This window comes from Bremerella cremea, from assembly GCF_039541315.1.
Classification (GTDB): domain Bacteria; phylum Planctomycetota; class Planctomycetia; order Pirellulales; family Pirellulaceae; genus Bremerella; species Bremerella cremea.
Window position 1 is genome coordinate 865,071 of the sequence record NZ_BAABFZ010000005.1, and the last position, 230,686, is coordinate 1,095,756.

General features: G+C 56.8%; 186 protein-coding genes and 3 tRNA genes (2 of these 189 only partly in view). 112 read left to right on the forward strand and 77 right to left on the reverse strand.

Annotation, left to right across the window (positions count from 1 at the left end; all coding sequences use genetic code 11):
- From trpS to ABD890_RS20370, 3 genes are all read left to right on the forward strand, one after another.
- Positions 1 to 859, forward strand: partial view of a tryptophan--tRNA ligase gene (gene trpS, locus ABD890_RS20360; protein WP_345094021.1) — the 3' portion only. It extends 125 nt beyond the left edge of the window; only the last 859 of its 984 coding nucleotides appear in the window; its start codon lies off the left edge, out of view; it ends in the stop codon at positions 857 to 859.
- Between the two features lie 16 nt (positions 860 to 875).
- Positions 876 to 1,286, forward strand: a complete 411-nt coding sequence (acpS, locus tag ABD890_RS20365; protein WP_345094023.1) for a holo-ACP synthase — start codon at positions 876 to 878, stop codon at positions 1,284 to 1,286.
- 186 nt (positions 1,287 to 1,472) lie between these two features.
- Positions 1,473 to 1,979: a DinB family protein gene (locus ABD890_RS20370; RefSeq protein WP_345094025.1), complete on the forward strand. Its 507-nt coding sequence runs from the start codon at positions 1,473 to 1,475 to the stop codon at positions 1,977 to 1,979.
- 99 nt (positions 1,980 to 2,078) lie between these two features.
- Here ABD890_RS20370 and ABD890_RS20375 read toward each other — a convergent pair whose 3' ends face one another.
- The 3 genes from ABD890_RS20375 to ABD890_RS20385 all read right to left on the reverse strand — a co-directional run bounded on the left by ABD890_RS20375 (position 2,079) and on the right by ABD890_RS20385 (position 6,899).
- On the reverse strand, positions 2,079 to 4,280 hold the full coding sequence (locus ABD890_RS20375; RefSeq protein ID WP_345094027.1) for an ABC transporter permease: 2,202 nt from the start codon (positions 4,278 to 4,280) through the stop codon (positions 2,079 to 2,081).
- On the reverse strand, positions 4,277 to 5,413 hold the full coding sequence (locus ABD890_RS20380; RefSeq protein ID WP_345094030.1) for an HlyD family secretion protein: 1,137 nt from the start codon (positions 5,411 to 5,413) through the stop codon (positions 4,277 to 4,279). Before ABD890_RS20380 ends, ABD890_RS20375 begins: the two co-directional genes overlap by 4 nt.
- A 103-nt stretch (positions 5,414 to 5,516) precedes the next feature.
- Positions 5,517 to 6,899 (reverse strand): right-handed parallel beta-helix repeat-containing protein, encoded by a 1,383-nt coding sequence (locus tag ABD890_RS20385; protein ID WP_345094031.1) that lies wholly within the window; start codon positions 6,897 to 6,899, stop codon positions 5,517 to 5,519.
- 240 nt (positions 6,900 to 7,139) lie between these two features.
- Here ABD890_RS20385 and ABD890_RS20390 point away from each other — a divergent pair, with 240 nt between their 5' ends.
- Positions 7,140 to 8,738, forward strand: a complete 1,599-nt coding sequence (locus tag ABD890_RS20390) for a hypothetical protein (RefSeq protein ID WP_345094033.1) — start codon at positions 7,140 to 7,142, stop codon at positions 8,736 to 8,738.
- A complete protein-coding gene (locus tag ABD890_RS20395; RefSeq protein WP_345094035.1) occupies positions 8,735 to 12,070 on the forward strand; it encodes a PVC-type heme-binding CxxCH protein in 3,336 nt (1,111 codons plus the stop codon). The genes ABD890_RS20390 and ABD890_RS20395 overlap by 4 nt, the downstream gene beginning before the upstream one ends.
- Positions 12,071 to 12,143: 73 nt before the next feature.
- Here ABD890_RS20395 and ABD890_RS20400 read toward each other — a convergent pair.
- Positions 12,144 to 12,227 (reverse strand) — tRNA-Ser (locus tag ABD890_RS20400).
- Between the two features lie 230 nt (positions 12,228 to 12,457).
- On the opposite strand from ABD890_RS20400, the gene ABD890_RS20405 reads away from it, so the two are divergent.
- Positions 12,458 to 13,795 (forward strand): hypothetical protein, encoded by a 1,338-nt coding sequence (locus ABD890_RS20405; protein ID WP_345094037.1) that lies wholly within the window; start codon positions 12,458 to 12,460, stop codon positions 13,793 to 13,795.
- Positions 13,796 to 14,380: 585 nt separating this feature from the next.
- Complete coding sequence (locus tag ABD890_RS20410; RefSeq protein ID WP_345094039.1) at positions 14,381 to 15,052, forward strand: hypothetical protein; 672 nt, start codon at positions 14,381 to 14,383, stop codon at positions 15,050 to 15,052.
- A gap of 155 nt (positions 15,053 to 15,207) precedes the next feature.
- Here ABD890_RS20410 and ABD890_RS20415 read toward each other — a convergent pair whose 3' ends face one another.
- Positions 15,208 to 16,053, reverse strand: coding sequence for a porin family protein (locus ABD890_RS20415; protein WP_345094041.1), 846 nt, complete (start codon positions 16,051 to 16,053; stop codon positions 15,208 to 15,210).
- A gap of 175 nt (positions 16,054 to 16,228) precedes the next feature.
- Between ABD890_RS20415 and ABD890_RS20420 the strand changes: the two genes are divergently transcribed.
- The 11 genes from ABD890_RS20420 (at position 16,229) to ychF (ending at position 35,324) form a co-directional block, all read left to right on the forward strand.
- Positions 16,229 to 16,885 (forward strand): hypothetical protein, encoded by a 657-nt coding sequence (locus tag ABD890_RS20420; RefSeq protein WP_345094043.1) that lies wholly within the window; start codon positions 16,229 to 16,231, stop codon positions 16,883 to 16,885.
- Between the two features lie 208 nt (positions 16,886 to 17,093).
- On the forward strand, positions 17,094 to 18,815 hold the full coding sequence (locus ABD890_RS20425) for a GspE/PulE family protein (RefSeq protein WP_345094045.1): 1,722 nt from the start codon (positions 17,094 to 17,096) through the stop codon (positions 18,813 to 18,815).
- Positions 18,816 to 19,165: 350 nt separating this feature from the next.
- Positions 19,166 to 20,266 carry a type IV pilus twitching motility protein PilT gene (locus ABD890_RS20430; protein ID WP_345094047.1) on the forward strand — a complete coding sequence of 367 codons (1,101 nt, stop codon included), beginning with the start codon at positions 19,166 to 19,168 and terminating at the stop codon, positions 20,264 to 20,266.
- A 62-nt stretch (positions 20,267 to 20,328) separates the two neighbouring features.
- Positions 20,329 to 22,053, forward strand: a complete 1,725-nt coding sequence (locus tag ABD890_RS20435) for a GspE/PulE family protein (protein WP_345094049.1) — start codon at positions 20,329 to 20,331, stop codon at positions 22,051 to 22,053.
- A gap of 72 nt (positions 22,054 to 22,125) precedes the next feature.
- Positions 22,126 to 23,520 carry a type II secretion system F family protein gene (locus ABD890_RS20440; protein WP_345094051.1) on the forward strand — a complete coding sequence of 465 codons (1,395 nt, stop codon included), beginning with the start codon at positions 22,126 to 22,128 and terminating at the stop codon, positions 23,518 to 23,520.
- 164 nt (positions 23,521 to 23,684) lie between these two features.
- Positions 23,685 to 24,617, forward strand: coding sequence for a type II secretion system protein (locus tag ABD890_RS20445; protein WP_345094053.1), 933 nt, complete (start codon positions 23,685 to 23,687; stop codon positions 24,615 to 24,617).
- A gap of 13 nt (positions 24,618 to 24,630) precedes the next feature.
- Positions 24,631 to 25,623 carry a prepilin-type N-terminal cleavage/methylation domain-containing protein gene (locus ABD890_RS20450; RefSeq protein WP_345094055.1) on the forward strand — a complete coding sequence of 331 codons (993 nt, stop codon included), beginning with the start codon at positions 24,631 to 24,633 and terminating at the stop codon, positions 25,621 to 25,623.
- Positions 25,623 to 26,807, forward strand: a complete 1,185-nt coding sequence (locus tag ABD890_RS20455; protein ID WP_345094057.1) for a prepilin-type N-terminal cleavage/methylation domain-containing protein — start codon at positions 25,623 to 25,625, stop codon at positions 26,805 to 26,807. The genes ABD890_RS20450 and ABD890_RS20455 overlap by 1 nt, the downstream gene beginning before the upstream one ends.
- Positions 26,808 to 26,811: 4 nt before the next feature.
- A complete protein-coding gene (locus tag ABD890_RS20460; RefSeq protein ID WP_345094059.1) occupies positions 26,812 to 28,140 on the forward strand; it encodes a type IV pilus modification PilV family protein in 1,329 nt (442 codons plus the stop codon).
- Between the two features lie 134 nt (positions 28,141 to 28,274).
- Positions 28,275 to 34,046: a hypothetical protein gene (locus ABD890_RS20465; RefSeq protein WP_345094061.1), complete on the forward strand. Its 5,772-nt coding sequence runs from the start codon at positions 28,275 to 28,277 to the stop codon at positions 34,044 to 34,046.
- A gap of 186 nt (positions 34,047 to 34,232) precedes the next feature.
- On the forward strand, positions 34,233 to 35,324 hold the full coding sequence (gene ychF / locus ABD890_RS20470) for a redox-regulated ATPase YchF (protein WP_345094063.1): 1,092 nt from the start codon (positions 34,233 to 34,235) through the stop codon (positions 35,322 to 35,324).
- On the opposite strand, the gene ABD890_RS20475 is transcribed toward ychF, so the two are convergent.
- The 3 genes from ABD890_RS20475 to ABD890_RS20485 form a co-directional block, all read right to left on the reverse strand.
- On the reverse strand, positions 35,314 to 37,785 hold the full coding sequence (locus ABD890_RS20475; RefSeq protein WP_345094065.1) for a transglutaminase TgpA family protein: 2,472 nt from the start codon (positions 37,783 to 37,785) through the stop codon (positions 35,314 to 35,316). The two genes, ychF and ABD890_RS20475, sit on opposite strands and share 11 nt — an antisense overlap.
- Entirely contained in the window at positions 37,782 to 39,008 is a 1,227-nt protein-coding gene (locus tag ABD890_RS20480) for a DUF58 domain-containing protein (protein ID WP_345094067.1), read from the reverse strand. Before ABD890_RS20480 ends, ABD890_RS20475 begins: the two co-directional genes overlap by 4 nt.
- A gap of 88 nt (positions 39,009 to 39,096) precedes the next feature.
- Positions 39,097 to 40,038: an AAA family ATPase gene (locus ABD890_RS20485; RefSeq protein ID WP_345094068.1), complete on the reverse strand. Its 942-nt coding sequence runs from the start codon at positions 40,036 to 40,038 to the stop codon at positions 39,097 to 39,099.
- Between the two features lie 512 nt (positions 40,039 to 40,550).
- Between ABD890_RS20485 and ABD890_RS20490 the strand changes: the two genes are divergently transcribed.
- Positions 40,551 to 41,651 (forward strand): GNAT family N-acetyltransferase, encoded by a 1,101-nt coding sequence (locus tag ABD890_RS20490; protein WP_345094070.1) that lies wholly within the window; start codon positions 40,551 to 40,553, stop codon positions 41,649 to 41,651.
- Positions 41,652 to 41,654: 3 nt separating this feature from the next.
- Here the strand turns inward: ABD890_RS20490 and ABD890_RS20495 are convergent, their stop codons facing one another.
- Entirely contained in the window at positions 41,655 to 44,669 is a 3,015-nt protein-coding gene (locus ABD890_RS20495) for a tetratricopeptide repeat protein (RefSeq protein ID WP_345094072.1), read from the reverse strand.
- 370 nt (positions 44,670 to 45,039) lie between these two features.
- On the opposite strand from ABD890_RS20495, the gene ABD890_RS20500 reads away from it, so the two are divergent.
- The gene (locus tag ABD890_RS20500; protein WP_345094074.1) at positions 45,040 to 45,273 is read left to right on the forward strand and encodes a hypothetical protein; all 234 of its coding nucleotides are present in this window, start codon (positions 45,040 to 45,042) and stop codon (positions 45,271 to 45,273) included.
- A gap of 74 nt (positions 45,274 to 45,347) precedes the next feature.
- On the opposite strand, the gene ABD890_RS20505 is transcribed toward ABD890_RS20500, so the two are convergent.
- Positions 45,348 to 46,355: a hypothetical protein gene (locus tag ABD890_RS20505; protein ID WP_345094076.1), complete on the reverse strand. Its 1,008-nt coding sequence runs from the start codon at positions 46,353 to 46,355 to the stop codon at positions 45,348 to 45,350.
- Between the two features lie 215 nt (positions 46,356 to 46,570).
- Between ABD890_RS20505 and ABD890_RS20510 the strand changes: the two genes are divergently transcribed.
- The 3 genes from ABD890_RS20510 (at position 46,571) to ABD890_RS20520 (ending at position 49,089) form a co-directional block, all read left to right on the forward strand.
- Positions 46,571 to 46,810 (forward strand): hypothetical protein, encoded by a 240-nt coding sequence (locus ABD890_RS20510; protein ID WP_345094078.1) that lies wholly within the window; start codon positions 46,571 to 46,573, stop codon positions 46,808 to 46,810.
- Positions 46,811 to 47,171: 361 nt separating this feature from the next.
- Positions 47,172 to 48,137, forward strand: coding sequence for a transglutaminase-like domain-containing protein (locus ABD890_RS20515; protein ID WP_345094080.1), 966 nt, complete (start codon positions 47,172 to 47,174; stop codon positions 48,135 to 48,137).
- On the forward strand, positions 48,130 to 49,089 hold the full coding sequence (locus ABD890_RS20520) for a transglutaminase-like domain-containing protein (protein ID WP_345094082.1): 960 nt from the start codon (positions 48,130 to 48,132) through the stop codon (positions 49,087 to 49,089). The genes ABD890_RS20515 and ABD890_RS20520 overlap by 8 nt, the downstream gene beginning before the upstream one ends.
- A gap of 9 nt (positions 49,090 to 49,098) precedes the next feature.
- On the opposite strand, the gene ABD890_RS20525 is transcribed toward ABD890_RS20520, so the two are convergent.
- The 5 genes from ABD890_RS20525 to ABD890_RS20545 form a co-directional block, all read right to left on the reverse strand.
- A complete protein-coding gene (locus ABD890_RS20525) occupies positions 49,099 to 49,602 on the reverse strand; it encodes a peroxiredoxin family protein (RefSeq protein WP_345094084.1) in 504 nt (167 codons plus the stop codon).
- A 156-nt stretch (positions 49,603 to 49,758) separates the two neighbouring features.
- Positions 49,759 to 51,594, reverse strand: coding sequence for a TlpA family protein disulfide reductase (locus tag ABD890_RS20530; RefSeq protein WP_345094086.1), 1,836 nt, complete (start codon positions 51,592 to 51,594; stop codon positions 49,759 to 49,761).
- A 153-nt stretch (positions 51,595 to 51,747) separates the two neighbouring features.
- Complete coding sequence (locus ABD890_RS20535; protein WP_345094088.1) at positions 51,748 to 52,545, reverse strand: SDR family oxidoreductase; 798 nt, start codon at positions 52,543 to 52,545, stop codon at positions 51,748 to 51,750.
- Entirely contained in the window at positions 52,542 to 53,408 is an 867-nt protein-coding gene (locus ABD890_RS20540) for an LOG family protein (protein WP_345094090.1), read from the reverse strand. The genes ABD890_RS20535 and ABD890_RS20540 overlap by 4 nt, the downstream gene beginning before the upstream one ends.
- Positions 53,405 to 54,799 (reverse strand): MBL fold metallo-hydrolase RNA specificity domain-containing protein, encoded by a 1,395-nt coding sequence (locus ABD890_RS20545; protein WP_345094092.1) that lies wholly within the window; start codon positions 54,797 to 54,799, stop codon positions 53,405 to 53,407. The genes ABD890_RS20540 and ABD890_RS20545 overlap by 4 nt, the downstream gene beginning before the upstream one ends.
- Before the next feature lie 104 nt (positions 54,800 to 54,903).
- On the opposite strand from ABD890_RS20545, the gene ABD890_RS20550 reads away from it, so the two are divergent.
- Positions 54,904 to 55,803 (forward strand): hypothetical protein, encoded by a 900-nt coding sequence (locus tag ABD890_RS20550; RefSeq protein WP_345094094.1) that lies wholly within the window; start codon positions 54,904 to 54,906, stop codon positions 55,801 to 55,803.
- On the opposite strand, the gene ABD890_RS20555 is transcribed toward ABD890_RS20550, so the two are convergent.
- Complete coding sequence (locus ABD890_RS20555) at positions 55,800 to 58,454, reverse strand: AMP-binding protein (RefSeq protein ID WP_345094096.1); 2,655 nt, start codon at positions 58,452 to 58,454, stop codon at positions 55,800 to 55,802. The genes ABD890_RS20550 and ABD890_RS20555 overlap by 4 nt on opposite strands.
- Positions 58,455 to 58,700: 246 nt before the next feature.
- Between ABD890_RS20555 and ABD890_RS20560 the strand changes: the two genes are divergently transcribed.
- The 3 genes from ABD890_RS20560 (at position 58,701) to ABD890_RS20570 (ending at position 62,488) form a co-directional block, all read left to right on the forward strand.
- On the forward strand, positions 58,701 to 59,663 hold the full coding sequence (locus tag ABD890_RS20560) for a proline racemase family protein (RefSeq protein ID WP_345094098.1): 963 nt from the start codon (positions 58,701 to 58,703) through the stop codon (positions 59,661 to 59,663).
- A 68-nt stretch (positions 59,664 to 59,731) separates the two neighbouring features.
- On the forward strand, positions 59,732 to 60,970 hold the full coding sequence (locus ABD890_RS20565) for an NAD(P)/FAD-dependent oxidoreductase (RefSeq protein ID WP_345094100.1): 1,239 nt from the start codon (positions 59,732 to 59,734) through the stop codon (positions 60,968 to 60,970).
- Positions 60,971 to 61,057: 87 nt separating this feature from the next.
- Entirely contained in the window at positions 61,058 to 62,488 is a 1,431-nt protein-coding gene (locus ABD890_RS20570; protein ID WP_345094102.1) for a sulfatase, read from the forward strand.
- On the opposite strand, the gene mutS is transcribed toward ABD890_RS20570, so the two are convergent.
- Complete coding sequence (gene mutS / locus ABD890_RS20575; RefSeq protein WP_345095052.1) at positions 62,485 to 65,079, reverse strand: DNA mismatch repair protein MutS; 2,595 nt, start codon at positions 65,077 to 65,079, stop codon at positions 62,485 to 62,487. The two genes, ABD890_RS20570 and mutS, sit on opposite strands and share 4 nt — an antisense overlap.
- A gap of 346 nt (positions 65,080 to 65,425) precedes the next feature.
- Between mutS and ABD890_RS20580 the strand changes: the two genes are divergently transcribed.
- Complete coding sequence (locus tag ABD890_RS20580; RefSeq protein ID WP_345094104.1) at positions 65,426 to 66,043, forward strand: hypothetical protein; 618 nt, start codon at positions 65,426 to 65,428, stop codon at positions 66,041 to 66,043.
- A 56-nt stretch (positions 66,044 to 66,099) separates the two neighbouring features.
- Here the strand turns inward: ABD890_RS20580 and ABD890_RS20585 are convergent, their stop codons facing one another.
- Both ABD890_RS20585 and ABD890_RS20590 read right to left on the reverse strand, forming a co-directional pair.
- The gene (locus ABD890_RS20585; RefSeq protein WP_345094106.1) at positions 66,100 to 66,357 is read right to left on the reverse strand and encodes a hypothetical protein; all 258 of its coding nucleotides are present in this window, start codon (positions 66,355 to 66,357) and stop codon (positions 66,100 to 66,102) included.
- 75 nt (positions 66,358 to 66,432) lie between these two features.
- Positions 66,433 to 66,506: transfer RNA gene (locus tag ABD890_RS20590), tRNA-Val, on the reverse strand.
- A 244-nt stretch (positions 66,507 to 66,750) separates the two neighbouring features.
- Here ABD890_RS20590 and ABD890_RS20595 point away from each other — a divergent pair.
- Positions 66,751 to 67,668, forward strand: coding sequence for a hypothetical protein (locus ABD890_RS20595; protein ID WP_345094108.1), 918 nt, complete (start codon positions 66,751 to 66,753; stop codon positions 67,666 to 67,668).
- Positions 67,669 to 67,735: 67 nt separating this feature from the next.
- A complete protein-coding gene (locus ABD890_RS20600) occupies positions 67,736 to 68,674 on the forward strand; it encodes an aldose 1-epimerase (RefSeq protein ID WP_345094110.1) in 939 nt (312 codons plus the stop codon).
- 89 nt (positions 68,675 to 68,763) lie between these two features.
- On the opposite strand, the gene ABD890_RS20605 is transcribed toward ABD890_RS20600, so the two are convergent.
- The 7 genes from ABD890_RS20605 to ftsH all read right to left on the reverse strand — a co-directional run bounded on the left by ABD890_RS20605 (position 68,764) and on the right by ftsH (position 79,246).
- Positions 68,764 to 69,183 carry a hypothetical protein gene (locus ABD890_RS20605; RefSeq protein ID WP_345094112.1) on the reverse strand — a complete coding sequence of 140 codons (420 nt, stop codon included), beginning with the start codon at positions 69,181 to 69,183 and terminating at the stop codon, positions 68,764 to 68,766.
- A 296-nt stretch (positions 69,184 to 69,479) separates the two neighbouring features.
- Entirely contained in the window at positions 69,480 to 70,340 is an 861-nt protein-coding gene (locus ABD890_RS20610; protein WP_345094114.1) for an ABC transporter permease, read from the reverse strand.
- On the reverse strand, positions 70,337 to 71,332 hold the full coding sequence (locus ABD890_RS20615; RefSeq protein ID WP_345094116.1) for an ABC transporter permease: 996 nt from the start codon (positions 71,330 to 71,332) through the stop codon (positions 70,337 to 70,339). The genes ABD890_RS20610 and ABD890_RS20615 overlap by 4 nt, the downstream gene beginning before the upstream one ends.
- Before the next feature lie 11 nt (positions 71,333 to 71,343).
- The gene (locus ABD890_RS20620) at positions 71,344 to 72,930 is read right to left on the reverse strand and encodes an ABC transporter substrate-binding protein (protein ID WP_345094118.1); all 1,587 of its coding nucleotides are present in this window, start codon (positions 72,928 to 72,930) and stop codon (positions 71,344 to 71,346) included.
- A gap of 98 nt (positions 72,931 to 73,028) precedes the next feature.
- Positions 73,029 to 75,752, reverse strand: coding sequence for a serine/threonine protein kinase (locus ABD890_RS20625; protein ID WP_345094120.1), 2,724 nt, complete (start codon positions 75,750 to 75,752; stop codon positions 73,029 to 73,031).
- A gap of 245 nt (positions 75,753 to 75,997) precedes the next feature.
- A complete protein-coding gene (gene rsgA, locus ABD890_RS20630; RefSeq protein ID WP_345094122.1) occupies positions 75,998 to 77,140 on the reverse strand; it encodes a ribosome small subunit-dependent GTPase A in 1,143 nt (380 codons plus the stop codon).
- A 42-nt stretch (positions 77,141 to 77,182) separates the two neighbouring features.
- Complete coding sequence (gene ftsH, locus ABD890_RS20635; protein WP_345094124.1) at positions 77,183 to 79,246, reverse strand: ATP-dependent zinc metalloprotease FtsH; 2,064 nt, start codon at positions 79,244 to 79,246, stop codon at positions 77,183 to 77,185.
- Between the two features lie 179 nt (positions 79,247 to 79,425).
- On the opposite strand from ftsH, the gene ABD890_RS20640 reads away from it, so the two are divergent.
- Positions 79,426 to 79,890 carry an NUDIX hydrolase gene (locus ABD890_RS20640; protein ID WP_345094126.1) on the forward strand — a complete coding sequence of 155 codons (465 nt, stop codon included), beginning with the start codon at positions 79,426 to 79,428 and terminating at the stop codon, positions 79,888 to 79,890.
- Here the strand turns inward: ABD890_RS20640 and ABD890_RS20645 are convergent.
- Positions 79,841 to 80,998 carry a hypothetical protein gene (locus ABD890_RS20645; protein WP_345094128.1) on the reverse strand — a complete coding sequence of 386 codons (1,158 nt, stop codon included), beginning with the start codon at positions 80,996 to 80,998 and terminating at the stop codon, positions 79,841 to 79,843. The two genes, ABD890_RS20640 and ABD890_RS20645, sit on opposite strands and share 50 nt — an antisense overlap.
- A 263-nt stretch (positions 80,999 to 81,261) precedes the next feature.
- Between ABD890_RS20645 and ABD890_RS20650 the strand changes: the two genes are divergently transcribed.
- Together ABD890_RS20650 and ABD890_RS20655 are read left to right on the forward strand one after the other, a co-directional pair.
- Positions 81,262 to 81,543 (forward strand): acylphosphatase, encoded by a 282-nt coding sequence (locus ABD890_RS20650; RefSeq protein WP_345094130.1) that lies wholly within the window; start codon positions 81,262 to 81,264, stop codon positions 81,541 to 81,543.
- Between the two features lie 57 nt (positions 81,544 to 81,600).
- Positions 81,601 to 83,175 (forward strand): ABC transporter permease, encoded by a 1,575-nt coding sequence (locus tag ABD890_RS20655; RefSeq protein ID WP_345094131.1) that lies wholly within the window; start codon positions 81,601 to 81,603, stop codon positions 83,173 to 83,175.
- A gap of 85 nt (positions 83,176 to 83,260) precedes the next feature.
- Here ABD890_RS20655 and ABD890_RS20660 read toward each other — a convergent pair whose 3' ends face one another.
- From ABD890_RS20660 to ABD890_RS20675, 4 genes are all read right to left on the reverse strand, one after another.
- A complete protein-coding gene (locus ABD890_RS20660; RefSeq protein ID WP_345094133.1) occupies positions 83,261 to 84,340 on the reverse strand; it encodes a Gfo/Idh/MocA family oxidoreductase in 1,080 nt (359 codons plus the stop codon).
- A 62-nt stretch (positions 84,341 to 84,402) separates the two neighbouring features.
- Positions 84,403 to 85,308 (reverse strand): UDP-3-O-acyl-N-acetylglucosamine deacetylase, encoded by a 906-nt coding sequence (gene lpxC, locus ABD890_RS20665; protein WP_345094134.1) that lies wholly within the window; start codon positions 85,306 to 85,308, stop codon positions 84,403 to 84,405.
- A gap of 115 nt (positions 85,309 to 85,423) precedes the next feature.
- A complete protein-coding gene (locus ABD890_RS20670) occupies positions 85,424 to 86,122 on the reverse strand; it encodes an OmpH/Skp family outer membrane protein (protein WP_345094136.1) in 699 nt (232 codons plus the stop codon).
- A 279-nt stretch (positions 86,123 to 86,401) separates the two neighbouring features.
- Positions 86,402 to 88,423 (reverse strand): M28 family peptidase, encoded by a 2,022-nt coding sequence (locus tag ABD890_RS20675; RefSeq protein ID WP_345094138.1) that lies wholly within the window; start codon positions 88,421 to 88,423, stop codon positions 86,402 to 86,404.
- 193 nt (positions 88,424 to 88,616) lie between these two features.
- Here ABD890_RS20675 and ABD890_RS20680 point away from each other — a divergent pair, with 193 nt between their 5' ends.
- Positions 88,617 to 90,287, forward strand: a complete 1,671-nt coding sequence (locus ABD890_RS20680) for an ATP-binding protein (RefSeq protein WP_345094140.1) — start codon at positions 88,617 to 88,619, stop codon at positions 90,285 to 90,287.
- Here the strand turns inward: ABD890_RS20680 and ABD890_RS20685 are convergent.
- Positions 90,284 to 90,949 (reverse strand): MBL fold metallo-hydrolase, encoded by a 666-nt coding sequence (locus tag ABD890_RS20685; RefSeq protein WP_345094141.1) that lies wholly within the window; start codon positions 90,947 to 90,949, stop codon positions 90,284 to 90,286. The two genes, ABD890_RS20680 and ABD890_RS20685, sit on opposite strands and share 4 nt — an antisense overlap.
- Positions 90,950 to 91,244: 295 nt before the next feature.
- On the opposite strand from ABD890_RS20685, the gene ABD890_RS20690 reads away from it, so the two are divergent.
- The gene (locus ABD890_RS20690; protein WP_345094143.1) at positions 91,245 to 92,138 is read left to right on the forward strand and encodes a DUF1571 domain-containing protein; all 894 of its coding nucleotides are present in this window, start codon (positions 91,245 to 91,247) and stop codon (positions 92,136 to 92,138) included.
- 83 nt (positions 92,139 to 92,221) lie between these two features.
- Here ABD890_RS20690 and ABD890_RS20695 read toward each other — a convergent pair whose 3' ends face one another.
- Both ABD890_RS20695 and ABD890_RS20700 read right to left on the reverse strand, forming a co-directional pair.
- Positions 92,222 to 93,328 (reverse strand): hypothetical protein, encoded by a 1,107-nt coding sequence (locus tag ABD890_RS20695; RefSeq protein WP_345094145.1) that lies wholly within the window; start codon positions 93,326 to 93,328, stop codon positions 92,222 to 92,224.
- On the reverse strand, positions 93,328 to 94,749 hold the full coding sequence (locus ABD890_RS20700) for a c-type cytochrome (RefSeq protein ID WP_345094146.1): 1,422 nt from the start codon (positions 94,747 to 94,749) through the stop codon (positions 93,328 to 93,330). The genes ABD890_RS20695 and ABD890_RS20700 overlap by 1 nt, the downstream gene beginning before the upstream one ends.
- Before the next feature lie 682 nt (positions 94,750 to 95,431).
- On the opposite strand from ABD890_RS20700, the gene ABD890_RS20705 reads away from it, so the two are divergent.
- Positions 95,432 to 96,361 carry a DUF1559 family PulG-like putative transporter gene (locus tag ABD890_RS20705; RefSeq protein ID WP_345094148.1) on the forward strand — a complete coding sequence of 310 codons (930 nt, stop codon included), beginning with the start codon at positions 95,432 to 95,434 and terminating at the stop codon, positions 96,359 to 96,361.
- Between the two features lie 84 nt (positions 96,362 to 96,445).
- On the forward strand, positions 96,446 to 96,847 hold the full coding sequence (locus ABD890_RS20710) for a hypothetical protein (RefSeq protein WP_345094150.1): 402 nt from the start codon (positions 96,446 to 96,448) through the stop codon (positions 96,845 to 96,847).
- An 87-nt stretch (positions 96,848 to 96,934) separates the two neighbouring features.
- Here ABD890_RS20710 and ABD890_RS20715 read toward each other — a convergent pair whose 3' ends face one another.
- The 3 genes from ABD890_RS20715 to ABD890_RS20725 form a co-directional block, all read right to left on the reverse strand.
- Complete coding sequence (locus ABD890_RS20715) at positions 96,935 to 98,980, reverse strand: EF-hand domain-containing protein (protein WP_345094151.1); 2,046 nt, start codon at positions 98,978 to 98,980, stop codon at positions 96,935 to 96,937.
- 129 nt (positions 98,981 to 99,109) lie between these two features.
- Complete coding sequence (locus tag ABD890_RS20720) at positions 99,110 to 100,507, reverse strand: hypothetical protein (protein WP_345094153.1); 1,398 nt, start codon at positions 100,505 to 100,507, stop codon at positions 99,110 to 99,112.
- Between the two features lie 108 nt (positions 100,508 to 100,615).
- The gene (locus ABD890_RS20725; protein ID WP_345094155.1) at positions 100,616 to 101,287 is read right to left on the reverse strand and encodes a hypothetical protein; all 672 of its coding nucleotides are present in this window, start codon (positions 101,285 to 101,287) and stop codon (positions 100,616 to 100,618) included.
- Between the two features lie 151 nt (positions 101,288 to 101,438).
- Here ABD890_RS20725 and ABD890_RS20730 point away from each other — a divergent pair, with 151 nt between their 5' ends.
- The 7 genes from ABD890_RS20730 to ABD890_RS20760 all read left to right on the forward strand — a co-directional run bounded on the left by ABD890_RS20730 (position 101,439) and on the right by ABD890_RS20760 (position 109,119).
- Positions 101,439 to 102,899, forward strand: a complete 1,461-nt coding sequence (locus tag ABD890_RS20730; RefSeq protein ID WP_345094156.1) for a leucyl aminopeptidase — start codon at positions 101,439 to 101,441, stop codon at positions 102,897 to 102,899.
- A 183-nt stretch (positions 102,900 to 103,082) separates the two neighbouring features.
- Positions 103,083 to 104,399, forward strand: a complete 1,317-nt coding sequence (locus ABD890_RS20735; RefSeq protein ID WP_345094158.1) for a nickel-dependent putative hexonate epimerase — start codon at positions 103,083 to 103,085, stop codon at positions 104,397 to 104,399.
- A 135-nt stretch (positions 104,400 to 104,534) separates the two neighbouring features.
- A complete protein-coding gene (locus tag ABD890_RS20740; RefSeq protein WP_345094159.1) occupies positions 104,535 to 105,158 on the forward strand; it encodes a hypothetical protein in 624 nt (207 codons plus the stop codon).
- Between the two features lie 32 nt (positions 105,159 to 105,190).
- Positions 105,191 to 105,754, forward strand: a complete 564-nt coding sequence (locus ABD890_RS20745; protein WP_345094161.1) for a hypothetical protein — start codon at positions 105,191 to 105,193, stop codon at positions 105,752 to 105,754.
- A gap of 119 nt (positions 105,755 to 105,873) precedes the next feature.
- A complete protein-coding gene (locus ABD890_RS20750; RefSeq protein WP_345094163.1) occupies positions 105,874 to 106,443 on the forward strand; it encodes a hypothetical protein in 570 nt (189 codons plus the stop codon).
- 194 nt (positions 106,444 to 106,637) lie between these two features.
- Positions 106,638 to 107,273, forward strand: coding sequence for a hypothetical protein (locus ABD890_RS20755; RefSeq protein WP_345094164.1), 636 nt, complete (start codon positions 106,638 to 106,640; stop codon positions 107,271 to 107,273).
- A 121-nt stretch (positions 107,274 to 107,394) separates the two neighbouring features.
- Positions 107,395 to 109,119 (forward strand): flotillin family protein, encoded by a 1,725-nt coding sequence (locus ABD890_RS20760; RefSeq protein ID WP_345094166.1) that lies wholly within the window; start codon positions 107,395 to 107,397, stop codon positions 109,117 to 109,119.
- A gap of 72 nt (positions 109,120 to 109,191) precedes the next feature.
- Here the strand turns inward: ABD890_RS20760 and ABD890_RS20765 are convergent, their stop codons facing one another.
- Positions 109,192 to 110,250, reverse strand: coding sequence for a type II secretion system F family protein (locus tag ABD890_RS20765; protein ID WP_345094168.1), 1,059 nt, complete (start codon positions 110,248 to 110,250; stop codon positions 109,192 to 109,194).
- 310 nt (positions 110,251 to 110,560) lie between these two features.
- On the opposite strand from ABD890_RS20765, the gene ABD890_RS20770 reads away from it, so the two are divergent.
- From ABD890_RS20770 to purQ, 4 genes are all read left to right on the forward strand, one after another.
- Positions 110,561 to 111,706 (forward strand): hypothetical protein, encoded by a 1,146-nt coding sequence (locus tag ABD890_RS20770; protein ID WP_345094170.1) that lies wholly within the window; start codon positions 110,561 to 110,563, stop codon positions 111,704 to 111,706.
- Between the two features lie 197 nt (positions 111,707 to 111,903).
- Positions 111,904 to 112,761 (forward strand): prephenate dehydrogenase, encoded by an 858-nt coding sequence (locus tag ABD890_RS20775; protein WP_345094172.1) that lies wholly within the window; start codon positions 111,904 to 111,906, stop codon positions 112,759 to 112,761.
- Entirely contained in the window at positions 112,742 to 115,666 is a 2,925-nt protein-coding gene (purL, locus tag ABD890_RS20780) for a phosphoribosylformylglycinamidine synthase subunit PurL (protein WP_345094174.1), read from the forward strand. The genes ABD890_RS20775 and purL overlap by 20 nt, the downstream gene beginning before the upstream one ends.
- Positions 115,667 to 115,689: 23 nt before the next feature.
- A complete protein-coding gene (purQ, locus tag ABD890_RS20785; RefSeq protein ID WP_345094175.1) occupies positions 115,690 to 116,469 on the forward strand; it encodes a phosphoribosylformylglycinamidine synthase I in 780 nt (259 codons plus the stop codon).
- A 45-nt stretch (positions 116,470 to 116,514) separates the two neighbouring features.
- On the opposite strand, the gene ABD890_RS20790 is transcribed toward purQ, so the two are convergent.
- The 4 genes from ABD890_RS20790 to ABD890_RS20805 form a co-directional block, all read right to left on the reverse strand.
- Positions 116,515 to 117,513, reverse strand: coding sequence for an ABC transporter permease (locus tag ABD890_RS20790; RefSeq protein WP_345094177.1), 999 nt, complete (start codon positions 117,511 to 117,513; stop codon positions 116,515 to 116,517).
- Between the two features lie 14 nt (positions 117,514 to 117,527).
- A complete protein-coding gene (locus ABD890_RS20795) occupies positions 117,528 to 119,039 on the reverse strand; it encodes a sugar ABC transporter ATP-binding protein (protein WP_345094179.1) in 1,512 nt (503 codons plus the stop codon).
- 11 nt (positions 119,040 to 119,050) lie between these two features.
- Positions 119,051 to 120,229 (reverse strand): substrate-binding domain-containing protein, encoded by a 1,179-nt coding sequence (locus tag ABD890_RS20800; protein WP_345094181.1) that lies wholly within the window; start codon positions 120,227 to 120,229, stop codon positions 119,051 to 119,053.
- Positions 120,230 to 120,530: 301 nt separating this feature from the next.
- Positions 120,531 to 122,183, reverse strand: coding sequence for an arylsulfatase (locus tag ABD890_RS20805; RefSeq protein ID WP_345094183.1), 1,653 nt, complete (start codon positions 122,181 to 122,183; stop codon positions 120,531 to 120,533).
- Positions 122,184 to 122,550: 367 nt separating this feature from the next.
- Here ABD890_RS20805 and ABD890_RS20810 point away from each other — a divergent pair, with 367 nt between their 5' ends.
- On the forward strand, positions 122,551 to 123,879 hold the full coding sequence (locus tag ABD890_RS20810; protein WP_345094184.1) for a GDSL-type esterase/lipase family protein: 1,329 nt from the start codon (positions 122,551 to 122,553) through the stop codon (positions 123,877 to 123,879).
- Positions 123,880 to 124,017: 138 nt separating this feature from the next.
- Here ABD890_RS20810 and ABD890_RS20815 read toward each other — a convergent pair whose 3' ends face one another.
- Positions 124,018 to 124,449, reverse strand: a complete 432-nt coding sequence (locus ABD890_RS20815; RefSeq protein WP_345094185.1) for an OsmC family protein — start codon at positions 124,447 to 124,449, stop codon at positions 124,018 to 124,020.
- A gap of 548 nt (positions 124,450 to 124,997) precedes the next feature.
- Here ABD890_RS20815 and ABD890_RS20820 point away from each other — a divergent pair.
- Positions 124,998 to 125,909 (forward strand): serine/threonine-protein kinase, encoded by a 912-nt coding sequence (locus ABD890_RS20820; protein WP_345094187.1) that lies wholly within the window; start codon positions 124,998 to 125,000, stop codon positions 125,907 to 125,909.
- Here the strand turns inward: ABD890_RS20820 and ABD890_RS20825 are convergent.
- The 5 genes from ABD890_RS20825 to dnaK form a co-directional block, all read right to left on the reverse strand.
- The gene (locus ABD890_RS20825) at positions 125,850 to 126,731 is read right to left on the reverse strand and encodes a GNAT family N-acetyltransferase (protein ID WP_345095054.1); all 882 of its coding nucleotides are present in this window, start codon (positions 126,729 to 126,731) and stop codon (positions 125,850 to 125,852) included. The two genes, ABD890_RS20820 and ABD890_RS20825, sit on opposite strands and share 60 nt — an antisense overlap.
- Before the next feature lie 26 nt (positions 126,732 to 126,757).
- Complete coding sequence (locus ABD890_RS20830; RefSeq protein WP_345094189.1) at positions 126,758 to 127,036, reverse strand: hypothetical protein; 279 nt, start codon at positions 127,034 to 127,036, stop codon at positions 126,758 to 126,760.
- A 159-nt stretch (positions 127,037 to 127,195) separates the two neighbouring features.
- Complete coding sequence (clpB, locus tag ABD890_RS20835; RefSeq protein ID WP_345094191.1) at positions 127,196 to 129,874, reverse strand: ATP-dependent chaperone ClpB; 2,679 nt, start codon at positions 129,872 to 129,874, stop codon at positions 127,196 to 127,198.
- Positions 129,875 to 130,066: 192 nt separating this feature from the next.
- Positions 130,067 to 130,525: a transposase gene (locus ABD890_RS20840; protein ID WP_345094193.1), complete on the reverse strand. Its 459-nt coding sequence runs from the start codon at positions 130,523 to 130,525 to the stop codon at positions 130,067 to 130,069.
- A 288-nt stretch (positions 130,526 to 130,813) separates the two neighbouring features.
- On the reverse strand, positions 130,814 to 132,757 hold the full coding sequence (dnaK, locus tag ABD890_RS20845; RefSeq protein ID WP_345094195.1) for a molecular chaperone DnaK: 1,944 nt from the start codon (positions 132,755 to 132,757) through the stop codon (positions 130,814 to 130,816).
- 465 nt (positions 132,758 to 133,222) lie between these two features.
- On the opposite strand from dnaK, the gene pheA reads away from it, so the two are divergent.
- The 7 genes from pheA (at position 133,223) to ABD890_RS20880 (ending at position 138,317) form a co-directional block, all read left to right on the forward strand.
- Positions 133,223 to 134,311 carry a prephenate dehydratase gene (gene pheA / locus ABD890_RS20850; RefSeq protein WP_345094198.1) on the forward strand — a complete coding sequence of 363 codons (1,089 nt, stop codon included), beginning with the start codon at positions 133,223 to 133,225 and terminating at the stop codon, positions 134,309 to 134,311.
- 192 nt (positions 134,312 to 134,503) lie between these two features.
- On the forward strand, positions 134,504 to 135,262 hold the full coding sequence (tpiA, locus tag ABD890_RS20855; RefSeq protein ID WP_345094200.1) for a triose-phosphate isomerase: 759 nt from the start codon (positions 134,504 to 134,506) through the stop codon (positions 135,260 to 135,262).
- 85 nt (positions 135,263 to 135,347) lie between these two features.
- Complete coding sequence (secG, locus tag ABD890_RS20860; protein ID WP_345094202.1) at positions 135,348 to 135,860, forward strand: preprotein translocase subunit SecG; 513 nt, start codon at positions 135,348 to 135,350, stop codon at positions 135,858 to 135,860.
- A 120-nt stretch (positions 135,861 to 135,980) separates the two neighbouring features.
- Entirely contained in the window at positions 135,981 to 136,865 is an 885-nt protein-coding gene (locus ABD890_RS20865) for a YicC/YloC family endoribonuclease (RefSeq protein WP_345094204.1), read from the forward strand.
- On the forward strand, positions 136,862 to 137,527 hold the full coding sequence (gene gmk / locus ABD890_RS20870; protein ID WP_373356275.1) for a guanylate kinase: 666 nt from the start codon (positions 136,862 to 136,864) through the stop codon (positions 137,525 to 137,527). The genes ABD890_RS20865 and gmk overlap by 4 nt, the downstream gene beginning before the upstream one ends.
- Positions 137,512 to 137,778, forward strand: coding sequence for a DNA-directed RNA polymerase subunit omega (locus ABD890_RS20875; protein WP_345094206.1), 267 nt, complete (start codon positions 137,512 to 137,514; stop codon positions 137,776 to 137,778). Before gmk ends, ABD890_RS20875 begins: the two co-directional genes overlap by 16 nt.
- On the forward strand, positions 137,775 to 138,317 hold the full coding sequence (locus ABD890_RS20880) for a flavoprotein (protein ID WP_345094208.1): 543 nt from the start codon (positions 137,775 to 137,777) through the stop codon (positions 138,315 to 138,317). The genes ABD890_RS20875 and ABD890_RS20880 overlap by 4 nt, the downstream gene beginning before the upstream one ends.
- A gap of 117 nt (positions 138,318 to 138,434) precedes the next feature.
- Here ABD890_RS20880 and ABD890_RS20885 read toward each other — a convergent pair whose 3' ends face one another.
- A complete protein-coding gene (locus ABD890_RS20885) occupies positions 138,435 to 138,617 on the reverse strand; it encodes a DUF6800 family protein (RefSeq protein WP_345094210.1) in 183 nt (60 codons plus the stop codon).
- Positions 138,618 to 138,917: 300 nt separating this feature from the next.
- Between ABD890_RS20885 and ABD890_RS20890 the strand changes: the two genes are divergently transcribed.
- Positions 138,918 to 139,646: a platelet-activating factor acetylhydrolase IB subunit gene (locus tag ABD890_RS20890; protein ID WP_345094212.1), complete on the forward strand. Its 729-nt coding sequence runs from the start codon at positions 138,918 to 138,920 to the stop codon at positions 139,644 to 139,646.
- A 154-nt stretch (positions 139,647 to 139,800) separates the two neighbouring features.
- Positions 139,801 to 141,813 (forward strand): alpha/beta hydrolase family protein, encoded by a 2,013-nt coding sequence (locus ABD890_RS20895; protein WP_345094214.1) that lies wholly within the window; start codon positions 139,801 to 139,803, stop codon positions 141,811 to 141,813.
- 35 nt (positions 141,814 to 141,848) lie between these two features.
- Here ABD890_RS20895 and ABD890_RS20900 read toward each other — a convergent pair whose 3' ends face one another.
- A complete protein-coding gene (locus ABD890_RS20900; protein ID WP_345094215.1) occupies positions 141,849 to 143,408 on the reverse strand; it encodes a GNAT family N-acetyltransferase in 1,560 nt (519 codons plus the stop codon).
- A gap of 143 nt (positions 143,409 to 143,551) precedes the next feature.
- Here ABD890_RS20900 and ABD890_RS20905 point away from each other — a divergent pair, with 143 nt between their 5' ends.
- The 9 genes from ABD890_RS20905 (at position 143,552) to ABD890_RS20945 (ending at position 152,484) form a co-directional block, all read left to right on the forward strand.
- Positions 143,552 to 144,619: a M42 family metallopeptidase gene (locus ABD890_RS20905; RefSeq protein ID WP_345094217.1), complete on the forward strand. Its 1,068-nt coding sequence runs from the start codon at positions 143,552 to 143,554 to the stop codon at positions 144,617 to 144,619.
- Between the two features lie 342 nt (positions 144,620 to 144,961).
- A complete protein-coding gene (groL, locus tag ABD890_RS20910) occupies positions 144,962 to 146,665 on the forward strand; it encodes a chaperonin GroEL (RefSeq protein ID WP_425548493.1) in 1,704 nt (567 codons plus the stop codon).
- A gap of 89 nt (positions 146,666 to 146,754) precedes the next feature.
- Positions 146,755 to 147,060 carry a co-chaperone GroES gene (locus ABD890_RS20915; protein WP_345094218.1) on the forward strand — a complete coding sequence of 102 codons (306 nt, stop codon included), beginning with the start codon at positions 146,755 to 146,757 and terminating at the stop codon, positions 147,058 to 147,060.
- Between the two features lie 69 nt (positions 147,061 to 147,129).
- Positions 147,130 to 148,746 carry a chaperonin GroEL gene (gene groL / locus ABD890_RS20920; protein WP_425548494.1) on the forward strand — a complete coding sequence of 539 codons (1,617 nt, stop codon included), beginning with the start codon at positions 147,130 to 147,132 and terminating at the stop codon, positions 148,744 to 148,746.
- Between the two features lie 132 nt (positions 148,747 to 148,878).
- The gene (gene dnaJ, locus ABD890_RS20925) at positions 148,879 to 150,042 is read left to right on the forward strand and encodes a molecular chaperone DnaJ (RefSeq protein ID WP_345094221.1); all 1,164 of its coding nucleotides are present in this window, start codon (positions 148,879 to 148,881) and stop codon (positions 150,040 to 150,042) included.
- Between the two features lie 18 nt (positions 150,043 to 150,060).
- Positions 150,061 to 150,630: a nucleotide exchange factor GrpE gene (grpE, locus tag ABD890_RS20930; RefSeq protein WP_345094223.1), complete on the forward strand. Its 570-nt coding sequence runs from the start codon at positions 150,061 to 150,063 to the stop codon at positions 150,628 to 150,630.
- Between the two features lie 130 nt (positions 150,631 to 150,760).
- On the forward strand, positions 150,761 to 151,042 hold the full coding sequence (locus tag ABD890_RS20935; RefSeq protein WP_345094225.1) for an FmdB family zinc ribbon protein: 282 nt from the start codon (positions 150,761 to 150,763) through the stop codon (positions 151,040 to 151,042).
- A 33-nt stretch (positions 151,043 to 151,075) separates the two neighbouring features.
- On the forward strand, positions 151,076 to 151,288 hold the full coding sequence (gene yacG / locus ABD890_RS20940; RefSeq protein WP_345094227.1) for a DNA gyrase inhibitor YacG: 213 nt from the start codon (positions 151,076 to 151,078) through the stop codon (positions 151,286 to 151,288).
- Between the two features lie 74 nt (positions 151,289 to 151,362).
- Positions 151,363 to 152,484 carry a hypothetical protein gene (locus ABD890_RS20945; protein WP_345094229.1) on the forward strand — a complete coding sequence of 374 codons (1,122 nt, stop codon included), beginning with the start codon at positions 151,363 to 151,365 and terminating at the stop codon, positions 152,482 to 152,484.
- Between the two features lie 15 nt (positions 152,485 to 152,499).
- Here ABD890_RS20945 and ABD890_RS20950 read toward each other — a convergent pair whose 3' ends face one another.
- The 3 genes from ABD890_RS20950 to ABD890_RS20960 all read right to left on the reverse strand — a co-directional run bounded on the left by ABD890_RS20950 (position 152,500) and on the right by ABD890_RS20960 (position 154,603).
- Complete coding sequence (locus tag ABD890_RS20950; RefSeq protein WP_345094231.1) at positions 152,500 to 152,826, reverse strand: hypothetical protein; 327 nt, start codon at positions 152,824 to 152,826, stop codon at positions 152,500 to 152,502.
- Positions 152,827 to 152,873: 47 nt separating this feature from the next.
- The gene (locus ABD890_RS20955; RefSeq protein ID WP_345094233.1) at positions 152,874 to 153,221 is read right to left on the reverse strand and encodes a P-II family nitrogen regulator; all 348 of its coding nucleotides are present in this window, start codon (positions 153,219 to 153,221) and stop codon (positions 152,874 to 152,876) included.
- A 77-nt stretch (positions 153,222 to 153,298) separates the two neighbouring features.
- Positions 153,299 to 154,603, reverse strand: coding sequence for a glucuronyl esterase domain-containing protein (locus ABD890_RS20960; RefSeq protein WP_345094235.1), 1,305 nt, complete (start codon positions 154,601 to 154,603; stop codon positions 153,299 to 153,301).
- Between the two features lie 443 nt (positions 154,604 to 155,046).
- Between ABD890_RS20960 and ABD890_RS20965 the strand changes: the two genes are divergently transcribed.
- Both ABD890_RS20965 and ABD890_RS20970 read left to right on the forward strand, forming a co-directional pair.
- Positions 155,047 to 155,121: transfer RNA gene (locus tag ABD890_RS20965), tRNA-OTHER, on the forward strand.
- A gap of 26 nt (positions 155,122 to 155,147) precedes the next feature.
- Positions 155,148 to 155,741 (forward strand): HNH endonuclease, encoded by a 594-nt coding sequence (locus ABD890_RS20970; protein WP_345094237.1) that lies wholly within the window; start codon positions 155,148 to 155,150, stop codon positions 155,739 to 155,741.
- Positions 155,742 to 155,799: 58 nt separating this feature from the next.
- Here ABD890_RS20970 and ABD890_RS20975 read toward each other — a convergent pair whose 3' ends face one another.
- A complete protein-coding gene (locus ABD890_RS20975; RefSeq protein ID WP_345094239.1) occupies positions 155,800 to 156,261 on the reverse strand; it encodes an MOSC domain-containing protein in 462 nt (153 codons plus the stop codon).
- Positions 156,262 to 156,419: 158 nt separating this feature from the next.
- On the opposite strand from ABD890_RS20975, the gene ABD890_RS20980 reads away from it, so the two are divergent.
- The 15 genes from ABD890_RS20980 to ABD890_RS21050 all read left to right on the forward strand — a co-directional run bounded on the left by ABD890_RS20980 (position 156,420) and on the right by ABD890_RS21050 (position 170,088).
- Positions 156,420 to 156,749: a hypothetical protein gene (locus tag ABD890_RS20980; protein WP_345094241.1), complete on the forward strand. Its 330-nt coding sequence runs from the start codon at positions 156,420 to 156,422 to the stop codon at positions 156,747 to 156,749.
- A 141-nt stretch (positions 156,750 to 156,890) separates the two neighbouring features.
- Positions 156,891 to 160,250 carry an isoleucine--tRNA ligase gene (gene ileS, locus ABD890_RS20985; protein ID WP_345094243.1) on the forward strand — a complete coding sequence of 1,120 codons (3,360 nt, stop codon included), beginning with the start codon at positions 156,891 to 156,893 and terminating at the stop codon, positions 160,248 to 160,250.
- Entirely contained in the window at positions 160,247 to 160,912 is a 666-nt protein-coding gene (purN, locus tag ABD890_RS20990; RefSeq protein ID WP_345094245.1) for a phosphoribosylglycinamide formyltransferase, read from the forward strand. The genes ileS and purN overlap by 4 nt, the downstream gene beginning before the upstream one ends.
- 382 nt (positions 160,913 to 161,294) lie before the next feature.
- Positions 161,295 to 162,098: a DeoR/GlpR family DNA-binding transcription regulator gene (locus ABD890_RS20995; protein ID WP_345094246.1), complete on the forward strand. Its 804-nt coding sequence runs from the start codon at positions 161,295 to 161,297 to the stop codon at positions 162,096 to 162,098.
- A gap of 23 nt (positions 162,099 to 162,121) precedes the next feature.
- Positions 162,122 to 162,838: a phosphate propanoyltransferase gene (gene pduL / locus ABD890_RS21000; RefSeq protein ID WP_345094248.1), complete on the forward strand. Its 717-nt coding sequence runs from the start codon at positions 162,122 to 162,124 to the stop codon at positions 162,836 to 162,838.
- Positions 162,839 to 163,003: 165 nt separating this feature from the next.
- Positions 163,004 to 163,309, forward strand: coding sequence for a BMC domain-containing protein (locus ABD890_RS21005; RefSeq protein ID WP_345094250.1), 306 nt, complete (start codon positions 163,004 to 163,006; stop codon positions 163,307 to 163,309).
- A 42-nt stretch (positions 163,310 to 163,351) separates the two neighbouring features.
- Positions 163,352 to 163,621, forward strand: a complete 270-nt coding sequence (locus tag ABD890_RS21010) for a BMC domain-containing protein (RefSeq protein WP_345094252.1) — start codon at positions 163,352 to 163,354, stop codon at positions 163,619 to 163,621.
- 62 nt (positions 163,622 to 163,683) lie between these two features.
- Positions 163,684 to 164,874: an acetate/propionate family kinase gene (locus ABD890_RS21015; protein ID WP_345094254.1), complete on the forward strand. Its 1,191-nt coding sequence runs from the start codon at positions 163,684 to 163,686 to the stop codon at positions 164,872 to 164,874.
- A gap of 1 nt (position 164,875) precedes the next feature.
- On the forward strand, positions 164,876 to 165,352 hold the full coding sequence (locus ABD890_RS21020; protein ID WP_345094256.1) for a EutN/CcmL family microcompartment protein: 477 nt from the start codon (positions 164,876 to 164,878) through the stop codon (positions 165,350 to 165,352).
- A gap of 45 nt (positions 165,353 to 165,397) precedes the next feature.
- Positions 165,398 to 166,837 carry an aldehyde dehydrogenase family protein gene (locus ABD890_RS21025; protein WP_345094258.1) on the forward strand — a complete coding sequence of 480 codons (1,440 nt, stop codon included), beginning with the start codon at positions 165,398 to 165,400 and terminating at the stop codon, positions 166,835 to 166,837.
- A gap of 6 nt (positions 166,838 to 166,843) precedes the next feature.
- Positions 166,844 to 167,104 (forward strand): EutN/CcmL family microcompartment protein, encoded by a 261-nt coding sequence (locus ABD890_RS21030; protein WP_345094260.1) that lies wholly within the window; start codon positions 166,844 to 166,846, stop codon positions 167,102 to 167,104.
- A 2-nt stretch (positions 167,105 to 167,106) separates the two neighbouring features.
- Complete coding sequence (locus ABD890_RS21035; RefSeq protein WP_345094262.1) at positions 167,107 to 167,757, forward strand: hypothetical protein; 651 nt, start codon at positions 167,107 to 167,109, stop codon at positions 167,755 to 167,757.
- An 11-nt stretch (positions 167,758 to 167,768) separates the two neighbouring features.
- On the forward strand, positions 167,769 to 168,065 hold the full coding sequence (locus tag ABD890_RS21040) for a EutN/CcmL family microcompartment protein (RefSeq protein ID WP_345094264.1): 297 nt from the start codon (positions 167,769 to 167,771) through the stop codon (positions 168,063 to 168,065).
- A gap of 99 nt (positions 168,066 to 168,164) precedes the next feature.
- Entirely contained in the window at positions 168,165 to 169,031 is an 867-nt protein-coding gene (locus tag ABD890_RS21045) for a class II aldolase/adducin family protein (protein ID WP_345094266.1), read from the forward strand.
- Between the two features lie 115 nt (positions 169,032 to 169,146).
- The gene (locus ABD890_RS21050) at positions 169,147 to 170,088 is read left to right on the forward strand and encodes a lactate/malate dehydrogenase family protein (RefSeq protein WP_345094268.1); all 942 of its coding nucleotides are present in this window, start codon (positions 169,147 to 169,149) and stop codon (positions 170,086 to 170,088) included.
- A 71-nt stretch (positions 170,089 to 170,159) separates the two neighbouring features.
- On the opposite strand, the gene ABD890_RS21055 is transcribed toward ABD890_RS21050, so the two are convergent.
- From ABD890_RS21055 to ABD890_RS21105, 11 genes are all read right to left on the reverse strand, one after another.
- The gene (locus ABD890_RS21055; protein ID WP_345094270.1) at positions 170,160 to 171,626 is read right to left on the reverse strand and encodes a tetratricopeptide repeat-containing glycosyltransferase; all 1,467 of its coding nucleotides are present in this window, start codon (positions 171,624 to 171,626) and stop codon (positions 170,160 to 170,162) included.
- A gap of 297 nt (positions 171,627 to 171,923) precedes the next feature.
- Positions 171,924 to 173,117, reverse strand: coding sequence for a bifunctional glutamate N-acetyltransferase/amino-acid acetyltransferase ArgJ (gene argJ / locus ABD890_RS21060; RefSeq protein WP_345094271.1), 1,194 nt, complete (start codon positions 173,115 to 173,117; stop codon positions 171,924 to 171,926).
- A 24-nt stretch (positions 173,118 to 173,141) separates the two neighbouring features.
- Complete coding sequence (gene argC, locus ABD890_RS21065) at positions 173,142 to 174,164, reverse strand: N-acetyl-gamma-glutamyl-phosphate reductase (protein ID WP_345095062.1); 1,023 nt, start codon at positions 174,162 to 174,164, stop codon at positions 173,142 to 173,144.
- A gap of 157 nt (positions 174,165 to 174,321) precedes the next feature.
- Positions 174,322 to 174,972 carry an NUDIX hydrolase gene (locus ABD890_RS21070; protein WP_345094273.1) on the reverse strand — a complete coding sequence of 217 codons (651 nt, stop codon included), beginning with the start codon at positions 174,970 to 174,972 and terminating at the stop codon, positions 174,322 to 174,324.
- On the reverse strand, positions 174,956 to 176,566 hold the full coding sequence (locus ABD890_RS21075; protein ID WP_345094275.1) for a DUF6798 domain-containing protein: 1,611 nt from the start codon (positions 176,564 to 176,566) through the stop codon (positions 174,956 to 174,958). The genes ABD890_RS21070 and ABD890_RS21075 overlap by 17 nt, the downstream gene beginning before the upstream one ends.
- A gap of 30 nt (positions 176,567 to 176,596) precedes the next feature.
- Complete coding sequence (locus ABD890_RS21080) at positions 176,597 to 177,487, reverse strand: SMP-30/gluconolactonase/LRE family protein (protein WP_345094276.1); 891 nt, start codon at positions 177,485 to 177,487, stop codon at positions 176,597 to 176,599.
- Positions 177,488 to 177,542: 55 nt separating this feature from the next.
- On the reverse strand, positions 177,543 to 178,424 hold the full coding sequence (locus ABD890_RS21085) for an alpha/beta hydrolase (RefSeq protein ID WP_345094278.1): 882 nt from the start codon (positions 178,422 to 178,424) through the stop codon (positions 177,543 to 177,545).
- Between the two features lie 99 nt (positions 178,425 to 178,523).
- The gene (locus ABD890_RS21090) at positions 178,524 to 180,482 is read right to left on the reverse strand and encodes a M20/M25/M40 family metallo-hydrolase (RefSeq protein ID WP_345094279.1); all 1,959 of its coding nucleotides are present in this window, start codon (positions 180,480 to 180,482) and stop codon (positions 178,524 to 178,526) included.
- 40 nt (positions 180,483 to 180,522) lie between these two features.
- Positions 180,523 to 181,983: a TadE/TadG family type IV pilus assembly protein gene (locus ABD890_RS21095; protein WP_345094281.1), complete on the reverse strand. Its 1,461-nt coding sequence runs from the start codon at positions 181,981 to 181,983 to the stop codon at positions 180,523 to 180,525.
- A gap of 5 nt (positions 181,984 to 181,988) precedes the next feature.
- A complete protein-coding gene (locus ABD890_RS21100; RefSeq protein ID WP_345094283.1) occupies positions 181,989 to 183,440 on the reverse strand; it encodes a sulfatase-like hydrolase/transferase in 1,452 nt (483 codons plus the stop codon).
- Positions 183,441 to 183,470: 30 nt separating this feature from the next.
- Complete coding sequence (locus tag ABD890_RS21105) at positions 183,471 to 183,998, reverse strand: TadE/TadG family type IV pilus assembly protein (RefSeq protein WP_345094284.1); 528 nt, start codon at positions 183,996 to 183,998, stop codon at positions 183,471 to 183,473.
- Between the two features lie 346 nt (positions 183,999 to 184,344).
- Between ABD890_RS21105 and ABD890_RS21110 the strand changes: the two genes are divergently transcribed.
- The 12 genes from ABD890_RS21110 (at position 184,345) to ABD890_RS21165 (ending at position 194,489) form a co-directional block, all read left to right on the forward strand.
- Positions 184,345 to 184,530 (forward strand): hypothetical protein, encoded by a 186-nt coding sequence (locus tag ABD890_RS21110; protein ID WP_345094286.1) that lies wholly within the window; start codon positions 184,345 to 184,347, stop codon positions 184,528 to 184,530.
- Positions 184,531 to 184,554: 24 nt separating this feature from the next.
- Positions 184,555 to 185,088, forward strand: a complete 534-nt coding sequence (locus tag ABD890_RS21115) for a hypothetical protein (RefSeq protein WP_345094288.1) — start codon at positions 184,555 to 184,557, stop codon at positions 185,086 to 185,088.
- 180 nt (positions 185,089 to 185,268) lie between these two features.
- A complete protein-coding gene (locus ABD890_RS21120) occupies positions 185,269 to 186,738 on the forward strand; it encodes a hypothetical protein (protein ID WP_345094289.1) in 1,470 nt (489 codons plus the stop codon).
- On the forward strand, positions 186,738 to 187,949 hold the full coding sequence (locus ABD890_RS21125) for a hypothetical protein (RefSeq protein ID WP_345094291.1): 1,212 nt from the start codon (positions 186,738 to 186,740) through the stop codon (positions 187,947 to 187,949). The genes ABD890_RS21120 and ABD890_RS21125 overlap by 1 nt, the downstream gene beginning before the upstream one ends.
- A 37-nt stretch (positions 187,950 to 187,986) precedes the next feature.
- Positions 187,987 to 188,442, forward strand: a complete 456-nt coding sequence (locus tag ABD890_RS21130) for a Flp family type IVb pilin (RefSeq protein ID WP_345094293.1) — start codon at positions 187,987 to 187,989, stop codon at positions 188,440 to 188,442.
- Entirely contained in the window at positions 188,439 to 188,840 is a 402-nt protein-coding gene (locus ABD890_RS21135; protein ID WP_345094294.1) for a hypothetical protein, read from the forward strand. The genes ABD890_RS21130 and ABD890_RS21135 overlap by 4 nt, the downstream gene beginning before the upstream one ends.
- Positions 188,841 to 188,973: 133 nt before the next feature.
- Positions 188,974 to 189,336 carry a Flp family type IVb pilin gene (locus ABD890_RS21140; protein ID WP_345094296.1) on the forward strand — a complete coding sequence of 121 codons (363 nt, stop codon included), beginning with the start codon at positions 188,974 to 188,976 and terminating at the stop codon, positions 189,334 to 189,336.
- A gap of 247 nt (positions 189,337 to 189,583) precedes the next feature.
- On the forward strand, positions 189,584 to 190,156 hold the full coding sequence (locus ABD890_RS21145; RefSeq protein WP_345094298.1) for an A24 family peptidase: 573 nt from the start codon (positions 189,584 to 189,586) through the stop codon (positions 190,154 to 190,156).
- Positions 190,157 to 190,205: 49 nt separating this feature from the next.
- The gene (cpaB, locus tag ABD890_RS21150; RefSeq protein WP_345094300.1) at positions 190,206 to 191,129 is read left to right on the forward strand and encodes a Flp pilus assembly protein CpaB; all 924 of its coding nucleotides are present in this window, start codon (positions 190,206 to 190,208) and stop codon (positions 191,127 to 191,129) included.
- Positions 191,130 to 191,207: 78 nt separating this feature from the next.
- Entirely contained in the window at positions 191,208 to 192,521 is a 1,314-nt protein-coding gene (locus ABD890_RS21155; RefSeq protein WP_345094302.1) for a TadA family conjugal transfer-associated ATPase, read from the forward strand.
- 27 nt (positions 192,522 to 192,548) lie between these two features.
- Positions 192,549 to 193,490, forward strand: coding sequence for a type II secretion system F family protein (locus ABD890_RS21160; RefSeq protein WP_345094304.1), 942 nt, complete (start codon positions 192,549 to 192,551; stop codon positions 193,488 to 193,490).
- A 15-nt stretch (positions 193,491 to 193,505) separates the two neighbouring features.
- A complete protein-coding gene (locus ABD890_RS21165) occupies positions 193,506 to 194,489 on the forward strand; it encodes a type II secretion system F family protein (RefSeq protein ID WP_345094305.1) in 984 nt (327 codons plus the stop codon).
- Between the two features lie 2 nt (positions 194,490 to 194,491).
- Here the strand turns inward: ABD890_RS21165 and ABD890_RS21170 are convergent, their stop codons facing one another.
- The 3 genes from ABD890_RS21170 to ABD890_RS21180 form a co-directional block, all read right to left on the reverse strand.
- A complete protein-coding gene (locus tag ABD890_RS21170) occupies positions 194,492 to 195,592 on the reverse strand; it encodes a tetratricopeptide repeat protein (RefSeq protein WP_345094307.1) in 1,101 nt (366 codons plus the stop codon).
- Positions 195,593 to 195,743: 151 nt separating this feature from the next.
- Positions 195,744 to 196,352: a hypothetical protein gene (locus ABD890_RS21175; protein WP_345094309.1), complete on the reverse strand. Its 609-nt coding sequence runs from the start codon at positions 196,350 to 196,352 to the stop codon at positions 195,744 to 195,746.
- A 69-nt stretch (positions 196,353 to 196,421) separates the two neighbouring features.
- Entirely contained in the window at positions 196,422 to 198,074 is a 1,653-nt protein-coding gene (locus ABD890_RS21180; protein ID WP_345094311.1) for a type II and III secretion system protein family protein, read from the reverse strand.
- 416 nt (positions 198,075 to 198,490) lie between these two features.
- On the opposite strand from ABD890_RS21180, the gene ABD890_RS21185 reads away from it, so the two are divergent.
- Both ABD890_RS21185 and ABD890_RS21190 read left to right on the forward strand, forming a co-directional pair.
- A complete protein-coding gene (locus ABD890_RS21185) occupies positions 198,491 to 199,264 on the forward strand; it encodes a hypothetical protein (protein ID WP_345094313.1) in 774 nt (257 codons plus the stop codon).
- Positions 199,265 to 199,439: 175 nt separating this feature from the next.
- Positions 199,440 to 200,915, forward strand: coding sequence for a sulfatase (locus ABD890_RS21190; protein WP_345094315.1), 1,476 nt, complete (start codon positions 199,440 to 199,442; stop codon positions 200,913 to 200,915).
- 19 nt (positions 200,916 to 200,934) lie between these two features.
- Here ABD890_RS21190 and ABD890_RS21195 read toward each other — a convergent pair whose 3' ends face one another.
- From ABD890_RS21195 to ABD890_RS21205, 3 genes are all read right to left on the reverse strand, one after another.
- A complete protein-coding gene (locus tag ABD890_RS21195) occupies positions 200,935 to 202,347 on the reverse strand; it encodes an RtcB family protein (protein ID WP_345094317.1) in 1,413 nt (470 codons plus the stop codon).
- Positions 202,348 to 202,410: 63 nt separating this feature from the next.
- Positions 202,411 to 203,631 (reverse strand): L-2-hydroxyglutarate oxidase, encoded by a 1,221-nt coding sequence (gene lhgO, locus ABD890_RS21200; protein ID WP_345094319.1) that lies wholly within the window; start codon positions 203,629 to 203,631, stop codon positions 202,411 to 202,413.
- A gap of 5 nt (positions 203,632 to 203,636) precedes the next feature.
- A complete protein-coding gene (locus tag ABD890_RS21205) occupies positions 203,637 to 203,981 on the reverse strand; it encodes an MTH1187 family thiamine-binding protein (protein ID WP_345094321.1) in 345 nt (114 codons plus the stop codon).
- 196 nt (positions 203,982 to 204,177) lie between these two features.
- On the opposite strand from ABD890_RS21205, the gene ABD890_RS21210 reads away from it, so the two are divergent.
- The 3 genes from ABD890_RS21210 (at position 204,178) to tsaD (ending at position 207,826) form a co-directional block, all read left to right on the forward strand.
- Positions 204,178 to 205,308, forward strand: coding sequence for a DUF1207 domain-containing protein (locus ABD890_RS21210; protein WP_345094323.1), 1,131 nt, complete (start codon positions 204,178 to 204,180; stop codon positions 205,306 to 205,308).
- A 135-nt stretch (positions 205,309 to 205,443) separates the two neighbouring features.
- On the forward strand, positions 205,444 to 206,787 hold the full coding sequence (locus tag ABD890_RS21215; protein WP_345094325.1) for a S41 family peptidase: 1,344 nt from the start codon (positions 205,444 to 205,446) through the stop codon (positions 206,785 to 206,787).
- Between the two features lie 16 nt (positions 206,788 to 206,803).
- A complete protein-coding gene (gene tsaD / locus ABD890_RS21220) occupies positions 206,804 to 207,826 on the forward strand; it encodes a tRNA (adenosine(37)-N6)-threonylcarbamoyltransferase complex transferase subunit TsaD (protein WP_345094327.1) in 1,023 nt (340 codons plus the stop codon).
- Positions 207,827 to 207,882: 56 nt separating this feature from the next.
- Here tsaD and ABD890_RS21225 read toward each other — a convergent pair whose 3' ends face one another.
- Both ABD890_RS21225 and ABD890_RS21230 read right to left on the reverse strand, forming a co-directional pair.
- Positions 207,883 to 211,803: a hypothetical protein gene (locus tag ABD890_RS21225; protein WP_345094329.1), complete on the reverse strand. Its 3,921-nt coding sequence runs from the start codon at positions 211,801 to 211,803 to the stop codon at positions 207,883 to 207,885.
- A 368-nt stretch (positions 211,804 to 212,171) separates the two neighbouring features.
- Positions 212,172 to 213,131, reverse strand: coding sequence for a hypothetical protein (locus tag ABD890_RS21230; protein WP_345094331.1), 960 nt, complete (start codon positions 213,129 to 213,131; stop codon positions 212,172 to 212,174).
- Positions 213,132 to 213,463: 332 nt separating this feature from the next.
- Between ABD890_RS21230 and ABD890_RS21235 the strand changes: the two genes are divergently transcribed.
- The 3 genes from ABD890_RS21235 to ABD890_RS21245 all read left to right on the forward strand — a co-directional run bounded on the left by ABD890_RS21235 (position 213,464) and on the right by ABD890_RS21245 (position 217,136).
- A complete protein-coding gene (locus ABD890_RS21235) occupies positions 213,464 to 215,398 on the forward strand; it encodes an SLC13 family permease (protein ID WP_345094332.1) in 1,935 nt (644 codons plus the stop codon).
- Positions 215,399 to 215,770: 372 nt separating this feature from the next.
- Positions 215,771 to 216,682: a DUF1559 family PulG-like putative transporter gene (locus ABD890_RS21240; RefSeq protein ID WP_345094334.1), complete on the forward strand. Its 912-nt coding sequence runs from the start codon at positions 215,771 to 215,773 to the stop codon at positions 216,680 to 216,682.
- 28 nt (positions 216,683 to 216,710) lie between these two features.
- Positions 216,711 to 217,136 (forward strand): carboxypeptidase regulatory-like domain-containing protein, encoded by a 426-nt coding sequence (locus ABD890_RS21245; protein WP_345094336.1) that lies wholly within the window; start codon positions 216,711 to 216,713, stop codon positions 217,134 to 217,136.
- On the opposite strand, the gene ABD890_RS21250 is transcribed toward ABD890_RS21245, so the two are convergent.
- Positions 217,133 to 217,564, reverse strand: coding sequence for a VOC family protein (locus tag ABD890_RS21250; protein WP_345094337.1), 432 nt, complete (start codon positions 217,562 to 217,564; stop codon positions 217,133 to 217,135). The genes ABD890_RS21245 and ABD890_RS21250 overlap by 4 nt on opposite strands.
- Positions 217,565 to 217,760: 196 nt before the next feature.
- On the opposite strand from ABD890_RS21250, the gene ABD890_RS21255 reads away from it, so the two are divergent.
- The 5 genes from ABD890_RS21255 (at position 217,761) to ABD890_RS21275 (ending at position 224,649) form a co-directional block, all read left to right on the forward strand.
- Positions 217,761 to 220,772 (forward strand): VWA domain-containing protein, encoded by a 3,012-nt coding sequence (locus ABD890_RS21255; RefSeq protein ID WP_345094339.1) that lies wholly within the window; start codon positions 217,761 to 217,763, stop codon positions 220,770 to 220,772.
- Positions 220,773 to 220,999: 227 nt separating this feature from the next.
- A complete protein-coding gene (locus ABD890_RS21260) occupies positions 221,000 to 222,121 on the forward strand; it encodes a prenyltransferase/squalene oxidase repeat-containing protein (RefSeq protein WP_373356474.1) in 1,122 nt (373 codons plus the stop codon).
- Between the two features lie 63 nt (positions 222,122 to 222,184).
- Positions 222,185 to 223,021, forward strand: coding sequence for a hypothetical protein (locus ABD890_RS21265; protein WP_345094341.1), 837 nt, complete (start codon positions 222,185 to 222,187; stop codon positions 223,019 to 223,021).
- A gap of 201 nt (positions 223,022 to 223,222) precedes the next feature.
- The gene (locus ABD890_RS21270) at positions 223,223 to 224,155 is read left to right on the forward strand and encodes a DUF1559 family PulG-like putative transporter (RefSeq protein ID WP_345094343.1); all 933 of its coding nucleotides are present in this window, start codon (positions 223,223 to 223,225) and stop codon (positions 224,153 to 224,155) included.
- 74 nt (positions 224,156 to 224,229) lie between these two features.
- The gene (locus tag ABD890_RS21275; protein ID WP_345094345.1) at positions 224,230 to 224,649 is read left to right on the forward strand and encodes a hypothetical protein; all 420 of its coding nucleotides are present in this window, start codon (positions 224,230 to 224,232) and stop codon (positions 224,647 to 224,649) included.
- 1 nt (position 224,650) lies between these two features.
- On the opposite strand, the gene ABD890_RS21280 is transcribed toward ABD890_RS21275, so the two are convergent.
- Positions 224,651 to 225,994, reverse strand: a complete 1,344-nt coding sequence (locus ABD890_RS21280) for an HD domain-containing protein (protein ID WP_345094347.1) — start codon at positions 225,992 to 225,994, stop codon at positions 224,651 to 224,653.
- Positions 225,995 to 226,193: 199 nt separating this feature from the next.
- Between ABD890_RS21280 and aspS the strand changes: the two genes are divergently transcribed.
- The gene (gene aspS, locus ABD890_RS21285) at positions 226,194 to 227,978 is read left to right on the forward strand and encodes an aspartate--tRNA ligase (RefSeq protein WP_345094349.1); all 1,785 of its coding nucleotides are present in this window, start codon (positions 226,194 to 226,196) and stop codon (positions 227,976 to 227,978) included.
- Between the two features lie 12 nt (positions 227,979 to 227,990).
- Here the strand turns inward: aspS and ABD890_RS21290 are convergent, their stop codons facing one another.
- Complete coding sequence (locus tag ABD890_RS21290; protein ID WP_345094351.1) at positions 227,991 to 228,461, reverse strand: hypothetical protein; 471 nt, start codon at positions 228,459 to 228,461, stop codon at positions 227,991 to 227,993.
- A 27-nt stretch (positions 228,462 to 228,488) separates the two neighbouring features.
- Complete coding sequence (locus ABD890_RS21295; protein WP_345094352.1) at positions 228,489 to 229,535, reverse strand: DUF1559 family PulG-like putative transporter; 1,047 nt, start codon at positions 229,533 to 229,535, stop codon at positions 228,489 to 228,491.
- Positions 229,536 to 229,943: 408 nt separating this feature from the next.
- On the opposite strand from ABD890_RS21295, the gene ABD890_RS21300 reads away from it, so the two are divergent.
- On the forward strand, positions 229,944 to 230,686 hold the 5' portion of the coding sequence (locus ABD890_RS21300) for a dienelactone hydrolase family protein (RefSeq protein ID WP_345094354.1). It continues 46 nt past the right edge of the window; 743 of the gene's 789 nt are visible here — the first part of the coding sequence; the start codon lies at positions 229,944 to 229,946; the stop codon falls past the right edge of the window.

The following is a 230,686-nucleotide window of genomic DNA, read 5'->3' on the forward strand; positions in this document are numbered from 1 at the left end:
CGCTCTGACGACCGTTCGCGATCGTGAGAAGCTGGAACAAGCCACCATCGACATGGCCCTCGACATCCTGGCCCTGGGGCTCGATCCCGATCAGGCCACGCTGTTCGTCCAGTCCGATGTGCCTGAGATCAGCGAGTTGTGCTGGATTTTGATGACTGGTACCGGCATGGGACTGCTGGAACGCTGCGTCAGCTACAAAGACAAAAAAGATCGCGGGCTGAAGGCCGACGCCGGCTTGTTCACTTACCCAGTGCTTCAAGCGGCTGACATCCTGGGCTACGACTCCGACATCGTGCCGGTTGGACAAGACCAGGTCCAGCACATCGAAGTGACACGCGACATCGCACAAAGCTTCAACCATCAGTTCGGCGAAGTCTTCGTGCTGCCGAAACCGAAGGTGCTCGATGCCTCGGCCAAAGTCCCCGGCACCGACGGCGAGAAGATGTCAAAGTCGTACGGCAACATCATCGAACTGTTCGAGCCACCCAAGCAGGCTCGCAAGAAGATCATGCGAATCGTGACCGACTCGCGTCCGATGGAAGATCCCAAAGAGCCGGAAGGGGATCACCTCTACCAGTTGTTCTCGTTGTTCGCCGAGCCAGAAGCCCTCGAAGAAATGGCGGCCCTCTATCGCAAGGGTGGTTTTGGCTATGGCCACGTGAAGAAGGCCTTGGCCGACGCTGCCGAAGCGTACTACGCCGAAGCTCACGAACGCCGCGCAGAGTTGGTTGCCAACCCGCAACGCCTGAAAGAAATCCTGGGCGATGGCGCCCAGGTCGCACGCAAGAAGGCACGCGAAGTTCTTACCCGAGCTCAAGAAGCATCGGGGATCTCGGGCTGGCACGCACGGTTGAAGTAAGCAGGCAAGCGAAGCAATGGAAATCATCGGAATCGGAACCGACATCATCGAGTGCCTGCGCATCGCCCAGATGATCGAACGCCACGGCGAGATGTTCATCAATCGTGTTTATACCCAACACGAAATCGAATACTGCAGCGAACGCAAAGCGGCGACCCAGCACTATGCTGGTCGCTGGGCAGCGAAAGAAGCAGTGCTGAAGGCGATCGGCACCGGCTGGATCAAAGGGATCACCTGGCGTGATGTCGAAGTTGCCAACCTGTTTGGTGGCAAGCCGATCATCAACCTCTCAGGCGGAGCCCTCGATTCAGCGCGACGCCGCGGAATCCAAGAGATCCAGATCAGCATCAGCCACTGCCGCACCCATGCGGTGGCCTACGCGATGGGTCTCGGCGATCCTTCGAAGGCCGAGCCGATCGACGTCTAAGCCACTCTGGCAACACATCCCCACGAACCAATTTCGGCGAAAACTCGCTTGGCGTGGGCCGATGCGCAGTTCTCGTGAATTTTATTCCCTCCCAGTTGCATGACACTGAACACCTGTATACATTGCAGGCGTTCTGGCCAGGAACTCGACTTACTGAATCATGCTTTGGATTAGGGACGATTAACGATGAGCCTTTGTCAGACGGTCTTCTGCGATTTTGAAACCGAATTGGCCAACACGCGCAAGACCTTAGAGCGGGTCCCCAACGATAAGTGGGACTGGAAGATCAACGAAAAGTCGAACACCATTGGCTGGGTCGCTGGCCACCTGGCTGAAATCCCAGGTTGGGCCGTTTCGACCTGGACGAAAGACGAACTCGACTTCAATCCTCCCGGCGGACCAGGCTATTCGCCAACAGCCGTTTCCAACTGCGATGAAGTGCTGGCCTTGTTCGACAAGAACGCTGCCGCCGCCAAAGAAGCCATCGCCGACATTCAGGAAGCAGACTTGGGCAAACCTTGGTCTTTGCTCAGCGGCGGTGAAGTATTGTTCACCATGCCGAAGATCGCCGTCATGCGAACTTTCGTCATCAATCACATCGTCCACCACCGAGCGATCCTGACCGTCTATTACCGCGTCAACGGCGTTCCGGTTCCAGCCTTGTACGGGCCATCGGGCGACGAGACCTACTAGGCGCCGCGATCGCTTTCCACGGCACACCTTCTTGCCAGTGGTCAGGCGTCCAATTGTCCTCCGTGACGCCTGACCGCTTGGCATGGTGCAATCGCTTTTCTAAAGCCGTTTCTGGAATCGCATTACGCTGCCACTGATCACCGCCAGACCACACAGCGTCAGACCAATCACCGACGGCACAAGATCTTGAAAATCGGCGGCTCGCAAGACAATCCCGCGTAAGATCTCGATGAAGTAGGTCACCGGAATCGCGAACGTGATCAAATAGATCGGCAGCGGCATCTCGCTGCGGGGGAACATGAAGCCTGAGAGCAGCACCGAGGGCAACATGATAATGAACGCGAACTGAACCGCTTCCAACTGCGTGGTGGCAACGGTCGAAACAAACAGCCCCAGCCCCAGCGAGCAGACCATGAACAGCATCGACAACGCCAGCAGCAGTCCGATGCTCCCATTCACCGGCACGCCAAACGCATAGATCATCACCGACAGCACGATCAGCAGTTCCACGAAACCGATCATCGCATACGGAATCAGCTTCCCCAGGAGCAGCCCCATTCTTCCGACCGGCGTGACGAAAAGCTGCTCGAGCGTTCCCAGCTCTCGTTCGCGCACAATGGCGAACGAAGTCAGAAACAACGTCACCAATTGCAGAATGATACCGACCAGCCCCGGCACAAAGAAGTGAGCACTATCGAGGTCTGGGTTATAGAGCAAACGCGTTCGCACCTCGATTGGCAACGCGATCGCTCCGTTTTCGTCCCGAGAAGGAGCGACCTGCAGCGTGTCGGCAAAGTTTTTCGCCCTTCCCATCGATAAGTTCAGCCCCAATAGCTGAGCCGTACTTTGCGCCGTGGTGGCGACCTGGGAATCGCTGCCATCGATCAGCACTTGAACTTCGACCTGCTCGCCTCGCAGCAGCCGATCAGAAAAGTTCGGCGGGATTCGCAGTCCGGCCCGAGCCCTCCCTGAGGTTAACGCCCGGTGGAACGATTCCTCGTCGTACACTTCCTTAAGCAGGCGAAACTTACGCGTGTTGAGGAACGACGAAATCATCTCGCGCGAGCTTTGCCTTCCATCCAGATCGAACACCACCAGCGGAATGTTTTCGATCTCGGTATCGATGGCATATCCGAAGATGATCGTCTGCATCACCGGCACGACCAGCATGAAGAACAGCGTGATCGGCTGGCGACGAATATGGAAGAACTCTTTCACCAGGACCGCCCACAGCCCCAGCATCGGATTGCCAGACTTCCGTTGCTCAGGCGACTTCTTGGTGGCGGATACTGGCTCGTCTTCCGATTTTGTCTCGGCTGTATCTACTGTTAGTTCGGCTTGAACTTCGTTCGCTCCCTCTTTCTCCGCATTCGCAGTGAGCGTCACGAAAACATCCTCCAGCGAAGGCGTGATCGGGCGAAGCTCGATCTGTTGATCGGTCACGCCAAGATGCTGCCGCAGCATATCAGACGAAAGAGAATCATCGATCAACACATGAAGGGTTTCGCCAAACAACGTCGCATCGCGAACCCCGTCCTGTTGCCGCAACTGCGAAAGATGCTCCGCAGCATGCGGCACACGCAGTTCAAATCGCTGCGTTCCTTCCGGAGTGATCTGCGGCAACTCTTTCAGCTCGTCCGGTTTCCCCAGGACCAGCAGCCGCGAAAGATAGAGGTATCCGACATCGGTGCAGCGTTCCGCTTCGTCCATGTAGTGGGTCGTGACGACCAGGGTGACACCGCGGCCTGAGAGCTCGAAGAGCAGGTCCCACAAGTGACGCCGGGCGACCGGATCGATGCCGGCGGTTGGTTCGTCGAGGAACAGCAAGTCTGGCTCGTGGATTAACGAACATGCGAGCGCCAGCCGCTGTTTCCATCCGCCCGAGAGCGTTCCGGCTAATTGATCGATGTAGTCATGGATCCCGGTCAGGTCGAGCACAGCCTGCTTCCGCTCTTCCAGCCGCTGCGAATCGAGCCCGTAGATTCGGCCGTAAAACTCTAGGTTCTCGCGTACCGTCAGGTCGGCATACAGACTGAAGTGCTGCGACATATAGCCGACGCGCGGCTTGATGCTTTCCGACTCGATGTACGCGTCGCGTCCCAGAACAATCGCGCCGCCATCGCTGGGAGGCAGAATCCCCAGCAGCATGCGAATGATCGTCGACTTACCGCTTCCGTTGGGACCTAGCAGTCCGAAGATCGCCCCTCGCTTGACTTGAAAGCTGACATCGCGAACTGCTACGAAGTCGCCGAAGCGACGCCACAAATGCTGAACGTCGATGACCACGTTGTGATCGCTCATGGGGCGTCCTTCAAGGGATCGAGCGAAACATCGACCGTCATGCCGGGACGTAGTCGCCCCACTTTCTCGTCCAATTCGACTTTCACCCGGAACACCAGCTTCGAGCGATCCTCCAGCGTTTGCACGTTGCTGGGAGTAAACTCGGCCTGGCGCGAGACGTAGACCACTTCGCCGATATGCTCTTCCCCAGGAATGCCATCGACCGTGACCGCCAGCTTATCGCCGACCTGGATCGCTCGCTGGTTCTGCGGCACGTAGCAGCGAACCCACAGGTTCTCTTGATCTAGGATCGACATCACCGGAGCACTGGCCCCTGCCAGGTCGCCAGGCTGAAGATCGAGGGCTTCAACGAACCCATTGACCGGGCTGGTGATGTTCAGCTCTTTTTTCTGTTCGCGGATCACCTCGACCGAAGCCTTCGCCGCGTCACGGGCCGCTTTAGCCTGAGCGATGTCTTCCGTCCGATAGCCATTTTTCGCCAGCTCCCAGGCCGCCTTCGCTTCGGCCATCTGCCCTTCGGCCTGACGAATTTCCTCCTCGCGTGTCCCTGCTTCCAGCAGCGATAACTCTTGGCCTCGCACTTCGACTTGTGACTGAGCGGACTCCAATTCTTTGGTCGCCGCGTCGAATTCCTCTCGCGAGATCGTGTTGTTTTCGTAAAGCCGATTGCGGCGTGCGAAGTTCTCTTTGGCCAGCAACAACTCGGCTGCGGCCACCTCTTTTCGCCCGCGTGCCGCTTCGATCTCTTGCGGTCGCGGCCCGGTCTTCAGCTTGTCGTAGTTGGCCTGGGCCTGATGATACTTCGCCTCGGCCTGGGCGATTTCTTCGACGCGGAAACCTGTCTTCAGCCGCTGATACTCTGCCTCACGCTGGCCCAGCGTCTCGATCGCCTCTTGCTCGCGCTGCAGCAAATCGAACGGCTCCAGTTCGACCAGCAGTTGCCCGGCCGCAACGGAATCGCCTTCTTCCACCAGGACTTGCTTGACTCGGCCGCCAACGCGCGAGCCGATCCGTATTTCGTCCGCTTCGAGAAAGCCTGAGACCACATTGGGCGGTGGGACGAACTTGCTGTAGGCGACCAATCCTCCGAGAACGAGGATTACCAATCCGACGATGAGTGCTCGATATACCATCGTTGCCCGACTTTCGCGTGGGATGCATCTCGAGGAGAATGTCGACGACCTGCCTTCATTCTATCGCTCGCCGGGCATCGATCCCACCTAGGCCAAGGAACCTTTATCGTTCAATCCGGTTCTTTCGTCCGCCGGTCACGATTATCGGTTGCCAGTCTTTGGCAGCTTCGTCGGCACTTAAGACCATGTTGTCGTGAATCTCGCATTCTTCCAGATCGGTCAGCTTCAACCCGGCGTTCTCGCAGTCGAGAACCGTGCAACCGGTCACGTGAAAACGACGACACTTTTCCAGCATCAATCCGGCATCGGCTCGCAGCGTTTCTCGGATATGCAAACCGGTGATCGTGCCACCATCGCAGTTTTTGAACAGCACGGCGTTATCGCACGTTTCGCGATCGCGATACGGTGGATTGCGTGCCAGCACATTCGCCCCCACAACCACGTTCATGCTGTCTTCCACACGGAGGTTATATTTGTAGCCGCTGCCGATCGTATTGCCGACAATTGAAACATCCCGGGCCTGGCGGATGTCGATGTTCGTTTCGACGTCGCTCAAGATGTTGTTCGCAATCGAAACCAGCCCCCAGCAAGGCTCGCCATGCGGAGTCGCGCCGATGAAGCGGACATTCGCGGAGTTCTCTCCTTCGGAGTGCTGTAGCGTACAACCGGTGATCGAAACCTCAGCGGTTCCCCAGGCCGATCCGGCACTGTCGATCAACACGTTTTGCACGTTCGCTTCGAGGTCCGATCCGCTGATATGCAGATTACGAACGCCGCCCCCTTTCGAGATCACGCCTCCTCCCTGGTTGTAGCTGATATGGGATGCGGAAATGTTGATCTGATGCAAATCGACATCGTCGAGAAAGACCCCAGCGCCGCGATTCTGGTACAAGTGGCAGTTCGCGATGATCACGTTGCGGTTGCGTTCGACCAGGTGAATCGCGTGGCGTGTGTTGCGAATCGCGACCTGAGAAATCGTGAGCTGCATCGTCTTGAGTGCTTCGATCCCATCGGCCTCTTCATGGGCGCCGACGATTTCGATCCCTTGAATGATTGGCATTCGTTGATTGAGCCAAACATTGAACTTCACGGTCTTCGGCGAAGCGGTTCCTTCGTGGGTTCCGATCAAGCGAATTGCCGGTCCTGCCCCGGCCATCACAATTCGTGCGGTGCCGTCGCCGACAATCGATGTCACACCGACTTTGTCGAGCTCGATCACTAGCGGCTTGGATATTTTGTATTCTCCCTTCGGAAGCACCATCCCCGGTCGACCTGCGTCGAGCCACTGTTGCAGCCCGACCGTGTCGTCGTGCCTTCCATCGCCCACGACGTCGAAGTCGAAGACATCTTGTTGCGCGGCTCCCTTCACCGAGTTCTGCGAGTCTGCCTTTCCAACCGAGACAATCACGATTGCGACACTTAGCAGCAACAGCAAAACGGCGAAGCTACTTCCTGTAGAACGGAATGTACGAACGATGTTGAGCATCGTGAACTCTCCAGCGACAGCGATTTCAGGGGTAGATTTGTCCTGCGTTCGCAACAGCGTCAGGACGCGTGCAATGCCAAAGTAACGCAAAACATGTCACGAGACATCATTTTTCTAGAATTTTGTCCTCCAAATAGATTTCCCGGGCGAAAGAAGATTTGCGTCCCGCCGGGCGAAGTGGCATATTGACGTCGCATCCCACCTACCTCCATCTCGGTATCCTCGACCGGAGATCTTGCCATGGCCTGGCTTCGTTGTGCCGTTTGCACGCTCTTGCTTTCGTTTATCTCGGCGTCCGATCTGTACGCAGAACTTCAAGTCGGCGCCGCCGTCGTCGACATAACGCCCGAAACCTTTCCGGTGCTGATCAACGGCAGCTTCTATCCTCGGCAAGGCGAACCGAAAGACATCCATGCCCGCGCGATCGTCGTCGACGATGGCACGACGCGGCTTGCGATGGTGGTCGCCGATAGTTGCATGCTGCCCAAGGACTTGACCGACAGCGCCAAGCAGTTGGCTGCCGCGCGTAGCCAGATCCGCCCAGACCACATGATGATTTCGGCAACGCATACTCATTCGGCACCCGCCTCGATGGGTTGCCTGGGGACTGATGCCGATCCGACGTATGTCCCGTACCTGCGTATCAAATTGGCCGAGGCCATTTTGGAAGCGGAGAAGAATCTCGCTCCTGCCAAGATCGGCTGGGGATCGGTCGATGCTAACCAGTTCACCGCCCTGCGACGTTGGATCTTGCGCCCCGGTATGGAACGCGAAGATCCGTTCGGAGAAAAGACCGTTCGGGCCAGCATGCACACGGCTCGCGACAACATGGCAAACGTCACCGGCGAGTCAGGCCCGGAAGATCCCGAGCTTTCGATGATCGCGTTCCAGAGCCTTGACGGGAGACCGATCGCGCTGCTGGCAAACTTTTCGATGCATTACTATAGCGGTGGCGGCGCGGCCGACTACTTCGGTGCTTACTGCAGCAAGCTGGAAGAAGCCCTCGACAAATCGAGCGAGGGACAGCCACCTTTCGTCGCGATCATGTCGCATGGCTGTAGCGGTGATATCTGGCGGCTCGATTATCGCACCGGAACGAACCAGACTTTCGACGGCTTTGTTGACGGCATGGTCGCCAAGACGCAGCAGGCGTTAAAAGACGTCGAGTATCAAGCCGAGGCTCCTTTAGCGATGGCGGAAACTCGCATGAAGCTGAATTACCGCGTTCCGAGCGTTGATCGCCTGAAGTGGGCCGAAGAGATCGTTGCCCAGATGGGAGATCGAGCTCCGAAGACACCTGCCGAAGTGTATGCCCGCGAGCAGATCTTTTTGCACGAAAAGAAGTCAACGGAGATCGTACTGCAAGCGATTCGCCTGGGAGAGATCGCGATCGCGACCACCCCCAACGAGACCTACGCCCTGACCGGCTTGAAGCTGAAGGCTCGCAGCCCTTCCACCAAGACGATGGTAATCGAACTGGCAAATGGCGGCGACGGCTACATCCCTCCGCCGGAGCAGCATGTGCTGGGTGGCTACAATACCTGGGCGGCCCGATCGGCAGGGCTGGAGACAACCGCCGAACCGAAGATTGCTGATGCTGACCTTACGCTTCTCGAAACAGTTACCGGCAAACCACGTCGCGAATCGTTGCCTCCAGCGAGCAAAATGGCCGAGACGATCACCAGCTTGAAGCCGGTGAGCTACTTCCCGCTGCACGACATGGAAGGTCCCACGGCGGCGAACATGATCGCGAATGCCTCGCCTGCTGAGATCGAAGATGGCGTCGTTTCTATCTGGAAGGAGCCGATGGCCCTGCCCTGGCGACGGAAGGCAACTTGAACCGTGCCGCTCACTTCGCAGGCGGGCGAATCGTTGCCGACGCCAGCGAGCTTAAGCCGAACTATACCGTCAGCCAATGGATCTGGAACGGCCTCGATCCCGGGGCCCGGCCGATCGCAGGCTGGTTTCTTTCGCACGGCGTTCACCTGGGCCTCTCCGGTCAGGGAGAGCACGCCGGGCGTCTGCTGCTGAAATCGGGTGACGACGTTGTCGCCTACGGCAAGACATCGATCGCACGCTGGGACTGGGTACACGTGGCACTCGTTCGCACCGACACTACGGTTCAAGTTTACCTCGACGGAAAGCTGGAAGTCGAAAGGCAGATTTCGGACGCCCCCGTCCCCAGTCAGCTTTTCATCGGTGGTCACGCCAACAACGAAAACAATTGGGAAGGTCGTCTGGACGAGGTAGCGATCTTTGACCGAGCATTGACGGCAGAACAAATTGCCAAGCTGGCCGACGATGGCCAGGCGGCAACTTCGACCACACAGACCACGCTCAGCGAAGAAGATCAAAACAAGGGGGGCCGCCACTGGGTCGACCAGGCAACGCCTGCCCCGCGTTCACCGGAAGAGGAAAATGCCTCGTTCCAAATCGAACCAGGCTACACGATCGAACTGGTCGCCGCCGAACCGCTGGTGATGGATCCGGTCGCGATCGCCTTCGACGCCCAAGGAACGATGTTTGTCGCCGAGTACAGCGACTACCCGATTGGCCCGCCTGAGGAAGGCGCTCCACCTCTTTCGCGAATCGTAAAACTGATCGATCAAGACGGTGATGGCAAGATGGACCAGCGGATTGTCTTCGCCGACCAGTTAAACTTCTGCCACAGTCTGATGCCGTTTCGCGGTGGAATCCTGGCATGTGCCCAGACCGAGTTGATCTTGCTAACCGACACCGATGCCGACGGGATCGCGGACCAGCGCGAGTTGCTTTTCTCGGGCTTCGTTCCGGCCCACGCCCAGATGCAGGTCGGTTGCCCACGTTGGGGCTTGGACAATCGAATCTATTTGAACTACGGCGTCGGCAAAGTCACGCAGCATGTCGACAACACAACGAAGACCATCCCGCCCAACGAGTTCTGGATCGATCCGTTGACGCTCGACTTCGGCCCCGCCAGCGGCACCGGTCAGTATGGCAACACGATCACGGCCTGGGGGGATCGACTGTTTGCGACGAATCGAAATCCGATCATCGCGACAACGATGTCGCTGGAAGAAGCCGCGCAGAATCGCTTCGCGCCGATTCGATCGATTCAATACGATGTCGCTCCGTCTGGCGGCGACTCGAAGGTCTTTCCGCTGGTCGCCATGAAAAGCAACTGGCTTTCGCACGCCGGTACGCACACCTCGGCTTGCGGCACGACGGCTTACGTGGGTGATGGACTGGGACCAGCGATGGTCGATAGCGTATTCGCCTGCGAACCGATCGGGCATCTCGTGACCCGGGCGATCGTTACCCGTGACGGATCGCGTCTGACTTCCCAGCGTGCTCAAGAGAACGCCGACTTCCTGGCAGCGACCGATACCTGGTTTCGTCCGGCAAGTCTTTCCAACGGCCCCGATGGGATGCTCTATCTGGCTGACATGTACCGTTTGTGGGTCGAGCATCCGAAGTTCCTTCCGCCTGAAATCGCGGCCCAGCTTGACTGGCGGGCCGGAGAAGATCGCGGGCGAATCTGGCGGATTGTGCCCGTGAAAACTACGGGAAGCAACTTCTACACGCCCCCTTCGACGACCAGCGATCTCGTGAAGATGCTTGGCAGCGAGAATGGCTGGCGTCGGCGAACGGCCCAGCAAATCTTAGTGGAACAGCAGCGACACGATGCCCAGCCAGATATCGAAAAGCTCTTCCAAACCAGCGACTCCCCTTTCGCCCGACTTCATGCGATCTGGACGTTGGAAGGCCTTGGCCGCTTGTCGCGGGAAATGATTCATGCGGGACTGAACGATGCTCACCCCGAAGTTCGTGCCAATGCCGTTCGCCTGGCAAAGCGTCACTGGGCAGACACCCCTGAACTTTGCCAGGCGGCGATGAAGTTGGTTGACGACACTGATCAGCAGGTTCGATTTCAACTCGCATTGGCACTCGGACAGACCGACGATCCGGGCAAAGCGAACGTGCTGGCGTCACTGCTTCCAAGCGACGGAGCGAATTCGACCTTTGCAGACGCCATCGTTGCCGCATCCGAAAAGTGCTCCGGCGAAGTTTTGTCAATTTGTTCGGCCGATCTCCCACAGCAGAGCATCCTCGCAGAGCGGCTGGCCCATGTGGTCGGTTCGCGACGTGATGAAGCAGAGATGCTATCCACACTTCAGGTCGCACTTTCGCAGAAGGCCCCGACCGGACAACTTGCCGTACTGAAAGGACTGACGACGGGCCTGGGAAATGCCAAGCAATTTCACGCGTTGCTGGTGAAGTTGCCGAAGGCCGAGCAGCAGCTTGCGACGCAACTTCTTGATCTCGCCCATGATCCAAGACAGTCACCCACGCTGCGCCGCGATGCCCTACAAGTGATTCGCCTTGCCAAGATGGCCAGCGACGACTTCTTTGCCGAGTTGTGTACTCCCCGTGAGCCTGCTTTGGTTCAACAGGAAGCAGTCGCTACGCTTGTTTCTCCACTCACGCCAGCACGGTCGCAGCTTCTGGCCGAGCTTTGGCCTGAGCTCGAACCAGGCACGCGCGACGCGGCGATCTCGCTGCTGATCAAATCGACGCCTGGGGTCGAGTTCCTGCTTACCGCACTTCGCTTGGGAACGATTTCGCGAACCTCTTTGAGCCTCGATCAGCAGTCGCAACTTCGCCAGCATCGCGATGCCGCGATACGCAAACAGGCGGAACAACTTCTCGGCCAGGCCGCCAACAGCGATCGCGCCGCGGTGCTCAAGCAATATCAGTCGGTCACAAAGACCATCGGCAGCGCGACCACCGGGAAGGCGATCTTTTTGAAGAACTGCGCCAAGTGCCACACGCCGACAGAGCCTGGTCAGCCAAGCGTCGGGCCAGACCTGGCCGATTCTCAGAACCGTCCGCGCGAAGCAATCTTGTTCGATATTCTCAATCCCAGCGGCAAAGTCGAGCCCAAGTATGCCGCCAGCCAAATTCTGACCGACAGCGGACAAAGCTACAGCGGGATTGTCATCCACCAAACGCCCCAGGCAATCGTGCTGCAATTGGCCGATGGCAAGACGCAGGAAATTACCCGAGCCGAGATCGAATTGTTCCAGACCAGCGACCGCTCGCTGATGCCCGATGGGCTGGAGAAAGAGATCTCGCTGGATCAAATGGCCGACCTGCTCGAGTTCCTTCAATCGCCACTTCCCAAGCGGTAGCGACACGAAAAACGCCTTACACGATGAAGCGTAAGGCGTTAGCGTATTTCGGGCGATCAAAGATCTTCTCAAGCGGAGGCGACAGGACTCGAACCTGCAACCGGCGTAACCGGCGACGGATTTCAAATCCGCTCCCTAACCAATTCGGCTCGCCTCCGGGCATGGGCAATCGGTGGATTACTCATCAACGTAAACGCTAACGAGCCCATGGAGTTATGTCAACGGGCCGAGTTCCGATCGCAGCGATTGCAGTGACTTGACGGCGGGCAGCGACTCGTGCGAGAGCGATATTTTTGGCGAGTCCTCCAATATTGGAACGCGACCAGACAATAACGCTATGATGAAACCGACGAATCGTTGCCCGAAAGACACTTGGATCGTACCTCCATGAATAATCTCCGGCAAAGCATCATCACGCTGCTCCTCTTCGCATCCCTCTTACTGCTATCAGACTGGCTACCTGCGGGCAGTCCGACGATTGCCTTCGCTCAAGATATTCCTGCGTCGGCGGAAGATTTTTCCGACGCGGAGCTAGAAGGGGAGCCGAAGCTCTACACATCGCCGCAAAGCATCTTGTCCGACTTTTTCGGGCGGCGTCGCGCTGGCATGGTGGTGAACGGCCTGGAAGATATCGTCGGGGTGACGGCGACCGGGTTGTCGCCGCTTTTGGTGCTCTCGATCGCGTCGCCAGTCGTCTACTTCATGACCGATCCGGCTCAGCGGGATTCGCTGATCTTTCTTTATCAGCCGTGGTTCTTCATCCCCGTGATTTTGATCACGCTGCTGATGATGTTCAAAGACACGGTGCTAACGTTTGCCAGCTATCTGAAGCTGCCGCTCGACATCCTTGGGGTGCTGTTTCACCTGCTGGGTTTTCTGGTCGGTTTCCGTTTGATCTACCACTTGCTCGATGTGAACCTCGGCGGGCAATCAGGCCCGATGGGGACTATTCTCGCATTCGGGCTTGTCGCCCTGATGTTCGCGTTCTACACGAGCGTCTGGGTGATGAGCAACGTCTTTGAAGTGTTGATCCTGATCAATCCATTTCCGCTGGTCGACACGGTGTTGCGAATCGGTCGGATCGGCGTGTTGCTGTGCATGTACCTGGCCTGTTGGATTCATCCGGCGCTGGGCGGGCTGATCGCCGTGCCGATCTTGATCCTGTCGTTGATCACGTTTGAAAGATCGTTCCGAACCACCATTCTCGGGTTCCGTTTGATTGGCGATGTCTTTTTGTTTCGCAGTGACAAGATCGACGAGAACCGAAAGAAGTTCACGACGTTCATCTCGTTGGGTGGTCCGCTCCCTTGGCTGACACTCGGATCTATTTCCCACGGAGACAATGGCTGGCAATTCAGTTACCGCTTCCTGTTGATTGGACCAAGTCGAACCATCGTATTGCCACCCGGCCCTTACGCGATTGCCCAGGGCTCGCTCTTTCCTGGTCTTCTGCGCGTGACCGAGAACGGTACCCAACTGATCCTGCGATTCCCGGCGTCCTATCGCGGACAGGAAGCAGCGTTAGCTCAGAGGTTTGGCTGCGAAGATATTCACGACTTCCGCTGGGGCACGCTCACACGCTCGATGGGCGGGTCGATTTGGCGAGGCATTTTCGGCAAGGGCAAACAGCCTACGGAAGCCACTCCGACAGCAGAGACACCGGCAGAACCCGCTAAAGAGACCTCGCTGGCAGAAGCCGTTTCGCCTGTCGAGAGTCAAGGATAATTCTGACAGTATTACGAATATAAGAATCTGCAATGAATTGGAAATGGAATCCGCAGATTCGGTCCATAGCATGCTAAGTTATAACATCGAACCATACATTCTTGTTTTTGCGCCTCAGACAATGACGAAGCTACTGGCGTGAGGACATCACTCTAAAAAACAGATCGGCAACTTCGGTTGTCGCATCAAGGCCGTCAAGAATCTGCCCCTCTTGACGGCTTTTTTCTGCGCGCATTGTGGACTTTAACGACGTTGCAAGTCGGTACGGTTCCCCGAATTCTCCCGCATCGACTTCTCCGCCCCTCTGCTCTATAGCCGATGCTTTGGTTACCGAAATGCCGCGATGAAAATCGTGGGCAGGAAGCCGTTGTGTATCTGGGGGCGGATCACAACGGTTTTTTTATGCGCCAACGGCAATGCCACCAACGATAGCAAAACGGCTTTTTGTGGCAAAGTTTGCCGATTACGGCAATTCTCTCGATTGTGCCGACTTTCTGGCCGATATCCATTCTTGCGTCACGACACCATTCCCCCCTGCCCTGCATGCCAGGGTGGTTCGTTTGATGTGAACCTGGAAACCTCGACATGATGGCACGTCACTTAATTCTTAGCTTGTTCACCGTTGCTCTGTTGGCATCTGTCGGTTGCCGTACCGTTCCGAGTTGCAACTCTTGCAACCTGGGCGGAGTCAGTTCGGCTGCCGGTTGCGGATGCAGCGATTGCGGTTCGACCTGTGGATCGTCCTGCAGTGGTGGTACGACTTGCGGCAAGAGCTGCGGTCCAAACTACGATGTCTGTTTGCCAGGCATCCCCTTCGCCGAAATGCGTCAACATTTGCGTAATAACCTGACGTGCACGGCCGGTTGCTCGGACGAAGTGTACTGGGGCGAATGGATCTCGGACCCACCGAAATGCGATCCATGCGACTGCTTTGGTAACTACGTCGGCCCTGTCGGTGGCCCATGCCGCCCTGGCCTGCTCGGTATTCGCCGCGGCGACGACTTCTGCACCAGCATGTGCGACAAGGGAACGCCTTGTAACAGCTGTGCCTGCCAGGCAAAGGCTCGCACCGTCGGTTACGAACACACGGTCCCAGGCGAATCGACGATCCTGTACGACTCGGAAGTCCCGCTGGAGTACCAGCAGCCAACGCCGGCATCCCCTTCCGACGCTACGATGATGCGAATGCAATCGAAGAGCTACCCAACCTCGGCTACTAGCCGTCAGCCACACACCCTTGGCCGCGGAAGCATGTAATCCAAAACAATAGCCAGGGGGGCTTTTAAAGAGACGCGATCACGACGGTGATTGCGTCTCTTTTTTTATGCGCAAGCTGAGAGAGCCAGCCACCGTAAAGCGATTACCGAAACGGCTTCGCGTTCGCACTTCGAGCGATCAACTAGTGAAAGACTCTAGCGATAGTAGCTCGGTCCGGTGCCGCCAAAGCGATACTCGAAGCCACCACTCACCGAGAAATTGTTCGATGAAACCGCGTCGGTTCCACCAAGTGCGAGGTTATCGAGAAGCTCGAAGCGAAGGGCGACGCGTTTGTGCAAGAAGTACTTGAGACCTAAGCCAAACGGCATCGAGACCTGCGACTGATCGCGGGCACGGCCCAGGACATCTTCATATTGAAACACGGCGGCCCCTAGACCAATGGTGGCGTAAGGTCGCCATTTGGTATCGCCCCACGGATAGAACTGCACGTTGTAATCGAGCAGCACCAACTGACTCTTTCCTGAGAAGGTGGTGTCGGTCGGATAGATTAAACGTCCCTGGGCGAAACCAAGTCGGACTTCCGTGCCCCAGTAGTGATCGAAGTCGTAGCCCAGACGAAAACCGTCGAAGAAGGCACCCGACTGTTCGACATCGCCGGGAATCAAGTTCTGAAGCATGATTGTGCCGGCGAAAGCATCGAAGTGGAACGGACGATTACGCCAGCTCATTCCTTGCAGTGGCTGCCCCCAGCCAATATGCCGCGCGGGATCATCCGGATGACCATGCACAAAATCGAAACGGTGCTGGTACTCTTTTCGATTGGTACCACCAAACCACGACTCAGACGAGCCAGGGGTTTCATAGATTCGCTTCGGTTCGACGTCGACCACCTCGGCATCGAGGATCGATTCCGAGACCCCTTCCATGATCGGTGCATTCGCCGTCGGCAGCTCTTCTTGTGCCTGGCAAATCGCCACGCACCATCCACTGGCAACAATAGCCAGGAGCATCGAGAACCGAATTGAATAACGACGGATCATCCACCTACCTCGTGGGGGCATCTGTGATAGCTGCCAAATTAGGGCAGCGGATTATCGAAATGCACCCCGGTTACGTCAATGGATCTTCTGAAGTCAAAGTTGGTGGGATTGAAACGATTTGCTAATTTATCGCTGCTGAGCGCAATCCTCTTTGCTAACCCCTTCGGAGCAGACCATGCCAACTCGTCATTTTGGGATTCTGGGCCTTCTTCTTTGCCTTCCCGCCAATCCGCTAGCAGCCGAACCGATCCCAGTCCAAGTTGGGGGGGATGGTTCTGTCGAGGAAGTCGAGCAAATTCGGAAACAGCTCGGACCAGAGTTCTCGATTGAGTCGAAAGAGTTCGAGATCGAGTTCGAGAACCGTGATCATGGGCATCGCAGCTCCTCTGCCTTCAGCCCTGGGCATCCTTCGCCCGACAAGACCACCCAGATGAACGAACGCTTGCGAGCGATGAGCCAGGCCACCCGCGACCAGGCACGGCAACTCGAGCAGATGGCTGCTGAAGCAGAAATGAAGATGCAGTACGAGTTGGCAGATCGATTGCGAGACGTGGCTCGTCGCCAGTGGGAGTCAGCTCGGTTTATGCGAGCACCACTTGAATACCCGGCTCATCCGGAACCAGGGTTTGTCCCGCCATCGTTCCCGATGCCAGCGATCCATCACGCAGAAGCAGGTCATCCAATGCCGCATCCGGCGGAACATCCCCCCCATCAGGACACACCACCTGAAATCGATTCTCATTGGAACGCTGGCCCGCCGCGACCTCATGGGTCCCAAGAACGCCCCGCAGCCATGCGCGCACCTGCTTCAACGAGGAATCCAGACCGCTAATCAGCCTCCGACGCGACCTTTCCCCCCATATCGGCAGGAACTTGACGACCTCCCTGGTCGTCAAGCATGATGAGACTGCGTGAATAGACCTAAAATTCACGCACAAAAGGCTTAACGGCGATCCGCGGCGCGTGGTACGCTAGTAATGCACTTATCTTTTTCTCTAGATCACCTTCTCCCTTCTATATTCCGCTCGGAGGATAGCGCTTTGGCTGGAACCCTGGGAAATTTTGCGGACATTCTAATTCGACGCGGACTTGTTGGTCCCGACCAGTTGCGCGAGGCCGAAACCATGGCCGATGCCCAAGGAATCTCGGTTCCTGAGGCATTGATCCGCTCCGGCTATGTTGCCTCGAACGACGTGATGCGGGCCGTTGCCGAAGAGCATGGCCTCGACTTCATCGACCTGGACGAGGTACGAATCCCGATGTCGGCCGTCGAAATGGTGCCGGAATCGGTCGCTCGTGAAAACGTCGTGATGCCGATGGCGGAAGACGATGGAGCCCTCAAGGTCATCATTTCCGATCCACTCGATCTCGGAACCATCGACAAGCTCCGATTCATTTTGAATCGAAAGATCGAGATTGCCCTCGCTCCGCGCGAAAACATCACCGAAGCGATCAACCGCTATTACGGGCAACAAGAAGGGGAATCTGCGGACTCGATGCTGCAGGAATTCACCGATACGGCGATCGACTTCACCGACACCATGGAACAAGACACCATGACGATGGCGGGGGACGAGACGATCGACGAAACCAGCGCCCCGGTGGTGCGATTGGTTCAGTTGATGATCAGCGAAGCCGTTCAGCTTCGTGCCTCCGACATTCACGTCGAGCCATTTGAAGACCGCGTTCGAATTCGCTATCGCATCGATGGTCGTTTAATTGAACGTGACAGCCCCCCCAGACGTATGCTGGGTGCGATCCTTTCTCGCCTGAAGATCCTGGGGGCCATCGACATTGCCGAGCGACGTCGCTGCCAGGACGGTCGTATCAAGGCAGACGTCGGCACTAAGACGATCGACCTTCGCGTGAGCGTGATCCCGACCAATCATGGTCAGTCGATCGTGATGCGTATTCTGGATAAAGACAGCATCAAGGTGGGTATTCGCCAGCTGGGTCTGTCAGATGGCAACTTCATCAAGTTCAACAACCTGATTAAGCGCCCCAACGGCATTATCCTTGTGACCGGTCCAACCGGTTCGGGGAAGACCACCACGCTGTACGCCGCTCTCAACGAACTGAACCGCCCCGACACCAAGATCATCACGGCGGAAGACCCGGTTGAATACTACCTGCCGGGGATCAATCAGACCCAAACGCGGCACAGCATCGGGCTCGATTTTGCCAAGATTATCAAGGCAATGCTTCGCCAGGCCCCGAACATCATTCTCGTGGGTGAAATGCGCGATAGTGAAACAGCATCCATGGGGATCCAGGCCTCACTCACTGGACACTTGGTTTTCAGTACACTACATACGAACGATGCGCCCGGTGCTATTACACGTTTGATCGACATGGGTGTTCCCTCTTATCTCGTTTCCAGTACAATTATCGGGGTGCTAGCCCAGCGTCTGGTTCGAGTGATTTGCGAGAAGTGCAAGGCTCCGTTCAAGCCAAGCAAAGAGACTTTACAGGCCGCTGGGATCACCCCAGAGATGGCCGAGAACGCGACCTTCATGAAGGGACGTGGATGTGGCAACTGCCAGCGTAGTGGCTATAAGGGCCGCATGGGTATCTTTGAGTTAATGCAGATGAATTCACGACTTAGAGAGCTGGCGTTCCAAGGAGCATCGACCCAGGACATCCGCAAAGCGGCGGTCGCTGGCGGCATGGAAACCTTGTTCGACGACGGCGTCCGCAAGGCCATGATGGGCAAGACCAGCCTGGAAGAAGTCTTCCGCGTGGCGAAGATCGTCGAGAAGTAATTTCTCGGCCGTTATCACCTCATTGGCGGAAGATATTAGAGAACAAGCGTTTACGAGCTATCCCGCCGTAAACGCTGAAATTAAGCCGACTTATTTGAGTCTTCGGCGGCAGATAGCAACAATTCTGCCATACGGGACAGCTTTTCCATCGCTTTTCAACATTTATTCATCAGCAGTTCAAGTTCCAGTCGGCAAACTGGAGTCTTTGGCACGAACCAGGTCGGTCGAAGTCAAAGCCTTGTCCTCCAGACGACTGCGACGATTAGAGGCTGGATGCTCTTCGAGGGTCGGGCGTAAGCGCAAGGATGCCCCCTGAACGAGGACCGTCCAATTCGTCACAAAGGGAACATATGGCCACCATTCTGATCGACAAGTTGCTGCAAGCTGCCATCAAGCAAGGCGCGAGCGATATCCATATAACCGTGGGACAGCCCCCGGTGTTCCGCTTGCATGGCCGAATGCGTCAACTTGATACCAAGTCGCTCGAACCGGAAGACACCGTTTCGCTGATGAAGAGTATCACGCCAGAACGTTGCCAGCGGGAATTGCAGGAAACGGGTGGTTCCGACTTTGGTTTCGCGTTCTCGGACCTGGCTCGCTTCCGTGTGTCGGTGTTCCGCCAACGCGGTAATATCTCGATGGTGCTTCGTCAGATTCCTAACGACATGCTCACCCCCGATCAGCTGGGGCTGCCGGCGAAGGTGCTCGAGTTGTGTCACCGTCCGCGTGGCTTGTTCCTGGTGACCGGGCCAACCGGTTCGGGGAAAAGTACGACACTCGCCAGTGTGATTAATCACCTGAACGAGACCATCGACCACCATATCATCACGATCGAAGACCCGATCGAATTTTATCACTACCACAAGAAGTCGACGGTCAACCAACGTGAAATTGGCGTCGATGTCCCCAGCTTCTCGGAAGCCATTCGTCGCGCACTTCGTCAGGACCCCGACGTGATCCTGGTGGGTGAAATGCGAGACTTGGAAACAATTGAGGCAGCTATTTCCGCGGCGGAAACGGGGCACGTGGTGTTTGGCACCTTGCATACCAACAGTGCGGCGAGCACTGTCGACCGTATCATCGACGTGTTCCCGAGTGGTCAGCAGGACCAGATTCGTACTCAGCTTGGTTCCGCCTTGCTCGGCGTGTTGGCCCAAACGCTCTGCCCGAAAATTGGGGGTGGTCGTGTGGCTGCTTACGAGCTGCTGAACGTGACCTCAGGTATTTCCAACCTGATTCGCGAAAACAAAACATTCCGTATTCCATCGATGATTCAGACCGGCTCGAAGCACGGGATGATCTTGATGGACGACTCCCTGTTCAATCACTGGCGAGCCGAACGCATCACCATGGAAGATGCACTTGCCAAAGCCCAGAACCCGAACGACCTGGCAAAGCGTATTGCCGACGCCCGACGCGGCCAGATCGAAGAGCGTCCTGACGTCGCCTAGTCGACTTCCGGACGACAACACCTTTTCCCTGATTCCTTCCTGACGGACAACGAGACGACTTCATGGCAGTTCGCCGACTTGGACAGATTCTGGTCGACCTTGGCTTCATCAGCGACGAGCAGTTGGACCTGTTGCTGGAAGAACAAGAAGCTCAGGCGGAACACCAGCCGCTCGGCAAGATCGCCGAGGATATGAACCTGATCACCGACGATCAGCTGGCTCAGGCTTTGGCCGAACAGCTGCACATGCAGGTGATCAGTCTGGACGACGTTTCGATTGCTCCGGACCTGCTGCGTCGCATCACCGAACCGATGGCGCAGTTGTATAAGGTGATTCCAGTCTCCTACGAAGAAGACATGAATCGCCTGACCATCGCGACCTGCGAACCACAAAACTTGTCGACCCAGGACGAACTTCGTCAGTTTTTGGGTTACGACATCAAGATGGTCGTCGCGACCGAGCGGGACATTCAAAAGACGCTCGATCGATACTACTCGGAAGACTCCGAGAGCTTCGAAGGTCTCGTCCGTGACCTGGAAGGTGACAACGACCTCGCCAAGGCAGCCGCTGCCCTGGAAGGGGACGGCCCGATCGATATTACCGACGCCGAGGCCCTCGCCGATAGTGCCCCTGTTCGCAAGCTGCTGAACATGGTGCTGCTGATGGCGATTAAGGACCACGCGAGCGATATTCACTTCGAGCCATTCGAAGAAGAGTTCCGCATCCGTATCAAGGCGGACGGCGTGCTCTTTGAAATGGTTCCTCCGCCACGCCACCTGGCGTTCGCGATTACGACTCGTATCAAGGTGATGGCGAACCTCGACATCGCCGAGCGTCGTTTGCCGCAGGACGGTCGTATTGAATTGACAGTGGGTGGTCACCCGGTCGACTTGCGCGTGAGCGTGTTGCCGACGATGTTCGGTGAAAGCGTCGTGATGCGACTTCTCGACCGCAGCGTGGTCTCGCTGAACATCGAGAAGGTCGGCATGGGGGAAGACACTCTCAAAGAGTTCCGCCAGGTGATGCACAAGCCGAACGGTATCGTCCTGGTGACCGGGCCGACCGGTTCCGGCAAGACGACGACCCTTTACTCGGCCCTCAGCGAACTGAACGTGATCACTGAAAAGCTGATCACCACCGAAGACCCGGTCGAATACGACATCGACGGCATCATCCAGATTCCGATCGATCCCGACCTGGGCAATACGTTTGCAAACTGTCTGCGGGCCATCCTCCGACAAGACCCCGACGTGATCCTGGTGGGTGAAATTCGAGACCTGGAAACGGGCGAGATCGCGATTCAAGCGTCGCTCACCGGTCACTTGGTGTTCAGCACGCTGCACACCAACGACGCGCCTTCCACCATCACGCGTTTGAAGGACATGGGCATCCCGACGTTTATGATCACCGCGACGGTCGAAGCCATTTTGGCTCAGCGTCTGGTGCGTCGCGTTTGCAGCCAATGTCGCCAGGAACACGAACCATCCAAAGACGCGATCTTCCTTCTGAGCATGAAGGAAGAAGAGCTCGCCGGCCGTAAGTTCTTTAAAGGAACCGGCTGCGAGACCTGCAACGGTACCGGCTACAAAGGCCGTATCGGCATTTTTGAATTGATGATCATGAACGACAACCTGCGTGAAATGATCATGCGAAACACCTCGACCGACGAACTGCGGGACGAAGCCAAGAAGTATGGCATGACTCCTCTTCGCGATGCCGGCCTGGCGTTGGCGTTCGACGGCCTGACAACCCTGGACGAAGTTCTTCGCGAAACGGTTGTCGACTAAACCTTATCCTTTGCTGGCCAGCAAACACCGATCACCTATTTCGACCCACTTACGTAAGAGCCCGACGTAGCCATGCCAACCTATCAATTTGAAGCGATGGACGCTCAAGGTCAGGAGATCCGCGACGTCATCGAGGCCCCAACCGAAGACGATGCCCAGGCTACTATCCGGCAGATGGGCTACTTCGTAACGCGTATCAACGAGAAGAAGTCTCGTGAAAAGACGGGTGCGAAGGGGAAAGGGAAACAACGCGGGTTGGCCATCGGTGGCGTCAGCCATCGACAGTTGACCACCTTCACGCGTCAGTTGGCCATTCTGCAAAATGCCGGTCTGCCGATTCTTCGAAGCCTGAAGATTTTGGAACAACAAGCCAAGCCGGGCCGTTTGAAGAACAGCCTGATGGATGTTTGCGAAGACATCGAATCGGGTGCCGGCCTTTCCGAAGCGATGGGCAAATGTCCGAAGTGCTTCAATCGACTGTACGTGAACATGATCCGTGCTGGTGAAGCGGGCGGTGCGTTGGAAGTCATTCTTCTGCGTTTGGCCGACTTCATGGAACGTGACGCCGACCTGCGACGCAAGGTCCAGGGTGCCATGATCTATCCGTGCGTGGTGATCACGGTGGCGGTCGGTATTTTGACGTTCATCATGATCAAGATCGTGCCGACGTTCCGCCAGATCTTCGAGGACTTCGAGCTCGACTTGCCCGCCATGACCGAGCTGCTGATTACCATCAGTAACGCTGTGGTCAACTACTGGTACTGCATCCCACTGATTCCGGTGGCGGTGTTCCTCTTCGTCAAGCTCTTAAGAAAATTCAAACATGGCCGCATGGGCTGGGACTTGTTCTTCTTGAACATTCCAATCTTCGGCGGCCTGGTCGAAAAGAACGTGTTGGCACGAACCACGCGTACTTTGGGCACGCTTATCTCGTCTGGGGTTCCCATTTTGGAATGCCTCAACATCGCTCGCGATACCAGCGGCAACGCCATGTTCGAGCGGATGTACAACAACGTGTCGGAATCGGTGAAAGAAGGTGAATCGATCTTCAAGCCGATGGAAGAGAATTGCAGGGCTCCCTTCCACCCCGTCGCCTTGTTCTTGTGGGTTGTCTTTCCGGTGGCTCCCTTTGTTTCATTCTTCTTTATCCCGGCGATGCAGCAGTTTGCCTGGCAAGCGGTCGGCGTGGCTGGTGCCATCGGGGCAGGCTGGTACTTCCTGACGCTCAAGCGGCGAACGGTCGAACTGTTCGTGACGAACATGATCGACGTGGGGGAAGAAACGGGTGAACTCGACACCATGTTGTACAAGGTGGCCGACACCTACGACGAAGACGTCAAGGTGCTTACCGAGTCGCTCACCAAGATTATGGAACCGCTGTTGATCGTGTTCCTCGGCCTTTCGGTCGGGTTCATCGTGATCGCGTTGTTCCTGCCGCTGGTCGACCTGATTCAGAATCTGAGTTAGACGCTCGCCAGCGACAACAGACGGCGTCCCGAGTTTCAGGGGTTTCGGGACGCTTTGCCTGGGAAACCAACATCTTGAAATCAATCCACCAGACCGGCGCATCCGAGTCTGCCCAACATCCAACACAAGGACGAAGCACCGCTTCGTAACAGGAAAGGTCTACCATGACATCCCGACATCGCGCATGCCATCGTGGCTTTACCCTCGTCGAATTACTGGTGGTGATCACCATTATTGGAATTCTGGCGGGCCTGGCTTTGGTCGGTTTGCCAGGCGTGATCCGAGGCGTGCAGTCCGCAGCCATGCATGCCGAGCTCGTCCATATCGGCACCGCCATCGACGAGTTTCAGAAAGAACGTGGCTCGTATCCTCCCGACGGCAACACCGTGGTCACCGCAGGGGCCGGGGCTCGAGCCGCTGCGTTCAACAGCTTTCTGAACAAGCGATTTCCACAACGTAATGGTGGAGCAGACAATCCAAACTCCGCCGCCCAAGCTCGTACTCGCCTGATGGCACTGGGTACCAGCCAAGGCATCGTGAATCCTAGCCCAACGGCGGGGACTCCTTACCAATTGGAAGATATCGATCCTTCGGAAGCTTGGGTCTTGATGATGATGGGCTTCAGTCCGGACGTCGAACTGCCACTCACTGGCGATGGCGACCGTCAGCGTCGCTTCGAATTCGATACCACGCGACTGGTCGACGACGACGGCGATGGCTGGTGGTCTTACAAAGCCAAGTACAGCAACTCCCCAGTCGTTTACTTCAATGCCAACTCCTACGTTGACGGCGGCACCGGCAACGTTGCTTCCTACATGGATCCTTCCGGTGTCGTGCAAGGTCAGGCTCGCCCTTACGGTCGTGTGAACTCGGCAGGTGCCTTTGAATGGGTCGCCCCGAACAAGTTCCAGTTGATCATGGCTGGCATCGACGACGACTTCGGCAGCTACGGTGGCGTCACGGAGATGAAGATCTACTCGTCCGGCATCGCCGATTCCACGGCGGCTCCGACCTCGGTCGATTACACCCCGGCCGACTTCGACAACATTACCGACTTCAGCCAGGGTGCCACCCTCGACGCCGACACCGAACTGTAACAGGGAGCGAATCATGCCACGTAGGGCACGACAATTTGCGAATCGCCGGACTCGGCCCGCCTTCACCCTGGTGGAGTTGCTGGTCGTGTTGGCGGTGCTCTCGATGATGGCCAGCCTGGTATTGGTTGGCCTGGCGTCGGCTGCGGAACAAGCGAAAGCTGCCCGCACGCGAAGTCAGATCCAGCGAATCCACGAACTGCTGATGACTCGGTGGGACGACTACAAGTACCGCCGCGTTGAAGCGAACAAGACCGGCAACATCCGAACGCGGCAAGCGGCACGGCTCAACAAGATTCGTGAACTGATGCGAATCGAGATGCCAGATCGCAAGTCCGATATTTCCGATGCACCGGTTTCGCTCGAAAGCGTGCCTGGTTTGCAGTTCAGATACCAACGGTCGGTGGTTGCGCGTACAAATTCAGCAAACTACGCTGCTGCCTCAGTTGATACGGTTTGGACACCTGCGAACGAAAACGCCGAATGCTTGTACCTGATTCTGGAATCGATCCAGGATGGCGACACCAACGGCCTCGACTTCTTCAAAGAGTCGGAAATCGGTGATACCGATGGCGACGGCATGTTCGAGATCCTGGATGGCTGGGGCAACCCGATCATCTTCCTGCGGTGGCCCTTTGGTTACCCGATCATTGAACCAACCGGTGTTCGTCGCGACGCCCTTAGCAGCTTGAACGATCTTTCCGCTCCAGACCCGTTCGATCCGCTCGGAGTTCTGGGTGGCAAAACGACCGTGTCAACAACGCCTCTGGTTTACAACCATCCGATCATTTTCCCATTGATTTTCTCGGCCGGGCCCGACGGGCTGTACAACATTCGTACCTCACCCTCGGCCAGCTATCAGGCATCCACGACGACTCCGCCCAACAATCCTTACTTCGAGGACACATCGTTCTCGCCTGCGACTCGGACTGGCATGATTCTGGATGCCTCTGGGGACGAGCTCGATAACATCACCAATCACCAGCTCGTGGTGGGAGGGAATGAGTAATGCGTAGGGTTAAGTTCCAACACCGCGATCGCCGTCACGGCATGACCATCATTGAATTGTTGGTGGTGCTGGGGATCTTTGCGATCTTGCTCGGAATCGCGGCGACCGCCGTGAAGAATGGCACCAAGGGAAAGAAGCAGCGTGAAGCGGCTCGCCAGGTGAATTCGTTCATCGCCGCCGCCCAGGCCCGAGCCGTGCAACTCAACCGTCCTGTCGGCATCGAGATCCGCCGCAACGCCAACGACACCAATGACGATGGCGTGATCACCCCTGGTACCGACAGCGGTGTGAGCAACGCCGGCCTGATCATGTACCAGATCGAAACGCCGCCACCTTACGCCGGGGACAACCTCGACTCGACGGTCAACGTCAGCGTTGCCGCTGGTACGGTGACCCTGACCGATACGGCGTTGAACTTCGGTGCCGCCTCGGTGCTGATGGATGTGGGTGACTCGGTCGAAGTTCGCTTGAACTATCGCGGTCCACGTTACAACGCCACCGTGACGTCCCTCAGCCCGCTGACGCTGACGTTCGGCGTGCCTGCTTACGACAACACCGTGTTTGCAGGTGCCGTTCCGATTCAAATCTACTTCCGCCCGGTTCGCAGCAGCGTAACCCCGCTGCAATTGCCAACCGACATGTGCATCGACTTCTCTTGCAGCGGCATGGGAAGCACCGGTAACGAGTTCGCTAACTGGTCGGTTTATAACGCGCTGAACAGCGCTGCCAATCCGATCGACGGCGACGAAGCGGTCAAGTTCACCTTCAGCCCACGCGGAACGATCCATCGCGTCTATCCCGATGGCGATACCGAGATGTACCCCAACGGCAACATTCACTTGCTGGTTGGCAAGTACGAGTACGCCGTCAACGCCACCGAAGTCATGGGCACCAACGGGCTGAACGATGTAACGTCGTTCCCCACCGGTACCCCGGTGTCTTACGACGCGTACCTCACGTCGACCGACACCCCGACCAACCTGGCCGATGGTACGGCCATGTGGGTTTCGATCAACTACCGAACAGGCCAGGTCACGACGACACGTAATAAGTACATCACTGATCCATCCTCCTACGGATTCACGACCAGCGCGGGCAGCGCGGCGAGAAACGCGGAGATCCTTTCGATCACCCGGGAATTCGCCTCGAGCGTGTTGACCATCCAAGGAGAAGGAAACGAGTAAGCCAATGGACCGAATCGTGCGCAAGCATCCGACTCATCGACCAGGCCAAGCTGGGGTGACACTCATCGAAGTGATGATGTCGACCATGGTTGTCAGCCTCGGGATTCTAGGCCTGGCGGCATTGATTCCGCTCGGGACCCACCTGACCGAACGAGGCACGCGAAACGACCGTATCGCCAGCCTCGGTCCACGTGCCTTCCACCAGGCCAAGGCGATGGGCTATTTCAATCCCCAGAACTGGACCGACGCCACACCTATCGGCATCGTGTTCGGACCGGCTGGTTCGTCGATGCCTTATCGTCAGCCTTACATGCTCGACCCGATGTTCTTCGGAACCAACGGCACCGATGCGACGCGCGGCATGTTCCCATATGCCGACCGTTTCGCTCACGACAACTCAACTGGTTTACAGACTGCCTCTTACACCACGACGAAAAGAATGCGGATGCCTCGGCTGAGTGTCGAGCGTGGTGGCAGCACGGCGGCTTTGTCGTTCGCCCAAGCGAAGATCGGGTTTCAAACCGACGACGACGTCGCGGTGACTCGCCCTAGCGATGGCGACTTGCCACCTTATCAAACCTTCTTCCAGCGTGGTGCCACGCCTGCCAGTGTTAAGCGTCAGGCGGCCGGCGAGTATAGCTGGATGATCATGCTGACGCCGGAACCATTCGCTCTGGGCAATGTTAGTGCGATGACCAGTTCTTTGAACACCAGCACCGCTCAGGCCCTTCGTCCCCCCTTGAACACCGGGAGCACGGCCTTGGTCGGTATGGGTGTCTCGAACACGACTGAACAAAACGAAGTCCGTGCAACGCTGGCCAACTCGGTCACCGACGAATACACGGCCCACGTCATCATCATGAAGGAACGCCAGGGACGAATCCCGACAGCTGCGATCGCGATGCCGGCGACGACGGAAGTGGTCCGAACCAACGAACGGATCTTGCAGGTTGTCTCAGGCAGCTTTATTCCAACCGGCGGTTATTCGACCGGCGAAGTCAACTTGCAGGTCACCACGTCGTTGACGCAAGACGAAGTCGAAGACAGCTACCTCAAGTTCAGCAACGGCGACTGGATTTGCCTGGCAGGACGCATGTCGATCGGCGGGAATACCAGCTTCCCCCGCGGCGACCTGTACCAGTGGTATCGCGTCGTGATGGCCGACGACTTGCAACCCGAATCATCGTTACCAGGCTTTTCGCGGAACCTGACCATCAGTGGTCCCGACTGGCCAGGCGACTCGCCACCAACCCACGCAATCGCCGTGGAAGGCGTGGTGGGTGTTTACTCGAAGCGTGTGACTTTGGAATCACAGAATCCCTGGACTCCGTAACGCTTCCCTTTTCCTGACGAACTTTTCCAAGTTAGATCAACGAGCCCGGCCTGGCATGCCGGACATTGCATAAAGTGCTGCGGGAGACTTTGCGGGGGCAGGTCTTCTTACCAGCGAGCAAGGATTGAAGAACTATGAAACGCATCGAGAGCATCATGAATACCAGGCAGCCACGGCGAGGTGCCCTGCTGCTGGTGGTTCTCAGCATCTTGGTTCTCTTCGCTTTGGTCGGATTGACCTTTGTGGTAGCGGCCGCCACGTACAACAAAGGATCGATCGCGAACCTGCGAAAAGACCTGGCGTTGGGGGACTCTGCCTCCGAAGCGGACAACGTGCTGATGCAGCTCTTGCGCGGCCCTCGCGATGGTTCTTCCAGCCTTCTTTGGAAGCAAGACCTGCTGGCCGACATGTGGGGCAATCAGTCGGTGGGCATCTCGGGCGACACCGCCACGGTCACTATTACCCGGCCGCAATCGGGTGGCGGCACGTCGTTCGACATCAATCAGCTGTGGGAAATCAGGGTCGATCAGACCGCCATTCCTACCGACCTCTTCACGGTCGAACAGTACTACACCGGTTCGATCGTCACCTTCACCAGTGGTGAGCTTCGCGGCCAGTCGCATCGAATCCTGAGCTACCGCTTGGAATTCGACGAGTCGGGCATGACTCCCGTCTTTGATGGCGTGACGTTCATCATCGACAACGATCCGATCGTTACCCGAACTTCGCTGGTCGACATCAACGGCGATGGTGAAATCGCTCCTGGCAACGGCGACGAATTTGTCGTCAACGATCCACCATTCAACGGCACCGGCCGAGGTTTCAATCCGAACCAGACTGGTACCGCCCCCAACTACAATAAACGCACGCTGAACCTGCGTGACAGTGCAGGCGATCCGGTCGCCCTGTCGCCGAACATTCGCCTCGCCTATCCATCAGGCCGGGTTGGTGGTATCGCCGTCGATGCAGGCGGAAGTGACGAAGCTTACGATGCGGCCGACTACCAGAACATGTACCTCTCGTTCACCCTGGGCGGATCGACCGGCGTCACGAACAACATCCTTCCATCGTTCCATCGCCAAGACCTGCTCGAGTATTGGGTTAATTATCTCAACGACACCGACACCGAATTCAACGGCTTGGCCAGCGACGCCGAACGACATCAGATTTTCCGCGATCCGGACAACAAATCGTCGTTCATGTACGCTACAGCACCGACGCCGGCACTGATCGCACGCGTGAAGGCGATTCGTCGGAAAACGATCTTCCGGCCGTTGACCGACGACGACCACCATCCGAACTTCACCGGCAGCAATCCGAACTTCGACATCTTCGGTACCAACGCGACTGCTCAGTGGGACGTCGACAACGACCTGGACGGCACCGCCGACAGCATCTGGGTTGATGTAGGTTTGCCGCTGAAGACCGACCCGCAAGGTCGCCGCTACAAGCCATTGGCCGCCATCCTGGTGAAAGACATGGATGGCCTGCTGAACGTGAACGCCAACGGCTTCTACTCGCAGTTGGCATCGTTCGAGACCACCGGCGGTTTCCCACCAACGGGTACCGACAGCGCGGCTCGTACCTTGCTGCAAGCTTCCAACAGCGGTACGCCACGGCATAGCCAGTATTCGCCATCGTGGGATGCCTCGAACACGCCACTCGATATGCAGTTGGTGCTGGGAACGGGCTACGGTCCCGCCGACATCAATCTGCAGCCGTTCTTCTCGGCCATCGAATCGTACAACCTGATGAATGCCCGTTACGCTGGCCTCCCCGGCGAACCAACCGTCGACGATGCGATCAGCCGAATGGACAACATTGGCCTGGTCAATTCGTTTACGACTTCAGTTCGGAATCGGTTTGGCAATCCAGCAGACCGCTTGGGCATGGGGCGTATGTACATGGACTACTCTGGTCGTCCACGCTTCCAGCCTCAGGTCGATGGTGCCGCACTTGCGTCGCAGGCAATCCCCAGCGGTATCGGCCAGGTCCAAGACGATCCTTATGAATTCAACTTGCTGCAACCCTCGAATTTCGACGCTCCATTCTCGTACCAGGAACTGGAACGGGTCTTGCGTTACGAAGAGTACGACTCGCTTCTGGCAACCGGTAGCGAAGACCGCTTGATGCAACTGGCCAGTATGACGCTGACTGCCGCTCCCGCCAATCGCCGCTTGATCACCACGGCCAGCTTCCAGGTTCCAGCCGCCAAACGTGTCGACGTTCCTTACGATCGCCGCGCGGTGGGTAGCGGTGCCAGCCAAAATATGATGTTCAACGGCCGCGCCGCGACCGAGCGCCGCCCTGCCCCGACCCTGGTGTCGCTGCTGCAGGAACGCCTGCGAGAAGAAAACGGCTGGGACCCAACCGATCCGGCTGAGCAAATTCTGCTGAAAGAAAAGATTCACGAACTACTTCCACCTGAAGTTCTGCGGGGCGAACAGTTCAACCTGAACCGTCTGCTGGAAGGTCCTGCGAATGGTATCGACGATGACTCGACATTCCAGACGGACGACATCTTTGAGTTGCAAACCAGTGCTCAGTTGATGTTCCAGCAAGGTATCACGACGTCGGGCAGTGTGAACCCAGCGACGAGTGTTGGTTTCACGAACTGGGTTAAAGGTACTGCCGGTGTCGGAGCGAACGCCCCGAATATCAACGGTGGCACGGTCAACCCGAACTATGCGATTTCGTACAGTGCCTCGCGTCAGTTGATGGCTCGTTACTTGTACGTGATGATGCTGCTGATGGTCGAAAAAGACTACATGCTGCCATCGGTCGACAACTCGCTGACCGATCCGCAGAAAGAAGAGTTGATGAAGCGGCGGATTGCCCAGTGGGCAGTCAACGTCGTCGACTATATCGATCGCGACGCCGTGTTGACACCTTTCGAGTTCGACCTGAACCCATTCACGTACGACTCGATGAATGGCGTCGTCTGGAAGGTCAATGGCGACCTGGCCGACGACGAGGGCACCCATCGCCGCGTGGTCTGGGGTGCGGAAGCTCCTGAGCTGGTGATTTCGGAGACGCTGGCCTTCCATGATCGTCGCATCAAAGACACGCTGCTGGACGACGACAAGCAGAAACAGCGCGGTCCATCGGCGATGAGCGACGACCTGACGCTCGACCAGTACCGGATTCCACAGGGCTCGCTCTTCATGGAGTTCTACAATCCGCGAAACCAGTCGTCGAACGTTGGTAACGCTGGTTTGCCGAATGAACTGTACACCAGTGGTGGTTTGCACCTGAACAAAATGACCCCATCGGGCAACTACCCGGTTTGGCGGGTCGTGATTGCCAACCGCAAAGAAACCAGCGGTGCTCCGACTTCGCTGATCGAAGAAATGGCAACGCGGCCAGACACGGTCAACTTCCAGCCCATTCCGCCATCGCCCGGTGGCATGCCAGGCGACCTGAACACTGAATCGATCCTCGGTTCGCTGAAGATGCTGGGGCAAGCGACCGACGCGACGAACTACACCGACGAGCAATACGAAATCGATCGTATCGTCTACTTCGCGAACTACGTGGGCACGACTCCAGACCGTGAGTTCCGCTGGCGTGGGAACAATTCGACGAACTTGTTGCTCGCTCCCGATGGTTACTTCGTGGTTTGCCCGCGTCAGGACACTTTCATCGGCTCGAAGCCTGACACGGCCAACGATCCTGCCTTCAACATCGATGGAACGTACTCGTTCCATATGACGGGGGCAAACAATGGTGCCCTGCAGTTCCTGCAGAATGGTGCTTTGGCGACCACGCCAACCGCCTACCCAATCGCCGCAACGGGTCAGAAGACCAACCTGGCGATTTCGGTCACCATGGACCTGCCAACTGCCTATGGCACCGACGATCCAGACGGGCTGCCACTGGGGATCGGGTTGAATGTCTCGGAACCGCTGCGTGACGATTACTATCCGAAACCAGCCTATCCGAACCCGGCCACGATGACCGGCGATCTACAGTACTACACGGACGGTACGCAGATGACCGCTCCAGACATTCCGTTTGAATCGGATGCCGGTGCGGCCGACGCGACCTACGAAGACTACCCGCTGAACGACGCCGATGCGGCCCTGACTGCCGTCAAGCCGTTGTATCGCACCCAAACCGCTCCAGAAAAGCAGGTCACCGACGTGTTGGCTTATGCCGACGGTTACAAGACCGCCATCCTGCAGCGTTTGGCCAATCCTTGGAGCGATTACGATGCCACGTTGAATCCTTACATCAGTGTCGACTCGATGCCGATCGACCTGACCGTTTTCAATGGCGAAGACAATCCTGCGAGCAATACCACCGTGACGGCCAACCAGTTTGATCCGTCGGAAGGTGCCGACCCGAATGCCGCGACAGTTCGCTTCGGCAGCCGTGAACGTGGCAAGCGTGCGTTGACGCAAGATGAAACGGCCGTCGCGACCACCATGAACGGTCAGACTTCTGATGGGAACATGCTGGGCGTGATGGGAACCATCAGTGGTACCACGATCGCCAGCCCCGACGAAATTGCCAAGACGCTGCAGCAAACGCCTCCGATCTGGTCGACTCCGCGGGATACGACGACGTTCCCTGACGACCACTTCGCGCGGCCGCTGGTCCACACGCTGGGCTATATTAACAGCACGTATGGTGCCCCAATTAACCAGGGGATGACGGTCGGTTCTGGTACGGTGAACAACGCCTACGTCGGTTCGCCTCGTCCGGCCGAAACCCGCGCCGACAACCGGGCCGTGCCAAGCGGTACGACGGTCGATGTGATCAACAATCCGTTCTCGTGGCTCCACTGGGCAAACAGCCCGATGGTGAGTGCGTACGATCTGATGATGGTGCCTACCAGTTCGCCACAGCGATTGCTGTACGAATACTCGCTGGTTCGCAAAGACAATACGAATACTGTCGTCAATCCTTACTACGCCGCCACCGCCGCAGGTAATGGCGATAGCCTGGACGCGACGAAGGCTCCTTATGGGAACCTGTTAAACTTCTTCCATAGCAACGGCACCATCGGCATGACCGGTGCCGCCCCGGCGAACGATGCGATGACGACTCAGTTCGCTCGTATCTTCGACTTCGTCACGGTGCCATCCCGCTTCAGTGGAACGAAGAAGTGGTTCAACTACAGCCAGTTCAATCCGACCGGTGGTCTGCGAACCGATGGCGTGACGTCGAAGGTCAACGATGCTCGACTCGGCTATCTGTTCCCGTTCAACAACCGTTCCGAGTTCCGCGAACCAGGTAAGATCAACCTGAACACGATTCCAGCCCAGAGCGTTTACGAATCGATTTTCGATCCGACCTTCTGGAACAACGGCAACTTCAACTTTGCCAGTTGGACGGCGTTCCAAACAAATCGCCAGGGACATTTCTCCGGAACCGCCGGCGAGTATCCATCGCGATTCTCGAACCCTTACCGTACGCCAGGGACTTCGGAACTGATGGCGGAACTGGGATCGGCTGGCACGCCAGATACCCGGTTGCAGTTGCCACCAGTTGAAGGCTCGATCTTGCGATCGGTTGATCCGACTTCGGCTACGAAGGATCCGCTGTTCGACCTGACCTTGACGAATTCGTCGATCGACAACACGGCGGTCCGCCACTACCGGGCCAACGACAACCCAATGCTTCGTTACCAGGCCTACCAGCGTCTGGCCAACGTGGCGGGGACGCAGTCGAACGTGTTTGCGGTCTGGATCACGATTGGCTACTTCGAGGTCGAGCCTCACGATGTCGACGCCAACCATCCCGATGGTTGGGCATTGGCGGCGGAAAAGGGTAGCGACACCGGCGAAATCGAACGTCACCGTGCGTTCTACATCATTGATCGCTCGGTCCCGGTCGGGTACCTGCCCGGCGAAGACATGAACGTGGAAGACACGATCATGCTGAAACGGTTTATCGAGTAAGAACCGGCAAGTTCAGGCCGATTTGTTCCCACGGGACGTTTCGGCCTTTCATGCGACCACCCGCAGGCGACCAATCACGACGACTGGTCGCCTTTTTCATTTCGGGTAAAATCAGCCGTTTACCCAAGGCGCTTGCGTGTTGAATGTGCCTGGTATCGCGTCTTTTGCCAAATCAAGCGAGAGTTCATGGAAGCCGGAATCGTCGGCCTGCCGAATGTCGGTAAATCGACCCTATTCAACGCTTTAACTGCCGCCGGCATTGCCAGCGAAAACTACCCTTTCTGCACGATCGAGCCCAATGTGGGCATCGTTTCGGTGCCGGACCCCCGTCTGGATGTCATCCAGAGCCACATCAAAACCCAGAAGGTGATTCCGGCCATTTTGCGGCTGGTCGACATTGCTGGAATTGTCCGGGGCGCATCGGAAGGGGAAGGTCTGGGCAACAAGTTCCTGTCCCACATCCGCGAAGTCGATGCCATCATTCACGTGGTTCGCTGCTTCCAGGAACCGAACGTGGTGCATGTCGATGGTAGCGTCGATCCGATTCGCGATATCGACACCATCGATACCGAACTGATGCTGGCAGACCTTCAAACGGTCGAATCGGCCCGCGACAAGGCGGCTCGTACGGCTCGCTCAGGCGACAAAGAAGCCAAGGCCAAGGTCGAGATCCTGAACCAGTGCCACGCCCTGCTTGCCGACGGCAAGCCGCTTCGTTCGGCCGAATGGCACGATCCCGAAATGGCCAACATCGTCAAGAACTATGGCCTGCTGACCGCCAAAAGCGTGCTGTACCTGGCCAATGTCGACGAAGACAACCTGGCTGGCGAAGGTGAAATCGTCGAACGCGTCCGCGCTCGGGCTGCCGAAGAAGGTGGCGAAGTCGTGCCGGTGTGTGCCAAGATCGAGTCGGAATTGAGCGAGCTCGACGACGAAGATCGCCGCGAGATGCTGGAAAGCGTTGGCCTGGAAGAACCAGCGTTGGCCGTGGTCGCTCGGGCAACCTACAAGTTGCTCGGCCTGCAAAGCTACTTCACCGCTGGCGAGAAAGAAGTTCGTGCTTGGACGATCCCAATCGGAGCGACCGCCCCGCAAGCGGCTGGTGTGATTCACTCCGACTTTGAACGGGGATTCATCCGGGCTGAAGTCTACGCGCTTGCCGATCTGGAAGCCTTAAAGAGCGAAAAGGCAATCCGCGAAGCGGGCAAGCTCCGCGTCGAAGGCAAAGGCTACGTCATGCACGACGGCGACATTTGCCACTTCTTGTTTAACGTTTAGGCTTGGACCTGCGAAGAGCGATCGTCTGCACCTCGATGGCGTGCAGATGGTCACCGATGGCTTCCTGCTGAGCCGGAGCCAACGTCTTACCGCCGAATCGAATCTGGTAATACCAATCGATCAACTGCGTCAGTGCCGGCATCATGTCGGCGCCGACGTCACGGCTCTTACAGTCGGCAATCACCTGGTCGATGTATTCGCGAGGGGTCTCGGAATCGCGACGCTGCCAGCCTGCGTTGGACAGCATCTTCTCGGCCTTGAAGTAGAAACCAGCCCGGTGTGATTTGCTGGGGAACCAGCGATAGAACAATCGCTTGATGATCGGCCACAAACGCCGCATCAAGTTACGCATCACTTCAAACAGCACGACCACCATCAGCAAGGCGAGCATCGTGAAGATCGACGCGAAGCCGTTGAACCACTCGTCGCTGAGGTGAATCCCCATGGCGGCCAGCTTCACGCGGAAGAACTTCACCCATTCCTCGCGGCTGACCCAGCCTTCGAGCGGCTTGACCAGATTGTCGGTCAGCGGCTTATAGATGTCTTTTTCCTGGCGTTCGCTGTTCATGCCCACCACGTAGTCACGCCAGGCCAGTTCTACGTAGTCGAACCAGTCGAGAAACTTGTCGATGATGGTTCCGCTATCCTTACGATTGGGCGAAGGACGGGAGGCAGGAGTCGGATCGAGTCGCATCCAGGCACCCTGAGGATAGTCAGCGCGATCGACACCGAGCGGCAATTGATCGGGCGGCATAAAGCACTCGACCCAAGCGTGAGCGTGCTTTTGCTTCACGGCGTAATAACCGCCAATCGAATTGAATTCGCCCCCCTTGTAACCAACCACGACCCGAGCAGGGATTCCTTGGCTGCGTAGCATAATCGCCAGGGCACTCGCGAAGAACTCGCAGTGGCCGGTACGGTGATTCACCACGAAGTCTTCAATCGGGTCGAGCCGCGTATTCTTCATGTGCAGCGGCACACTCAGGGAGTACGTGTAATTGCCATCCATCACGAAATGGCGTTCCAGACGCTGAGCAATCGCCAGCCGGGTGGGCTCTTCGTTGCCGTTGCCAGGAATGTCAGCGACTAGCTCATTGGCAACCTTCGTCAGCCCATGAAACAACGTGTCGGCAAACTCTTTATCGAGGGGGACCTGGGTCAGATCGTGATCGAGGTAATGGCGAAAGTCCCGATCGTTGAGCGGGTGACGGTTTTGCATCAAGTCGCCGTCGGCGCCAAACGGATTCCATGGAACCAGAAGTTCGTACTGATCTGGCTGACGAACCTGGGCCTGGGCATCGGTCGCCATCGAGACGATTCCAAGTGTCTGGTTATCGACCAGGTCGCTGGCAGTCGCCCGTGATTTGTAGGCGGGATAAATACTGAACAGCAGCACACCCTCGTTGGTGCGATCGAAATGAATCGACTGGTTCGTGGCGATCTGCTGCCGGACCAGATTCGTTTTGCTGGGCGGCGATTTGATTTCGCTGACGCGATAAGACTTCAGATTGCCAACAATCCAGGTCTTGCTGTTGGGAAAGTAGGTGCTGAGCGAAGTGCCGCGGAAGTAAGGCTCGTACTCGGTGTCGATCACCGTCTCAGTCGACAAGTCAGACAAACGGACGCGCATCACAAAGCGATCGCTTTGGAGAATGTTCCCCATGTCGTTCAACGAGATCTGGTCTTTGAAGCCAGTCTGAGCGCCGAACTCGCCATTCAAACCCTGGCCAAACTGACTTTGATCGAATCGCGGGAAGCAATAGAACAGCACAACGGTCGAAATCAGCGTGAAGACACCCAGCTTCAAAACCTGGACGAACATCTTGCTGCTGGAAAACACGGCTGCGAGATTGCCTGGCAATTGCCCGGAAAGCGAAATCGTCGGCACCGAGACCTCGGTCGAATCGTTCGTTTCAGGTTGTTTTTTTGCGAGAAACGAGAACAACGGCCGATTCTCGACGGCATCGTGAGCAGCCCGTAGTTCGGGATCGACGCGCAACGTTTCGCGATAGACAAAGAACAAACACAAGGTCGTCAGCGCGGTGAACATGTACGGGATGAGCATCAGCCCGAACGTCACCCCAAAATCGAGCGCCGCTGCCACCACCACTTGCAACAGACTTAACACGGCCAGATGCCAATAAACGCGGGTCGTCTTCGGCTGGAACAGCAGCACGACCTGCAAGTAGATCAGCAGCTTGGCGATCGCGATGAGTTTCGAGTCGTCGTTGTCCCAGAAGTCGAAGAACGAGAACACCACCGCGATCAAGGCGGCGAAGTTTGCCAGGTTTCGATTAAGTGTAATCCACCCTTTTATGTCAGTCAGATAGACCGACATAAAAGCCCCCAACGTGGCGAGAAGAGGCAACGCGGAGTTGCTACCTTGCCCGAATGCCAGAAAGAGCGAACCGAGCGCCGCCAGCAAGGCTACGCTGATTTGGAGAAGTCGTTCGACTTTCACGGTGTGTCCTCCAGAATCTTCGCCTTACTTTGCTCGGGAAGGTGGAAGTACATGGCGTCTTCACCACGACCAGCCGACACCGTTTTGATGCGGCCAAGCTCGCTACGAAGCTTGGCATCGTTCCAGACCGGCGCGAATTGGTCGGTATCGGAAAGATCGGACTTCCGCGTCGTCAACAAAATGATTCTAGCGCCTGGCCGAGACGTTCTCAAGCATTCCGCGATTGTTTCGCCAATCGGATGCTCGCTGGTCGGTACCAGAATTGCCAGATCGTGCATGGCTTGAGCGACGAATGCCTGAGACACGTTACCAACGGTCGTTTCGCAGCCTTCGCCACAGGTCACCAGTTGGAGTTGGCATCCCCCCACCACCGCTAGTTCGCGAATCGCCGTCGCGGCCATACTGATGATACGTTCGGCACGCTGCTTGTCTTCAGCGGAAGGTTCGTCCGGAATCCAGACATCGATCACCAGGACGAAGTCTTGCTGGTTTTGTTTCTCAAACTGGCGAACGACCAGTTCGCCTTGCTTGGCACTGCTTCGCCAGTGGATCCACTGCTTGGGGTCACCCGATCGCCATTCACGTAGACCGTAGAAGTCCCCTTCCAGCAGACCATGCTGCCGACGGGAAGACGCAAAGCCTGACTTTTCTTGCTGCACCAGACGACGCCAAGCAGGCAGCATCGCGCCGAGCCGCGGCATCACCACGATGGTCGAAACAACCGTGTCGGTTCGCGTGCTCCGCATCAGCCCGAGCGGGAAAGCGGTCGTAGCCGAGAGAGGACCAAGCTGGTACTTCCCTCGTTTACGAATCACCGCCTTGTACGAAATCATCGCTTCGTCTTTGTTGCCGATCTTGGCAAAGAAGACTTCCACATCTTGCGGAGGTTCCGGTTCGTAGCCTTCGACCTGAAACAGTTGGTCTTCGATCACCACCGCGTAGGTGGTGTAACGACTCGAGTTCTTCGCGGTCAGCTCAACAAAGAAGGTTTCGTCGCAGGAAAGTAGCGACGGTACTCGGCGGCTGAAATTCAAATTCCGCAGACTGCTGGTCACGACCCACAGATTAAACAGCAACGGCCCCAGCAGCATGCACGCCAGGATCATCAGCAGTTGGATACCACTACGAACGATCGCCCCGGCGAGGATAAAGATAAAGACCAGGAAGTAGTAAACTCCCTCTTGAGGAACGGAGACCCCTCGAAAACGAAACCACGAGAACATTTTCGATTCGGCCTCCGACTTATTCTTGCTTGGGCTCCACCGATGCGGAGCGGATCCCCGGTAATGGGAAACGACAGGAACGCGTCCCTTACACAGGAACCGAGATATCGTCGACGATGCGTTTGACCATCGACTCGACTGCTTCCCGCTGACCGGCGTGGAGAAAACCCTTCGGAATCACACGGTGAGCCAACACCGACACTGCCAGGTGTTTCACATCGTCTGGCGTTACATAGTCGCGACCGTCGAGCAGTGCGTGACTCTGCGAGGCGCGGAACAAGCTAAGCCCAGCTCGGGTACTTGCCCCGACCTGCAAGTCATCGCTGGTTCGGGTACCGTCGATGATGTCCAGCAGGTACTCGCTAACCGATTCGCTGACTTCAATCTTGCGAACCGAATCCTGCAGTTGCACGATCTGTTCGCAGGTGACGACCGGCGACAGCTCTTCGACTGGTTCGCCGGTGCGATGCGATTCGAGAATCGTGCGTTCAGCCGCCCGGTCGGGATAGCCCATCGAAATCCGCATGAGGAAACGGTCGAGCTGGCTTTCCGGCAGCGGATAGGTACCCTCGAACTCGAACGGATTCTGCGTGGCGATCACCATGAATGGTCGCGGCAGGTTGTGCGTTTCGCCGTCGACCGAGACCTGGCGATCGCTCATCGCTTCCAGCAAAGCACTCTGGGTTCGCGGCGACGAACGGTTGATTTCGTCCGCGATCACCACGTTCGAGAAAATCGGTCCAGGGTGATAGACGAACTCGTTGGTCTTCGAGTTGAAGATATTCGAGCCGACGATATCGCTGGGCAACAAGTCCGGCGTGAACTGAAGACGGCAGAAATGCCCTGAAAGACTACGTGCCAAGGCCTTACCTACCAGCGTCTTACCAACGCCTGGGACGTCTTCCAGCAAGATGTGTTCGCCCGCGAGTAAGGCGACAAGGCACCTCCGGACAACTTCGGGTTTCCCCACCACAACCTGATTGATATTCGATTCCAACTCGGATACGAGACTTAAGAGCTCGGCTGGCATTCAATATCCCTTAGCGCGTGCTGTTCTTCACTGATTCTTCGTCGTTGTCGACTTGCGGTGGGTCGTCCTTGCAGGTGAGCATCGTACCGACTCGAGAACGGTGTTCTCGAACTGCTTTGCCCAAATGCTGGGGTCGACCCATTATAGCGGATCGCCGTGGAAAAGTAGCGATCCAAGATCCGTTTCGTTGTTGTCGCTTGCGGAAAGATTCTCATCTGGATCCGCATAACCGGTTACAACTCTAAACCATAACAAGGGTTAGATGCACGTCTATTGTCAGACGCCAGTTAGTGGTTTCTTCCGTAGACGTGTGGCATCCGGTCAACACTGTTGTTTTTTGTCATCATCTGCACCGGTTTATACTGACACATCTACACCGCCAGTAAACCCCCTCTACTGAATGACTTACAACTCCCAGTTGGCAACCGAGAATGAATCCCGGCGGGGTGGCATTCTTGTTGCAGATCTAAGGCCCGGGCAACCGTGCACGCCGAACCTGGGAATGGCCAAACATGGCGAAAGTGATCGAAGTCAATCGAATCGAGGACCTGGGGGCCTATGCCTACCATTGGGATCGCCTTTTCCAGCAAACGCCTGACGCCACGTTCTTTCAAACTCTTCCATGGCTGCAAACTTACTGGCAATTCTTCGGATTCGGAAAGAAATTGCGGGTATTGCTGATCCAGGTTCATGGCCGGATCGAAGGTATTCTGCCGCTGGTGGAACAGCCAGAGACCACCAAAGCAGGTCGCGTGACGGTGTTGACCTATCCGCTTGATGGCTGGGGACCGTTCTTCGGCCCGATCGGCAGCGAACCGACTGCGACTCTTTATCTTGCGATGCAGTACCTGTCAGTGATTCCCAGGACTTGGGACATGCTGGATTTGCGGTGGATCGATCCTCGAGCCGATCGTGGTCGGGCCAGCAACGCGATGCGGTGCCATGGTCTGGCGTCGATGACATTGCCGTGGAATCCCACCTACGTGATCCAGCTACCAGAGACCTTCGAGCAATACCTCGCCACACGAAGTGCCAAGTTCCGGGCGACCATTCGCCGGACACTCCGTCGCATGGACGAAGAGAACGTCGTGGCGGCAAGGTACCGACCAGAACAAAAGCGAGGCGAACCAATCGTTCCAGACGAGAAGCTTTACGACGACTGCGTTGCCCTGGCGCGTGCCTCGTGGCAAGGAGGTTCAACGACTGGCACGACCATTTCCCACGACTCAACCGCCGCATACTTCCGCGATTGCTTCCTTCAGGCATCCAAGCTCGGCATGATCGACCTGACGACGCTGCGACACGAGAATCGCCTGATCGCCTTCAGCTACAACTTCCATCACCAAGGAAATGTGTTGGGCCTGCGAATGGGTTACCAGGGAGATTGCAAGCGTTTGAGTCCCGGCACCATGATGATGGCGCACCAGATTCGCGACTCGATCGAGCGTGGCGATAAGCTGCTGGATCTGGGACCAGAACACGCGGAGATCAAGGCGCGCTGGATCAATCAGACATTACCGTCGCAGCGAGTGTGCCATTATTCTTCGGCCTCGCTGCTGGCCACGATTCTGCGACTAGGCCACTGGTGGAAATATCGCACCGTCGCCGGCTAGTCGCTATTCATTCTTCTGGGGGTCGATGCCGGTATCGATCAGCATCATGTCGGCCCAGAAGTAAGGATGGTCGAGCGTCTGCAGTGCTCCGCCGTCGTTTCCTTTCAAGCGCGGCTCCAACTTGGAATCGAGCGGCATCGTTCGGACTTCGGCAATCGTTTCCTGCATGGCGGTACTCGCCGGCATCTCGCCGATGCGTTTGCCAACCCCTTCGACCACGGCAATACTCGCCGAGCCAGCCGAATGCCAGCGACTCAGCAGAACAGTTTCCGAACCGGTCGCCATCAGGCCGAGTGACGTGAGGAAGATATCCTCGCCACTCGAACTTCCCTTCAAGGCGTCTTCGGCTCCGGTATGGAAGCCTGGGAGGTAGATCACTTCTGGTCCACCCATCGGCGATCGCAGCCAGGCCGCCAGTTCGCTGCCAGCTTTACCGCGATCGGCCTGAGCAGGAGACCAGGCCCAGATATCGCCGCGGTTGGCATCTTCGCTATCGTCGATGACGACCAACTGATTCCAAACCTTGCTCAGCAAATACGAAGGAGCCGCCGTCGGTCGATCGATTCGATCAGGCGCGACAAAGACATCTTTCAGTTTGTCGAAATGCTGCTGGGTAACCTCGTCATCTTCGCCATTGAACAGTCGGCCTACAATGATCGCGGTGTTCTGCGGGCGAGGTCGTGCCCCCTTCTCAGGCACCGCCAGACTTGCCGTCGGGGCGTACCGCACGGGAATTAAGTTCACCAGCGGCACCGTATGCCCTGCCCCGAGTCCGTCGTCGGTGTGCATCGCCTCGAACGGCACATACCAGACAACGTCGTCCGGGATGACGACCAGTTCCGAGTAGTTGTTCCAGAAGCCAGGCTTCAAGCTAGGGATAAACTTCTTCAGCAGTTCGGCTGAAGTGGTTTGCCACTCGGTCTCGTTGAGATCTTTCATCTGGACTGGAGCGTCACGCTTGACCAGGCCAATCTGCTTCAGCAAGTCGCCGATCTGACCTTTGACTTCCCGCGGGTTATCGAGCGTCCAATGGACGTAGTCCTTCTTGGTGAACAGAAACGCATGCACGGCCCGCGAAGTGCTAAAGAACGACAGCACCAGTTGAGTGTCGTCCAACTTTTCACGGATTTCAGGGGTCGACTTGAGGGGCGGAAACAGGAACTGGCTCGGCGTCCGCCGCAATGCGATGGCCCCCAGAAGCAATTCGTAGTTGTCGGAAACGACCTTCAGTTTTTCGGCCAGGTCGCGCTGTTTGGCGTACGACTCTTTGTCGTCGGGCTGCAAACTAATCTGGGACAATTCTCCTTGCAGGCGTTTTGCTTCGTCCTGCATCACCTTTAGATCGGGATACTTACCCACTAGCTCTTGCCGCTGAAGTTTCGCCTTCGTGTCGAGGGCTGAGTCCGGCGACTCCAGCACCCAGCGTAGCGCCAACATTCGACCACCCAGCGGAAGCGTCGCGAAGAACCGCATTCGACGGATACGATCGGCAAGTTCCAGGGCCAACTCAGGCTGCTTACGAATCACGGCTGTGTTGAACCAATGTTCCATCGCGGCCGCGTTCGGTGTGAGCAATACCGTCAACGTCTCGAACGGCGCCGAGATCCAATCGGCGTCAGTCGGCTCGCGAAGCAGTTCGTCGTAAAGCAACTGCGTGGCACGTTCGTTCAGGGTGCCTGAAACAAAGAGCTGATTGGTCATCTCGGTCTGATAAAGCCGAGTCGAAACGGCACGGTTTCCTTTCACCGCCGTGATGAAATCACTCGTTCCCTTATTCGCGTTACCCGCCTGAAAGTTGATGAGGGCCGACAGATAGTTGTACCGAATCCCCACGCGTCCCTTCGCCATCGAACGCCGCGTCATGGCGCGACGGGCTTGTTCCAACGCGGACGAAGCGGCGGGCACATTTCCCATGTAGCTGTTGGCTTCGGCCAGGGCCAGGTTCAACTTCGCCCGCAGTGCGTCGACCTTTCGAAGTTCGTTCCAGTTCTGCATGGCCAGCAGCCCTTGAGGCATCTGGCCAGGCTCGGTGATCATGCTGATTTCCGAGAGACCATCCAGGGCGTCTTCAATCTGACCGTACTGGTTGAAAGCGGCAGCGCTATAAGTCGCTTCCAGGAAGTAGGTCTTCGCGGCAGGGTAGTTCTGCTGCTTTAATGCCAGGCGTCCCAGTTCGATCAAAGCCAACGGCGTTAGCACGTGATCGTACTGACCAGCGGTGGTCAAGCTTCGCTGCAGCGTCTGCACGGCTTCGTCGGTCTTGCCGGCCGCCGCCAGGGCCAGACCATACTGGGCATCAACCCAGGCACCCGTCCAGTGATTTGGCGGAGCAGGTCGACGCTGAAGGGCACCCAGCACCTGACCGGTCAGGCCATCGTGCGGTGCCAATGGTCCCATGATTTCCGCTCGGCGGAAGATCGCCAGCCCAATGCAACGAGCGATCTCGCCCGCTCGGACTGGGGTCACCTGCAGCGTCGAAAGAACGCCACCATTGCGGACGACCTGCTGATTCTGGGCGTCGGTGTTACCTCGATACATGGGCAGCGTATCGGGATAGTTGCCGATGATCGTATTCCGGCCGGAACTTCCCCAGGTTACATTTGCACGGCGATCGTTCGTTTCGGGGCTGACCGGACGAATGGAGTCAGGACTGATGCGCAACAACCAATTGGTATGCTGCACGAACAGTAGCAACGCGGTGTTGTAGTTCTCGAGGGCCAGCGCATTGTTGCCCATCTGGTAATGGCATTCGCCCAGCATCGTGGCGTAGCAGATTGAATCGACCCAGCGTCCATCGCTCGAAATGATGGCGGAGCTCTTGCCGGCGGAATTGAACGCTTCGCCGGCACTCTCGTAGTCTCCCTGGAAGAAGGCACCAAAACCAACGAAATAAGCGTCTGACGGCACCGTGGTGCTACGACGCTGATTGTTCTGGGCCCATGATTGCGCAGGCAGTGCAATCAGAGCGATTAGGACGAGAAATAAGATCGAGGGGGTTCGGCTGCTAGCCCAAGGCATCGGCAGGCTCCTTCGAGGAATTAGCTTCTGCGGAGGTGTTACCGCCATTCTACCCCCCACATGCAAGCGATACATGGAAAAAGCCAAAGTCATTGCCAGCATTCGGAATATGCCACGCAATTTCGTACCGTAGGGTGGTGAGCTCAGGCGAGCGCGACCAAGTGTCAAGTTAGAGCGATTAGGAGGATTTCGTCGCTCCTACCGGTTTTTCCTGTTTTTGGAGCAAAGTTTCGCCCCGGATGCGTCGATATCGAAAGTAACGAATTTACGCATTTCATGCGTTATGCATTCACGCGACCCTTACAACCCACGACAAGCGAGCCATTGGTTCAGGATGAACCCCTCGCCGACCTGGTGGAGACTTCCAAGGATGGAAACGAAACGCACCTGGATTCAGACCACGTTGTACTCCGGCCTCGGATGTATCGCCCTCTTGGCGGGAACTGGTTGCCAAGTGGACGTGGGCGGACAAACGCTGCCAAGCCCTTATTACATCTACGACGACGTCCAGTACTACTCGGAAGGTCCGGAATTCAAGCTTCAGCGTGAATCCGACGCGATGGAAGCCTACCGAGCCGAAGAAGCTGCCCGCGAAGGCAACTAAGGCGACGTCGATCACGAAATATACGATCACCGTGCTGCGAAGGAATTCTCAGCACGGTGTTTTCGTGCGCCGATTTAAACTTCTTTCCATTGCAAATAGTCGCGTGCCCGTTCCATCAAGCAGAAGGCACATACGATGTTGTCCCAGCTATGCTCTTTGCCGAGGATATTCGCGGCATTGACTTGCTCGACTTTCTGTCGCTGCTGAGAAGCGAGGCTCAGACCGATGTAGCCAGCTGCTTCATCTCCCTTACGCTGCGTCGCCAGGCGATAGTGCTTCAAGATCTTGTCGGCACTATTGAATGCGTTGTACATCCGATCGATCACTTCCATCGCTTGCCCATTCCGACCGGTCGGATAAACGGACGAATACGTCACGCCGGCCGACAATAGCACCACGCGATAGCCATGCTCGTTGGGGTCGTGCTCTGGCAGCACGCGTCCACCCAGCGTTCCGCCACCCAGCAGATGGCAGGCCCCCGTCACCACGCGAGCCCCGAGGCTAAACGCCGACAACGAAACCTGTTCGGTCGGCGGAAGGGTCATCAAGTACGATGCGAGATAAAACGCATCCGCGTCGGCTCGAACGGCATGTTCGCGAACCGTTCGCAGGGGATGCGGTTCTTCCTGGGTCGGCCACGACCAGATGACGTGGCGAACCTTCTGCTCCATCGACAAACCACGCGTCAGCTCGTGGTACATCTCCCAGCCACGGCGTTCGGCCCAATAGGTATTCATCCAATTGCCATGGACGTAGACGCTGGTCAATCCACCTGGCGATGGCATTTCGACGAAGTCATTCCACTCCATCGAAACCCAACCGTCACCGACAACATATTGCGACACTTGCAGGTTCTCGACCGACAACTGCCAGCCGCAGCCGCCAGGCGCACAGCGGGACGAGACCATGAAGACCTCGTCGCCGGGACGAGGTTCTTTGCAGTGGTAGCCGCAAGGATAGCCGTCGATCGATTCGCGGAATCCACCAGAATTGGCCCACAACGATGTGCCCGGTATCAGGAACATCGACAAGGCAAGCAGGCAAAACCGAACCCGGCAGGAAGTTAAACGATAGGCGTTCATCAAAGTTTTAGGCTTGGGGGGAGCTTTAGGGTCACGCAATCCATCGCAGTAACTTTATCACGTATTTGGCGCGCGGCGATGAAAATTTTCATCATCCATGTTGCCGGAAATTCTCATGTTTCAGTTGCACATCGTTAATTGTGGGGTAGTGTTTCGCAGCCAAACTTGTGTTTGTTTCATTTCCCCAGTCGCAACGTTCCCATGAGGAGAACCCCATGAAGCGCTTTACGCTACTTCTGTCGTGCGTGGCTTTGCTTGCCGCGACCGCCGGTTGCCGCTGCGGGGGTGACATTTTCAACTGGCGATCGAGCAACGATGGTTGCTGCGGACCTGTTGAATCGATCAGCCCTGCCGTGACCAGCTATGACCCGCCCATTTCGTACGAAGGCAGCTACGACGGCTCGTCCGTGATCGTCTCGCCTCCCGAAAATGTTTTGCCGGCACCTGCCCGCTAAACCGGACACCCAGTCCGCATCACGGGCTGGGGCGCACGTCCAATGGCCACCTTTCTGTCGAGATTTACTCGATGGAAAGGTGGCTTTTTTTACGCACCTTTCTTACTTCGGACCATCACCCCTCCCAATCCGGGTGTTTCGTATCGAGTCCGTGTAATCGGTACGACTGCCATGACGGTTGCAGTTACCCGAACCGATCTTGGGATTGCTCGACTCCGCAGATTCCCTGGCCCGAATTCGCCCCGTTCCCTGGAAGCGACTAAGATAGAGTATCAGGCGGCAGGTGAAGGAGTACTGGCCCGGACCGGCACACGGAAGACCTCACGACTCCATCGTTCTTCCCCAATTGCCCGAAGATTTCATGCTGCGATACACCTTCCCCCTTCTGCTCGTCGCCCTCAGCTTTCCGACCACGTTGTGGGCTCAATTCGACAACGTCCAACCTGACGAAGCGAAATCAGCCACCGTTCTTGGCACTTCCAAAACCGCCAAATATCAGGTCGGCGTCAAAATCCAAGCGGTCGGCGGCCCCGTCGGCGGACTGGTTGCCTCGATTCCGGTTCCCGCAGACTGGCCAGAACAATCGGTCCGTCTGGCGGACGAAGAAATCTCGCCTGAGATCGGCCGGGTCGGTTACCGCCTGGTCGAAGGCACCGTGAAAGAGATGATGATCTCGATTCCGCGCCTCAACGCCGGTCAAACCGCCGTCGCGCTGATTACCGTGGAAGTCGAACGTCGCTCCGCCTCCCCTCCTGCCGATACATCCGGCCTGAAGATCCCGAAACGGGTTCCATTGGCGATGCGACGTTACCTTGGCTCCAGCCCATTCATCGAATCGCGTCACGGCGAGATTCGTTCGCAGGCCAAAGAGATCACCAAGGACATCGAATCGGACTGGGAGAAAGTCGAAGCGATCTACGACTGGGTGCGTGACAACATCGAGTACACCACGACTCAAAACACGAATGCCGTGACCGCACTTCGCGACAAGAAAGGTGACTTCGAGGACGTCACCGGCGTCTTTATCGCCCTGTGCCGAGCCTCGGATATTCCGGCTCGTACCGTCTGGGTGCCAAGCACCAGCTATGCCGAGTTCTACCTGGAAGACGAAAACGGAGACGGCCACTGGTATCCATGCCGCGTCGCCGGAGACCGTGCTTTCGGCGAAATGCCTGACCATCCGATCATCCTGCAAAAGGGTGACAACTTCCGCGTGCCTGATAAAAAGGAGCCTCAGCGTTTCGTCAACGAAAAGCTGACTGGCAAAGCAGTGCGTGGCGGTGGCAAGCCAAAGGTCGAGTTCGTTCGCGAGGTGCTCGGTGGTTAAACAGTTCTTCGCGGCAACGTTGCTTCTGCTGGCCTGTGGTTCTTGGGCATCGGCTCAGTTTGGTGCGGTCGAAACGCCAGCCGCGTCCTCCGGGGGTGTCGGCAACTTTGAAACCGGATTCACGCTGCAAGTCCAAGGGCCTGCCTTGGGCGTGACGGCCACCTTTCCAGTACCGGCCAACTGGCAAGATCAAAAGGTAGAACTGGTTCGCCAGGAACTCCCTCCGGGGGCTTCGCTCAAGTTCCTCGACTTGGATGGAACCAGCCAGGCCCGCGTCGATATCCCTCGCATGGCCGCCGGTGACACCGCGAAGGTGATGCTCTATTTCCAGGTCGATCGCCAACCGATCGTTGCCCCGAATCGGCCTGAGTCATTAACCGCGCCGGATCAAAAGCAACTTGATCGAACCCAGCGGAAGTATCTTCTGCCCGGTCCTTTCGTCGAAAGTCGTGACAACAAGATCACGACCGTGGCTCATTCGCTGGCGAAGCCAGATGCTTCGACATGGGATCAGGCCGAAGCCTATTACGACTTCGTCCATCAAAACGTCACCTATGAAAACGGTCCAATGAAAGGCGCTGTCGCCGCTTTAGAAGAAGGCCGTGGTGACTGCGAAGAAATGACGACGCTCTTTGTCGCCTTGTGCCGTGCCGGCAACATCCCGGCCCGTACGGTTTGGGTGCCGGGACATTGCTATCCAGAGTTCCTCACGAAAACCGACGACGGCACCGACCGCTGGGTGGCGGTCGAGATGACGGGCGACTTTCCTTTTGGACAATCGCCCGAGAAGCGTCCCATCTTGCAAAAGGGGGACAACTTCCGCATCGCTGGCAGTCGCAAGCCGCAGCACTATGTGAAGCAGGAACTGGCCATTCGCGACTACAAAGGATCGGCCCCGCCGTCAGTGACCTGGCTGCCAGCTCCGGGCAAGGAACCTCCTCGAGCCGAATAAGTCAGCGTCTTACTTCTTCAGATGCTGCATGATTTCGTCACCCATCGCGCGATCAGGCTTGGTCCCTTCCAGCACGGCAATGATCTTTCCCTGCTCGTCGATGATGTACGAGTCGAAACCTTCCGGGCTATACGCTCCGGTTCGCTCCGCTTTCAGGTCCAAGGCGAATGGCATCGTTGCATCCGTCTTGTCGCGGATCTTCTTCAAACCGTCGCTGCCGGTTGCTTCTTCTCGCCAGATGACAAGCACTTCCGCGCCGGCGTCTTGAATGGCATCGTAGTGCTTCTGCAGATCGACAACTTGCTTCATGCAGAAGGGGCACCAGTTGGCGCGATTGAAACTGAGCACCAACTTCTTCCCTTTGAAGTCGCTGAGGTTGATCGTGTCGGCCCCCTCCCCTTTCAGCGAGAACTCAGGAGCTTTGTCTCCGACCTTCAGCTCTTCAGCAACAGACGTGGAAGCCATCAGGGCAACGGCGGTCAAACAGAGTTTGGTAATTGTCTTGGTAATCATAGTGGATCTCCATGCGAAAAAACGTTGGTGGCCTCGTGGTTCATTATAGAATCGCAGGCCTCGCCTCCCCCAACCGTGCTGCAGATCACACAAGAACGAAAAAAGGCAAGGTGAGCGTTCACCTTGCCTTCTTGTTCGACTTCTATCGGGTGGCGTTTAACGCACAACCTTCAGGCTGACGTCAGATTCAGCGGTCTCAGGAACCATTTGGTTGGCTGGGACGGTAGCCCCAGGCACCTGGGTGACTGGGGTGCTCAACGATTGCACGCCGCCGGCTCCCTGGTTCAGGACACTTTGGAGCAACTCTTCCAGACGCTCGCCACGTGGGTTGATTTCCACCACGGTGCCGTCAGGACCGACGAAGACCAGAAACGGCAGTGCTTCGACGCCGCAGCGTTGAGCATTCGGGTCTTTGAAACCGGTCGTATCCGGGTTGGCACTGATGACGGTTGGCCAAGGCAGTTGCTTCTGTTGGAAGAACTGGTTGCGAGCTTCGGCGGTGTCGTCGAGATTGATGCTCACGACTTCGAAGCCCTTCGCGCGGTACTTCTGATAGACCTGATTGATGTGGTCCATTTCTTCGATGCAGATCGGACACCAGGTCGCCCAGAAGTCGACCAGAACCCACTTGCCCTTGTACTGTTCCCAGTTGAAAGGCGTACCGTTCAAGTTGTTGCCTTCGACGACGAATGGCTTGGCGATCAAACCGGTTCGCTTTTCAGCGTTCTTGACCGAGATGTTGACCGACTCGACCACCTGAGGATCAGGATGGTTGCCGTAGTGTTCCAGCATGAGGTTGGCCAAACGACGAGCCAACTGCATCTTGCGATAGTCTTCCATCTGCATTTCGATGGTCGCCAGCATCTGCAGCGGTTCGAGGTCTTCCTTTTTCTTCGTCGCGATCCAGGCACGCAGCGCGGCGACCAGTTGGTCTTCCGAAGCTTCGTCACCGTTGGCGGCGGCCATCATGGTGCCCAGAATCTTGTACTGCATGATCATGTCGTCCAGTTCGGTCGCACGAGCAGCCAGCTTTTCGTCTTTGGCACCGGTGAACGAATTCTTCATCATCGTCAGGATGGTGACGGCTTCGTTGGTGTGCCCCATGCGGGCAAACACGGTGGCGGCGTTTTCAGCAACACCGAAGTGCATGATGTTAGCGTTGGGATCCTCAATGATGTAACGCGAGTCTTCCAGAACAGGCTGGAACAACGATGGCTCGCCAGCAGCGAACTGGGCCAACATCTGCTCGAACAGGAACAAACGGGCAAATCGCGAAACTTCAGGATCGTTCGATCCGGCAATGTTCTGAGCGTACTGGATACGTTCCTGGCGGATGGCGTTGGCCTGTTCCGGCAGAATCTGAATCAGCATTTCATATGCGTTGAATTTGAACTGCACGGCGTTGCGGCGTTCGTCCGAGGTTGCCCCAGGAACGGCCAGCAGCTTGTCGGAAGCAGCCAGAATGTTCGAGTAAACCTTCGTCGCGAACTGACGCAGTTCGGCAGGCGTGGCGTTGTCCGGAAACGGAACGGCGGTCAAGTTATTCATATAGGTCAGCAGTTGCACGGCGTTGCCATCTGGCACGTTGTCCAGATCCATCGCGGCAGCCAGTTCAGCGGCGGTCATCGCCGGGGTCAGGTCTTCCTGGGCTTCCGCCGCTTGACCGTTGACCTGCATCTCGGCCCCGCCCTGAGCAGGAGCCGCAGCGACCATGTTCTGCTCGGTCGAAGTGAACGTCGATCCACCCGCAGGGCTTGCTGCCGGAGCGGAAGTCGCCGGATTGGTCTGCGGCGTCGCGTTCTGCGTCGCATTGACCTGTACGGTCGGTTGGGTAGGAGCCGCGGCGGCGGTCGAATTGCCGGCGGCAGGTTGTTCGATACTCACGGCTGGCGGAGCGGTATCACCACCACCGCAACCACTCAACGTCAGCCCAGCTGCCGCTGCTACGGCAGCCGACCAGCAACTCTTGTTCAGCAACACTCGAACTCGCATGGAACACTTCCTGATAAATTTCTCGGATCCTTCCCGATTGCCCACGGAAAGTCGCGGCGGAATTCTAGAGGATTGGCGAAATCGACACAGCGCCGATTTCGCACGATTCTGCTGGCATGGACCACCTGACAGAGGGTGGCGACAAAGAGAGCGTTATTGAACGCTGGGGTCGTCGAAATTGCCGCTAAAGATAGTTCGCCCCCCATCCACGGGAAGGCTAACCCCAGTAATGAACGGACTTTCAATCAGAAACCGCACGGCATGGGCGACGTCGTCTGGTTCGCCTTGACGTTTGACCAGGGTCGCATCAATGGCTGCCTGACGCTTCGCTTCGCTCGAACCTTCTGGCAAAAGTACCTGGCCCGGCAGGACCGCATTCACGCGAATCGACGGATTTTGCTTTGCAAGGTCGATCGCCAGGCTTCGCGTCAAACTGACCAGGGCACCCTTGCTGGCGATATAGGCATTGAAGTCCGTCGCTGGCCGCTCGACCGACCAGTCGATGATATTCACAATCGCTCCGCCGGTCGTTTGATTCGCCATCCGCAGGCCGGCCCACTTGGAGCAGTGCAGGACCGAGAACGTGTTCATGCGGAACATCGCTTCAACATCCTCCACCTTCAGCGATTCGAGCGGCGTCGGATGGAAGATCGACGCCGAGTTCACCAGTACATCAATCCGGCCAAAGCACCAGTGAACCTTTTCCATCATTTCCCGAATGGCTGACTCTTCGGTCAGATCGGCCTGAAATGCCTGGGCTTCGGTCCCCTGCCCTCGCAGCTTTTGAACAAACGCGTTGGCTTCGTCCATCGAGTGATTGGCATGCACGGCAATGCGGTAGCCCGACGCCGCCAGGTGCTCGGCGATCACGCGACCAACTCGCTTTGCACTGCCAGTTACCAAAGCAACAGGAGCGATTTCGCCAAAGGTTCTTCGTCGTGCCTCGCTCATGGAGCAACCACCTTCGCTTCTGGATTGGCGGCATGAAACTTCTGGATGATGTCCCAAGCCTCGGTCGGCGAATCGGCGAACTGCACCAGTTCGAGATGCTCGTCCCGTACGACCGCTTCGTCCGCGAGAAACTGGAAATTGATTGCCTGCTTCCAGTAATCGGTCCCGTACAGAATGATCGGGATCGCCTGCATTCGATCAGTCTGGCGAAGCGTTAACGCGTCGAACAGTTCATCTAACGTGCCGAATCCGCCAGGGAACACGACCAATGCTTTGGCCCGCATCAGGAAGTGCATCTTTCGCATGGCGAAGTAATGGAACAAAAAGCAGAGCCCCGGCGTGATATACGGATTGGGGTGCTGTTCTTCTGGCAAGGTAATGTTCAAACCGATCGTTGGAGCGCCGACATCGTATGCCCCGCGATTGCCTGCCTCCATGATGCCTGGCCCGCCGCCGGTCACCACGACGTAGTCGTAGCGATCGTTGTTGTACGAGTGCTGCGAGACGAGTGTGGCGAACGCCCGAGCTTCTTCGTAATACTTCGATTTCGCCAGTTGCCGTTCGGCGCGATGAATGGCCCGGATCAGTTCGGGTCGGTCTCCTTCGGCGTCGCGTTGTTTCTTGAGGACATCGAGTTTTTCCTGAGCTTGCTCTTCCTCGACGATTTGTGTCCCGCCGAACAAAATAATCGTCGAGTTAATCTTCTTGCGTTCCAGGTACAACTGCGGCTTGGTGTATTCCAATTGCATCCGCAGACCACGCATCGCTTCGCTTTGCAGGAAGTCGGTATCCAACTCTGGCACAACGTAGCTGGGCGAGTTGATGATTTGCTCTAGATTCTCGGCGACATGTTGGGGGTTCATGGTTGCTCCTCGAGGTCAAATGCTTCGCCCATCCTGGGGATGATGGTACGAAATCCAAATCGCTGCCGCATCAGCCCCGACAACACCGAAGCACTCTCCGGTTCGCCATGGGTTAGAAACACTGCCTTCGGTTTGGGAAGCCCCGAAACCCATTGCAACAGCTCGCTTTGTCCCGCATGACCGCTCAGCCCCGAGATCGAAGCCAGGTGAGCATTCACCGGAACGTCTTTCTTATGAATCTTGACGGTGTGTTCGCCATCTTGCATCCGGCGCCCCAGCGTGCCGGCCGCCATAAAGCCGCCAGCTAGGATCGTGTTTTGTCGCCACGGCAATCGTTGGCGTAGGTGAAACAGGATGCGGCCACCCGTCATCATGCCAGATGAAGCGATGATTACCGCCGGACCTTTCACCTGGTTAAGCTTCTTCGATTCCTGGGCACTTCGCACCATGAACACATTCGGAGCGTTCAACACCGAATCAGGTCCATCGAGCCGGCCTTCCGACAAATCGAAGTCGTCTGCAAAGTCGCGGAAGATTTCGGTCGCATCGACCGCCATCGGACTGTCGAGATAAATCGGAATCTCAGGGATCCGGCCGGAGTGCATCAACACCCGCAACAGGTAAATTAACTGCTGAGCGCGACCAACCGCGAACGACGCCATCAGCACAACGCCGCCTCGTTCGATCGCTTCGTTCATCGTGACTTCCAGCATATCGAGCACGTCTCCATCCGGATGGTCTCGATTGCCGTAAGTGCTTTCGCAAATTAGAAAGTCACAGCGAGGCGGTTCGTGCGGGTCATGGTAAAGCGGAGCGTCGTACCGGCCGACATCGCCCGAGAAAAGTAGTCGCAGCGGCGGATCTTGATTACGGATCTCGACTTCAATCATGCTCGAGCCCAACAAGTGGCCGGCATCATGAAAGCGAATCCAGATCGGTCCGGCGGCGTGATGCCATTCGCTGCGAGGCTTCGCCGTTAGCTGCTTGATCGCTTTGCGGGCATCCTTCGGATCGTACAGCGGCAACGCCGGCTTATGCTTCGAAAGCCCTTTGTAGTTGAAGTACTCGGCGTCCCGTTCCTGGTTCTCGGCCGAGTCGAGCAGCAACAGTTCCGTTAGCTTCTTGGTGCCCGGCGTACAAAGAATGGGACCGTGATAGCCATCTTTGACAATCCGTGGCAGGTAGCCAGTATGATCGATGTGAGCGTGGGTCAGAACGATTCTATCGATCGAATCGGCCGTAAATGGCAACCGATCCCAATTGCGTAGGCGAAGTTCTTTCAGCCCTTGAAACAGGCCACAATCGATGAGTACCCTGGCATCGTCTGCCTCGAGCAAGTATTTCGATCCCGTGACCGTTTCCGCCGCCCCATGAAACGTCAAACGCGTCATTCGACTACCTCGTGTGCCTGAGTTGCCTGGCTTCCTGTTATCCTAATCTGAACCAACGGACATCCGTTGACAATGGGCCCTATCCCCTCCGAGAACCCCACGGCATGTTCCGCGACAAAGACTATCTGCTGACCAACGATGGCTTGATCTTTAATGTCCTCGGCGATCAGCACGACGACGGGCATGTGACCGCAGGCCTGAAATATGCCCATGGCGACAAGTGGCTCGACAGCTATGCCGATGCGGTCGCGTTCTTACAGCAATCATTCCCTGAATACGTGGATGGGCGAATACGTGTTCCCCTGAATAAGGTCGAAAAGCACCTGAAACCGCTGGAACGTACGAGACAGTTATTAAACGAGCCGACACCATCGAACCCTCGATTGGCACTCGCAATCGATCTGCTACACATCCTGGCCGATCACTGCGAGGTCCCGTCGTCCGAAGTTGGAATCACCGATTCACTGCTGTGGGGAGACGGCAACGAGAACTCCGACATCGACCTGGTGATCTATGGAAGCGAAGTGGTCACGCGGTTTCTTTCCACTTCCCATGAACTGTTTCAATTCGACGATATCAACCATATCGAACCAGAATTTGTGCAGCGACCGCCGGACATCGACGACGCAACGTTCCAAATGATGCTCGGCCGGAAAGAAAACCAAGGCTTCTATCGCGGCACCCGGTTTAGCATTCGCGGAGTCCTGACCGACCAAGAGGTTTTGTGGTGCCCCGAGCGGACCAAGCCGTTTCAACCAGAAGGTCCGCAGCAATGCGAACTGACCATCAGCGATCGCGAGGACAGTTTGCTCTACCCAGTCGGTTACGAAACCGAAGAAGGCATCTCGCTGGTCAGCTACCACATCGGATACGAAATGGGTTTGAAGCCTGGCGATCGCGTCAGGGTCAGTGGCACCCTGGAAAAAGCCAACAACATGCAGCGGCTTATCGTTGGCTCGACGGGAGGTTCGGCAGAATCGATCACGATCGTTCCAGCAAGTTAGGTTTCCGAAGTGACCTCGTTGTCGGACTCGATCCAGGAACGAAGTTCTCGGTAGTTTGTCTTGCCGGTTCCCAGCACTGGAATTGCATCGATCTGGCGAACTTCGTCCAGACGCATGATTCCCTGGAAGCCGGCCTGCTTGAGGCAATCGTTTGCTTCACGCAGCGTGATCTCTTCGGTGGTGAACAGCACGATGCAGCGGCCACCATCTTGCTCGATCCCTTCGACGGCGACCTTGGGGCCATCTTCGTCGGCCGGAAACTTCTCGGCCAATGGACCTTCCAATGCCGGCAGGCTCACCATTTCGCCGCCAATCTTCAGGAAGCGTTTCATACGACCTCGGAAGGTGATGAAGCCCTCTTCATCCTTCGAGCACAAGTCGCCGGAGTTGTACCAGCGATGCCCTTCGACTTCGAGGAATGGCTGCGGCGAGTCGTGGCGGTAGTAACCATTGAAGACCGAATCACCGCGGATCAGCAGCAGGCCTGTTTCCCCTTGTGGCAGTGGCTCGTGCGACTCGGGATGGACGACGATCGTTTCGACGCAGTTGATCGAAAGCCCGATCGTTCCAGGCTTGTTGTTCCCTGGGCGGTTGCCTGACACGACAGGGCTGCACTCGGTAATGCCGTAGCCTTCCAGCAGATCGAGTTCCGGAAGAATCTCCATGGTTCGCTGGTACAAAGCTGGCGGGCACTTTTCCGCTCCGACCAGGACCAAACGTAACGAGTTCAGTTCGCCTGGCTCACTGCTGCTGACGATGTACTGCAGGAAGGTCGGCGTGGCGAACATCAAGGTCGGTTTGTAAGCCGCGATCACGCGAGCCAGCATTCGCGAGTCGGTCGGGTCGGCATGATGCACGACACGAATCCCGGCCAGCAATGGCATCAGCGAGGTCGCCGTCAGACCAAAGCTATGGAACGGCGGCAAGAAGCCGAGCAGCGTGTCGCCGCGATGGAAGTTCATATGATCGCAGCCAGCCCGCATGTTGGCGATCAAGTTCTTGTGCGACAGCGGCACCGCCTTGGGTAAACTTTCCGAACCGGAGGTGAACAAGATCACCGCCGGATCTTCCGGGTTCGGCTGTGGCAAGCCTCGCAGGAACGACCAGGGAGCAACGTAAGTAGCCATCAGCGACATCAGCTTCTCGAAGGTCGAGATCTGATCGCGGACGTCTTCCAAATAGAACATCTCGACGCCGTCCATCTCGATACCCAAGCGATCCATGAATCGCTTCGAGGTGATCACCCGGCGCACTTCCAACTTCTCAGTCGCATGACGCAGCCCGGCGGGGCCAGTCGTCCAGTTAAGCATCACCGGCAGCTTGCCAGCCAGTTGCGTGGCCAGCAGCACCGAGTCGGCCGCCACCGAAGCCGGCAGCATGATACCGACCGCTTCCCCTTCCAGCTTGGCAATTCGCTTCGAGAGGAGCGTCGCCCCAATCAACAGCTTGCGATAGCTCAAGCAGCCAGAAAGCGTATCGGCGACTGCCGGACGGTTGGCACTCGACAACGCCCGGCGAACGAACGCTTCGGCGATCGTTTCGGCCAGGACCTCGGGATGCTCTTTGCCCTTTTTCCGCGATTGGTTCCATTCCTCTGGCACTTCCAACGGTTTCTCGTCGCTCGGAGCCTTCCCTGCCGCCAGCAAACAGAGCTCGCCCACGGTCGATGGAACCGAGTCACTCCGGAATCCGAAGTGCTGTTCTAGTTCGAGCGCCAGGTCCATCCGCTCCAAACTGTCGAGTCCCAACAGGTCGAGGGTGGTGCCAGGTTCTTTTTCCGAATCATCCAGTTTCCGATCGAGTCGATGCTCGAGGATCTCGTGCACCTCTTGAATGACTTGATCTGGAATCTGGCTAACGTCGACATCGGCATTGCTTTTCACAGCATCGTAGTCGAAGTCGCGGGCCCCGAAGCAGTAGCTGTATGGAACGAACTTGGCGTCTTCACCTCCATCGGCGTTATAGAATGCTTCCAGGTGGCGGTTGAGGGCCGTCTTGCTTTCCAGTGGCAGCGAATCGCGATCGACCGGCACGACTTCGATCGAGACCTTTCGCTTCGGCAGGAAGAAGATCGCTCCGGCCAGAATCCACATCAGCGAGGCCAACGCGTTGCGACCAAGGGTCGGCACGCCCCCCTCTTGAGCACAACCGAATCGGCTACCCCACAAGCCACGCGTCCTCACCAGGACAACATTCACGTTCTCGACGCGTTCTAACAGTTCGTAAGCGATCCGGGATCCACCGACGATTTCGTATCCTTGCCGCTGCAAGCGACCGCTGGGATAGATCAGAAAGTTTTGGCCGCTGTTTAGTTCGCCAGCGACCTGTTCAATCAACTGGGTTGTTTTGACGTGGGCATCGCGGCTGTGCGACTGGAGGTTCGGCACTTCGTACGCGTCGATGACTTTCATCAGCGGATAGAAGAGCGGGCTGCGGTAGGTATCGGTAAAGACCAGCGGCCGGAGCGACTTGCCGCAACGTAGGTGGCTCAATACGATCGGCGGGTCGACGTACGCAGGATGATTTGGCAGAACCAGCAGGGGGCCTTCCAGATCTTCCAATTTATCGAGCCCCTGCACCTCTACCTGGTAGCGGCGATGCAGCAGACATCGAAGACAAAAATACAGAAGGGATTGAATCCACTTTCCCATGGCAACAGCTACCTGTTCTCGTAGAAACTTGAATGGTGTCTACGATTTACGCGATAAAAGAACCTCGAAAGGTCAACACAATGCGAGGGGCGCACTGCATGGCCTCAATTTACGCCGAAATGGGGGGCGATTTAAAGGTCGATCCGGCAACAAACCTCCTTCGATTTCCGATACCGAGGCCGTATGATAGGAATTGGATCTATCCCCGATCCCTCTGCCGGCACTTGATGGAAACGACGAACGAGTATGCCCCTGCCTACAGATCGAATTGAACTAAACGTCATTGACTCCCATACGGGGGGTGAACCCACGCGAACGGTCATCGGTGGGGCTCCTGAACTAGTTTCGACGACATTGGCCGATCAAATCCAGGAACTCAAGACAAACTACGATTGGGTGAGGACCGCGCTAACCCACGAACCACGTGGTTTCGAGGCCATGGTCGGCGCCTTGTTGCTGCGGCCAGCCAATCCCGAAGCGGTCGCTCGGGTCGTCTACTTCAACAACGTGGGCTACCTCGGCATGTGCGGTCACGGCACCATCGGTGTCGCGGCAACTCTCTGTTACCTCGGCAAGATCTCTCCGGGTGAACATCTACTGGAAACAATCGCCGGCAACGTGGTCTTTACCCTGCATGAAGACAACCGTGTCTCATTCGTGAATGTCCCCAGTTATCGTTACCAAACGGCTATTCCGGTCGAGACCGAAAACTTTGGCACCGTGACCGGCGACATTGCCTGGGGAGGCAACTGGTTCTATTTATGTGCCGATCACGGCCTCGAGATTTCGATGGGCAATTTGGATCAGCTTGATCGCTGCTGCCGCGAGATTCGCAATTCGCTCGACCGCAATGGAATCACCGGCGAGAATGGTGGCATCATCGATCACGTCGAGCTCTTCGGACCGCCACGGCGTGACGATGCCCAGTCGATGAACTACGTCGACTGCCCAGGCGGCGAGTACGATCGCTCGCCGTGCGGTACCGGGACCAGTGCCAAGATTGCCTGCCTGGCAGCTGCTGGAAAGCTGGAGCCAGGGCAGACATGGGGGCAAGAGTCGGTCACCGGCAGCTTGTTCGAGGGTTCATACCAGTGGCAAGGCGACAAAGTCCTGCCACGGATTATTGGCGAAGCGTTCGTGACGGCCGAAACGAAAGTGGTAATCGATCCGATCGATCCATTGACGTTTGGTTTCAGCCAACAGAAGTAGACACTTCGCAGCCTCTTTCGCCTTAGGTTCCTTCCTAAGGCACACGCGCATCGGAAGGTTAACGCAATTTGAGTACGTCGACATTGATCGTTGGCGGAGGTGTCGTAGGAACGGCAGTCGCTTACTATCTGGCAAAAGCTGGTCATCAAGTCACCATCGTCGATCAAGGACGGCACGGGGGCGCGTGTTCGCATGCGAATTGCGGCTACGTCTCGCCAAGCCATATTCCGCCGATCCCACAGCCTGGTTTGATCGGCCCCACGATGCGGTCGATGCTGAGCAGCAGTTCTCCGTTTTATATCCGCCCTCGATTATCGCCAGCGTTGTTCAGCTTTCTGACGCGATTCTGGTGGAACTGCAACGCCAAGCAAATGCAGCATGCCGCCGCCGGCAAGCACGCGCTGCTGCATAGTTCGCGTCAGCTTTATCAGGAGCTGATCGAAGGAGAAGGGCTCGACTGCAACTGGGAGAAACGGGGCCTGCTGTTTGTGTTCTACGAAGAGAAGCACTTCGACGAATTTCAAAAGCTGAACGATTGGCTCGCTCGCGACTTCCAAACTCCGGCGACGCCATATGCCAATGGCGAACTTCAAAAGCTTGAGCCGGCCCTGAAGGACGAAGTGTATGGCGCCTGGCATTACCCCGAGGATGCCCACCTGCGACCAGACCGGCTGCTCAGTTCGTGGCGTAGCATTCTCGAACGCATGGGGGTGAAGATCCTCGAGCAGCACAAAGTCACGCGGTTTATCGGCGAGGGGAATCGCCTGCGAGCGGTTCAATGTGGCGACCAGGAAATCGCAGCCGATCGGTTTGTTGTCGCGACTGGCTCGTGGAGTCCGTTCTTCAATCGAGAACTTGGTTGCACGCTGCGGATCCAGCCTGGCAAAGGATACTCGATCACGATGGCTCGCCCGACCATCTGCCCGAAGATTCCGATGCTGCTGGAAGAACGGCATGTCGGCGTCACGCCGTTTGAAGATGGCTACCGCTTGGGATCGACCATGGAGTTCGGCGGGTACGATTCCAGCGTTAATAAGAAGCGACTCGCCCTGCTGAAAAGTGGAGCGTCGCAATATCTCAAAGAGCCATTTACCGACGAAACGTACGAGGAATGGTACGGCTGGCGCCCGATGACGCCGGACGACATGCCATATATCGACTTCGCTCCCAAGTTTGGCAATGTGCTGATCACCGCGGGGCACAACATGCTGGGGCTATCGATGGGGGCCGGAACCGGCAAGCTGGCCTGGCAAATGCTCGACAAACTGACTCCCCACGTCGATCCATCGCCCTATCGGCTGCGTTAGTTTGACGCGGCCTTGCGATTGAACCACAATAAATCGTCCCCTTCGATTTCCCACCTCAACCACTCCTCGTAGAAGAAGGGAATCAGCATGCGCTGTCTCGCTTTTTTGTTGTGTGCTTGCCTGCTCGCTGGGTTAACTTCGCCTGCTTCCGCTGCCGAGCGTTCGCCGAACTTCGTGTTCATTCTGGTCGATGACCTGGGTTGGACCGACCTGGGCTGCTTCGGCAGTTCGTTCTACGAAACCCCCAACGTCGACAAGCTGGCCAATAGCGGTGTTCGGTTTACCAACGCGTATGCTGCGTGCCAGGTCTGTAGCCCGACCCGAGCCAGCATTATGACCGGTCGTTACCCCACACGGACCGGCATTACCGACTACATCGGCGCCGCCCAGCCAGACAAATGGAACCGCAAGACACCGCTGCTGCCAGCTCCGTACGAAACGAAACTCGCCCTCGACGAAGTCACCATCGCCGAAGCCTTAAAGCAGAAAGGTTACGCGACCTTCTTTGCCGGCAAGTGGCACCTCGGCTCGGAAGAGTATTTTCCAGAGCACCAAGGCTTTGACGTCAACCAAGGCGGCATCGACCGAGGTGGCCCTTACGGCGGCAAAAAGTATTTCTCGCCCTATGGCAATCCACGCTTGAAAGATGGCCCCGATGGCGAGCATCTGCCTGATCGCCTGGCGACCGAAACGGTTAAGTTCATGGAGGCTCATAAGGACGAGCCATTCCTGGCATACCTTTCTTTCTATTCCGTACATACTCCGCTTATGTCGCGTGAAGACCTGAAGCAGAAGTACGAAGAGAAGAAGAAAACGCTGAAGCATGGCGAGATCTGGGGCCAAGAGGGAGCCCGCAAGGTTCGCCTCGTGCAAGAGCACGCCATTTACGCGGGCATGGTCGAAGCGATGGATCAGGCCGTCGGCAAGGTGCTCGATGGCATCGACTCCCTTGGTCTCGCCGACAACACCATCGTGATGTTCATGTCGGACAATGGTGGGCTTTCGACGTCAGAAGGCCACCCGACCAGCAATCTTCCACTGCGAGGCGGCAAAGGCTGGATCTACGAAGGTGGCATCCGCGAACCGATGATCGTTCGTTGGCCTAGCGTGACGAAAGCCGACACCGTTTCCGAGCAGTATGTCAGCAGTGTCGACTTCTTCCCAACGATTCTAGAGATGGCCGGCGTCGAACTGCCGCAGCAAGTGACGCTCGACGGAATGAGCTTTGCCCCGGTTTTGAAAGGACAAACGATCGATCGCGGAGCGATCTATTGGCACTACCCGCATTACGGTAACCAGGGAGGTTCTCCGACGGCTGCCGTACGGGAAGGTGACTGGAAGCTGATCGAGTTCTACGAGGACGGCCGCCTCGAGCTTTACAATCTGGCGAACGATCCTGGCGAGAGCAACAATCTCGCCGAGAAGAAGCCAGAACTCGCATCCAAGATGCACGCCCAACTGAAAGCATGGCGTCAGGAAACCGGGGCCAAGATGCCGACCCCGCGTGCCGCCAACTAGTCGTTCGCTTTCTTCAACTCCGACTGCCACTGGATCAGCTTTTGAAACGCGTCCAGTGGCGTCATCGTGCTGAGATCGGCGGTCCGAATTTCTTCGACCACCGGCGGTTCGCTCGGGCCAAAGAAAGTGAGCTGCAAGTCTGCTTTCGGATGGCGTTCCCGCTTCGGTCGAATTTTCGATTGGCCATCCAGGTCGAGATGCTCTTGCTCGAGCTGGGCCAGAATCTGCTTGGCCCGCTCGTTGACGTCGTTGGGAATACCGGCCAGGCGAGCCACATAAATCCCATAGCTCTTGTCGGCGGCACCACTGACGATCTTGTGCAGGAAGATGATCTTGTCGTCCCACTCTTTCACGGCGACGTTCAAGTTCATCACGTGGTCGAGCGACTGCGATAAATCGGCCAGTTCGTGATAGTGGGTCGCGAACAACGTGCGGCAGCCGATGCGGTCGTGAATATATTCCACGATCGACCATGCCAGCGAGACGCCGTCGTAGGTGCTCGTCCCACGCCCGATCTCGTCCAGAATCACCAGGCTGCGGTCGGTCGCCGTGTTCAAGATACGTGCCGTCTCGGTCATCTCAACCATGAAGGTACTTTGCCCACGCGACAATTCGTCGCTCGCTCCGACGCGGGCAAACACCCGATCGACCACGCCGATCCGAGCCTCCTTCGCCGGCACAAAGCTACCGAGCTGAGCCATGATCGCGATTAAACCGACCTGGCGGATGTAGGTACTTTTACCGGCCATGTTTGGACCGGTGATGATCGCCACGAAGTCGTCGATCTCGCCGCCCAGCATGGTGTCGTTCGGGATGAACGTACCTGCTTCCTCGGTCACGTCGAGCACCGGATGCCGGCCGTCGACAATCGCCAGTTCTTTGCCGTCGTCCATCTTCGGGCGGCAATAGTTTCGGTCGCGAGCGAGGTTCCCCAGCGAGACCAGCGCGTCAAGCTGCGCCAAAGCAATTGCCGTCAACCGGAGCCGATCGGCGGCGGCTTGCACCAGGTCGCGTAGTTCGGCAAACAAATCGTACTCGAGGGTCTTCGCTTTCTCGTCGGCGCTAAGAACCTTTTCTTCGTACTCTTTCAGCTCCGGCGTGATGTATCGCTCGGCGTTCTTCAGCGTCTGCTTCCGGTGGAAGTAGGTCGGAACTTTATCTTTGTGCGTGTTCGTGATTTCGATGTAATAGCCAAACACCTTGTTGAAGCCAACTTTCATGTTGGCGATGCCCGACTTCTTACTCTCTTCGGCCTGATAGTTGGCGATCCACTGCTTGCCGCCCGCCGCCAGACCTCGCAGTTCGTCGAGCCGTTCGTTGTAGCCATCCTGGATGTAGCCACCGTCGGCGGTGGTCAGGGGGCAATCTTCGACCAGGGCCGCAGTCAGCTTGTTGTGAACTTCAGGGCAAAGATCGATCTGAGCTTCAATCTCACCCAGCAGCTTGCTCTTGCGGGAAGTCACCTTCGCTTTGATCCGCGGCAGCTTGCCAAGTGTGCGTCCGACAAAGCTCAAGTCGCGAGGACTGGCCCGACCGGTTGTCACACGGGTCAGCAATCGCTGAAGGTCGTAAACGCCAGCCAACGCTTCGCCGAGTGCTTCGGAAAGGGGGAGGTCGTTTTTTAGCTCTTCGACTGAATCGTGCCGTTCGCAAATCTGCTGAACGTCGGCGAGTGGGCTGGCGAGCCAATCTGCCATCAAGCGGCTGCCCATCGGAGTCCGGCAGCGGTCGAGCACCGAAATGAGCGTTCCTTCGCGACGTTGATCGCGAATGGTCCGCGTCAGTTCGAGCGAACGTCGCGTCGACTCGTCGATTTCAACCGCGTTCGCATTGCGGTAGGCCACCAGCGATTGCAGGTGTTCGAGCGAACCTCGCTGCGTCTCTTGCAGATAATCGAGAATTGCCCCTGCGGCTCGAATCGCCGGTCGGTCGGTATCGTCGAAGCCGAAGCCATCGAGGCTTTTCACCTCGAAATGCTTGGTTAGCTTTTCTTCGGCCGACTTGCCTCCGAACGCCCACGCAGGGCGGCGAGTTTGCAGGAACTGACCGTTGAGATGCTTCGGCAGTTCGTCCGTACCTTCCGAAAGCAGACATTCCGAAGGAGCGATCCGCGCGAGCTCGTCGGCGAGTCGCCCAGCCGCGAAAACGCCTGCCATGAATCGCCCGGTCGAAAGTTCGATCCAGCTGATGCCGGCTTCGTTACCTTCGCAGACGACAGCGGCGAGGTAGTTACTTTCTTTCGGGCTCAGCAGCGAGTCGTCGGTCAGCGTCCCTGGCGAAAGGATGCGCGTGATCTCGCGTTTGACGATCCCCTTGGCCTGCTTCGGGTCTTCAACCTGATCGCAGATACCAACGCGGTAACCTTGCTGGATCAGCTTGGCGAGATACGAGTCCAACTGATGGTGAGGAAAGCCAGCCATTGGCGTGGCGTTTTCGCCTTTGTCGCGGCTGGTGAGGGTCATCCCCAGCACGCGGGAAGCGGTGATCGCGTCGTCGTTGAACAACTCGTAGAAGTCACCCATGCGAAACAGCAGGATCGCGTCGCCACAAGCATTTTTTGCTTCGTGGTACTGCTGCATCATTGGGGTCATCGCCATGGTTCCACCCTATCGTTTGCGGCTCAAATCGTCTCGGCCGTGGAAAGATCAATGCATCTACAGGAAGGGGGCCTTGGCAGGAACAACCTTCCACAAAATTAACATAACAGGCTTCCGCCATGCGCTGCAGGTGGGCAGTGCGACGAGATCGATCGTCGGTTTGTGAAGAATTGATAATCCTTCACCAATTTCACTCGTTTCCCTCGAACAGGAACCACGAACCACTCGTTTGGCTAATGGTGCCATCGATATTCACACGCTGCCGGGCGGCGACGTTTCAGCAGGGAAAAGCCCCACGGATTGGCGAGATTCCACCGAGAGGGAGCCGGAGAGGCGAGCAATGCCGGACGACCTGATTCGCTTCAAATGCAAGAAGTGCAAAAACACAATCAAAGCCAAGCCGAAATACGCCGGCAAGAAAATCGCTTGCCCTGGCTGCGAGGCGCCGATCCGCGTTCCTTCCCCCGAAAATGCGACCGAACAGGCCTCGGAAAAGAAGCCCAAGAAGGAACCGGGCAACTCGACGGTGATCTTACGAAACGCCCCTTCCGCAACCGAAAGCCAAAAGCGGGAAGCGACGAAGCTAGGGATTCAGTTCAACGATTCGATCACGGCTCGCGAACTTTCCGAGCTGATCGAGTGGGAAAAGAAGAACCGGGCCAAACGCATCAAACAGGCTCAGAACAAGCTCGAAGCGATGCTCGCCGAGCTGACGCCGATGGAATTCATGGAAGAGATGCTCTTGCGACGAAAGACGGGCGTGCTGATCTTGATCGATTCGGACGAGTTTGCAGGCGATGTCGACAACCTGCCCCAGTGCTCGGCCAAGATTCTTGCGACCGACGATCTGCCCCCCGGCAGCTTACCGGCGCTATTGCAGCATGCCCTGGCTCAATTGCATGCGGGCGAAGAAGTACCGCATAGGCGGCGGCAATACAATCTGGAAGACGACGACTAGCCGCAGAGCGCAAGAGTGCTCTGCGGCCTCGTGTGAATTCTGAAACTAGAAGTTGGTTAGTCTTTGGAGACCATCCGGTTGTAGAGCTCGGCCATCAGTTCGCTGACTTTGACCGCCATCTCGTACGCTTCCGCATCCAACAAAATGGCCGGGTGGCTGGAGATATGTTCACTCCAGGTCGCCTCGGACATGTAGATCCGGTCGACAGCTTCGTGATTCCCGAAACTTTCGGGACCGTACTGCTCGGTCAACTCTTCCAGCGAGACAGAGTTATCTTCGCAGGCGGCACTCAACAATTCTTCGCGTTCGTCCATGTTCGAATATCCTTACTCACACAAACAGCGCATAGAAAGACCCGTAACTCACTAAGAACTACGGGTTTAGAAAAGTGGGCGATGAGGGGCTCGAACCCCCGACATCTTGCTTGTAAGGCAAGCGCTCTAGCCAACTGAGCTAATCGCCCGGGAATCTCACAATTTAACAATCGGTCATTCGATGCGTCAACATGGCCCCGAAGTTGTTGGATTAAAGCGATTTGCAGGGCCAATTGGGGTAATTCCCGATATTGGGGAGATGGGGGTCGAACGTTCTCGGTCGCTGCCGAATGTGGTGAAACTGGCCGGATGCCACGGCCATCTCTTTGCGTTTGAGCCGACTATATAGAGTAATTAGCCTTCCCAAGCGACCTCGCCGTATGGATTCTCGCCTTGATATTGCTGCGGATCATCACCCTTTCGATTCACCTGCTGCTGATGAATCTGGCTTCGGTCGGACCTCTTCTGGCGGTCTGGCTCGACGTAAGAGCGACCCGTCGCCACAGTCCTGAGATTTCAAAAATTGGCCAGAAAATCGGCTGGTGGTCGGTGGCCGCCCTGATCGTGGGGATCGTTGTCGGCCTGATTCAGGGCCTTTTGATCTGGCTGGAAGGAAATCCGCAGTACTTCGAGGCCCTCGATGGCTTGTGGGCCTCGAAGGTGACCTTCGGATTCTGGGAGATCGGATTTTCGCTGATCTGCACCGGCGGGTATCTTGCCTGGTGGAAATATGGATCGCGCGCCGCACTTTGGCAGCGGTTGCTGTCCCGGTTTCTGGCGATCTTGTCGGCGACGAACCTGCTGTATCACTTTCCGACGCTATTTACGATTATGGGCCTGATTGCCCGGGGCGAGGTCTCGGTCGACGCTCCGGTCGATTCCAGCGAGTTCCGCACGCTGCTGATTCAAGGCGAAGTGATCTGGTTCACGCTTCACTTCTGGTTCGCCTCGTTCGCCGTCAGCGGCATCGTTGCGGGCATGCTCTCCTTGGCCAAATTGCCGGAAGATCAACGCGAAGCGACCGCCGGCGCCGCGTTCACAATCGCTTTGATTGCTACGCTACTCCAAATTCCTGTCGGATTTGTACTAACTACCACCTTGAATTCCACTCAGCAATCGCGTTTGATGGGCGAAGACCCCGTGTGTACCGCCATGTTCGCCGCGAGCTTGTTTCTGGCTCTCTGGCTGATGCATCTGCTGGCGAGCCTCGCCTTTTTCGACCGCAGCTGGCGGAAGGTGTACATGGCGTCGGCCACCCTGGGCGGAACGGTTCTGTTGATGACAGCCACCATGCTGCTTAGCCGCAGTTAAAGTCGGCTTCTGAATCGTTTCCCCGTACCAACCAGTACATCTCCCATTCATCACGAAGTAGTTTCCCATGGGTTTGGAAGTCGTTGAGATCCGCGACGAAGCCACCGGCTCGTTCGCCAAGATTGCTCCGGGATTTGGATTCAACTGTTTTCAGTTTGTCGCCAACGTCGACGGCCAGGAAGTCGATGTCCTGTGGAAGACCGCCGACTTCGAGGAGGGGACCGCGCGGCCTTCCAGCAGCGGTATTCCGATTTTGTTCCCCTTCCCTGGCCGCCTGAAGGGAACGAAGCTGATCTGGGAAGATCGCGAATTCCAGCTTCAGGAAGGGGATGGCCGCGGCAATGCCATCCACGGTTTCGTACTGCGCCGCGCCTGGCGTGTGCTGGAAAAGACCGAATCGAAAGTCACCGCCGAGTTCCAGGCCTCGAAAGACGATGCCACCCTGCTGGAACAGTGGCCAACCGACTTCAAAATTCAGGCAACCTACGAGATTTCCGGTTCGACCCTGACCGGGACCTACCGGATCGAAAATCCTTCCAGCAAGCCCATGCCGTTTGGACTGGGCACCCATCCTTATTTCAACGTGCCCGTTGGTGGCGACTCGGCTGATGCTTGCGAGATCGTCGTGCCGTTTACGTTTGCCTGGGAATTTAAAGACCAGTTGGCCAGCGGCAACCAGTTCAACCGCGACAGCGATCCCTTCAAAGCGATGCTGTTCAAAGATACCCAGTACGACAACGGCTTTGGTGGGCTGGAATGCGAAGATGGCCTTTGTACGACGTCGATCCACGATCCCGCCTCAGGCCGGACGATCGTGCAGCAGTTCGACGATCAGTTCGACTCCGTCGTGCTCTACAACCCAGGCCATCGCGAAGCCTTCTGTATTGAACCTTACACCTGCATCCCCGATGCCTTCCAACTTCGCCGCCAGGGGTACGATGGCGGGCTGCGAGTGTTGGCCAGCGGCGATGTCTTCGAAACCGCCATCCGAATCAAAGTGCAATAAGCTCGCCGGTTTAACCCAACCGCGCATGAAAAAAGCCTTGTTCTGTGGAACAAGGCTTTTTTTTGATTCTTGCCGAATCGAAGGAGCGACTAACCTTCGGTGTCGGTACCTTCAGCGGCTGGCAGCTTGCCGGCTTTGATCTTTTCGCCGAATGTTTCGCCCGACTTTGACTTGGTCATTTCGACCTTTTCCAAAGCAGCGAACAGCTCTTCCTGAACCTTTTCTGGTTCTTCCTTACGACGCGAAGCACTGAAGTCGCCCTTGTCCAGCAGCTCGTCCAGAGCGACGCCGTATTCGTTGCGAACCTTCTTGCTCTTGGCACCGTGGCAAAGGGCGCACTTGGCTTCCTTCACGGCTGCGGCGAGTTCTTTTTCGGCGTCGGTCTTAGGATCCGCCAAATTGTACTTTTCTACAAAAGCATCGGCGAAAGGCTTAATAGCATAGGCAGACGGAGCATAGAACGAGGAGGCAGCCACAACGGCTACGAGACACAACGCGAGCTTCTTCATTAATTATCTCTCCAAGCAAAGTATTCCCGCCGAGGAATCCGTGGGATTTCAAACCGTCGCAGGTGGGATGGTCGACGGCGGGAGGGTGTAACATGTAGACCCTAAAGCTACTCTTCTAGTTAAGCTCGCCACTATTACGGTGTCAAGCAAGCGAGCGGATGAATGGAACAAACGGCACCATTCCGGGAATTTCGTCGCCAATTCTTCTTAAATTACCGACGATTTTTACGTCTCTTCCATGATAACGGTTCGCGATATCGCGAGAAAACGTCCCGCGATGCCAGCAACATCCGCCGCTAGAAGCTACGGCTACGGCGGCTGAAAAGTTCCCGCAGACCATCGCCAAACAGGTTGAAACCGAGGATCGTCAGCGAAATTGCGATTCCGGGAGCCAACGCCGGCCAGATGGTGGCATGTAAATATTCTTTCGCTTCCACCAGCATCGCCCCCCACTCGGCGTGGGAAGGATCACCCGCGATCCCCAGGAACGAGAGCCCGGCGACTTCCAGAATGGCATGCCCCAGCCCCAGCGTTGCCAGCACCCAGATCGTTCCGCTGACCGCTGGCAGAAAAACGAAGATCACCAGGTACGAAGGCTTCGCTCCGGCGGCGATGGCGGCTTCGACGTAGGCGGCATGTTTCAAGGAAAGCATTTCGGCCCGAACCTGCCGGACGAAAACCGGCACGTTAATCAGTGCGACCGCCAGAATCACCGCCGGCCAACCAGGCCGGAGCGCGGCAATTACGAGAAACGCGATCAGCAGGCTCGGAAACGAAAGCCAGATATCGATCAGTCGCATCACGAACATATCGGTTCGGCCGCCTCGATATCCGGCCAGCATCCCCAGCCCGACGCCAACCACCACCGCACAACTGATCGAGGCAATACTTGCGACCAGCGACAACCGCGAGCCATAGATGACACGGGTCAGCACATCTTTTTCGTTGGAATCGGTCCCTAACCAATGCGCGGCGCTCGGAGGTTCGTTCTGTCCGAAGCGTTCATCCGGCGAATAAGGAGCGATCACGCTGGCGAACATCGCGGTGAAGGCGAACGCAAAGATTAAGGCGCCGCCAATCCACAACCCCGGCACCTTGGTAAGGCGAGACTTGATCGACGAAACAGGACGAGCCGGGTCCAGACTTGCCGTACTCAACTTCGGCTCCCTTCCCGCAATCGCGGATCGAGCAACAGGAACAAGACGTCCAGGGTCAGGTTCAAAGTGACAAAGATGCCCGCCATGATCAGGGCACATGCCTGAACGACCGAGTAGTCATAATCGCGAATCGCATCGATGACATATCGGCCGAGGCCTGGCCAATTGAAAACGGTCTCGGTCAGAATCGCCCCTGTTAAAAGCATGCCCAACTGAAAGCCGACGATATTCATCACCGACAGCGAAGCATTCGGAAACGCATGCCGAGCGATCATACGCGTCACGCTAGCTCCCTTGGCCCGAGCGGTTCGCAGATAGTCGGAGTCGAGCACCTCCATCATGCTGTTCCGCGTGATGCGAGAGATCACCGCCAGCGGAATTGTCGACAGGGCGATCGCCGGCAACGCTAAGTGGCGAGCACTGAGCATTGCCAGGTGCAATTGCCCCGTCAGTAGTGATTCAAAGAAGTAGAACTCACTCCGCAGATCATGCTGGGTACCCGGTGGCAATCGAAATCCACTCGGCATCGCAGGGAACGACACGACCAGGCAAATTGCCAGGAAGAAGACCGGGACACTGACGCCCAACAGGGCCAGGCCCATCGAGAACCAATCAGGCCACGAGTTTCGCCACAGCGCCGCGACCGTTCCCATGAAGATCCCCACCGGGATGGCAATCAACATCGCAGCCAACGCCAGTTCAATCGTTGCCGGAACGGCCTGGCTCAGCCGGGTGCTGATTCGCTCGCCAGGTCGGGCAAACGATTCTCCCATGTCGCCGGTGGCGAGTTGGGCGAGAAAGGCGGCGGCTTGTTGCCAGAGCGGTTTGTTCCAACCGCGAGCCTCCATTTCTTTCTCGATCTTTTCCGGTACCGCATGCTGGCCGAACTGGGCGATTACCGGGTTCGCCGGCAAGGCTCGTACAGCGACAAAGATCGCCAGCACAGCAATAAGCATCGTCACGGCTGCTTGGGCCAGCCGTTGAATTACCATTCCCCACACAATTAAGGCTCCGCAAACTTGGCAGTCTTGAGTCGAGTCTGCGAAGAAGGATGGAGTTTGTATCCTTCGACGATATCACGTTCGGCAATGCGGACCGGCACATGCACCAGAGGCAGCACCGGCGAATCTTCATAGATCAGCATCTGAGCTTTCTCGTACAACTCGGCCCGCTTGTCTTGTTCGAGTTCAAACTGAGCCGCATCGAGCAGTTCGTCGACTTGCTCGTTCTTATATTGGCTGAGGTTGTTACCGCCGATCTCGTTGATGTTGGTCGAGTGCAGCAGCGTATGCAGAAAGTTGTGCGGGTCGGCGATGTCGGCACTCCAGCCGCTAAGACCAAGTTGGTGCTCGCCGCGCGTCATCCGTTGAAAATGCTGGCCGATATCGTTGGTGATGATTTCGATATCGAAGCCAATCTTCTCCAACGCATCTTTAATGAAGATCGCTGTTTGTCGTGGCTGTTGCATGTACGGGCGTGGCTGGTCCATGACAAACAGTTCCAGCTTGACCGGCAGTTTGAAGCCATTCTCTTGGGCGGCTTCTTCCAGCAAGGCCTTTGCTTTCTTGACATCGTAAGGCCGCTCTGGCACGTTCTCGCCATGGCCCCACAAGGTTGGCGGAACCATCGTTTTGGCCTTCTCGGCATGACCGGCATAGGCAACTTCGATCAGACGGTCGCGGTCGATTGCCATCGCAATCGCCTGACGAACCTTTGGTTGATCGAGTGGCGGCTTGCGAGTTTGCATCGTCAGGTAACCAACGTTAATGCCCGGCGTCGACTGAATCACAATGCCTGGCACCTTTTCAAGACTATCGACTTCCGCTGGTGGCAAGTTATCGGCAATGTGGATCTCGCCTCGCTTCAACTGCGTAACGCGAATCGAGCTCTCTTCGCTGGGAACCATCACCAGGCGAGCGACGCCTGCCTTTTCTCCCCAGTAGTCGTCGAATCGCGACATCAAGATTTCTTGCTTCGGCTTCCAATGCTCGAACTTGAAAGGGCCCGTCCCGACCGGATGGCGCGTGAAATCGGCACCATACTTTTTAACGGCCGTCGGGCTGACAATCCCGGAAGAGAACATCGCCACGGCCGAAAGGAAGGTGGCCTGGGGCTGCTTCAGTGTGAACTTCACCGTCAGGTCGTCGACCGCTTCGACCTTTTCGATCTCGGTGTAGCTGGCGTAATACGGAATGATGTTGTTGAAGACGTAAGGATGATCCGCATCGATAATCCGCTCGAAGGTGAAGACCACTGCTTCTGCATTCAGTGGCGTTCCGTCGTGGAACTTGACGTTCGGACGTAACTTGAAGGTCCACTCGCGACCATCTTCGCTCGTCTCCCACGATTCGGCGACGCCGGGCACCAGGTCGACCGTCTCGGTGTCGTAGGCGACCAACGGCTCGAAGATATTTACGATCACTTTGACCGACTCGCCGATATCGGTGTGGATCGGATCGAGGGCGTTCGCATCCCCACCGCGGCCATAGATTAAGGTGTCGGTCGCCACGGGCGAACCGCCGCCACACCCAGTTAGAAGAACAACGCCCAATAGCAAACTAAAAAACTTCAAAGCTCTCAATAATTCCATGGGGCCATTCATGTTGTAGCTGGCGAAGAGAAGTGCGACTGCCCGATTTTAACGATCGAGCATGGCGGGCGGCAACCTGAAGCAACGGAGAACGTCGATCAATTTGTGGCCGCTGAGGCGTCTGAGGTGGCCCCTGCGAGGGGCGAAGCCACGAACGGCAGCAGCGAGAAGTCGACACCGGCGTTTCGTTCGTCGGGTCGCAATGCCGGATTGCCACTCAAATCGTTGAGTAGAACATAGTCTTGTGGCACCCGCGAAGAATAAAGTCGACTGGCCAGTGGCAAATTCGACCAGATCGAATCGCTTGGCTGCGAAAACAAGTCGTCCCAGGCCATCCGCCAGGTCGCCAGGTCGTACTCGACTTTTGCCGCCGGAGCGACGGTGGACTCGATCAGTAGCATCACGCGATTCGATGTATTGGTCGAGTACGCGTTGTCTTCCAGTGAAAAATCAAGCGACTTCGTGATTTCTTCGGGGGTCTTGGTGGTGCTTCGCTGAACCACCATCGGAAGGCTCGCCCCCCAAGTCGCCGCACAATTGGCCATCGTCACCCGCAAAGGAATCGACGTCGCACCTTCGCGGCGAATGAGACTGCCAGCCGTATCGATCGTGCAGAAGTCGAGCTTCATTCGCACGAAGCCATTCATCTTGTCGTCGTTGGTGGTCGAGACCGAACTCAGCAGGTTGCCTGACAGAGCCAACAAACAGTTGTCGCAGGTCACCTTCAAGGCCTGCTGGCCGTTCGTCCGCAGTAAACTCGCTTCGCCATGCACCATCGAGTTCCGCACGTCAATAACCGCATAGCGAGCGGTGCTTAGCGCGAAGGGACTAACCTCTTCGACCGGTGTCGCTCGGACAGAAATCACCGAGGTCGAGCGTCGCAGGGCCTCTGGCACCATCATCTCGTCTTCGCGCTGGACGACGACCTGGCAACCATCGAGTGAAAGCTCGTTGGCGTTCTCGAGCCCAAACAGCGACCAGGTCCGCATCGACGCAGGCGGCAACGCCATCTTCACTTGCACTTGCTTCAAGCTAAGACTGGCCGAATTGATTTGAATCATCCGGCTTAGCGGCTCGAACTCTTGCGGGCGGAAGACAATCGTCGGCGAGTAACCGGTGGCGGCACGAATCGTCAGACTGCCACCGTCGATTAAGAGGGGGCGTTCGTCTTTCTCGCCATCGTAGCGAAGCTCAATGGTGTCGAGCGTCGGATCGGCCTGGGCTCGGGTAATCGCTTCGTACAATGTCGGAGAATCGCCTGGCACAACGATCACGTTCTTCGCCACGTCCGCAGCAGGAGGCTTTGGTTTGGTGGTGCCTGTCATGTCGGCCGGAGCGGTCATCGGCATCGGCGTTTCCGCGGCAATGGTTGCCTCAGGCGTTGGCTTCGGCTGGGCGATATTCATTACCGGAGGCATCTCGGACATCGTCCGCGAGGTCTCGGTCGCCGGCTTGGTATCTTGGATCGGGGTAACCGGCTGGCCGTTATTGGCCGGGGGAGGACTTCCAGAGTTGGTTGCGGTCGGCCCGTCGTCAGTCGGTGTCAGCGGGGTCATCAACTGCGAGGCGTTCGTATAGCTGACGCCTGAGATCATGCTGTCGTCCTGAGCCGTCCAGATCGTGTCAACGACGAACACCAACACCAGCAAACTGATCGTCGGCAAGACCCACGGCAGATGTCGCTCGATGACGGTGCTTCGCTGCTCGGTCGTCGGCACATAGACCGAAGCGGTGACATGCGGGGCGGCGAGGTTCAACTCGTCGATCACCATCAAGACGGCGGCAATCAGTTCGCCTGGCTTCTGAAAACGATCGTTCGGGTTCTTCGCCATCAACCGGCTGAGAATATGAACGACTTCGTCAGGCAAGTCAGCCCGGAACTCACGAGGATCTGGCGGCTCTTCCCCGCTATGGCTCAGCAACTTCTGCAGCACGGTTCCTTCCGGAAAGGGAGGACGACCGGTGAGCATGAAGAAAAACGTGCAGCCCAGCGAGTAAAGATCGCTACGAACGTCGGCGCTGCGTGGGTCGCGGGCTTGTTCGGGTGAAATGTAGTCGAACGTTCCGAGCGTCATACCGGATGCGGTCAGGTCGCTGTCTTGCGAATTGACCTGGTGCAACCGAGCCAGCCCCATATCGACCAATTTCGCGCGATGCTGTGCGTCGACCAGGATGTTCGAGGGCTTGATGTCGCGGTGCACCACTTCCCGGATTTGAGCGTGGTCGAGTGCCTCGGCAACTTGAACGAGGTAACTGATCGCCAGCTCGATTTCGAGAGGACCACTTCGCTCGACTTCGTCGCGAATATTGGTCCCGTCGATGTACTCGAAGACGATGTAGTTCCATCCCTTGTCTTCACCAACGAAATAAACGCGGGCAATGTTGGGATGGTCGAGCCGGGCCGCACTCTGGGCTTCGTTGCGGAAGCGGCGGACCGTTTCTTCTTTGGTGTTGTGCTCGCCCGAGAGCACCTTCACCGCGACGCGTCGATTGAGTTGGGTGTCGTGACCGCGGAAGACCGCGCCCATGCCCCCAGCCCCGACAAAAGCATCCAGCTGAAAGTGCCCCAGCGTTTGTCCAACTAGTTCGCGACCGACCGTCAGTTCCGCCAGCGAATAGGAGCGACTGTTTCCCTCGGTGACGTGCCCTTTCTTGGTCGAGATAACCGTTGGAGGCTCTTCCAGAAAATTGCGTCCGTCGGGCAAATGGTCGGTGGTGGCCGAGTCGCTACCACGAAGATCGGGCAAACTCCCCGCCGACGATGTCGTTAGATCGTTGCCGCTCGACTGCGGTCGGTCGGTATCTTTCGGGGACTCAGGCATCAGACTGGCTGCAAAATGAAGGTTCGCGTCGCGGGAAAAGGGACGTCAACGCGCACGGCTGGGGTGACAAGAAGCCGTATGTATTCAGTTTTATTGTATCCGAGAGCAGCGAAGGCTCCACAATAACTTCTCCAGATAACCCAACTGACAGGGGTCATCTGGCGTGTATTTTCTGTAATATCGGCCTAACCGACCAATCCCCCACAGCGGACTTTTCATATTTACCAATGGCAGGTGAAACGACTCTAGGCCGCATCACCGGCATGAATCTGGCAGTAACTCTCGTATCGCCGTGTATCGAGAATGCCATCAGCGACGGCATCTTTCACCGCGCAATCGGTCTCGTGCGTATGGGTGCAATTCGGAAATTTGCAACGATTGATAAAGGGACGAATATCTCGGAACAGGCCGGCCACTTCTTCCGGGATGATGTCCCACAGCTGAAACTGGCGGATCCCTGGCGTGTCGATCACGTGCCCTTCTGTCGCCAGCGGAATGAGCGTGGCGGTGGTGGTGGTGTGCTTTCCCTTGTCGTTTTCACGACTGACAGCGTTCACCCGCAGGTTCAGCCCTGGCTCGATCGCGTTAAGCAGCGACGACTTCCCCACCCCGCTCTGCCCCGACAGGACCGTGTCTTTGCCATGCAGTGCCTGTCGCAGACGTTCAATCCCGGTCCCTTCTTTGGCCGATACCAGGTGGACTTCGTACCCGATGCTGCCGTAGACGCCGACAATCGTTTGCAACGCAGCGGGATCGAGAAGGTCGACCTTGTTGATACAGATGATTGGTCGAATCCGCGCGTACTCGGCGGTGATCAAGTAGCGATCGATCAGATTCGGCTTCAGGCCTGGTTCGGCGGCACTGCCAACAATGATCAGCTGATCCACGTTGGCGACGATAATGTGCTGTCGGCCGCGACTCGTTCGGCTCAGCACGCCGTAGCGAGGATCGACGCTTTCGATGATTCCTTCGCTGGGACCACTCGGGCGAAACCAGACATGGTCGCCAGCCGCCACCACGTGCCGTACGTCGGTCGACATCGTTTTCAATAATCGCCGCGTGGCACACTGAAAAACCGACTTGTCCGGGGCTTCGACTTCACTGATCAGGCCCTGAACGCGTAGCACTCTACCTTCCAGACAGGTTTCGGTGTCGACGTGAATGGACAACGTTTCGGTATCGCTGCCATCCTCTTGATCGTGGCTAACGATGGTGCGTTTGCGAGTCAGGTCTCCTTTGCCGGAGATCCGTTCCCGCTGCACCGCTTTGTCGGCGTCGAATTCATCACGATTGAAATGCTTGGTGATGTCCCCTTGCCGAACCTTTTGCGTGCGGTTCTTCCGGAACTCGACGCGACGCTTCTGCTGCCCCTTACCTTTTTTCGCCATGAAAGCTCTCGTCCCCTCTCTCCCTGACTGGGGAGAGGAAGCCTAGTTCGTATCTTCTGCCTGAACGTCTTCGGTCGTCAGGTCAGATGCAGGGGCGGCGTGCCCATTCGAGGCGATCTCCATCTCCGAGTTCAACTTACTCGATTTCGAGCGATGAACGGATGGACCAATCAGTTGCTCGACTTCGTGGTCGGACAATTCCTCGTGTTCGCACAGCGAGTTCGTCAGCTTGACCAATTTGTCCTTGTTGGTCGTCAGCACTTCGATTGCTTTGTCGTGCGCCTCGTGCAGAATCCGAGCGACTTCGTCGTCGATGATCTGCATGGTGTGCTCGCTGAAGTGACGATTTTCGTGGATCTCGCGTCCCAGGAACGGATCTTCGTCGGTGATCTTGTAATTCACCGGACCAAGCCGCTCGCTCATGCCCCACTGGGTTACCATGCGGCGTGCCATCTTGGTGGCCCGTTCCAGGTCGTTTTCCGCCCCGGCACTCAGTTCGTTGTAGGCAATTCTTTCGGCAGCCCGGCCACCCAGAATGAACGCCAACTGATCGTACAGTTCGCTTTCACTGATGTTCATCCGGTCTTCTTCGGGCAGTGTCTGGGTGACACCCAACGCACGTCCGCGTGGAATCACCGTCACCTTGTGCAGGCGATCGACCCCAGGCAGAAGCCACGACAAGAGCGCGTGGCCTGCTTCGTGGTAGGCAGTCTTTTCTTTCTCGCGAGCCACCAGCGATTCTTCGCGACGGGCACCCATCAATATTTTGTCTCGGGCGTACTCGAAATCTTCCATCGTGACCGCATCGCGGTTTTGACGGGTCGCCCACAAGGCTGCTTCGTTGATCAAGTTCCGAATGTCGGCACCGGTCAAGCCAACGGCCCCGGCTGCCAAGCGTTCGATGTTCACGTCGTCCGACAGTGGCACGTCGCGGACATGCACCTTGAAGATCTCGACACGTCCCTTAAAGGTTGGTCGATCGACGGTGATATGTCGGTCGAATCGGCCTGGTCGCAAGAGTGCCGGATCGAGCACGTCAGGTCGGTTGGTGGCCGCGATCACGATTACCGTTTCGCCTTGGACAAAGCCATCCATTTCGCTGAGGATCTGGTTGAGCGTTTGTTCGCGTTCATCATGACCACCACCCAGGCCAGCACCACGCTGACGACCCACAGCATCGATTTCGTCGATGAAGATGATCGCAGGGCTGTTGTCTTTGGCCGTCTTGAACAAGTCGCGGACGCGGCTGGCACCCACGCCGACGAACATCTGGATGAACTCGGAACCGTTGATGGCATAGAATGGCACGCCTGCTTCACCTGCGATCGCTCGGGCCAGCAAGGTCTTACCGGTACCCGGAGGGCCGACCAGCAGTACCCCCTTGGGGATCTGCCCGCCAAGGCGCTCGAACCTTTCCGGAGTCCGCAGGAAGTCGACGATCTCCATCAGGTCGCTCTTCACGCCTTCCAGACCGGCAACATCTTTGAACGTGATTGCCTTACGGCTGGCCTCGTAGCGTTTGGCCGGACTCTTGCTGAAGCCCGACAGGAAGCCGCCCCCCATGATCTGATCCCGGCTGCGGCGGAAGCTGTTCCAGATAATGAACAGAAACACCAGCGGCAGCAGCATGACGACAATCCAGATCACCGACTGGAGTGCGCGGCTATCGGTGTCGTAATCCCAGGTCAGACCGGGCTGCTTGGTCTTTTGCTCTTTGAGCATTGCCACCAGGGCCTCGAATGCCGGCGAATTTTGCGGCGCAATTCGAGTGCGGAACGCCTTCGGGCGTTGGATCGGCAGATTATCCGAGTCGTACTTAGTGACCTGCTCGCCATCCTTTTCCTCGGTGACGTTCAGTGGAACTTTCAGTTCGCCCGTAGCAACCATGTCGCCCAGGACGACGTTCTGCACGTTACCTTTACGAATCTGCTCTTCAAACTCAGACGTTTTCAGCGTGGTATAGGGAGGTTCAGCGGTCGAAATCAGCATCAGGACGACAGCTGCAAGAAACACCCCCAGCGCAATGACGGTAAAATTAGGCCGCATGCCGCCACCGCTTCCGGGGCGTTCATTTGGCTGATCTTCGTTACGCGGGTTTTCCGCCATGCAATTATCCTCTGCAGTCGGACAAGTTCACGGTTCTTTAACGATTTATACGCCGCTACATTGTAGCAGTTAATGGGGGCCTTGGCGTGACGGGAGCGAATAATCGCCTGTCACGCTAGATACTGCCCGTAATTATTACGAGAGAACAACTTAAGGACAAAGCCACCGGCTACCCAGTTATGTCCCAACCGCACAATATTCCCATTCGAAAACGCGCCGTTGTCGGGGTCATTCTGCGGCAGAATTGCTTCCTAACCATACGTCGCAGCCTGACGGTCGTCGCCCCTGGCAAGGTTTGTTTCCCCGGCGGAGGGATTCAGACCGGAGAAACCGAGGCCGAGGCTCTCGTGCGAGAAATTCAGGAAGAACTGGGGATCGAATCGATCGCCGGAGAGCGACTCTTCGAGACGGTCACCCCGTGGGGGACGTCGGTCGCCTGGTGGCATGCCACCATTGCGGAAGATGCCGAAGTGGTGATCAACCTGGAGGAAGTCGCCGAGTCGTTCTGGCGACTTCCGCATGAGCTGATGCGGGATCCCGATTTGCTGACCAGCAATCGAGACTTCTTGTCGGCCTGGGGTCAGGCCACCTTCGCTATCCCGGGAATAACTGTTCCTTCCGATTGGGATGATATTTCCGGTTGAAAAGCTCCGGATCGAATTCGTCCCGTACTTCTGGGGCCTCTTTCACCGGGGCACCTTTCTGCGGCATCGACCGATAAGGTCGCTGCAATCCGCCTTGCGATGCGTTGGCGTTGCCACCAAAGATCGGGTTCACCGGTGCCGAGGGCAAAGGCTTAACGGGCGTTTGATTGGGCTGCATCAGGGCTTTTGGCGTTTCAACCGGAGCGTTGAACGAAGCAGGCATCACTGACGAATCGATGGCAGTACGCGTCGGGCGAGGCCCCCGAGAGACCGCCACGACCCAGTTTCGGATCGAGGTAAACTGCTCCGGCGAAAGATTCGGCGACTGACCATCGCCATGCCGACTCGAGCTGTGCGTCACCATTTTGCTTTGCAGAGGCTGATCGTAATTGATGTAGTCGAGCACCGCATTCATGTTGCGGATGGTCATTCGACGGGGAATCGAACGGACATTCTCGAATTGGACCAGCTTGAACTCGTTCTCCGAGTTCGACGCATGGCAGAGGCTGGCGGAACAGCTATTCAGCAGAATCGGCTGGACCGTGCTCGTGTAATAACGAACCACATCGGGAGAAAGCGTTGGTTCCATTTCCTCCGAGGCGCTGGCATGCTCGACTTGCATGTCGACCTCGGGCCGAGCGACTGGTTGGGTGAAATGAACCTGTTCGACCTTGTTTGGGTTCTGACGTTCTTCGAGTTTGACCTGATAACGGCGATCGAGACGGACCACATCGGGATGGCTCGGGCCGGACCGCAAGGCGATCTCGTGGTGGTAGGTCGCTTCTTCCCACATATCGAGCCCGAGGCACCAGTTGGCCAACTCGACATGATGTCGCAGCGCGGTGGTTCCAACGCGGGCTTTTTGACGCAAATAGGCTTCTTCCATCGACTTACACGCGAATGCGACCCGTTCCGCCGGCATGCGAATGATTGAGTCCTCGTTAATCGCCAAGGAATAGAACTCCCCTTCCTGCGTGATGAACCCTCGCATGGCATTGCCATTATTCAGCACGAGGACTCCCTCGTACGGGGCCGCCAGCGGGTCCTGACCCTGCAAAGAAGAGATGCAGACCAACAACACGAACAGACTTTGGGCGATGTTTTTCATAGTGGGCAGACGCTACCAACCAACGCCATCGAGCGTCAATTGCAGATTTCTACGGCGATCGTGCCACCCTATCGAGCGGGAAAGTCAGTCTGGAAACCCCGAAAAACTGGGGCAATCAGAATAATCGTGATGAAGATAGCTTCATGGAGCGATCCATCCAACATCTTGCCACGTATAGAGTTTCTGTATCTGGATGATTGCCCCTTGGTGAACTATGATAAGTGCTTGCTTTTGCTATCGCATCGTTCCTAGTGGGTGGTGACATGACGGATGAGTCAACCCGAATGCACGTCGTCTTTTCCGGACATGTGCAAGGTGTCGGATTTCGGCAAACGACCACTCAGATTGCGAAGTCATACCCGGTGACCGGGTGGGTCAAGAATGTCCCGAACGGCAACGTGGAAATGATCGCAGAGGGAACCAAGGCAGCCTGTGGCGATTTCCTGGCAGCGATCCGAGATCGGATGTTTGAGTACATCAACGACCTGGATTGCCACTGGAGCAATGCGACTCACGAGTTCGAGCACTTCGAGATCCACTACTAATCCATTCCTGGCGAGGTGGGATTCCCTGCTTCGTCGCTGGCACTTCGTAATTATTCTATGATCCCGAACACCTCCTCCCTTCTCGGCTTCTTTTTCTACATCGACGAAATCAACCTCCGGCACCTGGCGACTTCGGTCTGGCTGTTTGCTGTGGGCGTGGTGCTGGGGCTGTTAGCCACGGCCCTGCTCTGGGCATTACTGCTGGCCATCTCGCCGAAAAAGCTGGGGGGTCGCTGCACGGCAGCTTTGACAGGCCCGGCCCTAATGCCGATTTCGGTGGTCATGGGCATTTGGGCGTTCCTGGCGTTGGCCTTGCTTCCGATGGTCCCCAACTCGATGGAGATCCTCAACTCACTGAAGCAGATCCCGACGACCGGCGAATCGACTTACGAAGTGATCGTTCCGATCGCCTCAGGCGATGTCGACAAACGTGGCAATGTTCCGGCAACTCCACTCGACATCGTCCTGCTGACCGATCAGATGCGAACGATGAAGATCAACAGCACTGGTAAGGTCGAGTTGGTCGCCCGTCTGGCCGACTCGGACGATGACGTCGTCACCTACGACATTGGTGGTGGTGAACTGTTTGAATGGCGTCGCGGAGACCGCGGTACCTTGCTCCGCAAGATTCCTAACGGCGAAACGATCGAACTTTACGCTCGTAACATCACCAACTCGGACATCAAGCTCGAAGTTTCGCTGCTAACCGAACCGGAACACATCGAAGCGGAATCGATCTTCTTCATCGGTACGCTGGTCTTCCTGCTGTATGGCACCTACTTCGCCATGGTCTGCGTCTTCCCGAAGATGTCGGCCATTGCCGAAGCGACCGTCCGCAGCGAAATCTACCAGCTGCTGTTCCTGATCTGTGCGATCGTCGGCTGCTTGTTCATGGTGGCTTCGATCTACATCCCGTACCAAACCTTCGGCGAAGACATCAAGGTTCTCAAGCACACCTGCCTCCAGGCGATGATGGTGCTGGGTATTGTGGTCGCCATCTGGGCCGCCAGCCGTAGTGTTTCCGAAGAAATCGAAGGGCGTACGGCGTTGACCCTGCTCTCGAAGCCGGTCAGCCGTCGCCAGTTCGTGCTGGGCAAGTTCTTTGGTATCGCCTGGCTGGTGAGCGTGCTGTTCGTGATGATCAGCTCGGTCTTCGTAGTCTCGGTCGCCCAAAAGCCGATCTTCGACAAACGCGAAGGTGCCACCATGGAATTCGAAGGCGAAAAGGGGATCACCTGGCAACTGCTGCATCACGAAGCCATGAGCGTCACGCCAGGCGTGCTGCTGGTTTACATGGAAACCCTGGTGCTCGCTGGTGTGTCGGTCGCGATTTCGACGCGTCTGCCAATGGTCGCCAACTTCATGCTGACCTTTGGTATCTGGGCCTTGGGACACTTAACGCCTTCCATCATGGAGGCGTCGGTAGAGGGCTTTGAACCGGTGCAATTTGTGGCGGGGTTCGTAGCGACGATATTACCGGTGTTAAAGAACTTCGAGATCTATGGGGCAATCTCCGCCGGCCGCGAGATCCCGCTGACCTACATCGCCGGGACCGCTCTTTACACCATCCTGTATGGCGCGATGACGATGTTCCTGGCCTTGATCCTGTTCGAGGACCGCGACCTCGCCTAATCGCTGGCAGGTTCCATTCGACCAAAAAGAAAGCCACCGCAACGAATTGCGGTGGCTTTTTTGTTTCTTGAAGGAACCGATTCGACTAGGCAGCTTTACGCGGCTTGGCGACACGCTTAGGCTCGGGCCGCATCGATGGGCCAACCAGGTTGAACTTGCCACCATCCCAGCGATGCTGAGCGAGCGAGTCACCAACCTGCAACGCAACCGAAAGGGCTTCGCGAGCTGCCTTGCCGGTGACGGTCGGGGTGAGCCCACGCTGAATACAATCGGCGAACTCTTTCAGTTCTGCTTCGATCGCATTGCCTGGGGCGACTTCGATCTCTTGCAGCGGAAGAACGGCCGAGAACAAGTTGTCTCGCACGTAGCCCTTGCCTTCGGCCGAAAGCTCGTGGACTTCCGAGACACCTTGCTTGACGATGTCGTCCGAAACGATCGACTTCACCTTTCGCGTGGTGAAATCGACACCCACGAAGCCGGCGTCGCTGAAGACTTCCATGTGACGCGACGGAGCAAAACTGGCTCGCGAGGCAGTCAGATTGGCCACACAACCATTGGCGAACGTGAGTCGCGTTTCGACGATATCTTCGTGCGGACCAAAGACCGTCAGGCCGGTTGCCTGGACATCGACGACCGAGCTGCGAACTAGCGACAGAACCAGGTCGATATCGTGAATCATCAGGTCTAGCGTCACGCCAACGTCGATCGAGCGGAAGGTATAACCGCTGGAACGTTCGGCTCGGATGAATCGTGGCGACTCGATTTTCTTGACCGCTTCTCGGAAGGCAGGATTGAAGCGTTCGACATGCCCTACCTGCAGCACACTGCGATGATGCTCAGCCAGGTCGATCAGCTCGTCCGCTTCATCGGTATCGAGCGTGATCGGCTTTTCGATCAGCACATGTTTGCCCATCTCCAGCAGCGGAGCGGCAACTTGCTTGTGATAGAGCGTGGGCGTGGCGATGACGGCGGCGTCGATCTTCTTGGCGATTTCGCTGACGTCGTCATAGCCCTTGATTTTGTGCTCTTGGCAGAACGCATCTCGCGATTCTTTGACTGGATCGACTACGCCGACCAGTTTGAACGCCGAAATCCCTTTCGCCAGCTTGGCGTGAATCTTGCCCAGATGACCGGTCCCAATGACCGCGAGTCTTACCTGACGCATTGCCAACTTCCTCTGCAATAGGTCGCACGGCGTTACGAAGCGTTTGGGGGGGAGGGAGAAAATCAGGCGGTCCGCCGTGACGTATAGGCAACCTGATTTTCTTTGAGCAATTGCTTCACCAACTCGGCGTTCAAGCGGTGACCGCTACGGTTGGCGATGATGGTTCCCTGGATATCGCAGCCGGCCAGTGCCAGGTCGCCCACCAGGTCCAATACTTTGTGCCGGACACATTCGTCTTCAAAACGAAGTTCGTTGTCGATCGGGCCTTCTTCACCGAAGACCAGTAGTTCGCTGAAATCGACATGGGTGCCCAGGCCTTGCTGGCGAAGCCATTCGGCCTCTTGCAACAGCAGGAATGTACGAGCAGGGGCTAGTTCGTTCTGGAAGTATTCGGCCGTCAGCTTGTCTTCGAGGGTCTCGCGACCGATCATGCCGTCGCTACCGAAGTCGAGGCGGTATTTGAACTTCATCCGCTTCGAGCCGTTGGGACGAGCTTCGACCCAACATTCGTCGTCGCCAACGCGAACCACTTCCGAGATCGCCAGAACCGCGCGAGGTGCCTCTTGCGTCTCGATGCCGGCAGCCAGGATTTGCTCGACATAGTCTTTGGCCGAACCGTCCATCCCCGGCATCTCGGCCGAGTTGACGCAGACAAAGCAGTTGTCGACCTGCAAACCAGCCAGGGCAGCCAAGACATGTTCGACCATTTCGACCGAGACACCTTGCGACACCAGGTTGGTGCGACGAGGGACTTCGATCCGGTTGTCGACATGAGCCGCGATTTGCGGAGCACCTTCCAGATCTTCACGCACAAACACCACACCGGTATCTTCCGGGGCAGGCTCGAACCGGACGGTAATCTCTTTACCGCTCCAGTAGCCGCGTCCCGAAACGGATGCGGAGGCCTTCAAGGTCTGTTGAAAACGTGCGATCGGTTCGCCACCAGGGACGATGGATGCGGAATTCATAGAGGCAGTATCTAGCCTAACAAGGCAATTAGGATCTTAGAGAATGACAAAAGGCGAGACCAACCTTGCGGCCTCGCCTTTGTTCTTGGTTCCCATTAACGCAAGCGAGTCCGGCTTAGAAGCGGGGCTGCGGAACCTGGCTGCCACCACCGACCTGTGGACGGGTAGCGACACCATTGTTCAGGATGTTCAAAATGTCGTAGGTGATGTCGATCTGGTTCTGATAGATCACCGGACGATTGACACCTTCCAGAACCGATTGGCGGTTGGTTGGGTCGATTTCGTTGCTGTTGTAACGCAAGACCAGCGTGATGTTGTGACGCTGAGCGAAGGTCGCAACGGTCTGGGTGACCTGGTTGTAGGTGTTGAAGTAGATGCGGGCTTCACGTTCCATGAAGTCCTTCTTCTGCATACCAACTTTGACCTGCAGGTCGGCCTGAACCTTGGCCATCTTTTCTTCGAGCTGCTTGTATTCTGGGGTTCCAGCCTTGTAGGACTGCAACTGCTCGACCATGGCTTTCATCGCATCGCGATCCTGGGTCAGAGCTTGTTCGGCCGAATCAACCGAGCCCTTCAGTTCATCCATCTGTTTCTTGAACAGAGCGTGATTCTTGAAGATGACCGGGATGTCGATCACAGCGATGTTGCCGGCACCAGCCTGCTGGGCCGAGGCAGTGCTGACTTGACAGAAACCGGCCAATGCGACCGCGACACAGAAACACGAGAGAAATCGCTTCACTTTCAGCACTCCTTGCTGGACAAAACAGGTCATCGTGACCGTCACGTGGATCAGCCCATGGCGGGTGGCTGCCACGGAACATTTAAACGATTGCGTAAACGCCGTCTGAACGGGAAAGTCGCGACATTTTGCCGACTACTTCCATTCAGGTAAAGTGCAATCTGAGTAAATTCTTCCCCCGCACTTTACTGGCCCAGACGGACCGTTGCGAGGTTACTACGCCCTATCGGCAAACAGGGTTCGCTGTTGTCCAGCAAAAAGGACTATCTCCCCGTGATTCCAGCGTGAATCAAGCAGCTAGCGGCGACCCTGGATCTTCCCAGGATCGCGCGTCTTCCCATTGTGAAAATCAGCTTACCGGGGCGGTGCCAGCGTGACGGTTAGTTTCACTTCCTTGTCATCGCGAAGCACCACGACTTCCACCTTGTCTCCGGCCTTGAATTTGCGGAGAGCCGCGTCGAAGTCTTCCAGGCCACCAATTCGATTGCCGCCGAGGTCGATCAAGATATCGCCTCCCTTGATGCCCGCTTCCGCGGCAGGGCTTCCCGGGCTGGAACCTTGAATCCCATATCCTTTGCCCACCACGGTGAAGTCCGGGATGCTGCCGAAGTAAGGCCTCGAACCACCTCGCATCTCGGGCTGGGTCGATTCAACAGCAACGTAGGCCGGGGGCTGGTCCGCCTTGTCGATCGCCAGCAGGAAGTCAACCGCGAAGTCGATGATCCGGGCCATCCCTTCGTAGTTGATCTTGTCGGCGTCATCGCTGGGGCGATGATAGTCGTTGTGCGTCCCGGTGAAGAATGCCAGCACTGGTAACTGCTTGGCATAGAACGACGAATGATCGCTCGGGCCAAAGCCGCCGGGATCTTTGGTCAATGCGAACTTATGCTTCTCGTTCAACTGGTCAAGCAAAGGCTCGAACATCGCGGCCGTCCCGCTCCCCATCGCAATCAGCTTGTTCTCGTCCAACCGCCCGACCATGTCCATGTTGAACATCATCAGCGTCTTGTCGATCGGGATCACTGGCTCTTTCACATACTGGGCACTTCCCAGCAAACCTTCTTCTTCACCAGAGAACGCCACGATTAACACGCGATGCTGAAGCTGGTCGGCCTTGGCTTGCAGACGCCGGGCAACTGCCAGCAATGCCGTCGTGCCAGAAGCATTGTCGTCGGCACCATTATGAATCTCGTGAGTCAGTGGCGCGAGCGAGTTCGAGCCCCCCATGCCGAGGTGATCGTAGTGCGCCCCGACGATAATTACCTTGTCAGAAGTCGCGTTCGGAGCTTCGATCAGGCCAACAACATTATGAATGGTCGCTTTTTCTCGGACGATATCGGTCTGTCCGACTGCCTTCCAGGTTCCGATTTCGCCGACGATTGGCTTCAGCGATTCGTCAATCGACTGCTCGATTTCCAGCAGCGACTTGCCAAACGCTTTCTTCAGCAGCGGCTCGAAGACGGAACGCTTCGCGAACATTACCGGGAAATCGGTTCGCGACGATTCATCGCCTGCCCCGGTCAGTGGAATCAATTCGTCCACGCCATCCCCCAGCATTTCGCCATACTCGGCGATCTTCGCTCCCAGCGATGTCACGGTACTGATGTGAGCGGCAACTTCGTCGGCGGTGTGGTCATCTTTCTCTTGGTAGGCCGTTTGCACCTTCACCAGATCCGCAACGGCGACATCGAATGCCGGTTGGATATGGGCCTTGATCCCTTCGAGTCCCACGGCATCGTTGATGAAGATCACGCCGGCCGCCCCCTTCTGATAGGCGTTGGAGATCTTCCGGCTGAACAGGGCGTGCTGCGTCGTCTTGCTGCCGTCGAAGACGCTATGCGGATTGCTCTGCTGCGGTTCTTTCCGCAGGATCACGAGCATCTTTCCTTTAACATCGAGATCGGCAAACTCGTCGTATTCGAGCTTCGGCGCCGAGATCCCATAACCAACGAAAACCAACGGCACGTCAAACTTGGCCGATCCACCCACCGCCAGGGGCGTGAAAGTTTCCCCCAGCTTCAGCTCGATCGTTTCCTCTCCGGAAACCAACTCGAGACGATTTTGCTCCTCAGGGCCTAGTTCGGACGAGACAACAACATCGAAGCTTTGGAATGGCTTGCCGTTGACCAGGTCGGTCTTCAGGCCCATCGCTTCAAACTGCTTCGCCAGGTATTGGGCGGCCTCTTCCAGCCCTTCCGTTCCGATGCCACGCCCTTCGAGCTTATCGGACGCGAGGTATTCCAGCGTCTCCTTCAGGGAAGTGGTGGCATTGGCCGTGGCTGCCTCTTGGGCGTGAACCAGCCCGGTGGCCGAGAAGACGACACCCAGTCCCAGGCAAAGAAAGAGCGTGCGGCTGCGGAAGTGGCGGTTGTTCATCGGCAGACATTCCGAATGGGAAGGATGGTGAAACTTCGAGAAGTTAGGCAACCTTCGATTCTTTTCCGTCAGACTCGGTGCGTCAACCGGCAAGCCGCCTCATTGCCACACCTGGGCAAAACGTCGTAAAATCAAATCCTGGTTGAGATTGAATCTAACACGCACGTTGACTGGACCATCCTGAGAGTTCCGTTTGGCTTCACTATTTGTCATTCAAGGCGACGACCAAGGACGCCGATACGAATTGGCCCGCGACATGATCTCGATCGGTCGTGATCGGGGCAACGAGATCGTCTTGCACGACACCGAGATCTCGCGCCGGCATGCTGAAATTCGCATGAAGGACGGGCAGTTCACGTTGGTCGACCTGCAAAGCTCGAACGGATGCTTCGTCAACCAGAAGCGTGTGATGGAATGTCCCCTGACGCATGGCGATCGCCTGCAACTGGGGCACACGCTGATGATCTTCACGCATACGGCCGCCGCGCCGACCACGCGGCCGATTAGCGTGAGCCTGCAAGAGAAACATCGGGAAGGTTCGCGAATCATTCATTCGATTCGCCACGAAGAAGGAAGCCAAATCTTCCTCCCTTCCGAACTCCGCGAAGCAGGCCAATCGCAGAATCTGCAAAATAACCTGCAGTTGATTTACGATACCGCTCTGGCGGTCAGCCGTACGTTGGACATCGAACAACTGCTGGACTATCTGCTCGGTTTGATCTTCGACTGGGTCGAAGCGGACCGGGCCTGTATCGTGCTGATCGATTCGCACACCAAAATGCCTGAGGCCAAAGCTCAGCGAGTCCGAGAAGGCAAACAAGGGGTCGAAGAAGCGATCACCATCAGCCGTACGATTCTCGAATACGTGCTGACCAACCGCGAAGGGGTCCTTACCACCGACGCTCAGGACGATCAACGCTGGTCGCCGGAAGGCAGTATTATCAGCAGTGGTGTGAGCGAAGCGATATGCGTTCCGATGCAAGGCCGATACGGCATCGTCGGGGCGATTTACATCGATACCTACACGCCGCCTGATATGACAGCCTCGCCGCTACGGGCTCGATTTACCGAAGAACACTTGAAGCTGATGATTGCGATCGCCCATCAAGCGGCGCTGGCGGTCGAAGATACGCACTACTATTCCGCGGTGGTTCGGACCGAGCGTCTAGCTGCCATGGGGCAAGCAGTCGCCGCCATTTCGCACCATGTAAAAAACATCCTGCAAGGGATTCACGGCGGTAGCTACATCCTCGAAGAAGGCATCAAGTCTGGCAAAATGGATGTCGTCCAGCATGGCTGGGGGATCGTCAAACGGAACCAGGATCGCATCGCCCACCTGGTGATGGACATGCTTTCGTTCAGCAAAGAACGAGAGCCTGACCGCAGCAATGCCTCGCTGAACGACGTGGTCGAAGATGTGGTCAACTTAATGCGCAACCGGGCAAAAGAGAACAACGTCGTCCTCGAGTTCCGCCCTGACATCGATCTGCCGATGGGACTATTCGACGATGAAGGGATCCACCGGGCGGCGTTGAACGTGGTGACCAACGCGATCGATGCCGTCCTGGAAGTCGAGAACCCGCGCGTGGTAGTTTCGACCGAGTTCCGCGAAGCCGAACGTGAACTGGTTTGCACGGTCGAAGACAACGGCCATGGCATTCCGGCCGAGATGATCGAGAAAGTTTTCTCGGCTTTCGAGTCGACCAAAGGCAACCGCGGCACCGGGCTAGGACTTCCGGTCAGTCAGAAGGTGCTGCAAGAGCATGGCGGCGACGTCGATGTCAGCAGCGAGCCCGGCAAGGGAACCCGCTTCACGCTACGATTCCCTTGGGTCCACGTGCCAACCGACGATACCCGGTACTAACCTTTGTAGCCGGCCGGCTTGCCCACGAAGGGATTCCCTTCGATTTCTTCTTCGACGGTCGTGGAGGGCCCATGCCCTGGCAAAATGATCGACTCGCCCGGCAACGTGAACAGCTTGGTCTCGATGGCCTGCTTCAAATCGGCAAAGCTGCCATCTGGGAAATCGGTTCGCCCGATGCTCCCTTTAAAGAGGACGTCCCCCCCCAGGACCACGGTGCGATCGCCGTCTCGTACAATGAAGACAACGTGGCCGCTGCTATGGCCTGGCGTTTCGCGAACCTCGAAGTCGATCCCCCCTGCCTGGTAGGTATCCCCTTCTTTGACCGTCAGGTCTTGCTCGGGGCTGATCAGGGGCAAGCCGAAAGGTCCGCTCAAATTCTTTTCTGGATCGGTCAGCTTTTCCGCGTCGCCATGCCCAATCACCAGAGGGGCATCAGGCCACATCTGCTTCATCGTTCCGTTGCCAGCAATGTGGTCACTATGGCCATGTGTGTTCAAGATTGCGCAGACCTGAAGTTTCCTCTCGGCAAGAGCATCGACAATTTTTTCGGGCTCTAAACCGGGATCGACGACAATACAGTCCGCAAGTCCTTCCTTGAACAGAACATACGTGTTTTCGTCGAACGGCATACTGACGATACGTAAAATATTGATCTCAGCCATTCAGGGCAGATCGCACTCCACTTTGCTGACAAAATTGGATACAGTGATTGCGCATGATAAACCATCTGACGAGATCTTGGTAATCTGTAAAACTTTGACGCTCGTCACGAAGGTATTCATCTTGTGGCCACAGACATCGCGATAAAACGCTCTAGGGCATAAATTCGCTAAGGTGACGACGACGGCTTGCTAGCAGATCGCCACCACTCACATGCACAGATACCGGACGTTCGTACTTGTCGCTCTTGCACGGAACGCGAGAGATTACGGACCGGAACATTAACGGAGATTGATCATGACCAAGTCCCTCATTTCTCGCCGAACGCTGCTGGCTGGCAGCACGGCCTTGGCCTGCGGGCTGACCCGGGCGACTTTCGGTGAGGATCAACGTCAGGGCTTGCGGGAACCGGTCTACCGCGTTTCCAACCGCACCGGCAACCCCGTCCAGAACGTGGCTGCCGAGCATCCACTGGCTCCGGCGCTGCGTATCGCCGAAAACGGCCTGGTGAGCATTGAAAACAACATTCACGACTACGAATGCACGCTGGTCAAACGCGAGCAGATCAACGGTAAGCTGAACGATCAAGAGTTCATCTACACCAAGATCCGCCACGAAAAGAAAGACCAGAACGGCAACATCGTCTCGCCTTTTGGCGTGTACATGTACTTCCTGAAGCCTTCCAGCGTGAAGGGCCGCGAAGTTCTGTACGTAAAGGGTCATAACAACGGCAACCTGATGGCTCACGAAGGGGGCGCACTCCTGAAGCACATCACCGTGTCGCTCGACCCGCTGGGTGCGATGGCCATGCGTGGTCAGCGTTATCCGATCACCGACGTCGGCATCAAGAACCTGGTGACCCGCCTGATCGAAGTCGCTCAGCAGGACATGCAGTTCGGCGAATGCGAAGTGAAGTTCTACAACGGTGCCAAGATCAACGGTCGCGTCTGCACCGTGATCGAAGTGGTTCACCCAGTGCCACGTAAGAACTTCCGCTTCCACAAGGCTCACGTCTTCATCGACGACGAAATGCAAGTGCCGATCCGCTTCGCTTCGTGGGACTGGCCTTCGTCGCAAGGTGCCGAACCAGCCATGCTGGAAGAGTACACCTACATGAACCTGAAGCTGAACAACGGTTTCACCGACGCCGACTTCAATCCTCGCAACGAAAAGTACGGCTTCAACGTCTAAGCCGCAAGCAAGCGTCGTCTAAGAATCAAACACCCGGTCGGAGTTTTCGACCGGGTGTTTTTTTGTGCGCGAATCGAAAGGGTTTATTCGCTTGGCTCAACCTCAGCCGGTTCGGTCTCGAACGACTGGTGGACCCAGCGGATGGTCAGTGCCATCAAGCCGATGACAATCACGGCCGTAACCAGGAACACCCAGAATCCTTCCACTTTGCCTGCTTCCGCCTGGCCGGCGAGGGTCGCAGCGTAGTCGATCGATGCCACATGAATCAGTTCGCGGACAACCGCTCCGCAGAACAACATGCCCGTAAGCAGCACCAATCGAGGCACGATCCACCGACGCGACGTTGCCAGGGAGCCGCTGTGCCAAAGGTAGATCTGTCCCGCCCAGAACAAAACGCCCAGCACCAACCACAGCGTTCCACTTAAATTGGTCACGGCGCTGAAGCCTGGCTGCGAGAACGCGATCGCCGCAAGCGAGGCCATGCCGAACGTTCCTAGACCAGCCATCCCAAACCAGCGGAGCCATCCGACCGTGGGCAGGTCTTCATCCGTGGCAGTGCCCTCTCTCAGGTAGGCAAGTTGAGCCGTCAATAGCGTGGCCATCGACACGAATGCCACACTCAGCCAAACAAGCGAACGAGAGACCACCGGTAGAACTTTCAGCGGCAACTCGCCACTGGCGAACGCTTCAGTCCAAGCTGAAGGCTCGCTCGAGACGAGGTGATTCGCCGTCCAGCAGAAGCCAATGAAGACAAACAGCCCGGCATTCAAACCAGCGATCAAGGCCCGTTGCCACCAGCGAAGTCGCTCGAACCAGGTACTCTTCAGCACATAAAGCAGGTAAAACGCCGCCATCAGCGCCGGGATGACCACCATCCACCGCCAGCCGAGCAATAGGTTGGCCGTGTAAAAGTGGAGCGGTACCAGGATCTGCACGAATAAAAGCGGCGCCACGCCGAAGGTAATCGCAGCACTGAGCGCAAACGGCATCCAGTCTCGCAGAACCCGAACGATCGGATTGTGGAGCAAAGCTCCTTCATCTTGGCGATACCAGAAGCTGAAGCCGACAATCGACAGGCAGCCTGCCACCACGTAGTGCATGGCCAGATGATGCGTGACGAAGGTGATCAGATACAACAGCATGTACGTCAACGACGTCAGCGGCAGATTAAAAGGGAATGGGGCATCCATTACGAATCTCCCTCGCTGCTCGCAGCTTCACGACCTGGCGGCTTCGAGGCGGGCTCGGTTCCAGCTTGATCTAACCACTTGTTGATGTCGGCCAGCGCCGCCTCTTCCATCGGAGCTTCGGCCTGCTCATCGTTTCGCTCGTTAAACCACTTGAGATAACGAACCAGCGACTCCAGATCTTCCGCATTGCCGGCAAATGGAGGCATGAACGGTTTGGTGTGCTGCAACTTGGCGATATTCATCCGCATCTGATCTTCGTCCCACGACTCGGTCAGCTCAGTCACGCCATTCAGTCCCGAGACCGTATGGCAGACCGCACATTGCCTCCGGAACACTTTGGCACCACGCGTCGTGATCTCGCCGGCAACTTCGGTTCCGTTGACCAGCGGATAAGGATCGTGCACAAGGCAACCTTCCTTCCGCATCTGAGCGACCTGGTCTGGGTGAATTCCGTTGGAATACATCCAGTAGCGAATCGAGTAGGGCTTGCGCGAACCTTCTCGCACGAACTCACCGCCGGCCGTCGCCCCAAAGGCCAGCATCAGCAGCAGCGTGGCAGTGGCTCCGTTGATATAGAGCCGCTGCAGATAGAGTCCAATCAACGCGTAGCCTCCGATCGCCAACGATGCCCCGATCGAGATATTTAAGAAGAGGTTCATCGTGGGACTGCCACCCAGCACCCAGCCACGGCTATCGGCGGGCATCGCCAGCAAAAACCAGCCGCCTAAAATCGGCATCAATACCATCGGCACCAACAGATGTGCCGCGTAGTTGATCAACTTGCGTTTCGCTTCCTGATCGAGGCTTTGCATCGTATTCACGACGATACATGCAACCAGGCCCGCCAGCGTCAAAGCGACGATCGTGCGGAAAAACAAGCTTGGCCAGAAGGTCGGATTGAAGAATCCTTCCAGGATCGAATGTTTCTCGATCCATCCGCCTGGTGTCAATTGCCAACTGATGATGCCGTTAATCAAAAACAGGCTCATCCACGCCGCAAACGCGTACATCACCAGCAACTTCATGCAGGCCGCATCGCTGATCTTCTGGTGATAGCGATAGAACATGTACCCGGCGAAAACTTCCAGCAGAAAGAACAGGTACTCTGTCGCCCAGATCCAATGGAAGTTGCGAATCATGCCGCCGATCGTGAACGCACTGACCTGGATCGAGGTGAACCAGATTCCGACGCCTGTGACCGCACCGGCGACGAAGCTGATCAGCACCAGCCATTTGAAATAGCCATGCACGAACAGTCGAGCGTTGGCGGACCGACCGGTCATCGCCAGCCACTGAAAGTAGCACAGCAGCATGCCCCCCCCGACGGCGAACTGGGCGAGAAACACATGGACGACCGCTACGATCGCAATCATGATTCCCGGCATTAGGGGGTCATACTGGTTGACCGGATAGACATCCATGGCCCTCTCTCTTCCCCGTACTTGGTGTCAATCGAAAGATGTTGTCACCTAACAGTCTATGCGCCAGACCTCGACCAATTCGTGCGGCAATTTGTCGCACGTCCTTCAGGACACCCAGTCCGGCAGATTTTAGAGCATGTCGTCGTGGCAATTGAACGTGACTGAAAACTGCACGCCGACGACTTGGGTCTACGATAAACTTCTTGCATCTTGGTTGGAAGTCGCAAACAACGAAGTGGCCAACTTCGTTCACAATCGCCTCGCTTCAACCGGCATAGTCCCCTTCGCCAAGTTGCCTGATTGACTTCGGCAACTATTCTTCAACACATGCTAAGCAGTTCTCTCGCAATCGCGTTTCCGGTAGACGAGCGGAAAGCCTGATCGCCCAACGGATCTCCCCCCTTCTCTGTCACCTGCTGCCTTGGTCGACGCGCGTTTCGTCGGCCCTGAATTCGCGTTCGTCTCTCCCGCATTTGGCCATTTCGTGATCAATTGCACCACGAGTTCGGGGCTTCGGGAAGAGAGCTGCCGAGCCGAATCTCTGCCAAAAGCGGCTTTTTGGCAAAAAACAGGAGCTGACTGGCTTTCAAATTGCCCCCTTTCATAATAGTTTCTAGCATGTCGGAGAATTAATTTTCAATGAAGACGCTTCCCTCATTCGTTTACGTCTTAGAAAGCAACCATGCGAACCTACAAACGACTTGGATTCACACTGGTGGAGCTGCTGGTGGTCATTGCGATCATCGGTGTGTTGATCGCACTCTTGTTGCCGGCTGTACAAGCCGCACGCGAAGCGGCTCGCCGCATGAAGTGCACCAACAACTTGAAGCAGTTGGGCCTGGCACTTCACAACTACCACGACACATTCCAAACCTTGCCGTACGCCAGCAACGAATACAACCGTCAGGCCGGCGATACCCGCCACGTTTGGAACGAGTTCATCATGCCCTTCATTGAACAGCGTGCTCTGTTCGACCAGCTTGATTTCAGTGTCGACGTTCACATTGGCGTTAACGAAACATTGCTGACCGGCGTGCGTGCCGAATGGCAAGAGTGCCCCAGCAGTCCGTTTGCTTCGCGAATGCGTCGCGGCGATGGCCAACCATTTGACAACTGGGCTGGCGATACGGCCGTGATGAGCTATGCCCCATGCATTGGTCCTCAGAAGACCGATGCGTTGCCGCTCGATTGTGCCAGCGACAACAGCTATTGCTTCCAGCAGAACACCAGTTGGAGCAGTGGTGCCTCGAACGCCGTGCCAGGTATCTTCAGCGGAAGAGCGATGTTCTGCACGAACTTCTCAGGCATCACCGATGGTTTGTCGAACACGCTGATGCTCTCCGAGCGTCGCGGCGAACTGACCCGCTGGATGTGTGCCTTCTGTCCGAACTTCCAAGGCTGCCCGACCAGCCAGGCCATCAACAGCAAGTTCATCGATCCCGACGACGTCAGTGCGTTGACCAACAACATCGGTGCCTCGAGTTTTCATCCTGGCGGAGCTGCGTTTGCCCTGGCCGATGGCTCGGTACAGTTCCTCCCGGAAACACTGGATCATCGGACTTATAACGCCCTGGGCGGTCGCATCGACGGCCTTCAGGCGTCGTTGCCGTAAGCTCTGCTGCGTTGGCTTATGCGGCTTCGCCTCCAGAATGAACGAAGCCGCGTCGTACAAATCGATTGTCGAAGGAATGGAACATTGATCAGTTTACAAAAGCCCTGGGCAGGACTCGTGCTCGGTTTAGTCGTTTGTGCACTTGGATGTGGTCCCGAGATTCGTCCTGGCGAAGCATTCGTTCATGGCACAATTACCTTGCAAGGTCAGCCAGTACCGGCCGGCAAAGGTTCGCTGAACCTCGTCTCGCCCACCTCAGTCGGCGTGGCGAAGATCGAGCCAGATGGATCGTTTGAGACGACCTTGCCGCCAGGAGAATACCAAGTCGCCATTCGCTACAAAGATGGCAACGACTGGATGAACGAACAGGGAAAGATGGTCTTTGCCAACGACCTGGTCCCGAAGAAGTATGGTGATGTGAAAACATCCGATCTGACGGCGACCGTGGTCGAAGGTGCGAACGAAGTGAACTTCGATCTCGAGTAACCTCTGCCACTGCTTCCGAAAAAATAAAAGACCACGGCTGCCTTCGCTTGCCGTGGTCTCTTTCTGCGCGGTGCATTCTTTCTCAGGTCATTTCCATTCGACGACGATCACGATCTCCTCGAATTGATCCCCCTTCATCCGACCAACTTCCGTCAGCACGACCGGCTTGCCTTGGCGAAGCTGTACCGTTCCAGCGGCAGTCAGCGTGGCGATCGAATCAGGGACGAAATTAGGATCAGGTGCTCCGCCGAATCCAGCTCGTCCGAACCCGCCGCCGGCTCGGATCGCTTGCTCGAATTCTTCGCGAGTGGTTGCCGGTCGCCTTTGCTCGGTCTTGGGCTCCTCGGTCGGTTCTTCTTTTTCGGCCTTTTGACCAGGCACGATATACGACTTCTCGTAGTCGACATGCACCAAGATCGACTCCTCGTCCATTGGTTTGGCCTGAACGCGAATCAGTGTGCCGACGTTCAGCAAGGAATAGTTGGCCGTACGACCACTGGACGACGTTTGCGAGGGCTCGCGACTTCCTTGTTGGATTTGAATTTGCTCGCCGGTGGTTACTTTCACCTGGAAATAATCGGACAGACCAATGGCTTCGTGCCCCGGCTTCTCCATCCATTTCACCATTCGAGTTGGAATCGATGGCCCATCCATCTTCAGCATCGGCTCGATTTCCTCGGTCAGTGTTTTGTAGGGTAAACCAGGTGTGACCGTGCGTTTCAACAGAACGACATCTACCGCCATGACTTCGCTGCTCACAGCAGGGGGGCCGATCCGATAATGTGGCACTTCGACCACATCGGACTTCGGCTCGTCCGGGGCTTTCACTTCGTCGGCGATCTCCTTCACCGCTTCCCCTTCCGGGAGCAACGACATCAGGTGATCGGTATAGCGTTGCTCTTCCTGCTGTTTCTTTCTCGTAAGCTTCAGCCCTTCTCGGCGTTCTTCCCAAAACTGGTGAAATTCAGCCAGTGAGACTCCTTTGCGGCTCCAAGCCACGGGATATCGTCGCGATAGATTTGCAGTCATGCGAGACGAGAGAACTTCAAGTTCCTCTCCTTGAAGTAAGCCATTTCCGTCGAGGTCGAGGGCGCGAAAATAGTCGCGGTGCGGGCTCTCCGTCAAATCAACGGCGACGTCCTCTTCAGGTAGCTGACTCCTCTGCTGAATGTAATCGCGGAACTGTCGCTCGCGATTGGCTTCTGCCTGTGACTCTTTTTCCTGTCGCTCTCGTTCTGCTCGGAACCGCGCCTCATGGTCACGCAGCAATTCCAGAAAGTCGTGAAATTGCTCGAACGAAATCGACTCTTCTTCGCCGATCCTCGGTTCAAACTGTTGACGGACTGGATTGGGGAGCCGCTCAAATTCTTCACCGGAAAGCTTGCCGTCGCCATTAGTATCGAATGTCCCGAAGTAGTCCCGATGCGGACTTTCTGGAAGCACGGACGCGGCCAGTTCTTTCTTTGAAGTTTCCGCTTCCGGGGCGTCCCCTTCAGCGACGTTCGCCTGGGCGGCCGGTTGGTCGTACCGCGTTAGCTGAGCAAGTCGACTCTTCAGCAGATCGATATCGGCTGGAACCATTCGGGTCCGCGACGTTTCGAGGGCTCGACGAATCTCGGTGATCCGGATGAAATCGCCAAACGCTTCCATGAACTGATCGAACGGAACGCCATCGGGATTCGCGGCGAGCTTCGTCTTCTTCACGATCTCGCGCAGATCAGACGGCCCCATCCGCTCGATCTCTTCAGCATCGAGCTTGCCATCCTGGTTGGCGTCGTACCGTTTCTCGAAGGCGATTCGGTACGCGATGCTTGCCCGCGGATCGTAGCCGATATGCTTCTTTGTCAGCGTGGCAGCGTCCAGCAGGTCGGCCAAAGTGACCTTGGTTTCTCCTGGTCGTGCTTTCAGTTTCTGAAACAGAATCGTCTTCATCTCGGCCGGAAACGGCACCAGATAGGTCTCGACCTCGGCCTGATCGAGGACGCCATTATTGTCGGCGTCGGACTTGAAGAAGTCCTCTTGGTAATTGCGAACCGAGTTCGGGTTCAATTCGCCGACGCCACCGACCTGGGCGTGAACGATTCCGGCACTCAGCAAGATCAACAGACTTGCCATGGATAGGCGGAAGAACATAGGGGGATCTCCAAGGAAGAGAGCTATTCGCGCCCCTTCAAGTTACCCCTCTGGCAACGGACCTGCAAACAATTCGCTCGAACCAGGCACGCTACCGATTTTTCGCTTGGAAGTCATGTACGCCCGGCGTTACTTCCACTCAACCAGAATCACCAGTTCTTCAAAGCCTTCGCTAGTCAGTCGGCTGGTCGAATTGAAAACGACTGGCGTTCCCTGCGTCAGTTCCATAATGCCGCTGATGTCGAGTGTCGACACGCCATCGATCTCGGGCGTCGCGTCGCCGGATGCTTCCTCATCCTCCATCACTTTCCCCAAGGTAATTTTGCCGGGGATCATGGCCGACTTTTCGAACTTCAGGCTCAAAACCAAGGTCTTCGGGGAAGAAAGATGGCCGGCGGTGCCACTGACCAGGGTTCCCAAGTTCATCAACTGATGGGCAACTTGACGACCACGCGTCGTGACCGAAGTTCCGCTGACCGCTGGCTTACGGCTTCCTTGCTGGAGAACAAATGGCTGATCGACCAAAGTTTTTGCCTCGAAGTAGTCGACCAGCTTCACGTCGGCATTCTCGGCGTCGGCCAGCCACGGAACCAACCGCGTTGGGATCGATGGACCTGGCGACTTCAGTACGCCACTTACTGCTTCAGCCAACGTTTGCTGCGGCATCTCCGCGCTGACGCGGGTCAGCAGAACGATATCAAACGCAAGCGATTCCGACTTCGGCGTCTTCGTCGTTTCTGTCTTCGGCTCGGCAGCCACCGCAACGGCTTCACTCACTTCGGTCACTTCCGCTTTGACCGGCTGGGCCGGGGCGACGTCTTCCGTCGTGTCTCCAACTTCCGCAGCAAGTTCCTGCTTGTATTCGATCCATTGGCCAAGCAACTTCTTCGACTCGGCGTAACTCTGGCGACTTCCTCGATAACTTTCAAAGTAGTCGTGAAACTCAGCGAACGTGACCGGCAGCGTTCGCCAGGAAATCGGCAATTGGGAAGCACCATCACGGAAACGCGTGATACCACGAATCGGCTTCAACTCTTCTTCGTTCAGGACGCCATCGCCGTTCAAATCGAACTGGCGAAAGAATGCCGCGTGCGGACTCGTTTCGAGCGATGCAGGCTCTTCATCCCCTTCTTCGGAAACCTTCTGTTCGCCACTTTGCAATTGCTCGGCCATGTACTGGTCCAGCACTTTTTTCAATTGGGCCTCGCGATGGCGAGCCTCTTGCTGGGCGACTTTTTGCTGGGCGAGATTCTCGAGTGAGGTACGAAAAGTCTCGCGAGAGATTCGGACCTTCACGTCCCCAGAAGGGAGAAATAGCCCCATCGACCCCAATAGGTGTTGTGAGATATTGGCGAGTTCGCCTTCATTCAGGTTGCCATCGCCGTTGGTATCCAGCGTCGCAAACAATTCGTCGAACTTGCTATCGGGCGAGGAGGGATCGACAGCCTTTTCGGGCGATTGACACCAACCAGCAGAGGCAACGATACCGAGCATCGCGATCGCGACGAGAAAACGTGAGAGAGCCATGTTGAAGACCTTGATCGGAGAGCCAACGGAAAGCGCACCCCTGGAACATACTCCACCTGAGGCTGCCCCTCAATCGTCTTTACACAATCTACCCGAAAGCGGCAGCGATCATGGGCGAAGGGAAGCAGCCCGTTCGATCAGATGGGCCCGGAAGATGAAAACGGCCTTCGTGGTCAACGGCTCTCCTTGATGTTCCATGCTCGTCAGCAAGCCTCCCATCACGTAAGGCTCGTCAGGCGTCAGCAACAATTCTGGCGTGATACCCAGCGTCGCGATCCCTGGAACTGCGTCAGGCTCGCCCTCTTTCTTCGGAGGGAGTTCGAGCCGGACTCGGCGCGAGAAATGCGACTTCAGCAGCAACTTGCCTTCGTTCGCTTGTTGAACCTTTAGTCGCACGTCGATGCCATCGAGGATCTTCAGCAGTTCCATGTTCTTTAGTTCTGGCGGGTCTGGAATGCCGGGGACGTAGAACTCGGACGATGTCACCTCGATCTCGGCATCCAATCGCAACTTGACCCGGACCACGTTAAACCGAGCCGGCAGCGGACTGGTCTGCTGCGGCTTCCAGCGGGCAAGTGTCCCAGCTAACGAGAACTCGGGATCGGAGTGCGTCGCGAGAAACTCCTTCAGCTCGGTCTCGATGGGATTGGCGGTTGTCGGCGGCATGGCGCGTTCGACCATTGCGATTTCGACCAGAACCATCGGCGGCTTTGCCAAGCTTTTTTCTGTCAGAATCACGCAAAACAGCAAACTGACTGCAAATGCCAGGTAGATCCGCATCGAATTTCTCCCGTCGATGAAAGATGGAGTCGGGCATCAAGCCCCCCGCAAGGTCCCACACTGTATCGAAATGATTCTCAGCGATACAATACGTGGTTAAGGGCAGGCAGCCTTGCGCAAATAATCAGACCGTTTTAAAGAGACAAAGCTGATGAAGGTCACGGGTACCGATAACAAGATCGCTGATTTCTCGGGCGACGTCATTGTAGTTGGGGTTTACGAAGACGCGCTCTCGCCACCAGCCGATCAATTAGACAACTTGATCGGTGGTTCGATTACCCGTTTAGTGGAATCGGGCGATATCACGGGCAAACCAAACGAAGTCACGACGATCCTGGCACCCAGCGGACTGCCAATTCTCCGCGTGCTGGCCATCGGTCTTGGTAAGAAAGAAGACCTGAATCTGCGACGTGCCTATGAAGCCTCGGCCACCGCAGCTGTGGCGTTGTCTTCCAAGAAGGTCGAGAAGGCTGGCATCTTTCTTGATGACTTCTGGCCTGCGGAAATGATCGAACAAGCGATCGCCGGCGCCTTGGTGGGCGTGACAGGGCAGGACTTATACCGCAAAGAAAAGAAACAGAACGCTCCGGCCGAACTGGTTTGGAGTTCCGCCACGGAAGAAGTGCTCGAAAAGGGCATCGCCCTGGGCAACGCGATCAACCTGACGCGCAGCCTGGTGAACCGCTGTGCGAGTGACATCTATCCGGCGACCTTCGCCGAAGAAGCAGCCGTCGTTGCCGAAAACCACGACTTGAACATCGAGGTCTGGGACAAAGCGAAGCTGACCGAAGAGAACTGCGGAAGCTTGCTGGCCGTGGCACGTGGTTCGGTCAAAGATCCACGCCTGGTCATCCTGCGATACAACGGCGGCAAGAAGGGTGATCCACCTTTGGCCCTGGTCGGCAAGGGTGTGACCTTCGACAGTGGTGGTCTCTCGCTGAAGCCTTCCGACAGCATGATCACGATGAAGTGTGATATGGCCGGTGCCGCCACCGTGCTGGGTGCGATCAAAGCGATTGCTTCCTGGAAGTTGCCGATCAACGTTGTCGCTTTGTGCGGCTGCGTTGAAAACATGATCTCGGGTGACAGCTACAAGCTGGGCGACATCCTGACTTCGCGCAGTGGCAAGACGATCGAAGTGCTGAACACCGATGCCGAAGGACGCCTGGTGCTGGCGGACGTGTTGAACGTTGCCCTCGACGAAAAGCCCATGGCGATCGTCGACCTGGCCACGCTGACCGGTGCTTGCGTGGTGGCTTTGGGTACCGACACGGCGGGCTTGATGACCAACGAGCCTGACTGGTGCCACGAGATCGAACAGGCTTCGCTGGCGACCGGCGAAAAGATGTGGCAGTTGCCGATGTACCCAGAGTTCGGCGAGCAGGTCAAAAGCCAGATTGCCGATGTGAAGAACGTGGGCGACGGCCGCTGGGGTGGTGCGATCACCGCCGCCAAGTTCCTGGAAGAGTTCATCGACGATACTCCTTGGACCCATATCGACATTGCCGGCCCTTCCTTCGCCGAAAAACCGAAGCCATACTGCAGTGGTGGCGCCACCGGTTTTGCGGTTCGAACGTTGCTGGAATTGGCGCGACGCCAGGCAACAAGCTAAAAAGTTACGTACCTGATCCTCCCCCCGCATCCCTGGGGGAGGATCGTGCGGTACCATGACAACGCACGTTTGCCTGCCGGCCTCGACTGCTTAGCCAACAAACGTGTAGGACCGCACGCCCCAAGATCGCTGCAGTTCTAAGAACTCTCTTTCATTCACCTTCAGTTTGGATCGACCCTAGCCATGCCTTGGATTTCCGAGACCGCAAAAGAAATCAAGAAGCCAGAGATGCTTGCCATCCTTGACCGAGCGATTGAAGAGGCTCGGAAACGGATCTGCGGCACCCCCAAACGCGTCTTGCTGCTCCCTCCTGACATTACTCGTATGCACTCTGGATCTGGCTGGATTACCGAGTACTTCTGGCAGCAACTGAAGGACGAAGCCGAAATCCACGTGATCCCAACGCTTGGTCAGCACGAACCCCATACCCCCGAACAAAACAAGCAGATGTTCGGCGAGATCCCCAACGAAATCATTCACCCGCACGACTGGCGCGATGGCTGCGTGAAGGTGGGCGAGATCTCGGCCGAGTTCGTCAAAGAAATCAGCGACGGCGCTGCCGACTGGGCCATTCCGATCTGGCTCAACAAGATGCTGATGGAAGAGAAGTGGGACCTGATCATCAACATCGGTCACGTCGTTCCGCACGAAGTGCTTGGTTTCGCCAACCACAACAAGAACTACTTCATCGGTTTGGCCGGTAAAGACCTGATCTGCACCAGCCACATGATGGCCGCCAGTTGCGGGATTGAGAACAACCTCGGCAACCTGATCACGCCGGTCCGTGCCGTCTTTAACAAGGCGGAAGACGAAATGCTCGGCGACCTGCCAGACTTCTACGTTCAGGTCGTTCTGGCTCGGAACGAAGCAGGCGAACTGGTTCATACCGGCGTCCACATCGGCGACGATCTGGAAACCTATTTGAATGCCGCCAAGCAGTCGCGTGCGGAAAACATTACCGTCTTTGACAAGCCGATCCAGAAGATCGTCTGCGTGATGCAAGGCGACGAGTTCTTCAGCACCTGGGTCGCCAACAAGAGTGTCTATCGTACCCGCATGGCTTTGGCCGACGGTGGCGAACTGCTGGTGATCGCCCCAGGCCTCAAGCGTTTCGGCGAGCAGCCAGATGTGGACGCACTGATCCGCAAGTATGGCTATCAGCCAACGCCCAAGATTTTGGAGCTTTACAAGCAGAACGAAGACATGCAGGACCTGGCCCACGGCACGGCTCACTTGATGCATGGCACTTCAGAAGATCGCTTCACCATTCGTTATGCCCCGGGTCACCTGACCCAGGAAGAAGTCGAACAGGTTAACTTCGCTTACGCCGACTACGAAGAAACGCTGAAGCGTTACCCGATCGACACCATGAAGGAAGGCTTCAACACGATGCCTGACGGCGAAGAGATCTTCTTCATCGCGACGCCATCGGCAGGTCTCTGGAGCACCAAAGACAAGTTGTACAACCGCAAGTCAGGCTTTGCCAAAGACGAAGCTTAGTCATTGACGACATGACTTACCGTTCCATGAAAAGGGCCGCATTCTTTCGGATGCGGCCCTTTCTTTTTGCATGGATTGAAGCGGCGTGGTACAAAATCTCGACCTTCTCATACTTCCCTCACAGGAACTTTCCTGATGCCACGTCTGTTGCTTGCCGCTTCCTTCACGTTCGGCCTCCTGATCTTTTCCCATGGGCTCTTCGCCGACGAGCCTGCGGCCGAGGCACCGCTGACGGAAACAGAAAAACAGCTTCAAAATGACGTACAAACACTGACGACGGCATTGTTAGAAGCTGACAGCGAAACGGCCTTGAAGCTTCTTCATCCCAAGCCGTTCGATCGCCGGATTGGATCACGCGAGGAGTTCACCAAGGGGCTGAAGAAAGCAAAAGAAGCATTGGGCCGCATCAAGCTGTTCAAGCCGGAAATCAGCGTCGCGTTTCCCAAACGCCCTATTTTTGTCGAGGGAGAACAGCATCAGTTTGCGATCGTTCCCATCGAGACTCAGGTCAAAATGTTGGGCGGTATCGGGAAGTCCGAATCGTTCCTTATTGGCATTCGCGAGGAGAAAGACGACACCTGGCGTTACCTCGACGGCACGAAGCTCGAACAGGAAGATATCCAGAAACTCTTTTCCGACTTTCCGGTCGAGCAACCACTTCCTCTGGTAAAGAATTCCACCCAGATCAAGGAAGAAGAATTCGAGAGCCTGCTGCCCAAGATGCCGACGCCTCCTGAAGATTTGAAACTGCCGAAGTAACGCTCCGCCTCCAACATGGTGTGAAGTCGCCGATGCTCAAGGTCTATGCGGGATCCCTCTTGTTGGTGATCGTCCTGATCGTTTGCAGCCTGGGACGATTCAATCCTGCTTCCAGGGTGATCGATTCGCGGTGGATCGCCCAAGAGAACTCCTCGGTCGAATCTGACACGGCAGCGATCTTCGCAGCCATTCAGCAAAAGGATTTTGGCATTGTCCAATCGATGCTGCCGCTCGAGGTCACCTCGGCAGAAAGTGACCGCAACTACTACGACCGATATCAAGAGATCCTCAACGATCTCGCATCCGATTCGGTTCGTATCCCACAGATTGTTGTCGCTGCGAATGCCGAGTTCTATCAGTCTCGCCAGCACGACTGGGTTGTCGTTCCGACCGAGGCGGTCGTTGCTTACTCCGATGGGCAAGTCTTGCAGCGTGGCTTTTTGCTGGGAGTCCGGTCCAAGGACAAAACGGCGTGGAACTATCTCGACTTCACCATCAACTGGCAACATTCGCGGCAGTTTGTCGAACTGCTCTTCCCTGACTTTCCCAAGAACATTCCCCTGCCGGAATGCACCGCGACCTACCACGATCCGTAGATTCGTCGATCCGCTAGGCGGAATTGTGGACGAGAGACTCGTTTCGATTGGCTCCCATACCGATCGGGAGGTAAACTGTCGGTGCCCCGATCTCTTTCTATTTCATGCCAGGGTTCGTTATGTCGCTTTTCCATCGCCTGGAAGTTTCTGCCGTTTTGCTTGCTGCCTCGCTGACCCTAACCGTTGGTTGCCAGCAGCAACCGAAAGCCGAACCGATCACCGATCCTGATTACGTTTCGGTCGAGTCGGAAAAAGTCTTGGGCGATACCAAGCGTTTGATCGACGCGACGTTGAACCAAGAGATCGATCCACTGCTGGAACTGACGCATCCCAACACCCTGAAGATGATGGGTGGCGAAGAGAAGGCTCGCGAGTTGATGCAGTTGGTCTTCGACCAGGTCAAAGCCCTGCAACTGAACTACGACCGGTTTGTTCCTGTCGGTGATCCAACGTTCTATCGCACCCCGCAGTACGAGTTCGCCATCATCGCAACCGAGGCCCATGCCACGTTCCCTGATGACTCACTCGACCAAAAGGGGGCGATGATTGGCATGCGCAAAGTCGGCTCGGACAAGTGGACCTACGTCGATTACAACGACCAGACGAAGGACCAAATTTACACGATTCTGCCCGAGCTGCCCCGCAACATCGAGTTGCCGGAAACGCTGAGCAAACTTGGCTCACAGTAAGCATTTACCCCCTCGTCTAGCTGGCCTTGCTGGGGATTTTCGTTGACGGGTCCCAGGCCGTACCCCAAGATACGAGCAGAAGCCTAGCCCCGGTCGCAAAACCCGAAATTGCGGCCAATATTCCCGTAGCGGCGGCGAATACCCGGGTGATACTACTAGTTTGAACTGCTCGTCTCTGTGGAAAGGTCGGTCCAATGTCCTTGTACTGGGTGTTTTTCGGCTGTGCTGTTGTGGCTGGAACGATTTTCGTCCTCCAGTTTCTGCTGGCGGTCGTGGGCATCGGGCTGGAAGGAACCGACCTGCCGGACGAGATCCCCGACGACATTCCGGATGACTATACCGGCGATGCGCATGGCTCGACCGCTTTGTTCGGGGTGATTTCGTTCAAGACGCTCGTGACCGCCTTCACCTTCTTCGGCCTCGCCGGCCTGGCGTGTCTTTCTGCCGGCTTGAATGAACCGGTTTCGTTCGCCATTGCCGTCGCATTTGGCATCGCGGCCATGTATGCCGTGCATTGGCTGATGCAGGTCATGCTGCGATTGGCTCAGGACGGCACCGTTCGCATTGCCAACTCGGTGGGTGAAAACGGTACCGTCTACATCCCGATCCCTCCGCATCAGGAAGGGGTCGGCAAGATTCAGATCCGCGTTCAGGATCAGATCGTCGAATACGCGGCTCAAACGACGGCCGAGACCAAGCTGACGACCGGGACTCCGGTTCAGGTCGTCGAAGTGCTCAGCCCGACCATCGTGCTGGTGGTGCCGCTGGTGACCGAAGTGGAAGTTCGGCCTGGTTCCGCGCAACCGGAACAACCGGCACAAACCACGTAGAAAATACGCTTCGACTTCTATCGATTTCCCCGGGTTGGGGTCTTCGTAACCTACACATACCTAGATGCCGCTGCGCGCGGACCGTACCGGCACCGAGCCCTGTCACCAAGGAATTCATCTCATGCACACCGTATCAATGCTTGCCCAAGGCGAAGGAATGTTCAGTTTCTTCGGCACAACCATGGGGATCATCTCGATCATTGCCATTCTGGCCGTGATGGGTTTCGTCACGTTTCTGATGATATTGAAGAGCCAGTACAAGCGTTGCCCGAGCAACCGTGTGCTCGTCGTTTATGGTCGCACGGGTGGGGGCAAGTCGGCTCAAACGGTGCATGGTGGTGCGAAGTTCGTGATCCCGCTGATCCAGGACTATGCCTACTTGAGCCTGGAACCGATTCAAATTGAAATCCCGCTGCGTGGTGCCCTGTCGTCGGAAAACATCCGCGTCAACGTGCCCAGCTGCTTTACGGTCGCCATCGGTACCACGGCCGGCGTCATGGATAACGCCGCTGTCCGTCTGCTCGGCTTGACCACCAACGAAATTCGCAAGCAGGCAGAAGAATTGATCTTCGGCCAATTGCGTCAGGTGATCGCCTCGATGCGGATCGAAGAAATCAACCGCGATCGCGATACGTTCCTCGAACATATCCAGCGCAGCTTGGAACCAGAACTCAACAAAATCGGCCTCTGCCTGATCAACGTGAACATCACCGACATCACCGACGAGTCGGGCTACATCGACGCCATCGGTCAGAAGGCTGCCTCGCTCGCCATTCAACAGGCTCGTGGTGACGTTGCCGAAAACGAAAAGATGGGTGAAATTCGCGTCGCTCAAGCCCAACGCGAACGGGAAGTGGAAGTCGCCAACGCAACCAAGGCTCGAATGATCGGTACGCGTGAAGCCGAACGCGAACAAGCGATCCGCATCGCCGAACTCGATAAAGAACAAACCGTCGGTGAACGTGCCGCCGAGTACGAACGAGAAGCCCAGGTCAAAAACGCCGAACGTGAAAAGCGTATTCGTATCGCCGATGCCGACGCCGCCGCCATCATTGGTGAACGTAACGCCGAGTTCGAGCGGGAAGCTGCGGTGAAAGACGCCGAACGTCAAAAGCGTATCAAAATCGCCGAAGCAGATGCCACGGCCATCGAAGGGGAAAACCACTCGGAAGCCAAGGTTGCTGCCTCGAAGGCAGAACTGGCCGTCAAACGAGCCGAAGCGTACGAACTGGGTGAAATCCGCCGCAAGGAAGCCGAAGGTGCGGTGAAGGAAGCCGAAAACCGTGCGTTGGCGAAAGCGGCCATTGCCGAGGCCGAACGAGTCGAAGCGGAAAAACGTGCCTTGCTCGAAGCTCCAGCCAAAGCCGAAAAGGCCAAGATCGAAGTCGACTCGTCCGCCGAAGCTGCCCGTCGCCGTATCCTGGCAGAAGCCGACGCCGACGCCATCTTCGCCAAGTTAGAAGCGGAAGCTCGCGGTGAATACGAAAAGCTCGCCAAGAAGGGTGCCGGTTTGAAGGCAATCGTCGAAGCGTGCGGTGGCAGCAAAGAAGCGTTCCAACTCATGCTGCTGGAACACCTCGACAACCTGGCCGAATCGAGTGCCAAGGCAATCTCGAACATCAAGTTCGACAAGGTCGTCGTCTGGGAAGGTGGCAATCAGAATGGCCGCTCTAACACCGCTGACTGGCTCAGCGGCATGGCCAAAACGCTGCCTCCAATGATGCAAGTCATGAAAGACATCGGTGGCATCGAACTGCCGGAAGCGTTGATTCGCTATGCGGAAGATCCCGAATCGCTCGCCAACGGCAAGAGCAGCCCAACCGAAACGGAACCTTCGGCCAACTAACGCTGAAGTCCTTAGTCCGCGTCCAATCCAGAAAAGCCCAGGTACATTGCCTGGGCTTTTTTCGTGGCGGCACTATCGACGAGGATCGCCCAACGGATTCTCGAGCACGTCGTTGATCTGGCCAATATAGAAGCCGAAGAGGCGGAAGATCACCATGATGATCAACCCTGAAACGATCAGCCCCACCAGCATCCCACCCATTACCGTCAGCGTGTGCAGGGCAGCCTTCGCTTTCTCTTGATAGAGCGACGCCAGCTTGTCCATCGATTCGGCCAACATGCCTGAGATCTCGCCCGTTTCGACGACATCGAGAAAGTCGACCGGGAAACTTCCGGTGCGGCGAAGGATGTCGTGAATCTCTTCCCCCGCTAACAGCTCTCGATCGACCTGATCGGCGAATTGCATGTAATAACGGCTATGCGTCGCTTCCAGCGAAAGCCGCATCGCTCGGCGAATCTCCATGCCGCCGCCGATGGTGATCGCCATCGCCCACGACATCCGCTGCAGGCACAACGTCCGGATCGGACTGCCGAGGACCGGGATACTCATCGCGACGCGATCAAGCTGCAGGAAGCTTAAGTTGCCACGAGTCCACAAAATGTAGGTCCAGAAGATGAAGAAGATGATCATCCCGATGACCGAGAAATAGATCGCCAGGCCTTCCATCCCGATCAGCCCGAGGCCCAGCACATCGATCGGCTTGCCATTGACCTTGGGCAGAAAGCCCAGCACCAGAATCAATGCCCCTACAATCAAGATGGCGACAATCAATTGCAGTAAAGGCCACGTCACCCCTTTGACGAATGTCCGTCGCATGGTGACTTGTTGTTCGTACTGGTCAGCCATTTCCAGGAAGACCGTTCCGAGCTTCCCCGTTTCGTCACCCAGACGAACCATCTGGCGGAAAAGCTTTGGGAAGTATTTGCCGGTGCAGTCGATCGCATCTGGGAGAGCCGTTCCTTCGTTGATCAGCTCCAGGATGTCGAGCATTATGCGTCGCTGCGTACCGCTGGCGCGTTCTCCTTCGCGCTGGAAGATGCGTCGCACGTCGACGCCGGCCTGGAATTGATTGCCAATCCGGCGACAAAATCGAACCAGGTTGTCCGTGCTGATGCGAGGCGAAAAGAGCATGTCGGTTTTCCAGCGTGGTCGGCGATGGTTTCCATCATCGATAAGACCTCGGTGCAAAGCAACAGGGCGGAACGATTCGCAATCCCCCCCGCAAAACGTTCAGTTCGTGCGATTTACTCCGATTTTGCCAGCCATGCTTGTCGCGCAGTTGCCACCCGCTGCGGAATCACTAATTCGAGATCTTTCATTAAAGAGACCTGAAACCCTCCATCTTACGGGCGAGTTAGTCCTATGGTTGTGGAAAGAATCGTCGTCCATCGGCGACTGCATTCTCGTCATCATTGCTCGCTATCGATCTGGGAAGACCATCATGAAAAGCCCGACGCTGTTTGGAATCGTTGCCGTAGCCACGCTGGCCATGTTTGTTGCGGAAACTCAAGCTGGACCACGTGGTGGCGGTGGGCGTCGTGGTGGTGGTGGCGCCGATCTGGGTGGCAGTCGCCTTTCAGGCGGAAGCCGTCCTTCCCCCAATATCAGCCCTGGCGGCAACCTGGGTGGCAACATCGGCTCCGGCAATTTCAACGCTGGCAGCCGTGACCTTTCCGGCCGTGCGGGTGGCGACCTCTCAGATCGACTGAACTCTGGCGGAGGCAATCTAAGTAACCTGCGTCCGCAAGGGCAAGACAAACTGTCGAACCTGCTGGAAGGAAAGTCATTCCAGCCTGGTTCCGGCAACTTCCAACGTGGCGACGCCGTTTCGCAAGACAAGCTGCAAAACTTCCTCGGCCTTTCCGACGGAACGCGTGAGCCATCCGGCAATCATCAGCAGCAGATCCAAGACAAGAAGAACGAACTGCAGCCGAAGATCGATCAAACAAAGCAGAACGTTTCGGATCGCTCGAACGAAATCTACAACAACGTGAACCAGCACCTGGCCAATCAGCCAGAACCATTCTCGCCACAGTGGTACGCGGCTCATCCGAATGCGTTCCACTATCAGTACCCACATGCCGATGCTTGGGCGGCGGCCAGTTGGGGTGCGGTGACTGGCTGGGTCGTCGGCATGTCAACAACTCCGGTTAGCTATACCTACAACAACAATACCGTGGTCTACTCAACCGACACCACGGCAGCGACGCCGGTTAATGCCGAAGCCACGCAGCAGTTGTCGCAGCCAGGCCCTGCCCCGTCGGACGAAGAGTGGATGCCTCTGGGCGTGTATGCGTTGGTGGAAGGAAACCAGACTCAGGCCCAGATGCTGATGCAACTCGCCGTCAGCAAGAGCGGTCAAATCGGTGGTTCGTACTACAACGTTCTGTCCGACAATAGCCAGCCGCTGACTGGTTCGGTCAACAAGCAAACCCAGGAAGTTGCCTGGCACGTGGCCAAGAATGACAAAGTTGTCTTCCAAACCGACGTGAAGAGCCTGACCGAAGCAGAAACCCCAGTCGTCGTGCATTACGGCGACGGCACGACCCATCCGATGACGCTGGTTCGCATGCCGAACAAGCAGTAAACGAACGCGACACGGTCGCTTCAAACAATTCCAAGAGCCTGGCTGGCGTGTCCATCCAGGCTCTTGTCGATTTCCGGGGGGGCGTGGCAGGCCATAAGTTCCCCCGAAATCGCCAGGACTGGTCGTCCTAAGCGGTGGATTCTTGCTATAATCTCGGCTCCATCTTGTTTGCCTGGTCCCCCTTAAACTACCCCCACATGCCTGAATTCCAACAAATCGCGATTCTCGGCGTTGGGCTGATTGGTGGCTCGATTGGCTTAGCCGCGCGAAAATATAACGTCGCCGCCAAAGTCGTCGGGATTGGTCGTAGCCAAGAGAAGCTCTCGCGGGCTCAACGGCTCGGCTGCATCACCGAGGGAACCACCGACTGGCAAGCAGGCATCCGAGGAGCCGACCTGGTGGTGGTTTGCTCTCCCGTCGAATCGATTGTTCCGATGGTCGAACAGATGGTCCCCTTCTGCCAGCCTGGCACCATCATTACCGATGCCGGCAGCACCAAGCAGGAGATTGTCGACACCCTCCATACGAGCGAGTCGATTCGGGGCCGCAAAGATGTCTACTTCGTCGGCAGCCACCCCATGGCCGGCAGTGACAAGAGCGGGGCGGAACATTCCGTGGCCAATCTGTTTCAAGATCGGGTCACAATTGTCACGCCAGTCGCTGAAACCGATCGAACCGCCCAGGCAACTGTCCGCAAATTTTGGGAATCTCTCGGTTCGACCGTCATGGAAATGAGCCCGGCCCAGCACGATGCTTCGGTCGCGGTTACGAGCCACATGCCCCACGTTATTGCCGCCTTGCTGGCGGCATCGACCCCGGAAGCGATGCTTTCGTTAACAAGTACCGGTTGGGGCGATACCACGCGAATTGCTGCTGGCGACATTGAATTGTGGCGTCAGATCCTCACCACCAATCGGGGCCACGTCTTGCAGTCGCTAGCGAACTTTGAGAAATTGCTGACTGCCTTCCGGGCATCGCTGGAAGCGGGTCAGGACGAGCACTGGATTAAGCTCTTAAAACAGGGAAAGCACCACCGTGACATTGTGGGAAGTTGATATCTATCCCGCTTCGGGACACGTCGATCGATTGGCCGCCGCCATCGTTGCTGACGCCGAAGACCTGCAAATTGCCACCCACCTCGAAATTGCCACGGCCCACGGATTTCTCGTCCAAGCCGATTTCGATGCGGATCACATCAAGCTGCTGGCGGACCAACTGCTGGTCGATAACGTCGTGGAACGGGGCGTCGTCGCCCAGGCCGGCGAAGCGATCCTGGCAGAAGCCCCGGCGAACAACTACGACCGGCTGATCCACGTCATGCCTAAGGCGGGCGTGATGGATCCAGTCGCCCAAAGTACCCAGGCCGCAATCGCCGACTTTGGGAAACCAGCGGAAGCGGTGCGTACATTCCGCAAGTTCTGGATCGGCGGCCTCGACGATTCTCAGACCGAGCGTCTGGTCACCAAGCTGCTGGCGAACGATTCGGTCGAACAGGTCATTCAGGGCCCGATCGATCTCGATCGCCTCTCGTTTGGCAAATCGCAGCCGTTCGAGCTGAAGACGGTCGGTATCCGTGCCTTGGACGACGCCGGGCTGGAACGCCTGAGCAAAGAAGGCCAACTTTACCTGACCCTGGTCGAAATGCAGACCATTCAGAACTACTTCCAGGAATTGGGCCGCGATCCAACCGACATCGAGTTGGAAACGGTCGCTCAGACCTGGAGCGAACACTGCAGCCACAAGACCCTGGCCGGCAAGATCGCCTACAAAGACGAAAAGCAAGAGCTTCGCTTCGACAACATGTTGAAGGAAACGATCTTCGCCGCCACGCAGCAGATCCGCAAAACGCTGGGCGAAGAAGACTGGTGCGTCAGCGTCTTCAAAGACAACGCCGGTATCGTCAAGTTCAACGACGAATACAACATCTGCTTCAAGGTCGAAACGCACAACCATCCAAGTGCCCTCGAGCCTTACGGTGGTGCCAACACCGGCATCGGCGGCGTGATCCGCGACCCGATGGGCACCGGTATGGGTGCCAAGCCGATCTGCAATACCGACGTCTTCTGCTTCGCACCACCGGAAACCGACCCAGGTAGCCTGCCGCAAGGTGTGCTGCATCCGCGTCGCGTGATGAAGGGTGTCGTGAGCGGCGTCCGCGATTACGGCAACCGCATGGGTATCCCTACGGTTAATGGTGCCGTTTACTTCGATCAACGTTACCTGGGCAACCCACTGGTTTATTGCGGCAACGTCGGTCTGATTCCGGTCGATATGTCGTTCAAAGAAGTTAAAGCGAACGACCTGATCGTGGCTGTTGGTGGACGTACCGGCCGTGATGGTATCCATGGTGCCACGTTCAGCTCGGCTGAACTGACCAGCGAAAGCGAATCGCTCAGCGGTGGTGCGGTCCAGATCGGTAACGCGATCACTGAAAAGATGGTCCTCGACGTCTTGCTCGAAGCACGCGACCGCAAGCTGTACAACGCGGTGACCGACTGCGGTGCCGGTGGTTTCTCGAGTGCCGTCGGCGAAATGGGCGAAGAACTGGGTGCGGAAGTGTGGCTCGAAAAGGCTCCACTGAAGTACGAAGGTTTGTCCTATACGGAAATCTGGATCAGCGAAGCACAGGAACGCATGGTCCTGGCCGTGCCAGAAGACAAATGGCCCGAGCTGGAAGCCCTCTTCGCGTCGGAAGGTAGCGAGGCGGTCGTGCTTGGCAAGTTTGTCCCGACTGGCAATCTGACGCTGACCTACAACGGCAACAAGGTCGGTGAGATCGACATGCGATTCCTGCATGACGGTCGCCCACCGATCGTTCGCGACGCCGTTTACACTCCGCCGACGCTGGCTCCTCTGGAAATCAATTCCGAAGCGGTCGACTCGGTGGGTGACGATCTGCGAAAGATCCTCAGCTCGCTCAATGTCGCCAGCAAGGAATGGATCATCCGCCAATACGACCACGAGGTCCAAGGCGGCAGCGTGATCAAGCCACTGGTCGGCGTGAAGAACGATGGCCCGAGCGACGCCGCCGTCGTTCGACCTGTTCTGAATAGCCGCAAGGGTATCGTTCTGTCGTGCGGTATGAACCCGCATTTCGGCGACTTCGATACCTACGACATGGCTGCCAGTGCCATCGACGAAGCGATCCGCAACTGCGTGGCCGTGGGTGCCGATCCTTCGCGGGTCGCCATCCTCGACAACTTCTGCTGGGGCTATACCGATCGTCCGGAAACGCTGGGAAGCCTGGTGCGTGCCGCCTTGGCCTGTCGCGATCTGGCGGTCGCCCTCGGAACGCCGTTCATCAGCGGTAAAGACAGCCTCAACAACGAATTCAGCTACTTCGACGACCATGGCGACAAGAAAACGATCGCCATTCCGCCGACCCTACTGATCAGTGCCATGGGGCAAGTCGACGACGTCTCGACCTGCGTGACGATGGACCTCAAGTCGCCGGGCAACCGGTTGTACCTGGTCGGTCTGACGAAGGACGAAATGGGTGGATCGCACTGGTCCCTGGTCAACGGCAAGGCGGGTGGCCAGGTTCCGCAGGTCGACACCGATCTGGCGAAGACAGTCTTCAACGGTATTCATGCCGCGATCCAGGCCGGTACCGTTCGGGCATGTCACGACTTGTCGGAAGGTGGCCTGGCGATCGCTCTGGCGGAAATGGCTTTCGCTGGTGGCGTCGGTGCGAGCGTGTCGATCGATAAGATCCCGCACCAGCTCGACAATCCAACTGCAATCACGCTGCTTTACAGCGAATCGAATACCCGTTTTGTCTGTGAAGTACCGGAATCGTCGGCCGCTGAGTTTGAAGCTGCCCTGGCCGGTGCTCCATTCGCCCACATCGGTCAAGTGGCCGAGCACAAGGAACTGGTCGTCCAACAAGGCGAACTGACATTGCTCGACGAGCCGATCGAATTGTTGAAACAGGCTTGGCAAGCTCCCCTGAATTGGTAAGTGACAAGGAAAGAATTCTACCGATGGCTCAGCCTAAAGCCTTGTTGATTCGCTCTCCCGGTACCAACTGCGACCTCGAAACGGCCTACGCCTTCGAGCAGTCTGGAGCCGTGGCTGATCGTATCCACCTCAATCGCATCCTCGAAAAGCCCGAGATCCTGAACGACTACCAGATTCTGGCGTTGTCGGGCGGGTTCAGCTATGGCGACGACATCTCGGCCGGCCGGATTGTCGGTAGCCTGTTCCGTCACCATTTGATGGATGCCGTCGAGCAATTCCACGACGACGGCAAGCTGATTCTGGGGATCTGTAACGGTTTCCAGATCCTGATCAAAACCGGTTTGCTTCTAGCCGACGACGAACGTGGCCTGCCTGCCAGTACGTTGGCCTGGAACGACTGCCAGATGTTCCAAGATCGTTGGGTGAACCTGAAGACCTCCGGCAGCAAGTGTGTCTTCCTGAAGGACATCGATCAGATGTACCTGCCGGTGGCTCACGCCGAAGGACGCTTTATGGCTCGCGACGAAGCGACGTTGGACGCTCTGGAAGCTGGTCAGCAGCTTTGCTTGACTTACACCGCCGATCGCGATGGGGAAGATTCGGTCTCGTTCCCCGACAATCCGAACGGTGCCCAGCGTCATGTTGCTGGCGTTTGCGACGAAACGGGTCGAATCTTCGGTCTGATGCCGCATCCTGAACGCTACATCGATCGCACGCATCACCCGCGTTGGACTCGCGGTGAAGGCAACAGCCCTGGCGACGGTTTGAAGCTGTTCCAGAATGCGGTCGAGTACTTCGCCTAGAAGTTCATCTGCCAAGCGTTGCGGCTGGTTGAACTTGAGCGTCAACTAGCCGCTGGCCGCTATCTCACTCGAAGCATTCGCTTCGCGTTTTCGCCGCCGGGCATCGACCACGCGGCGGATAATCTCGTCGGCGATCACCCCGACCAGAATCACCACGCCGATCACGGTACCTTCCAGTTCCGAGAACTCCAACGTTTCGATCGCCTGGTAAAGCTCTCGCAAGATCGCCGTCCCCAGCACCACACCTAGAATCGATCCAGTGCCGCCCCGTAGGCTGCACCCTCCCAGCACTGCCGCGGCGATGGCATACAGTTCGTAGAACGTCCCGGCTTCGTTCGGGCCGACACTGTTGAGGTCGATCGCGAACAAGATTGCCGAGATCCCTGCCATCAACGCACAGATCATGTAGGCCGAGATCGTGATCCAGTCGGTGTTGATGCCACTGAACCGGGCTGCTTGTTCGTTATTCCCCAGGGCTTTCAAATAGCGGCCGAACGTCGTCTTGTTCAGCACCAAAGACGACACAATCGCGATCACCGCCAGCATCACCAGGGGCAAAGGAATGCCGAGGTAAGGAACATGCCAGTTGGTGAGGTACGCGATGTCGGTTCCCCCTTCCGGCCGGACGAAGTTCGAGATCTTGTTGTCCTGGGCGAGAAATCGGGCGAGGCTCCGCAAGACCAGCAGACCGCAAAGCGTGACTACGAACGGCTGCAGTTTCAGCTTCGTGATTAGAAGCCCGTAGCCCAATCCGATCAGCATGGCACCAACCAGAACGATCACCATGGCCAGGTAAGGATCCATGTTTTGATCGTTGATCAGAATGCCGAACTGCACGCCAACCAACGCAACCATCGAGCCCATCGACAGGTCAATCCCGCCGGCAATGATCACGAACGCAGCGCCGATCGCCATGATGCCATACAGACCGGTCCACCGCGCCATGATGTCGAGGTTGTAGCCGCTGGCGAAGGTCGGAGCGTTGGCGGCCGTCACGCCGAAGATGGCAAAGATCAACAGGAAAAGAACGATATTCTTGAGCATTCAGTGCTTCTCTTTCAAACCGCCGTCAGCTTCTGTCCAGTTGCCAAATTCATGACCGACTCTTCACTGAGTTGGTCGCGGGTCAGTTCTCCGGCCAAGGCCCCTTCGTGCATCACCAGCACGCGATCGGCCATGCCCAGGATCTCTTCCATCTCGCTCGAAACAAACAGAATCGCCACCCCGTGACGGGCCAGCTCTTCCATCAGTTCATAGATCTCGTGCTTCGCCCCGACGTCGATCCCACGGGTCGGTTCGTCCAGCAGAAGCACCTTGGGATGCATCGCCAGCCACTTGGCAATGACCACCTTCTGTTGATTGCCCCCGCTCAGATATTGAATGATCTGCCGCGAGTTGGGCGTCTTGACATGCATCCGCTCGATCATCTCGTCAATCAGGCGCTGTTCTTTGCCATGATCGATCCACGATAGAAACGACAAGCGATGCAGCCCTGGCAGCGACGTGTTCTGGCCGACATCCATCGGCAAGACCAGTCCTTGGGCCTTACGGTCTTCCGGGACGAGAAACACCTCGTGCCGAATCGCATCGCGTGGCGAACGAATCGAAACCGGCTTGCCGGCGACTTCCACCGTACCGCCAATGGGCGGGTGAACGCCAAACAGGGTCTCGAACAATTCGGTCCGCCCTGCCCCGACCAGCCCTGCCAGGCCCACGATCTCGCCTGCTTTCAACTGAAAACTGATCTCGTGGCCTGGATGAGCATGCGTTCGGAGTGACTTCGCTTGCAGAACGACCTCGCCCGGCGTTTGCGATTGATGGGCATAAAACTGATCGAGCTCGCGCCCGACCATCAGTCGCACCATGTTATCGTGCGAGATTTCTTCGCGGCTGAGCCCGCCGCTGTTCTGACCGTCACGCAGGGCGACCACGCGATCGCAGACGCGATGCACTTCACTCAAGCGGTGTGAGATGTAAACGATGCTGACGCCATCGGCGCGGAGCGACTGGATCACCCCGAACAAACGCTCGACTTCCCGAGCCGAAAGGCTGGAGGTCGGTTCGTCCATAATCAGCAGGCGAGCATTACACGACAACGCCTTGGCAATTTCGACCAATTGCTGCTGTCCGATCGAAAGCTCGGCGAGCGGTTTGCGAGGATCGATATCGAGCCCGACCTGTTGCAGATACTTTCGCGAATTGGCATTCACCGCTGCCTGGTCGATCCAGCCGAACTTGCGCGGTTCGCGGCCGAGGTAAATATTCGCCCCGACCGAAAGGTTATCGCAGAGGTTCAGTTCTTGATGGATCAAGGCGATCCCCAGCCGCTGGGCATCGGTAACGCTGCGGACCTCGACCGGTTTGCCATCGATCCGAATCGTGCCACGGTCCGGCTGCTGGATCCCGGCCAGGATCTTCATCAGCGTACTCTTGCCGGCGCCGTTCTCGCCGATGACGGCAATCGATTCCCCGACGCCGACCTGAAGCGAGACCTCGGACAAGGCCTTCACCCCAGGGAATCGCTTCGAGACCTGATCGACTTCCAGGAACGGAACCGGCGCGGGATTCATAGAATGAGACCTTAGCTTCCCGCTTCCGTTGCGGCGGCTTCGTCGGACTTCATCGGCGTTTCTTCCACGGCAGGCGTTTCGGCTGGTGTCTCTTCGGCCGGTTCTTCCTTCGGCATGTACTTGGCGATCTCAGGCGGGATCGGCTTGTCCATCAATTCGTCGATGACGCCAGCACTGCGTTCCTGGGCGTTCAACTGCTCCATCATGCCGACGAAAATCATCACATCGCCACCATCTGGAATCGCTTCCTTCACCAGGCGTCCCACTTCGCGGCCAGCCAGGTAGTTGTGCGTACCGATGTAAAACTTGCGTTCGCTTTGCGGTGCATCTGAGTCGTGACAGATCACGTTTCCGTCAAAGGCTTCCACCGCTTTGTTGATCAGGCTTGTCTGACTGGCAGGCGAACTCGGGCTCATCGCAAGAGCGACGCTGCCGTCACCAATCTTGCGTTCGATGAAACGCTTCTGTTCTTCCTGGGTGCCATTTGGCGGATGATAGACTTCGCATTCCGCATTGAAGATCGGTTCGGCCACGCGAACGCCTTCTTCGGCATAGTTCCAGAAAGGATCGACCGTGTTCGTAAGAAACGCGATCTTCACCTTCTTGCTGGTGTCGTAGTTGGGCTGATTGTTCGGTGGTGGCGTTCCGTTACCTGCCTTGATGCGGTTGAGTTCGGCCTGAAGTTCATCGACGTTGTCCTTTCGGATCGACTTGAACGGCACGAAGATCAAGTTGCTTTCTGGAATATCGAGATCCTGCCCGCGAGCCATTGCCGAAAGGAACTCGACCGACTTGTAGCCAAACACGAACGGTTGCTGCACGACCGTGCCGTAGACTTTGCCTTCTTGAATTCCTTTGAGCGTGACCGGATCTTCGTCGAAGCCAATGATCTCGATCTCACCAAGTTTGCCGGCACCTTCGACGGCACTCAGGATCATCGGAGGATTGTAAGCCCACAGCCCCACCATCGCCTTCAGGTTCGGGTTGTTGCCGATCGCGGACTCGGCGTTCTGCTTCGCTCGGGCATGGTCGGTGTTGTCGGTCCGGATGCCGAGGATCCGGTACTTGCCTGCCTCGATGGGAAAGTCATAACCACCGCTGCCCGTCGTGGGGCTTTCGGTCTTGGCCCGGCAGCTGACCATGGCGGTCGCTACGAGCATGACCAGCATCAAACTGGGAAGTCGTTTCACGGGTCGAATCCTTCGAGGAGATAATGCGAGGGGAAAACAACGAAAATAGACGAGAAAAACGCTATCTTAAGCCGCAAACAACCTCAAGGCAACTATCTCCGGCATTAATGAGCAACAGGGCGCAAGCTGTTTCCCATCGTTTCCTTACAGCCGACAGACTCGACGAAAGCGGTAACTAGAAACCGTTGCCGCCGTCGGCGCAAAAAAAAGGACCAGCGATACCGAAGTCTCGCTGGTCCTGCGATTCGTAGCAGGGGCAATCGATCTACCGTTGCCCCTCGATTCGACGTCGATAGTGACGTTAGTTGCCGGTCGGCAGCGGGATCGCGATGCCACCCTTCTTCAGAATCTCACGCACGTCCTCGTAACGCTCGTAGTCCGAGATGGTCACTGGGCCGGTGTAGATTTCGCTTTGCAGCTTGCGAGGTGGATACTTCGCATAGGTCTTCATCAACTCGGCGACCGCCATATTGAACCCGACCAGGGTCCACGTGCGTTCCGTGTAGTTGTTCATGAAGATGTCGTAGCGTTCCTGAGGATCTTGGTACAGGTCGAAGATCTGCGGCACGCCTGCGACGTACTTCTCGGCACCCTTCCAACCCAGGTTCGAGTCGACAGCCAGACCACCGGTAGCTTGACCATCGTCACCACGCAGATTGAAAACCGCCTTATAGTTGGCGACACGAATCGCACCTGGCGAAAGTTCATTCTCGGTAAAGTAGAACCAAGCCTTGCGGGGCGATTCGCCAGTCCCGGTCAAGACGGGAATCATGTCGTGGCTATCGAACATCATTGGCTTATCTTCACGATCGTTCTTTGGCAGTTCGACGCCGGCAGCCGAAGCAAACGTAGCCATCAGGTCGAGACCACCAATGATGTCATGATTGCGGACGCCTGGCTTGATTTTTCCTGGCCAGATCGCGATGGCTGGCACACGGTTACCACCTTCACGCACGGTACCCTTGGTACCACGGAACGGGGTGTAACCAGAGTCCGGATAAACGTCTTGCCAGGCACCATTGTCGGTGGTGTAGAAGACCAGCGTGTCTTCGGCGAGGCCCAGTTCTTCCAGTTTCTTCATGACGTTGCCGATACGCGTATCGAGTTCGACGATCGAGTCGGCATACTTCGTTTTCGAGAGCGACTTGTGTATGAATTCCGGTGCTGGCAGGTTCGGCTGATGCACCTTCATGAAGTTGATATTGATGAAGAACGGCTGATCAGGATTCTTTGCGGCTTCTTCCAGGAATGCGATGCCCGACTGTTCGACATACTTGTCGAGGAAAGGAATCCCGACGATGCCTTCTTCCGGCTTATCAACGTATTCGCCATTCACCTTGAAGTCTTCTTTCGGTGCTTCGCCAGCTTTGCCCGAGAGCGAACCCTTGGTGACCTTCTGGAACAACTCGCGCATCTTTTCTGGCATGTCCGGGAACCACTCTGGGTCGCCGTAGGTATACGCGTTGCAGTGATAGAGGAAGCAATGCTCCATCACGTCGTAGCCGTGTGCGTTCGGCAAAGCATAGTCCGATTCGCCCAAGTGCCATTTGCCGGTGAAGTAAGTGCGATAGCCGCCTTTCTTCAGGACCGACGCCAAAGTCCATTCCGCCTGGGGCAGACCGCCCCCTTGGCCTTGGAAGGCAACCGTGGTCATACCGCTACGATTGGGAATACGACCGGTCTGCATGGCAGCGCGACCAGGCGTGCAGCTTGGCTGGGCATAGAACGAGAAGAAGGTCATGCCTTCTTCAGCCATCTTGTCGATGTTCGGCGTGGGCATCCCACGTCCGGTGCCGCCACCGTAAGGACCCAAGTCACCATAGCCGGTATCGTCCGAAACGATGAACAAGATGTTGGGCTTCTTGGCTTCGGCTTCGCCAGGCAGAGCCATGCCCAGCAGGCCTACTAACATCAAACAACATACGGATAAACCGCGGAACTGAAACGTACGCATCGCGACCTCACTTCGTGGGGTGATTAAAAAATCGATAGTTCAAGCGAAAACTGGCCGGTTTTGCGATCCCTTAACAAGGAACCGCGGTGGTTGTTGGGCGGTCCAAAGAACCGTCGACAGGCTTTTGTTTCGAGATACGAGCTGGACTACGAACGTCGGCCTGCGGTTTATCGAACAACTTCCGCTTGAATCTACCTCATCCCTGGCGGGGGAGGCGAACGTTTTCCAAAGGACTACGCGAAAACAGCAAACGCATTACATTCCCTTCACGGAAACTCATTACAACTTGTAGCTAGGGGCCGTTGGTGCGGTTTATAATGATTCCCCTCTTAAGGACCTCCTCCTGCCAACTTTAGGAAAGCCATCCATGTCCTACCGCCCGATCCGCCCGCTGGCGATCTTCCTTCTCCTTTTCTCCCTCACGACGCTTCCCCTGCAGGCCCAGGAATCAGACGCCCAGTTTTCGATTCCCCAGACCGACGACGGCTTACCAGGTGAAGGCCCGATCCGCCGTTACGATTGGTTCCGCAACTTGTGGCAGAACAAACGCAGCCAATGGTCGAAGCAAGTCGAAGCGGACCAAGGTGCTGTTGTCTTCCTCGGCGATTCGATCACTCAGGGCTGGGGCGATAACCTCGGTGGCAGCTTTGGTGATATGAAAGTCGCCAATCGCGGCATCAGTGGCGATACGACACGCGGCATGCTGATTCGTCTCGAAGAAGATGTTCTGGCGTTGAATCCCAAAGCGGTCGTCATGCTAATGGGCACCAACGATCTGGAAGAAAAGGCGGAGCCTGAAACAATCGCCGCCAACATGAAGCTGATTGTCGCGAAGTTGAAAGAGCACAATCCCGAGATGCCCATCATCTTGTGCAAGGTCTTCCCGAGTTCGGCCTCGAAGAGCCGCTCGGCTGAAAAGATCAAACGCGTGAACGAGCTGTATGCCGAAGGCGTGCAGGGCGATCCTCAGATCATCGTGCTGGAAACCTGGTTGCCATTCGCCGATGAAAATGGCGATGCCAAGTCGGAAGAGTTCCCCGACCTGCTGCACCCGAATCAAAAGGGTTACGCCAAATGGGCCGCGGCGCTGCGACCCGTGGTCGCCACGCTTGGTTTTCTGGAAACCGAACCAGATGACTTCCAAGTCGAGCCGGGCTTCACCAGTCTTTTCAATGGCAAAGATCTGACCGGCTGGCAGTTCAAGGCGAACCCGGAACGCAAAGGGAAGAAGGTCGGCATTGCCTGGCCGATCATCGAAGAAGACATCGCTTTCGACGGCAAGACCGAAAGCAACGACGGTCGCTACGTCGCGATCAACGACCGCTTGGTGGTCACCACGCCTGCCGAAGGTCGTCGCATTCAGCAGCTTTGGACCACCCAAGAGTTCCCTGGCAACTTCGTTTTGAAGCTTGAGTTCCGCGCGACCCCAAATGCCGATAGTGGCGTGTTCATTCGAGCTCCTCAGCTCCAGTGCCGCGACTATTCTTTGGCCGGTCCTTACAAAGAGCTGAAGAATTACAAGCCACAAGACTGGAACGAGATGGTCGTGACCGTCAAAGATGGCGTGGCCTACTGCACCTGTAACGGTGAAGTCTTGGAAGAAGCATTCCAGGTGCCAGAGACCGGTCCGATCGGCCTGGAAGGGGATCGCGGACAGATGGAATATCGCCGCATCCGCATTCAAGAGCTGAACTAGTTACTGAAACCTGCGCCAACACTTGCCTCAGGATTCGTCGCAAAGTCCAATACGCTCGTTACCAGACAACGAAAGGCCGCCGGTAGTTAACCAGCGGCCTTTTTTCGTGCGTCTTAAGCATCGATCGGATAAGACCGATTAGTCTTCCAGCGTGACCGAGAGCGTGATGTTCGTGTTGAGAACTTTCGAGACGGGGCAACCTGCTTTGGCCTTGCCGGCCAGTTCTTCGAATTGTTCTTTGCTGCAGCTTGGTACTTTGCCGGTCAGCGCCAGGTCGATGCCGGTGATGGCGAAACCATCGTCCACTTTTTCAAGTGTACAGACGGCAGACGTTTCCATCTTTTCGGCAGTGAAGCCAGCTTCGCCCAGGATCTTCGATAGAGCCATCGTGAAACATCCGGCGTGGGCCGCGGCGATCAGTTCTTCTGGATTGCTGCCCTTCTGGCCTTCAAATCGACTGGCGAACCCGTATGGGTAACTGCTGAGAGCGCCGCTCTCGGTGCTCAGCTCGCCTTTGCCATCTTTGATGCCACCTTGCCAGACAACCGAGCCGCTACGTTTGATCTTCATGGAATTGCTCCGGGGGAGATTGAATTTCGACGAACGCCGTAATCATTTCCCAGAAGCGCTCGTCATTCAATCAGGCTTGCACGATCGGATGCGCAAAAAAAATGACCACCGGTAAGGACTCGGTGGTCATTTTTCGAATTCAACTTGCGTATGGGGTATCCCCCACGTACGAGACTCTTAGTGAGTCGTGTTCGACGTGGCGGTGCTGTTGTTGTTGGGGTTCGCAGTCGATGGGTTACCCTTTGGGGCACAACCCACGATAACGGTCGTCAGGGCCACCAGAACCAACAAGGATCCGAGCTTCTTCATTGCGAAAATCTACCTCTGTGAAGTGTTCAAAAACGTCTGGTTAACTAGCTATCTTACCGGATTTGAGCCAAATTTCCAAAGGGGGTGAGCTTCCCTGCCTATCATACCCAGGCGGTAAAACCGCTCTCGCCCCCATAACGTGAGAACTCGGCCCGCTATCGGAGTTTTCGGATGCGATGTCCGAATATTGAGTTTATTGAGGAGTCTTTTTGCCAAGGAATGGCGTAGAAAGTCACGTTTTGACCACCATCGGCACATCACCGCAGTTCGCTCAGCAGGTACGCCGTCGCTCGCCACGTTGCCTCTATGGCAGTTGGCAGGTTGGTCCCCAATTGGGTGAAGGAACGTACTATCGCGTCTTCCGTGCTCGGCCTAGTGAAGGATCGTTTCAGGGTTGGGACTTTGCCCTGAAAACCATTCGGCCCGAGTACAAGGGCGAAAGGCTCCTCATCGAGCGACTGGTTCGCGAAGCCGAGGCAGGCAGCGAGATCACGTGTGCTCACGTCGTTCCGGTGATCGATTCTCGTAGCGGGTCGTTTGTCGTCATGCCGCGTGTCTGGGGTAAGACGCTGGCAGAAATCCTGGCGACCGGCCAACGCTTTCCTTTGGGAGTTGCCGTTTGGACAGCACGGCAACTGGCCCAGGGCCTGACGAACGTTCACCAGTCGAAGTGGATCCACGGTGATGTGAAGCCTGATAACGTCATGATTTCGACCAGCGGTCACGCCACGCTGATCGATCTCGGCTTCGCGCAGCGGATCGACTTGAGCCTGCCTTGCAGCAGCCGCAAATGCGATCGTCAGGGAACGCTTCGCTATTTGCCGCCCGAGATGCTGACGACCAGCATCCCGATCCTTCCTCAGGCCGACACCTACAGTCTAGGTGTCATCTTATTCGAGCTGATTACGGGGCGTCAGCTTTTCGGCCAGACTTCTACGGAAGAGATCGTCAAAGCCCAACTGTCGCAGCGAGCCCCTAACGTACGGTCCCTGGTTCCGAACGTTCCGGGCTCGCTCGATCGGTTGGTCGCCCAGATGCTGGCCAAAGATCCGCTTCGCCGCCCTTCGCCAGATACCGAGCTGGTGAAAGCGTTAGCCGCGGTCGAGATCGAATTGCTCTCCCCCAACCCGAAGATGCATTTCGTCGCGTGATTCGGACGAAGCACGCGATTCGACCAGCGACTTGAACATCACCAGCGCGTCGACGAACCCTTTCTGCGGATGCTGAAACGCCTGAGGCAATCGCCCCACGATCTCAAAGCCAAGCTTCTTCCAAAGCTGAATCGCTCCCACATTGGTCGAGACGACAAAATTAAACTGCATCGCACGGTAGCCAAGTTGCTTTGCGACCTCTTGGGCATGCAGCCCCATCGTCTTGGCGACCCCTAGCCCGCGTGCTTCCGGCAAAACCATGAAGCCGCAATTGCAGACGTGGCTACCTCCGCCAAGCTGGTTGTTCTTCAGATAGCAAGTCCCCACGATCTCTCCTTGAAAGATCGCGACATAGACCTGCTGAGGCAACTCGATCCAGACGCGGTGAATTTCTTCGACCGACATGTCTTGCGGCAACGCATAGGTGTCCCCATTGCGAATCACCGGCACTAAGATCTGCAGGACCGCTTCCCAGTCAGATGGTTGAACGGGACGCATTTGCACGTCTGGGTTGGCCTCGATACGGCTCTCTGCCTCACGCTTGGCCACAATCGCAGAAGAAAGGGGACGACCGTAGAGATCGACATTGCTGGCTGCCTGTTCCACGGAATCGACGTCGGCCGCTGAATGGACTCGGGGAAAGAAGTAATCCCTCAGCCTCCCACCGTTCCAAATACCTGGGAAGTCGTAGTCGGCGTAGCTTCCGTCGCGGCGGCGAAGTCCATCCACCCGGCTAGGGTTGTTAATAAAACCATGCCGCATATGCACGACGCCCCCAACGATCGCCAGGACAGCCACCAAGATCATCGCCAGAATTTCCATCACACGGGGTCACCTCGTTGTTGGACCTAGTCTCCACCATCGCCATCGAAGCCATCCAATCCATCGTCAGAGGAATCGATTACGATGTCGTTTTCGTCCGTTTCGACGTAGCCCAGACCGACTCGATAACTGGCAGACTCTGCTTTTGGGGGAGCCGATCCGACATCGAGATCGCGGTGACTGTTGCTGCGATTCTTCCCCCAGCCAAATCGCGCCCCAGCCTTCTGCTTATCGTCAGACGACCGCCGGTTCAGCAATGCGATCAGCAGAAAGGCAATCACCACCCCGCCAAACAGTGCGAGCAATATCGGAAGCATTCGTTGTGCAACTAACCTACCTGCGTTGAAAGGCTGGATTGTCTTTCGCCACAGCCCTACTGGGTATTGGCAAGAAAAAGTAAAGGGACGCAGCCCCAGATTAGCGGAAGCGGCGTCCCCTGTTAAGTTAAATCGCGGCTATCGGCATTATGTCACCGTCGCCGATTCGACGGAACTACTCCCGATGGCCGACTTACCGAACGTATAGCCAGTTCCGTCATAGCCAACCGTGATTCGGTCGCCATCCTTGAAGTCTCCCTTCAACAATAGCGTCGCCAACTGGTTTTGCAGACGATTTTGAATCACTCGCTTCAGCGGTCGGGCACCATACAGCGGATCGAAACCTTCATCCGCCAAGGCATCCTTGGCCGAATCGCTGACCACCAGTTCGATCCCCTGCTCTTCCAGTTGATGGGCCAGCCCACGCGTCTGGAAGTCGACAATCGATCGAATCTGTTCCTTCAACAGCGGCTTGAAGACAATGATGTCGTCAATTCGGTTGAGAAACTCTGGCAGGAACTTCGTTCGCAGATTGGCCTGGGCGGCTTCGCGAATTTCTTCATCGCTTCCACCTTCCTGGGCAATCTGCTGAATCGCCTGGCTACCGATGTTGCTCGTCATCACCACAATCGTGTTGGTGAAATCGACCGTGTGACCATGGTTGTCGGTCAATCGGCCATCATCCAACACTTGCAACAAGATGTTGAACACATCGTGATGCGCCTTTTCGACTTCGTCGAGCAAGATCACGCTGTAAGGTCGCCGGCGAACTGCTTCGGTCAGCTTGCCACCTTCTTCGTAGCCGACATACCCGGGAGGAGCCCCGATCAGTCGACTCACCGCGTGACGTTCCATGTACTCGCTCATGTCGATACGCACCATGGCGTTTTCGTCGTCGAACAAAGCTTCGGCCAACGCCTTGCACAGTTCGGTCTTACCTACGCCTGTTGGGCCCAGGAAGATGAACGAACCGACCGGACGATTGGCAGCCTGAAGTCCGCTACGACTTCGACGCACCGCATTGGCCACGGCAACGACCGCTTCTTCCTGACCGACCACACGTTGATGCAATCGCTCTTCGAGGACCAGCAGCTTGGCTCGTTCCGTCTCCAACATCTTGGCAATCGGAACGCCTGTCCATTGGCTGACCACTTCCGCGATTTCATCCTCGGTGACCTGTTCGCGAAGGAGACGTCGTTCGTTCTTGGTGTCATCCCTTTCCGCTTCCTGCTCGCTCTCGGCTTCCATCCGCGATACCAACGCGTCGTGCTTCTTTTGCAGTTCGAACAACTTCTGGTAGTCGCTTTCGGGAACGAGTTGCCCCATCGATTGAATCTCTTGAATCGATGCGTGCAGACGAGAATACTCGAGATCGGTCGCGGCCAGTTCCTCGCGGATCTGAGCGACGTCTCCCATTCCCATCTTTTCCGCTTCCCACTGTTCGCGGAGGCTGGCAAGTTGCCGCTTGACCTGTTCCATCTCGTCTTGAATTTCTTCACGACGCTGGATGGCGGTCTCTTCGGTTTCTTCGGCCAGTTGACGATCGGCCAACTGCAACTGCGTCAGACGCCGCTGCACCTGATCGATCTCGGCCGGAACGCTTTCCAGTTCGATCGCCAGGCGACTCGAAGCTTCGTCCACCAGGTCGATTGCCTTGTCTGGCAGGAAACGATCGGTGATGTAGCGATCCGAAAGCTTCGCCGCCGCGACCAGGGCCGAGTCCTTGATCTTGATTCCATGATGCGCTTCGTAACGTGGCTTCAGACCACGCAGAATCGCGATGGTATCTTCGATGGAAGGTTCCCCGACGTACACCGGTTGGAAACGGCGCTCCAGCGCCGCGTCCTTCTCGATGTACTGTCGGTACTCGTCCAGTGTCGTGGCACCGATACAACGCAGCTCGCCACGTGCCAACGCAGGCTTCAACAGGTTCGCCGCGTCGGCTCCACCTTCTGCCTTGCCGGCACCGACGACTGTATGCAGTTCGTCGATGAACAGCACGACACTTCCCTGGGAATCTTGAACTTCCTTCAGCACTGCCTTCAGGCGTTCCTCGAATTCACCACGGAACTTCGCACCTGCGACCAACGCCCCCATGTCGAGAGCGATCACGCGTTTATTCTTCAAGCTTTGCGGCACGTCCCCTTGGACGATTCGCAATGCCAGACCTTCGGCGATGGCGGTCTTACCGACGCCTGGCTCGCCGATCAAAACGGGATTGTTCTTCGTACGGCGTGACAACACTTGAATGGTGCGGCGAATTTCTTCGTCGCGACCGATCACCGGGTCAAGCTTGCCACTTTCAGCTCGCTCGACCAAGTCGATGCCGTACTTCTTCAAGGCCTGGAAGGTGTCTTCCGGGCTTTGCGATGTCACGCGAGAACTTCCTCGCACTTCGCGAAGTGCCGACAGAATATCTTTTTCGGTGACGGCGTTGACCTGCAAGAGATCCTTGGCCTTCGAGGGTACCTGGGCCAAGGCAAACATCAGATGCTCGGTCGAGACAAACTCGTCCTTCATGGTGTCGGCTTGCTTTTGCGCGGCCTGAAACACCTGGTCAAGTTCGCTCGACATCCGAAGCTGTCCGTCGCCACCGGTCACGGTCGAAAGGCGACCGATTTCGGACTTCAGCATGGACTCGAGCTGGCCACGATTCGCTCCGATCTTGTCGAGCAATGGGCGAACAACGCCCCCGTTCTCGTTCAAAAGCGCAGCGAGCAAATGCAACGGAGTCAGCGAAGTATTACGAGCCTCAGTCGCCATCTGCTGAGCCAACTGAACGGCCTCTTGAGCTTTGATCGTGTACTTATCGAATCGTGGTGTCATGATGCGTTCCTTTTGAATTTATATGAATACAGGTGTGGCTTAATTCACTCCTGGTTATTTGTCGTTAATAACAATCTTCAGGCCTGGAAGGCCGTCTGAATCTAGCCAGGGGCGTTAGCCCCTGGTACGCGTCCTAAAAAGCAACGAGCCCAGTAATGGGCGACCGAAAGAATTCGCAAAATTGCGAAGCAGTTATCCTTCGATATAGTCCTCGTTGTACTCCACGTCATGCTTGTTCAAAAAGGCGATTAACTCGTCGTGGAATGAGCAAACACGATGATGTTCTTCTTGATTCGCTATGTAATTCTTTACGTCCTCAAGAGCCGATTTGCTCACCGAAAAGGCGGAATATCCGTCCTGCCAGGCAAACAATCTTGCGTCGGCGATAGTCTTGTGAATCCAGCCACTCGAACCGGCTTTTACGTCACGAACCACCTCCGCCACGCTGGCCTCGCGGGAAAGCGAAATCAGGAGATGAACGTGGTCTTCAATTCCGCCTCCGAGAATCAAGAAACACTTCCGCCGTTTCAATATGCCTGCAATGTATTCGTATAACCTTGGGACCATGCCGGCTGAATCCAACGCTTTCGCTGGCGCGTGCTGAAGATGACATGAACATAGAGACATGCGTAAGACTGTGGCATTTCCCATCGTCCTGATCTTCGATCGCCCTTTCAGGGCTCTCTGGTTGACTTGACCTAATCCCCAGGGGCTGACGCCCCTGGCTAATTTTGGTTGCCCTTCCAGGGCAAGTTATGTCTTCGATGAAAGCATCGAAGACGACCATCCATCGATACAACAACGTCTTCAATATATGGCGATTAGGTTCGGTCAATCCATAAAAAGGGCCGGGCGCCTTACGGCCCCAGCCCTTCGGGTTCACTCATGGTTCTGCATGATGCCCAGGCTTGTTTCCGGGCATCGCGGGTCGGAAGAACGTTAGTCCTTCTTCACCTCGAACTCGGCGTCGATGGCGTCGTCGTCGCCACCATCCTTCGCTTCGCCAGCAGGGGCTTCCCCAGCGGCGGCTTCCGGATTGTTGGCGGCGGCAGCTTCGTACAGGATCTTGCTGACCGCGTGCGAAGCAGCTTCCAGTTCGCTGATTGCGGACTTGATTGCTTCGACGTCTTCTCCCTTGGCAGCTTCGCGAGTCTTGTTGATCGCCGCTTCCAGAGGAGCCTTGTCGCTGTCCGAGATCTTTTCGCCAGCTTCCTTGATCAGCTTTTCAAGCTGGAAGCAACGCGATTCGGCTTCGTTGCGGGCTTCGGCCAGTTCACGCTTCCGCTTGTCTTCGGCGGCGTGTTCTTCGGCGTCCTTCTGCATCCGATCGATCTCTTCCTTCGACAAACCCGAGCTCTGCTTGATCTCGACCTTCATTTCCTTGCCGGTACCGAGATCCTTGGCCGACACGTTGAGAATACCGTTCTGGTCGATGTCGAATTTGACTTCGATCTGTGGCATACCACGTGGAGCCGGTGCGATCCCGTCGAGGTTGAACTCGTCAAGCAAGCGGTTGTCGGTAGCCATCGGGCGTTCCCCTTGGAACACGCGAACGGTCACCGCCCCCTGGTTGTCTTCGGCCGTGCTGAAGGTCTGCTTCTTTTCGGTCGGAATCGTCGTGTTGCGTTCGACCAGCTTGGTGAACACACCACCGAGGGTTTCGATACCGAGCGACAGCGGAGTCACGTCCAACAGCAGAACGTCTTTACGACCACCTTCGGCGAGCACGCTACCCTGGATCGCAGCACCAGCGGCGACCACTTCGTCTGGGTTCACGCCCTTGTGAGGATCTTTGCCGAAGATCTTCTTGACCATCTCCTGAACCTTCGGGATACGGGTCGAACCACCGACCAGCACGACTTCGTCGATATCGCTGGACGACAGACCGGCATCTTTCAAAGCCTTTTCGACCGGGATGCGGCAACGCTCGATAAGGTCGTCGGTCATCTGCTCGAACTGGCTACGGCTGATGGTCAACTGCAAGTGCTTCGGACCGGAAGCATCCGCCGTGATGAACGGCAGATTGATATCGGTCGAGGCCTGGCCGCTGAGTTCCTTTTTCGCCTTTTCACAGGCTTCCTGCAGACGCTGCAGAGCCATCTGATCTTTCCGCAAATCGATGCCGTGATCCTTCTGGAACTGTTCGGCAACGTAGTTGATCAGCTTTTCGTCGAAGTCGTCACCACCGAGGTGCGTATCACCGTTGGTGCTGATCACTTCAAACACGGTTCGACCACCTTCATCGCCATCTTCCGGTGGCGAGACTTCCAGGATCGAGATGTCGAAGGTACCACCACCCAAGTCGAACACGGCGATCTTCTCGGCCTTGTTCTTACCCAGACCGTAAGCCAAAGCGGCTGCGGTTGGTTCGTTGATGATACGAGCGACTTCCAGACCGGCGATCTGGCCGGCGTCCTTGGTTGCCTGACGCTGGGCGTCGTTGAAGTAGGCTGGAACCGTGATCACAGCCTTGCTGACCTTGTGCCCCAGGTAGCTTTCCGCGGCAGCCTTCAATTTCTGAAGAACCTTGGCCGAAATCTCCGGAGGCGTGAATTCGTTGTCGCCGATCTGAACCTTGACGTATTCGTCGGCGCTTCCGACCACCTTGTACGGAACCATCTTTTCTTCCGAGCCGACTTCGCTGTGACGACGACCCATGAAGCGTTTGATGGAGTAAACCGTTTTGGTCGGGTTGGTAACGGCCTGACGACGAGCTGGCTCGCCAACCAGGACTTCACCCTTGTCGGTATAACCGACGACGCTCGGGGTGAGTCGGCTACCTTCGGCGTTCGGAATCACCTTGGCTTCCGAACCTTCCATGACCGCGACCACCGAGTTCGTGGTACCGAGGTCGATCCCAATAATCACTTCGCCTTGTGCCATGATGGTTACCTCTTTCTTTCGTTAAATCCGCGCCGCAAGGGCGTCAGGGTGTTTTATAAAGGAATGCCGAGCTTGCACTCGACTTTGCTTGTCCTGCTTGAATGTGACCTGCCGAGTTCATTGCGGCTCGTGCAGTTGCTGCTCATGAAATGCAAGAGCTATGCCAAAACCCAATCCCAAGTGACCATTGGCATCGTAAACCCAGTACTAAGAACGCCTTAAAACAACGGCGTTTTTTTCATCGTTAAATCACGGGCTCGTATCTCTGGATTTCTCTGCCAAAATGGCAGCGATATCACCCAAACTATGGTGGGTCCTAGGTTTAAGGCTGCTGGGAATGAAGTATGATTCTGAAAATACCGATCGCATCCGCTGAGGATGCCGGTTGCAGCCCGGCTGGCCGCCTTCTGGCGACAGGCCTGACTGCCGATGCTGTCCGTGATCCTTCATGCTAGACATCCCACCATGGCCAAAGCTCCCCGCAAGACTTCCGCGACCGACCTGAAGAAGACGTTGGCCAAGATCGACCAGCAAATCCTCGACTTGCTTTCGAAACGGGTCGATGCGTGTCAGAAGATGGTCCAGGCCGACCCGGGCAAGACGATCGAACAGCAGCTTAGCTCGGAAGAAACCGAGCTGCAAAAGCTGCTTTCCAGCAACAAAACAACGCTGAAGAACGACTCGATCTCGCCCGTCTTGCAGGAAGTGTTAAGCCTCTGCCGAGGTGCCTCGCGACGCCTCCGCGTGGCTTATCTCGGTCCTCAGTACAGCTATTCACACCAGGCTGCCGTCGAGAAGTTCGGCACCAACGCCGACTATTCCCCAGTCGCCACCATCGCGGCCGTCTTCGAAGAAATCCAACGAAACCAGGCCGATTTCGGGCTCGTTCCGGTCGAGAACTCCAACGATGGACGCGTGACCGACACGCTCGAGATGTTCGCCAAGTTGCCGACCAAGATTTGCGGCGAAGTAAAACTCCATATCCATCATCAGCTTTTGGCGAAGTGCAACCGCGAGTCGATCAAAGAGGTCTTTAGCAAGCCTCAAGCTTTATCGCAGTGTCGCAATTGGCTGGCTAAGCATCTGCCGGCAGCTCGGCCGATTGAAATGGCCAGCACAGCCGCCGCCGCCCAGTTGGCAGCCCAGAAAGAAGGGGCCGCTGCGATCGCAAGTCGTGCTGCAGGCATCAATTATAACCTGGAGACGATCGCCTCGAACATCGAAGACAACCCGAACAATATCACCCGGTTCGCGGTCATCTCGCACGACATGGGCCCCAAGACGGGGAATGACAAGACAGCACTGCTCTTCCAAACCGAGCACAAGCCTGGGGCCTTGGCCGACGCGATGAACATCTTCAAGAAGAACCGGCTGAACTTGACCTGGATCGAGTCGTTTCCGGTTGCAAACTCCCCAGAAGAGTACCTTTTCTTCGTCGAGATGGAGGGGCACAGTTCGGAACTGAAGATCCGCCGGGCGATCTCGGCCCTGGAAAAGAAATCACTCCGCCTGGAAATTCTTGGCTCGTACCAGAAGACCGAACCGGTCAATTAAGGCCTGCGTTATCGGGGCCAGACCACGAAAAACCCGGCAAAAATTATGCCCCATTCTGGTGACAGGTGACCTCGACGACGATGCCAGCACTCTGCTATATTTACGGGTTTCATTCCAAAACCATGGCACGACTTAGGTTAAGCTGAGTCCCAATTTTTCAACGACCACTGGCGGTCCGAAGGAGAACGACGGGTGAGACGTCCTTTCATCGCAGGTAACTGGAAAATGAACACCACCAAAGCAGAAGGTGTGGCTTTGGTGAAAGGCGTTGCTGAAGGCAACACGGCAGGCGACTCGGTTGAAGTTGCCGTTTGTGCCCCGAGTGTTTACCTGGATGCGGTCGTCACCGCTGCCGCCGGCAAGGTTGGTGTGGGTGCTCAGAATTGCTACCACGAAGCTTCCGGCGCTTTCACCGGTGAGATCTCGGCTGCCATGGCGAAAGACGTCGGCTGCCAGTATGTGATCCTCGGTCACAGCGAACGTCGCCATATCTTCGGCGAATCGAACGCCGACGTCTGCAAGAAGGTTCATGCCGTTCTGGCCGCCGGCCTCGTGCCGATCGTTTGCGTTGGCGAACTGCTGGAAGAACGCGAATCGGGTAAGACCTCGGACGTTGTTGCCGAACAGATGTACGGTAGCCTCGCAGGCGTTACCGACGAACAAATGAAGTCGGTCGTGATTGCTTACGAACCTGTCTGGGCGATTGGCACCGGCAAGGTTGCAACTCCCGAACAAGCCGAAGAAGTTCACGCCGGCATCCGCACCCTGATGACCGCCAAGTACGGCGAAGCGATCTCCGAAGGTGTTCGCATCCAGTACGGCGGTAGCGTGAAGCCCGACAACGCCGCCGAGTTGCTTTCGCAGCCGAATATCGACGGTGCCTTGGTTGGCGGCGCTTCGCTGAAGGCAGACAGCTTCCTTGGCATTATTGCCGGGGCAAACGCTTCCTAATTCGATTCACTCCCCTGGTTGGTCTCGCTTGCTGGCGATGCCTTTTCAAGAATCCTAACACGGACGTTTTCAGAAGTATCCAGTCATGACCAGTCCCATCCTATTCGGGTTTCTTCAATACATCCTTGGCCCGCTGATTTTCATGACCTCGGTCTTCCTCATCATGGTCGTGCTCGTGCAGCGTGGTCGCGGTGGCGGTCTGACCGGTGCCCTGGGTGGTGCTGGCGGTCAAAGCGCTTTTGGTGCCAAGGCTGGTGACGTCTTCACGAAGATTACCATCGTCGTGGCCGTCTTCTGGATTCTGCTCTGCATTCTGGCCACCATGAGCCTGCAAGACTCGGGTGCGAGCAAACTGGGCTCTGGCGGCGGCGCTGCTCCGGCCGGTGGTGCTTCGGCAACGCCAGTCATGGAAGGTCCAGCCCTGACCGTCCCATCGGATGAAGAAGGTGCCCAGCCAGCGGACGAAGCCGCACCGGCTGACAAGCCTGCCGAGAACCTCGAACCACCAGCCGGGGAATCGACCGAAGCCCCCGCCGCGGAAGCTGCCGCACCAGCAACCGAAGAAGCTCCGATGACCGAAGAGAAGCCTGCTTCTTAGTGTTCTCGAGCCCGATCGAAGACGTTTTCTGCAAACTTCCCCGAGAAACTCTTGGGGAAGTTTTTATCGTTTCATTCGCCCCCTTCCCATCGCATCGCACTCAACTGGAGATCCCCCAACATGCTGCTTAGCATGACCGGCTATGGCGATGCCCACCTGCACACTGAAGGGGTTTCGGTATCGATCGAGATCCGGTCGGTCAATAACCGCTACTTCAAATTGGCGGTCCGCGGGAACGAGCTCTTCAGTGGGCTCGAATCGCAGATCGAAGCGGTAACCCGGAAGCATATCAATCGCGGTACCATCACGATCAACCTGCGTATCAAGCAGGACGTGACGGCCGATAAGTACCGCATCGATATCGAAGTGCTGGAAAGCTACATCCAACAAATCCACAAGCTTGGGTCGAAGGTAGGCATTACTGAAACGCCCCACATCGACTCGATCTTGCAACTACCTGGCGTGGTTCAAGAAAACAGCGACAGTGACGACGAACAGTTCAACGCCTGGCCGGTGATCGAACAAGCCCTCAAGACGGCCCTCGAAAAGTTTGATTCGATGCGTCGCCACGAAGGGGAAGCTACGACGAAAGATCTGCGAGAGAACCTCGCCTTGATCGCGTCGCACCTCGAACAAATCGAAGCCAAATCGCCTGACGTCATCGCCGGCTATCGTGATCGCATGACCGACCGCGTGAACAAAGTCCTGGAAGAATTTGACGTTTCGGTTGATCCAGCAACACTCCTTCGCGAAGTTGCGATCTTCACCGATCGCGTCAACATCTCGGAAGAAGTCGTGCGACTGAAAAGCCACCTCGGACAATTCGAGAACTTCCTGACCCAGAAAGAGTCGACTGGCCGCAAGCTCGACTTCCTGACTCAGGAACTGTTCCGCGAAACGAACACGATCGGCTCGAAAGCGAACGATGCCGAGATCGCCAAAGCGGTCGTGGAAATGAAGACCGCGATCGAAAAGATCCGCGAGCAAGTCCAGAACATCGAATGAGCGAGCTTCGACTGACTGGCAGTCCTCGCCGAAACGCGAATCCCAGTAACCTGCGACGCATGACGAATACCAACCCTGGCATTTTGGTCATCCTTTCCGGCCCCTCGGGCGTCGGCAAGTCGACGGTTGTGCGTAAGCTGCTGGCACTGGGAGATCCGGCCATTGAATTGAGCATCTCGGCGACGACCCGTTCGCCCCGAGATGGAGAGCAAAACGGCATCGACTATCACTTCCTTCCCAAGGAAGAGTTCGAGAAGCGGATCGACGAAGACCAGTTCCTGGAGTTCGTCGAGGTCTTCCGAACGGGCCATCTGTATGGCACCTTGCGAAGTGAAGTCGAAGCCCGACTCGCCGAGGGGATTTCGGTCCTGCTGGAGATTGACGTCGAAGGGGCCGCTAAGGTTCAAGACAAGTACCCCGATGCCGTGACGATTTTCCTTAGCCCTGAATCGAGCGAAGAATTAGAACGCCGACTTCGAGACCGAGGCACAGAAACAGAAGAAGCCATTCAACGTCGACTGGCAACGGCCCAACACGAGATGGAAACCTCGGCCTGGTATCGCTACCGGGTGGTTAACATGGCCGACGCCGCCGACGATGCCGTTACACAACTTGCGGACATTATCCGTCAGGAAAAGGAGGAGCGATGCTCGAAGAACTGAAAGAAGAATTCATCATCAAGAAGGTCGGTGGCCGATTCAAGCTTTCGACGCTGATCCAAAAGCGTCTGGTCGCATTGAATGCCGGTAGCCGTCCATTGGTCGACATGAAGTCGGACAACAAGATGGAAATCGTCCTGGAAGAAATCAAGCAGGATAAGATCTTCCTGGACACCTCGAACGAATTGCGCACCACCGCCGATAGCGACGTGATGATCAAGTCGTTCGACGCCATCATGAGCGACGAACTGTGAGCCCGGCGAAGGTCATCATTGGTGTCACCGGTGGAATCGCCGCGTACAAGACACCTGCCCTGGTCAGCCAGCTGGTCAAGTCAGATGTCGATGTCACCGTGGTGATGACCCGAGCCTCCCAGCAATTCGCAGGCGTGGCCACCTTGGCCGCGCTTTCCGGAAAGCGGGTTCATACCGAACTCTTTGACGATGCCATGCCCCTGGGCGCGCATATCGAACTTGCGCGTCGAGCGGCCCTTCTATGCATCGTGCCAGCCTCGGCGGACTTCATGGCCAAAGCTGCCCATGGGATGGCCGACGACCTGCTGAGCACGCTCTACCTGGCGTTCACAGGGCACGTGATGATGTGCCCTGCGATGAACAAAGAAATGTGGGCCCATCCTGCCGTCCAGCGAAACGTGGCGACACTGACCACGGACGGCGTTCAAATGATCGGCCCTGACTCTGGCTGGCAAAGCTGCCGCGTGGAAGGCACTGGCCGCATGACCGAGCCTGACGAGATCTTCACGGCCATTCAAAGCCACCTCAGCAGCCGGTAGGAGATAACGAGCCGACTGCTCGCCCTGCCCCGCTACTGCTTGCGCAGCAAAAAGGCGGCACCTATCGGATACCGCCTCTTCGTAGATCATTGGGAACCGCGATCGCGGGCTGAAGCCTTACAGGCCCCAGCGTTCGATCAGTTCTTCAGCGGCCGGAGTCAGCTTGCGGAGCTTATCGGCGATCTTGCGACGTTCGTCGTTCGTTGGGTTCTTCGCCAAGGTTGCCTTGAACTTGGCATAAACCTTCTTGCGATGACGACGACGTTTCAGCTCCTTGTGACGTTCGTTGATGACCGGCACGCGACAGTTCCTTTAAAGGGATTTCGGAATGTGATTGGGTAATCGACGTACAAGACGTCGGATTTCTTGATCTGGAAACCCCACAATGTAAGGAATGGGGCAAATTTAGTCAATCGGCCGTACGGTTTTCGACCGAGGAAGTCCAATTTATGAGCCTCCGTCCTCCCTTAAAGGGCAATTACGGCCCAGGGAATTGACGCACGCCCCTCATTCGCGGAGACTAGATGGCACGGCAAACCGTACACATTGCCAAACCTACCCCACCCGAATCATCACTGTCACACCTCCAGGAGATATGCGATGCGTTGTATTGCGTGCTTGATGCTTGCCTTCGCCTTTGCCATGCCGGTTTGGGCCGAAGACGCCGCCACCAAGGAACCGATTGAAGCCTTGAAGCCTGTGCCGCGGGATCAATGGTGGAAGACTCGTCACGAAGAAAAGCTGAAGACGATCGAAAACGCCGACAAGATCGACGTCGTCTTCATTGGCGATTCGATTACCCACGGCTGGGAAAATGCCGGCAAAGAAGTCTGGAACGAAAACTTCGCCTCGATGCACCCGCTGAATATCGGCTACAGCGGCGACCGTACCGAACATGTCTTGTGGCGATTTGAACATGGCGAACTGGATGGCTACAAGCCAAAGGTCGCCGTGATCATGATCGGCACCAACAACACCGGCCATCGCAAAGAGAAGTCGGAAGACACCGCCGCTGGCGTCAACGCCATCGTCGAGAAGCTGCACGAAAAGCACCCAGAAACGAAGATCCTGCTGCTGGCGATCTTCCCGCGTGGTGCGACCACCGACGATCCTCTACGCAAGCTGAACGATGGTGCCAATGAAATCATCGAGAAGGACATGAAGGACAAAGACTACGTCACCTTCCTGAACATCAACGATGTGTTCCTGACCGACGACGGTGTGCTGCCGAAGGAAGTCATGCCTGACCTGCTCCACCCACGTCAGGCCGGCTACAAGCTGTGGGCCGACGCCATCACTCCGAAAGTGAAAGAGCTTCTGGGCGAATAGTCGCCATGAATCACTCGTGACATCAAAAAAGGCCAGGCAGAGCAATCTGTCCTGGTCTTTTTTCGTTCCAAGCCACAATTTCTCTTTGACGACTCACGAGCAACCCTTCATTATGTAGCTCCCACCTACAAGTTTCCCTCCGGAGTTGCCGCCGATGCGTTTTGCTTTTGCGACCCTGCTGGCCGTTACTTTCCTCTCACCTACCCTCGCCGAAGAGCCAATCTCTGGCGACTCGATGGTCCACCAATACTTCGCCGACCAGACGGCGAAGCTGCAGGATCAACCGCTCGACGAGATCGATTCAATCGAACAATGGGAAGCCAAGCGGGAAACGCTTCACAAGCAATATCGCGAAATGCTGGGCCTCGAACCTTGGCCCGAGAAAATCGATCTGAAAGCGACCACCACCGGCACGCTCGAACGCGATGGGATCGTCGTCGAGAAGATCCATTTCCAGTCACGTCCTGGCTTGTACGTGACTGCCAACTTGTATCGCCCAGCCAAGGTGGAAGGCAAACTCCCGGCGGTCTTGTACCTTTGTGGCCATGGACGCGTCGTGAAAGATGGCGTCAGCTACGGCAACAAGTCGCACTATCAACATCACGGTGCCTGGTTTGCCCGCAATGGTTTCGTCTGTCTGACGCTCGATTCAATTCAATTGGGCGAGATTCTCGGCAAGCATCGCGGAAGCTACGACGACTCAGGCCAATGGTGGACCAACCGCGGCTACACTCCGGCCGGGGTCGAAGCGTGGAACTGCGTTCGGGCCATCGATCTGTTGCAATCACGTGATGACGTCGATCCCAATAAAATCGGTGTCACAGGACGCAGTGGTGGCGGTGCCTATAGCTGGTACATCGCCGCACTCGACGATCGGATCCAAGCAGCCGTTCCCGTTGCCGGCATTACCGATCTGCAAGACCACGTCGTCAACGGCGTCGTTTCGGGGCACTGCGACTGCATGTTCTGGGTGAACACCTACCAGTTCGACTACGCAATGCTGCCAGCCCTGATCGCACCTCGGCCGCTGATGATCGCCAACACCGATTACGACCCGATCTTTCCGGTCGAAGGGGTTGAACGCACGCACCTGGCCGCTCGCAAGATCTATTCGCTCTACGGCAAGGCCCCGAACCTCGCTCTGACGATCGTTCCAGGTCCGCATGCCGATATTCAGCCGCTGCAGATCCCTGCGTTCTATTGGCTGCAGAAGCATCTGCAGGGCAAAACACCGCCAATCGCCGATGTCGCTGACAAGCGATTCACGGTTGAAGAATTGAAGGTGTTCGACAAGATTCCCGAAGACGAAATTGTCACGTCGATCGAAGAGTCGTTCGTGCCGATCGCCCCCGCACCGAAAGCCCCAGATTCGCCCGCTGAGTGGAAACAAATGGCGGCCGAGTGGAAGCAGCTTTTGCTCGAAAAGTCGTTCGGAGGCTGGCCGCAAAAGGAGCTACCTCTCCAAATCGCCAATGGTAAAGCGAAGCCAGCCGGCAAGTGGCAAGTCGCTCAGCATACGTTGACAACGCAGAAGCATGTCGACCTGCCGCTGCTGCAGTTCACGAAATCGAAGGCGAACGAGGATCAACCTTCGACGGCCAAGTTGGTCGTCGTCGACGATGCGGGTTGGGAACAATGGTCGAAGCTCGCTTCCGGTGATGGCAACGAGCCCCTGCCGATTGCCGATGCCGATCAATACGCCTCGGTGTTTGTTCTCGCCCCACGTGGTATCGGTCCAACGCAGTGGACGCAAGAGAAGAAGGCCGAGATCCACACAAGACGCCGCTACCTACTGCTGGGGCAGTCGCTCGATGCGATGCGGATCTGGGACATTCGCCAGGCAGCAAAGGCTGCCAACAAGCTTTCCGGCAGTAAGCAAGTCGATATCGAAGCCGAGGGAATCTTGGCTGCCGATACGTTGTATGCCGCAATCTTCGAGCCGCAGATCGGCTCGCTAAACCTGATCGATCCGCCGTCCGATCACCGCGAAGGCCCTTTCCTGCTGAACGTACGCCGGTTCATGAACCTGCCGGAGGCCGCCGCCATGGCCGCCAACGATCCGCAGGCACCACGCACGATCAAGACGGACAATGCTGACCTGATGAGCTTCAGCCAGCAAGTCAAATCCGTCCACGGTTCGCCGTCGCAAACCACGGCGAAGCCCTGAAACGCTTGCCGTGGATTGTTGTCCGTGAACGGGGCCTAGACGTAGCCTCGTTCGCCATCTTCCAGGAAGCGAACCTGGTAGAGGTCTTTCCGGCGGTCGTTCCAGTTCTGAACCGAACCTTCCATCCGGTGCCGTCGCAGCATTTCGAGGTCGACGTCGTGAATCACGATCGTTTCGACATTCGGATTGCATTCCGCCGCGATACCATCCCGAGCGAACTCAGCGTCGCAAGGGGTAAAGACGCCTGATTGGGCGTAGTGGATGTCGGCGTTTTCCACGAATGGCAAGTTGCCGGTACAGCCAGAGATCGCGACGTAGACCTGGTTCTCGACGCAGCGGGCCTGGGCACAGGTCTTCACTCGCAAGTAACCATGCCGCGTGTCGGTGTTGTAAGGCACGAAGATCATCTCGGCTCCCTTGCTCGTCGCAATGCGTGTCAGTTCAGGGAACTCGATGTCGTAGCAAATCTGAATCGCGACCCGACCGCAGTCGGTGTCGAACACTTCGACCTTGTCGCCTGGTTCGATACCCCACCACTTCCGTTCGCTCGGAGTGATATGAATCTTGTACTGTTTCCCAATCGAACCGTCGCGGCCGAACAAGTACGAGATGTTATAGAGCGTGTCGTTCTCGAGCACGAAATGGCTTCCGCCGATGACGTTCACGTTGAACTTGATGGCCCGTTCCGAGAAGTACTCGAGATAGTCGGTCGTGAACTCTGCCAGACGCCGGGCAGCGAGCCCTGGCCGAGTTGGTTCAACGCACGACAACAACTGCGTCGTGAACAACTCAGGAAAGAGAATAAAGTCTGATTTGTAATCAGAAGCGACGTCGAGGAAGAAGTCGCATTGCTGCGCGAACTCCTCGAAGCTGCGGATGGCGCGCATTTCGTACTGAACGACCGTGATGCGGATTGGTTCCACCAGGTGATGGAATCGACGCTTGGCCCCTGCCTTGTAGTCAAGGTTGAGCCACTCGAGGAACGTGGCATATCCGCACGACGCCTCGTCGCTCGGCAGATAGTTAGGGATCAGTCCCTGCAAGGCGAAGCCGTTGGCAGTTTGAGCGGTGAGGACCGGGTCGAAGTACGCTTTCGCCACCACGCGTTCGACGTATTCGCGCGCCGAGACCTCGTTAGCCACTTTGTGATACCCAGGGATCCGGCCGCCGATGATCATACGGGCCAGGTTCATCTCGCGGCACAATTCCTTGCGGGCGTCGTACATACGACGGGAAAGCTTCAAGCCACGGTATTCGGGATGAACCATCATCTCGATCCCGTACAGCGTGTCCCCCTTCGGATTGTGGTTGCGGATGTAGCCATTGTCGGAGATGGCTTTCCAGTTGTGCCATGCCATGTTCGGTTCGTAGTGAACGATCATGCAGCCCGAGGAAGCTGCCAATTGTCCGTCGATTTCAATAACAATCTGGCCCTTGGGGAACGTCTTGATCTGGCTTTCGATGTGCTCGCGAGTCCAGACCTCCATGCCTGGAAAGCAGGCCCGCTGCATCTCGATCAGCGCATCGTAATCCTCGATGCGAAGCTCGCGCAGGACAGTTTTCCACTCGTAATCCTTGTGATCAATCGGTTCCATCAAACCCACCTATGCCATAGACTGCCTAAATGTGTGCTGTTGCGCAGACGCGTCTCCGGCCCACAGCGATATTTCAATGATATACGAGGCCCACGCGTTCTTCGTATCCCCACTAACCAAGATTTCCAGGAGCCAATCCGAACATGGAGTCCGAGCCGCTTCAGTTTTTTGAGCGAATGTTGAACACGCCCAGTCCTTCCGGATACGAAGCCCCGGTTCAGGATCTGGTCCGGGAATATGCCGCAGGCTTTGCAGATAATGTCGCTACGGACTTCCATGGCAACGTGATTGCTTCGGTAAATTCCGGGGGCAATGTTCGCGTGATGATGGCTGGTCACTGCGATCAAATCGGCCTGCTGGTGACGCAAATCGACGAAATGGGTTTCGTTCGCTGCCAAACAATTGGTGGTTGGGATCCGGTTCAATTGGTTGGCCAGAAGATGACAATCTGGACCAAGGATGGCGAAGTCCCCGCGATCATCTCGCGAAAACCGATCCACTTGCTCACCGATTCGGAACGTAAAGCACCAATTCAGCTGAAAGACCTGTGGCTCGACATCGGCGCCAAAGATCAAGCCCAAGCGAAGAAGCTGGTTCGCATCGGCGATCCGGTCACGCTGCAGTTGGGCATGCAGAAGATGCAGAACAACCTGGCGTTCGCCCCCAAGATGGACGACACCACCGGCTTGTGGGTCGTGATCGAAGCGGCCCGTCGCTATGGGCTGAAAGCAAAGCAGACCTGTGCCGCTTTCGCCGTTTCGACCGTTCAGGAAGAAATTGGCCTGCGAGGCGCGAAAACGAGCGCCCACGGGATCGATCCTCACATCGGGATCGCGGTCGACGTGACTCACGCTACCGACTGCCCCACCATCGACCGAGGTGAACGGGGCGAAGTTTACCTGGGACGTGGCCCGGTGATTTACCGTGGCCCGAACATGAACCCCAAGGTAGTTGATCGCTTGATCGAAGTGGCCGAGCAGCATGAGATCCCTTACCAGATAGCCGCTTTGGGCAAAGCCGCTCCGAACGATTCAAATGCGATCCAGACCACCCGTGCTGGTGTCGCCGCCGGCCTGGTCGCGATTCCGAACCGCTACATGCACAGCGCGGTCGAAACGATCTCGCTCGATGATATTGATCACGCGGCGAATCTGTTGGCCGAGTTCCTCTTTAGCATCCAGGACGACGACGACTTCCGTCCTGGCATGTAAGCTCGGTCGCCGGGAAGGTCGCCCTGCCAATTTGGCAAACAAGCCTTCCAGTCACGCTGAAAGATCTTTCACTAGAAACGCAAGTCACTACCAGTTAGTGACTTGCGTTTCTCTTTTAGGTTATCGGCACGGCAGTTGCATCTATTAGCAGGCCTCAGAGAGAGTCTGCCAAAATCTGCACTCAGGGTGCATCTGGCCTTCGCTGAGACAACAAACGAAACAACGGTTACTAACCAAGTTATGGAATAAACCGGTCGCCCCACTCGCCCAAGAGAGGGAACCGCCCTCGACCGAGGCCGACCGAGTCAAACCAGTTCATCCCACAAGAGGAGGATTCCAGACGTGGCAAAACAGATGGTCTTTGGAGATGAAGCGCGACAACCGCTGCTGGCCGGCGTAACGAAGCTGGCCCGTGCTGTGAAAAGCACGTTGGGTCCGCGTGGACGCAATGCCGTGCTGGATAAAGGATGGGGTTCCCCCAAGATCACGAAGGACGGCGTGACGGTTGCCGAAGACATCGAGTTGGATGATGTCTACGAAAACCTCGCCTGCCAACTGGTCAAGGAAGCTGCCAGCAAAACGAACGACGTCGCTGGCGACGGTACCACCACGGCCACCGTGTTGGCCGAAGGTATCTTCCGCGAAGGCCTGAAGATGCTGGCCGCTGGTGCTGACGGCATGGCTCTGCAGCGTGGCATCCTGAAGGCTGCCGAAGCTGTTGGCGAAGCCATTCAGAAGTCGGCCACCAAGATCGACGAAAAGAGCAAGAAGCAGATCGAACAGATCGCTGCGATCGCTGGCAACAACGACTCGACCATCGGTAAGGTCTTGGCCGAAGCCTTCCTGAAGGTTGGCAAAGATGGCGTGATCACCGTCGAAGAAGGTCGCGGTAGCGAAACGACCGTCGACTTCGTCGAAGGCATGCAGTTCGATCGCGGATTCCTTTCGCCACACTTCGTCACCGACGAAGACAAGCAGTTGGTCGAGCTGGAAGACTGCCTGATCCTGCTGTTTGAAGAAAAGATTTCGTCGGCCAAGAAGCTGGTTCCACTGCTGGAATCGATCAGCAAGGCCAACAAGCCACTTCTGATCATCGCCGAAGACGTCGACGGTGAAGCCCTGGCAACCTTGGTTGTCAACAAGATGCGTGGCATTCTGAACGTTGCCGCCGTCAAGGCTCCTGGCTACGGCGATCGCCGTAAGGCCATGCTCGGCGACATTGCAACCCTGACCGGTGGTACCGCGATCTTCAAGGATCTGGGTATCGAACTGGAAAGCGTCAAGAACTCGAACCTCGGTCGTGCCAAGAAGATCAAGATCTCGGCAACCGACACCGTCATCGTTGGTGGTGCTGGTAAGAAGGCTGACATCGAAGGTCGTGCCGCTCAGATTCGTGCTGAAATCGAAGCTACCGACAGCGAATACGATCGCGAAAAGCTGCAGGAACGCCTGGCCAAGCTGGCTGGTGGTGTGGCTCAGATCAACTGCGGTGCTGTGACCGAAACCGAAATGAAGGAACGCAAGGACCTGCTGGTCGACGCCAAGAGCGCCACCCAGGCTGCCCTTCAGGAAGGGATCGTTCCGGGTGGTGGTATCGCCCTGCTTCGAGCCGAAAAGGCTTTGAAGAAGCTGGCAGTCGAAGGAGACGAAAAGCTGGGTGCCGATATCGTCGCCAAGGTTCTGGAATACCCACTGCGTACGATCGCTGAAAACGCCGGTCTGGACGGTGGCGTGGTCGTCAACCGCGTTCGCCAGCAGAAGAAGGCTACCGAAGGCTTCAACGCCGACACCGGTACTTACGAAGACCTGGTGGAAGCTGGCGTCATCGATCCAGCCAAGGTGGTTCGTACCGCTCTGCAAAACGCCGCGAGTGTCTCGGCTCTGCTGCTGACGACCGACTCGCTGGTCACCGAAATTCCATCGGAAGATGAAGGTGGCGACCACCACGATCACCATGACCACGGCGGCATGGGAGGAATGGGTGGCATGGGCGGAATGGGAGGCATGGGCGGCATGGGCGGCATGGGCATGCCCGGCATGATGTAAATCAGGCCTGCGTCCGACGCCTTTCTGTCTTCAAGTAAAGTTACAAAACATCAAACATACCCCTGAATAAGTTTTAAGGATAAACACCCATGGCGAAGAGTCTGAAGATTCGAACTTTGGATGACCGCATTGTCGTTCAGCCGCTGCAGGCAGAAGAAACCACTGCTGGTGGTATCGTTCTTCCAGATTCGGCTCAGGAAAAGCCGCAACGTGGTACTGTCCTGGCCGTCGGCCCTGGCAAGCTGCTCGATAGCGGCAGCCGCGCGGAACTGTCGGTTGCAATCGGCGACGAAGTCATCTACGGCAAATACAGCGGTAGCGACATCGAAATCGATGGCGACGAGTACAAGATCCTTCGCGAGACGGAAATCCTGGCGAAAGTCGTCAACGACTAAGCAATTCGCTTCGTCGTGAAGATTTCCCCAAAACAGAATTCAGTCTTATTTACATAAGGATTTCTTAGCGTGGCAAAACAACTGCTTTTCGAGGATCATGCCCGAGCCAAGATGCTCAAGGGCATCGACAAGCTGGCCGACGCTGTCGCCGTCACGATGGGCCCAACCGGCCGTAACGTGATCATCAACAAGTCGTACGGCGGCCCAACGGTCACCAAAGACGGCGTGACCGTGGCCAAAGAAATCGAGCTGGAAGACCGGTTCGAAAACATGGGCGCCAAGCTGGTCAACGAAGTCGCCAGCAAGACCTCGGACGTCGCCGGCGATGGTACCACCACCGCAACCGTCCTGGCCCGTGCCATCTTCAAAGAAGGCATCCGCAACATTGTTGCCGGTAGCAACCCAACCGCGATTCGTCGTGGTATTGAAAAGGCTGTTGCCGCTGCCGAAGACTTCCTGCTGAACCTGGCCAAGCCAGTCAACAGCAAGGATGACGTCGCCAACATCGGTTCGATCAGTGCGAACAACGATCGCGCGATCGGTGAGCTGCTGGCCGAAGCCCTGCACCGCGTCGGTCAAGACGGCGTGATCACGGTCGAAGAAGGCAAGAGCCGCGAAACGACCGTCGAATACGTCGAAGGCATGCAGTTCGACAAGGGCTACATCTCGCCTTACTTCATCAATCGTCCAGCCGAAATGGACGTTGAGCTGGAAGACGCCTACATCCTGTACCACGAAAAGAAGATCAGCAATCTGCGTGAGCTGATTCCTCTGTTGGAACAAGTTGGCAACACCGGCAAGCCACTGTTGATCGTCGCCGAAGACATCGAAGGCGAAGCTCTGACCGCCCTGGTCGTCAATCGTCTGCGTGGCGTGCTGAACATTGCTGCCGTTAAGGCTCCTGGTTTTGGCGATCGTCGCAAGTCGATGCTGGCCGACATGTCCATCCTGACCGGTGGTACTGTCATCAGCGACGACCTCGGCATCACGCTCGACAAGGTTCAACTGAACCAGCTCGGCCGTGCCAAGAAGATCAACATCACCAAGGACAAGACGACCATTGTCGAAGGTGGTGGCGAAAAGAAGGCACTGGAATCGCGTATCGCTCAGCTGAAGCGTCAGATCGAAGAAACCGACAGCGAATACGATCGCGAAAAGTACCAGGAACGCCTGGCCAAGCTTTCCGGTGGTGTTGCGGTGATCTCGGTCGGTGCCGAAACCGAAGCCGAAATGAAGCAGACCAAGGCTCGCGTCGAAGACGCCCTGCACGCGACCCGTGCGGCGGTTGAAGAAGGCGTTCTGCCAGGTGGTGGCGTTGCCCTGGTTCGTGCGATGGAAGCTGTTGAAAAGGCTCGTTCGTCCGCTCGTGGCGACGAAAAGATCGGCGTCGACATCATCCTGCGGGCTCTGCCAGCTCCGATGCGTCAGATCGCCGACAACTGCGGCATCGACGGCAACGTGGTTGTCGACGAAGTCCAGCAGAAGTCGACCAACTACGGCTACGACGCCTACAAGGGCGAATACGTCGACATGGTCAAAGCTGGTGTCATCGACCCAGCCAAGGTCGTGCGTACCGCTCTGAGCAACGCAGCCAGCATCGCCGGCCTGTTGCTGACCACCGAAGCCCTTGTCACCAACCTGGAAAAGGAAGATGGCAAGCGTGCGGCTGAAGGCGTGGTTCGCTAAGCCGAACCCTGGTTCAACGACGTAGGTGGCTGCTGACTTGTGGCGGCCACCTGGCACGAAAGAATTCAACGGGCTGCATCTCTTCCAGGGACCAGCCCGTTTTGTTTCTACCGCCGCCTACGTGAGGACACGATGGCAACGAAAGTCGACTATTACGAAGTCCTGGGAGTCGAGCGATCCGCCTCAAGCGGTGAGATTTCTAAGGCTTATCGCAAGCTGGCGATCAAGTATCACCCCGACTCGAATCCTGGCGACGACGAAGCCGTCACGCGATTCAAAGCCGCGGCTGAAGCGTACGAAGTGTTGAGCGACTCGGATAAACGAGCCCGCTACGACCAGTACGGACATGCCGGGGTCGATGGCAATCAACGAGCAAACTTTCACGATGTCGAGGACATCATGGAAGCTTTCGGCGACATCTTTGGCGGAGGTATCTTCAGCGACATCTTCGGCCGTGGCGGCGGTCGAGGCGGCCGCCGACGCGTGCGTAAAGGTGCCGACATTCAGGTTCGCGTTACGCTCGATCTGGAAGAAGCCGCGACTGGCGTCCAACGTCAAATCCAAGTCGATCGCCGTGTCGCGTGTGAAACCTGTAGCGGAAGCGGAGCCAAGCCAGGCTCGCAGCCCGAGACCTGCAATCGCTGTGGTGGCGCCGGTCAAGTCGTTCAGCAAGCCGGCATTCTCCGCGTGCAGACCACCTGCCCTTCGTGCGGTGGCCAAGGCACAATCATCAGCGATCCGTGCCAGGATTGCCGCGGCAATGGCTTCACCACACAGCGGGTCAGCATGGATGTTTCGATCCCGGCTGGGGTCGACGACGGCATGCGAGTTCGCCTGACCGGGGAAGGCCAACCAAGCCCAGATGGTGGCCCTCCTGGCGATTGCTACTGCCACATTTCGATTCGCAAGCACAAGCTATTCGAACGCGAAGGGGATCACCTGATCCTCAAAATGCCGATCACCTATACCCAGGCTGTCCTGGGTAGCGAGATCGAAGTACCGACGCTCAATGGCCCTGCGACGCTCACCATCCCGGCCGGCTCCGGTTCGTCCGAGGTGTTCAAGATGCGTGGCAAAGGGATGCCCGATCCTCACGGCCGCGGGCAAGGCGACCTGTACGTTCAGACGTACATCGAAGTGCCGAAGAAACTCGACCCTCGCCAAGAGGAACTGCTGCGAGAGTTGGCCGATCGCGAACACACCAACGTGACGCCGCACCGCAAGTCATTTCTCGAATCGATCAAAGACTATTTGTTCTCGTCTTCCGAAGAACACGACACCAAGAAGAAAAGCTAGGTCAAGGAGCTTAAAAGCGTGTCTGCTGATAATCCCCAAAACGATCCATCGCAAGAATCGACGCAGCCGACCGGTGAGACGCAAGCCACCGAAGAAAACGTGTCGGCCGATACCTACTTCAGCACCTCGGACGATCCGATCGAGCAACTCAAGCAAGACCTGGTCGACGCCGAAAAACGCGTGCTGCTCGCTCAGGCCGATCTCGAAAACTTCCGTAAGCGGATGCGTCGCGAACGCGAAGACGAACTGAAGTACGCCAACATGCCGCTGCTGGCTGACTTGCTGCCAGTGGTCGACAACCTGCAGCGAGCCCTCGAATCGGCAGGCACCGGCGAACAAGCTGGCGGCATTGTCGAAGGGATCAAGATTGTCGAAAAGCAACTCGTCGAAGCAATGAAGAAGCGTGGCTGCGAGGCGATCGACGCACAAGGGCAGCCTTTCGACCCGAACCTGCACGAAGCGATCATGCAGCAGCCGAGCGCCGACGTCGAACCCAACACCGTTCTGCACGTCGCCCAGGTCGGCTACAAGATGTACGACCGCGTCGTTCGTCCGAGCCAGGTGATCGTTTCCAAGGCTCCCGAATAAATCGATCCCATCGCCTCTTTCACTCCCCAGAGGTTGGGGAGTGAAATGTTCGGCAAGCCGTGACGGCGGCGGCAGAGTATAATGGCGTTAGAAAACCGTTTCCCAAGGCCCGTGTAAGGTTCTTCCGACCATGCCAACCTACGAATACCAGTGTGATGCTTGCGATCACAAGTTCGAGGAATTCCAGTCGATCTCGGCCGATCCACTGACCAAGTGCCCAGAGTGCAAGAAGAAGAAACTGCGTCGGCTGTTCAGCACCGGTGGTGGTCTGCTGTTCAAGGGCTCAGGCTTCTATATCACCGACTATCGCAGCGATTCGTACAAGAAGAGTGCGGACAAGGGCTCGAAGAGCAGCGATTCGTCAAAGTCGTCGTCATCCAAGAGCGACTCGAAGCCAAGCAGTTCGTCCTAGAACACGCTCGCGCGTTTTAAGAAGGAAACTCCAATGGCAACACTCCGCTGTCCCACGTGCGGCCATGGATTCGAGAGTCAGTTTACGCCGGCGATGCCCTTCTGTAGCGAACGCTGCCGGCAGATCGACCTGGGACAATGGTTAGACGAAGAGCACACACTTCCGGTCGATATCGAAAAACACCTCGAAGAACAAGCCAATCGTCCACCGGAAGATCGCTTCGACGACGATGAAGATTCGTTGTAGTGACGTTTTACTGCAATGAATCTCCGCCTATAATTCTGGCTTGATATTTCCCGCAGGCCAAAGGAGTTAGCTGCATGTCGGAGGAGCGCGGTCTACTGCGAGCCATTTCTTGGCACGAATCGTTTCCTTGGTTGGTCCTCTTCCGGGCAGCCTTAATCGCCTTCTACCTGCGGGTCCTGTTTCTGGCCTACCTTGGCGTTTGCGTCTTGGGCCTGGGCGTTTGGATTGGTAGCCACCTGTTTGGTAGCTTTCCACCGGAAGCCGCCGATACCCTGGCGATCGAAGCCCCAACCGATATCTTCGGTGTCTTCCGATCGGGCCTTGTGTTTCACAATCCCTTCGGCGGCGTCTTCCCCGCTCACACGTTCCGTGGGTTCGTGGCCTTCATCTTTTATGCCCTGTGGTATGTCGCCACATTCGCGATCTTTGGTGGCGCGATTGCTCGCATCGCGGCGATGGAGTTTTCGGTCAACGATCGCTGCGGCATGAAATCGGCACTGAGCCATTCGCTGCGCAAATTCCTCGGCTACTTCCTTTCGCCGCTGTTCCCCCTGATCGGCGTGGCGATGTTGATGCTGATCATCTTGCTGTTCGGCCTGGTCAACTGGCTTGGTGCCTGGGCGGCGATTGTAACGGGCATTTTCGGTTTCATTGCCGTGATGGCTGCCTTCGGGGTTGCTCTGTTGATGGTGCCTTTGATGCTGGGCTGGCCACTGATGTGGGGAGCGATCAGCACCGAGTGTTCCGATCATTTCGACGCCTTAAGCCGTAGCTACGCCTATGTCACCCAGCGTCCGTTTCATTATTTGTGGTATGTCTGCGTGGCGATTGTTGCGGGTATCGTCGGACATTTCGCCATCTGCTTGTTTGTCGGCGTTGCTTTGACTGCTCTGACGACGGGTCTGCACTGGGGGCAAGGCCTTGACCAGACAGTCGCCATCATGGATCACTCGGTCTCGGGACCGGTCTGGCGATTCTGGTTTCACTGCATGAACCGCCTGGTAGGTGCGTACGACTTCGGCTACTTCTTCGCCGTGTTCGCCGGGATTTATTTGCTTTTGCGGCGCGACGTCGATCAGGCCGAAATGGACGAGATCGTCCTGGATGAGGATCAGCCTCGTTTCGCCATGCCTGCCCTCAACAAAGATCTGGGGGAAGGCACCGAGGACGCTCAAGAAAGTTCGGACGAAAGCTAGTCCGAACGGTTTCGCTTACGAAGCAGGTTCGGCCAATTTTACCAGAACGGCACCGACCTGCTGATGGAACTGACCATTGGTCATCACGTCGGCACCTGCTTCTTTGGCGGCCGACAGCAATTCGACTTGCACATGTGGACCATGCACCAAGATGCGAAGGTCTGGATGGGCAGCTCGGACTTCTTCGATCGTACTGATCGCATCGCGGGCTGGCGGATTCAAATCGACGATCAAGGCCGTTGTCTCGGCATCGATCGTTTCGAGAATACCCCGTTTCGAGGCAATCACCCGAACCGGAATGCCCTGAGCGTTGGCAGGACCGGTGACACGAGAGTTCGACATCAAGTCGGCAGTGAAATAAAGAATCAACGTATTACCTGCAAGTTCTTCTAAACAGCCGAAGGGCCACGTTCTTTGCCACCGATCTGAATGACCTGTTCGATGGGAAGCACGAGAATCTTCCCATCGCCAATGTTTCCTTCCTGACCAGTTCGAGCCACGTTTTCAATGATGGCCAAGGTCTTTTCGAGGAAGTCGTCGTTCACGGCAACTTCGATGATCACCTTTCGCAGCAGATTCGTTTGGTATTCGATACCACGAAAGGTCGCCGTCTGACCACGTTGTCGCCCGTAACCTTCCGCATCAAAAACGGTCAGGCGTTCGACGGCCATGCCGGACAATGCCGTACGGACACTATCGAGCTTGGTTGGCTGAATCACGGCAACAATCAGTTTCACGTGGGGCTCCTTCAGAATCGAGGGATGGAGATACCCAACTTTCTACCAGAAGTGCCCGGCAGCCCGCCAGATGGCCGTTAGTCCGCGGCCTTCGTCACATGGCGATCGGCGAAGTCCATGTAGCGTTGCCAATCGAGGGTGGTGACGTCGTGCTTGCCGGGGCGGATCACATACCCCAATCGGCTGAGAACCGGCTCGTTGATCGCAGGCATCTTCTCGACGCCCATCCCTTCGACACCCAGCAGCTCGTAAACCGGGCTGGCGTAGTGTCCCGAGAGGAACTCGCCATGCGGATCTGCCCAGCGATCTTCCTCGGCACTGCAAATCAGGCAAGGGCGTGGCGCGATCAAGGCAATCAATTCATGCTGATCAACCGGACAGGCATCCTCGTTGTGGCTGTATTGCACGAAGTTATCGCAGAACCAATGAGGAAATGACTTGTTGATTTTCTGAACCGATTCGCCGTAACGACGACGCGAAAGTGCGGCGCCTCCACAGCCGGAGTTATTCGAGATGACCGCGGCAAAACGGGTATCGGTCGCCCCCGCCCATAAGGCGGTCTTGCCGAGACGCGAATGCCCCAGCGAGATCACTTTCTCGCCGTCGACTTCCTCGCTTTCCTGCAGATAGTCGAGTGCTCGGCTCATTCCCCACGACCATGCAGCGATGCTGCCCCACTCATCCGCCTTCGGCTTGGTTTGCCCCTCGGCGTTGAAGTAAGGGTGAATCCCGTTCTGGAAACCGTCGTCGAAGTCAGGATCGATGTCGCCATAGTAAGCGGTTGCCACCCCGTAGCCACGATCCAGAATCGTTTCGATCGGCCAACGCCCACTGCTCGTGCCACGCATTTTTTCCGAAGCTTTGTGCCCAGAAATACCTTTGTCTTTGTTGTCGCGTAGCCAACTGGTTGGCAGCATCACCGCGGGATCGTCGGTAACCGTAGCGTTGCCATAGAAACTGAGCATCAAGAATGTCGGGACTGGCTTGTCGGTCTTTGGCAGGTAAACCAGCAGGTTCAGCACCGGCCCCTCGGGATCGTCAGTCAATTGAATGGCAACCTGGCGGCGACGGGCCTTGCCACCAAAGGCTTCGTCCGACGATTCGGTTACCTTGTACGAAATCTTGCCTGGGGCGGCCGGCGCCTTGCCGTAAACCTGTGTCTCGAACAATTGAATCAGGTAAGGCCGCTGCTTGGAGTTCCATGCTTCGGCAGTCTCAATCTTCTCGCCATTAGGACCCACCAACGGATCAGGCAACGTGAACTGCGGAACCTTGGCTTCATCGTAGATGACGACTTCTTGCTGGGCAGGCAACATCGAGGTGACCGTCGTAACCAGAAACAGACAGAAGAGGGGCGCGGAAACTCGCGGATAGCATCGCATGGGCAGGGCTCAGATCGGTGAGAAAATCAGGGCGGCAAGTTAATTAACTCTCCCATTCTAGCCGCTTGCTGGTGATCCCCCCAGCCGATTCCATTTGAAATGTGAACCCATCCCCGCAAAATGGCTCTATTCAAGCAGGCAATGAAAAGGTGGAAATGCGAGTGAATGGGGCACGAAAACGCCGGCAACTACTGACAGCTTATCGACATTTTTCGTGCGAATTACCAAACCCTTCGTACCCCCTTAACAGAACTTACCTACAGTTCCGTTGCCTCACCCAGATCCGACGATAGGAATGCCCGTGAAATGTTGGCATAGATGGTCGGAACTGTGTTATGTTGAAAGGCTTACTCGCCGGAACACCCGACGCGACGGCGGAAGGTGCATCCAGCACACGCCCTTCCTAGCCCCATTGATCACTATCAATTGCTAATCGTTACGCGGTAGCCGTGGCTCGGTGGTACGAGTTCTTTCTGCTTCAGCAGAAAGAGTTTTCGGTTCGAATCCGATCGGCTGCCTTCCAAACGAGGGAGAAATCAGATTCATGTCGGCCCTATTGGAGCGGCCCACGCTAGTTCTCAACCGTAACTGGCAGCCTGTCGGTGTGGCGTCAGTGGCTCGATCGTTGACGCAGGTCTTTTGCGGAACGGCTCGTGTTGTTGATCCACACAGCTACCAGCTATTGACGTGGGAGGACTGGTCGCGTTTGGCCCCTGGCAAGGACGAGCCCTTCATCTCTTCCCAGTTGCTGAAGATCCGAATTCCGGAAGTCGTTTCGCTGGTGAACTACGATCGCATCCCGCGGAACACGGTGACGTTCAGTCGTCGCAATGTGTTCAAGCGGGATCAGTACACCTGTCAGTACTGCGGATCGCGTCCTGGCAGCGAATACCTGACGATCGATCACGTAATTCCACGCAGTAAGGGAGGCGAGTCTTCTTGGGAAAACTGCGTGTTGGCTTGCGTCGATTGCAATCACCGCAAGGCGAATCGTACGCCCGCCGAGGCTCATATGCCGATGCGGAAAGATCCGATTCGTCCGAAGTGGACGCCTGTTTACGCGGCCAGACGCGTAAGGATCGAGTCTTGGAGTAAGTTCGTCAGCGAAGCTTACTGGGAGACCGAACTCGAAAGTTAACAGGCCTGGATGACATCTCGTTATCGAGGCCTGTTTCTTTAGAGCCGCGCGTCACTGGCTACCCTTCCCCTCCGGAAATCCGTTGAATCCGATTTCCGGGGCGGATGGTCGCTGCGCGCCATACGCTGGCGAAGAAACCGAGGTGCTCGTTCACGTTCGGTTGCGTTCGCCCTGTTTTGGCATCTTTAGCGTGGCACGGTTTCCACCGTTTTTCGAGGCGTATTTCTGCCGTGCCGACCATTAGCATGTCGCCCACTTCCAGCATTGCCAGGTCGATTCCCTCGACTGAAAGGTTTTCGCCCACGCTGCCAGCCAGAAAGGGCTCGGTGGCAGGCTCGAACCGCTGCAAGATCTCGTAATTGAACAGCGTAACCGCGCGTTTTGGCGCGAAGTGCTCGTCGTAACGGTGCCCATCCCCAACAAAGCCGTACGGGGTCAGCTCGGCCGATTCGACCGGCACGCGTGGGATTCCGCCCGAAGACAGGCAGACGGCGACGACATGCCCCTCAGATATTTTCATGGGTAATCACCGTAAATGCTTCCAGCACCAATGTTTTCGCCCCAGCGGTGGTTGACGAAATGGGGGTCTGGCTTTTCTAATTTCAGGATTCGGTTCCCGCTCTGCGAGCTCCTTGTAACGAAGCCCCTGGCACTCACGAAAACGCCCGAAGGTTACCAATGCCCGAAGAACTCCTCGAATTGTCTCTGACGTCCGCCGGTTATCCTTTGGGTTTCGCCGACAGCATTGTAGCCACGGACGACGAGTACGACGAAGACGTGGAAGAGGATTTCGACGAAGACGACTTCGATGACGATTTTGACGAAGACTTCGAGGAATTCGACGACGAAACGCCTTCAGACGAAGATTCGTTCGACGAAGACCTGATCGACGACGAAGAAGAGGACGAAGACCTGGAAGGTGAATTCTTCGAAGACGACGAGGAAAGCGAAGACGACGAAGAAGAAGGTGACGGCAAAGAGGAAGAAGAAAGCGGCGACGAGGACTAATCGCCGCTGGTGAACCCAGGCCAGCCGGATGGCGTCTGGCCTGGAGATGCCTGGTTCTTCGCTGGGAACAAAATCGCTTGGATTTATTGAGGGAGCATCTGGCTCCCTCGTTCATGAATCGCTCGAGGAAGATGAGATTCGATGTTTGAAAGCATCCCGCAGAATGTTTCTTTTCCGGACATGGAAACCAAGGTCCTCGAGTATTGGAAACAGAACCAGATTTACGAGAAGTCGCTCGACGCTCGTAAGGGAAGCCAGCCGTTCGTTTTCTATGAAGGGCCACCTACCGCCAACGGCATGCCTCACCCTGGCCACTGCCTGACGCGTGCCATCAAAGACGTCTTCCCACGCTACCGCACCATGCGAGGCTATTACTGCGAACGCAAAGCAGGCTGGGATACGCATGGTCTGCCGGTCGAAGTCGAAGTCTGCAAAGAGCTCGGCATCCACTCCAAGGAAGAAATCGAAAACTACGGCGTCGAACCATTCATCCACAAGTGCCAGGCCAGCGTCTGGCGTTACATGCAAGAGTGGGAACGCCTGACACAGCGGCTCGGTTTCTGGGTCAACCTGGAAGAAGCGTACGTCACCTACCACAAAAGCTTTGTTGAAAGCGTCTGGTGGTCGCTCAAAAACTTGTACGATCGCGGCCTGCTGTATCAGGGGCACAAGATCGTCTGGTGGTGGGCTCAAGGTGGAACTGCTTTGAGTAGCGGCGAAGTGGGCCAAGGCTACCGCAAAGTCGCCGACCCGAGCGTGTTCGTTCGCTTCCCACTTCTCGACGAAGAAAACACTTCGCTTCTGGTTTGGACGACGACTCCTTGGACATTGCCAAGCAATCAGTTCGCCGCCGTGCATCCGGATCTGACCTACGCCACCGTCGAAGATGAAGAGTCTGGTGAAAAGCTGATCGTCGCGGAAGCTCTCGTGGTAACACTCGCCGAGAAAGCGAAGTGCAAATGGAAAGTTGTCGCGACCACCAAGGGTAGCCAACTGCTGGGCAAGCGTTATCGCCCGCCGTTCGATTATTACTACAAATCGCTCGGCGATACCGAAGGGACGCTCAAGGCAGGCGGCAAACAGCACGTTGCCTGGCGTGTCGTGGCCGCCGACTTCGTGACAACCGACAGCGGTACTGGGGTTGTCCATCAGGCGCCTGCGTTCGGTGAAGTCGACTACGAAGTTCTGGCCAACGAACTGGCACGCTTCGAAGAGGGCGAAGGCCCTTCCCTGATCTGCGCTGTCGGGCCGGACGGCAAGTTCACCGATGAAGCTCCCGACTACAAGGGACGCTGGGTCAAAGAAGCCGACAAAGACATCTCGCGCGAGCTGAAAGAACGGGGCGTCTTGTTCCTGCTCGATCAGTATCTCCACGATTATCCCTTCTGCTGGCGAGCCGAAGAGGATCCGCTGATCCAGTATCCGCGTGAAAGCTGGTTCATCCGCACCACCAAATTCAAAGACCAGATGCTGGCCAACAACCAGCAGATCAACTGGCTGCCGGACCACATCCGCGATGGTCGTTTCGGCAACTTCCTGGAAAGCAACGTCGACTGGGCACTGTCTCGCGAACGTTATTGGGGCACGCCACTGCCGATCTGGGTTTGCGAAGAAACCGGCAAAGCCGAAGCGATCGCCAGCTACGCCGAACTGGAAGCCAAGCCAGGTGCCGCCGGCTTCGACGTCTGGGAAAAAGCCAAGGCCGACAATCCTGACCTGGTCGACGACCTGAAGATCCACAAGCCGTACATCGACGAGATCACCTACGACTCGCCGTTCGCCGAAGGTGCGCGAATGAAGCGTGTTCCGGAAGTGATCGACTGCTGGTACGACTCCGGTGCGATGCCATTCGCACAGTGGGGCTATCCGCATCAAGGGGAAAAGCACTTCGATGCCCAGTTCCCAGCCGACTTCATCAGCGAAGCAATCGACCAGACCCGTGGCTGGTTCTACAGCCAATTGGCGATCAGCACCCTGCTGTTCGGCCAGGACGAAGAAGGCAAGACCGAGCCGCACGTCTATCCACATCCATTCAAGAACTGCATCGTCCTGGGACTGATGCTGGGCGAAGATGGTACGAAGATGTCGAAGAGCAAGCGAAACTATCGCGAGCCGAACGAGATCTTCGATAAATACGGTGCCGACGCGTTGCGCTGGTATCTGTACGCCAACCAGCCGCCATGGACGTCGATCCGCTACAACGAACAGTCGATCAAAGACAGCATCCCTGAGTTCCTGCTGCGGCTCTGGAATGTGTTCAGCTTCTTCGTGATCTACGCGAATATCGACGGTTTCGAGCCAGAAACCTCGGTCAGCGATCTCGACAAGGCACTCGCCGGCCACTTCGTTGGTGCCAAGGGTGCCCGTCCGATCGAAGAACGAGGCGAGCTCGATCGCTGGATCCTGGGCGAATTGAACCGCACGATCCAAACCGTGACCGATCGGATGGACGCATACGACAACTACAACGCATGTGCCGCGATCAATCAGTTCGTGGATGGTCTGTCGAACTGGTACGTTCGCCGCAGCCGTGATCGTTTCTGGAGCAAAGACAAGGAATCGGCCGACAAGCTGGATGCCTATTGGACGCTGTACGAATGCTTGCTGACCACCTGCCAGGTGATCGCTCCGTTCGTGCCGTTCCTCTCGGAAACGCTGTGGCAGAATCTGGCCAGCGTCTTTGGCGACAAGGCGAAGACCAGCGTTCACCTGTGCGACTTCCCAGCAGTCGACGAGTCGGTCATCGATACGCAGCTCTCGCAGCGGATGGAACTGCTGCGAGAAATCGCTTCGCTCGGCCGCCAGGCTCGCATGAATGAAAAGCTGAAAGTGCGTCAGCCACTAAGCAAAGTGGAAGTCGTCCTCGCCGACGATACCCACGCCGAATGGCTCAAGTCGCACAACTCGATCCTGTGCGAAGAACTGAACGTCAAGAAGATCGACTTCACCAAGGAAGCCGACGAGTACATCAACTACCAGATCCAGCCGAACTTCAAGCGTTTGGGCCCACGTGTCGGCAAGCTGATGCCTTCGGTTAAGAAGGTTCTCGGCCAGACCGATGCGGCGGCACTGCTGAACGCTCTGCAATCGGAAGGTGCATTCACGCTGACGATCGAAGGCGAAGCCCTGACATTCGACAACGAAGATATCCAGGTTCGCCTTTCGGCCAAAGAAGGCTGGGCTGCCGCTCAAGGCAAGCTGTGCGTGGTTGTGCTCAACACGGAACTCACCCCAGAGCTGATCCAGGAAGGCTACGTCAAAGACATCGTGCGGATGGTGCAAGATAAGCGGAAAGAGCTTGATCTGGAATACACCGCCAAGATCGAAGTTGCCGTGGTGACGTCGTCCGACGAAGTGCAAGCCGCGGTCAAAGGTCATGCCGAGTACATCGAAGGCGAAACCTTGGCGACCTCGGTCGGCCTGGCGGCGATCGCCGGCGTCGAACCAAGTTCCACGACCATCGCTGACAGCGACGTCCAAATCTACGTGAAGTCTGTATGACGAAGCCTGCCACAACCTGGTCGAAGCACACTCCTGACAATCCACTGAAGATCGCCGTTCTGATCTCGGGTGGCGGCACGACGCTCCGCAACTTGCTCGATGCGATCGAGCAAGACAGCCTACCGCTGCAAGTCGTTCAGGTCATCTCCAGTAGCCACAAGGCAAAAGGGATGGCCTATGCCGAGCAAGGCAACATCCCGTACCAGGTTGTCACCGTGCAAGATCATCCCGAGATCGCCGACTTTTCATCGGTGATCTTCGAGACCTGTCGCCAGGCAGGCGTCGAGTTGGTGGTGATGGGTGGTTTCTTGAAGCAGATCGCGGTGCCGGCCGACTTCGAGAACCGCGTCATCAACATCCATCCCTCGCTGATCCCTTCGTTCTGCGGTGCCGGATTTTACGGAATTCGGGTTCATACGGCCGTCTTGGAATACGGCGCGAAGGTAAGTGGCTGCACGGCTCACTTTGTCGACGATCATTACGATCATGGGCCCATCATCGCCCAAAGCGTCGTCGAGGTTCTGACGGACGACCGTCCTGAAGATCTGGCGGCTCGGGTCTTTGAGGCGGAATGCCGCCTTTACCCGAAAACGATCGCCGCCATTGCGGAAGGTCGCGTCACGGTCTCAGGCCGGACAGTCTCGGTTCAGCCCTCCAACTAACCGCTAGCAATGCCAAGGGTTACGCCTGCGCAGACCCTTTTGCTATCACTGCTAGTCCGTTAAACTTTACGCATTCGCCCTAGTCACCCGGCGAAAACCGATGGATGGATTCTTTCACCTAGTGACGGAATTCTTTCATCTTGACCAATTTCGAGCAGTTGCGAGCGGTACTTCCTGTAAGGTTTATCCTAGTCCTACCTGAAATGGGGCATTTTTGTGTTTTAGGGAGCCTCTTTCGTTTCGTCCTGGCTGTGCCGAATGAAATTTGAAAGAATTATGCCACTATCTGATTGATTACTGGCAATGAGGGATGCATAATCTAGGTGTTTTAACTCCGTTGAGTTAGCCCCACCCCTCCCAAGACCCCAAGTCTCCCCCTTTCATGCAAGCGGACGTCCGACGAACGCGACTTCTCGATCTGGTGCGAGCCCGTGGTTTCGCGTCGTTGCCAGAGCTTGCGCAGGAATTGGAAGTTTCCGAATCGACAGTTCGTCGTGACGTGGAACTCCTGGAAGAAGCCGGGTCGGCGCGCAGGACGCACGGGGGCGTTTTTTATACAGGTCCTTCTCCGAACCTGCCCCACTTCGAACTTCGCCACGAAATGCAGTGGAGCAAGAAGCGGCAGATCGCGAAGGCCGCGGCCCAACTGATCGAAGATGGCGACACGGTCATCCTCGACGGGGGCAGTACGACCTACGAATTTGCCCAGATGCTGGTCGGCAGAACGCTGCAGATCGTGACCAACTCGTTGCCGGTGGCCAACCTGTTTATGGCCAGCACGACGACCGAGTTGATCTTGCTGGGTGGTTATGTGCACAGTGCCACCGGCGTTTCGTTAGGGCCTTATGCCAATGAGATGATCTCGCGACTGAGTGCTCGGCGTGCCGTGCTTTCTGTCGCTGGGATCACCCAACACGGTTTGTACAACAGCAACCTGCTGCTGGTCGAAACCGAACGAGCCATGATGAAGGCCGGCGGTGAAGTGATCATCGTTGCCGACAGCACCAAGTTTGGCCGCCAAAGCCTTGCCCAGATGTGCGAACTATCGGAGGTCGACAAACTTGTCGTCGATCACGAGATCTCGCCTGCCTGGCAAAAACAGGTCGAAGATGCCGGCGTCGATTTGATCGTCGCCCCTGCCGAGATGGCCATCATCGATCGCCCCGTTTCCCATAAAGCCAGTTAACCCCTGATAGGGTTCAATACGCAATGAGTTCCACGCTGAATCTCGATCATTCCACGATTGAACGAATCGTTCGTCAGATCGTCCTTTCGCAAGGTGGTGTTGCTCCGGCAGCCCCGGCTCCGGCACCCACTGCCGAACCGAACCTGGTGGTCAGTATTTCGGCCCGTCATATCCACCTGACCGACGCGCACGTCGAAACGCTGTTTGGTCCTGGCCACGTGCTGACCCCGATGAAGGATCTGTATCAAGACGGATTCTACGCGGCGGAAGAAACCGTGATGGTCGTTGGCCCGCGTCGCCGGATGCTGGAAAAGGTCCGCGTGCTGGGTCCGACTCGTGACTACAGCCAGGTCGAACTCGCTTTCACCGACGCGATCTCGCTGGGGATCGAAGCCCCGGTTCGAGCCAGCGGCAAAATCGACGGCACGCCAGGCTGCGTGCTGGTCGGTCCGAAGGGTGCCGTTCAACTCGATCAAGGTGTGATCCGAGCCGAACGTCACGTCCACATGAACAATCGCGACGCCGATTACTACGGCGTGAAGAATGGCGACCGCATGAACCTGCGAATCACTTCCGCAGGCTGCACGACCATGTTCGAAGACTTGCTGGTCCGTGCCGACGGTGTCAGCAAGCTGGAAGTTCATATCGATACCGACGAAGGCAACGCGTGCAACCTGGACGCGGCGTCGAAGATCGAACTGCTGAAGCAGGAACCCTGCGGCTGCAAGACGAAGCATTAAATCGAATTACGCTTTCGTTGGCCTCCCCATGATTTGCCACTGTGAGTCCTCCGAGTGGGGCCAGCGAGAGCGTTTTTCACCCCCTGTGTTTGAAGACATCGTTTCTGGTTTTCAGAAGCGAATTGAAGTAACGGTTTCCTTTTTTTGTTCGGGAGATAAAACCCCATGGCGAAAGTAATGGAAGCGTTGGGCATGATCGAAACCAAGGGCTTTGTGACCTTGGTGGAAGCCACCGACGCAATGTTGAAGGCTGCCAACGTGACGTTCGTTGGCTGGGACAAAGTTGGCAGCGGTTTGGTTTCCGCTTTCATCACCGGCGACGTCGCCGCTGTGAAGGCTGCCACCGATGCAGGTGCCGCCGCGGCTGGCCGTCTGGGCGAAGTCGTCAGCGTGCAGGTCATTCCACGTCCGCACGAAGACATCGGCATCGTTCTGCCACCACCGATCAAGACGATCGTTTCGGCCGACTAGTCCCTGCTCTACACACAAATCATCCCACAAGGAAAACTATCCATGCAAAGTGCAATTGGTTTGATTGAAACCAAGGGTTTGGTTGGCCTGGTCGAAGCGACCGACGCCATGGCCAAGGCCGCTAACGTCAAGATCGTAAAGCGCGTCAACATCGGCGGTGGCCTGGTCACCACGGTTGTCAGCGGTGACGTCGGTAGCGTTCGCGCTGCAGTCGAAGCTGGTGCCAACGCCGCTTCGCAGGTTGGTGAACTGGCTGGTAGCCACGTTCTGCCACGTCCGGCCGAAGGTCTGGTCGACGTTTACTTCAGCTAAGCCGTCCCCATAGAGAACCGCTTCATCGCGGTGCATCCCCAGAGCGAAAGGAGTCCGTAGGCATGAAGGTTCTGGTAGCAAATCTCGGTTCGACCAGTTTTAAGTATCGCTTGTTCGATATGGACAGCGAAACGCAACTGGCTCGGGGTGGGATTGATCGGATCGGCTCTCCAGAGAGTTCCTGCAGCGTTCAGATTGGTGACTGGAAAGAGGAAGTCACGGCACACGTCCCAGACCATGCCGTGGCAGTCCGCAAATGCCTGTCGCAACTGACCGACCCGGATCACGGGTGCCTGAAGGATGCTGCCGAGGTATCGGCCATTGGGTTCAAAGCGGTTCACGGCGGACGAGTTTCAGGCGTACAGCGGGTCAACAACGACGTTCTCGAGGCGATGGCCGAGATGAACGATGTTGCTCCGGCCCACAATCCGCCTTACATCGCCGCCATGCGTTTACTTTCGGAGCAACTGCCGGAGATTCCGCTAGTTGCCGCCTTTGAAACGGGCTTCCATGCGACGATTCCCGATCGGAATCGCTACTACGGAATTCCCAAGTCCTGGTCGGACGAGTTCCAGATCAAGAAGTGGGGCTTCCATGGTGCGAGCCATCGTTACATCGCCACGCGAAGTGCCGAACTGCTCGGACGCGACGATTTGCGAGTTATCTCGTGCCACCTTGGCGGAAGCAGCAGCTTGTGTGCGATCAACCATCGCCAGAGCGTTGCCGTCACCATGGGCATGAGCCCGCAAACCGGCTTGCCGCAGAACAACCGGGTTGGGGATTTCGATCCCTATGCCCTTCCTCTGCTGATGCAACGGACCGGCAAGAGCCTGACCGAAGTTCTCGCTCATATCGGGAATCACGGCGGGTTGCTGGGCCTAAGCAACGGCTTGAGCGGAGACATGCGAGACCTGGAAGAAGCTGCCGCTCAAGGGAATTCGGACGCGAAGCTTGCCTTGGACATGTACACCAGCGAAGTCCGCCGCTACTTGGGCGGGATGCTGGTTGAACTGGGCGGGGCCGACGCGATCGTCTTCACCGGCGGCATCGGCGAAAACGGCAAGCAATTGCGAAAAGACGTATGTGCCAACTTGCAAGAGTTGGGAATCGAACTGGACGAAGCAAAGAACGATTCCGCCAAGGGAGAGGCTTCGTTCCATTCGGACAACAGCAAAACGCAGCTATGGGTGATCCCGACCAACGAAGAAATCATCGTTGCCCGGCAGACCCGTCAGTTGCTGGAGTCGACCTAAGATGTTTATCGCCAAAGTGACCGGCTCGGTCATTTCCACGCAGAAAGTCGACACGATGGTCGGCCACAAACTATTGGTGGTCGAACCTTATCGATTGGAATCGAAAGATCGCCAGTCGCTGGTGACCACCGGTCGCACATTTGTGGCCGTCGACATGCTCGGCAGCGGCGTCGGCGACTTCGTGCTGATTACCCAAGGTTCCAGTGCCCGGCTTACCCCGGAAACAAAGTCGCTTCCGATTGACTGTGTGGTGATCGGCATTGTCGATCGTGCCCACATCGAAAGCATCTGCGTTTACGACCGAGACGGAGAGTCCGCCGCTCCGGCCAAAGTAGAAACCAAGGCCAAGCCTGCCCCGGCCCCCAAGGTCGAGCCCAAGCCGCCAGCGGAGGTGAAGAAACCGGAACCGAAGCCCGAGCCACCTCCGGCACCGGCTCCTGAACCGGAACCAACGCCTGAAGAAGACTCGGATAGCTAAGGCCTGCTCAAAACATTCACGCGCTGACGCGAGGATATAATCATCATGCAATTCGACGAATCCATCATTCGCAACGTAGTGGCCCAGGTACTGGCCGAAGTGGGCAAGGCACCTCCTGCCACGTCGGGCTTCAGTGGCCGTTACGGTATCTTCGACTGTGCCGACGAAGCGGTTCGTGCCGCTCGCGAAGCGTTCGAGAAACTCTCGGAACGCACCATCGAAGATCGCAAGCGAATCATCGATCACATCCGTCGCATCTCGATCGACCAGAAGGTCGAGCTGGGTACGATGGAAATGAACGAGACCAAGATTGGTCGTCTAGCACATAAGATCGAAAAGCTGGAACTGCTGGGCCGCAAGACGCCTGGCGTCGAGTTCCTTCGCAGTGAGATCTTCAGCGGTGACCATGGCCTGGCCGTGATCGAACACGCCCCGTTCGGCGTCATCGGCTGCATCACCCCCGTGACGCACTCGCTGCCGACCATCACCGGCAACGCGGTGAACATGATCGCTGGCGGTAACACGCTGGTCGTCAACCCGCATCCAAGTGGCAAGAAGGTTGCCGCCGAAGGCGTTCGTCGCTTCAACAAAGCGATCTACGACGATCTCGGCATCGACAACCTGATCTGCGTGATCGCCGAACCAACGCTGGAATCGGCCGACATTATCTTCCATCACCGCGACGTCGCCATGATCTGCGTCACCGGTGGTCCGGCTGTCGCTCGTGCCGCACTCAATAGTGGCAAGCGTGCTGTCGTCGCTGGTCCTGGCAACCCGCCGGTGGTCGTCGACGAAACCGCCGACCTGGATCGTGCCGCTCGCTGCATCATCCAGGGTGGTGCTTACGACAACAATCTGCTGTGCATCGCCGAGAAGGAAGTGTTCGTCGTGAACTCGGTCTTCGACGAAATGATGCGAGCCATGGAACGTGCTGGTGCCGTTCGCTTGAACTCGAGCGAGATCGATCGTCTGACCTCGGTGGCGATCACCGAAGTGGGCGAACCAGGCAAGACCAAGCAAGTCGCCGCCAAGGAATTCATCGGCCAAGACGCCGCTGTCCTGGCCCGTGCCGCTGGCAAGAACATTCCACAGAACGTCGAACTGGTGTTTGGCGAAACGGACGAGCATAACCCGTTCGTCCCCGTCGAACAGATGATGCCGTTTATTCCTTTCGTTCGCGTCCACGATGTGGACGAAGCGATCGAAAAGGCGAAGTACTACGAACATGGCTTCCGCCACACGGCCATCATCCACAGCAACAACGTTCGCAACATGACCAAGATGGGCCGAGTGATGGACACCACGTTGTTCGTTAAGAATGGTCCTTGTGCATCGGCCCTGGGTGTCGGAGGCGAAGGTTACATTTCGTTCTCGATCGCCACCCCAACCGGTGAAGGCGTCACCACCCCGCTGACTTTCACGCGGGAACGACGCTGCTCGTTGATTGACGATTTGTGCATCCTGGGCCATCCGTCGAAAGGTTAACCCTTAATGCAAGCGGCACGCGTGGTCGGAACAGCGACCAGCACGGTTCGACATGCGTCGATGCGAGGCTGGAAGCTCTTAGTGGTGCAACCGATGCAGGTCGATGGCATCACGCCGGATGGGCATCCGCTTGTCGCGGTCGACGCTGTGAATGCCGGGCCAGGCGATCTGGTGATGATCACCAGCGATGGCAAATCGACTTCCGAACTTTTGAAATACGACCGAACGCCAGTCCGCTGGACGGTAATCGGCATTGTTGACGAATAAACGTGCAGTCCACCTACAGTAGCCAAGACATCGATCGAATCGTTCGCCTGGTCGTACAACGACTGCTGGCGGAACGCTCCACTTCGAGTGCCTCACCGGTTCAGTCTCAACCATCCAGCGAACTTCGCCTGGATATGAAGCTGGTCACCACCGAGTCGCTGAAGGGGAAGCTGAACGAATCGATCACAGCCCTGTGCGTTCCGGCCAAAGCGGTCGTTACGCCGGCGGTCAAAGACGAACTGAAACAGCGTGGCGTGCAGTTGCGTCGACTCGATGCGAACAACTGCGGCCCGACGCCCAGTACGCCGGTCGTCAACGCCGCCAAGCAGACGGTTTCAGCCGCCTGGCAACCGAACGAACAAGTTGGCAGCCTGAACAAGGCGGTCGAACGAGCCAGCTCGCTGGCCAAGAGTGAACAGATGGTGGTGCTGCTTTCGGAACAACCGGAAGTCGCTTCCGCCGCAGCGAACCGTCAGCCAGGCGTGCGAGCCATGGTCGCTTGCAGCAGCCATGACTGGCAGGCTTCGGCCAAGAGCCTCGGAGCAAACCTCGTGGTTTGCCATCCGGGACAATGGCAGGACTCGGATGTCCCGCGACTGTTGGCAACCTTGTGGAGCCTTCGTGGCACCGCCGGGCCGAACTGGATCAAGTAACGAGACAAACCATGCGTATCGCAAAAGTCATTGGCAAAGTCACGCTCAGCCGAGCGGTTCCCGAATTTCAGGGTGCCGTGCTGAAGTTGGCCGTACCTATGATGCTGAGCGATATCGAAAACGAAACCACACCGCTGGATGACCTGCTGGTCGTTTACGACGAGCTCGGCGCCGGGCACCACAACTTCATCGCCTTGAGCGAAGGGGGCGAAGCGGCTCAGCCGTTTTACCCTAATATGAAGCCTGTCGATGCCTACAACGCGGCCATTTTGGACACGGTCGATATCCGCTATCGCCCTTCCAAATAACCAGGGACTTTTGCCCGAAGCTAACACCTTCCCTTGGCGAAGCCCGCACCTAACAAATCAACGACATCAAAAACCCTTGATTGCGAGATACGAATCGGCATGACGAACGTTCACAAGATCAAACAAGACATGTGCGATATTGGTCGGCGAATCTATGCCAAAGGCTTCGCTGCTGCGAACGATGGCAATATCACCGTCCGCATAAGCGATAACGAAGTCCTCTGCACACCGACGATGCACTGCAAGGGTTTCCTAAAGCCAGAAGACATTTCGACGATCGACATGACCGGCAAGCAGATCGCCGGTGCCAAGCCACGATCGAGCGAAGCCCTCTTGCACTTGGAAATCTACAAGCAGCGTCCCGACATCAAGAGTGTCGTGCACTGCCATCCGCCCCATGCGACCGCTTTCGCGATCGCTCGTGAGCCAATTCCTCAGTGCGTTCTGCCGGAAGTCGAAGTCTTCCTGGGCGACGTGCCGATCACCGCTTACGAAACTCCTGGCGGTCAGGCATTCGCCGACACGATCATCCCGTTTGTCGATCGCACCAACATCATCCTGCTGGCCAACCATGGCACGGTGAGCTACGGCGAGACGGTCGAACGGGCTTACTGGTGGACCGAGATCCTGGATGCCTACTGCCGCATGCTGATCCTGGCCAAGCAGTTGGGTCACGTCGAGTTCTTCAATGAAAAGAAAGAACGCGAACTGCTCGAGCTGAAGGACAAGTGGGGCTGGAGCGATCCACGCAACACCGATGACTACAAAGATTGCGATATCTGTGCGAACGATATCTTCCGCGATAGCTGGAAGGACTCGAAGGTTCAGCGTCGTGCCTTCCCTGCCCCAGAGCCAATGGGCTCGAAAGTAGCTGCCAAGCCGGCTGCCGGCGGTTCGTCCGATCAGGAAGCCCTGATTCAGATGATCACCCAGCGTGTGATGGCCGAACTGTCGAAGCACGCCTAAGCACCACGCCCTTCGCTCGTCGCCCACATTCCCCTCGAATTGACTCGAGGGGAATCACACCTCGCGACGCAGCCTCCCGCAACTCACCCTTCATCCCAGCAAAGAGTAACGAACCATGAAAGTAAGCATCATCGGTGGCGGCGGTCTGGTCGGTTCGTGTGCCGCGTTCGCCCTGCAATGCAGTGGTATCGTCCGCGAAATCGCCCTACTAGATGTCAACGCCGACCTGGCCGGCGGTCAGGCTCTCGACCTGCTGCACGGCAGCCCGAGCACGGCCGATCAAATCATCTCGAGCGGCAGCTACGAACACATTCCTGACTCGGACGTGATCTGCATCACGGCTGGTCTGCGTCGCAAGCCGGACGAAAGCCGCTTGGACCTGATCAATCGTAACGTCGACCTCTTCCTGACGATCCTCGATTCGATCAAGAAGGTTGGCTACAAGAAGGACGCGATCGTTTTCGTCGTCTCGAATCCGGTCGACATTCTCACCTACCTGGCTTCGACTCGCCTCGACCTGCCAACCAACCGCGTGATTGGTTTGGGCACGCAGCTCGATACGATCCGCTTCCGAGCTTTGATCGCCGAACACTGCAAGCTGCCTCCAACTCAGGTCAAAGCCTTGATCCTGGGCGAACATGGCGACAGCATGGTGCCGATCTGGTCGTCCGCTTCGGTCAACGGTCTGCCGCTGGAAAAGTTCCCTGGCTGGAATCCGAACGCCGCCAACGAACTGTTTACCCGAACCAAGGGTTCCGGTGCGGAAGTGATTAAGAAGAAGGGTGGCGCTGGCTTCGCTGTCGGTATCGCCATTCGCGATGTGATCGACGCGATCGCTCTCGACAGCCACCAGATCCTGCCGATCTCGAGCATCCAGAATGGCTGCTACGATATCCGCGATGTAGCCCTCAGCGTACCAACCGTCGTCGGACGGAATGGTGTCGAGTCGACGATTCAGCTCGACCTGTGGCCGAAAGAAATTCAGGCCCTGCGTCGCAGCGGTACGGTGCTGCGCGAAACGCTGGCCACCGTCCTCAATCGTGTTGGCCGTAAATAAACAACCGCCGATATTCTCCGCGCATAAAAAAAGCCTCGCAGATCGCTGCGAGGCTTTTTGTTGTTCTAGGCTTAGCTGGCCAAGACCGACTCTGACTTCGCTTTGCTGCGGATTGTTGGTCCGGTAAGCAAGGCTTGCATCAGATCGTCTGGTTCGCCGTTGTGCGGCTCGCGTTTCTTCCAGGTCAGGAGCGCGTCGCGGGCAGCATCGGTTTCGCCCAGTGCGGCCAACGTGGTCGCATACCAGCGAAGGCAAAGCGGTTCACGAGAATCCTGACGATAGGCCGTTTCCAGGTAAGGTCGAGCGGCAACCCAGTTCTGCTGCGAAGCGAGTACAGCACCACGGACCGCACTCCGGAACGAGTCCAGTTTTGGATAATCGGCCGGCAGCAGGTCGAGTTCGTCTAAGGCTTCGTTGCGACGGCCATGCTTCACGTGCATGTCGATCACCTGGCGACGCAATCGGATCGAATGTGGACAATCGCTCAGGGCTTCCAGCAGAATACGTTCGGCATCTTCGTGCTTGCCAGCAGCATGGGTTGAAATGGCCAGACACGAAGCAGCGATCTCATCGATGTCGTCGATGTGCCAGGTTTCGAGATTGATCTGACCATGCTTGTAGGCGGTCTCGAAAGAGCGGCGAGCCAGCTCTTGATGCCCCTTCGTTCGCAGATAACCACCAATCGCACACAGCAATTGAGCATCCAGCGGGAAGATCTCCAAGGCGGTCATGCAGGTTTGGATCTGCGTGTCCAAGCCATCGGGGCGGCTATCGAGTGCCGTCAGGATTCCGTAAAACGCTTCCAGCATTTCTGCCGAGCCATGTTCTGAAAGGCGACATGCCTGCTCGAAGAACATGAGGGCGTTGGCCTGATCGTTCAGTGTTTGAACCGCTTCGGCCATGCAGATCATCAGGCGAGCGTTCGGGCCTGATTCGTTGATTTCACGTTCGACCAGCTTGGCATCGCGGCTGGCGCGACTGACTTTCCAGGCCTGATCGGTTTCGGCAATATTTCGCTGCAGCAGGAACGGAACCGCTTCGATCGACATGCCACATTCGGCAAGTGATTGATTCAGGTTCTCGCGGACCCGGCCTTCAAAGCGAATGCCAGGATGATTTGGGTGAAGTCGGATCTGACCGATTTGTTCGCTGCCGATGTTGCCCGGTGCCTGGGGAGCACGGACCAGCAGGACATACGCGGTCATAATGTCGACTTGTGTATTGACGAACTCACGCAGGGTCGCGGCATGATCGGCCTGGATGGTTTCGCCCGGATCGAGCCACAAGATCCACTCGCCCGTCACATGGGCCAGGGCTGCATTGCGTGCTTCGCCAAATGACTCTTGCCACGAGTGGGCGACGACGCGTGCTTGATATTCTTTGGCGATCGACGAAATCGCATCCGTGTTGCCCGTGTTGAGCAAGACAATCTCGTCGACGATCTGCCGGACGCTGTTGAGCGTTTCGCGGATCAGATCCGTTTCCTCGTTGACCACGATTACAGCGGTCAGTTTGCGGTTACGAGCTTCCTTGGTCATTGCAGACGAATACCTCAGGGACATAACGGTAGCGTAGACGTGCGATGCTGATGGGAGAGGGACAAGGGAAAATCGACTTCCCTGGCAACGACCCTATTTCAGGTCGTGGCGAGAGTGTATCGATACCTGCTCGATGCGCAAAGGCGGATTTATGCTAGCAGCGGTAAGAGGAAGTTCGGCTGCCGTTCGAGCGATCAAGAAATCAGCAAACCACGGAAACTGACCCCGAGTCGTATCGAATCGAGGCCGCTTCCGTGGTTTGCCTGAGTATGGTTCACCCGGCTTTCGCTAGCGAGCCTAAGTGCGATATTCCGAATTGAACTTCACGTATTCCACCGTCAGGTCGCTCGACCAGTAGCGGAACTTCGTGTTCCCCTCGGTGAAACGCAGTGTGACATCGGTTTCGAAGCTGTCTTTAATCGACTGGCTGACCGTCTTCTCGTCGAACTTCACCGGCGTACCTTTCTGGTACAGCAGATGACCGTTGACGATCAGTTCCATCCCCATCGGATCGAAGCGAACGCCGGAATAGCCAGCCGCCGAAACAATACGGCCCCAGTTCGGGTCGCCACCGGTGATTGCCGTTTTCACCAGAGCGCTATCGGCCACGGTCTTGGCAATTCGGAAGGCATCTTCGCGGTTGGCACACCCTTCGATGTTGATCTCGATCAGGTGCGTCGAACCTTCGCCGTCGGCTGGAATCTGCTTGGCCAGGTCTTCGCAAAGCTGCGTCAGCTCCGCCTTGAAGCTTTCCAGGGCAGCCCCCGAAAGTTCACCGGTGCCTGCCTTACCACTGGCCAGCAGCAGTAGCGTATCGTTCGTACTGCGATGCCCATCGACGGTAATGCAGTTGAACGTGTCGTTAGCGACTTCCACCAGCAACTGCTTGGCCTGCTCAGGCGACATAGTTGCATCGGTCAGTACGACTGACAACATGGTTGCCATGTTCGGGGCGATCATGCCGGCCCCTTTGCACATGCCAACCAGTTTGACCGGCTGTCCATTTACTTCGCATTGGCGCGAAGCGATCTTCTTGCCTTTGTCGGTCGTCATAATACCGCGAGCCGCGGCATCAAAATGCGCGTCGTCGGTGCCAAGCCGCTGAAAGACTTCGTCCAAACCGGAACGAACCTTTTCCATGGGCAAGTGATGTCCGATGATGCCGGTCGACATAGTCAGCACCTGATCGGCCGAAACGCCGACCTTCTCAGCGACGATGCCCGCCATCTCGGCGTTGTCTTTCACGCCTTGTTCCCCGGTGCACGCGTTGGCGTTGCCCGAGTTCGTGATGACGGCGCGGATCTTGTTGGAAGGGGTACGCTCGCGATCCCAAACCACCGGGGCGGCAACCACCAGGTTCGTCGTATAGACGCCAGCGGCTACCGTATCTTCGTCACATACGATCAGCGAGAGATCTTCCTTGTTCGGATTTCGCTTGAGGCCACAGTGGAAGCCACCGAGTCGAAAACCAGCGGGAATGGGAGAAGTCATCCTTCGTCGTCCTTCAACATCCAATCAAAGCAAAGCGGTCGTTTCCGCGAAACCGTACATCAAATTGAAGTTCTGTACGGCCGCACCGGAGGCACCCTTAATCAGGTTATCAATACACGAAATCGTCAGCACGCGATCCTTCACACGACGCACGGTGATGTCGCAGAAGTTAGTTCCAGCCACGTGCTTGGTCGCTGGCAGGTCGGAACGGACACGCACGAATGGTTCGTTGGCGTAGGTCTCTTCCAACAGGGCCAGCAACTCTTTTTCCGAAGCGTCTTTATCTGGGATCGCGTAACAGGTACTCAAGATTCCGCGATCCATCGGTACCAAGTGGGGCGTGAAGATCACGCTGACCGCCTTGCCGGAATAGACGCTCAGGTTTTGTTCGATCTCTGGCATGTGACGATGCGTTCCGACGCCGTACGCCGCGAAGCTTTCGTTACATTCAGGATACAAGGTGCCGAGCTTTGGCGTCCGCCCTGCCCCGCTGACACCACTCTTGCAGTCGGCGATGATCCCATCAGGACGGATGAAACCATTCTTCAGCAGTGGCGCCAACGACAGCGAAACGCCGGTCGGATAGCAACCAGGGTTGGCAACCAGTTGGGCTTCGGCGATCCCTTCACGAAACAGTTCCGGCAGTCCATAGATGGTGGTCTTCATTCGTTCCGCATCGGGATGATCGGCACCGTACCACTGGGCGTAAACGGCGGGATCGTTGAGGCGGTAGTCCGCGCTCAGATCGACCACCTTCATGCCTGCTTCCAGCATTTCCGGAATCACCGAGGCAGAAGCGGCGTGTGGCAAGCAGCCGAACACGCAGTCGCATCGCTCGGCCAGTTCGCTTGGCCCCAGATTCTCGAGATGCAGATCCAGCACCTTGTGAAACTGAGGATGCACGGAACTCACATGCGGACGATCTTCCTGCCGGGTCGTCAGCGAGGTGACTTCGACTTCGGGATGGTGAACGAGGATTTTCAGTAATTCCAGAGCCGTGTAACCCGTGGCTCCAAGAATGCCGACACGTACCGTCATGGCAATCAGCCCATTGTTTGGCGACAGAAATAGAGATCCGATCGGTTAGTATAAAGGACCACCCGCCTGCGAACATAGGGAGGTCCCACCGGTCGAGCTATCTCGGGGAACTGTTTCGAGTTGCAAGATGCATGCCCAACTTCGCGGAAGCATGCTTGATTGGCGATTATTCGGCCGAACCGAGGGCTTCCCCCAATTCGACCAACATACGGAGAGTGGCACCCCACACGCGCTGCCCAGAAACACTCAAATGAGGGGCAGAGAATTGAACGCGGCGGCGAGTGACCTGATGCATGCCGAAATTCCCAGGGTTCATCAAATGGCTGAGGGGGAGAAACAGTAAGCCAGCGACCTCTCTGGGGTCTGGGCTCCAGACTGGTATAGAGTGCTGCAAGGCGACAAAGGTTCGCACTTGATGGTTACTGGCCCACACATACGTTGGCGGCAGCTCGCCGAGAACCTGTTTTTCGGCCACACGGTGACCCGTTTCTTCCCAAAACTCTCGTAAGGCGGTCTCTCGCGCCGTTTCGCCTGGCTCGCGTCGGCCTCCTGGCAGTGCGATCTCGCCGGCATGGATTCCTTCGGTCTCGGCCCGAATCATCAGAGGTATCGTCCAGCGGCCTGCGTCATCCGGAAAAAGCAGAATCAAGTTCGCAGCACGACGGGCACGTGGTAAGGCAGGTCCTTTGTGACGACCATACGACAGATTTGGTGACGAGTGCTTCAAGTGGGGAAAGCTGCCACTGGGCATCGATAATGCCTGACGAAGCTTCTTCGCCCAGGCAATCGATCGTCGGTCTTTAAGGAGTGACTTCATAGACTTCGTAACTTGCCGTCTGGTCGTCGCCGGCAGGATAGATCTTGGGGAACGTCCAATCGAGGACTTTTCCATCTTTGCGGGCCAGGGCCTGATCGACAATCACATAGCGGACCTGATACTTGTCGGCGAGCTCGCGAATGTCGGCTTCGGTCAGGCCGGCCAGGCTCAAGGTTTCTTCGTTGTGAAAGCTTCGCCAGTGGACATCTCCGCGACGGGATCGCCACTCGAGTAAATTCAAATCGTCCTGCGGGACATCCTTCGTCGTGACGACTTCTGCCCGTTGGGCATACCACTTGAAGGACGACTGTAATCGTGGTGTTAAACAAATTGCATCGGGCGGCGTATTTTCGCGGACCCAATAACAGGTCGTTTCCCAGGCCGCCGGATCGCTGACCAACGAACTTCGATCGGCAGGACTTGCCGTCGCGGTCCATCGATCGGTCATCCGAACCGCCAACCCAACCACCACCAACAATCCCATGCCGACCAGTACGCCTCGACTGATCACCGGGAAACGCTCGCGGTTGAGGTGGCACCACAGCACCATGTTCACCGCCAGGGCCAACGGCACCATCACATCGGCGATGCGATACCAATAGAGCCGCAGTAACTTGGCACCTGTTAACCAATCTTGCAGCACGATGAAGTACATCTGATCGATCACCACACCGATGACCACCAGGACAACGCTTCCCAGCACGACACCATTAAGGATTCGTGCCTTGTCGTGCGATCTCACCAGCCAGGCCGTCACTCCCCAGGCCAGAATGGCAAAAGTGAAGCGTGCTTTGAACTCTGCCTGGAACGTATGTACCACAAGATGATGCGAGAGCCGTTCGTAAACGTAGTAATAGCTGGCCCAATCCTTTTCGGCCGGCGAGGCATCCAGGTTCAGCAGCAAAAGCGGGACAACACCGATCGCCGAGATGGCTCCGCCAACGATCACCCCAGGCAAAATCGAAACCAGCGTCGGACGCAGTCGCGGGGTAACCAGCCAGCAGATCATCAGGCAAACGACCATCCAGCCGCCGACCAATACATGGAAGGCACTCGCGACGCCGAGCCAGATCCAAGCTCGATTCCAGCGATCGGAAAGGGCGTCGCCAATTCCCCAGAAGGCAAACGCATAGGCAATACACTTCGCCTCGACGCCGCCAACAAGCCATTCGCCAGCCATGTGCAGGTAATGAATCCCCATCAGGCCAGAGGCAATCGTGAGCAATCCGAACCAGGGACGGCCGTCGATCTTGTTGATCATCCGCTGCCATGCCAACGCAATTGCTCCCCAACACAGGAAGCGACCAATCCATGCCGCCACCGGAAACGAGACCATCGTCGTGACCCAGCCGAAACTCCAATAGAAAACGCCATGCGCGTCGGCTGAGTTTAAGAAGTGATCGTCGGGACACCACGCCGGGTTCCAGTACTGACGAGCCTTCGACAGATAGTGAGGCTCGTTAACCTCAGGCGTGAGCGGGCCCACGAACAGAAAGAACAGCAGCACCACGAGTGCCCACTCCAGCCACCGAATCGAAGGCGTTGACGACGAATCGGCGGCGTCAGTTGGCGAAGGCGTGGATGTCAGGTTCATGCAAAGTCGACGGGTGCTGGTTCAAGAAAGCTAGTCCGCTTTCAATTTACCATATCGCACGCCGGTCGCTTGGGTCGGACGACGATAAATTCTGCCGCCACAGGTCGCGTAAAACGTATCGAGCTTAGGACCGGCCAGAACCACATTCGTCATGAATGCCGGGGAAGGCTTGTGAATCACGCCACTGATCCGAGCCGTCGAGTCGAACATTTGCAGTCCGAGGTTCGTCGCCACATACAAACGACCGGCCGAATCGACCGTCATGCCATCTGCCTTGCTCGGCGTATCCTTCTCTTTCACGCGGCAAGTATAGACTGGGGCACCATAGCTGAGCGTGCCGTCGTTCTCGACGCGATAGGCGAACAAATTCTCCCCGGCCGAATCGGCGACGACGAGCGTTCCCTCACCCGGCCACAGGATGATCCCGTTGGGTATGGTGATCCCGTCGGCAACGACTTGCTTCTGCCCATCAGGTCGAACGAGCCAAACTTTATGCTGCGGAGAATCAGTGCAGTAGATGTTGCCGTTGCTGGCGACCACTAAATCGTTGGCTCCCAGATCGTCGGCAATCACTTCCACCTTACCGGCCGAATCGAACATCACGATGCGGCGATTCCCGTACTGGCTTCCGTACAGTTTGCCATCGGGGCCAAACATCAGCCCGCTGGTGCCTCCCTGCCCCTCCGAGAACGTCGAAACGTTCCCGCTGGCATGATCGATTTTCAGCACCAATTGCTGGGCGACGTCCGAGAAGTAGACGTTACCCTCAGGGTCCACCGCCGGACCATCGGCAAACTTGTAACCATCGGCGACCAGTTCCCAGTCCTGGCCATCGATCAACACGTCGGACAATGGCATGTCTTGCGACCACGCCGGCTGGCAACATGCCAGAAGCAAACACGTAGCAATCCAAATCCGCATGATGGCGTTCCTCGACAAAAGACTGGTAATTGGAAAAGCTGAAAGTCATCGAACCTTAGTTCTGGCTGACGACATCGCTCCACAACCAACGCATCGTGTCGGGGAAGATCGCTCCGCCGTGACGACCACTATGCTTGCCAACGCCATACTCGAACTTATAGTCGTAGCCGGTGAACTTCAAAGCGGCAGCCATCTGCTGATTGGCCAGAGGCCAGTTGCCGTGCAGATTGTCGAGATCATTTTCGCCATCCTGCAGGAAGACCTTGATCGGCTTCTTTTCGGTCTTACGAATAATCGCGGGATAAACATGGCCGCCACGAATATTGGTGAAGCTACCAATGTGACTGACCACTTTGCCAAACTGATCGGGGCGTTCCCAGGCTGCCGTGAACGCACAGATACCGCCGGAACTATTGCCGCAAATGGCCCGATGCTTCGGATCGCTGCTGATGTCGTACGACTTGCCCACCTCGGCCAGAATTTCTTCGGTCAGAAAGCGGACGTACTGATCGCTGAGTGTGTCGTACTCGAAGCTGCGATTCTTGCGTGGGTTCTGTCCTTCTTTCGCGGGTGGAATCACGCCGGGCTGAATGAACACGCCAATCGTCACCGGCATCTCGCCAGCGTGGATCAGGTTATCGAACACAATTGGCACGCGGGTATGCCCCTTGTCGGCAACAAACCCGGCCCCGTCTTGAAACACCATCAAGCAGGCAGGCTGCCCCTTCTGATATTGCTTCGGTACGTAGACCCAATAATCACGCACGGTCCCTGGGTAGATCTCGCTCTTGTCCCAAACGTGCTTCGTGACGGTTCCCTGAGGAACGCCTTCTTTGCGTTCAGCATCAGGACCAGGCTGATATTGTTCGTCTTGAGCGAACGAAACCGAGACAAACAGAAAGAACAACAGCGACAACGGGGCGAACGTTCGCAGCATGACAATGGTCACTTGTGCAGGAAGGATGGGATGGGGAAGGAGGCTAGACGTGCCCCATCAGCCTAATCGGTTCCCGCGCGCGACTCAAGCCAGCCGGCGTTACTTGGGGAACTCGACTTCGAGCTCCAGTTCCAGCATCCCACGCATGACTCGCACGGAGATCTTTTCGCCCTGCGATGCGGCCCGAACGATATCGCGCAGACGTTCGATCGATTGCACTTTCTGACCGCCCCAAGTCAGCAGCAGATCGCCACCTCGCAGGCCGGCCACTTCCGCGACGCCTCCTTTGGTGACTTGAACAATTGGCAATCCATTCGCGGTCGGATCACCGACGTTCACCCCCAGTGCGCGACGCGTTTGGTCCGGATCCTTCTTTTCGCCGCCAGGCTTACCGAGCCCCAGACCGCCCAGATAGATATCGAGCATCGAGCCTTCCGAGCCCACCACAGGATGGATCTCGTCGACAACCAAATGCTTGAGGATGTCGATATTCATCGCCACGATCTTGCGAATGCCGGGCACATTGATGTGCTCGATATCGTCGCTGGGACGATGGTACTGCGAATGGAACCCAGTGAAGTCATGCATCACGGGGATGCCACGCCCATAGAAAGACGCATGATCACTCGGACCATATCCGCCAGGGACTTTTGCTAATGTGATTCCTTGTTTCTCAGCGGCCGCATCAACCCAGCCTTCAAATTCCTTGGCTGTATCGAACCCGTAGAGAGTCAGCTTCTCTTTTCGCAATCGGCCCACCATGTCGTAGTTGAGCATTGCCTTCGTGTTCTCGATATCGAATAGCGGGTGCCGCACGTAATATTCGCTGCCAATCAAACCTTGTTCTTCCGCGGCGAACGCGATGAAGAGCATCGTCCGCTGGTCAGGGCCATTGAAGGCGACGCATTGCCGCATCGTTTCCAGCAGCGCGACCGTACCGGAGGCATTGTCGTCGGCGCCGTTATGAATGTCCTTCGTCCACGGAGCGAGCGAGCCTGAGCCACCACGGCCGAGGTGGTCGTAGTGGGCACCGACAACGACCACTTCCGAGGCCAACTTCCCTCGGCCAGGCAACACGCCCAGTACGTTCTTTTGCGTACGCTTGGAAGTTTCGACATCGATCTCTCCCCGAACGTGAGCGCCGGCCAGATCGAACGAGTTGGGCTTCAGATCTTGATCGACCTTCCGCTCCCATTCCGCCAGCGAAGGCTTACCGGCTTGCTTTAACATGGCGTCAATCATCGAACGCTTGACGTGCACCACCGGGATCTTCGAATCGAAATCGAGTGGCATCCGAATTTGAAACGATAGCAGCTTATCATCACCACTTCCGGGTTTGCTAAGCGCGGCCTCGTCGGTCACGATCAAGATTGCCGCGGCATCGTGCTCGATCGCGTTGACGATCTTGGTCGACAGATAAGCGAATTTCGAGTTGCCGCTGCCAGCGAACTTTTGCGTCTTGCCGGTTTGGTCTGGCTCGTGCCGTAAGACGATGACCGCCTTCCCTTTGGCATCAAACTCGGCGAAATCGTCGTAGGCATCGCGCGGCGAGGTGATCCCGTAGCCGGCGAATGTCAGCGGCAAGTCGAACGCGCCGGTCGTCGTCGGCGAAAGAGGCTGATAGTCGCTCTGTGGAACTTCGATCGTTGTTCCATCCGCCGCGACAAGCTGCAATTGGTTTTGTTCCCCGAGCTTGACTCGATCCCGTTTCGAGAAGACCTGAAACGGCTTACCTTCGATCAAACGAGTATTCAGTCCGGCCAGTTCAAACTGTTCGGCAATGTACTGCGAAGCCTCTTCGAGGCCGTCGGAATAGGGGCCGCGACCTTCACGTTCGTCCGACGCCAGGTAATTGAGATCGTCCGCAATGCGGGACTCGACCGCGGCATTGGCGACGTCGAACTGAACCGCCGGGCGAGGCTTCTCGACGGGTGCCGTTTCCGCAGCAGGAGCAGCAGCAGTTCGATCGGCGGCGGAGGTCTCTTGCTGCTGGCACCCGGTCAGGCAAGGAAGCAGACCGAGGAGAAGTAAAAGCAAGTTCGCCGCAGAAATTTTCATCGATAGAATGCTTTCGACCAGTCGGTCTCGGTAGGAATCATTACGGCGCACAGCGGAAGATATCGATACGAATCAATCGGGCGTCGTCTTCGTCGCAATTAAAGTATGCCGTCGCCTTGGCACTAACGCCCCACGGACCGAGATTGAACCCGCCGAGCGACTTCACAACACTCTCGACACCAATCGTGGCCTGAGTCCGGACGGCGAAGTAATTGGTGACACCGCTGCTACCCACTTCGACCCAGGACTGACCGTCATTCGAGGTACCGGACGAAGGGGGACATGGCAGGTCGATGACCGGCAATTCGTTGGGCACGACATGTACCAATCCCAACCCATCGGTCACCGGGGTTGGAGAGTTTCGATCGGCGGCACGCTTGCGACAGAGACCATCGGCACCGTTGGTCGAAGTATCGAAAAAGGTACCACGTTCTTCCGTCGCTGGATTGAAGTCGTAAATCACACGAACTTCCGCCTTACCACCCAGGGCATCGCCATCGATCGGCGAGCCACCGCTGAAAACATTGCCTGCGAATCGGAAACGTTCGCCAGGGCGAAGCCCGTTGACGCCGTCGCTACCGATAAAGTTCATCCGTAAGATATGACGCGGCGGACTTCCACCAGTGCCATTGCTGTCGTAAATGTAAACAACCGTTACCGTACGCGAGGTCACGACACCACCGGTCGTAACCGTGGCGTAGAAAAAGTTGTCAGGCTGCTCGAGAAGGTTGCCGCCATTTCCGTGCGAGATCGCGTACTGGCCACTTCCCACATTCGAGGTGACTGGCAAAGTGGCCGGGTAAAGAAATCCCGTTGCCGTTCCTGTCCCGTAAGTGATCGCTGGATCAACATCGATTTCAATCTCAGTGATGATCGGGTCCGAAGGAGACTGAGGCCCAGTTGCCCGGTAAGAGATCCCCCACTCGTTACCGACCGAACTCAAGTTTCCGTTTCCAGAAGCGTCGACCAACAGGCTTCCGTTGGAACAACTTGGCTCGACCCCGGCGTTGAAGGTCACGGTATTCGGCGCACCGTCCAAGTTCGTGATCGCACCAAAGACCATCACGCCTGGTTGATCGTAGTCGTCGTAGTCGCTGATGTCCGTGCAATAGAAATTGTCGTTGATGTTGGCGGCGTTGTAATTGAGCTGATTTGCACCGTTGGTGAACGCACTGTTCAGGGTCATGTCGGTCAGGCTCACCGGCACCCCGCGCACGGGATTATTGATCGAAAACTGATTACCGAACTGGCGGGCATCCAACGTATCTCCGCCGCCGCTTTCAGCCCAGCGTTTCACAGCGGCCAGCGCATTCGCTTCGAGGCTTTGTTCCAGTTCCAAGCGAGCCAGCCAGATGTTGCCGATTTCGACAGCGAACACCAGGAACAACAGCAATGCGGGAAAGGCGATCAGCAGCCACAACATCGACACGCCACGGCGGGCGCGTTGCGAAAGAAAACTGAGTCGTCGCTCGAAGTTCATCATGGGAGGTGGTTGGCTCAAGGAATTTATCGCGACTCGACTGGTCCGTGCTCAGCCAGTGTTTTCAAAATATCAGGATGCTTGGCAGACACATCGGTCTGTTCCTGCGGATCGTCCGGCAGATAGAACAACTGCGTGGTCGGCCCCATCACCACCTTCCATGGTCCCTGCCGAATGGCGACATGCTTCGGGTCGCTCGGGTTCGACCAGCGAAAGACCCGGTGCGTTTGAATCGGCTCGCCATCCATCCATTTCAAAAGCGAGTGTCCGTCGTTTCGAGGAACGCGACTGCTGTCGACCGCATCACCCAGCGTCGGCAAGATATCGATCAGCCCAACCGGGGCATCGATGCTGGCGACGCCCTTATGATGCGAGCGGTAGATCATCAGCGGAACTTGCAGGTTGTCTTCGGTGAGGGCCAACTGATCTTCAACTGGCGATGCGTCGGCCGAAGGAAGCCCCACGACCACCATCATCATCTGGCGGCCATTGCGGGCTTCGTCCAAGGCATGGAAGAGTCGCCCAACCAGACGATCGATCTCGGCAACCTCGGCGGCACGCTGCTTTTCTTCCTTCGCGGTCACCGTGAAGTGGAACTCGATGAAGGTTGGCCGCTTGGAAGGCGTGTTGGCCAACAGTTCGCGGGCCTGTCCGAGCAGAAGCTTTGCGGCAGAAACATCGTCATTAGGGTCATCGTTCAGATTGGTGACAATCTTCGCTTCAGCACCATTAAAGCGGAGTTTCTCGGGTAGGCCACTTTCCCGATTCAAGGCCAGTTGGACCTGCTCGTCATAGTAAGGGAGATCCTGGACACTTAGCCAATCACTGCCATCCATCAACAAAGCTCGATAGCCCGAATTCCACATCATTTCAGCAATCTGGTTACTGCGGCTGCGGCCTGCGCCAAAAGTGCTGCCGGAAAGAAGCATGTGTTGCGCGATTTCAGCAGTGGGTCCGGCATAGCATGACTGGAAGACGGTTCCCTGTTCGGCGAGTGCCTCCAGGAGAGGGGTCTTACCAGTTTGCGCATAAAATCCAACGTCTTCCTTGGTTACGCCTTCCAAAACCACCATCATGATCAGCGGCGAATTTTGGCCTGGGACACGCATCTGTCGGTTCGCATTTCGGAGTGCATTGCGGATGTCGGACTTGATTCCCGAGAGGCGGCGGTCGGCATCGACCAGTTGATCTCGCAGCCCCCCTTCGGCGTCCTTGAAGACCTCGCCATGCGAAGCGAGCATGCCATCGAGCGACCGTGTGAGACTGTTCTGCATGTTGGAGACATGCACGTCGTCGTCGCCTGCTAAATCGTCGTCCGAACTGCCTAAACCGGTCGGATCGATCTGCAAACCGCCCTCGGCCGCGCCCGTCGCTTTCGCGGAAGCACCAGAGTCGGAACGTGCGAGATTCGACCAGAAGAATGCCCCGACGATGACGAGCACCGCAACCAGGACGATCGATCTACCTATCCAATACATCTGTATGACTTCTTCCGCTATTCGTTCGCTTTAAGGCACTAATTCGTGACGAAACAGACTGGTTTCCGAGACGTATCGAGAAGAGAAGTCAACGCCGAAAGGAGCCATAGTATTCGGGGTTAAACGCGTTGCCGGCAGGCAAACAGTGACTTGAACATACTGAGCAGTCAGGGTCGGCGGCGATGGTGGATCACAACCCGTTCCGACAGAAGCAATGCCGGGGACATCCATCCCCGCGCCATTGTCATAAACCAGGTATCTCAGGTGCACCGCACCGACTCCCTGGATCGTTTCGCCACTGTCGATCAAACCACTTTCTTGCAAAACTTCGTTGATCGCGGCGAGCACTTCCGGGGGTGGAATCGTATCACTAGGGTTGATGACTAATTCCGTCGCGGCGAGTGCGCCGGCGCGGCTGGCCATCTTCAGCGTTTGCTGATTTGCTTGCAGCAGCCCGAACTGAATCACGGCGAATAACAAGATCAACAGCACAGGCAGTCCCAGGATAATTTCCAAGAGACTGGCGGCTCGTCGCTTCATTTTGCGCGTCTGCACCATTGAAGAATCCATTTCCCCCTAAGAACACGTGATTGAATACCTATAATTGCCAATCGCGCGTTTTCAAAACGAATTCCGGCATGAAGAGTGACGCCGGAACCTCTTTCCTAGATGCCCTATTTAGCGAAATCGCTCAGGCTGATTCATTTTTTTCAAAATACCAGGGTTAGCCAGTTGAAACAAGGTTTTCCGCTTTTAAACTGAGACCTGTTCCATTCGCGTCGGTTAATCAGATTAATCTAACGCATTTGGGATCGTCTTGGGACTTTATGGGGATTTTTCTCAAGCCCCATCGGCAAACGTAACCTAAGACGGGCAGCAACCCTTCATGGCAGTAGGATCAACCATGAGTTGGATCAAACAACAAATTCGGCAACTGGCGGGCGATTGTCGGGGAAGTGTATTCGTCGAATACCTGCTCCTGCTCACGATTGTGGGGATCGGCGTTATCGCCGGATTGGCTACCGTTCGTGGCTCGTTGTTGAACGAGCTTCTCGAACTTGCGGAAGCCATCACCAACTTGTCTCCGTAAGTCTTGCTTCAGCAAGATCTACAGATGAACGGTTTTCAGTCGTTTCGGGGGAGCGTACTGGTGCAGTCCTATCCACAATCCGGGCTCAAACAGCGCAGATCGGGCATTCAAGTGCTCGAAGTGTTGCTGCTGTTCCCTGTGTTGCTGATTGCCACACTCTCTTTCTTCGTGCTTGGTCCGACGGTAACCATCCGTCAGGCGGTTCAACATGCGGCTGAGGAAGCAGCTCGCGAAGTTGCCAAGAAGACCGGAACTCAGACGACCGACTTCATCGCCACCGACGTGGTGAACGAGAGTCTCTCTGTCCATGGCCTGGTGCTCGGTGCAAACACTGGCGTCCTGGTCGTCGTAGAGGAAGACAATCTTGTGACCACCGTTGGAGATACCTCCCTGGCAACGGCACCCGCAGCGGTTCCTTTTGCCAACCCAGATCAGGTGATCGTGACGGTATATGTCTCGGTGGATGATGCACCGATTCCGAACGAGCTCAGCAATATGGGCTTCGATATTTCCGGTCGCCAGATCTCACACCGAACCACTGCCTTCCGGGACAGTTAAGCGTTCAACCCAAGCCAGATTCGCACGGATTCGCGAATCCTTTCCTAGCACGGATGCCATCAGCAACTCACCTTGTTGTCTGTCGGCGCCTTGTCCACATTACGCGAAACAACCATCGATACGGACCAATACGAGCTGGAATCCCTGCTCAGTGGTCGGTTCGTGCTCTCTTGGCGACAAATGTCCGTCGTCGGGGTGGTTTGCGCGTTGTTCTTATTGATCAGCTTCACGCCTCTCACCTCGCACACGACCTGGTCGCTGGCGACGCGTGGCGAAGCGATCCTGGCAACCGGCTCGCTACCGACGGCTGACGTGACCCAGTCGCTATCGCAAGGATTGCCGGTTCACGAGACGGCCTGGCTTAGCTCGATCTCCTGGGCACTTATTGCTCGTCAATCGTTCGAGGCCATTACCTGGGCCACGACGATTCTGGCTTCGATCTCCTTGATCACGATCGCTGTATCCCTTTGGCTGCGAACCCGCAACTCGCTGTTCACCGGCGCCGGGATCCTTTGGTTCGCGGTTTTCGCCTGGGGATCGCTCGGACTCGGAAGTGCGACATTGCTGGTGCTGCCACTCTGGATCACCTTAATCCTGCTCACCCTGAAGGATCGCTGGGCACCGTCGATCATGACCGCAATTGTGCAGGTCGCCTTGATCGTCTTGTGGGCGAACTTCGACGCTTCGGTATTCGTAGGTGTCGGCTTCCTGGTGTGTGTCGCGATTGGCAATGCAGTGCAATTGCTGGTCGAACATCACTTTCAGTCGAAGCCCCTACTGGCCGATCGTCGCTTTCAAATCAGCCTTATTACAGCCGAAATCGCCATCGTGGCGACGCTGTTCACACCACTGGGAACGGGCCTTTGGACCGACCTGTGGCAGAACTTCTCGATCATGGGCACCCTGCTCGACTTCATCACACCGATTGGTGCTTGCTGGGTCGTGTTGTTCGCCGCGATCGGAATTCTGATCGCGAAACGATCGGACAACCGTGTACTGGTCGAATCAGGTGCGGTCGCCGTCTTCGGTCTTCTCGCACTGCTGGCGGCCGACATGATTGTTTGGCTCGGCCCACTAGCCGCGTTGGTTTTGATTCCTCGCCTGCAACAAGCATTGTCGATCGGGGCCGACCCAGTCGCCGCTCCTTCGATGGAAGAACCGGATGGCAAGCCACCCGTTTTGCGATTCGCCTATAGCCTGGGCGCGGTCCTGCTGATCTGGATCGTTTTCGCCTTGTCTCCCCTCAGCGGTTCGCTGTTGGGTCGAGAACCACGGGCCATCGGCAATCTGTTCAAGCAAGAAGTGCCACTCGCGGCGACCGCTTATCTCCGAAAGAACCCGGTCGAAGGACGCGTCTTCGCACCAGCGATTTGGGGTGACCTTCTTCGCAGCGAGTATGGTGGCCAGGCCGATGTCTTCGCGACCAGTTCGATGAAGAACCTGCCGCAGCAGGCAAAGTACGACTACAACCGCATCACGCGTGGCGAATCGATCTGGCAGGAAGCATCGCAGCGATACAACATCGATGCCCTGGTCGTCGACAAAACCACGCAATCCGCGATGCTCGAAACCATTCGCGAACCGAACGAGAACTGGCACGTCGGCTTTGAAGATGACCGTTCCCTGGTACTAAGGAGGAACGGTTCCTAATGTCGAACGTCCAACCTAAGCATGGCATGGCGAACGCTGTTTGGCTGTTCGCACTCTCGCAGTTGCTGCTGATCACCGGCATTGGTGTGACGGCCGTTTATTCGCTGCCGACCGAACCGGTCAAACTGCCAGCATTCCAGAATGAGCCACGCAATGTCGTGCTGAAGTACGACTGGCCGCAGGTCATCACCGACGAGCAGTTGACCGCGACGATCACCAAGCTTCGTCCGCAATTGCGTCAGCCGCGCCCCAAGATCAACTATGTCGATCACGCACTTCGCTGCTGGGGCGTGAGTGCCACGTTCGAGGATCCCAACTGCCTCAGCGGCGCTGAAATGTTGGCGATGTTGACCGACCAGAACGCGTTCCAAGAGACCTGGGGGGGCGAAACGGCTCCGCTGCTGCTGGAAGGCGAATTCGGTCCCGGCTTCCGTACCCGCGATGGCAATGCGACTTCCAGTCACGTCGACCACACGCTCGGCACGCTGGCCGAAATCGGCATCACGCTTGATGCCCCGATCGTTCTGGGCAAAGACTCGCAGAACTACACCGTTCGCGATTTGCTGGAAGCAGCGATGCTCGACTTCCGGATCAACCAGCAAGAGTACGAGTGGACCACGGTTGCCGCGGCGTCATATTCCACCGGCCCGACCTCTTGGATTTCGCAAGATGGCGAACAGGTCACCTTCGACATTCTGGCTCGTCGCTTAATGCGACAACACTGGAACGAAGGCGTTTGCTACGGCAACCATCGACTGTATTCGCTGGCGATGCTGTTGCAATTCGACGACCAGGTCGGACTGTTCCAAAACAAAGAAACCCGCGGCCTGATTGTCGCCCATCTGAATGAAGCCACGACCCGTTTAATCCGCAGCCAATCGGCAGAAGGCTATTGGGATCAAAACTGGCCCGATGCATCGATTCCTGCTCGGGAAGCAGAATTCGGCGACGTGACAATGCGTCGCACTCTGGCCACTGGCCATGCCCTGGAATGGTGGGCGATTGCTCCGGCCGAGGTCTTGCCACCTCGCGAAGTGATCGTTCGAGCAGCTCAGTGGCTGGTTGTGGAAGTCGATCAAATGGAGCCTAAGTCGGTGGACGAGAACTTCACGTTTCTCACCCACGTCTGCCGGGCCCTGTGCTTGTGGCGTGGCAAGTTCCCGCACGAGCTAACTCCCCTCGCAAGTCCATCCACCGGCGCGGAAGGATAACCGCCGGAACTTGATATTGAGATATAGGTAAAACCTCATGTTGAACGTGATGAAGAAACTTTGGAATGACGAACGTGGTTTCGTCAACTCCACAGAACTGATCCTGATCGCCACCCTGGCGGTGCTCGGCCTGATCGTTGGCCTGGCCGCGCTGCGTGATTCGATCGTTCAGGAACTTGGCGACACGGCGAGTGCCGTAGGCGAGTTCAACCAGTCGTACGCGGTGTTCGTTGGGGACAGTGACAACGATGATCCTTTACTGGGTCCCGTGATCACTTCACCGAATGCCTCGAGCCTGGCAACGGTTCGCCGTGACTTTACCAACAGCGATGGCGACGTGGTGGTATCGGTTAGCGGACAGTTTCACAACTTCCGGTACAACGACCGCACCGACATTGGTGACGGTCCAGACCTGCTCCTGCAACCTCCTGCCACAATCGTCAGCATTGGTCCTGCGGCAGAAGAAGAAGGCGAAGCACTTACAACGCCATGAGAAGTTTGAAAACAAATTTACGTTTAGCGAAACGCATCTCGCGCCGACAACGCCGCGGCAACGCGTCGGTGATTTCGATCGTGCTGATGTTCGTTCTGCTCTGCATCGGCATCATTGTGGGTGCCGTTGCGATTCGCGATCAAATTGTCCAAGAGTACGGTGACTTTGCCGTGGCTCTCGACAGCTTAAGCCAATCATTCTCGTACCGCATCGAGATTGATCCGGATGGCCCAGGCGGCGACTCGCCCACCATATGGGAAGCAGAGTTCATTGACGACAACGCCACCCTGGTGGATGGCGGGCCGAACGAAGCCCCCGCCGGGATTACGTTTGTGAATCCACCGACCCCAGATCAACGGGAAGGTGTTGTCGACAATCCTGCAGGGACCATCCCTTAACCAAATCACTTTTTGTTTGGAGTGAACCTTCTCGCCAAACCGGCAGCAAACGAATCGAGGCGGTCGATTCGGGGACACGTCAGCAGGCGAGAAGAACATTTTTTCGTGTGTTTTACCCTAGGAGAATGAGCTAATGAGCCTCATTAAGCGTTTGTGGAATGATGAAGCTGGTTTCATCGTTTCCGCTGAATTGATCCTGATCTCGACGATCGCCGTCCTCGGCCTGATCGTTGCCCTGGACTCGGTCCGTAACGCCGTCACCAGCGAATTGGCTGACGTCGCCGGCGCCGTCCAGAACCTGAACCAGTCGTACTTCTACGCTAACGTTGTCGGTCACTCGGCATCGGTTGCTGGCTCGGACTTCACCGACCTGAGCGACTACTGCGATGAAGGCGAAGACACCCTGGGTTCGGACCTCGCTTGCATCACCCACGTTGGTCCAGTTTCGCCAGGCGAAGCTGCTGCTCCAACCCCGAACCTGCTCCCAGGCGTTTAGTCTGGTTGGCCGGTTTTATGCTAACGAAGTCGATTCGGCCACTTGCCTGTCGAGTTGACCAAACAGCACGCCAAACGTAAACGCGGAGTCGGCTCTCACCTCGACAGCCGGCTCCGGTTTGGCTCTCAAATTGACCTTAGGAACTACCGCCATTCCTTAGGTCAGCCTGTGTTGGACCCTGAAGAGATTTACATCACGGAGTTTTAGCGTCGAACACAGCCTGACTTAAGGCGTGTGAAGCGTCCGAATGTTATTTTTCGAGCACCCCAATCCCATGATTCCACAAGTTATCGTCCTGCTCTGCGTTGCCGCGTTCACTGCCACTGGCTGTGCGTGGGACCTGAAAACTCGGCGGCTGCCCAATTGGCTAACGGTTACGACTTTCTTCGCTGGTTTGGTTTTCCACAGCGTTGTTGGCTCGTTGACCGAACAGGGGCTGGTCGGCGGTTTTTTGTTTTCGCTGGCCGGATTTGGAATGGGCTTTGGCATCCTCTTTGTCTTGTTCGCCATTGGTGGCGGCGCCGGCGGAGACGTCAAATTTATGGGGGCACTCGGAGCCTGGGTGGGCTGGAAAGCCATCCTGATTATTTTCATCGGCAGTGGACTGATCGCAGCGATTAGTCTGGTTGTCGTGGCTGTATGGAGCCTTGCCGTCGGTTCACCCGAGCCGAAAGAGGGGGAGAAGAAGGAGTCTTCGCTCGCTCGCCGCAAAATCCCTTACGCGATTCCGGCAACCATTTCCGCCTGGCTCGTGCTGGGTGGGTTGTTCACCTTGAAATGGGTAGCGATGTCGGGATCCGCAATTACACTGGAAAACTAAGTCAAGAATCGTAGCGAGAGAATCGCACATACTCGGAGTAGACGAGAACATGAGGGTAAGTCCGGGAACACTGCTTTTGGGCGTCGTCGCAGTCATGTTTGGACTGTTAGGAGCGTACATCGTCCAGAAGAACATGCAGAAGCCACAGGTGGTGGCTGTGGACAACACAGTCAAATCGTACGTCGTGCCACGGGCCAGCATGGACCTGAAGGCAGGACGTGAAATCACCCTCGGTGATATCATCGTTCACCAGATGACGGCCAAGCAAATTCAAGACGCAGGTCTGCCAGGGATGTTCATGGGTGATACCAGCAACATCATCGGCCGCACCCTGCGAGTCGATCTGCCACGCGGATCGTCGTTCGATACGCATCTCTTCTTTCCAGAAGGGACCGGTCCGAACATTGTCGAATCGCTCGATCCAGGCATGCGTGCCGTGACCATCAAGGTTGCCGCCGACGAAGCTGTCGAAGGCTTCGCCACGCCAGGTACCTGGGTCGACGTGCTGTTCCGCAGCGAAGAAGACGACGCGGCCGATCTGCCAGAAATGACCGTCAGCCTTCTGGAAGGCGTCAAGGTTCTGGCCGTGAACAGCACCACCACCGAAATGCGAACCATTCGTGGTCAACGCCAGGCCATGGATCGCACCTCGGTCACCTTGGCCGTTTCGCCAGATCAGGCCGTCGCTCTGAGGGTGGTCGAAGGTCGCGGCACGATGGCCTTGGCTCTGCGTCATCCAGACGACGTAAAACCAGACGGCCAGTTGGCAGGCATGACGATGGATCGCCTGTTGAACCGACCGATCTCGCGGGAACGCATTGAAGTCTATCGTGGTCACAGCATCTCGCAGGTCGAATTCCGTGAACGGTTCCGTCACAACTTCGATCCGCAGCAACTGGCCAACCAGAATGTCAATAAGCAGGCCAAAGCCGATCCTCCGGCCGACGCCAATCGTGCGGACGCGGTGAAATAAGCTCCGCCGCCCTATCGGTAGCCGCGGGTCCCCTTCGACGCGCGGCTTCGCTTCTCAAAGAATGGAATTGGCCCGGTTATGATTCGTTTCAAATCTGCTGCTAAGACGGAAGACTCGCCGCTCAGCGAAATCGACTTCCAGCGTCTGAAGTCCGACATCCACGAGCAACTGGTCGAGTCGCTCGACTTGTCGCTGGTCGCGCGGATCGACGACGAGCGAATGCGTGGCAATGTCCATAACCTGGCCCAGGAAGTCATTCGCGATTACCGTCCGAAAGTCGCAAAAGACCTGCACGAGCGTCTGCTGCACGAACTGCAGGACGAGGTCTTCGGCTTGGGTCCGCTCGAACCATTGATGAGCGATCCCACCATCAGCGATATCCTGGTGAACAATGCCCATGAAGTCTTCCTGGAACGTCATGGTCGTCTGGAAAAGTCGGACATCGTCTTCGCGGACGACGCCCACCTGGTGCGAATCATTCAACGTGTCGTGGCCCGCGTCGGTCGTCGCATCGACGAAGTGAGCCCAATGGTCGATGCCCGCCTTCCCGATGGTTCGCGTATCAACGCCGTGGTTCCGCCGCTGGCTCTCAACGGACCGAAGCTTTCTATTCGTCGTTTTGGTGTCGAACATCTGCAGCTCGAGAAACTGCTTGAGAACGGATCGATCAGCCAACCAATGGTTTCCTTCCTGGAAGCAGCGGTCCAAGGCCGAGTCAGCTTCATGATCTCGGGCGGTACCGGTGCCGGTAAGACGACTTTGCTCAATGCCCTCAGCAAGTCGATTCCGGACGACGAACGAATCGTCACGATCGAAGACTCGGCGGAACTTTTGCTCCAACACGCTCACGTGGTTGGCATGGAAACCCGTCCTTCCAACTCCGAAGGCAACGGCGCTGTGACGCCTCGCGACCTGGTTCGCAATAGTCTGCGTATGCGACCTGACCGCATCCTGGTCGGCGAAGTTCGTGGTGCGGAAGCACTCGATATGCTGCAGGCCATGAATACCGGTCACGAAGGTTCGCTCACCACGATTCACGCAAACGACGCGGTCGATGCCCTGCACCGCTTGGAAATGATGGTCGCCATGGCAGGTTTCGAGCTGCCGATCAGCGTGATTCGTCGCTACGTCGCCAGTGGTATCCGCGTAATCGTTCACGTTGCCCGTTTGAAGGGTGGTGTTCGTAAGGTGACGCGTATCGCCGAAATCGTCGGCACGGCCGATGGCGAATACCAACTGCACGACATCTTCCGCTTCGAGCACCAGGGCCTCGACGAAAACGGCAACGCCAAGGGTCGCTTCGTGACCACCGGTTACCGTCCACGCTGCGTCGATCGTTTCCTGGAATCTGGCGTCGAAATCGACACGAACATTTTCCAGGCCGAAGCTTAGTCGCCCCGATCAGAAAGAGTTCCCCCCGTGGATCAACTTGCTTTAGCCCTGAATGCCAACTCGCTTCCGATCTTCGTGTTCGGTGGAATCGCCGCGGCTTTAGGCGCAATGCTGATGGGCGTTCGCGATCTGTTCTCGTCGCGTGACTCGCAATTGATGGCATCGCCTATCCTGAAGAAACTGCCTGCCCGAATCGAAGCTGCCGACGAAACCGCGGTGGGCCGATTCGATATCTGGCTGGAACGTGCCGTCTATATGACCGGCATGAACACCAGCGTCACGATGGCATCGCTGTTGTTCCTGCTGATCGGTTCGACGCTCGGCATGGCAGTGTTTGTCTTCACCGAAGAAGTCAGCTACAGCGTCATCGCCGCTGTGCTGGGAATCGTGATTTGCTTCGTCATCCTGTCGATCACCTATCAACGGGTTATGAAGCAGTTTGAAGACCAGTTCCCAGGCGCACTCGACCTGTTGGCTCGTGCGGTTCGTGCCGGCGAAAGCCTCGATCAGGCGTTGGTCATGATCGGTGGTTCCGTCAACGATCCTGTCGCCGGTGAATTCCGTCGCATCGCCAAGCACCTGGAAATGGGCCTTTCCCTTTCCGCCGCAATGAAAAGTTTCGCGTACCGCGTCCCCACAATGGACGTTCGCATCTTTGCCTCGGCACTGAGCGTACACCGCGAAGCGGGTGGTAATTTGCCGAAAACCCTGGAACGTCTCGCTGGCGTGATTCGCGACCGGATGAGCTACCAACGTCAATTGAAAACTGTCACCGGAGCAGGTCGCATCACCGCGACCATCATCTCGGCTCTCGGTCCACTGCTGTTTGTCTACCTGTTTGTCTTCCAGCCGGAATACAGCAGCAAGCTTTGGAACGACCCGACCGGGCGTATTGTTCTGATTGCCGCAGCGATCTCGCAAGTGATCGGGCTGGTAATCGTTTCCCGCATGCTCCGCAGCCGTTATTAAGCGAAAAGTAATCTCATGGATTTGAGCCTGGAAGTTGTCGGCGCGTTTCTCGGAATCAGCATCCTGCTGTTTCTCGGTGGCAGCCTGTTGCTTTGGCTGGGTGGTAACCGCGCGGAAGACTACCTCGAAGCTTCCAGCGGACGCTCGCTCGGTATTTTCACGAAGCTGTTCGCCTACATGGTTCCGATCGCGAACGAGAGCCGCGACAAGCTGCAACGCGAATTGGTTCAAGCAGGCCACTATGGCCGTTTCGCCGCAGAAGACTATTTGGCGGTGCGTAATGCGGCCGTTTTTGCCTGGCTGATTTTCATGGCGGTCGCCGCCGTGCTAACCATCGACGATGGTTCCGCCACGCAGCAAACCTACCTGATTGCGGGTGGGATTGTTTTGGCCATGATCTGGGGTCTTCCGCGTGTGATCCTGTCGACCACTGCTTCGGCCCGCGTGCGACGTATTCGCTTTGGTCTGCCGGATGCCCTCGACATGATCACGATGACGGTCTCGGCAGGCATGCCGCTGCAGCGAGCGATCAAACATGTCAGTCGAGAGCTACATTCTTCGCACAGCGATCTAGCTTGCGAACTGACCATTCTGGAAGGTCAGACCTCGGCACGGTCGCTTGACTATGCCCTGAAAGAATTCGCCAAACGGGTCGACGAACCCGATGTGACTGCGTTGTCGACGTTGATTCACCACGCCGAGCGTCTGGGTGGAAATGTTGCCGCGGCGTTCCATGAATTCGCCGACAGCATTCGCGAATCGCGACGTCAGCGTGCCGAAGAAGAAGGGAACCGAACCTCGGTCAAGCTGTTGTTCCCGGTGATCTTTTTCCTCACGCCGCCGATCTATGTCCTGCTGTTGGGACCGGCGTTGATGGAACTGCGAGACTTCTCGATGCGAGAAACGGCCCCCGGTGGTGCTTTGAATCAGACCGCAGCCGACGAAGCAGTCTCCGCGATGCGTGGCACTCCGTCAGCAACGGAACCAGGCCGAAACTAAGCTTACTGTTGCGATGAAGCGGCGGTCTGCAAAGCACTGAGAACCTGGTTCGAGAAGTTCTGAGCGGAAGCGGAAGGGGTCGCACCAATCGAGCTGGCGGCAGCTGCTGGCTTCTGAACGTTGCTCGCCGTTGGCTGATCCGAGATCTGATAGACAGCCGGTGCCGTCCCCAGGGTCTCAGTCGGAATCTTCAAGCCGCTAGACGGCTGCGAAAGCGTTGCCGAAGTCGCTGGCAAAGCCGAGCGCGTGTCCGCACTATATTGCACCTGCTGAACACCCTGATTCGACGACTCGCTGAAACGCGAAGCGGTCCGAAGTGGATTATTGCTCGAAGCAGCTTCCGCTGCCCCGATTGCAGGGGCCGGCGTGGCCGATGCCAGTGGCGACTGATTCGCAATCATGCTGGCCGCGGTTGGGATCGTCGTTTGCGGAGCAGGCGATGCTTCGGCGACCAGCTCAGGCTGAGCTTGTGGTTCGGCCGAAGGAATCACGTGTGGACGAACTTCCGGACGATTCGAGACTTCGCCGGTGACTTGAGCGATCTGAACCAAGGCCTCGGCTGCTGGACGTAGCCGCTTGTCGATATCCAACGCACGAATGTAGTTCTTTTCGGCCAGTTCGATGTCGCCTCGTTGGCTTTGGATGTAAGCCAGGTTCGAGTACGCTTCCGCTTCGCTCGAAACACGACGGAAGTGGTTTAACGCGACGTCGTACTGTCCCAACTCTGCGTACACGATACCCAGGTTCGATCGGGCCGCTTTGTAGTCCGGATCGGTCGCCAACGCTTTTTCAAGTGTGGCCTGAGCGAGTTCCTGGTTGTCTTGCAGATAGTAAACGTAACCCAGGTCCGACAGAAGCTCGGCCGAAGGATCACCGACAGTCGAAGCTTTGGTCAAGTACTCAACCGAGGTTTCGTATTCCCCTTCACGACCGGCAATCACCCCCATGCGATGCAACGCTAGTTGGTGATTGGGCTGCTCGGCCAACACGTGGCGATAGAGCTTTTTCGCCGTCGGATAGGCACCATTGCGTTCCGAAAGACGAGCCAGGCTGATCTCCTGGGCGAATTGATTCTTCGGAGCGGACTCCGATCTAGCGAACATGGACCCTGTGCCGTTGCCGGTCGTGGCGCATCCGATGGAGGCCAGACACGTTGTGAACATGACGATGGAAAGAACAGTTCGGCAGTTCATTCGGCTCATCTTCTTGAAAGGGGGCGCAAGATCCACTGATTTCCGCTTGGCGGGCTCTTCGTTAGAAGAAGCCGCCGCCAATACCACCGCCGTAGCCGCCGCCACCGAAACCACCGCCGCCGTAGCCGCCCTGGCTTCCGTAACGCATGCCACGCTGATAAGCCGCAGCAGCTTCCGATCCGGACAAACCTTCCGAGAAGGCCGGAGCGACAACCACTCGCGATTCCGCATCGGCGACACCCATGGCAGTCAAAGCAGCCACGATGCAGCGACGTCGCTTTTCGTCCAATTCGTCGTTGAAGTGAACCGGGTATTGGTGATCCTTGCCAGGTTCTGGCGAGGTCTGGCTGCGTTCGACAACCACCGGCAGTTCGTCGCCACGCAGCAGGTTCGCTGCGATTTGCTTGACGTGATCTTCGCCGTAGTCGTTCAGCTTCCAGGCATTCTTCTCGCCCTTGCCTTCGATGAAGTTAGGCTCGAATTCATGCTGATAGATGACGTACTTGGCAGCTTCCGCATTCAGTTCCTGAGTGCGGTTCATCTCGTCGATCGACGCCCCAAGCGTGGTTGGAGGAGCCGGTTCGATTCGGCCGCCGCTTTGGCATCCAACCAGGCCAGCCGTCACCAGGGCGAGCGTCAGGCCTCCAGCAGTACGATTGAATAGGGTCATCTTGGCTATCCTCAATGTGTTTTCGTCGCGGGAACGAAGTATGGGCTGGTCTGAACCACTGGGGTCGAGTTAGTTGGAAAAACCTTGCGGTCCGGAGATGTAGTAGTCTTCGCACTCGTGATAGTGCCGGCTTGCCTTGTGAGCATGCCGCTGGGCCTTCAGGACTTCGTGGTTTTCCCGGTGGATCTGACGGCTCATTTGAGGCCAGACCGTGCTGCGATAGTCGTAGCCTGGGCGACCTTCGATCTGCTGATGCCAGAAGAACTCTTTGTTGGTCGGGTCGGTAACTTCCTGGCCCGGCAGGAAGAGTGGCAACTGTTCGCGTTCCATTGGGTGAACCAGTTCAGGGCTCACCAGGACGACCAGTTCGGTTTCGACGCGGGTCGTGCTTTGACGGCCGAAGGCGGCACCGACCAGGGGAAGATCTCCCAGGCCAGGCAGGCGAATACGGCTACCGGTCTGTTCGTCTTGGATCAAACCAGCGACAGCCAGCCATTGGCCTTCCCGCAGATCGACCGTGGTGGTCACACCGCGAATGTCCAGACCTGGGATACCGTCAACCGAGTTGCTGTTGTTGATCGAGCTGAACGATGGAGCGACCTGCAGACGAATCTTATCTTTGTCCAAGACAGTCGGCGTGAAGGCCAGCTGGGTACCAAACCCACGGAAGGTGGTCGAGACGGCACCGATACCGCCGACACCGACAGCCGTTGGCACTGCGAATTCACCACCCGCGATGAAGTTGGCCGACTTACCGCTGATGGTCACCAGGGTTGGTTCGGCCAAGATCTTGGCCATACCGTTGGCACTGGTCGCTTGCAGGAAGAGTTCCACGTCACCACCATCGAGGATCGCGGACAGGTTGCCTGCCCCAGCGCCGATGATGTGCGAGATGTCGTAATTGTCGCCGCTGACGCTGAAGTCGAAACCGAGGTTACGAGCCGCATCGCGTTGCAGTTCGGCGATACGAACTTTCAGCATCACCTGCTGTTCGCCAGGAACGTGCAGCAAGTCGATGACGCTGGTCGTTCGCAAGTCTTCCGCTCCCGGAAGCATCGCGGCAGAGCCAAGGCTGGCTCCTAGCGAGAGGTTACCGGCCTGGTCGACCGACTGGCCGCCAAGGACGGCGATGATTTGGGCAGCTTCATGAGCGTCGCGAGCCTGGCCGCGGACGATCAGCTTGTCGGCGATTGGAATCAGCTGAACGATGCTGTTTGGGAACAGCTCGTTGATGCGTGCTTCCAGTTTGCCGTATTCGATTTCCGCACGGCGTTGTTCTTCGCTGTTGGCAGCGACCTTCACCAGGTAACGCAGAACGGTGGTCGTTCCATCGGGAGCAGCGAACCAGATGGTCATCGTGGTTTCGCCAGCTTTCAAACCGATGACTTCGACTTCGGTCGTGCTGAACTCGTTGATTTCCACGATGTCAGGACTGGTAATCGCGACCCGGGTCATCGGCAGCTTGGTGCGAAGAATCTTCGAGCGCGAAGGTTCGACCCGGAAGATCAGTTCCGGTTCGAGCACCTCCTGAATCAGGCTCGATTCCTTCATCAGGACCGAGTCGCTCGGCTTTTCGATTCGCTGTTCGGCGCGCGGGCTTGGCAGATCAGCGGCGATCTGGGCTTCGGCAGTGGCGGGAATCATCGCCAGCATGCCTGCCATGGCCGTGGCAAGTGCCGTACGACCGCCATAAAGTACGGTGAGTTGGAAGAAGCTTTTCATGGATTATCTACCACCACATTCGCTGGTTGGGAACGGTCGTGATCGGCAAGATTGAATCGAAGTGAAGTCATTAGGTTCAGTGGGATCTCACGATCGCACCGCCTGCGGATCATTTAAGGTTTCGGATATTCCGATTGTGTTAGTTGAGCCGTATTTGATCATGGTCCTATTTGTTTCGGAAAAGCCCCCCATCGTTAGTGACTACTACTTTTCCAACAGGGTGCGTGAGGGGTCCCTATATAATGGTCAAATCCGGAACAGATTCATCACACTGGGCAATCTACATAAAGTCAGCCGGTGAAAACGATATTTTCGGAGATGTCCCCCTGAATTGGTCGACCTAACATCAGACGCAGCAATGTCTGCCCCGAACCCAACCAGAATTCCTCAAACCTCTCTCAAAGGTTGAGCCGACTATGACCAGCGTATTTGTGATTGCCGCGGTATTTCTAGGTGCCGAAGGCGAAAGCCTGCAACTCAAACAGCCCGTGATCGCACAACAGGCAGCTCCTGCCGTGGTCGTTCTCGATTCCCTGCGAGAAGAGGAAGCTTCGCCATCGGTCACGGGTGGGCTGATCAAACCAGTCGCTTACCAGTCGAAGCCATCGAAGTTGAATCTGGCCCCTGTCGCTAGCAAGGCAAGCTATTCAGTTCTGCAGGACGAGTCCCCTTCGGACGCCATGCCGCAGCCCATGCAGGCCATGCCAACCCCACCGAAACCAGTCATGCCATCGGAAATTGGTGGTACTGATCTCGGCGAACCTTACGTTGCTGCTGCTGACTACTCGCTCAGCTCGTGCGGTGCCTCGACCGAAGCCGCTTCGTGCGGTTGCGAAAGTGCCCATGGATGCAACCTCGGTTGTGGTTGCGGCCACGGCGGATGTGGTCATGGTGGTTGTGGCTGCGGTCACGGTCATGGTGGCTTCTACGCTCGTCACTGCCTGCCATCGCCATGGCATGCACCCGGCAACATGGCACCACACCGCATGTACGACGCTCTTCCAAAGACGTACTACTACTTCCGTCCGTACAACATGCTGATGATTCCAGATCAGCAAGCTCAGGCCGCTGCTTGGGTTGAAAACCCACACCTGCCTTACTCGAACGGTGTGTTCCAGAAGGTTTACGCCGAACTGGAACCGGTTCTGAACGCTCCAGGCGAAATCATCTCGGCACCACCGATCAACTAACGATCGTCGAGAACACCGAACATAAAGGCTCGCTGCCAATCAGGTAGCGGGCCTTTTTTTGTTTCGAATCTGGCAAAGCGTTGTTTGCTCGATTCATGCTCGGCGATGGGCTAGAATGACGACACACCACTCGTCATCCTCATTCCCCCCTTCCCTCCGCCTAAGAAGTTGCCCCATGCGAAACACGCTTTTGCTGGCCCTTGCGCTGGCCTGCTTCGTTCCGTCGATCTTGATGGCCGAAGCCCCCAAGCAGCCGAACATTTTGTTCATTGCCATCGACGACCAGAACGACTGGATTGGTTGCCTGGGCGGGCACCCCCAAGCGAAGACGCCGCATATCGATCGAATCGCCGAGCGTGGCACCGTGTTCCTGAATGCCCACTGTCAGGCGCCGCTTTGCAATCCTTCGCGAACGAGCCTGATGACAGGGCGTCGTCCATCGTCGACTGGTATCTATGGTTTATCGCCCTGGTTTCGCGATGTTCCGGAACTGGCCAACCTGGTGACGTTGCCGCAACATCTCTCGGCCGGCGGTTACACGAACTACTCCACCGGCAAGATCTATCACGGCGGCTACGGCCGGAAGAAGAACGATGCGGAGTTCCAACATCTGGGACCACCAGCTGGCGTCGGAGCACGTCCGGCGAAGAAGTTGGTCAACACGCCCGCCGCGCATCCGCTGGTCGACTGGGGTGTGTTTCCTCACAAGGACGAAGACAAAGGAGACTACCAAGTCGCCTCTTGGGCGGTCGATACGCTGAACAACAAGCCGCAAGAGCCATTCTGTTTGTCAGTCGGTTTCTTCCTGCCGCATGTCCCTTGCTACGCCACGCAGAAATGGTTCGACCTTTATCCCGAAGACGAACTACAACTACCGGAGATCATCGAGAACGATCGTGCCGACACGCCGCGATTCAGTTGGAATCTCCACTGGAAGTTGCCGGAACCTCGCTTGAAGTTTCTGAAGGATGACCACCAGTGGAAGAACCTCACGCGTAGTTACCTGGCATGCACCAGCTTCGTCGACGCCCAAATTGGCCGCGTGATGGAAGCTCTGCAAAAGAATGGTTACGCCGACAACACCGTGATCGTGATCTGGTCGGATCATGGCTGGCACATCGGCGAAAAGGAAATTACCGGCAAGAACACCTTATGGGACGATGGTACCCGTGTGCCGCTGATCTTCGCCGGTCCTGGCATCACCGGTGGTCAGCGCTGCACCCAGCCGGCCGAGTTGCTCGACCTTTACCCAACCCTCAGCGACTTGGCTCAGCTCGAGCAGCCGGAAGGTTTAGAAGGTCACTCGCTGATTCCGCAGCTTCGCGATGCCAAGACGAAGCGGGAGTTCCCGGCGATCACGACCCACAACCATGACAATCACGGCATCCGCACCGAGCGTTGGCGATTCATTCAGTATGCCGACGGTTCGCAAGAGCTGTACGACATGCAGGCCGATCCGAACGAATGGACGAACCTCGCATCGAAGTCCGAGTATGCCGACGTAATCGAACGCCTGGCGAAGTTTCTTCCGGCCAAGAGTAAGATGCCGGCCCCCGGCAGTGCCCATCGCGTGTTGACGTACACCGATGGCGTTGCGATCTGGGAAGGAGAAGAGATCGATCCGAACGGACCGATCCCTGAGATTGACTAGCGGAAGCGAGCGGGCCGAGTCAATCCTCGGCCCGACTTCCATCGCCGCACATCTTGACGATCTTCGGATCGAACTGCCCGACAATGTCGACCAGATCGCTCTGAGCCGCCATCACTTCGTGGATGTCTTTGTAGACACCCGGCACTTCGTCCGAACCAGCCGACAAGATGTGAACGCCCTGCGACTTCAGTTCCTGTCGCGTGTTTTGAATGCGGAACGTATCGTTCGCCTTCTTACGCGACATGCACCGTCCGGCACCATGGGATGCCGAATCGAGGCTGCTGGCATTTCCCTTCCCGCGAACCACGAATCCTGGCGTTCCCATCGAACCTGGGATTACTCCCAGCACACCTTCGCCGGCCGGGGTTGCCCCCTTACGGTGCACGATCATCTCGCGACCATCGTGCGTTTCCTTCCACGCGAAGTTATGGTGGTTCTCGACACCAGCAACGATCTCGCCGCCGACCAGGTCACTTACCAGGCGATGGATCACTTCATGATTCGCTGCCGCGTAGCGCCCCATCAAGTTCATCGCTTCCCAGTACTCTTGCCCTTCCTCGCTATCCAGCGACAACCAAGCCAGGTACTTGAGTTGCTCGTACTTCTTCGGCAACTTGGTGCGAGCGATATTGCTGTAGGTACTGCACACGGCAGCCCCTGGTCCACGGCTTCCGCTATGGCTTAACAGCGCGACGTATTCGCCTGGAGGCAGCGAAAACTTTTCGTCCGTCTTGTCTTCCTCGCGGATCGTCAACACACCGAACTCGACGAAATGGTTCCCCGAACCAGACGTACCCAACTGTTGCCACGCCTTGTCTTTCGACTGACGCGTCACCTTGGTGATGTTCCAGTTCTCGTCCATCACATCGTGCTGCTGCGGCTTCTGATGCGTCGAGCCAACACCGAATCGCGTACCCTTTTCCAGGGCACGACAACAAACGTCGAACTTCGACTCTAAAGCATCCAGCGGCAGATCGAGCACGCTTAGCTTCATGCGGCAAGCGATATCGACGCCTACCGCATACGGCACAACGACACCTTCCGTCGCCAACACGCCGCCGATCGGCAGCCCGTATCCCACGTGCGCATCGGGCATCAAGGCCGCACCCGAAGCGTTGGGCAGCTTACAGGCCTCACGCATTTGCGTATGAGCCCCTTCGTCGATATCGCTTCCCCAGGTCTGGTACGTAACGTTCTCTTGCAGCGGTGGTAGCGTCTGGTCTTCTAACAACGTTGCCGCGAGGGCACCGAAGCAGACGTCCTCGACGAACTGCTCTGGCGATTCTACGACCTGCTTTACCTGACGCTTCAAGTCAGCACCGCGCATCCCATGCGTCGTCGCAGCACTCGAAACAGCCTTCACTGCTTCTACGAGTGCGTATTCTGGAACACCTAATTGCGTCAACTGACGACGATTCATTACTTCTCTCACTTATCTTTCGTTCTTATCGATCTATGAACGAAATAGTCCCATCCCAAGCGGGAAGGTTCGCCATCAAGATGCTAAAACGTCGGCGGCCTGAGAAGCAATATGATTGCCAATGTTTAACGAAGAAGTCGCAGCCGGGCTCGGGGCATTCAAGACATGGATGAAATTGCCTTCCTTCTGAATGACAAAATCATCGACCAGGCTACCATCCTTGCGCAGCGCTTGCGCACGCACACCAGCCGGAGCTGGAATCAGATCTTTCGCTTGAACCGCCGGGATCAACCGCTGCAGCGACTTCAAAAATGCCGAGCGAAAATAAGATCGCCGCATTTCTCCAAGACCAACGCGCCAGTACCTGGCGGCCATTCGCTGAAATCCACGATAGCCGACCGAGTCCCATAAGTCGGAGAGATCGATCGTCCACTTGGTGTACCCTTCGCGTGCGAATGCCAGCACTGCGTTCGGTCCGCATTCGACCGCGCCGCCGATCATCCGTGTGAAATGGACGCCGAGAAAAGGAAAGGCCGGGTCAGGGACCGGGTAGATCAAATTGCGGCAAAGATGTTGGGCCGAATCGGACAGCTCGAAGTATTCGCCCCGAAACGGAACGATCTTCACCTCTGGCTCGTGCCCGCAAAGGGCTGCCACGCGGTCCGATTGCAGACCGGCACAGTTGATCAGCAGCGAAGTGCGGAGAGTGCCGGTCGTTGTCTCGACGACGATTTCATCCGAACGCTTGATCACGCCGGTCAGCCGGGTAGAAGTTCTGACTTCGCCCCCGAGGTCTTGGATCAATTCGCACAGCCGAAAGCAAACACGTCGATAATCGACAATGCCCGCCTCTTTGACATGCACCGCTGCGATGCCGTTGCAGTAAGGCTCGAGCGATCGCAGTTTGTCGGCGTCGAGCTTCTCGCAGGTAACGTTGTTTTCCAGGCCGCGTCGATAGATATCGTCGAGTCGGCCGAGTTCGTCCTCGCGCGTGGCAACAATCACCTTCCCGCAGATGTCGTGCGGGATTTCGTTCTCTTGGCAGAAGGCGACCATCGCGGTGCGACCTTCGCGGCAGTTGATCGCTTTGAGCGAACCTGGGCGGTAGTAGATGCCCGAGTGCAACACGCCGGAGTTATGTCCTGACTGGTGCTGGGCCAGGACCTGTTCTTTCTCGATAACGACAACCTGGCGATCGGGATAGCGCAGCGAGATCTGATAGGCGGCCGCCAATCCGACAATGCCGCCACCAATCACTACTACGTCGACCTCTGGAGAATCCTCGCCGAAAGACATCTTCTCTAAGGAGCTTTCTGATCAGGTCCAGCATCGGAATCGACCGTCTTCAAAGGGACATCCACCTTGGTCAACACGCTGCTGACCTTCGACTCGAGTCTTCCCTGGTAACCTTTGCGATAGTCTAGCTTGGCCGTGCAGGTCACGCGGTCGCAATCTTCGGCCATCGCTTCGAGACAATCCTTCAGAACCGCTAGCACCTGCTCGATCTCGCCTTCGATGATCGTTCCCATCGCATGTAAGCGGTAATCGAGGCCGCTAGCGGCAATGATTCTCAGGCTTCGAGCCACATATTCGCTAACAGAATCCCCTTTATTCAGCGGGGACATACTGAATTCCAACAGAACCATCTCAACCTTTCTCGTGCCTTAAAATACCGGCAATGGCTAATAGTTCACCTATGCACTATTTTGATAAAAACTGATATTGGGTCCGACTACCGACGTCGCTACACTTCGCCATCATCTTCGGTGCCCGATTATGCCGATAAGCATGATTATCGTGGATGTAACAAACAAAACGCTATCAGGTACTCCCCGCCTTGCGATGATACGACACGTTTGGACTGCTGCCCTGGTTCTCGTTGGTTGTTTAGCACTGCCGTTCACGGCGAGTGCCCAGACAGGCATGGGTTGGCCAGATCCAGCTAATATGTTCCCAGGTCAACGGCCACAACATCAACAGCCGATCCTGGATTTTCCGACCGACGAACCTTTGCCCGGCATGGCGGATGTTCGCGCGGTGAACTACCAGAGTCCGCTCGGTCAGCCATCGTTCCAAAACGATCTGACCGTCATGAGCCCGAGCGATCAAGTCGAGTGGATCGAACCCGACTACAATAACTCTCCGGTTCATTCGTATCGCGAACCGATCTACGACCGACCGCTAACGAACGTTCCAAACGATGAGCCTTACGAATGGACCATGCTTCCTAAGGGGATGGTCTATAAATCGTACCTTGCTGGCCCGAAAGAATCTCGTCTGGCCGCCCACCTGATGAAGATCACCGACGACAACTGGATGCTCGATGGCACCCTTGGTGGCCGCTTCGGTGTGATGCGATATGGTCGCGACTCGACGTTCCTTTCCGACGGTATCCAGTGGGATGTCGAAGGTGCGGCCCAGGTTCGTCTCGACATCCCGGAAGACGTCGACGTTCGTTCGGTCGACTTTCGCGCCGGTACGCAGCTTACCTGGAGCTATGCTTCCAACCCACGACATCGTTCGCGTTTTGGCTATTATCACCTCAGTTCGCACTTGGGTGACGAGTTCTTACTGAAGAACCCGACGTATCCTCGCCTGAACTACGCCCACGATGTGATCATTTTCGGTCACTCCTACTACTTCACCTCGCGACTGCGCGTTTATGGCGAAGTGGGCTGGGCCTTCTACAATCTGGAATCGGATCCATGGGAATTCCAGTTCGGTATCGAATGGGCTCCGAACGAAAAGACTGGCTTCTGGGGTGAACCGTTCCTGGCGATCGGCACCCACTTGCGAGAAGAAGTGAACTACGGTGGTAGCTTCGTCGTGCAGACCGGTTGGGCCTGGGTTGGGGACATTCCTGGCCGCACGCTCCGTATCGGCTTGCATTACCACAACGGCGACAGCACCCAGAATTCGTTCTACGACAACTGGGAACAGCAGATTGGTTTCGGTATCTGGTACGACTTCTAATCGTCTCCAGTTCCGATCCTTCAATTGCCGCGGATTTCTGGGGGTTCTATAATTTCCCCAGACCCTATCCTCGCGTCGGTTACTAGCCGACGCTTCGAGGAACCTGAATCTTGCTCTTACGGAGGATCGATTTCCATGCCTTGGAAATATTCCGGTATCTACACATTCGTGCTGCTGTTGCTTGTTTCTCACACCTTGGCAGCCGCGGAAGTTACCCAGGGCGACGATCCCACCGATCCTGACAATATCTACGCGAATGTCGACGAAGAATACGTCGAGCTGATTCAACTGTTTGCGGACACCCTCGACCAAGTCGACCGTAATTACGTGAAAGACGTGGATCGACGCGAACTGATGGAAGCCGCCATTCGCGGGGTGATCTCGAAGCTCGATCCCTACTCGAATTACATCGCCCCGCAGGACCTGGAACAGTTCAAAACCGGCGTCGAAAGCGAATTTGGCGGTATCGGTATCCAGGTTTCGACCCGAGACGGCAACCTGGTGGTGACCAGCCCGCTGATCGATACCCCGGCCTACAAGGCTGGTATTATCGCCGGCGACCGCATCACCCATATCGAAGGGGAAAAGACCCAGGGGCTGTCGATCGACGATGCCATCAAGAAGCTGAAAGGCCCGGTCGGCACCACGGTGACGATGACCGTCTACCACCCCAGTACCTTCAGTAGCGAAGAGGTCACCGTCCAACGCGAGATCGTCCAGATCGAAACGGTTTTGGGTGACGAACGTCTAGAAGGTGGCGATTGGGACTACATGCTCGACCATGCCAACAAGATTGGTTATGTCCGCATTTCCGCCTTCAGCCGCCATACGGCCGACGACTTGCATCAGGCGATTACCCGTCTGCTGGACGATGGTATGAAGGCCCTGATACTCGATCTGCGATCCAACCCAGGTGGCCTGCTGACTTCGGCAGTCGAAATCTGCGATATGTTTATCGACGAAGGCAAGATCGTCAGCACCGAAGGGCGGAACTCGCCGAAGCGCGTCTGGACCGCCGAAAAAGAAGGAACGCTCCCTGATTTCCCCATGGTGGTGCTGATCGACCATTACAGTGCCAGTGCGAGCGAGATTTTGTCGGCTTGCCTGCAAGATCACCAGCGAGCCACTATCGTTGGCGAACGCAGTTGGGGCAAGGGAAGCGTCCAGAACATCATCGAGCTGGAAGAAGGAAAGAGCGCCCTAAAGCTCACGACAGCCGGCTACCAGCGACCAAGCGGTGAGAAAATCCATCGTTTTGAAGGGGACACCGAGAAAGACAAGTGGGGTGTCAGCCCCGACGATGGGATGGATGTGAGCATGTCGCGCGAGCAGAAAGTGGCTTACCTCTCCTACCGCCGCCGCCGAGATCAGGATACGATCATCCCACACCCGCCTGCCCCCCAAGAGGAGCTCTCGGAGATTGATCCGGTGCTGAGCAAGGGTCTCGAACACCTCAAGGCAGAGCTTTCTTCCTCCTGATCTGCACACCCAGCTGATGAAAATCCTTACGATCGAATCGACCTGCGACGAAACCGCCGCGGCCGTCATCACGGATGATCTGGAAGTCCTGTCCTCTGTCGTTGCCTCGCAGGATGAACTGCATCAGCGCTTCGCTGGCGTCGTCCCTGAGATCGCTGCCCGGGCTCACCTGGAACGCTGCCTGCCGGTGATCGACGAAGCGGTTCGTAAAGCAGGAATCGAGCTCAGCGATATCGACGCCGTGGCCGTGGCGAACATGCCTGGCCTGGCCGGTTCGCTGCTGGTGGGGGTCACCGCGGCCAAGTCATTGGCCTGGCTGCTCGATAAACCACTCGTTGGCATCAATCACCTGCAGGGACACATCTATGCCTGCCAGGTCGCTTTCAAGAAGCCGATCTTTCCTTGCATTGGCTTGATCATCAGTGGTGGCCACTCGACGATCTACCACTGCAAGAGTCCGTTTGACTTCGAACCGCTGGGGGGCACCATCGACGATGCCGCCGGCGAATCGTTCGACAAGGTCGCCTCGATGCTGGGCTTGCCCTACCCTGGCGGTCCTTCGCTGTCGAAGTGTGCCCTGAACGGCGATCCTAAGAAGTTCTCGTTTCCCCGTCCGTTTTTGAACGATCAGTCGCGTCTCGACTTCAGCTTTGCCGGCCTGAAAACGGCCGTCCGCTACGAGATCGCTGGCCCAGGTGCCGTCGACTTCAAATCGCTGGTAATCGATGACCAGCGAAAGGCAGACATCGCCGCGAGTTTCGAGCAGGCAGTGGTCGATTGCCTGGTGGGCAAGACAATGCTGGCGATGAAGAAAACCGGCATCGAGCGAATCTGTGTTGGCGGCGGTGTCGCGGCCAATCGTCGTTTCCGCACAGCCCTGGAAGAACAGGTAGCTGCCGCTGGAGGCGAACTGATGATCGCCCCGATGCACCTCTGCACCGACAACGCGGTATTGGGTGCGATCGCGATTGAAAAAATAAAAGCCGGGCTGGTGGACGATCTTTCGCTCGACGCGGTGCCCGGCTTGATTCGTTCGTAACACGGTCCGTTTGATTGAACGGACCGCGTTCTCTTTTTGCTTAAGCTTCTGACCGGTTAGTTGATACCGGTGTTGGTGCCCGTGGTACCAGTCGTACCGGTGTTCGTACCCGAGAAGGTGTACGAGGTCACTTCGCCGATCGCCGAGAACAACGGCGTACCGTTGAAGCGGACGTAACGACGGTCGGCCGAGATCACCGCGAATGCCGAGAAGTTCGTACCTTCTGGCAGGGTCGTGATCACCGGGCGGTAACCCACCGAGTTGCGAACACGGCGAACGAAGTCGTCCGAACCGTTGTTCACGCCGGTGACGTATTCTTCCGTGGCGGTCGAACCTTCCGAGGCAGAGCTGATCTTCGAGGCGACCAGTTCGCGGCCCATGGCAACTTGGGTTTCAACAGCAACTTTGACCTGCTGTTCGTCCAGGCTTTCGGTACGACGACCTTCTGGCACGGTGAAGGTGATGAAAGCACCATCCTTACCGAGATCCAACTGTTCACGTTCGTGACGCTGATCCTGGGTACCGTAGTTGGTGAAGATGTCGACCGTGATCTTGCCAGCGGTCACATCGCCCCAAACCTTACGGACCAGCATCTTGTAGTCACCCTTGAAACCCTTGGGCACCACGTAGACTTCGTAAGCACCGTCGGTGCCGGCATCGCCCAGCGACGAAGCTGCGTCACCCAGGAAGACACCGCCCGAGATGGTACGCGGGTTGTGCTGCGAGCAAACGCTGCCGCTCGGTTCTTCGACAATCAGATCGAGGTCCGATTCGCCCGACCAGGTCACCTTGACGATGGCATCGCGGACAAGGGCTTCACGGATTTGGTCGTTGAAAGCCTTCGCGTCGTCGCTGCGGTTTTCAGCCAGCAGACGCTGCAGTTCCGCCTTGGCGGTGGTGAACGCTTCGGTACGAATGTCGAGGCGATCCTTTGGCCATTCTTGCGACAGGATACCGACGCAAGCCCAGCGGATGGCTTCTTCATCTTCCAGACGCTTGGCCACAGCCAGCCCCATCGAGTATGGTTCGGGGCGAAGTGGTTCGATCTGGGCAACGTCCTGATAGAGCTTCAAGGCTCGGCTATCGAGACCCATCTTCGACATCAGCAGGGCGACCATCAGGCGATGGTTTGGACCGGTGGTGAAGTCGACGGCACTCATCAGCGAGCGTTCGATGTCGGCCTTCGGTGCGTGATCGAGTTCCATCGACAACGCCATGGCTTCGTACATCCAAGGCTGCAGGTAACCATAACGGAGCGACATTTGGATCATGTCGGTCACGTCGCCGTAACGCTTGGCAGCCATCGAACGGCGAATTTCGGTTCGCAGAGCAGCGGCTGGAATACCTTCTTCGTTCTGGAAAGCACGTTCCCAAGCTTGCAGACGGGTTTCGCCTTCGTTCACTTGCAGAACGTAAGGCTTGCCTTCTTCTTCCTGAGCCGACTGAGCGTCTTCTGCAGGAACTTGAGCTGGGGCAGCGTCTTCGATCTTCGAGACAGCCTTTTCGTCAGCAACTGCGAACACGCCGCCGTTGTTGCCGAAGTTACCGCCACCGTTGTTACCACCGTTACCGTTGTTGCCGAAACCGCCACCCTGGTTGGAGCCGGTACCGCCACCACCGAGCGTACCGAGCTGAACCGAAACTGGCAGCACCAGGTCGGCCACTGGATACACCTTGGTGATCAGTTCACTTTCGGCTTCTTCCGGAGTGGTGATCATCAACACTTCGTTGGCAACGATGTAGGTCAGGTCCAGTTCCTTCAGCATCAGACGCAGAGCGGAACGGAGCGAAATACCTTCGATGTTGCGGGTCACTGGAGTGTCGGTCGAGAGACCCACGTCTTCCAGGGCACGGTTGTCGATTTGAATTTCAATGCCGTGCAACTGCTTCAGGTAACCGACCACTTCTTCGAGAGGCGTGTCGATAAACTGAATCTTGGTTTCGGCATCCAGTTGCTGGAAGATCTTCTGTTCGGCGTTGCCAGTTGCGGCAAGGTCGACCGAACCGTACTTCTCTTTACGATAGTAGATCTCTTCCCAGAATTCGGCGTCTGGGTAGATGATCGGTGGTTCGTCTGGGAATGGAATCGACGACTTTTCCGATTCAAACAGCGTGTCGATCACGCGTTGATAACGAATTTCCTTCAGGGCGGTGTTCGCTTCGTAGTTACCAACCACTTCGGCAATCGAAACACCAGCAACGCCGGCCTGATTATTCGGGTTGATCGAACGAACTTCCTGGGCACCGATCATGGCTTCGGTGTATTTGCCTTCGTCCATTAGAGCGTCGAACATTTCCATGATCACGCGAGCACGTTCTTCCGAGCGAACCAGTTGTTCGGTCAGCGCGATACGTTCACGAGCGATCGCTTCGCGTTCGGCCTGTTCGGCACGGCGAGCTTCGACTTCCACTGCACGACCCGAAGCTTCACGGATCGCAGCAACGATCTGATTACGCAGACGAGTACGAGTATCTGGCGTCAGCTCTGGGCTGCGTTCGACTTTGTCCAACAGCAGCTTTAAACCGTCACGGGCCTGATCAGGATCGGTACGCATTTGTTCGCGAGCACGAGCCAGCGAGTTGGTGACGTCAACTTCGATGATTCGCGAGTTGAGAATCTGATCGGTCTGAACGTCGCGAAGGAAGTCACCGTCGTCGTCGCTTCCGAGCGAAAGCGAAGACGAAGCGTCATCCGAACCATCGTTCTGGAAGGCAACCAGTTGGAATGGGTTGCGACGGACGTTCGCAGCACCTTTGTTAACCGGAGCCTTTGGCTCGGCTGGCTGGGCGGCTTCTTGCTTGGCCTTTTCGGCAGCCTTCGAGACGGCCTGGGCGCGTGGGTGATTTGGATCAATTTCCATGGCGGCCTGGGCCAATCGAGCAGCCCCATCGACGTCGCCAGAGGCCAGAGCCTGGCTGCTCAGTCGAGCGTATTCTTCGGCCGATGCCATCAGGATCGAAGCCGTTTCACGCAAACCATCCGAGCCCAAGGTTGGCAAACGCAGACCATCGTCTTTACGAGCCAGTTCGAGCAGTTGTGGCAGGTAGGCCTGATCGTCGTCGGAAGCTTCTGGCTTGGCGGTCCAGCTATTCGCGAAAGCACCGCTCCCCTTCACTTCAACCGTGATAGGACCTTCGTTGTTGACAACGCCAACCACGATCGTGTCGCGATCACCACGCATGGGTGGGAACTGCTTTGGGAAGACTTCTTCGACGTTAGCCGAGTACTTAACCGTGGCTGGCCAGATGACTGGCGAGGTGGCACCAGCGGCCAGTTGAACACCAATTTGCTGAGCGACCACCGAACGACCGTCGATCAGCAGCATGCCGCCCGACTGGTTGGCCAGAACGGCCAGCGTTTCGATGTCACGTTGTGGACCAATCGCGAACGAGCTCAAAGCCACTTTGTTGTCGCGGAGCGTGGCGACCAGCTTCTCGAATTCTTCGTTCGACAGGAAGTTTGCGTGGCTGTTGCCATCGCCGATGTAAACCAGCGAGCGATTCAGCTTGCTTCCCTTGGTATAGGAAGCCACGGCGTCTTCGACCAGCGATGCCATGTCGGTCGCACCCAGCGGAGCTCGCTTTTCGAGCTGAGCGAAGGCGGCGTCGATTTCGCTACCCTGGGGAGCGACGAACCCCTTGGTCATCGGTACGGCCATCAGGTCGCCGGCGAACAATTGGACGCGGTTGTCGGCTGGCAGAGCGGCCATCATCGCTTTGGCGGCTTCGATCGAATCGGTGCGGTAAGGACCGGCCTGGCTGGCGGAGGTATCCACCATCACCACGATTTCCGATGGAAGGGCCTCAGGCTTCTCGTTGAGGGAGAGGCTCAGGGCGAAGTAGCGGGGCCCAGCAGCCTGCTGGTAAGTCGTTGCACGTGGGGCATCACCAGCAACTGCTGGCGCCACCATCAAAACGGCTAGCCCGATTGCCAAAAATGCCGAGAGACACTGCTCGAAGTGCTCACGCTTAGGCATAGTCGAAACTCCAAAATAGAAATCGTGAGAAGTGTTGTTCGATTGCGACTCTGTTCCGAAACAGCCGCAGATGGGCTGGCTACTGCATTCGGCTCCGAAAAGACGAAAGCCATGGCCGGATTAGGATATCCGCGCAGGGATTGCGGCCCACTTTGAACCCCAATTCTATTTCCCTGGTGCAATTACTGCCACCAAAAAACCATGATTCCACCTAAGTTTAGCTGGATTAACATTTTGAGAAAATAGATGAAAGGGGTCATTCCTGCAGACATCCCCTATTCGGGGAATTCCGCCGCTTCGGAAACGACTAAAGGGAGCCGGAGCTCCCTCGTCATAGCTATCATAAGTCACGGTTAGGACGGGACTTGCTAAAAACGGAACAATTCCGGAAGTTGCGAGACCCGATGAACAGGCAGAAGCTCGCTTTGTTTTAGCGAAGCAATCGAGAACGGAGCCGTCACGGTGCTCCAACCGGCCTGCACCGAGGCTGCCAGCGGACGAAAGTCAATTTCGCCCGCGAAAAGCGACCTAACATGTTCTCGCACAGCAAATTTGAATGCTTCCGGTACTTCTGGCGATGCGTTCTGCTCGGCGAGCATTACAGGATCGACTCGATTCGGGAGTATGTCGCTGTTCTCGTAGACGTAAACCACCGTCAGATCATCAGTTGCAAAGACGAACCAGTCATAAACCTCAGGCTCGAAATAGGCGTTGTATTCCGAATAACCGTAAGGATCGAGGGGGAAATCAGCGTCCTCCTGAGCGATCAGGGCCATAACTTCCTCGCCGGTATTGATCTGCGGCAGGTCTTCCAGCGAGACCTCGGCAACTGCCAGATCTCCGGTATTAATCGTAGGCAGGTCATCCAGGCAGATCTCTTGGATCGGGGCCAGCTCCCGCTCCGAGCTCACTTCGCAGGTTGCAACCTTCTTACCCAACAGACTTTGAGCGGCGAACTCAGCCCGGATGATCGATCGCAAATGCGACTTCACCGTCTCAGCAACACTCATATGTGCTGGGCTGGCCAGCAAATGTTCCCATTCAGCAATCATTTGCTGTGCTATATGCTGGGATGGAGCTTGTTCGGCGATAGCAACCGGTCGGGCGACCTCGGCCAAGGTATGATCCTGGACCATGCTCCAATCGATGGGCGGACGCTTCAAAGCCTCGGCAATTCGGAACTCAACCTCCGGATGGAAGTCTGGGTTCATCGTCACACGTACCAGGGGACGACTCACATAGTCCGACATTTCCGATGCTTTGGCACGGACTGTGCAAACGGTTGCCATGACGATGGCGATGAGGGTGGCAAACGTGCGACAACTCATGACTCTGTATCCTCCCAGAGATTATGCGATAGAACGTGACCTGAACCGTTAGGCAATCCATGCGTCACGTGTTTGGTGGGCAAGTTAGGTAGAATAGGATATCGACGTCTTCAAAATGAACCCATTAGCAGGTTTGAGTAAGACAGCGAAAATGCGTCTACCTGATGCCGTCACATTCCGTACCTTTTTTCACAGCCTCGATCCGCTCAAGCATCGCCGTCACCACTGCTGAGGGAAGGAATCCCTCCCCTTCGACCACCTTTCCCTAACGACCACACCCCACTTTCAAGCCATGATGGCAGGCCAGTTCCACTGGCGACCAACGAACACCTATGGAACTCTTGCAAGCTGCTCATCCTTGGATTGCCATCGGCACGACCGTGGCAGTATTTCTGGCGATCCAGTTTGCTCGACGGGTTCCGGTCGACCTGCTGTTTTTGCTTGCCTTGTGCGCCGTCACCCTGATGGGCCTGATCACTCCTACGGTGGCGATTAGCGGGTTCTCGAGTCGCGCGGTGATTGCCATCAGCGCGTTGCTGGTCGTCTCGGCGGGGCTTCGTAAGACAGGGGTTCTCGATTGGATCGGTTCGAAGATCCTGGGCAACGCGAACAACGAACGCTCGGCCCTGATGCGTTTGACGGGGCCGATTGTTGTTTCGGCCGCTTTTGTGCTGAACACCGCCCTGGTCGCCATGATGATGCCGGTCATTCTTGACTGGTGCCGTCAGCGCAACCTTTCCCCTTCCAAACTGCTGCTGCCGCTTAGCTACCTGACCATACTCGGCGGCGTCTGCACCTTGATTGGCACAAGCACCACGCTGGTGGTGAATGAGAAACTACGCGACAGCGTGGTAATCGTCGAATCGGAAATTGCTTCGCTCGAAACGCAGATTGCGAAAGCAACCGAGGAGCAACGTCCAGAACTTGAACTTCAGCTCGCCAAACGTCGCCAGGTTCTGCCGAACGTTCAGCCGATGGGCTTTTTCGAGATTAGCTGGATCGGTGTTCCTTGCGCCTTGGTTGGCAGTTTGTACATGCTGCTCATCGGGCAACGCTTCCTGCCTGGCAAGCAAGACATCATGGAACAACTCGGCGACCAGCAGCGCGAGTACCTCGTCGAAATGCAGGTCCAGCCTGATTGCCCATTGATTGATAAAACCGTCGAGGCTGCTGGTCTTCGTAATTTGCATGGCTTGTTTCTGATTGAAATCGATCGCGATGGCGACATTATTACGCCAGTCACCCCGCGCGACTTTGTCCGGTCGGGCGATCGCCTGGTGTTCACCGGACTGGTGAATACGATCGTCGATCTCGAGAAGATCCCTGGGCTGATCCCGGCGGCCGATCGAACGTACGAGTTCCATCCGCAGTCGCGTGTTCAACGACACTTGACCGAAGTGGTGCTCTCCCCTTCTTCGCCGCTAATTGGTACCACGGTCCGCAAAGCGAACTTCCGTCAGCTTTACAACGCCGCGGTTGTGGCCGTGCATCGCAATGGCCAGCGTTTGCCCAATAAGATCGGGAACATCGTGCTCGAAGTGGGGGACACGCTTCTCCTGCAAACCCGCAGCGACTTTATCGTCCAGCATCGCAACAATCGCGACTTCTATCTGGTGAGCAGTGTCGACGATGCCGAACCACGTCGTCACGATCGCGCGTTGCTCTCCGGCGGGCTGATGATCGTTCTGATCGCGTGGCTTTGCTTGACCAGTTTGTTCTCAGGCTTCGAGTTCGCCGGAGGCTTCGGCAGTCCGGCGATTGCCGCCATGACGATCGCGGCGCTGATGATCCTGACCCAGTGCTTGTCGGCGTCGGAAGCGCGAAGTGCCCTTGATATTCAAGTGATCGTGACCATCGCCGCCGCTCTTGGTTTGGGGAATGCTCTGTGGGAAAGTGGCGCGGCGCAGATGATCGCAGAAGCCCTGGTCTCTGCCGTCGGATCGAATCCGTGGGTACTGTTGATCGTGATTTATTTGATGACGGTGGTCTTTACCGAAACGATCACCAACACGGCGGTCGCCGCCCTGCTGCTCCCGATTGCCGTGGCCATAGGTCAGCAAGGCGATTTGAATCCTCGTCCTTTCATCATGGCGATCGCGATTGGGGCCTCGATGGCGTTCCTCACCCCGATCGGCTATCAGACCAACCTCATGGTGATGGGGCCTGGTGGTTACACGCCTCGAGACTATCTGAAGTCTGGTTTACCGCTGGCGGTGCTGATCGCGATCACCGCGATGACGCTGATCCCCCGCATCTGGTCGTTCTAAAACTTCGCCCCGGACGCCCACCTTCCTTTGGGCGGCCGCGGTTCGCTGGGACCGTAATCCGGAAATCCGCTCAGGCCGAGTAAATCTCGCTGATCACCTCCTACGGATTAACTCGTGGCGACGCCTGCCCTTCCCTCTGCGTAAGGGGGCGAGGCAGTCCATTAGTATGAGTAATCGATACTTTTATGGATTTTCCCTAGCTGATATCTCGAGTTGTTGTTACAAAAAAATGAGGAAGCGTAACCTCTCTGAGAATTCTTGTCCGCGGTCCGAACATCAGAGCTGCTTACTGATTCGCCCCATGAATCGCTCCCTACTCTTCATCATGCAGCCCTTGCGACCTCTATTCCAATTCATCCTCCGGAAGACGCTATGTATTCGAAGTCGAACCGCACCGGCTTTACGCTGGTGGAACTGCTTGTAGTTATTGCGATCATTGGTGTGTTGATCGCCCTGCTGTTACCGGCTGTGCAGCAAGCCCGGGAAGCGGCTCGCCGGATGTCGTGCTCGAACAATCAAAAGCAATTAGGCCTGGCACTGCACAATTATCACGACACCCACGGCACCTTCCCGCCGATGATCATCCTGCCCGATCCGGCCACCACACCCGCATGGGGCTGGAGTGCATTGGTTCTGCCAATGCTCGAGCAAGGCAACATCCACGAGTCGCTGCAGGTTGGGCGATTGTCGCTGACTGCTTCCGCCGCCACGACCGAAGGGCAGACGATTTTGAATCAAAGCCTCGATGCGTTTAAGTGTCCTTCGGATGCTCGATCGGTGGAAGCTTCGCCCCGTTCGGTCTCTGGTGTAGCCTTAGGCCTGTCGAGCTATCCTGGCGTCAACGGAATCGGCCCGCGCGCTTATTACCGCGATCAAGGCAACCAGGTCAACGCAGCCGGTATCTTCAACGAACGCAACAAAGGCTGTGGCTTCCGCGACATCACCGACGGCTCATCCAACACGATGATGATCGGGGAACGTCACTACAAACTTCCTTACAACACGAACGATACCTACACGCTGTGGGCCGGCACCACCAACGCCAGCATGCACGACAGCGGTTACTACGGTTCGATGGAAGTCGCCGGAACGACCGGCTATCCGATGAATGAAGTCGACGCCACCAACTGGCAGTTTCGACACTGGTTCAGCAGTCTTCACCCAGGCGGAGCGATGTTTGCTTTTGGCGATGGCAGCGTTCATTTCCTCAGTGAAACGATCGACCAGACCACCTACCGCAATTTGGCCAATCGTTACGACGGCCAGACGCTAGGCGAATACTAAACCCGACGAGCTATCAGGAGAATTGTTGATGAAAAGCGTTCGCATTCCCCTGCTCTTCAGCCTGGTAATTTTGTTGGGATGCTCGAGCGGAAAGCCGGACCTCGACTTTGGCGAGGTCCGCGGCACGGTGCTGTTGCAAGGCACACCGTTGCCCCACGCGACCGTCCGTTTTCAACCTTCCAGCGGCCGACCTTCGTACGGCAAGACGAACGAAGCAGGCGAGTTCACGCTGAAATTTATGGGGCGTGAATGGGGCGCGTTGGTGGGGGACCATCAGGTTGCGATCACCACTGAAGACCGCATTGAAGATCCCACCACCGGCGAGGCTCGCTGGCAGAAAGAAATCTTGCCAGCCAAATACAATACCGAGACCACGCTGACCGCTACGGTGGAACCTGGCGACAACGTGTTTCAGTTTGAACTGGAAGAGATGAAAAAAGGTGCCCGCCGTTAAGGAATCTGCAGGCTGCCATCTTCTTTGAACTCGAAAGCACCGTAGGCGACTTCCCACAGATAGCCGTCCAGGTCCGAAAAATAGCCGGAGTAACCACCCCAAAAGGTGTCTTGCCCCGGCTTTTCAATTTTCGCCCCAGCCTCTTCCGCAGCGGCCAAGACCTGATCGACCTCTTCCTTCGTGCGAACGTTATGAGCCAAAGTGATTCCGCCGAAACGAACCGGCGTACTTCCCTCGAACGACTCACCGACATCTTCGGCTAACTTGTCGAAGGGATACAAAGCCAAACAAGTTCCGTGGGTCTGGAAGAACACGACGCCCCGATCGCCGGTCCAGGTCGTCGGCAACCCGAGACCATCGCGATAAAACGCGAGCGAACGCGGCAAATCCTGCACACCCAACGTAATCAGACTGATTCGCGGTTCCATGATCCAAGGTTTCCTATCTGTCTAGATGCTTGCCATCGAGAAACGTGAAAAGACCACCCTAATGGCTCTATACGACGCAACGCAATCCGGGTTAACTTGGCCCGGCGGGTGGTCCGAAACTGGCCTTTTCTGAAGGTTCTGACATAGAATAGAGCTGCCGGCAACCATCGCGAGAAGCTCGTCCGAAAGAGAGTGCATGTTCGATTACCAGATTTCCGTAGAACGACCGATCTATCTGGTGCTGCTCGCTCTGTTACCGATCATGTGGTGGATCTCCTGGGATGGTCTCTCCCTGGGGAATCGCGTCCGCTGGACGATCTCGAACGCCCTGCGCAGTTTGCTGTGCCTTTTGATCATTGGCGCACTCGCCGAAGTCGAACTGGTTCAAACCAACGATCGTCTGACAGTCATCTACCTGGTCGATCGTTCGCTCAGCATTCCGCCCGATCGCTTGGAAGAAGTGGTCGATTACGTTCGCTCGACCGCCAACAACTTTCGCCAGCCGGTCCCAGACGATCGCGTCGGAGTGGTCAACTTCGGCGGCGACGCGGCAATTGAAATCCCACCCTGGTCGAGCGATCTCTTTCTGCGATCGCAGTCGGAATCGCGGATCGACCCTCAGCAGACGAATCTTGAGTCCGCCTTGAAGTTGGCGCAAGCCGCCTTTCCGATCGATGCCGCCAAACGCATCGTGATCGTGACCGACGGCAAGCAAACGATGGGAGACGCCTTGGCCGCCGCCCGATCGCTGAGCGAGGCCGGCATCGGGATCGATGTGGTTCCGGTCACCAAGCAGGCCCGGGCCGAGGTCTCGGTTGAAAAGATCACGACGCCGGCGACCAGCCGCGAAAAGTCTCCCTTTCAAGTTCAGGTAGTACTGAACAACGATCCCGGCAATCACTGGGACGCCGAGGCGAAAAAGAAGCCCGTCCCAGGGAAGCTTCGCGTGGTTCGCTCGGGCAATGGGAACGAGCAAGTCGTCGTCGAACAAGCGATCGAGTTGCCCCCTGGCATTCGCGTCTTCTCGTTCCAGGACCAACTTCCTGATGGTGGCTTCTACTCTTACCAGGCCGAGTTCACTCCGGATGCCGCCGGCCTGGATGGGTTTACGCAAAATAACCGAGCAACATCGTTCACCCACATCGAGTCGACCGGCCAGGTTCTGTTGATTGTCGATTCAACGCGTCCTGACGAGTTCGATGACTTCGCGAACATGCTGCGGGCCAACAACCTGAAGGTGACCATTCAGACCAGCGATCAGTTGTTCTCGAATCTGACCGACTTACAGCCTTACGATGTCGTGGTGCTCGGTAACGTCGCCCGTAGTAGTGGCGACTCGCAAGCGATCACCGCGTTCAGCGACGCTCAGATGCAGATCCTGGCGGATAACACTCGCAATTTGGGGGCCGGCCTGGTGATGCTGGGCGGCCCCGATAGCTTCGGCGCTGGCGGGTGGACCAACACGCCGATCGAAGAAGCGATGCCGCTCGACTTTCAGATCAAAGACGCCAAGGTTGTTCCGGTCGGCGCGTTGATGCTGGTGATGGACAAGTCAGGCTCGATGTCGGGCGAGAAACTGCACTGGTGCAAGGCAGCGGCCCGGGAAGCCCTGCGAGCACTCGGCCCGCGCGACTACATCGGCGTGACCAGTTTCGACTCGGTCACCAGCCGAACTGTTCCGCTGCAGGAAGCGAAGAACCGTCCTTTCGTCACGCAGCTTATCAGTCGCCTGACAGCCGATGGCGGCACGAACTTGTTTCCGGCGATGGAAGATGCATTCCGCCAGATGCAAAGCAACGAAGCCGCCGTCAAACATATGATCGTGCTGACCGACGGACAGACCCCTGCGGCAGACTTTGGCAACTTGACGCAACAGATCCGCAAGAGTGGCATCACCGTTTCCACCGTGGCGGTTGGTGCCGACGCCGACGTCGCCCTCCTCAACCGCGTCGCCGGCATCGGATCGGGCAAGTTCTATCGAGTAACCTCCCCCAAGGCGATTCCACGCATCTTCATGCAAGAGGCCCGTCGTGTGGCTCGGCCGCTCGTGTTCGAAAAGCCGGAAGGCATGGTGGCCGAAATCGTCGATCAGCATGAAATCCTGAAAGGCTTCGGTGGCAGCCTCCCAGCGTTCTCGGGCTACGTGATGACGACACCGAAAGACAGTCCGCTCGTTGATGTGCCGATCATCGCTCCTGAACCAGGCGGGCAAACCAACGCCCTTCTGGCAACATGGCAGTATGGTATTGGCCGATCGGTCTGCTGGACCTCCGACGTGGGGCAACGCTGGACAACCAATTGGACCGGCTGGGAAGGTCACGACAAACTGCTGCTGCAAATCATTCGCTGGAGCATGCGAAGCACGAGTCAGGCCAAGAACTATTTAGTCGCGACCGAGGTCAACGGTCAGCGGGTGAAGCTGATCTTGAACGCCCTGGACGACGACGGCAACTTCGTGAACTTCGCTTCGCCGCAGCTCAATGGCGTCGGCCCGAAGTCCGAGATGATCGCCGCTGGTTTCCAGCAAGTGGCACCAGGGCGATACGAAGCGGAATTTGAAGCCGAAAACGCGGGCCCGCACTTCCTGGCGGTTTCTCCCGAAGCAGGCAAGTCGCCGGTTCGCATCGGGATCAACGTGCAGAACGCTCAAGAGTTCCGCGACCGCAGCGACAACTTGCCAATGCTCAGCCGACTCGCCGCACTGACGCCGCCCGGTGGCAAGCCAGGCGAAGTCTTCAATCTGGATATGACGCCGGAGCAGTTGGCCAACATCGAGACGACCCCGTTCCGTCACGACCTTCCCAAAGCAAGCAGTCAAAGTCCTATCTGGTTTTTGATTCTGGTCACTTCGGCAGCGCTGTTTGTTGTCGACATTGCCAATCGCCGCGTGCTGTGGGGATTCGCCTGGGCGAACTCGTTGTGGGCGCGTCTGCTGCATCGACCACAACCAGAAGCCCCCGTCGTCGAGTCGCTGAATCGCTTGAAGGCGAAGAAAGAAAACCTCAGTCGCGAGTGGCTCAACACCTTCGAATCGCAAGTCGTCGACGAAACGCCAGCGGCTATGACCACCGAAGATGCACCGACCGATGTGGCAGCCTCGACCGCGGCCACATCGAAGCCAGAGTTGGGCACCGCAGATGAGAAGGGGTATCTCGATCGACTTTTAGACGCCAAACGTCAGACGCGTCGTAAGGACGAAAACGATTAAGCCGGTCCGCCCTGTCGGTTGCCACGACACGCCTGTCGTCCGGCGCGACATTCAGCCCAAGCCGCATCCAGATAACGTTCGCCTGGCTACGGTGTTAAACGTATGGTTGCGTAGCAACACCTAGCTGGCACGTCCTTTGCAAGCAAACTAAACGCGCATTTGCAGGCAACATCCGAGGAGAGATCGTCGTGAAATTCCCCCGTCGTACCTTGTTGATCACTTCCCCCATTTTGCTTCTGGTATTTACGACGTTGGCCACCGCGGCCGACAGTCCGATTTCGAGCGATGCCCAAAAGAAGCTGGACGAGATCGTCACCAAGGGCATTCAATATCTCGAAAAGAACGGTCAGGCTGCCGATGGCACCTTCACCATTAAAGCCGGGCCTGGGCTAACCGCCCTGGCGATCACCGGTGCCCTGCGAAACGGCAAGACGGTCGACGATCCGGTCGTGGCCAAAGGCTTGAAGGCCCTCGAAGGCTTCGTAAAGCCTGATGGTGGTATCTATGGCAATGGTCGCCTCCGCAACTACGAAACCTGCGTCGCGATGCTTTGCTTCAAAGAAGCCAATAAAGATGGTCGCTACAACGAAACCTTGAAGAAGGCTCGAGCCTTTGTCACCGGTCTGCAGTATGGCGACGGCGAAATACCCAAGGATGACGTTTGGTTCGGCGGCGTAGGCTACGGTGGTGCTGGTCGCCCTGACCTATCGAACACCGGCTTCCTGATCGAAGCCTTGATCGACACCGGTAGCGAAGCGGACGACGAAGCGATTCAACGTGCGCTCGTGTTTGTTTCCCGCTGCCAGAACCTGGAAAGCAAGTTCAACACGACCGAATTCGCCGGCAAAGTGAACGATGGCGGTTTCATCTACGAGATCCCCCGCGAAAAAATCGATCCTTCGACTTCGCCAGAACGTTACACCGAAAATGGCGGCATCCGTAGCTACGGTTCGATGACCTACGCCGGTCTGAAGAGCATGATCTACGCAGGTCTGACCAAGGACGACCCTCGCGTCAAAGCAGCGTCGGAATGGGCCAGCAAGAACTACAGCGTTCAAGAAAACCCAGGCATGGGTAGCGCTGGCTTGTTCTACTACTATCACACCTTCGCCGCTGGGCTCGGTACCGCTGGTATCGCCGAAGTGACCGATGCCGAAGGCAACAAGCACAACTGGCGCGAAGACCTGATCTTCGAGCTGGCCAAGCGTCAAAATGAAGATGGTTCGTGGGCCAACGAAAACCGTCGTTGGTTTGAAGACGATAAAAACCTCGCAACCGCCTTCGCCTTGATGGCGTTGTCGTACTGCGATGCCGACGTCGCCGCCGCTCCCGCTGCCGACGCGAAGTAAGTCAAATCTCCGTGCGGCCGACGGGACTCGCTCCGGTCGGCCTGGCGGATTTGGATTTCTGGAATGCACTCCCCCAACCCATCGCCGCCGATTTCCGCTGAAGAAGATCGGCATGCGGCTCAGCGAACCTGGCTGAGTCTTCTGCATGTGGGGCGACATCCTTTAGTGATCTGGCTGCTGAACGCCGCCGTGCTGATCTCGCTGGCCGGATGGATCATCTACGATGCTCGTGTCACCGCGACCTGGAATCAGTTGGAATTCGACCTTGGTCTGACGTCCGACGTCGCCGCCCAGGACGATACGGCCAATTGGCTGCTCGTCCGCAGCAAAGTGGTTGTGCTGGCCACGATCGTCACGCTATCGATCATCAGCTTCGTGGTGATGGCGCTGGGCATGGTTGCCGGAAGCCGCGGCTACCGAACCTTGGCCTCGATGATGGTCGTTTTGTCGCTTACTTGCTGCTGGCTGGCTTTAGTCAGCAACTGGGAAGAGATGGTTTGGACTGGCCGCCGTCTGCGGATCGATACCCATATCGCGGCGTTCGAGCCGATTGTCGAATCGCTGCGGCAAGATTGGCCCAGTCAGGATGGCGACAGGGAAGAGCTAGGGCCGTTTATGGCGTACCCAGCCGATAAGCCGATGACGCTTCTGCTGCTGACCACGCCTCCGATCGCGGACGATGGCCCGACTTTCAGCAGTGTCGAAAAGAGCCCCAGCGGAGCCATTCGTTTTCAGCTTTCCGGCAACGAGCGTGGTGTTTGGCTCGAATGGCACCCGACCGACGATGTCCCTGCGTCGTTCATTGGCGGTTTGCAGGAACCGCACCATCTTCAACGGGCAATTTCGCTCGGCGATGGCTGGTATCTGGCTCGGTACCAGCAAGCCGCCGTTTCCTCCTAATCAACTCAGCGGCGGGGATGCGCCGTAAATACGAGGATTGCGGAGGTTATTCTTGCATGGCTCCTGGCAACTCGTTACCATGCAATCCTGAAAATTTTTTTCTCCGCATTTTTTTCTTTCCCGTTTCTCATCCGCAGTGATCGGTAGATCCTCTCTTCCTTTGATCCCCTCATCTTTTCTGCCGTTGCAAGGAGTCATGCCATGGTTCGGCGAGGTTTCACGTTGGTTGAGTTGCTTGTGGTGATCGCCATTATTGGCGTCTTGATTGCCTTGCTTTTGCCCGCCGTGCAACAGGCCCGTGAGTCGGCCCGACGCATGACCTGCACCAATAATTTGAAGCAGTGGGGCATCGCCATGCACAACTATCACGACACGATCAATGTACTGCCGTTTGGTGCGACCAACGACAGTAACGGCAAACGACATACGTGGGTTGTTAGTCTGTGGCCCTACATCGAACAAAACAATCTGGCGGAAGCTTACAACTACAACGAGCCGTTCTATAACTCTCCGAACATCATCCAAAACACGTTCGACGGCGTCACCGCCAAGCCGGTCGACATGTACTATTGCCCCAGCATGAATGGCGGTCGGATGAACACTTCCGACGCCTACTGGCGCTGCCGCGTTCATTACGCCGTGAACTATGGGAACGTCACCATTCCGCATGGCAGCCCGACCGGGATCGAAGGTCTGAAGGCGCCGTTCGGGTTCGATGGCGCCAGTGGTGCCTTAGGAGAAAAGCCTCGCACAAGTGACTTCTCCGGTTTCACCGATGGTCTTAGCAACACGATGCTGATGGCCGAACTGCGTGCCCACCCTGAAGATTCCGCCGCCGACCACCGGGGCGACTCGATCAACGACGACGCCGCAGGGGGTGGTTTCATGACCGTGCTGACGCCGAACTCTTCGGCAGCCGATGGCGTGTCGTCGTCTTGGTGTCTCGACAAGCCAGAGATCGGCCTGCCTTGTATCGGCGGTAACGAGCATCACGCGGCACGCAGCCTGCATCCTGGTGGTGTGCAAACGTTGATGGCGGATGGTTCGGTTCACTTCATTGCCGAAACGATCGCCCTCGACGTCTGGCGAGCTGCCGGATCGATGAACGGGAAAGAAACCTTGCCGCTGCCGTAATGACCAGCTGGTTTTCTCGTCGCATTTCTCCATCCATGTAGAACGCGCGGTTTCGCTTAAATGCAGGTAGAACCATGAAGACTCAACACCATCTGGCACTCTCGCTGGGCCTTGCTTTCGCCTTGCTGGCCACCGTTGGCTGTGGCGGCGGGCGGACCGATCTGATTCCGGTCCAAGGCAAAGTCATACTCGACAATCAGCCTCTTGCTAAGGGAAAGATCACCCTCGAAGCCACCGATGGTCGCGGCGGGGTGGAAGGGGGCGACATTATCAACGGCGAATATTCGCTGAAGACCACCGCCGGCAGCAAAGCGGTGAAGATCCACGCTGAAAAGGTCGTCGGTCAGAAAAAGACCTACAACACCGAAGACAGTGCGGTCGAAGATGTCGCCGTCGAAGCGATTCCACCTCGTTACAACCGCAACACCGAACTAGCGATCGAGGTTAGCACGACTGCGACCGAGCACAGCTTCGAGCTGACTTCCAAGAAGTAGCTTAGCCTGACTCGGGGAACATGCTGCGAACGGTCTCGATGAACAACGACTCGATGGAAGTGTCGCTCTGGATCGACTCTTCCAGGCGGGGATGGACGAAGATCCGCACCTTCTTCACGAAGTCGTCAAACTGCCGCTTGGCCAGCGTTTCGACCATCGGCGAAACGTCGCCCAGGCTTCGATACTTGCCTGACTTCTGGTCGAGGACGTCGATGTTGAATTGCACTTCTAACTTGACCGGCGGTGCGTCGATCAAGATCTCGTGCGGAGCAACGCGCCGCGAAAGATGCCGCGACAAAGCCGTCGCGAACTGATCGCTCAACTGCACCAGCCAGTCGTACGGCTGGTGGGCGATCTGATGAAACAGTTCTGGATGGTCGAACTGCGAGTACTCGAAGAACCGCTTATAAAGCCGCCGCATCGGTCCGAACAAACCATCCATCAAATCGCGGGCCGGCCCGTTGCCAGCCGCTTCCAGCATGGCCTCGATCATCGGGCGTTCGGTCAAACGAAACAGCGAGTCGAGTTCCAATTGAGGCCGCAGCATGAAGAACGCTCGCTGCAGCATCGCGGTCGCACTGCGCACGGCATGATGCCAATAGACTTCGCTGAACATCACATAGCGGGCAAACACCATCATCTCGGCGGCGGTGTGCCCCTTGCCGGTCAGCGCGAGCTTGTCGCCTGCCTCGCTGACGCACAAGCTGGCAATCAAACGCTGCTGGTCGAAGTTACGACCGTAAGGCACGCCGGCGTGCAGACTATCGCGTTGCAGGTAATCGAGCTTGTCGACGTCGATCGGCCCCGAGATGACGCTTTGCATCAGCTTCATTTTGCTGGTGCGTCCTTTCTCGGATAAGAAGCTGACCACGTCTCGCGGGTTGATTCCCCAGTCGTCGCGTAGGCAATCGGCGATTTCCCCTTCCAGCAGAAAGCTGTTGGCGAATAGTTCGTGCTGCGGAACGCCAGCCAGACGCATGTCTTCGATTGGATGGCAGAATGGCCAATGCCCCAGGTCGTGCAGCAACGCCGCCACGATCATCAGCTCGGCATCTTTCACCTCGATCACTTCGGTGAATGCCGGGACGTGGGCCAGACGCTGCAAATAAAGCAGCATCGTCCGGTAAACTCCCAGGCTGTGCTCGAACCGACTGTGATGGGCAGCCGGGAAAACGAGCGACACCAAACCCAACTGGCTGATATGCACCAGGCGGCGAAATTCGGCCGTATCGACCAAGTGGCGAACCCGCGGCGTCAGCGGGACGTCCTGATCGGGAGGGATACGAATCACGTCGGAACGTGATAGAAGGCCGACCACTTCGGGGATTTCAAGGAGTTCACTCATGAGCGCCGGTATACCCGAACCAGAGACCGGAGAAAAGGCGGTCCGGAGAATCGTTACGTTTTGCCAGATTAGATACCCTGCCCGATCGAATTCAGACCGGGTCTGAGCCCAATCTAGGCACTACGCCTTCGGCGGTCTAAAATACTCGATTTCCCCTTCACTTTTTGACGCTGTCCTACCATCTGCGAGGAACAGAACCTTGTATCGCACACACACTTGCGGCGAATTACGCAAATCCGACGTCGGCCAAACAGTCACCCTGGCTGGGTGGGTCGATACCTACCGCGACCATGGCGGCGGGTTGTTCGTCGATCTTCGCGACCGCTACGGCAAGACGCAGTTGGTGTTCAGCAGCGACAGTGGGGCCGAAACGCAGACGCTGTCTCGCTCGCTCCGCAACGAAGACGTGATCCAGGTCATCGGCAAGATCGAACCACGTCCCGATGGCACGGTGAACCCGAAGCTATCGACCGGCGAGATCGAACTGAAGGTCGAAAAGCTGACCATCTTGAACAAGTGCAAGACGCCACCGTTCTTCCCCAGTCAGCTCGACATGCCCGGCGAAGACCTTCGCTTGAAGCATCGCTATCTCGACCTGCGTCGTCAGCAAATGCAGCAAACGCTCTTGCTGCGTAGCAAGATCATCAAGCTGATGCGGGACTACTTCGAAGAACACAAGTTCATCGATGTCGAAACGCCGATCCTCGGCCGCAGCACGCCGGAAGGTGCACGCGATTACCTGGTGCCAAGCCGTGTGCACCATGGCGAGTTCTACGCATTGCCTCAGTCGCCACAGCTTTACAAGCAGATCCTGATGATGGCTGGTTACGACCGCTATGTTCAGGTCGCCCGCTGTTTCCGCGACGAAGACCTGCGAGCCGACCGCCAGCCCGAGTTCACGCAGCTCGACTTGGAAATGGCGTTCTGCGAAATGGACGACGTCATCGGTATCATCGATGGCCTGGTCGAGAAGGTCGCCAAGGAAGTTCTGGACATCGAAGTCAGCGGTCCGCTGCCACGCATGACCTATGACGAAGCCATGGAACGCTTCGGTCACGACGCCCCCGACCTGCGATTCGGTCTGGAAATCGTCGATGCGACCGACCTGGCTGCCGAAGCCGAGTTCCGCGTCTTCAAGGCGGTGGCTGACGCTGGCAATCGTGTCCGTGGTATTTGTGCCAAGGGTGCTGCCGACCAGTACTCGCGTCGCTTGATCGACGACATGACCTCGATGGTTCAAGACGACTTCGGCGCCAAGGGGCTTGCCTGGTTTAAGGTCGAAGCGGACGGCACGTTGGCCTCGCCGATCGCCAAGAACTTCACGCCAGAACTGCTGGCAAAGTTCAAGGAACGTTTCTCGGCCGAGCCGGGCGACTTGATCCTGATCGTGGCCGACAAGTTCGAGGTGACCTGCAAGGCTTTGTACGGTCTGCGCAAGAAGCTGGGTGCTGAACTGAAGTTGTACGATCCGGAAGCGATGCACTTCAGCTGGATCGTCGAGTTCCCGATGTTTGACTACGACGAAGAGGAAGGTCGCTGGGTTGCCATGCACCATCCTTTCACCGCTCCACGCCCGCAAGACCTCGAACTGCTCGACAGCGATCCGGGCAAGTGCCGTGCCCTGGCCTACGACCTGGTGATCAACGGCAGCGAAGCAGGTGGTGGAACGATTCGTATCCACGACAACGTCACCCAGCAAAAGGTGTTCGGCCTGCTGGGGATGAGCGAAGAAGACGCCAAAGAACGTTTCGGCTTCCTGCTGGAAGCGCTTCAGTTTGGTGCTCCTCCGCACGGCGGTATCGCTTTGGGTATCGACCGCTGGGTGATGCTGTTTGGTCACCTGGACAACATTCGCGACTGCATCGCGTTCCCCAAGACGCAGCGTGCTGCCGACTTGATGACCGACGCTCCGAGCACGGTCGATCGCAAGCAGTTAGAAGATCTGGCGATCCGGGTCTTGCGGCTCGACGAACTGAAGAAGTAGTCGCGACGCCGGCTAATCTTCCAGCTCGAAAGTAAACACGTTCTCACCGCCGTCGACCACTTCGGCGGTGAGTTCGCTGGTTTCCGCCTTGCTGTATTTCTTCGGCAGCAAGTGCGTTGGGCCTTGGCTCAACGAACGATTCATCGCGTTGACTCTCCGCGAGTATTCTTCCGGGCTGACCGTCTCCGGATCTGGTACGGACATCACTTCCAGTTTGCGAATCGCAACGCTGTAGGTCCCAGGGATCACGCCATCGCCTGGCTGATAGGTCCAAAGCTGGATTTCGCCGTTCTTATCGGTGTTGCCGACCGCCCCGCGAATCTCGGCATCGCCAAAGATCACGGTGGCCCGTTCGACGGGCTGACCTTGGTATTTCACGATGACCTTGGTCGGGACTCGCTTGGGCAGGTTCGGATCGTCCGAAGATGCGCAGCCGCTGGCTATGGTCGCCAGCAGCATCGCCAGCGGAATCATTCGATACATGATAAGGACTTCTTGTCGGTGGGAAGTTTAAGGAAGGGTTGCCGTTTCGCCGCCGTTGATCGAACCAAGAGCACCCCAAACTCCGTAAGGGCTGCGTCCGGTGGCGACTTCCGTTGAAGTGGGATCGCCGGCGTCGATCGTTTCTGCGATGAACTGCGTCGAACCATCGGCTCGACCGCAAACCACGCCGCCGGGATGAAAACTGCTGGGGGTCCAGATGCCCCAGCTACCGTCGGTATCGGCGACCGAACAGCGAGGTGAATTCGGTGGAAGCACAGTACTGAATCCCGTGAAGAAGACACGACCCTCAGCCCAGCGACTGCCTGGGGCTCGATGGACATACGATTCGGCCGTGACCGAAACCGCCGCGTCGATCTGACCATTCACGCCTCGAGCCGCCCAGCAGTCAGCCGGGCTCGAAGGACTGGCGTTGATGCCCGGCGTCACGGCGACGTTCCCTTTCATCGTTCGCGTTACCGAGTTCGGCCCGACCACCACTTCGCTTAAGGCGAGCGTGTTGCTCGCCCCATCCACCAGATCACGGAACGCCATGTTCACCTCGGGAGCAAACATCCCCCGCTTCGACGAGGTGGTCGTGTGGTTGTTGCGGATACTGTCGCCAACGCAGAAGTGATAGCTCCGCGGTTTCCGCCCATTTACGCCGGCTCGCGATTCGAGGTATGGATCGGACGGGCAAAACAGCTCGGAGATCGACGTGTTCTGCTCGGCCGGATTCCAGTCAGCGGTCCCGAATGGTGTGCTCGCCGATTTGGCTCGATCGTAAACGGCATTTTGCTCGATGTAGGGAAGGAGCGCGACAAAGCCACTGGGACGACTCGGCAGAACTTGCATCTGCTGTGCCGGGAAGGCTCCGAAACTGTCGTGATAGTTATGCATCGCCAGCCCGACCTGCTTCATGCGATTGGAGCATTGCATCCGTCGAGCCGACTCGCGAGCCTGCTGCACGGCCGGCAACAGCAAGGCAATCAAGACGCCAATGATGGCAATGACGACCAGCAACTCGACCAGCGTAAATGCCGGCCGGCGCATGCTACGGCGGGAAGGTCCAGACATAATCGCACTCTCGTATTCCAGGATGAGACGGATGGAAAAGCGGCGAGATCGAAGGGAGCAGGATGAGGGTGAATAGCGAGCTTCGCAGGTCGACAAAGCATTTATTGTTTATTCGTGTGTATTTCATTTGACACCGAGGGTCAAGAAATTTGCCGGCGGAAAACCAAGATCAAACCCGCACAACAACCATGGCAAATCCTCGGTAAAACCAGTGTTTTTGAACTTAGGTGTTAGCTCGGTTGCCTCGCTTGCGTCGCCTTCATATCACCTAGACTTGAGTGCCGCAGGAGTGCGTACCGGCATCTCGTGGGATATTGATTCTCGTTAATTGTTGTGCGAACAATTAACTACGCACCGCAGGGATTCGCGGTCTCGATTTTCAAACCCTTAGACCTGGAGAATTCAGCTATGCGTGCGATCGCTACCTCGCTGGCCATGTTACTGTTCACGGTATCCCTGGCTCAGGCCGAAGTGAAAACGAAGACCATCGAATACCGCGTTGGCGACAAGACCTTCGATGGCTACCTCGCCTACGACGACTCCGTGGAGGGTCCACGACCGGGCATCGTGGTCTTTCATGAATGGTGGGGCCTAAACGAATACGCTAAAGAGCGAACCCGGATGCTGGCCGAACAGGGCTACGTCGCGTTTGCCGCCGACATGTATGGCGACGGGCAGTTCGTCGAACATCCGAAAGACGCTGGTGCGATGGCCGGTAAGGTGCGTACCAACGTCGACGAGTGGCAAAAGCGTGCCGTCGTCGCGCTCGACATTCTAAAGGCTCAGCCGCAATGCGATCCGAAGAAGCTGGCAGCCATTGGCTACTGCTTCGGTGGCTCAACCGCCCTGCAACTTGGTTACACCGGTGCCGATCTCGATGCGATCGCCACTTTCCATGCCGCCTTGCCGACGCCAACGGAAGAACAAGCTAAAGCGATCAAGGCGGAGGTGCTGGTCTGCAACGGAGCCGACGACAGCTTCATCTCGCAGGAATCGATCGAAGCCTTTCAAGAGAAGCTGAAGGATGCGAACGTCTCGCTGAACTTCGTCAACTTCCCAGGTGCTGTGCATAGCTTCACCGTCGAAGACGCCGGCAAGCACAACAACCCAGGCATGCAGTACAACAAGGCCGCTGATGAGAAGTCTTGGGA

Coding starts and splice junctions, on each gene's coding strand:
- ABD890_RS20915 (WP_345094218.1), top strand. CDS start 146,755: ATGGCGAAGAGTCTGAAGATTCGAACTTTGGATGACCGCATTGTCGTT.
- ABD890_RS21135 (WP_345094294.1), top strand. CDS start 188,439: ATGAGAAGTTTGAAAACAAATTTACGTTTAGCGAAACGCATCTCGCGC.
- ABD890_RS20410 (WP_345094039.1), top strand. CDS start 14,381: ATGATGGCACGTCACTTAATTCTTAGCTTGTTCACCGTTGCTCTGTTG.
- ABD890_RS20980 (WP_345094241.1), top strand. CDS start 156,420: ATGCCCGAAGAACTCCTCGAATTGTCTCTGACGTCCGCCGGTTATCCT.
- ABD890_RS20975 (WP_345094239.1), bottom strand. CDS start 156,261: ATGAAAATATCTGAGGGGCATGTCGTCGCCGTCTGCCTGTCTTCGGGC.
- ABD890_RS20685 (WP_345094141.1), bottom strand. CDS start 90,949: ATGGCTGAGATCAATATTTTACGTATCGTCAGTATGCCGTTCGACGAA.
- ABD890_RS21015 (WP_345094254.1), top strand. CDS start 163,684: ATGAAGGTTCTGGTAGCAAATCTCGGTTCGACCAGTTTTAAGTATCGC.
- ABD890_RS21205 (WP_345094321.1), bottom strand. CDS start 203,981: ATGGTTCTGTTGGAATTCAGTATGTCCCCGCTGAATAAAGGGGATTCT.
- ABD890_RS21240 (WP_345094334.1), top strand. CDS start 215,771: ATGTATTCGAAGTCGAACCGCACCGGCTTTACGCTGGTGGAACTGCTT.
- ABD890_RS20750 (WP_345094163.1), top strand. CDS start 105,874: ATGTCGCTTTTCCATCGCCTGGAAGTTTCTGCCGTTTTGCTTGCTGCC.
- ABD890_RS21140 (WP_345094296.1), top strand. CDS start 188,974: ATGAGCCTCATTAAGCGTTTGTGGAATGATGAAGCTGGTTTCATCGTT.
- ABD890_RS20740 (WP_345094159.1), top strand. CDS start 104,535: ATGCCACGTCTGTTGCTTGCCGCTTCCTTCACGTTCGGCCTCCTGATC.
- pduL (WP_345094248.1), top strand. CDS start 162,122: ATGAGTTCCACGCTGAATCTCGATCATTCCACGATTGAACGAATCGTT.
- yacG (WP_345094227.1), top strand. CDS start 151,076: ATGGCAACACTCCGCTGTCCCACGTGCGGCCATGGATTCGAGAGTCAG.
- ABD890_RS20730 (WP_345094156.1), top strand. CDS start 101,439: ATGAAGGTCACGGGTACCGATAACAAGATCGCTGATTTCTCGGGCGAC.
- ABD890_RS20500 (WP_345094074.1), top strand. CDS start 45,040: ATGGAAACGAAACGCACCTGGATTCAGACCACGTTGTACTCCGGCCTC.
- ABD890_RS20865 (WP_345094204.1), top strand. CDS start 135,981: ATGCTGCTTAGCATGACCGGCTATGGCGATGCCCACCTGCACACTGAA.
- ABD890_RS21080 (WP_345094276.1), bottom strand. CDS start 177,487: ATGCGGATTTGGATTGCTACGTGTTTGCTTCTGGCATGTTGCCAGCCG.
- ABD890_RS20760 (WP_345094166.1), top strand. CDS start 107,395: ATGCACACCGTATCAATGCTTGCCCAAGGCGAAGGAATGTTCAGTTTC.
- ABD890_RS21070 (WP_345094273.1), bottom strand. CDS start 174,972: ATGAAGTCACTCCTTAAAGACCGACGATCGATTGCCTGGGCGAAGAAG.
- ABD890_RS20675 (WP_345094138.1), bottom strand. CDS start 88,423: ATGAACAACCGCCACTTCCGCAGCCGCACGCTCTTTCTTTGCCTGGGA.
- ABD890_RS21295 (WP_345094352.1), bottom strand. CDS start 229,535: ATGTCTGGACCTTCCCGCCGTAGCATGCGCCGGCCGGCATTTACGCTG.
- ABD890_RS20370 (WP_345094025.1), top strand. CDS start 1,473: ATGAGCCTTTGTCAGACGGTCTTCTGCGATTTTGAAACCGAATTGGCC.
- ABD890_RS21230 (WP_345094331.1), bottom strand. CDS start 213,131: ATGAGTTGTCGCACGTTTGCCACCCTCATCGCCATCGTCATGGCAACC.
- ABD890_RS20950 (WP_345094231.1), bottom strand. CDS start 152,826: ATGTCGAACTCTCGTGTCACCGGTCCTGCCAACGCTCAGGGCATTCCG.
- ABD890_RS21055 (WP_345094270.1), bottom strand. CDS start 171,626: ATGACCAAGGAAGCTCGTAACCGCAAACTGACCGCTGTAATCGTGGTC.
- ABD890_RS20935 (WP_345094225.1), top strand. CDS start 150,761: ATGCCAACCTACGAATACCAGTGTGATGCTTGCGATCACAAGTTCGAG.
- ABD890_RS20415 (WP_345094041.1), bottom strand. CDS start 16,053: ATGATCCGTCGTTATTCAATTCGGTTCTCGATGCTCCTGGCTATTGTT.
- ABD890_RS20905 (WP_345094217.1), top strand. CDS start 143,552: ATGGAGTCCGAGCCGCTTCAGTTTTTTGAGCGAATGTTGAACACGCCC.
- ABD890_RS21125 (WP_345094291.1), top strand. CDS start 186,738: ATGTCGAACGTCCAACCTAAGCATGGCATGGCGAACGCTGTTTGGCTG.
- ABD890_RS21090 (WP_345094279.1), bottom strand. CDS start 180,482: ATGAAAATTTCTGCGGCGAACTTGCTTTTACTTCTCCTCGGTCTGCTT.
- ABD890_RS20790 (WP_345094177.1), bottom strand. CDS start 117,513: ATGCTCAAGAATATCGTTCTTTTCCTGTTGATCTTTGCCATCTTCGGC.
- ABD890_RS21155 (WP_345094302.1), top strand. CDS start 191,208: ATGATTCGTTTCAAATCTGCTGCTAAGACGGAAGACTCGCCGCTCAGC.
- ABD890_RS21190 (WP_345094315.1), top strand. CDS start 199,440: ATGCGAAACACGCTTTTGCTGGCCCTTGCGCTGGCCTGCTTCGTTCCG.
- ABD890_RS20660 (WP_345094133.1), bottom strand. CDS start 84,340: ATGCGTCAGGTAAGACTCGCGGTCATTGGGACCGGTCATCTGGGCAAG.
- ABD890_RS20450 (WP_345094055.1), top strand. CDS start 24,631: ATGCCACGTAGGGCACGACAATTTGCGAATCGCCGGACTCGGCCCGCC.
- ABD890_RS20815 (WP_345094185.1), bottom strand. CDS start 124,449: ATGAAGATCAAACGTAGCGGCTCGGTTGTCTGGCAAGGTGGCATCAAA.
- ABD890_RS20440 (WP_345094051.1), top strand. CDS start 22,126: ATGCCAACCTATCAATTTGAAGCGATGGACGCTCAAGGTCAGGAGATC.
- ABD890_RS20755 (WP_345094164.1), top strand. CDS start 106,638: ATGTCCTTGTACTGGGTGTTTTTCGGCTGTGCTGTTGTGGCTGGAACG.
- ABD890_RS20765 (WP_345094168.1), bottom strand. CDS start 110,250: ATGCTCTTTTCGCCTCGCATCAGCACGGACAACCTGGTTCGATTTTGT.
- ABD890_RS20735 (WP_345094158.1), top strand. CDS start 103,083: ATGCCTTGGATTTCCGAGACCGCAAAAGAAATCAAGAAGCCAGAGATG.
- clpB (WP_345094191.1), bottom strand. CDS start 129,874: ATGACACCACGATTCGATAAGTACACGATCAAAGCTCAAGAGGCCGTT.
- ABD890_RS21100 (WP_345094283.1), bottom strand. CDS start 183,440: ATGTATTGGATAGGTAGATCGATCGTCCTGGTTGCGGTGCTCGTCATC.
- ABD890_RS20625 (WP_345094120.1), bottom strand. CDS start 75,752: ATGCCTGAGTCCCCGAAAGATACCGACCGACCGCAGTCGAGCGGCAAC.
- ABD890_RS20525 (WP_345094084.1), bottom strand. CDS start 49,602: ATGATTACCAAGACAATTACCAAACTCTGTTTGACCGCCGTTGCCCTG.
- ABD890_RS20535 (WP_345094088.1), bottom strand. CDS start 52,545: ATGAGCGAGGCACGACGAAGAACCTTTGGCGAAATCGCTCCTGTTGCT.
- ABD890_RS20655 (WP_345094131.1), top strand. CDS start 81,601: ATGATCCCGAACACCTCCTCCCTTCTCGGCTTCTTTTTCTACATCGAC.
- ABD890_RS21105 (WP_345094284.1), bottom strand. CDS start 183,998: ATGGTGCAGACGCGCAAAATGAAGCGACGAGCCGCCAGTCTCTTGGAA.
- ABD890_RS21130 (WP_345094293.1), top strand. CDS start 187,987: ATGTTGAACGTGATGAAGAAACTTTGGAATGACGAACGTGGTTTCGTC.
- ABD890_RS20840 (WP_345094193.1), bottom strand. CDS start 130,525: ATGGGAAATGCCACAGTCTTACGCATGTCTCTATGTTCATGTCATCTT.
- ABD890_RS20580 (WP_345094104.1), top strand. CDS start 65,426: ATGCCGGACGACCTGATTCGCTTCAAATGCAAGAAGTGCAAAAACACA.
- ABD890_RS20775 (WP_345094172.1), top strand. CDS start 111,904: ATGCCTGAATTCCAACAAATCGCGATTCTCGGCGTTGGGCTGATTGGT.
- ABD890_RS20720 (WP_345094153.1), bottom strand. CDS start 100,507: ATGGCTCTCTCACGTTTTCTCGTCGCGATCGCGATGCTCGGTATCGTT.
- ABD890_RS21245 (WP_345094336.1), top strand. CDS start 216,711: ATGAAAAGCGTTCGCATTCCCCTGCTCTTCAGCCTGGTAATTTTGTTG.
- ABD890_RS21075 (WP_345094275.1), bottom strand. CDS start 176,566: ATGAACCTGACATCCACGCCTTCGCCAACTGACGCCGCCGATTCGTCG.
- ABD890_RS20545 (WP_345094092.1), bottom strand. CDS start 54,799: ATGACGCGTTTGACGTTTCATGGGGCGGCGGAAACGGTCACGGGATCG.
- ABD890_RS21005 (WP_345094250.1), top strand. CDS start 163,004: ATGGCGAAAGTAATGGAAGCGTTGGGCATGATCGAAACCAAGGGCTTT.
- ABD890_RS20375 (WP_345094027.1), bottom strand. CDS start 4,280: ATGAGCGATCACAACGTGGTCATCGACGTTCAGCATTTGTGGCGTCGC.
- ABD890_RS20715 (WP_345094151.1), bottom strand. CDS start 98,980: ATGTTCTTCCGCCTATCCATGGCAAGTCTGTTGATCTTGCTGAGTGCC.
- ABD890_RS20900 (WP_345094215.1), bottom strand. CDS start 143,408: ATGGAACCGATTGATCACAAGGATTACGAGTGGAAAACTGTCCTGCGC.
- ABD890_RS20540 (WP_345094090.1), bottom strand. CDS start 53,408: ATGAACCCCCAACATGTCGCCGAGAATCTAGAGCAAATCATCAACTCG.
- ABD890_RS21280 (WP_345094347.1), bottom strand. CDS start 225,994: ATGAGTGAACTCCTTGAAATCCCCGAAGTGGTCGGCCTTCTATCACGT.
- ychF (WP_345094063.1), top strand. CDS start 34,233: ATGGAAGCCGGAATCGTCGGCCTGCCGAATGTCGGTAAATCGACCCTA.
- ABD890_RS21175 (WP_345094309.1), bottom strand. CDS start 196,352: ATGACCCTATTCAATCGTACTGCTGGAGGCCTGACGCTCGCCCTGGTG.
- ABD890_RS20380 (WP_345094030.1), bottom strand. CDS start 5,413: ATGGTATATCGAGCACTCATCGTCGGATTGGTAATCCTCGTTCTCGGA.
- ABD890_RS20875 (WP_345094206.1), top strand. CDS start 137,512: ATGCTCGAAGAACTGAAAGAAGAATTCATCATCAAGAAGGTCGGTGGC.
- lpxC (WP_345094134.1), bottom strand. CDS start 85,308: ATGAATTCCGCATCCATCGTCCCTGGTGGCGAACCGATCGCACGTTTT.
- ABD890_RS20695 (WP_345094145.1), bottom strand. CDS start 93,328: ATGGATGCCCCATTCCCTTTTAATCTGCCGCTGACGTCGTTGACGTAC.
- ABD890_RS20510 (WP_345094078.1), top strand. CDS start 46,571: ATGAAGCGCTTTACGCTACTTCTGTCGTGCGTGGCTTTGCTTGCCGCG.
- ABD890_RS20530 (WP_345094086.1), bottom strand. CDS start 51,594: ATGCGAGTTCGAGTGTTGCTGAACAAGAGTTGCTGGTCGGCTGCCGTA.
- ABD890_RS20455 (WP_345094057.1), top strand. CDS start 25,623: ATGCGTAGGGTTAAGTTCCAACACCGCGATCGCCGTCACGGCATGACC.
- ABD890_RS20805 (WP_345094183.1), bottom strand. CDS start 122,183: ATGCGTACGTTTCAGTTCCGCGGTTTATCCGTATGTTGTTTGATGTTA.
- ABD890_RS20465 (WP_345094061.1), top strand. CDS start 28,275: ATGAAACGCATCGAGAGCATCATGAATACCAGGCAGCCACGGCGAGGT.
- ABD890_RS20390 (WP_345094033.1), top strand. CDS start 7,140: ATGGCCTGGCTTCGTTGTGCCGTTTGCACGCTCTTGCTTTCGTTTATC.
- cpaB (WP_345094300.1), top strand. CDS start 190,206: ATGAGGGTAAGTCCGGGAACACTGCTTTTGGGCGTCGTCGCAGTCATG.
- ABD890_RS20970 (WP_345094237.1), top strand. CDS start 155,148: ATGTCGGCCCTATTGGAGCGGCCCACGCTAGTTCTCAACCGTAACTGG.
- dnaJ (WP_345094221.1), top strand. CDS start 148,879: ATGGCAACGAAAGTCGACTATTACGAAGTCCTGGGAGTCGAGCGATCC.
- ABD890_RS21045 (WP_345094266.1), top strand. CDS start 168,165: ATGACGAACGTTCACAAGATCAAACAAGACATGTGCGATATTGGTCGG.
- ABD890_RS21225 (WP_345094329.1), bottom strand. CDS start 211,803: ATGCCTAAGCGTGAGCACTTCGAGCAGTGTCTCTCGGCATTTTTGGCA.
- ABD890_RS20460 (WP_345094059.1), top strand. CDS start 26,812: ATGGACCGAATCGTGCGCAAGCATCCGACTCATCGACCAGGCCAAGCT.
- ABD890_RS20770 (WP_345094170.1), top strand. CDS start 110,561: ATGAAAAGCCCGACGCTGTTTGGAATCGTTGCCGTAGCCACGCTGGCC.
- ABD890_RS20945 (WP_345094229.1), top strand. CDS start 151,363: ATGTCGGAGGAGCGCGGTCTACTGCGAGCCATTTCTTGGCACGAATCG.
- ABD890_RS20995 (WP_345094246.1), top strand. CDS start 161,295: ATGCAAGCGGACGTCCGACGAACGCGACTTCTCGATCTGGTGCGAGCC.
- ABD890_RS20725 (WP_345094155.1), bottom strand. CDS start 101,287: ATGCGGATCTACCTGGCATTTGCAGTCAGTTTGCTGTTTTGCGTGATT.
- ABD890_RS21025 (WP_345094258.1), top strand. CDS start 165,398: ATGCAATTCGACGAATCCATCATTCGCAACGTAGTGGCCCAGGTACTG.
- ABD890_RS21215 (WP_345094325.1), top strand. CDS start 205,444: ATGCCTTGGAAATATTCCGGTATCTACACATTCGTGCTGCTGTTGCTT.
- ABD890_RS20890 (WP_345094212.1), top strand. CDS start 138,918: ATGCGTTGTATTGCGTGCTTGATGCTTGCCTTCGCCTTTGCCATGCCG.
- ABD890_RS20895 (WP_345094214.1), top strand. CDS start 139,801: ATGCGTTTTGCTTTTGCGACCCTGCTGGCCGTTACTTTCCTCTCACCT.
- ABD890_RS21180 (WP_345094311.1), bottom strand. CDS start 198,074: ATGAAAAGCTTCTTCCAACTCACCGTACTTTATGGCGGTCGTACGGCA.
- ABD890_RS21165 (WP_345094305.1), top strand. CDS start 193,506: ATGGATTTGAGCCTGGAAGTTGTCGGCGCGTTTCTCGGAATCAGCATC.
- ABD890_RS20620 (WP_345094118.1), bottom strand. CDS start 72,930: ATGGAATTATTGAGAGCTTTGAAGTTTTTTAGTTTGCTATTGGGCGTT.
- ABD890_RS20650 (WP_345094130.1), top strand. CDS start 81,262: ATGACGGATGAGTCAACCCGAATGCACGTCGTCTTTTCCGGACATGTG.
- ABD890_RS21145 (WP_345094298.1), top strand. CDS start 189,584: ATGTTATTTTTCGAGCACCCCAATCCCATGATTCCACAAGTTATCGTC.
- ABD890_RS21265 (WP_345094341.1), top strand. CDS start 222,185: ATGCACTCCCCCAACCCATCGCCGCCGATTTCCGCTGAAGAAGATCGG.
- ABD890_RS20645 (WP_345094128.1), bottom strand. CDS start 80,998: ATGAAAAACATCGCCCAAAGTCTGTTCGTGTTGTTGGTCTGCATCTCT.
- ABD890_RS20430 (WP_345094047.1), top strand. CDS start 19,166: ATGGCCACCATTCTGATCGACAAGTTGCTGCAAGCTGCCATCAAGCAA.
- ABD890_RS20605 (WP_345094112.1), bottom strand. CDS start 69,183: ATGAAGAAGCTCGCGTTGTGTCTCGTAGCCGTTGTGGCTGCCTCCTCG.
- ABD890_RS20745 (WP_345094161.1), top strand. CDS start 105,191: ATGCTCAAGGTCTATGCGGGATCCCTCTTGTTGGTGATCGTCCTGATC.
- ABD890_RS21250 (WP_345094337.1), bottom strand. CDS start 217,564: ATGGAACCGCGAATCAGTCTGATTACGTTGGGTGTGCAGGATTTGCCG.
- ABD890_RS20690 (WP_345094143.1), top strand. CDS start 91,245: ATGACCAAGTCCCTCATTTCTCGCCGAACGCTGCTGGCTGGCAGCACG.
- pheA (WP_345094198.1), top strand. CDS start 133,223: ATGGCCAAAGCTCCCCGCAAGACTTCCGCGACCGACCTGAAGAAGACG.
- ABD890_RS20445 (WP_345094053.1), top strand. CDS start 23,685: ATGACATCCCGACATCGCGCATGCCATCGTGGCTTTACCCTCGTCGAA.
- ABD890_RS21040 (WP_345094264.1), top strand. CDS start 167,769: ATGCGTATCGCAAAAGTCATTGGCAAAGTCACGCTCAGCCGAGCGGTT.
- secG (WP_345094202.1), top strand. CDS start 135,348: ATGACCAGTCCCATCCTATTCGGGTTTCTTCAATACATCCTTGGCCCG.
- ABD890_RS21030 (WP_345094260.1), top strand. CDS start 166,844: ATGCAAGCGGCACGCGTGGTCGGAACAGCGACCAGCACGGTTCGACAT.
- ABD890_RS21255 (WP_345094339.1), top strand. CDS start 217,761: ATGTTCGATTACCAGATTTCCGTAGAACGACCGATCTATCTGGTGCTG.
- ABD890_RS20420 (WP_345094043.1), top strand. CDS start 16,229: ATGCCAACTCGTCATTTTGGGATTCTGGGCCTTCTTCTTTGCCTTCCC.
- ABD890_RS21270 (WP_345094343.1), top strand. CDS start 223,223: ATGGTTCGGCGAGGTTTCACGTTGGTTGAGTTGCTTGTGGTGATCGCC.
- ABD890_RS21115 (WP_345094288.1), top strand. CDS start 184,555: ATGAACGGTTTTCAGTCGTTTCGGGGGAGCGTACTGGTGCAGTCCTAT.
- ABD890_RS20555 (WP_345094096.1), bottom strand. CDS start 58,454: ATGGGAAAGTGGATTCAATCCCTTCTGTATTTTTGTCTTCGATGTCTG.
- purQ (WP_345094175.1), top strand. CDS start 115,690: ATGGCTCAGCCTAAAGCCTTGTTGATTCGCTCTCCCGGTACCAACTGC.
- argJ (WP_345094271.1), bottom strand. CDS start 173,117: ATGACTTCTCCCATTCCCGCTGGTTTTCGACTCGGTGGCTTCCACTGT.
- ABD890_RS20490 (WP_345094070.1), top strand. CDS start 40,551: ATGGCGAAAGTGATCGAAGTCAATCGAATCGAGGACCTGGGGGCCTAT.
- ABD890_RS20615 (WP_345094116.1), bottom strand. CDS start 71,332: ATGGTAATTCAACGGCTGGCCCAAGCAGCCGTGACGATGCTTATTGCT.
- ABD890_RS20600 (WP_345094110.1), top strand. CDS start 67,736: ATGGGTTTGGAAGTCGTTGAGATCCGCGACGAAGCCACCGGCTCGTTC.
- ABD890_RS20505 (WP_345094076.1), bottom strand. CDS start 46,355: ATGAACGCCTATCGTTTAACTTCCTGCCGGGTTCGGTTTTGCCTGCTT.
- ABD890_RS21085 (WP_345094278.1), bottom strand. CDS start 178,424: ATGCTGCGAACGTTCGCCCCGTTGTCGCTGTTGTTCTTTCTGTTTGTC.
- ABD890_RS21275 (WP_345094345.1), top strand. CDS start 224,230: ATGAAGACTCAACACCATCTGGCACTCTCGCTGGGCCTTGCTTTCGCC.
- ABD890_RS21120 (WP_345094289.1), top strand. CDS start 185,269: ATGTCCGTCGTCGGGGTGGTTTGCGCGTTGTTCTTATTGATCAGCTTC.
- ileS (WP_345094243.1), top strand. CDS start 156,891: ATGTTTGAAAGCATCCCGCAGAATGTTTCTTTTCCGGACATGGAAACC.
- ABD890_RS20705 (WP_345094148.1), top strand. CDS start 95,432: ATGCGAACCTACAAACGACTTGGATTCACACTGGTGGAGCTGCTGGTG.
- purN (WP_345094245.1), top strand. CDS start 160,247: ATGACGAAGCCTGCCACAACCTGGTCGAAGCACACTCCTGACAATCCA.
- dnaK (WP_345094195.1), bottom strand. CDS start 132,757: ATGGCACAAGGCGAAGTGATTATTGGGATCGACCTCGGTACCACGAAC.
- lhgO (WP_345094319.1), bottom strand. CDS start 203,631: ATGTCTTTCGGCGAGGATTCTCCAGAGGTCGACGTAGTAGTGATTGGT.
- ABD890_RS20585 (WP_345094106.1), bottom strand. CDS start 66,357: ATGGACGAACGCGAAGAATTGTTGAGTGCCGCCTGCGAAGATAACTCT.
- ABD890_RS20515 (WP_345094080.1), top strand. CDS start 47,172: ATGCTGCGATACACCTTCCCCCTTCTGCTCGTCGCCCTCAGCTTTCCG.
- ABD890_RS20435 (WP_345094049.1), top strand. CDS start 20,329: ATGGCAGTTCGCCGACTTGGACAGATTCTGGTCGACCTTGGCTTCATC.
- ABD890_RS20485 (WP_345094068.1), bottom strand. CDS start 40,038: ATGCCAGCCGAGCTCTTAAGTCTCGTATCCGAGTTGGAATCGAATATC.
- ABD890_RS21010 (WP_345094252.1), top strand. CDS start 163,352: ATGCAAAGTGCAATTGGTTTGATTGAAACCAAGGGTTTGGTTGGCCTG.
- mutS (WP_345095052.1), bottom strand. CDS start 65,079: ATGACCCCAATGATGCAGCAGTACCACGAAGCAAAAAATGCTTGTGGC.
- ABD890_RS21170 (WP_345094307.1), bottom strand. CDS start 195,592: ATGTTCGCTAGATCGGAGTCCGCTCCGAAGAATCAATTCGCCCAGGAG.
- ftsH (WP_345094124.1), bottom strand. CDS start 79,246: ATGGCGGAAAACCCGCGTAACGAAGATCAGCCAAATGAACGCCCCGGA.
- ABD890_RS20385 (WP_345094031.1), bottom strand. CDS start 6,899: ATGCTCAACATCGTTCGTACATTCCGTTCTACAGGAAGTAGCTTCGCC.
- ABD890_RS20640 (WP_345094126.1), top strand. CDS start 79,426: ATGTCCCAACCGCACAATATTCCCATTCGAAAACGCGCCGTTGTCGGG.
- ABD890_RS20405 (WP_345094037.1), top strand. CDS start 12,458: ATGAATAATCTCCGGCAAAGCATCATCACGCTGCTCCTCTTCGCATCC.
- ABD890_RS21020 (WP_345094256.1), top strand. CDS start 164,876: ATGTTTATCGCCAAAGTGACCGGCTCGGTCATTTCCACGCAGAAAGTC.
- ABD890_RS20825 (WP_345095054.1), bottom strand. CDS start 126,731: ATGGAAATTCTGGCGATGATCTTGGTGGCTGTCCTGGCGATCGTTGGG.
- ABD890_RS21235 (WP_345094332.1), top strand. CDS start 213,464: ATGGAACTCTTGCAAGCTGCTCATCCTTGGATTGCCATCGGCACGACC.
- ABD890_RS20960 (WP_345094235.1), bottom strand. CDS start 154,603: ATGCGATGCTATCCGCGAGTTTCCGCGCCCCTCTTCTGTCTGTTTCTG.
- ABD890_RS20495 (WP_345094072.1), bottom strand. CDS start 44,669: ATGCCTTGGGCTAGCAGCCGAACCCCCTCGATCTTATTTCTCGTCCTA.
- ABD890_RS20480 (WP_345094067.1), bottom strand. CDS start 39,008: ATGTTCTCGTGGTTTCGTTTTCGAGGGGTCTCCGTTCCTCAAGAGGGA.
- ABD890_RS21185 (WP_345094313.1), top strand. CDS start 198,491: ATGACCAGCGTATTTGTGATTGCCGCGGTATTTCTAGGTGCCGAAGGC.
- ABD890_RS20570 (WP_345094102.1), top strand. CDS start 61,058: ATGCGCTGTCTCGCTTTTTTGTTGTGTGCTTGCCTGCTCGCTGGGTTA.
- ABD890_RS20550 (WP_345094094.1), top strand. CDS start 54,904: ATGTTCCGCGACAAAGACTATCTGCTGACCAACGATGGCTTGATCTTT.
- ABD890_RS20795 (WP_345094179.1), bottom strand. CDS start 119,039: ATGAATCCCGCGCCGGTTCCGTTCCTGGAAGTCGATCAGGTCTCGAAG.
- acpS (WP_345094023.1), top strand. CDS start 876: ATGGAAATCATCGGAATCGGAACCGACATCATCGAGTGCCTGCGCATC.
- ABD890_RS20700 (WP_345094146.1), bottom strand. CDS start 94,749: ATGGATGTCTATCCGGTCAACCAGTATGACCCCCTAATGCCGGGAATC.
- rsgA (WP_345094122.1), bottom strand. CDS start 77,140: ATGGCGAAAAAAGGTAAGGGGCAGCAGAAGCGTCGCGTCGAGTTCCGG.
- ABD890_RS21290 (WP_345094351.1), bottom strand. CDS start 228,461: ATGTATCGAATGATTCCGCTGGCGATGCTGCTGGCGACCATAGCCAGC.
- ABD890_RS21110 (WP_345094286.1), top strand. CDS start 184,345: ATGAGTTGGATCAAACAACAAATTCGGCAACTGGCGGGCGATTGTCGG.
- ABD890_RS21050 (WP_345094268.1), top strand. CDS start 169,147: ATGAAAGTAAGCATCATCGGTGGCGGCGGTCTGGTCGGTTCGTGTGCC.
- ABD890_RS21210 (WP_345094323.1), top strand. CDS start 204,178: ATGATACGACACGTTTGGACTGCTGCCCTGGTTCTCGTTGGTTGTTTA.
- gmk (WP_373356275.1), top strand. CDS start 136,862: ATGAGCGAGCTTCGACTGACTGGCAGTCCTCGCCGAAACGCGAATCCC.
- tsaD (WP_345094327.1), top strand. CDS start 206,804: ATGAAAATCCTTACGATCGAATCGACCTGCGACGAAACCGCCGCGGCC.
- ABD890_RS20810 (WP_345094184.1), top strand. CDS start 122,551: ATGTCCTACCGCCCGATCCGCCCGCTGGCGATCTTCCTTCTCCTTTTC.
- ABD890_RS20560 (WP_345094098.1), top strand. CDS start 58,701: ATGCCCCTGCCTACAGATCGAATTGAACTAAACGTCATTGACTCCCAT.